At 69.6% G+C, this 224167-nt stretch carries 225 protein-coding genes, 2 pseudogenes and 1 riboswitch (2 of these 228 cut by a window edge); of the genes and pseudogenes, 92 read left to right on the top strand and 135 right to left on the bottom strand.

Annotated features, from left to right (window positions below; genetic code table 11):
* A protein-coding gene (locus AFR_RS14365) for an MMPL family transporter (RefSeq protein WP_023361196.1) crosses the window boundary here: on the bottom strand, nt 1–2043 show its 5' portion. 60 nt of this gene lie to the left of the window's left edge; only the first 2043 of its 2103 coding nucleotides appear in the window; its start codon is at nt 2041–2043; the stop codon falls past the left edge of the window.
* Between the two features lie 141 nt (nt 2044–2184).
* Here AFR_RS14365 and ctaD point away from each other — a divergent pair, with 141 nt between their 5' ends.
* Nucleotides 2185–3942 carry an aa3-type cytochrome oxidase subunit I gene (ctaD, locus tag AFR_RS14360; RefSeq protein WP_023361195.1) on the top strand — a complete coding sequence of 586 codons (1758 nt, stop codon included), beginning with the start codon at nt 2185–2187 and terminating at the stop codon, nt 3940–3942.
* A 39-nt stretch (nt 3943–3981) separates the two neighbouring features.
* Nucleotides 3982–4242: a DUF3040 domain-containing protein gene (locus tag AFR_RS14355; RefSeq protein WP_023361194.1), complete on the top strand. Its 261-nt coding sequence runs from the start codon at nt 3982–3984 to the stop codon at nt 4240–4242.
* On the opposite strand, the gene AFR_RS46745 is transcribed toward AFR_RS14355, so the two are convergent.
* Both AFR_RS46745 and AFR_RS14345 read right to left on the bottom strand, forming a co-directional pair.
* Complete coding sequence (locus AFR_RS46745) at nt 4239–4403, bottom strand: hypothetical protein (protein ID WP_158510542.1); 165 nt, start codon at nt 4401–4403, stop codon at nt 4239–4241. The two genes, AFR_RS14355 and AFR_RS46745, sit on opposite strands and share 4 nt — an antisense overlap.
* Before the next feature lie 44 nt (nt 4404–4447).
* Nucleotides 4448–4837, bottom strand: a complete 390-nt coding sequence (locus AFR_RS14345; RefSeq protein WP_023361193.1) for an SRPBCC family protein — start codon at nt 4835–4837, stop codon at nt 4448–4450.
* 128 nt (nt 4838–4965) lie between these two features.
* Here AFR_RS14345 and AFR_RS14340 point away from each other — a divergent pair, with 128 nt between their 5' ends.
* On the top strand, nt 4966–5859 hold the full coding sequence (locus AFR_RS14340; RefSeq protein ID WP_041840862.1) for a glycosyltransferase family 2 protein: 894 nt from the start codon (nt 4966–4968) through the stop codon (nt 5857–5859).
* Nucleotides 5860–5871: 12 nt separating this feature from the next.
* Here the strand turns inward: AFR_RS14340 and AFR_RS14335 are convergent, their stop codons facing one another.
* Nucleotides 5872–6153: a hypothetical protein gene (locus tag AFR_RS14335; RefSeq protein ID WP_041840861.1), complete on the bottom strand. Its 282-nt coding sequence runs from the start codon at nt 6151–6153 to the stop codon at nt 5872–5874.
* A 224-nt stretch (nt 6154–6377) separates the two neighbouring features.
* Here AFR_RS14335 and tnpB point away from each other — a divergent pair, with 224 nt between their 5' ends.
* Together tnpB and AFR_RS14325 are read left to right on the top strand one after the other, a co-directional pair.
* On the top strand, nt 6378–7748 hold the full coding sequence (gene tnpB / locus AFR_RS14330; protein ID WP_238547281.1) for an IS607 family element RNA-guided endonuclease TnpB: 1371 nt from the start codon (nt 6378–6380) through the stop codon (nt 7746–7748).
* 93 nt (nt 7749–7841) lie between these two features.
* Nucleotides 7842–8135: pseudogene (locus tag AFR_RS14325) on the top strand (nitroreductase/quinone reductase family protein); the annotation flags it as partial.
* 219 nt (nt 8136–8354) lie between these two features.
* Here AFR_RS14325 and AFR_RS45060 read toward each other — a convergent pair.
* Nucleotides 8355–9266, bottom strand: a complete 912-nt coding sequence (locus AFR_RS45060) for an AraC family transcriptional regulator (RefSeq protein ID WP_023361188.1) — start codon at nt 9264–9266, stop codon at nt 8355–8357.
* Nucleotides 9247–9522, bottom strand: a complete 276-nt coding sequence (locus AFR_RS14315; RefSeq protein WP_023361187.1) for a hypothetical protein — start codon at nt 9520–9522, stop codon at nt 9247–9249. Before AFR_RS14315 ends, AFR_RS45060 begins: the two co-directional genes overlap by 20 nt.
* A gap of 108 nt (nt 9523–9630) precedes the next feature.
* On the opposite strand from AFR_RS14315, the gene AFR_RS14310 reads away from it, so the two are divergent.
* On the top strand, nt 9631–10092 hold the full coding sequence (locus tag AFR_RS14310) for a GNAT family N-acetyltransferase (protein ID WP_023361186.1): 462 nt from the start codon (nt 9631–9633) through the stop codon (nt 10090–10092).
* Here AFR_RS14310 and AFR_RS14305 read toward each other — a convergent pair.
* The gene (locus AFR_RS14305; RefSeq protein WP_023361185.1) at nt 10076–11101 is read right to left on the bottom strand and encodes an NADPH:quinone reductase; all 1026 of its coding nucleotides are present in this window, start codon (nt 11099–11101) and stop codon (nt 10076–10078) included. The two genes, AFR_RS14310 and AFR_RS14305, sit on opposite strands and share 17 nt — an antisense overlap.
* A 152-nt stretch (nt 11102–11253) precedes the next feature.
* On the opposite strand from AFR_RS14305, the gene AFR_RS14300 reads away from it, so the two are divergent.
* Nucleotides 11254–12423, top strand: coding sequence for an outer membrane protein assembly factor BamB family protein (locus AFR_RS14300; protein ID WP_023361184.1), 1170 nt, complete (start codon nt 11254–11256; stop codon nt 12421–12423).
* Here the strand turns inward: AFR_RS14300 and AFR_RS14295 are convergent, their stop codons facing one another.
* The gene (locus tag AFR_RS14295; RefSeq protein WP_023361183.1) at nt 12424–13077 is read right to left on the bottom strand and encodes a TetR/AcrR family transcriptional regulator; all 654 of its coding nucleotides are present in this window, start codon (nt 13075–13077) and stop codon (nt 12424–12426) included.
* A gap of 77 nt (nt 13078–13154) precedes the next feature.
* Between AFR_RS14295 and AFR_RS14290 the strand changes: the two genes are divergently transcribed.
* From AFR_RS14290 to AFR_RS43605, 5 genes are all read left to right on the top strand, one after another.
* Complete coding sequence (locus AFR_RS14290) at nt 13155–14033, top strand: alpha/beta fold hydrolase (RefSeq protein ID WP_023361182.1); 879 nt, start codon at nt 13155–13157, stop codon at nt 14031–14033.
* A gap of 68 nt (nt 14034–14101) precedes the next feature.
* Nucleotides 14102–14479: a RidA family protein gene (locus AFR_RS14285; protein ID WP_023361181.1), complete on the top strand. Its 378-nt coding sequence runs from the start codon at nt 14102–14104 to the stop codon at nt 14477–14479.
* A 27-nt stretch (nt 14480–14506) separates the two neighbouring features.
* Nucleotides 14507–14619, top strand: a riboswitch (SAM riboswitch).
* Nucleotides 14620–14635: 16 nt separating this feature from the next.
* Nucleotides 14636–15217, top strand: a complete 582-nt coding sequence (locus AFR_RS14280; protein ID WP_023361180.1) for a GNAT family N-acetyltransferase — start codon at nt 14636–14638, stop codon at nt 15215–15217.
* Between the two features lie 75 nt (nt 15218–15292).
* Nucleotides 15293–15940: an MSMEG_1061 family FMN-dependent PPOX-type flavoprotein gene (locus tag AFR_RS14275; protein ID WP_023361179.1), complete on the top strand. Its 648-nt coding sequence runs from the start codon at nt 15293–15295 to the stop codon at nt 15938–15940.
* A 61-nt stretch (nt 15941–16001) separates the two neighbouring features.
* Entirely contained in the window at nt 16002–18278 is a 2277-nt protein-coding gene (locus AFR_RS43605; RefSeq protein WP_023361178.1) for a putative bifunctional diguanylate cyclase/phosphodiesterase, read from the top strand.
* Between the two features lie 15 nt (nt 18279–18293).
* Here the strand turns inward: AFR_RS43605 and AFR_RS14265 are convergent, their stop codons facing one another.
* The 3 genes from AFR_RS14265 to AFR_RS14255 form a co-directional block, all read right to left on the bottom strand.
* On the bottom strand, nt 18294–20033 hold the full coding sequence (locus AFR_RS14265) for a pyruvate dehydrogenase (RefSeq protein WP_202963997.1): 1740 nt from the start codon (nt 20031–20033) through the stop codon (nt 18294–18296).
* A 32-nt stretch (nt 20034–20065) separates the two neighbouring features.
* Entirely contained in the window at nt 20066–21265 is a 1200-nt protein-coding gene (hflX, locus tag AFR_RS14260) for a GTPase HflX (RefSeq protein ID WP_023361176.1), read from the bottom strand.
* A 163-nt stretch (nt 21266–21428) separates the two neighbouring features.
* On the bottom strand, nt 21429–22256 hold the full coding sequence (locus AFR_RS14255; RefSeq protein ID WP_023361175.1) for a MerR family transcriptional regulator: 828 nt from the start codon (nt 22254–22256) through the stop codon (nt 21429–21431).
* 110 nt (nt 22257–22366) lie between these two features.
* On the opposite strand from AFR_RS14255, the gene AFR_RS14250 reads away from it, so the two are divergent.
* Nucleotides 22367–22798, top strand: a complete 432-nt coding sequence (locus AFR_RS14250; RefSeq protein ID WP_023361174.1) for a GNAT family N-acetyltransferase — start codon at nt 22367–22369, stop codon at nt 22796–22798.
* Nucleotides 22799–22806: 8 nt separating this feature from the next.
* On the opposite strand, the gene AFR_RS14245 is transcribed toward AFR_RS14250, so the two are convergent.
* Together AFR_RS14245 and AFR_RS14240 are read right to left on the bottom strand one after the other, a co-directional pair.
* Nucleotides 22807–23484 (bottom strand): trimeric intracellular cation channel family protein, encoded by a 678-nt coding sequence (locus AFR_RS14245; RefSeq protein ID WP_023361173.1) that lies wholly within the window; start codon nt 23482–23484, stop codon nt 22807–22809.
* A 70-nt stretch (nt 23485–23554) separates the two neighbouring features.
* A complete protein-coding gene (locus AFR_RS14240) occupies nt 23555–24250 on the bottom strand; it encodes an alpha/beta fold hydrolase (RefSeq protein WP_023361172.1) in 696 nt (231 codons plus the stop codon).
* A gap of 123 nt (nt 24251–24373) precedes the next feature.
* On the opposite strand from AFR_RS14240, the gene AFR_RS14235 reads away from it, so the two are divergent.
* Nucleotides 24374–25030 (top strand): GntR family transcriptional regulator, encoded by a 657-nt coding sequence (locus AFR_RS14235; protein ID WP_023361171.1) that lies wholly within the window; start codon nt 24374–24376, stop codon nt 25028–25030.
* Between the two features lie 4 nt (nt 25031–25034).
* Here the strand turns inward: AFR_RS14235 and AFR_RS14230 are convergent, their stop codons facing one another.
* Both AFR_RS14230 and AFR_RS14225 read right to left on the bottom strand, forming a co-directional pair.
* A complete protein-coding gene (locus AFR_RS14230; RefSeq protein WP_023361170.1) occupies nt 25035–25349 on the bottom strand; it encodes a hypothetical protein in 315 nt (104 codons plus the stop codon).
* 162 nt (nt 25350–25511) lie between these two features.
* The gene (locus tag AFR_RS14225; RefSeq protein ID WP_023361169.1) at nt 25512–25745 is read right to left on the bottom strand and encodes a hypothetical protein; all 234 of its coding nucleotides are present in this window, start codon (nt 25743–25745) and stop codon (nt 25512–25514) included.
* Nucleotides 25746–25942: 197 nt separating this feature from the next.
* Between AFR_RS14225 and AFR_RS14220 the strand changes: the two genes are divergently transcribed.
* A complete protein-coding gene (locus tag AFR_RS14220; RefSeq protein WP_023361168.1) occupies nt 25943–27148 on the top strand; it encodes a PP2C family protein-serine/threonine phosphatase in 1206 nt (401 codons plus the stop codon).
* Between the two features lie 16 nt (nt 27149–27164).
* Here the strand turns inward: AFR_RS14220 and AFR_RS14215 are convergent, their stop codons facing one another.
* Nucleotides 27165–27449, bottom strand: coding sequence for a DUF3040 domain-containing protein (locus tag AFR_RS14215; protein ID WP_023361167.1), 285 nt, complete (start codon nt 27447–27449; stop codon nt 27165–27167).
* A 141-nt stretch (nt 27450–27590) separates the two neighbouring features.
* Between AFR_RS14215 and AFR_RS14210 the strand changes: the two genes are divergently transcribed.
* Nucleotides 27591–27854, top strand: coding sequence for a hypothetical protein (locus tag AFR_RS14210; RefSeq protein ID WP_041842185.1), 264 nt, complete (start codon nt 27591–27593; stop codon nt 27852–27854).
* A gap of 18 nt (nt 27855–27872) precedes the next feature.
* Here the strand turns inward: AFR_RS14210 and AFR_RS14205 are convergent, their stop codons facing one another.
* On the bottom strand, nt 27873–29204 hold the full coding sequence (locus AFR_RS14205) for a class-II fumarase/aspartase family protein (protein ID WP_023361165.1): 1332 nt from the start codon (nt 29202–29204) through the stop codon (nt 27873–27875).
* Between the two features lie 88 nt (nt 29205–29292).
* Nucleotides 29293–29895 carry a hypothetical protein gene (locus AFR_RS14200; protein WP_023361164.1) on the bottom strand — a complete coding sequence of 201 codons (603 nt, stop codon included), beginning with the start codon at nt 29893–29895 and terminating at the stop codon, nt 29293–29295.
* Between the two features lie 289 nt (nt 29896–30184).
* Here AFR_RS14200 and AFR_RS14195 point away from each other — a divergent pair, with 289 nt between their 5' ends.
* The 5 genes from AFR_RS14195 (at nt 30185) to AFR_RS14180 (ending at nt 34705) form a co-directional block, all read left to right on the top strand.
* Nucleotides 30185–30808 carry a hypothetical protein gene (locus tag AFR_RS14195; protein WP_238547280.1) on the top strand — a complete coding sequence of 208 codons (624 nt, stop codon included), beginning with the start codon at nt 30185–30187 and terminating at the stop codon, nt 30806–30808.
* A gap of 158 nt (nt 30809–30966) precedes the next feature.
* The gene (locus tag AFR_RS47805; protein ID WP_023361162.1) at nt 30967–32169 is read left to right on the top strand and encodes a sensor domain-containing phosphodiesterase; all 1203 of its coding nucleotides are present in this window, start codon (nt 30967–30969) and stop codon (nt 32167–32169) included.
* Nucleotides 32170–32221: 52 nt separating this feature from the next.
* Nucleotides 32222–34042: a putative bifunctional diguanylate cyclase/phosphodiesterase gene (locus AFR_RS48385; protein WP_274519514.1), complete on the top strand. Its 1821-nt coding sequence runs from the start codon at nt 32222–32224 to the stop codon at nt 34040–34042.
* The gene (locus AFR_RS48380) at nt 33955–34443 is read left to right on the top strand and encodes an EAL domain-containing protein (protein WP_274519513.1); all 489 of its coding nucleotides are present in this window, start codon (nt 33955–33957) and stop codon (nt 34441–34443) included. The genes AFR_RS48385 and AFR_RS48380 overlap by 88 nt, the downstream gene beginning before the upstream one ends.
* A gap of 22 nt (nt 34444–34465) precedes the next feature.
* Nucleotides 34466–34705, top strand: coding sequence for an NAD(P)-binding domain-containing protein (locus AFR_RS14180; protein ID WP_023361161.1), 240 nt, complete (start codon nt 34466–34468; stop codon nt 34703–34705).
* A 49-nt stretch (nt 34706–34754) separates the two neighbouring features.
* Here AFR_RS14180 and AFR_RS14175 read toward each other — a convergent pair whose 3' ends face one another.
* The 4 genes from AFR_RS14175 to AFR_RS14165 all read right to left on the bottom strand — a co-directional run bounded on the left by AFR_RS14175 (nt 34755) and on the right by AFR_RS14165 (nt 37452).
* Nucleotides 34755–35327: a zinc-binding dehydrogenase gene (locus AFR_RS14175; RefSeq protein ID WP_238547279.1), complete on the bottom strand. Its 573-nt coding sequence runs from the start codon at nt 35325–35327 to the stop codon at nt 34755–34757.
* Nucleotides 35327–35617 (bottom strand): alcohol dehydrogenase catalytic domain-containing protein, encoded by a 291-nt coding sequence (locus AFR_RS47795; RefSeq protein ID WP_238547278.1) that lies wholly within the window; start codon nt 35615–35617, stop codon nt 35327–35329. The genes AFR_RS14175 and AFR_RS47795 overlap by 1 nt, the downstream gene beginning before the upstream one ends.
* 64 nt (nt 35618–35681) lie before the next feature.
* Nucleotides 35682–36995, bottom strand: coding sequence for a hypothetical protein (locus tag AFR_RS14170; RefSeq protein ID WP_023361160.1), 1314 nt, complete (start codon nt 36993–36995; stop codon nt 35682–35684).
* An 85-nt stretch (nt 36996–37080) separates the two neighbouring features.
* The gene (locus AFR_RS14165; protein WP_023361159.1) at nt 37081–37452 is read right to left on the bottom strand and encodes a hypothetical protein; all 372 of its coding nucleotides are present in this window, start codon (nt 37450–37452) and stop codon (nt 37081–37083) included.
* A gap of 174 nt (nt 37453–37626) precedes the next feature.
* On the opposite strand from AFR_RS14165, the gene AFR_RS14160 reads away from it, so the two are divergent.
* The 3 genes from AFR_RS14160 to AFR_RS14150 all read left to right on the top strand — a co-directional run bounded on the left by AFR_RS14160 (nt 37627) and on the right by AFR_RS14150 (nt 41893).
* On the top strand, nt 37627–38295 hold the full coding sequence (locus tag AFR_RS14160) for a response regulator transcription factor (RefSeq protein WP_023361158.1): 669 nt from the start codon (nt 37627–37629) through the stop codon (nt 38293–38295).
* Nucleotides 38292–40115, top strand: coding sequence for a sensor histidine kinase (locus AFR_RS14155; protein ID WP_023361157.1), 1824 nt, complete (start codon nt 38292–38294; stop codon nt 40113–40115). The genes AFR_RS14160 and AFR_RS14155 overlap by 4 nt, the downstream gene beginning before the upstream one ends.
* A gap of 203 nt (nt 40116–40318) precedes the next feature.
* Nucleotides 40319–41893: a DHA2 family efflux MFS transporter permease subunit gene (locus AFR_RS14150; RefSeq protein ID WP_023361156.1), complete on the top strand. Its 1575-nt coding sequence runs from the start codon at nt 40319–40321 to the stop codon at nt 41891–41893.
* A 63-nt stretch (nt 41894–41956) separates the two neighbouring features.
* Here the strand turns inward: AFR_RS14150 and copC are convergent, their stop codons facing one another.
* The 5 genes from copC to AFR_RS14125 are packed head-to-tail and all read right to left on the bottom strand — an operon-like array spanning nt 41957 to nt 46839.
* Nucleotides 41957–42553: a copper homeostasis periplasmic binding protein CopC gene (gene copC, locus AFR_RS14145; RefSeq protein WP_023361155.1), complete on the bottom strand. Its 597-nt coding sequence runs from the start codon at nt 42551–42553 to the stop codon at nt 41957–41959.
* Entirely contained in the window at nt 42550–43710 is a 1161-nt protein-coding gene (locus AFR_RS14140) for a Dyp-type peroxidase (protein WP_023361154.1), read from the bottom strand. Before AFR_RS14140 ends, copC begins: the two co-directional genes overlap by 4 nt.
* Nucleotides 43711–43727: 17 nt before the next feature.
* The gene (locus tag AFR_RS14135) at nt 43728–44327 is read right to left on the bottom strand and encodes a copper chaperone PCu(A)C (RefSeq protein ID WP_041840859.1); all 600 of its coding nucleotides are present in this window, start codon (nt 44325–44327) and stop codon (nt 43728–43730) included.
* Nucleotides 44230–44832, bottom strand: coding sequence for a hypothetical protein (locus tag AFR_RS43595; protein ID WP_023361152.1), 603 nt, complete (start codon nt 44830–44832; stop codon nt 44230–44232). The genes AFR_RS14135 and AFR_RS43595 overlap by 98 nt, the downstream gene beginning before the upstream one ends.
* Nucleotides 44833–44856: 24 nt before the next feature.
* On the bottom strand, nt 44857–46839 hold the full coding sequence (locus tag AFR_RS14125) for a bifunctional copper resistance protein CopD/cytochrome c oxidase assembly protein (protein ID WP_084298373.1): 1983 nt from the start codon (nt 46837–46839) through the stop codon (nt 44857–44859).
* A gap of 163 nt (nt 46840–47002) precedes the next feature.
* Here AFR_RS14125 and AFR_RS14120 point away from each other — a divergent pair, with 163 nt between their 5' ends.
* The 4 genes from AFR_RS14120 to AFR_RS14105 all read left to right on the top strand — a co-directional run bounded on the left by AFR_RS14120 (nt 47003) and on the right by AFR_RS14105 (nt 50402).
* The gene (locus AFR_RS14120; RefSeq protein WP_023361150.1) at nt 47003–47593 is read left to right on the top strand and encodes a sigma-70 family RNA polymerase sigma factor; all 591 of its coding nucleotides are present in this window, start codon (nt 47003–47005) and stop codon (nt 47591–47593) included.
* A gap of 55 nt (nt 47594–47648) precedes the next feature.
* Nucleotides 47649–49127, top strand: coding sequence for a PepSY-associated TM helix domain-containing protein (locus AFR_RS14115; protein ID WP_023361149.1), 1479 nt, complete (start codon nt 47649–47651; stop codon nt 49125–49127).
* A 77-nt stretch (nt 49128–49204) separates the two neighbouring features.
* Nucleotides 49205–49783, top strand: coding sequence for a hypothetical protein (locus tag AFR_RS14110; protein WP_148307958.1), 579 nt, complete (start codon nt 49205–49207; stop codon nt 49781–49783).
* Between the two features lie 58 nt (nt 49784–49841).
* Nucleotides 49842–50402 (top strand): sigma-70 family RNA polymerase sigma factor, encoded by a 561-nt coding sequence (locus AFR_RS14105; protein ID WP_148308279.1) that lies wholly within the window; start codon nt 49842–49844, stop codon nt 50400–50402.
* A 15-nt stretch (nt 50403–50417) separates the two neighbouring features.
* On the opposite strand, the gene AFR_RS46080 is transcribed toward AFR_RS14105, so the two are convergent.
* The 6 genes from AFR_RS46080 to AFR_RS47790 are packed head-to-tail and all read right to left on the bottom strand — an operon-like array spanning nt 50418 to nt 56408.
* Nucleotides 50418–51281, bottom strand: coding sequence for a Ros/MucR family transcriptional regulator (locus tag AFR_RS46080; protein ID WP_023361146.1), 864 nt, complete (start codon nt 51279–51281; stop codon nt 50418–50420).
* Nucleotides 51282–51328: 47 nt separating this feature from the next.
* Nucleotides 51329–51991, bottom strand: coding sequence for an ABC transporter ATP-binding protein (locus tag AFR_RS14095; protein WP_023361145.1), 663 nt, complete (start codon nt 51989–51991; stop codon nt 51329–51331).
* Nucleotides 51988–52947, bottom strand: coding sequence for an ABC transporter ATP-binding protein (locus tag AFR_RS14090; protein ID WP_023361144.1), 960 nt, complete (start codon nt 52945–52947; stop codon nt 51988–51990). The genes AFR_RS14095 and AFR_RS14090 overlap by 4 nt, the downstream gene beginning before the upstream one ends.
* Nucleotides 52944–53816 carry an ABC transporter permease gene (locus AFR_RS14085; RefSeq protein ID WP_023361143.1) on the bottom strand — a complete coding sequence of 291 codons (873 nt, stop codon included), beginning with the start codon at nt 53814–53816 and terminating at the stop codon, nt 52944–52946. Before AFR_RS14085 ends, AFR_RS14090 begins: the two co-directional genes overlap by 4 nt.
* Nucleotides 53809–54819 carry an ABC transporter permease gene (locus AFR_RS14080; RefSeq protein ID WP_084298024.1) on the bottom strand — a complete coding sequence of 337 codons (1011 nt, stop codon included), beginning with the start codon at nt 54817–54819 and terminating at the stop codon, nt 53809–53811. Before AFR_RS14080 ends, AFR_RS14085 begins: the two co-directional genes overlap by 8 nt.
* Nucleotides 54816–56408 carry an ABC transporter substrate-binding protein gene (locus tag AFR_RS47790; protein WP_023361141.1) on the bottom strand — a complete coding sequence of 531 codons (1593 nt, stop codon included), beginning with the start codon at nt 56406–56408 and terminating at the stop codon, nt 54816–54818. Before AFR_RS47790 ends, AFR_RS14080 begins: the two co-directional genes overlap by 4 nt.
* A 239-nt stretch (nt 56409–56647) precedes the next feature.
* Here AFR_RS47790 and AFR_RS14070 point away from each other — a divergent pair, with 239 nt between their 5' ends.
* Complete coding sequence (locus tag AFR_RS14070; RefSeq protein ID WP_023361140.1) at nt 56648–57049, top strand: CAP domain-containing protein; 402 nt, start codon at nt 56648–56650, stop codon at nt 57047–57049.
* A 108-nt stretch (nt 57050–57157) separates the two neighbouring features.
* Entirely contained in the window at nt 57158–57949 is a 792-nt protein-coding gene (locus AFR_RS14065; RefSeq protein ID WP_023361139.1) for an SDR family NAD(P)-dependent oxidoreductase, read from the top strand.
* A gap of 3 nt (nt 57950–57952) precedes the next feature.
* Here the strand turns inward: AFR_RS14065 and AFR_RS14060 are convergent, their stop codons facing one another.
* Nucleotides 57953–58693, bottom strand: a complete 741-nt coding sequence (locus AFR_RS14060; protein ID WP_041840856.1) for a helix-turn-helix transcriptional regulator — start codon at nt 58691–58693, stop codon at nt 57953–57955.
* Nucleotides 58694–58747: 54 nt separating this feature from the next.
* Here AFR_RS14060 and AFR_RS14055 point away from each other — a divergent pair, with 54 nt between their 5' ends.
* The gene (locus tag AFR_RS14055; protein WP_023361137.1) at nt 58748–59827 is read left to right on the top strand and encodes an alcohol dehydrogenase catalytic domain-containing protein; all 1080 of its coding nucleotides are present in this window, start codon (nt 58748–58750) and stop codon (nt 59825–59827) included.
* A 3-nt stretch (nt 59828–59830) separates the two neighbouring features.
* On the opposite strand, the gene AFR_RS14050 is transcribed toward AFR_RS14055, so the two are convergent.
* On the bottom strand, nt 59831–60256 hold the full coding sequence (locus tag AFR_RS14050; RefSeq protein ID WP_023361136.1) for a nitroreductase/quinone reductase family protein: 426 nt from the start codon (nt 60254–60256) through the stop codon (nt 59831–59833).
* A 108-nt stretch (nt 60257–60364) separates the two neighbouring features.
* Between AFR_RS14050 and AFR_RS14045 the strand changes: the two genes are divergently transcribed.
* Nucleotides 60365–60979 carry a TetR/AcrR family transcriptional regulator gene (locus AFR_RS14045; protein ID WP_023361135.1) on the top strand — a complete coding sequence of 205 codons (615 nt, stop codon included), beginning with the start codon at nt 60365–60367 and terminating at the stop codon, nt 60977–60979.
* A gap of 37 nt (nt 60980–61016) precedes the next feature.
* Here AFR_RS14045 and AFR_RS14040 read toward each other — a convergent pair whose 3' ends face one another.
* Complete coding sequence (locus AFR_RS14040; protein ID WP_084298022.1) at nt 61017–62537, bottom strand: S8 family serine peptidase; 1521 nt, start codon at nt 62535–62537, stop codon at nt 61017–61019.
* Nucleotides 62538–62672: 135 nt separating this feature from the next.
* Here AFR_RS14040 and AFR_RS14035 point away from each other — a divergent pair, with 135 nt between their 5' ends.
* The gene (locus tag AFR_RS14035; protein ID WP_023361133.1) at nt 62673–64265 is read left to right on the top strand and encodes a GGDEF domain-containing protein; all 1593 of its coding nucleotides are present in this window, start codon (nt 62673–62675) and stop codon (nt 64263–64265) included.
* Nucleotides 64266–64354: 89 nt separating this feature from the next.
* Nucleotides 64355–65473, top strand: a complete 1119-nt coding sequence (locus AFR_RS14030; RefSeq protein WP_023361132.1) for an FAD-dependent monooxygenase — start codon at nt 64355–64357, stop codon at nt 65471–65473.
* A gap of 1 nt (nt 65474) precedes the next feature.
* On the opposite strand, the gene AFR_RS14025 is transcribed toward AFR_RS14030, so the two are convergent.
* Nucleotides 65475–65987 carry a hypothetical protein gene (locus AFR_RS14025; RefSeq protein ID WP_023361131.1) on the bottom strand — a complete coding sequence of 171 codons (513 nt, stop codon included), beginning with the start codon at nt 65985–65987 and terminating at the stop codon, nt 65475–65477.
* Between the two features lie 21 nt (nt 65988–66008).
* Nucleotides 66009–69410, bottom strand: coding sequence for a PQQ-dependent sugar dehydrogenase (locus AFR_RS44525; RefSeq protein ID WP_023361130.1), 3402 nt, complete (start codon nt 69408–69410; stop codon nt 66009–66011).
* Nucleotides 69411–69686: 276 nt separating this feature from the next.
* Between AFR_RS44525 and AFR_RS14015 the strand changes: the two genes are divergently transcribed.
* Both AFR_RS14015 and AFR_RS14010 read left to right on the top strand, forming a co-directional pair.
* Complete coding sequence (locus tag AFR_RS14015) at nt 69687–71813, top strand: MMPL family transporter (RefSeq protein WP_041842170.1); 2127 nt, start codon at nt 69687–69689, stop codon at nt 71811–71813.
* A 90-nt stretch (nt 71814–71903) separates the two neighbouring features.
* Nucleotides 71904–72941 carry a carboxypeptidase-like regulatory domain-containing protein gene (locus tag AFR_RS14010; protein ID WP_023361128.1) on the top strand — a complete coding sequence of 346 codons (1038 nt, stop codon included), beginning with the start codon at nt 71904–71906 and terminating at the stop codon, nt 72939–72941.
* Between the two features lie 25 nt (nt 72942–72966).
* On the opposite strand, the gene AFR_RS14005 is transcribed toward AFR_RS14010, so the two are convergent.
* Complete coding sequence (locus AFR_RS14005; RefSeq protein WP_023361127.1) at nt 72967–73851, bottom strand: fructosamine kinase family protein; 885 nt, start codon at nt 73849–73851, stop codon at nt 72967–72969.
* 77 nt (nt 73852–73928) lie between these two features.
* Between AFR_RS14005 and AFR_RS14000 the strand changes: the two genes are divergently transcribed.
* Together AFR_RS14000 and AFR_RS13995 are read left to right on the top strand one after the other, a co-directional pair.
* Nucleotides 73929–74540 (top strand): hypothetical protein, encoded by a 612-nt coding sequence (locus tag AFR_RS14000; RefSeq protein WP_023361126.1) that lies wholly within the window; start codon nt 73929–73931, stop codon nt 74538–74540.
* Nucleotides 74541–74566: 26 nt separating this feature from the next.
* The gene (locus AFR_RS13995) at nt 74567–75127 is read left to right on the top strand and encodes a TetR/AcrR family transcriptional regulator (RefSeq protein ID WP_023361125.1); all 561 of its coding nucleotides are present in this window, start codon (nt 74567–74569) and stop codon (nt 75125–75127) included.
* Here AFR_RS13995 and AFR_RS13990 read toward each other — a convergent pair whose 3' ends face one another.
* The 10 genes from AFR_RS13990 to AFR_RS13950 all read right to left on the bottom strand — a co-directional run bounded on the left by AFR_RS13990 (nt 75128) and on the right by AFR_RS13950 (nt 86555).
* Nucleotides 75128–75358: a hypothetical protein gene (locus AFR_RS13990; protein ID WP_148307957.1), complete on the bottom strand. Its 231-nt coding sequence runs from the start codon at nt 75356–75358 to the stop codon at nt 75128–75130.
* A gap of 537 nt (nt 75359–75895) precedes the next feature.
* Entirely contained in the window at nt 75896–76684 is a 789-nt protein-coding gene (locus AFR_RS43590) for a methyltransferase domain-containing protein (RefSeq protein WP_023361123.1), read from the bottom strand.
* Between the two features lie 90 nt (nt 76685–76774).
* Complete coding sequence (locus tag AFR_RS13980; RefSeq protein WP_023361122.1) at nt 76775–79921, bottom strand: SUMF1/EgtB/PvdO family nonheme iron enzyme; 3147 nt, start codon at nt 79919–79921, stop codon at nt 76775–76777.
* A gap of 41 nt (nt 79922–79962) precedes the next feature.
* Nucleotides 79963–81111, bottom strand: coding sequence for an NAD(P)/FAD-dependent oxidoreductase (locus tag AFR_RS13975; RefSeq protein ID WP_158510540.1), 1149 nt, complete (start codon nt 81109–81111; stop codon nt 79963–79965).
* Between the two features lie 48 nt (nt 81112–81159).
* Nucleotides 81160–82125, bottom strand: coding sequence for a 2-hydroxyacid dehydrogenase (locus tag AFR_RS13970; protein ID WP_084298018.1), 966 nt, complete (start codon nt 82123–82125; stop codon nt 81160–81162).
* 549 nt (nt 82126–82674) lie between these two features.
* Nucleotides 82675–83418 (bottom strand): class I SAM-dependent methyltransferase, encoded by a 744-nt coding sequence (locus AFR_RS43585; protein ID WP_023361119.1) that lies wholly within the window; start codon nt 83416–83418, stop codon nt 82675–82677.
* A 45-nt stretch (nt 83419–83463) separates the two neighbouring features.
* Complete coding sequence (locus AFR_RS13960) at nt 83464–84255, bottom strand: iron-containing redox enzyme family protein (RefSeq protein WP_023361118.1); 792 nt, start codon at nt 84253–84255, stop codon at nt 83464–83466.
* 833 nt (nt 84256–85088) lie between these two features.
* On the bottom strand, nt 85089–85262 hold the full coding sequence (locus tag AFR_RS46740) for a hypothetical protein (protein ID WP_158510539.1): 174 nt from the start codon (nt 85260–85262) through the stop codon (nt 85089–85091).
* A 53-nt stretch (nt 85263–85315) separates the two neighbouring features.
* Entirely contained in the window at nt 85316–85603 is a 288-nt protein-coding gene (locus AFR_RS13955) for a hypothetical protein (RefSeq protein ID WP_148307956.1), read from the bottom strand.
* Nucleotides 85604–85745: 142 nt separating this feature from the next.
* Nucleotides 85746–86555 (bottom strand): helix-turn-helix domain-containing protein, encoded by an 810-nt coding sequence (locus tag AFR_RS13950; protein WP_041842166.1) that lies wholly within the window; start codon nt 86553–86555, stop codon nt 85746–85748.
* Between the two features lie 104 nt (nt 86556–86659).
* Here AFR_RS13950 and AFR_RS13945 point away from each other — a divergent pair, with 104 nt between their 5' ends.
* Nucleotides 86660–87358 (top strand): SDR family NAD(P)-dependent oxidoreductase, encoded by a 699-nt coding sequence (locus tag AFR_RS13945; RefSeq protein WP_023361115.1) that lies wholly within the window; start codon nt 86660–86662, stop codon nt 87356–87358.
* 89 nt (nt 87359–87447) lie between these two features.
* Here the strand turns inward: AFR_RS13945 and AFR_RS13940 are convergent, their stop codons facing one another.
* A complete protein-coding gene (locus tag AFR_RS13940) occupies nt 87448–88011 on the bottom strand; it encodes a TetR/AcrR family transcriptional regulator (protein WP_238547277.1) in 564 nt (187 codons plus the stop codon).
* Between the two features lie 91 nt (nt 88012–88102).
* On the opposite strand from AFR_RS13940, the gene AFR_RS13935 reads away from it, so the two are divergent.
* Both AFR_RS13935 and AFR_RS13930 read left to right on the top strand, forming a co-directional pair.
* Complete coding sequence (locus AFR_RS13935) at nt 88103–89314, top strand: MFS transporter (RefSeq protein WP_023361113.1); 1212 nt, start codon at nt 88103–88105, stop codon at nt 89312–89314.
* A 2-nt stretch (nt 89315–89316) separates the two neighbouring features.
* On the top strand, nt 89317–90333 hold the full coding sequence (locus AFR_RS13930; protein WP_023361112.1) for an alpha/beta fold hydrolase: 1017 nt from the start codon (nt 89317–89319) through the stop codon (nt 90331–90333).
* Here the strand turns inward: AFR_RS13930 and AFR_RS13925 are convergent.
* From AFR_RS13925 to kdpF, 6 genes are read right to left on the bottom strand one after another with little or no spacing between them, the layout of a single operon-like run.
* Nucleotides 90314–90913 (bottom strand): DUF6518 family protein, encoded by a 600-nt coding sequence (locus AFR_RS13925; RefSeq protein WP_023361111.1) that lies wholly within the window; start codon nt 90911–90913, stop codon nt 90314–90316. The genes AFR_RS13930 and AFR_RS13925 overlap by 20 nt on opposite strands.
* Nucleotides 90914–90956: 43 nt before the next feature.
* The gene (locus tag AFR_RS13920; protein ID WP_023361110.1) at nt 90957–93431 is read right to left on the bottom strand and encodes a DUF4118 domain-containing protein; all 2475 of its coding nucleotides are present in this window, start codon (nt 93429–93431) and stop codon (nt 90957–90959) included.
* The gene (locus tag AFR_RS13915) at nt 93432–94295 is read right to left on the bottom strand and encodes a potassium-transporting ATPase subunit C (protein ID WP_023361109.1); all 864 of its coding nucleotides are present in this window, start codon (nt 94293–94295) and stop codon (nt 93432–93434) included.
* Between the two features lie 5 nt (nt 94296–94300).
* Nucleotides 94301–96460, bottom strand: coding sequence for a potassium-transporting ATPase subunit KdpB (gene kdpB / locus AFR_RS13910; protein ID WP_023361108.1), 2160 nt, complete (start codon nt 96458–96460; stop codon nt 94301–94303).
* A complete protein-coding gene (gene kdpA, locus AFR_RS13905; protein ID WP_023361107.1) occupies nt 96457–98103 on the bottom strand; it encodes a potassium-transporting ATPase subunit KdpA in 1647 nt (548 codons plus the stop codon). Before kdpA ends, kdpB begins: the two co-directional genes overlap by 4 nt.
* Nucleotides 98103–98192, bottom strand: coding sequence for a K(+)-transporting ATPase subunit F (gene kdpF, locus AFR_RS13900; protein ID WP_041840852.1), 90 nt, complete (start codon nt 98190–98192; stop codon nt 98103–98105). Before kdpF ends, kdpA begins: the two co-directional genes overlap by 1 nt.
* 481 nt (nt 98193–98673) lie before the next feature.
* Between kdpF and AFR_RS13895 the strand changes: the two genes are divergently transcribed.
* A complete protein-coding gene (locus tag AFR_RS13895) occupies nt 98674–98976 on the top strand; it encodes a hypothetical protein (protein WP_023361106.1) in 303 nt (100 codons plus the stop codon).
* A gap of 51 nt (nt 98977–99027) precedes the next feature.
* Here AFR_RS13895 and AFR_RS13890 read toward each other — a convergent pair whose 3' ends face one another.
* From AFR_RS13890 to AFR_RS13855, 8 genes are all read right to left on the bottom strand, one after another.
* Nucleotides 99028–100857, bottom strand: a complete 1830-nt coding sequence (locus AFR_RS13890; RefSeq protein ID WP_023361105.1) for a cellulase family glycosylhydrolase — start codon at nt 100855–100857, stop codon at nt 99028–99030.
* Nucleotides 100858–100963: 106 nt separating this feature from the next.
* Nucleotides 100964–102565: a BTAD domain-containing putative transcriptional regulator gene (locus AFR_RS13885; RefSeq protein WP_148307955.1), complete on the bottom strand. Its 1602-nt coding sequence runs from the start codon at nt 102563–102565 to the stop codon at nt 100964–100966.
* Between the two features lie 71 nt (nt 102566–102636).
* On the bottom strand, nt 102637–103062 hold the full coding sequence (locus AFR_RS13880; protein ID WP_023361103.1) for a hypothetical protein: 426 nt from the start codon (nt 103060–103062) through the stop codon (nt 102637–102639).
* Nucleotides 103063–103137: 75 nt separating this feature from the next.
* Nucleotides 103138–103941, bottom strand: a complete 804-nt coding sequence (locus tag AFR_RS13875; protein ID WP_041842165.1) for an Fpg/Nei family DNA glycosylase — start codon at nt 103939–103941, stop codon at nt 103138–103140.
* A 66-nt stretch (nt 103942–104007) separates the two neighbouring features.
* Nucleotides 104008–104433 carry a DUF3592 domain-containing protein gene (locus AFR_RS13870; protein ID WP_041840848.1) on the bottom strand — a complete coding sequence of 142 codons (426 nt, stop codon included), beginning with the start codon at nt 104431–104433 and terminating at the stop codon, nt 104008–104010.
* 99 nt (nt 104434–104532) lie between these two features.
* A complete protein-coding gene (locus AFR_RS13865) occupies nt 104533–106656 on the bottom strand; it encodes a glycosyl hydrolase (RefSeq protein WP_041840847.1) in 2124 nt (707 codons plus the stop codon).
* On the bottom strand, nt 106653–107423 hold the full coding sequence (locus AFR_RS13860; RefSeq protein ID WP_023361099.1) for a biotin/lipoyl attachment domain-containing protein: 771 nt from the start codon (nt 107421–107423) through the stop codon (nt 106653–106655). Before AFR_RS13860 ends, AFR_RS13865 begins: the two co-directional genes overlap by 4 nt.
* 50 nt (nt 107424–107473) lie before the next feature.
* Nucleotides 107474–109090: a glycosyltransferase family 2 protein gene (locus AFR_RS13855; RefSeq protein WP_023361098.1), complete on the bottom strand. Its 1617-nt coding sequence runs from the start codon at nt 109088–109090 to the stop codon at nt 107474–107476.
* Nucleotides 109091–109523: 433 nt separating this feature from the next.
* On the opposite strand from AFR_RS13855, the gene AFR_RS13850 reads away from it, so the two are divergent.
* Nucleotides 109524–109913, top strand: coding sequence for a MerR family transcriptional regulator (locus tag AFR_RS13850; RefSeq protein WP_023361097.1), 390 nt, complete (start codon nt 109524–109526; stop codon nt 109911–109913).
* A 105-nt stretch (nt 109914–110018) separates the two neighbouring features.
* Entirely contained in the window at nt 110019–110942 is a 924-nt protein-coding gene (locus AFR_RS13845; protein WP_023361096.1) for an NADP-dependent oxidoreductase, read from the top strand.
* 117 nt (nt 110943–111059) lie between these two features.
* Here AFR_RS13845 and AFR_RS13840 read toward each other — a convergent pair whose 3' ends face one another.
* Nucleotides 111060–112658 (bottom strand): Na+/H+ antiporter, encoded by a 1599-nt coding sequence (locus tag AFR_RS13840; RefSeq protein ID WP_023361095.1) that lies wholly within the window; start codon nt 112656–112658, stop codon nt 111060–111062.
* A gap of 147 nt (nt 112659–112805) precedes the next feature.
* Nucleotides 112806–114023 (bottom strand): fumarylacetoacetate hydrolase family protein, encoded by a 1218-nt coding sequence (locus AFR_RS13835; protein WP_158510538.1) that lies wholly within the window; start codon nt 114021–114023, stop codon nt 112806–112808.
* Nucleotides 114024–114240: 217 nt separating this feature from the next.
* Here AFR_RS13835 and AFR_RS13830 point away from each other — a divergent pair, with 217 nt between their 5' ends.
* Nucleotides 114241–115440 (top strand): sensor histidine kinase, encoded by a 1200-nt coding sequence (locus AFR_RS13830; RefSeq protein WP_238547276.1) that lies wholly within the window; start codon nt 114241–114243, stop codon nt 115438–115440.
* A gap of 13 nt (nt 115441–115453) precedes the next feature.
* Nucleotides 115454–116113: a response regulator gene (locus AFR_RS13825; protein WP_023361092.1), complete on the top strand. Its 660-nt coding sequence runs from the start codon at nt 115454–115456 to the stop codon at nt 116111–116113.
* Between the two features lie 52 nt (nt 116114–116165).
* Here AFR_RS13825 and AFR_RS43580 read toward each other — a convergent pair whose 3' ends face one another.
* From AFR_RS43580 to AFR_RS13810, 3 genes are all read right to left on the bottom strand, one after another.
* Complete coding sequence (locus tag AFR_RS43580; RefSeq protein ID WP_023361091.1) at nt 116166–116660, bottom strand: SRPBCC family protein; 495 nt, start codon at nt 116658–116660, stop codon at nt 116166–116168.
* Complete coding sequence (locus tag AFR_RS13815; RefSeq protein WP_023361090.1) at nt 116660–117451, bottom strand: SGNH/GDSL hydrolase family protein; 792 nt, start codon at nt 117449–117451, stop codon at nt 116660–116662. The genes AFR_RS43580 and AFR_RS13815 overlap by 1 nt, the downstream gene beginning before the upstream one ends.
* Nucleotides 117452–117643: 192 nt before the next feature.
* Nucleotides 117644–118285: a trypsin-like serine protease gene (locus AFR_RS13810; RefSeq protein ID WP_148307954.1), complete on the bottom strand. Its 642-nt coding sequence runs from the start codon at nt 118283–118285 to the stop codon at nt 117644–117646.
* 43 nt (nt 118286–118328) lie between these two features.
* Here AFR_RS13810 and AFR_RS48375 point away from each other — a divergent pair, with 43 nt between their 5' ends.
* Nucleotides 118329–118463: a hypothetical protein gene (locus tag AFR_RS48375; RefSeq protein WP_274519512.1), complete on the top strand. Its 135-nt coding sequence runs from the start codon at nt 118329–118331 to the stop codon at nt 118461–118463.
* A gap of 184 nt (nt 118464–118647) precedes the next feature.
* On the top strand, nt 118648–118887 hold the full coding sequence (locus AFR_RS13805; protein WP_023361088.1) for a hypothetical protein: 240 nt from the start codon (nt 118648–118650) through the stop codon (nt 118885–118887).
* Here AFR_RS13805 and AFR_RS13800 read toward each other — a convergent pair.
* The 8 genes from AFR_RS13800 to AFR_RS13765 form a co-directional block, all read right to left on the bottom strand.
* Complete coding sequence (locus tag AFR_RS13800; RefSeq protein WP_023361087.1) at nt 118865–119557, bottom strand: DUF998 domain-containing protein; 693 nt, start codon at nt 119555–119557, stop codon at nt 118865–118867. The genes AFR_RS13805 and AFR_RS13800 overlap by 23 nt on opposite strands.
* Before the next feature lie 137 nt (nt 119558–119694).
* On the bottom strand, nt 119695–120399 hold the full coding sequence (locus tag AFR_RS13795; protein ID WP_023361086.1) for a TetR/AcrR family transcriptional regulator: 705 nt from the start codon (nt 120397–120399) through the stop codon (nt 119695–119697).
* Between the two features lie 77 nt (nt 120400–120476).
* Nucleotides 120477–121769, bottom strand: a complete 1293-nt coding sequence (locus AFR_RS13790) for an MATE family efflux transporter (protein WP_202963996.1) — start codon at nt 121767–121769, stop codon at nt 120477–120479.
* Nucleotides 121770–121828: 59 nt separating this feature from the next.
* The gene (locus AFR_RS13785; protein ID WP_023361084.1) at nt 121829–122605 is read right to left on the bottom strand and encodes a phosphotransferase family protein; all 777 of its coding nucleotides are present in this window, start codon (nt 122603–122605) and stop codon (nt 121829–121831) included.
* An 80-nt stretch (nt 122606–122685) separates the two neighbouring features.
* Nucleotides 122686–123018, bottom strand: coding sequence for an STAS domain-containing protein (locus AFR_RS43575; RefSeq protein WP_084298012.1), 333 nt, complete (start codon nt 123016–123018; stop codon nt 122686–122688).
* Nucleotides 123019–123159: 141 nt separating this feature from the next.
* Nucleotides 123160–124119: a helix-turn-helix transcriptional regulator gene (locus AFR_RS13775; protein ID WP_238547275.1), complete on the bottom strand. Its 960-nt coding sequence runs from the start codon at nt 124117–124119 to the stop codon at nt 123160–123162.
* Between the two features lie 70 nt (nt 124120–124189).
* Complete coding sequence (locus AFR_RS13770; protein WP_023361081.1) at nt 124190–125365, bottom strand: zinc-dependent alcohol dehydrogenase; 1176 nt, start codon at nt 125363–125365, stop codon at nt 124190–124192.
* Entirely contained in the window at nt 125362–125904 is a 543-nt protein-coding gene (locus AFR_RS13765; RefSeq protein WP_023361080.1) for an SRPBCC family protein, read from the bottom strand. Before AFR_RS13765 ends, AFR_RS13770 begins: the two co-directional genes overlap by 4 nt.
* 143 nt (nt 125905–126047) lie before the next feature.
* On the opposite strand from AFR_RS13765, the gene AFR_RS13760 reads away from it, so the two are divergent.
* Entirely contained in the window at nt 126048–127517 is a 1470-nt protein-coding gene (locus AFR_RS13760; RefSeq protein WP_023361079.1) for an FUSC family protein, read from the top strand.
* A 23-nt stretch (nt 127518–127540) separates the two neighbouring features.
* Here AFR_RS13760 and AFR_RS13755 read toward each other — a convergent pair whose 3' ends face one another.
* Nucleotides 127541–128137, bottom strand: a complete 597-nt coding sequence (locus AFR_RS13755) for a TetR/AcrR family transcriptional regulator (RefSeq protein WP_023361078.1) — start codon at nt 128135–128137, stop codon at nt 127541–127543.
* A 103-nt stretch (nt 128138–128240) separates the two neighbouring features.
* Between AFR_RS13755 and AFR_RS13750 the strand changes: the two genes are divergently transcribed.
* The 4 genes from AFR_RS13750 (at nt 128241) to AFR_RS13735 (ending at nt 130746) form a co-directional block, all read left to right on the top strand.
* Entirely contained in the window at nt 128241–128642 is a 402-nt protein-coding gene (locus AFR_RS13750) for a DUF4260 domain-containing protein (protein WP_023361077.1), read from the top strand.
* Between the two features lie 102 nt (nt 128643–128744).
* Nucleotides 128745–129782 carry an LLM class flavin-dependent oxidoreductase gene (locus tag AFR_RS13745; RefSeq protein ID WP_041840842.1) on the top strand — a complete coding sequence of 346 codons (1038 nt, stop codon included), beginning with the start codon at nt 128745–128747 and terminating at the stop codon, nt 129780–129782.
* Entirely contained in the window at nt 129779–130459 is a 681-nt protein-coding gene (locus AFR_RS13740; RefSeq protein WP_023361075.1) for an NADPH-dependent F420 reductase, read from the top strand. The genes AFR_RS13745 and AFR_RS13740 overlap by 4 nt, the downstream gene beginning before the upstream one ends.
* 77 nt (nt 130460–130536) lie before the next feature.
* Entirely contained in the window at nt 130537–130746 is a 210-nt protein-coding gene (locus AFR_RS13735; protein WP_023361074.1) for a hypothetical protein, read from the top strand.
* A 5-nt stretch (nt 130747–130751) separates the two neighbouring features.
* Here the strand turns inward: AFR_RS13735 and AFR_RS13730 are convergent, their stop codons facing one another.
* Nucleotides 130752–132353, bottom strand: coding sequence for a Na+/H+ antiporter (locus AFR_RS13730; RefSeq protein ID WP_023361073.1), 1602 nt, complete (start codon nt 132351–132353; stop codon nt 130752–130754).
* Nucleotides 132354–132444: 91 nt separating this feature from the next.
* Between AFR_RS13730 and AFR_RS13725 the strand changes: the two genes are divergently transcribed.
* A complete protein-coding gene (locus AFR_RS13725; protein ID WP_023361072.1) occupies nt 132445–133335 on the top strand; it encodes a helix-turn-helix transcriptional regulator in 891 nt (296 codons plus the stop codon).
* A gap of 6 nt (nt 133336–133341) precedes the next feature.
* On the opposite strand, the gene AFR_RS13720 is transcribed toward AFR_RS13725, so the two are convergent.
* Nucleotides 133342–134178, bottom strand: a complete 837-nt coding sequence (locus AFR_RS13720; RefSeq protein WP_023361071.1) for an SDR family oxidoreductase — start codon at nt 134176–134178, stop codon at nt 133342–133344.
* Nucleotides 134179–134213: 35 nt separating this feature from the next.
* The gene (locus tag AFR_RS13715) at nt 134214–135101 is read right to left on the bottom strand and encodes a helix-turn-helix transcriptional regulator (protein WP_023361070.1); all 888 of its coding nucleotides are present in this window, start codon (nt 135099–135101) and stop codon (nt 134214–134216) included.
* Nucleotides 135102–135330: 229 nt separating this feature from the next.
* Here AFR_RS13715 and AFR_RS13710 point away from each other — a divergent pair, with 229 nt between their 5' ends.
* From AFR_RS13710 to AFR_RS13700, 3 genes are all read left to right on the top strand, one after another.
* Nucleotides 135331–135702, top strand: coding sequence for a DUF2255 family protein (locus AFR_RS13710; RefSeq protein WP_023361069.1), 372 nt, complete (start codon nt 135331–135333; stop codon nt 135700–135702).
* 68 nt (nt 135703–135770) lie between these two features.
* The gene (locus tag AFR_RS13705; protein WP_023361068.1) at nt 135771–136505 is read left to right on the top strand and encodes a hypothetical protein; all 735 of its coding nucleotides are present in this window, start codon (nt 135771–135773) and stop codon (nt 136503–136505) included.
* Nucleotides 136506–136946: 441 nt separating this feature from the next.
* Nucleotides 136947–139205 (top strand): discoidin domain-containing protein, encoded by a 2259-nt coding sequence (locus AFR_RS13700; RefSeq protein WP_023361067.1) that lies wholly within the window; start codon nt 136947–136949, stop codon nt 139203–139205.
* Between the two features lie 76 nt (nt 139206–139281).
* On the opposite strand, the gene AFR_RS13695 is transcribed toward AFR_RS13700, so the two are convergent.
* Nucleotides 139282–140157 carry an SDR family NAD(P)-dependent oxidoreductase gene (locus AFR_RS13695; RefSeq protein ID WP_023361066.1) on the bottom strand — a complete coding sequence of 292 codons (876 nt, stop codon included), beginning with the start codon at nt 140155–140157 and terminating at the stop codon, nt 139282–139284.
* Nucleotides 140154–140795, bottom strand: coding sequence for an NAD(P)-dependent oxidoreductase (locus AFR_RS13690; RefSeq protein WP_158510537.1), 642 nt, complete (start codon nt 140793–140795; stop codon nt 140154–140156). The genes AFR_RS13695 and AFR_RS13690 overlap by 4 nt, the downstream gene beginning before the upstream one ends.
* A 58-nt stretch (nt 140796–140853) precedes the next feature.
* On the opposite strand from AFR_RS13690, the gene AFR_RS13685 reads away from it, so the two are divergent.
* Entirely contained in the window at nt 140854–141429 is a 576-nt protein-coding gene (locus tag AFR_RS13685) for a TetR/AcrR family transcriptional regulator (protein ID WP_023361064.1), read from the top strand.
* A 3-nt stretch (nt 141430–141432) separates the two neighbouring features.
* Here the strand turns inward: AFR_RS13685 and AFR_RS13680 are convergent, their stop codons facing one another.
* Complete coding sequence (locus AFR_RS13680) at nt 141433–142509, bottom strand: saccharopine dehydrogenase family protein (protein ID WP_023361063.1); 1077 nt, start codon at nt 142507–142509, stop codon at nt 141433–141435.
* Between the two features lie 102 nt (nt 142510–142611).
* Between AFR_RS13680 and AFR_RS13675 the strand changes: the two genes are divergently transcribed.
* On the top strand, nt 142612–143178 hold the full coding sequence (locus AFR_RS13675; protein ID WP_023361062.1) for a TetR/AcrR family transcriptional regulator: 567 nt from the start codon (nt 142612–142614) through the stop codon (nt 143176–143178).
* Between the two features lie 49 nt (nt 143179–143227).
* Here AFR_RS13675 and AFR_RS13670 read toward each other — a convergent pair whose 3' ends face one another.
* On the bottom strand, nt 143228–143527 hold the full coding sequence (locus AFR_RS13670; RefSeq protein ID WP_023361061.1) for a hypothetical protein: 300 nt from the start codon (nt 143525–143527) through the stop codon (nt 143228–143230).
* Between the two features lie 40 nt (nt 143528–143567).
* Entirely contained in the window at nt 143568–144476 is a 909-nt protein-coding gene (locus tag AFR_RS13665) for an NAD(P)/FAD-dependent oxidoreductase (protein ID WP_023361060.1), read from the bottom strand.
* 427 nt (nt 144477–144903) lie between these two features.
* On the opposite strand from AFR_RS13665, the gene AFR_RS13660 reads away from it, so the two are divergent.
* Together AFR_RS13660 and AFR_RS13655 are read left to right on the top strand one after the other, a co-directional pair.
* The gene (locus AFR_RS13660) at nt 144904–145701 is read left to right on the top strand and encodes a CBS domain-containing protein (protein ID WP_023361059.1); all 798 of its coding nucleotides are present in this window, start codon (nt 144904–144906) and stop codon (nt 145699–145701) included.
* A 59-nt stretch (nt 145702–145760) separates the two neighbouring features.
* Nucleotides 145761–146054: a DUF3040 domain-containing protein gene (locus tag AFR_RS13655; protein WP_023361058.1), complete on the top strand. Its 294-nt coding sequence runs from the start codon at nt 145761–145763 to the stop codon at nt 146052–146054.
* Between the two features lie 7 nt (nt 146055–146061).
* On the opposite strand, the gene AFR_RS13650 is transcribed toward AFR_RS13655, so the two are convergent.
* Complete coding sequence (locus AFR_RS13650; protein WP_023361057.1) at nt 146062–147306, bottom strand: PucR family transcriptional regulator; 1245 nt, start codon at nt 147304–147306, stop codon at nt 146062–146064.
* Between the two features lie 277 nt (nt 147307–147583).
* On the opposite strand from AFR_RS13650, the gene AFR_RS13645 reads away from it, so the two are divergent.
* Complete coding sequence (locus AFR_RS13645) at nt 147584–148336, top strand: CBS domain-containing protein (protein ID WP_023361056.1); 753 nt, start codon at nt 147584–147586, stop codon at nt 148334–148336.
* 35 nt (nt 148337–148371) lie between these two features.
* Nucleotides 148372–149133 (top strand): rod shape-determining protein, encoded by a 762-nt coding sequence (locus tag AFR_RS13640; RefSeq protein ID WP_023361055.1) that lies wholly within the window; start codon nt 148372–148374, stop codon nt 149131–149133.
* Nucleotides 149134–149168: 35 nt separating this feature from the next.
* Here AFR_RS13640 and AFR_RS13635 read toward each other — a convergent pair whose 3' ends face one another.
* Both AFR_RS13635 and AFR_RS13630 read right to left on the bottom strand, forming a co-directional pair.
* Entirely contained in the window at nt 149169–149777 is a 609-nt protein-coding gene (locus AFR_RS13635) for a hypothetical protein (protein ID WP_023361054.1), read from the bottom strand.
* 38 nt (nt 149778–149815) lie between these two features.
* Nucleotides 149816–150532 carry an SDR family oxidoreductase gene (locus tag AFR_RS13630; protein ID WP_023361053.1) on the bottom strand — a complete coding sequence of 239 codons (717 nt, stop codon included), beginning with the start codon at nt 150530–150532 and terminating at the stop codon, nt 149816–149818.
* Nucleotides 150533–150619: 87 nt separating this feature from the next.
* Here AFR_RS13630 and AFR_RS13625 point away from each other — a divergent pair, with 87 nt between their 5' ends.
* Entirely contained in the window at nt 150620–151447 is an 828-nt protein-coding gene (locus AFR_RS13625) for a helix-turn-helix domain-containing protein (protein ID WP_023361052.1), read from the top strand.
* 95 nt (nt 151448–151542) lie between these two features.
* Here the strand turns inward: AFR_RS13625 and AFR_RS13620 are convergent, their stop codons facing one another.
* From AFR_RS13620 to AFR_RS13610, 3 genes are all read right to left on the bottom strand, one after another.
* Nucleotides 151543–152688 (bottom strand): hypothetical protein, encoded by a 1146-nt coding sequence (locus AFR_RS13620; protein ID WP_023361051.1) that lies wholly within the window; start codon nt 152686–152688, stop codon nt 151543–151545.
* Nucleotides 152685–153257, bottom strand: coding sequence for an RNA polymerase sigma factor (locus tag AFR_RS13615; RefSeq protein WP_023361050.1), 573 nt, complete (start codon nt 153255–153257; stop codon nt 152685–152687). The genes AFR_RS13620 and AFR_RS13615 overlap by 4 nt, the downstream gene beginning before the upstream one ends.
* 130 nt (nt 153258–153387) lie before the next feature.
* Nucleotides 153388–154242, bottom strand: coding sequence for a helix-turn-helix transcriptional regulator (locus AFR_RS13610; protein WP_023361049.1), 855 nt, complete (start codon nt 154240–154242; stop codon nt 153388–153390).
* A gap of 87 nt (nt 154243–154329) precedes the next feature.
* Here AFR_RS13610 and AFR_RS13605 point away from each other — a divergent pair, with 87 nt between their 5' ends.
* Nucleotides 154330–155112 (top strand): SDR family NAD(P)-dependent oxidoreductase, encoded by a 783-nt coding sequence (locus tag AFR_RS13605; protein ID WP_023361048.1) that lies wholly within the window; start codon nt 154330–154332, stop codon nt 155110–155112.
* Between the two features lie 13 nt (nt 155113–155125).
* Here the strand turns inward: AFR_RS13605 and AFR_RS13600 are convergent, their stop codons facing one another.
* The 3 genes from AFR_RS13600 to AFR_RS13590 all read right to left on the bottom strand — a co-directional run bounded on the left by AFR_RS13600 (nt 155126) and on the right by AFR_RS13590 (nt 157743).
* Nucleotides 155126–155428, bottom strand: coding sequence for a DUF427 domain-containing protein (locus AFR_RS13600; RefSeq protein ID WP_023361047.1), 303 nt, complete (start codon nt 155426–155428; stop codon nt 155126–155128).
* A 120-nt stretch (nt 155429–155548) separates the two neighbouring features.
* Complete coding sequence (locus AFR_RS13595; RefSeq protein ID WP_023361046.1) at nt 155549–156742, bottom strand: MFS transporter; 1194 nt, start codon at nt 156740–156742, stop codon at nt 155549–155551.
* A 71-nt stretch (nt 156743–156813) separates the two neighbouring features.
* The gene (locus tag AFR_RS13590) at nt 156814–157743 is read right to left on the bottom strand and encodes an NAD-dependent epimerase/dehydratase family protein (protein WP_023361045.1); all 930 of its coding nucleotides are present in this window, start codon (nt 157741–157743) and stop codon (nt 156814–156816) included.
* 108 nt (nt 157744–157851) lie between these two features.
* On the opposite strand from AFR_RS13590, the gene AFR_RS13585 reads away from it, so the two are divergent.
* Complete coding sequence (locus AFR_RS13585) at nt 157852–158754, top strand: LysR family transcriptional regulator (RefSeq protein ID WP_023361044.1); 903 nt, start codon at nt 157852–157854, stop codon at nt 158752–158754.
* An 8-nt stretch (nt 158755–158762) separates the two neighbouring features.
* Here AFR_RS13585 and AFR_RS13580 read toward each other — a convergent pair whose 3' ends face one another.
* The gene (locus AFR_RS13580) at nt 158763–159365 is read right to left on the bottom strand and encodes a TetR/AcrR family transcriptional regulator (protein WP_023361043.1); all 603 of its coding nucleotides are present in this window, start codon (nt 159363–159365) and stop codon (nt 158763–158765) included.
* A gap of 124 nt (nt 159366–159489) precedes the next feature.
* Between AFR_RS13580 and AFR_RS13575 the strand changes: the two genes are divergently transcribed.
* Nucleotides 159490–160272 carry an SDR family NAD(P)-dependent oxidoreductase gene (locus AFR_RS13575; protein ID WP_023361042.1) on the top strand — a complete coding sequence of 261 codons (783 nt, stop codon included), beginning with the start codon at nt 159490–159492 and terminating at the stop codon, nt 160270–160272.
* Nucleotides 160273–160283: 11 nt separating this feature from the next.
* On the opposite strand, the pseudogene AFR_RS45055 reads toward AFR_RS13575, so the two are convergent.
* Nucleotides 160284–160656: pseudogene (locus AFR_RS45055) on the bottom strand (aldo/keto reductase); the annotation flags it as partial.
* Nucleotides 160657–160784: 128 nt separating this feature from the next.
* On the opposite strand from AFR_RS45055, the gene AFR_RS13560 reads away from it, so the two are divergent.
* Nucleotides 160785–161285 (top strand): DUF6624 domain-containing protein, encoded by a 501-nt coding sequence (locus AFR_RS13560; RefSeq protein WP_041840840.1) that lies wholly within the window; start codon nt 160785–160787, stop codon nt 161283–161285.
* 79 nt (nt 161286–161364) lie between these two features.
* On the opposite strand, the gene lon is transcribed toward AFR_RS13560, so the two are convergent.
* A complete protein-coding gene (gene lon, locus AFR_RS13555) occupies nt 161365–163617 on the bottom strand; it encodes an endopeptidase La (protein WP_238547360.1) in 2253 nt (750 codons plus the stop codon).
* Nucleotides 163618–163802: 185 nt separating this feature from the next.
* Here lon and AFR_RS13550 point away from each other — a divergent pair, with 185 nt between their 5' ends.
* From AFR_RS13550 to AFR_RS13520, 7 genes are all read left to right on the top strand, one after another.
* A complete protein-coding gene (locus AFR_RS13550; protein ID WP_023361037.1) occupies nt 163803–164993 on the top strand; it encodes an MFS transporter in 1191 nt (396 codons plus the stop codon).
* A gap of 9 nt (nt 164994–165002) precedes the next feature.
* Nucleotides 165003–165686 carry a FadR/GntR family transcriptional regulator gene (locus AFR_RS13545; protein WP_023361036.1) on the top strand — a complete coding sequence of 228 codons (684 nt, stop codon included), beginning with the start codon at nt 165003–165005 and terminating at the stop codon, nt 165684–165686.
* A gap of 275 nt (nt 165687–165961) precedes the next feature.
* Nucleotides 165962–167392, top strand: coding sequence for a sensor histidine kinase (locus tag AFR_RS13540; protein WP_023361035.1), 1431 nt, complete (start codon nt 165962–165964; stop codon nt 167390–167392).
* A gap of 31 nt (nt 167393–167423) precedes the next feature.
* The gene (locus tag AFR_RS13535) at nt 167424–167858 is read left to right on the top strand and encodes a roadblock/LC7 domain-containing protein (RefSeq protein ID WP_023361034.1); all 435 of its coding nucleotides are present in this window, start codon (nt 167424–167426) and stop codon (nt 167856–167858) included.
* A complete protein-coding gene (locus AFR_RS13530; RefSeq protein WP_023361033.1) occupies nt 167855–168232 on the top strand; it encodes a DUF742 domain-containing protein in 378 nt (125 codons plus the stop codon). The genes AFR_RS13535 and AFR_RS13530 overlap by 4 nt, the downstream gene beginning before the upstream one ends.
* The gene (locus AFR_RS13525; RefSeq protein WP_023361032.1) at nt 168210–168785 is read left to right on the top strand and encodes a GTP-binding protein; all 576 of its coding nucleotides are present in this window, start codon (nt 168210–168212) and stop codon (nt 168783–168785) included. The genes AFR_RS13530 and AFR_RS13525 overlap by 23 nt, the downstream gene beginning before the upstream one ends.
* Nucleotides 168786–168802: 17 nt before the next feature.
* Nucleotides 168803–169348 (top strand): GAF domain-containing protein, encoded by a 546-nt coding sequence (locus AFR_RS13520; protein WP_023361031.1) that lies wholly within the window; start codon nt 168803–168805, stop codon nt 169346–169348.
* A 42-nt stretch (nt 169349–169390) separates the two neighbouring features.
* Here the strand turns inward: AFR_RS13520 and AFR_RS13515 are convergent, their stop codons facing one another.
* On the bottom strand, nt 169391–169864 hold the full coding sequence (locus AFR_RS13515; RefSeq protein ID WP_023361030.1) for a hypothetical protein: 474 nt from the start codon (nt 169862–169864) through the stop codon (nt 169391–169393).
* Nucleotides 169865–170344: 480 nt separating this feature from the next.
* Between AFR_RS13515 and AFR_RS13510 the strand changes: the two genes are divergently transcribed.
* Together AFR_RS13510 and AFR_RS13505 are read left to right on the top strand one after the other, a co-directional pair.
* Complete coding sequence (locus AFR_RS13510) at nt 170345–171973, top strand: acyl-CoA dehydrogenase family protein (protein WP_023361029.1); 1629 nt, start codon at nt 170345–170347, stop codon at nt 171971–171973.
* Entirely contained in the window at nt 171960–172454 is a 495-nt protein-coding gene (locus AFR_RS13505; protein ID WP_023361028.1) for an SMI1/KNR4 family protein, read from the top strand. Before AFR_RS13510 ends, AFR_RS13505 begins: the two co-directional genes overlap by 14 nt.
* On the opposite strand, the gene AFR_RS13500 is transcribed toward AFR_RS13505, so the two are convergent.
* Nucleotides 172444–172863 carry a Gfo/Idh/MocA family oxidoreductase gene (locus tag AFR_RS13500; protein WP_023361027.1) on the bottom strand — a complete coding sequence of 140 codons (420 nt, stop codon included), beginning with the start codon at nt 172861–172863 and terminating at the stop codon, nt 172444–172446. The genes AFR_RS13505 and AFR_RS13500 overlap by 11 nt on opposite strands.
* On the opposite strand from AFR_RS13500, the gene AFR_RS13495 reads away from it, so the two are divergent.
* Nucleotides 172833–173213 carry an SDR family oxidoreductase gene (locus AFR_RS13495; RefSeq protein WP_084298007.1) on the top strand — a complete coding sequence of 127 codons (381 nt, stop codon included), beginning with the start codon at nt 172833–172835 and terminating at the stop codon, nt 173211–173213. The two genes, AFR_RS13500 and AFR_RS13495, sit on opposite strands and share 31 nt — an antisense overlap.
* Here the strand turns inward: AFR_RS13495 and AFR_RS13490 are convergent.
* The 3 genes from AFR_RS13490 to AFR_RS46075 all read right to left on the bottom strand — a co-directional run bounded on the left by AFR_RS13490 (nt 173204) and on the right by AFR_RS46075 (nt 174788).
* Nucleotides 173204–174169: a hypothetical protein gene (locus AFR_RS13490; RefSeq protein ID WP_148307953.1), complete on the bottom strand. Its 966-nt coding sequence runs from the start codon at nt 174167–174169 to the stop codon at nt 173204–173206. The two genes, AFR_RS13495 and AFR_RS13490, sit on opposite strands and share 10 nt — an antisense overlap.
* Nucleotides 174166–174534, bottom strand: a complete 369-nt coding sequence (locus tag AFR_RS13485; protein ID WP_023361024.1) for a GntR family transcriptional regulator — start codon at nt 174532–174534, stop codon at nt 174166–174168. Before AFR_RS13485 ends, AFR_RS13490 begins: the two co-directional genes overlap by 4 nt.
* Nucleotides 174535–174629: 95 nt before the next feature.
* Nucleotides 174630–174788 carry a hypothetical protein gene (locus tag AFR_RS46075; RefSeq protein ID WP_148307952.1) on the bottom strand — a complete coding sequence of 53 codons (159 nt, stop codon included), beginning with the start codon at nt 174786–174788 and terminating at the stop codon, nt 174630–174632.
* Nucleotides 174789–174917: 129 nt separating this feature from the next.
* Between AFR_RS46075 and AFR_RS13480 the strand changes: the two genes are divergently transcribed.
* Complete coding sequence (locus tag AFR_RS13480) at nt 174918–176378, top strand: MFS transporter (RefSeq protein WP_041840839.1); 1461 nt, start codon at nt 174918–174920, stop codon at nt 176376–176378.
* A 14-nt stretch (nt 176379–176392) separates the two neighbouring features.
* Here AFR_RS13480 and AFR_RS13475 read toward each other — a convergent pair whose 3' ends face one another.
* Genes AFR_RS13475 through AFR_RS13465 form a run of 3 tightly spaced genes read right to left on the bottom strand, consistent with a single transcriptional unit; the run spans nt 176393 to nt 178752 of the window.
* Nucleotides 176393–177148: an alpha/beta fold hydrolase gene (locus AFR_RS13475; protein WP_202963995.1), complete on the bottom strand. Its 756-nt coding sequence runs from the start codon at nt 177146–177148 to the stop codon at nt 176393–176395.
* A 48-nt stretch (nt 177149–177196) separates the two neighbouring features.
* On the bottom strand, nt 177197–177802 hold the full coding sequence (locus AFR_RS13470; RefSeq protein WP_023361020.1) for a TetR/AcrR family transcriptional regulator: 606 nt from the start codon (nt 177800–177802) through the stop codon (nt 177197–177199).
* Between the two features lie 50 nt (nt 177803–177852).
* Nucleotides 177853–178752: a LysR family transcriptional regulator gene (locus AFR_RS13465; RefSeq protein WP_041840838.1), complete on the bottom strand. Its 900-nt coding sequence runs from the start codon at nt 178750–178752 to the stop codon at nt 177853–177855.
* An 87-nt stretch (nt 178753–178839) separates the two neighbouring features.
* On the opposite strand from AFR_RS13465, the gene AFR_RS13460 reads away from it, so the two are divergent.
* Both AFR_RS13460 and AFR_RS13455 read left to right on the top strand, forming a co-directional pair.
* Nucleotides 178840–179658 (top strand): SDR family oxidoreductase, encoded by an 819-nt coding sequence (locus AFR_RS13460; RefSeq protein WP_023361018.1) that lies wholly within the window; start codon nt 178840–178842, stop codon nt 179656–179658.
* A gap of 47 nt (nt 179659–179705) precedes the next feature.
* The gene (locus tag AFR_RS13455; RefSeq protein ID WP_023361017.1) at nt 179706–180323 is read left to right on the top strand and encodes a hypothetical protein; all 618 of its coding nucleotides are present in this window, start codon (nt 179706–179708) and stop codon (nt 180321–180323) included.
* A 27-nt stretch (nt 180324–180350) separates the two neighbouring features.
* Here the strand turns inward: AFR_RS13455 and AFR_RS13450 are convergent, their stop codons facing one another.
* Complete coding sequence (locus tag AFR_RS13450; protein ID WP_041842141.1) at nt 180351–182000, bottom strand: alpha-amylase family protein; 1650 nt, start codon at nt 181998–182000, stop codon at nt 180351–180353.
* A gap of 151 nt (nt 182001–182151) precedes the next feature.
* On the opposite strand from AFR_RS13450, the gene AFR_RS13445 reads away from it, so the two are divergent.
* Entirely contained in the window at nt 182152–183822 is a 1671-nt protein-coding gene (locus tag AFR_RS13445; RefSeq protein ID WP_023361015.1) for a hypothetical protein, read from the top strand.
* Between the two features lie 18 nt (nt 183823–183840).
* Here AFR_RS13445 and AFR_RS13440 read toward each other — a convergent pair whose 3' ends face one another.
* Nucleotides 183841–184656 (bottom strand): helix-turn-helix domain-containing protein, encoded by an 816-nt coding sequence (locus AFR_RS13440; RefSeq protein WP_023361014.1) that lies wholly within the window; start codon nt 184654–184656, stop codon nt 183841–183843.
* 103 nt (nt 184657–184759) lie between these two features.
* On the opposite strand from AFR_RS13440, the gene AFR_RS13435 reads away from it, so the two are divergent.
* The gene (locus tag AFR_RS13435) at nt 184760–185503 is read left to right on the top strand and encodes an SDR family oxidoreductase (RefSeq protein ID WP_023361013.1); all 744 of its coding nucleotides are present in this window, start codon (nt 184760–184762) and stop codon (nt 185501–185503) included.
* 42 nt (nt 185504–185545) lie between these two features.
* Here AFR_RS13435 and AFR_RS13430 read toward each other — a convergent pair whose 3' ends face one another.
* From AFR_RS13430 to AFR_RS13415, 4 genes are all read right to left on the bottom strand, one after another.
* On the bottom strand, nt 185546–186709 hold the full coding sequence (locus AFR_RS13430; RefSeq protein WP_023361012.1) for an ABC transporter permease: 1164 nt from the start codon (nt 186707–186709) through the stop codon (nt 185546–185548).
* A 112-nt stretch (nt 186710–186821) separates the two neighbouring features.
* Nucleotides 186822–187973, bottom strand: a complete 1152-nt coding sequence (locus AFR_RS13425) for an efflux RND transporter periplasmic adaptor subunit (protein ID WP_063749534.1) — start codon at nt 187971–187973, stop codon at nt 186822–186824.
* Between the two features lie 24 nt (nt 187974–187997).
* Nucleotides 187998–189785 (bottom strand): sensor histidine kinase, encoded by a 1788-nt coding sequence (locus AFR_RS13420; protein ID WP_023361010.1) that lies wholly within the window; start codon nt 189783–189785, stop codon nt 187998–188000.
* On the bottom strand, nt 189785–190465 hold the full coding sequence (locus AFR_RS13415) for a response regulator transcription factor (RefSeq protein ID WP_041840837.1): 681 nt from the start codon (nt 190463–190465) through the stop codon (nt 189785–189787). Before AFR_RS13415 ends, AFR_RS13420 begins: the two co-directional genes overlap by 1 nt.
* Nucleotides 190466–190583: 118 nt before the next feature.
* Between AFR_RS13415 and AFR_RS13410 the strand changes: the two genes are divergently transcribed.
* Entirely contained in the window at nt 190584–191123 is a 540-nt protein-coding gene (locus AFR_RS13410) for a hypothetical protein (protein ID WP_148307951.1), read from the top strand.
* A 7-nt stretch (nt 191124–191130) separates the two neighbouring features.
* On the opposite strand, the gene AFR_RS13405 is transcribed toward AFR_RS13410, so the two are convergent.
* From AFR_RS13405 to AFR_RS13395, 3 genes are all read right to left on the bottom strand, one after another.
* The gene (locus AFR_RS13405; protein ID WP_023361007.1) at nt 191131–192807 is read right to left on the bottom strand and encodes a hypothetical protein; all 1677 of its coding nucleotides are present in this window, start codon (nt 192805–192807) and stop codon (nt 191131–191133) included.
* A 183-nt stretch (nt 192808–192990) separates the two neighbouring features.
* On the bottom strand, nt 192991–193311 hold the full coding sequence (locus tag AFR_RS13400) for a TM2 domain-containing protein (protein WP_023361006.1): 321 nt from the start codon (nt 193309–193311) through the stop codon (nt 192991–192993).
* On the bottom strand, nt 193308–194288 hold the full coding sequence (locus AFR_RS13395) for an MsnO8 family LLM class oxidoreductase (protein WP_023361005.1): 981 nt from the start codon (nt 194286–194288) through the stop codon (nt 193308–193310). Before AFR_RS13395 ends, AFR_RS13400 begins: the two co-directional genes overlap by 4 nt.
* A gap of 143 nt (nt 194289–194431) precedes the next feature.
* On the opposite strand from AFR_RS13395, the gene AFR_RS13390 reads away from it, so the two are divergent.
* On the top strand, nt 194432–196618 hold the full coding sequence (locus AFR_RS13390; RefSeq protein WP_023361004.1) for a DUF4153 domain-containing protein: 2187 nt from the start codon (nt 194432–194434) through the stop codon (nt 196616–196618).
* A gap of 41 nt (nt 196619–196659) precedes the next feature.
* Here AFR_RS13390 and AFR_RS13385 read toward each other — a convergent pair whose 3' ends face one another.
* Complete coding sequence (locus AFR_RS13385) at nt 196660–197358, bottom strand: TetR/AcrR family transcriptional regulator (protein WP_023361003.1); 699 nt, start codon at nt 197356–197358, stop codon at nt 196660–196662.
* Between the two features lie 87 nt (nt 197359–197445).
* Here AFR_RS13385 and AFR_RS13380 point away from each other — a divergent pair, with 87 nt between their 5' ends.
* Nucleotides 197446–198357, top strand: coding sequence for an aldo/keto reductase (locus tag AFR_RS13380; RefSeq protein WP_023361002.1), 912 nt, complete (start codon nt 197446–197448; stop codon nt 198355–198357).
* A 63-nt stretch (nt 198358–198420) separates the two neighbouring features.
* Nucleotides 198421–199188: a S1 family peptidase gene (locus AFR_RS13375; RefSeq protein ID WP_158510535.1), complete on the top strand. Its 768-nt coding sequence runs from the start codon at nt 198421–198423 to the stop codon at nt 199186–199188.
* Nucleotides 199189–199208: 20 nt separating this feature from the next.
* Here AFR_RS13375 and AFR_RS13370 read toward each other — a convergent pair whose 3' ends face one another.
* The 4 genes from AFR_RS13370 to AFR_RS13355 form a co-directional block, all read right to left on the bottom strand.
* A complete protein-coding gene (locus AFR_RS13370) occupies nt 199209–199979 on the bottom strand; it encodes a hypothetical protein (protein WP_023361000.1) in 771 nt (256 codons plus the stop codon).
* Nucleotides 199976–200524, bottom strand: coding sequence for an RNA polymerase sigma factor (locus tag AFR_RS13365; RefSeq protein ID WP_023360999.1), 549 nt, complete (start codon nt 200522–200524; stop codon nt 199976–199978). The genes AFR_RS13370 and AFR_RS13365 overlap by 4 nt, the downstream gene beginning before the upstream one ends.
* Nucleotides 200521–201663 carry an acyltransferase family protein gene (locus AFR_RS13360; protein ID WP_023360998.1) on the bottom strand — a complete coding sequence of 381 codons (1143 nt, stop codon included), beginning with the start codon at nt 201661–201663 and terminating at the stop codon, nt 200521–200523. Before AFR_RS13360 ends, AFR_RS13365 begins: the two co-directional genes overlap by 4 nt.
* Nucleotides 201664–201767: 104 nt before the next feature.
* The gene (locus AFR_RS13355) at nt 201768–202379 is read right to left on the bottom strand and encodes a TetR/AcrR family transcriptional regulator (protein ID WP_023360997.1); all 612 of its coding nucleotides are present in this window, start codon (nt 202377–202379) and stop codon (nt 201768–201770) included.
* Nucleotides 202380–202455: 76 nt separating this feature from the next.
* Here AFR_RS13355 and AFR_RS13350 point away from each other — a divergent pair, with 76 nt between their 5' ends.
* From AFR_RS13350 to AFR_RS13340, 3 genes are all read left to right on the top strand, one after another.
* A complete protein-coding gene (locus tag AFR_RS13350) occupies nt 202456–203139 on the top strand; it encodes an SDR family NAD(P)-dependent oxidoreductase (protein WP_023360996.1) in 684 nt (227 codons plus the stop codon).
* 13 nt (nt 203140–203152) lie between these two features.
* Complete coding sequence (locus AFR_RS13345) at nt 203153–203638, top strand: NADPH-dependent F420 reductase (RefSeq protein WP_023360995.1); 486 nt, start codon at nt 203153–203155, stop codon at nt 203636–203638.
* Nucleotides 203639–203754: 116 nt separating this feature from the next.
* The gene (locus tag AFR_RS13340) at nt 203755–205389 is read left to right on the top strand and encodes a hypothetical protein (protein WP_023360994.1); all 1635 of its coding nucleotides are present in this window, start codon (nt 203755–203757) and stop codon (nt 205387–205389) included.
* Nucleotides 205390–205432: 43 nt separating this feature from the next.
* Here AFR_RS13340 and AFR_RS13335 read toward each other — a convergent pair whose 3' ends face one another.
* From AFR_RS13335 to AFR_RS13325, 3 genes are all read right to left on the bottom strand, one after another.
* The gene (locus tag AFR_RS13335) at nt 205433–208681 is read right to left on the bottom strand and encodes an RHS repeat-associated core domain-containing protein (protein ID WP_023360993.1); all 3249 of its coding nucleotides are present in this window, start codon (nt 208679–208681) and stop codon (nt 205433–205435) included.
* Between the two features lie 109 nt (nt 208682–208790).
* The gene (locus AFR_RS13330; protein WP_023360992.1) at nt 208791–210380 is read right to left on the bottom strand and encodes a methyl-accepting chemotaxis protein; all 1590 of its coding nucleotides are present in this window, start codon (nt 210378–210380) and stop codon (nt 208791–208793) included.
* 257 nt (nt 210381–210637) lie between these two features.
* Complete coding sequence (locus AFR_RS13325) at nt 210638–211762, bottom strand: FAD-dependent monooxygenase (protein WP_023360991.1); 1125 nt, start codon at nt 211760–211762, stop codon at nt 210638–210640.
* Nucleotides 211763–211867: 105 nt separating this feature from the next.
* Between AFR_RS13325 and AFR_RS13320 the strand changes: the two genes are divergently transcribed.
* A complete protein-coding gene (locus AFR_RS13320; protein WP_023360990.1) occupies nt 211868–212500 on the top strand; it encodes a TetR/AcrR family transcriptional regulator in 633 nt (210 codons plus the stop codon).
* Here the strand turns inward: AFR_RS13320 and AFR_RS13315 are convergent.
* Nucleotides 212497–213174, bottom strand: a complete 678-nt coding sequence (locus tag AFR_RS13315; protein WP_023360989.1) for a TetR/AcrR family transcriptional regulator — start codon at nt 213172–213174, stop codon at nt 212497–212499. The two genes, AFR_RS13320 and AFR_RS13315, sit on opposite strands and share 4 nt — an antisense overlap.
* Nucleotides 213175–213254: 80 nt before the next feature.
* Nucleotides 213255–214187: an NADP-dependent oxidoreductase gene (locus AFR_RS13310; RefSeq protein WP_023360988.1), complete on the bottom strand. Its 933-nt coding sequence runs from the start codon at nt 214185–214187 to the stop codon at nt 213255–213257.
* 109 nt (nt 214188–214296) lie between these two features.
* Here AFR_RS13310 and AFR_RS13305 point away from each other — a divergent pair, with 109 nt between their 5' ends.
* Complete coding sequence (locus tag AFR_RS13305; protein WP_023360987.1) at nt 214297–214770, top strand: MarR family winged helix-turn-helix transcriptional regulator; 474 nt, start codon at nt 214297–214299, stop codon at nt 214768–214770.
* Nucleotides 214771–214776: 6 nt separating this feature from the next.
* On the opposite strand, the gene AFR_RS13300 is transcribed toward AFR_RS13305, so the two are convergent.
* From AFR_RS13300 to AFR_RS13255, 10 genes are all read right to left on the bottom strand, one after another.
* The gene (locus tag AFR_RS13300; protein WP_148307950.1) at nt 214777–215646 is read right to left on the bottom strand and encodes an SGNH/GDSL hydrolase family protein; all 870 of its coding nucleotides are present in this window, start codon (nt 215644–215646) and stop codon (nt 214777–214779) included.
* A gap of 35 nt (nt 215647–215681) precedes the next feature.
* The gene (locus tag AFR_RS13295; protein WP_023360985.1) at nt 215682–216506 is read right to left on the bottom strand and encodes a carbohydrate ABC transporter permease; all 825 of its coding nucleotides are present in this window, start codon (nt 216504–216506) and stop codon (nt 215682–215684) included.
* Nucleotides 216503–217411 (bottom strand): carbohydrate ABC transporter permease, encoded by a 909-nt coding sequence (locus AFR_RS13290; protein WP_023360984.1) that lies wholly within the window; start codon nt 217409–217411, stop codon nt 216503–216505. Before AFR_RS13290 ends, AFR_RS13295 begins: the two co-directional genes overlap by 4 nt.
* 4 nt (nt 217412–217415) lie before the next feature.
* The gene (locus AFR_RS13285) at nt 217416–218786 is read right to left on the bottom strand and encodes an ABC transporter substrate-binding protein (protein ID WP_023360983.1); all 1371 of its coding nucleotides are present in this window, start codon (nt 218784–218786) and stop codon (nt 217416–217418) included.
* A 34-nt stretch (nt 218787–218820) separates the two neighbouring features.
* Nucleotides 218821–219765 carry an alpha/beta hydrolase gene (locus AFR_RS13280; RefSeq protein ID WP_023360982.1) on the bottom strand — a complete coding sequence of 315 codons (945 nt, stop codon included), beginning with the start codon at nt 219763–219765 and terminating at the stop codon, nt 218821–218823.
* A gap of 112 nt (nt 219766–219877) precedes the next feature.
* A complete protein-coding gene (locus AFR_RS13275; protein WP_041840834.1) occupies nt 219878–220867 on the bottom strand; it encodes a LacI family DNA-binding transcriptional regulator in 990 nt (329 codons plus the stop codon).
* A gap of 111 nt (nt 220868–220978) precedes the next feature.
* Nucleotides 220979–221371 (bottom strand): ester cyclase, encoded by a 393-nt coding sequence (locus AFR_RS13270; RefSeq protein WP_023360980.1) that lies wholly within the window; start codon nt 221369–221371, stop codon nt 220979–220981.
* A 159-nt stretch (nt 221372–221530) separates the two neighbouring features.
* Nucleotides 221531–222283 carry an SDR family oxidoreductase gene (locus AFR_RS13265; protein ID WP_023360979.1) on the bottom strand — a complete coding sequence of 251 codons (753 nt, stop codon included), beginning with the start codon at nt 222281–222283 and terminating at the stop codon, nt 221531–221533.
* A 64-nt stretch (nt 222284–222347) separates the two neighbouring features.
* Nucleotides 222348–223187 (bottom strand): helix-turn-helix transcriptional regulator, encoded by an 840-nt coding sequence (locus AFR_RS13260; RefSeq protein WP_023360978.1) that lies wholly within the window; start codon nt 223185–223187, stop codon nt 222348–222350.
* An 88-nt stretch (nt 223188–223275) separates the two neighbouring features.
* Nucleotides 223276–224167 carry the 3' portion of a DUF2079 domain-containing protein gene (locus AFR_RS13255; protein ID WP_023360977.1) on the bottom strand. It continues 506 nt past the right edge of the window, so 892 of the gene's 1398 nt are visible here — the last part of the coding sequence; the start codon falls outside the window, past its right edge; its stop codon occupies nt 223276–223278.

The following is a 224167-nucleotide window of genomic DNA, read 5'->3' as shown; positions in this document are numbered from 1 at the left end:
GCGGCCGAGCAGGGACATCGTCGCGGGCAGGAGCAGGCCGCGCACGACCGTGACGTCGAGCAGGACGGCCACGGCCATGCCGACGCCGATCTCCTTCACCGCGACCAGGTCACCGACGACAAATCCGAGGAAGACAACACCGATCGCCAGGGCAGCCGTGGTCACGACCGGGCCGGTGGCGGTGATCCCGGCCAGCACGGCACGGTCGCTGGCCGCGCGGTCGGTGGACGTCCGCCGGTCCCACTCCTCCTTGATCCGGGCCAGCAGGAAAACCTCGTAGTCCATCGACAGGCCGAAGGCGAAGACGAACAGCAGCAGCGGCGTGGTCAGGTCGAGCGCACCCCACGGCTCGAACCCCAGCAGGCCCGCGGCCCACCCCCATTGGAAGACCGCGACCAGCACACCCATGGTCGCCGCCAGCGTCAGCAGGTTCATCACGATCGCTTTGACCGGTACGACAACCGAGCGGGTGAGCGCGAACAGCAGCGCCCCGGTCGCCAGCACGATGATCGCCAGGGCGAGGGGCAACCGTCCGGCCACCGATCGTTTCGCGTCGACCAGTTCCGCCGCCGGCCCCGCCACCAGGACGGGTGCGGGCGCGTCGAGGGCCCGCAGCCTCGCCACCAGCCCCTGGGCCTGCTCGCCGTCCGCGGTCCCGCTCGGCACCACGTCGGCGACGCTCACCCCCGGCGGCAGGTCGGAGCGTACGAACACATCGGATACGCCGGGCTGGCCGCGTACCGTGTCGAAGAACTGTGTGAGGCCGGGACCGGCCGGATCGGCCTCGACCACGATGGTCAGCGGCGCCTTGGGCGGGTCGGCGAACCGGCCCTGCACCGCCTCGTAGGTCTGCCGCGCCTCGCTGGATCTCGGCAGCGCACGGACGTCGGAGTTGGCGAACTCCACGAAGAACAGCGGCGTACCCAGGGCCAGCAGGCCGAGGGTCGCGGTCAGGGCTACGGCTGCCGGCCGGCGCTGAGCGAACGCAGCCAGCCGCGCCAGGACGTCGGTGCCGCGACGCGGCCGGGACCGCCGCGCCGGGATGCGCCGGTGAGCGACCGCGATCAGCGCGGGCACGAGTGTCAGCCCGGTCGCCGTGGTCAGCGCGACGACCAGCGCCCCGCCCATCGCCATCGCGGCCAGCAACGGGTCGCCGAACGCGAACAACCCCACCAGCGCCGCGGTGACAGCGGAGCCGGACACCAGCACCGCCCGGCCGGCGGTGGCCACCGTACGGGCCAGGAGCTCGACCAGCGGCGCCCGCGCATCGGCGGCGCGCTCCTCCCGGAACCGGGCGATCATCAGGAGGCTGTAGTCGACCGCCAGCCCGATCCCGAGCAGGGTGACCACGTTGACCGCGTAGTCGCTGACCGGCAGGAAACGGGCCAGGCCGGTCAGGGCCAGCAGCGTGGCGGTGACCGCGCCCAGGGCGGCAGCCAGCGGCAGCAGACCGGCCACCAGACCCCCGAGCACCACGACGAGCAGGAGCCCGACGCAGACCAGGGCCACGGACTCGCCGACAGCGGCGTCACGCACGGCCTGGTCGCCGAACTCCCGCTCGGCCAGCAGCTCGCCGCCGATGAGAATCTCGGGGGCGTCGATGCGCCGCAGGGCCGCGCTGACCCGGTCGGCGACCCGCAGCGCCTCGTCGTCGCTCAGGCCCGGCTTCAGCTCGACGGTGACCAGTGAGCTCTTGCTGTCGCGGGAGATCTTGCGCGACGCGGTGGTGTAGGAATCCTCCACCTCGGCCACACCGGGGATGTCGCGGATCTCGAAAGCGATCCGGGTGACGCTGTTGACCAGGTCGGTGGCGCCGACATCGCGCCCGGAGACAACGGCGACGAGCCGCTCACCCTCGGGCGACACCTTGTCCAGACGGTCCTGCGCCACGGTGGCCGGAGCACCCTCGGGCAGAGTGTCGATCGTCTGCGTCCGGTCGTAGACGCTGCCACCGAACACCGCGCCGGCCAGCGCGACCACCACCCAGACGGCGATGACCAGCAGACGTCGATCGTGGACCGTACGACCGAGCGCAGCGAGCATGACGGCCTCCTGACCGGCACCGGGAGGGACCGCCGCGGCACATGCAATCACCGCGGACCGCGACACGCAAGCTCGAAACAGGTGGATTGAAGAGGGACGAGTGGGGTAGGCGCGTGCAGCTCGCACGGCTGAGGAGAGTTCATGACGACAGTCACCCCGCGCCCGGTGGTCACGCGGCCGTATCCCGTTCGGCGGCAGGTCAGAGGTTCGGCGGTCGCGCGGGTGCTGCGGACCACCGATGCGAAGCAGATCGGGATCATGTACATGATCTCGGCGTTCGGCTTCTTCATGGTCGGCGGGCTGATGGCGCTGATCATGCGGGCCGAGCTGGCCCGGCCGGGGATGCAGGTCCTGTCGCCCGAGCAGTACAACCAGCTGTTCACCATGCACGGCACGATCATGCTGCTGTTCTTCGCCACACCTATCGTGTTCGCGTTCGCCAACTATCTGGTCCCGATCCAGATCGGCGCGCCGGATGTGTCGTTCCCGCGGCTCAACGCGTTCGCGTACTGGCTCTACCTGTTCGGCGGGCTGATCGCCCTCGGCGGATTCCTGACCCCCGGGGGCGCGGCCGACTTCGGCTGGACGGCGTACACGCCGCTCAGTGACGCGCAGCATTCACCCGGGGTCGGCGGCAACATGTGGGTCGTCGGCCTGGCGCTGTCCGGTCTGGGCACCATCCTCGGTGGTGTCAACATCATCACGACGATCCTGACGCTGCGGGCGCCGGGCATGACGATGTTCCGGATGCCGATCTTCACGTGGAACATCCTGATCACCAGCCTGCTGGTGGTCATGGTGTTCCCGTTCCTGGCCGCGGCACTGTTCGCGCTGGCCGCCGACCGGGTCCTCGGCGCGCACGTGTTCGACGTGGACACCGGCGGGCCCCTGCTGTGGCAGCACCTGTTCTGGTTCTTCGGCCACCCCGAGGTGTACGTGGTGGCGCTGCCCTTCTTCGGGATCGTCACCGAGGTCATCCCGGTCTTCAGCCGCAAGCCCGTCTTCGGATACAAGGGCCTGGTCGGCGCGACCCTGCTCATCGGCGCGCTGTCGATGAGCGTGTGGGCGCACCACATGTTCGCCACCGGGCAGGTGCTGCTGCCGTTCTTCAGCTTCCTGAGCTTCATGATCGCCGTACCGACGGGCATGAAGTTCTTCGTGTGGATCGGCACGATGTGGCGTGGTCAGATCAGCCTCGAGTCGCCGATGCTGTTCGCGATCGGCTTCATGGTCACCTTCCTGCTCGGCGGGCTGTCCGGGGTGCTCCTCGCGGCCCCGCCGATCGACTTCCACGTCCACGACAGCTACTTCGTGGTCGCACACTTCCACTACGTGCTCTTCGGCACGATCGTGTTCGCGGTGTTCTCGGGGATCTACTTCTGGTTCCCGAAGATGTTCGGCCGCAAGCTCGACGACCGGCTGGGCAAGCTGCACTTCTGGCTGACGTTCCTCGGCTTCCACATGACGTTCCTGGTCCAGCACTGGCTCGGGGCCGAGGGCATGCCGCGGCGCTACGCCGACTACCTGCCCGACGACGGCTTCACCGCGCTCAACACCTTCTCCACCATCGGCTCGTTCATCCTCGGCGCCTCGACCCTGCCGTTCATCTACAACGTGTGGAAGTCGTACAAGGTCGGGCAGCTCGTGACCGTCGACGACCCGTGGGGCCACGGAAACTCACTGGAGTGGGCAACCAGCTCCCCGCCGCCGCTGCGCAACTTCGACAGGATGCCGCGGATCCGTTCGGAACGCCCGGCCTTCGACGCGAAGTTCCCGGAGCTGGCCGCCGGCGACCAGTCACCGGCCGGCCCGCCGGAGGGCGGCGCACGACCACTCTCGTCGGAGTCCGACGGCGGCGCGACGTACCGCGAGGACCCGGACCGGCGACTCGATCAGTGACCGGGGCAGACGTCCGCCGCAGCCTGGAAGGACCGTGTCATGGGCGACGACGAGCGCCTCACCCTGCGCGCCATCGAGCAGAACCTGATCCGCACCGATCCTGAGTTCGCCGCCCGGATGCGCGCACCGGCCCTGGACTCGCCCAGGTTTCCGTGGGTCACCGCGTTGTGCATCCTGACCTACATCTTCGTGCCGATCCAGGCCCTGCTGTTCGGATGGGTCAGCGCGGTGATCACCCTCGACGTCGTCGCGGTGGTCCTGGCCGGCATTCTGATCCGGCGCCGCCGGAGGGCGTCCTAAGACTCCGAGGTCGGCGGGGACGAGCCGGTGGGGTGGCCGGTGTCGTCGACGAGGCCGGGCGCCATGCTGCCGCCGTGTGCCGCGTGGGCCGGGTGCTCCTGCTCGGGGTGCTCCGGCGTCTCGTCGCGTTCACGGTCGTCCGTGGAGGTGTTCTCAGTCATGGCTACGGATTACCCGCGCAGCCGCCGATCATCCACCGCAGGCGTCAGCCCGCGTTGAAGTTGTCGCTGACGTCGCGCTGCAGGTGGTGCAGCGACTCAGCCAGCAGCTGCTCAGCGCGTTCACTCTGCGCGCTGTCCGGCGGGAGGGACACCTCGGCGTGCACCACACAGCCACCGGCCGGTGAGTCCTCCACCCACGCCGTGCCTCGAGGACCGGTGGAGTCCTGGGAACGCCACTCCAGCCGGAGCTGGTCCGGGACGGAACTCACGGCGTACTCGTGGATCCGGGAACCGGCCCGCACCCGGACCTGGTCGACGGTGGTGGTTTCGCTGCTCATGCCCAGGGGCAGCCAGCGGGTCGTGCGGTCCGGGTCGGTCAGGACCCCGAAAACGACCTCGGCGGGTGCGTCGAACTCGGCCTGCCTGCTGATCACCGGTACTCCCACCGTTGCCTCCTCGCGCGGTCCCCTGCCGCCTACCCGGCGGCAGAGCGGGTAAACAGTGATCGTCCCGGCGGGAGATCGACGGATGACCTGCGGCAGTTCGGGTACCGCACGCTGCCATGGCTGACTCGCGTACCGGGGTTGTGATCATCACCCACCAGCGCAGGGACGAGGCGCTCGCCGCGGTCGAGCGTCTGGTCGCCCTGCCCGAACAACCGCCGGTCGTGCTGGTCGACAACGGCTCCACCGACGGTACGGCCGACGCCGTCCGCGCCAGGTTTCCCCAGGTCGACGTGCTGGCGCTGGCCTGGAACGCGGGTGCCGTCGGGCGCAACCTCGGCGTCGGGCGGCTGACCACGCCGTATGTCGCGTTCTGCGACGACGACACCTGGTGGGAGAGCGGCAGCCTGACCACGGCCGCCGACGTCCTCGACGCCCATCCGCAGCTCGCCGTGCTCAACGCCCGCATCGTCGTCGAGCCCAGCGGCCGCGAGGACTCGATCGTTGCGGAACTGCGCGACTCCCCCGTGCCCGGACCGGACTGGCTCCCCGGCCCCGCCCTCGGCAGTTTCCTCGCCGGCGCCTCCGTGGTGCGGCGGGACGCCTTCCGGGCGGTCGGCGGCTTCAGCTCCCGGCTGTGGCTCGGTGGTGAGGAGGAACTGCTGGCCACCGACCTGCTCAGTGCCGGCTGGGAGATCTGCTACCTCGAGGATCTGGTGGTGCACCACGCCGCCTCGCCGATCCGCGACACCGTCCGGCGCCGCCGCGACGGGTTGCGCAACACCCTGTGGTTCACCTGGCTGCGCCGGCCACTGGCACCGGCCCTGCGCCGTACGCTTTTCCTGGCCGTCACGGCACCGCACGACCGCATCTCGGCCCTGGCCTGGTGGGACGCCGTCCGCGGCCTGCCCTGGGTGCTGACCCGCCGCCGCACCCGGCCACGCTCGGTCGAGGCACGCCTGGCCCCGCTCGACGCCGCCCAGCGTGCCTCGACGGCGCGGCGCTACGTCTGAGCTCGGAACGGCTCACGGCCGGGGAGCGGTACGCGTCCAGGACCTCTCCCCGCGCCGGGTTGTCGCCGCCACGCAGCGCGGGCAGATGTAGCGCACCTCGTCGGCTGCGGTGATCTGGTCGGTGGCCCGGAAGTCGAAGACCACGTGCGGAAAACGCCGCAGCCGTGACCGGCTCAACGCGAGACCGCACACGGTCTGATTCGTACCGGGCTCCCAGGCGTGCACCTCACCACCGGGCTGCCGCACACCGTTGTCGTCGATCCACTGACTCGACGCCGCTGTCGCTCTGGCCATGGCCGCCGTGTGCCCGCGCCACGACCGGATAATCAACGACAGCATCATCAGAAGATTTCGCGCGAACGACGATGTTGTCGGCGAGCATTGGGAGGGTTGCCAACTGCTGCCATTCGAGTGGTCTCGAGCATTCGATGGTGCGCTCAGATGGTATAGCTCCGCTCGTGGGTTCGGGAGATTGTCATACCTGCCGTCCATGATGGTCGGGCACGAGGGAGGGGGTGGTGGTGTTGAGGGTGATGCAGGCGTACCGGTTCGCGCTTGACCTCACCTCGTCGCAGCAGCGGCAGGTCCTCGCGCACGCCGGTGCGGCCCGGGTCGCGCACAACTGGGCGTTGGCCCGGGTGAAAGCGGTGATGGATCAGCGGGCCGCGGAACGTTCCTACGGGATCGCCGACGAGGTCCTGACGCCGGCACTGGGCTGGTCGCTTCCCGCGCTACGTAGGGCCTGGAACGCTGAGAAGGCCGTGGTGGCGCCGTGGTGGGGGCAGGTGTCGAAGGAAGCATTCAATACCGGCTTGGACGCCCTGGCCCGAGGGTTGAGGAACTGGGCCGGCTCCCGCCGCGGTGAGCGCGCCGGCCGCAAGGTCGGGTTCCCGCGGTTCAAATCCAGGCGCCGGTCGACGCCGTCGGTGCGGTTCACGACCGGCGCGATCCGGGTCGAGCCCGACCGGATGCACGTGGCGTTACCAAGGTTGGGCCGGTTGAAGCTGCATGAGTCGGCGCGCAAGCTGGCCCGCCGGCTCGAGGCCGGCACAGCGCGAATCCTGTCGGCGACCCTCCGGCGCGAGAGCGGGCGGTGGCATGTCGCGTTCACCGTCGAGGTCGACCGCACCGAACGGGCCCCGGTATGGCCGGACTTGGTGGTCGGTGTGGACGTTGGCATCACCCACCTTGCGGTGCTGTCCACCGGCGAAATGATCGACAACCCGCGCCATCTTGAGACGGCGCAGGTTCGGCTCCGCGCGCTCGGGCGGGCGATGTCACGCAAGCAGGGCCCGGATCGGCGCACGAGGGCGCAGCCGTCGAAACGCTGGGCGCGTGCCGCGGCCCGGTTGGGCCGGGCTCATGCCCGGGTGGCGAACCTGCGCCGTGACGGCCTGCACCAGCTCACCACCGGTCTGGCCACCCGTTACGGCATTGTCGTGGTGGAAGACCTCAACGTGAGCGGCATGCTGGCCAACCGTCGGCTGGCCCGGCGCATCGCTGACGCCGGCTTCGCCGAGATCCGCCGACAACTCGCCTACAAGACCGTGTGGAACGGCGGCCGGTTGCTGGTCGCCGACCGCTGGTACCCGTCCTCGAAAACCTGCTCGGCCTGTGGTGCGGTGAAAACCAAGCTGACCCTCGCCGAACGCACTTACTACTGCACCACCTGCGGGCTGGTCCTTAACCGGGACTTCAACGCCGCCCGTAACCTGGCCGCCCTCGCGGCCGAGTTCGACCCTGCCGGGAGTGGCCCGGTGGCAGGACGTGGAGCCATCCGTAAGACCCGCCTTGGCGGGCAAGAGGCTGCGAAGCGTCAACCCGGCACCACGGTCAATACCGTGGACAAGACCGGGACCGTCGCTGCGCAAGGAGCGACTGCCGCATGAGCGCTCAAAAGCACTCACGAGCACTCAACGGCAACGGCAAGACCCTCGTGCTGCTGCAACCAGGTCGGGCGCCGGTCCGGCCAGGAGTTCGTCACGCCGCTGGTCGCGGCGCCCGACGCGGACACGTACGTGGTCTGCGGCAGCGGCGCCGGCGCCCCGGAGGATCCACAGTGGGTCGCCAACCTCGAGACCGCGACCGGCCCGGCGACGATCGAGCTCGGAGCGGCGACCTTCGAGGTGGACTACGAGGTGGTCCGGCCGGGCGCTCCGGACTGGGAAGAGCTCTACGAGGTCTGGCGTGACTACTGGCCGGACGCCTACGACTACGAGAAGAAGACCGACCGGCAGTTCCCGGTCGTGCGCCTCCACGTGCCGCCCTCCGCCTGAGCTGTTGCCGTCGTCACAACCGCAGCGGGATTGTCCTGAGGTGCCGGCCGGTTGACAGAAGTGTCGGTGTGCCCAGTGTCCCAGGGCCTCACCCCATTGCCTTCGCGGAATACCGTCCGGCTGGAGCCGCGTTGCGCCACTCGCCTTCCGGCGACCTGCACACCGACCCAGCTTCAGCGGCCCGGCGCCTCGTGCGCCGGGCCGCTTTTCACACTCTGATCAGCTGTTCGCTGCCTGCACGGGCTGGACGATCTCGGTCTCCCAGGTAGCCGGGTCCGGGCGTTCCCCGGGATCGGTCAGGTAGGTCTCCCAGGGCGCTCCCGCCGCCGACAGGTGCTGGTCACGCATCCACTTCTCGATCTCCTGGTACGACTCCGGCAGGGTGTCGTAGGGACCCCGGTGCACGGCCACCACCGCCCGCCCGGCCGGGACGGTGAGCGCCTCGATCCCGTCGTCGAGGGCTGTCGGCGAAGGCCCGGCGATGGTGATGCCGCCCTCGATGACCAACGAGCCCATCCCCACCTCGGGATAGCGGGCGAACGGTGGTCCGGTGATGGCTAGGCCGTGCTGCTGGGCGTACCCGAACACCCGCGGGAGAGATTCGGCGAGCGCGGTCGCGATCTCGTCGCGGGTGACCCGGCGACGCATCACGAGGGCGTGGAAGGCAGGCACGTCACGAACCGAGATGTTCAGCGGCACAGGTGGTTTCCTCTCGGTGAGGCGAAGGTGGTACAGGCTGATGCAGGGCGCCGCCGAGCCCACCGCCGAAGCGTGCACTGCGGCGGTACGCCGGCCCGGGACGTGCAAACCGTGGGCGCGGTAGCGCAGCGGGCTGCGGTCGAAGTGACGGGTGAAGGCGCGGGTGAAGACCTCGTGGCCGGCGAACCCGTGGTCGGTGGCGATCACCGCCACCCGGCGGTCGCCGGACACCAGACCGGCCGCGGCACGGGCCAGCCTGACCCGCGTGGTGTAGGCCTTCGGTGTTTCGCCGACCAGCCGCCGGAACCGGCGGTGCAGGTCGAACCGGGACCGGTGAGCCCACGCCGCCAGCACCGGCAGCGAGACATCCCCGCTCAACCGGGCGTTGATCGCGGCGAGCAGCTGCAGCAGTTCACGGGTTCCCGACGGCACGAGAAGACGCTACCGCCCGGGTGGCGCCGCACCTTGACGATTCTTGCGCTGTTGTCAGGCGGCCGCTGGTCTGGGTGAACAGGAAGCCGTTGAGCAGCAGCCGGGGGTCGGCCAGCGCCGCGGCGGTCGCCGTCAGGTCGTCGTCGGTGAAGCCGTGGGTCAGCAGACTGGTGCGCAGCTGAGGGAGTCCGGCCAGCAGCAGGCGGCAGCCCGCGCCGCCGCCACGCCAGCCAGCGCCGGACGATCGGAAGCGCACGTCGGTCAGGCCGGCCGACTCGAAGGCGGCCGGTGCCCGGTGAGCCCAGTCGTTGTCGTAGCCGTGGGCGGTGACATAGCGGGACAGGCGGATGGGAGGATCACGGGCATGGGGAGCACGAACGTCACGATCCGGTCCTATGCGGAGGGTGACTGGGCGGCGATCGCGGCCATCCACGACGCCGCCCGTCTCGACGAGCTGCGGGACTCCGTCGGTGTGGAGGCGTTCCTGACGCTCGCGCAGACCGCCGAGGGTGAGGGCCTGTTCGACGGTCAGCTGTGGGTCGCCGACGTCGGCGGGAGCGTGGCCGGTTTTGTCGCCGTCGAGGACGACGAGGTCACCTGGTTGTACGTCGATCCGCAGCGGTACCGCCAGGGTGTCGGCCGCGCACTCCTGCGCCACGCGCTCGCGGCCGCCGGGCCCCGGGTGGAGGTCACGGTGCTCGACGGCAACACGGCTGCGCTGGGGCTCTACCTGAGTGAGGGCTTCACCATCACGGAGACCCGTACGGGGTCACTGGTCGGCAACGAGGCTTTCACCGCCACCGGCCACATCATGCACCGGCAGTGACGTCGACGAGGACCTTGCCGACGGCGCCGTCCTCGACGGCCTGGTGGGCGTCGGCGGTGCGCTCGAGCGGGAAGCGGACCAGGGGCAGGCCGTGCTCGGCACCGACCGGCAGTGCGCCGTCGGCGACCGCGGCGGACACGTCCTCGGCGCCTGCGGCGAGCGCCTCGGAGCCGACCGTGTAGAGCAGCACGAACTGGAAGCGGGTGTTCAGCATCAGGTTCGGCCGGACCTCCAGCTCGACCGGCTTGCCGCCGTCGTTCGCGTACGTTGCGATCGTGCCGCGCGTACGGAGAACGGCCAGGTCGAGGGCGAGATTGGCACCGAGCGCAACCTCGGCGACAACGTCGACCCCGTCGGGGGCGATCTTGCGGATGTCCGCGACGGGGTCACCCTCGCGGTAGTTGATCACGTGGTGGGCGCCGGCGGCCTCGGCCAGGCGAGCCTTCTCCGGACCGCTGATGGTGCTGATCACCGTGGCACCGGCCCACCGGGCCAGCTGGATCGCCGCATGCCCGACAGCTCCGGCGCCACCCGCGACCAGCACGATCTTGCCGTCCAGGGCGCCGGGCGCGAGCCGCCGGGGACCGTCCTCGTCCACGGTCAGCGCCCGGTGTGCGGTCAGCGCGGGCACACCGAGCGAGGCGCCGAGGTCGAAGCTCGCCTCGTCGGACAGCGGCGCGGCCAGCTCGGCCGGCACCACGCTGAACTCGGCGGCTGTCCCGGTCGGCCGTCCGGCCGTCGCCATGAACACCCAGACCCGCTGACCGACGCGGCCCGGGTCGACGCCCTCACCGACCGCGTCGATCGTCCCCGCGCCGTCGAGGTGCGGGACGATCTCGGGGAACTGCAGCGGGTTGGTCACACCGGAGCGGGTCTTCCAGTCCGTCGGATTGACGCCGGAGACGGCGATGCGGACACGCACCTCACCCGGGCCGGGATCCGGCACCTGCCGGTCGACCAGCTCGAGGACGTCGGTTCCGCCGTTGCCGCGGTAGGTGATGGCCTTCATCCTCCGGATGTTAACCCTCACGGACGTCGATAACCCGCGTACGGCCGGAGGTGACGCAAGTCGCTCGACCGGGTGAGCACTCCGCCCGGTGCGTGTCCATACGCGACATTTGTCCATACGGTGATCTTCATGTCCCGTTCTGAGGAGTCACCGTGAACCGTCGTTGCCTGGCGGCAGTTGTCATCGCCGCGATCGGCGCCACCGCCGGCCAGATCCCCGCCGTGGGTCCGGCCGCAGCGGCGGCTCCCGACGCCTGGGGGCAGCCCGAGGCCAACGCGACCGGCGACCATTACAACCCGGGCGAGACGCGCCTGACCCCCGCGGTCGCCCCCAAACTCAAGCCGCGCTGGAAGGTGCCGCTCGCCGATGCCACCTGCGCCACGGCCGGCGAGCCCCTGGTCGGCGGCAACCGGCTGGTCACCGCTGCGTCGTACCGGATCAGCGGTTATGACGCGAGCACCGGCAAGCGGGTCTGGCAGACACCCGCGACCGGCAAGAAGACGGACATCAGCCTCACCGCGATCGCGGGGACCAGGCTCGTCGCCCAGTCCCGGGACTGCCGGTCCGGCAAGACCTTCCTGAGCGCCCAGGCCGTGAAGACCGGCAAGGTCCTCTATTCCAAGCGCATTCCGGAGACCATGTACGGCACGCTCGTCGACAAGGGCATCGTGGTCGGGGGTGTGTGGGACGCGACCATCAGCAAGTACGCCATCAGGGCGTACCGGATCACCGACGGCACGCCGGTCTGGGCGCGCGTGGGGTCGATCGGCGGTGAAACCGTGGCCGCAGGCGGCAGGATCCTGGTGGTCGGCGAGGACAAGACAACCGCGGTCGACGTCACCACGGGCAAGACGCTGTGGACGGCCGGCGCCGGGTGCTTCACCCCGATCGGCGCGTCCCCGAACGGCTCGACGTTCTACATGCGGTGCGGGCCGGACGAGCAGATCCGCAGCGTCGACGCGGCCACCGGAGCGACTCTCGAGACGTTCCCGACCCATGGCGGGACGTTCGGATTCGCCACCGACGGCGAACGTGTCTACCTGCACACCTACGACAACGAACTGATCGCCGTGGACGCGGTCGACGGCCACAAGGTGTGGACGGCCACCTTCGCCGAGAACGCTCCCATCATCACCTCGATCGGCGGCGGCGTGGTCTACGGCTGGCGGGGCAAGGACCACCCTCTGACGGCGTTCGAGACGGCCACCGGCAAGGCGATCCAGCTCGCCGCGACCACCTCGGCGCTGCGGGATGCTCCGCTCGTGGCGAACGGTCGGCTCTACGGCGCGACCGGGGCGGCGGTCACGGCGTACGCGCCCTGATCACTCCCCCAGCAGGCCTGCGAGAACCCGCGACAGCGTGTCCTCGAAGCGGGGGGCCGACACCAGCGAACCGCCTGTCAGTGCCGCTGTCAGGTGAGGGTGCCGGCCCGCCGCGATCGCATGAGCGAGGTACGCGCCCTGCCTCTGCCGGGCGCCCTCGTTGCGTTTGTTCAAGGCCATCGCGGCGGCGAGCGTGGTCAGCACGGCGAACGCCTCGAGCTTGCGCCCCACGTCCGCCGGGTGCCCGTCGAGAACCGCCAGAACGTGCTCGAGCAGGTCGGTGCCGTGCGGGCCGAGCGCCGACCGGGTGAGCACGAGCTCCGGCAGCCAGCTGTGCTTCAGCATGAGCTCGTGCCCCTGCCGGCCCACTTCGAGCAGGGCCGGCAGCCACGGACCACCCGGCTCCGGGAACTGATAGGCGGCCGCCACCTCGTCGGTCATCAGGTCGAGCAGGTCGTCGCGGCTGTCGACATAGCGATAGAGCGACGCCGCACCGGTGCCCAGCTCGGCGGCGACGCGGCGCATCGAGACCGCGGCCAGACCCTCCCGATCGGCCAGCGCGATCGCCGCGGCGGTCACCTCCGCCCGGGACCGCTCCGCGGGCCGTCCCACTCCCGTACGCCGTTCCCGCAGCCAGACCGGCACCGCCTCCATGGCACCCCTTCCCGTTGCGCCCACCTTACCGTTGCGGCTACGGTGTTCGCGAACACCGTTCCCGATCTGGTGAGGCGATGATGATCGCAAGTAACGGCGACGTGCACCTCGCTGCCGACGACCTCGGCGGCGCCGGTGGTGACCCGTTGCTGCTGCTCATGGGCCTCGGAGTCTCCCGCTTCTACTGGCCCGACGGCCTGGTCGCCGCACTGATCGGCGCCGGCTTCCACGTGGCCTGCTTCGACGGACGCGACTCCGGCGGCTCCACCCACTTCGACGACGCCCCGGCGTCCGACCCGCTGACCGGCCTGCTGCGTCGCCGGCCGCTCGCGTACACCGCCGAGGACATGGCCGACGACGCCGTCGCCGTGCTCGACGCGCTCGGCTGGCAGCGCGCCCACCTCTTCGGCATCTCCCAGGGCGGCCTGGTCGCCCAGCGCACCGCACTACGCCACCCCGAGCGGGTGCAAACCCTGACCACGTACGCGGCTGTGCCCAGTGACGCTCGCGGCTTGGCTGTTCTCCGCTACATCCGGCTGCCGTTCCTGGTCCGCCTGGCCCGCATGCGCCAGCCGGCCGGCCGCGACGGCGACATAGCGGCCGGCCTGGAACTGCTGCGGGCGGTCGCCTCACCCGACTACCCGTTCGACGAGGACGACGCCCGCCTGCGCGTGGAACGCGAACTCGACGCCGGCCTGCCCAGCGGGGTCCGCGACAGCCGCGCCCAGGCCCGGCAGACCAGCGCCTCCTGGCACGGCCCCCGCCTGCGCGAACTCAGCGTGCCCACACTGGTGCTGCACGGCGAGAAGGACCCGCTGTGTCGTCCCTCGGCCGGGCGCCGCATCGCCGCGCTGGTGCCGGACGCCCGCTACGTCGAACTGCCCGGCACCGGTCACGACCTCCCCCGCGAGATCTGGTCCACTGTGGTCCGCGAGCTCCGCGCCCTGGCCGGCTGAGCCGGTCACGGGAAGGTCGAACCGTCCGGCCGACCGCCGACCTCGTACGCGAGGGCTAGCTTGACGCCATGCGACAGATCGTGAGCACTCCCGACGCGCCCAGCTCACCGTTGTACAGCCAGGCGGTGAAAGCCGGCGGTCTGGTGTACGTCTCGGGGCTGGTCGGCCTCGACGTGACCACCGGAAGCATGGCCGGACCGACGATCGGCGACCAGACACGACAGGCGCTCGCCAACTGTCGCACCGTTCTGCAGGCGGCCGACGCCGCCTGGGAGGACATCGTCGAGGTGGGTGTGCTCCTGACCGATCCAGCCGATTTTGCCGGCATGAACGAGGAGTACGCGACCTGGTTCTCCGCTTCGCCGCCGACGCGCTACGTCGCGAAACTCGGCGTCGAACTGCCTGGCGTTCTCGTGTCGATCCGTATGACCGCCTTCGTCGGCTGACGGGGCCGGTGCTAGGTTTTTCGCGAAGGTCATGAGTGCCAGCGCACAGCCCCGGCTTGCTGGCCGGCAACCCTCCGCTCGCGGGCGGGGTGCTCCGGGTGACGACCTGGCCGCGCATACCTGCCCGGCAAGCCGCCGGCCGAGGAGCTTGTCACCGTGTCCGTTTCCCCTGTGCCCGAGTTCGTCGCTTTCAGCCCCGCCGGACCCGGCGATGCCGGCCGCATCGCCGCGCTGCACGCCGACAGCTGGCGGCGGCACTACCGGGGTGCCTATGCCGACGCGTACCTGGACGGCGATCTGCTGACCGAACGCACCGCGGTGTGGTCGGCGCGGCTCGCCTCCCCCGCCGGAACGGCCACGATCCTCGCGGAGAGCGGCGGCCGGCTGGCCGGCTTCGTCCACGTTGTTCTCGACGCCGACCCGCGCTGGGGCAGCCTCGTCGACAACCTCCACGTCGAGCACTCGGTGCACCGCTCCGGCATCGGCACCGAACTGATGGCCTACGCCGCCCGGGCAGTCCTGGCCAGAGCCGCGTCTCCCGCGCTGTACCTGTGGGTGCTCGAGCAGAACACCCGGGCACAGGGGTTCTATCAGGCCTGCGGTGGCGTCCGGGTGGAGAAGGGCATCGCCGCCGCTCCCCTCGGTGATCCCGCGCTGCTCAACGGATCTCCGGGCAAGTTCCGGATGAGCTGGCCGGACGCTACCCGCCTGGCGAGCGCCACCGCGCCGCCCGATTGAGCCCGCCGTCGCCTTCTCCCGTGCCCACGTCCGAGAACGACGAGCGGTCGGCGGTGGTCCGCTAGGGTCGGCCGCATGACCGACGATGCGTTCGACTCGTTGCGATGTGATGCCTTGGCCGATCAGGAGGCGTTGCGGCGGGTCTACGAGCTGCCCAACGACTCGGCTGTGCGCAAGCAGATGACCGAGCTCACCGAGCAGACCCGGCGGCTGATCAGCTGCTCGTCGCTGGTCCTGGTGGCCAGCGTGGACGCCGGGGGAAATTGTGACGTCTCCCCGCGTGGCGGCCCGGCCGGGTTCGTCGCCGTGCTGGATGCGCGGACGGTGGCGGTTCCGGACGCGACCGGCAACAAGCGTCTGGACAGCTGGCAGAACGTCATTGCCACCGGGCGGGCCGGGCTGATGTTCGTCATTCCGGGGCGGACGACGACGCTGAGGGTGAACGGCCGGGCCTGCATCTCCACCCGCCCCGAACTGCTGGCGCAGCTGACCGCCGTGGGCAAGCCGCCGGCCAGTGCGCTGGTGGTCGGCATCGACGAGGTCTACCCCCACTGCCCCAAGGCGTTCCTGCGCAGTGGCGCGTGGAAGCCGGAGCAGTGGTTGCCGGCCGACGCCCAGCCGACCTCGGCCGAGGTGACGCTGGCCCAGCTGCGGAGGCCGGAGCTGACGATCGCCGACATCCAGCAGGTGGAGGCGGACGCTCTCAAGTACCGCTACGAGTGAACGAGCGCCACGGTGGCGGAAACAGCTCACGATCGGTTGTTTGCGGCCGAACAGGTCGGTGATGGGGACCTGGATCAGGACCGGCCGGGCAGCCGCCGCGAGCGTGCTCGCCTGCGCGGTGCTGCTTGTCGTGCAACAGGCCTGGTTCTTCGGCGGGTGGGGTGGTGCCGAGGTCAGCACGTTTGTCACTGACGCCTCGTACGTCCCGCTGGCGCTCGTCTTCACCGTGCTCGGCGCCCGTGTGGCGCTGTCGAAGCGGCAGGAACCGCGGACCCGGCGCGCCTGGCAGGTGATCACCGTCGCTTTCGGCTGCCAGCTGGCGGCGCACTGCGCCTGGTTCGTTCAGAACCATGTCCTGCACGTCACCGGTTATCCCTTGACCGCCGATTACTGCTTCCTGCTCTTCTCGCCGTTGATGTTCGCCGGGTTGCTGATGCTTCCGGGCCAGTACCGGCGCCGCCGGGACCGGCAGAGGCTGGCGCTGGACGCGCTGATCGTCGGCGCCGGTGGATTCATCGCCATCTGGTATCTGCTGCTCGGACCGATTCTGCACGCGACGGGCCTGACGCGGTGGGAGCGGTTGTTCACGGCCGCGCTGCCGATCGGTGACCTGCTGCTCGTGCTGGCCATGTCGACTGCCCTGCTGCGGCGTCATCAGCCGGAGGCCCCCGCCCCGGTACGGCTGCTGGCCGGGGCGATCGCGCTGACCGTGACCGCCGATGTCTCGTACAGCTGGATCCAGTTGAACGGTGGGTTCACCGGCGGCTCCTGGGTGGATCTGCTGTGGCTGGCCGGCTGCTTCCTGCTGGTGCTGGCGGCCGACCAGCAGTACCGCCGGCCGCGCAACGCCGCGCCCCGGCGCGCCGACCGCAACGTGGTCTTCATCCTGCCGTACGCGGCCGGCATCGCCGCCTACCTGCTGATCGCCGAGCAGTCGTCGCACCTGCCGCTCAACCCGTACGGGGGCATGATCCTGGGCTCTGCCGTGCTGACCCTGCTGGTGATGGCCCGCCAGATGCACGCGTTGCGCGACAACCGGGAGATGGCGGTCACCGACGGTCTGACCGGGCTGGCCAATCGCACCCTGCTCACCGAGCGCCTGGAACAGCTCGCCCGCCGGCCGATCCGGCCGGGCCGGCACACCGCGATCATGCTCATCGACCTCGACCGGTTCAAGCCCATCAACGACACGTTCGGCCACGAAGCGGGTGATGCCGTGCTGGTCGCCGCGGCCGCTGCTCTGCGGTCCGTGGTCCGGAGCGGTGACCTGGCCGGCCGGCTCGGCGGTGACGAGTTCGCCGTCCTCGTCCAGGACCTGCCGGACCGGGAGACCGCGGGAGTGGTCGCTGCCCGCCTGCTGGAGGCACTCCGCACGCCGGTGATCTTCGGCGAGCACGTGCTGATGGTCGAGGCGAGCATCGGTGTGGTGGTCCGCGACGATCCGCACGCCTCGGGCGAGACCCTGCTGATGCAGGCCGACACCGCCCTGTACGCGGTGAAGCGCGCCGGCCGCGGCCGCTACGAGTACTACTCGACCGTGATGGACACCAGGGCCCGCGAAGCCGAGTTGCGCCAAGCCGTCGCCAACGACGAGCTGGTGGTGTACTTCCAGCCTGCCGTCGCCCTGGCCACCGGTGAGATCCGCGGGGTCGAGGCCCTGGTCCGGTGGAACCATCCGGCGCGTGGTCTGCTGGGCCCCGGCGAGTTCATCGATCTTGCCGAGGAGACCGGCGCGGTCGTGCCGCTGGGCGCCTGGGTGCTGCGCGCAGCCTGCCGGGAGGCGGCCGGCTGGCGCGCCGAGTCCCCCGGCGCCGAGGCTCTGCGGCTGTCGGTGAACCTGTCCCCGAAGCAGGTTGCCCAGGCCGACCTGGTGCAGACCGTCGAGGCGATCCTGACCGAGACCGGTTTCCCGGCGGACCGCCTCACCCTCGAGATCACCGAGAGTGTCATCCTGCAGCCCGATCCGCTCACCATCGGTCGCCTGGAGGCCCTGCGTGATCTCGGCATCGAGCTGGCGGTCGACGACTTCGGCACCGGCTATTCGGCGTTGAGCTACCTGCGCCGCCTGCCCGTCACCATCCTCAAGATCGACCGCTCGTTCGTGACCGGCATCGCCGACGACGCCGAGGCCCGCTCGGTCTGCGAAGCGGTGGTCCACCTCGGTGAGGCCTTCAGGATGACCGTCGTGGCCGAGGGCATCGAGACCCCCGACCAGGCGGCTGCCCTGATCGACATGGGCTGCGGGGTCGGGCAGGGCTTTTACTTCTACCGTCCCCTCCCGCCACCCGAGGCGACCGCCGTGATCCGCCGGCAGTTCAGCGCCGTGGTGGGCAGCTGACGGACCTCGGCGTCGTCACCGGGGGATGTTGCGGAGGTTGGCCCGCGCCACGTGCGCCATCTGCCCGACACCGCCGGAGAGGACGGTCAGGCCCACCGACAGCGCAAATCCCGTCATCTCCTCCTTGGTGATGTGCGGGGGGATCTCCAGGGCCGCGGGGTCGGTGACCACGTCGAGCAGCGCCGGGCCGTCGTGATCCAGCACGGAGCGCAGGGCACCGCGCAGGTCGGCGGGCTTCTCCACGCGTACCGTGAAAAAGCCCATGGCCCGGGCGATGGCCGCGAAGTCGACCTGGTCGTGGTCGGTCTCGAAGGCGGGGTCGCCGGAGACCATCATCTCGAGCCGCACCATGGCCAGGCTGGAGTTGTTGAAGACCACGACCTTGACGGGCAATTGATGGGTACGCACGGTGAGCAGCTCGCCGAGCAGCATGGCCAGTCCCCCGTCACCAGACATTGCGACGACCTGGCGGCGACGATCGACGAGCTGGGCACCGATCGCGTGCGGCAGCGCGTTGGCCATCGAGCCGTGCACCCACGAGCCGAGCAGGCGCCGGCGGCCGTTCATCGTGACGTAGCGGGCCGCCCAGCTGCTGCACATGCCGGTGTCCGCGGTGAAGACGGCGTCGTCGGCCGCCTCGTCGTCGAGGACCGCGGCGACGTACTCGGGGTGCATCGGCGTCATGTCCTCGACCCCGTGGGTGTACGCGTTCACCACGTGGTCGAGCTTCTCCCCATGCTTGTGCAGCATCCGGTCGAGGAACTCGCGCCCCTTCGGCTGCAGCTTGGGCAGCAGGGCGCGGATGGTGGCCCCGACATCACCGACGACACCCAGCTCCAGCGGAGTACGCCGGCCGATGCGTGACGGGTCGATGTCGACCTGGATCGTGTTCTTCTGCGGAAGGAACTGCCGGTACGGGAAGTCGGTGCCGAACATCAGCAGCAGGTCCGCCTCGTGGCAGGCGTCGTAACAGGCGCCGTAGCCGAGCAGCCCCGACATGCCGACGTCGTACGGGTTGTCGTACTGCAACGTCTCCTTGCCGCGCAGGCTGTGCCCGACCGGCGCGTTCACCGCCGCCGCGAGCTGCAGCACCTCGTCGCGTGATCCGGCGCAGCCGATGCCACCGAAGATCGCGACCTTCTCGGCGCGGTTGATGCGCTCGGCCAGCTCGTCGATGACCGCCGGTGGCGGCGCGCCGAGGACCCGGCCGGTCGCGTAGTGGCCCGTACCGAGGTCGTTGTCGGTCTTGGCCGCAAGTACGTCACCCGGAACGACCAGGACCGCGGCACCGCGCAGGCCGACCGCGTGCTGAATGCCGATCCGCGCCATCCGGGGCATCTGCTGCGGCACGCTGAGCATCTCGACCCAGTGGCTGGCCTGCTCGAAGAGGCGTTTCGGGTCGGTCTCCTGGAAAAAGCCGGTGCCGATCTCCGTCGACGCGATGTGCGAGGCGATGGCCAGCACCGGCGCGCCCATCCGGTGCGCGTCGAACACGCCCTGGATGAGGTGCGTGTTGCCGGGCCCGCAGCTGCCGGCACAGACGGCCAGCTCCCCGGTCAGCTGGGCCTCGGCCGAGGCCGCGAACGCCGCGGCCTCCTCGTTGTGCACGTGCACCCAGTCGATGTCGTCGTTGCGGCGGATCGCATCACTGAACGCGTTGAGACTGTCGCCGACGATGCCGTAGACCCGGCGTACGCCGGCCTGCACCAGGAGCGCGACCAGCTGCTCCGCCACGGTCTGCTTGTTACCGAACACCGACGCCTCCATTTGTTCGCGTGCTACGGCGCTTACCCCGGCGACGGCGTGCCACTCGTACCGGCGGATCTTTGCGCCTCACGCTCCTGGAGACGGCCCGCGAGGGCGTCACGGAGTTCGTTGATGCCGGCACCGGTGAGCGCGGACACCTGCAGGGCGTCCAGGTACACCCGCCGCAGTGCGGAAACCGTCTCCGGCGACGCCACGTCGATCTTGTTGAGCACGAGCATCTCCGGCACCTGCCCGGCGCCGATCTCCCGCAACACCTCGTGGACCGTGGAGATCTGACTGAGCGCGTCGGCTGCGGACGCGTCGACGACGTGCAGGGCCAGGTCGGCGCGGGCGACCTCCTCGAGCGTCGACCGGAAGGCCTCGATGAGCTGGTGCGGCAGGTTGCGGACAAAACCCACGGTGTCGGTGAGGGTGAACCGCAGCTCCTGGGCCGTCACCCGGCGCACCGTCGGATCGAGGGTGGCGAACAGGACGTCCTGGGTCAGCGCATCAGCCCCGGAGAGCCTGTTCAGCAGGGCCGACTTGCCGGCGTTGGTGTAACCCGTGATCGCCACCGAGGGGACCCGGTTCCGGGTACGACGCCACTGCATGCGTTCCCGCCGCCGGCCCAGCCGCGCCACCTGCTCCCGCAGACCGGCCGCCCGCCGGCGCAGCCGGCGACGCTGGATCTCCAGCCGCATCTCACCGGGACCACGCACACCCATGCCGGCTCCGCCGACCACGCGGCCACCTCCGACCCGCGACATGCTGCGGCCGGCACCCTGCAACCTCGGCAGCTGGTACGCGATCTGAGCCAGCTCGACCTGCAGCCGCCCCTCACTCGTACGCGCATGCCCGGCGAAGATGTCGAGGATCAGGGCGGTACGGTCGACGACCGGCACGCCGACCTTGTCCTGCAGGTTGCGGGCCTGCCCCGGGCTCAACTCCCCATCGGCGATCACCACGTCGGCGGCACACCGCTCGACCGCCGCGGCGAGCTCCCCGGCCTTGCCCGAGCCGAGATAGGTCGCCGGGTCGGGCCGGTCCCGGCTCTGCACCAGGGTCTCGGCCACGGTCAGACCATCCGTGTCGGCCAGCCGCTCCAGCTCCCGCAACGAGGCCGGCGTACCCGGTGCGCCCTCGTCCGTACGGTCGTCCTGGACAACGGCCATCAGCACCGCACGCGGCCGTTCGTCCGCCGTGGCCCGCGTCTCGGCTCCCAGCAACCACGCGCCCGCCATGACGTCCTCCGTTCGTCGTCGTAGGCGCCCGGCTACCCACCCACGGCGACCCTATGCAGCGACCCGGGCCTGGTCGCTCACGGTTAGATGACGAGCCGGGTGATCGAGGCGCCATTCAGGTGCAGCACCACGGTCGTCCGTCACCGCAGCCTCCAGGTCTGGGTCAACCGGGAGTGAGACGGAAGACAGGCCACCCGATCTCGGTACGCCAGGAGCCGGCGTCCGCGGTGTCACGGGGACCCGCCAGGTACGTCTCGTACACGGGCCCGTCGATCCCCAGGGCGTGCGAGACGACCCAGTCCCCCAGCCGCCCGTAGGTGACGTCGATGGTGTCGTGCGGCCCCGCATGAACAGCCACGGCGAGATCGGCCGCCGGCAGGTCGACCACCTCGATCCGGCCGACACCGCGCGGGCTGCGAACCGGCCGGAAGACCGTCATGGCGCCGGCACCCGCGGCGAACAGCTCGTTGGCGTACCGGCCACCGGGCGGCCCGGTGTGTTCGTCCGGCGGAAACGCAGCGTCGATCTCGCCCATGGCCGTGCTGAACCACGCGAGCGAGTCCTCGAGCCGTACCTCCGCACTGATGGCGACCACCGTCCGGACCGGCACGGACCGCAACTCGACGTCCAGCGCCGCGGCGCCGGGCTCCAACAACTGGCGCAACGACACAACCGCCACCCGCGTACGGTCGAGCGCGGCCTCGAGCCGGCGCAGGTGACCCGCAACAAGCTCGGCCCGCCGGTGCGGATCGTCGGTCGCGATGATCGACCTGACCTCGGCCAGCGGCACATCGAGCTCCCGCAGCCGATGAATGACCTGCGCCGTGGCGATCTGGTCAGGCACGTAATACCGGTAGTTCGTGAACGGGTCGACCTTCGCCGGCTCGAGCAACCCGGACTCGTGGTAGCGCCGGAGTGTCCGCACGCTGAGGTGCGTCACCGTGGCGAACTCACCGATGGTCAAGCCGTTGCGCATCGTCACAGTCTCCATCCCCAACCCTCCCCCGAGGCGGGGCTGGCCCTCTCCCCGCACCGGCTGGTCCTCCGCAGCGGCGGCTTCGACGCGGTCATCTGTACGGGTCAGGGCTAAAGTCGTTGGCCATGAGCGTCGACATCGAGGTCGTCCAGGACATCACCGAGGACTTGGTCGAGGCGTTCGGACGGTTGCTGCCTCAGCTGTCACGATCAGCCCCGCCCCTGGACGCTGCGGCTCTGCGCGCTCTGGTCGAATGGCAAGGGAACCGGCTGCTCATCGCCCGGATCGAGGGAGAGATCGTCGGCACGCTGACGCTGGTCACGTTCCCGATCCCGACCGGTCTGAGGGCGTGGATCGAGGATGTCGTGGTGGACGAGGCGGCTCGGGGTCATGGCGTCGGCGCGGCGTTGACGCAGGCGGCCGTTCGGCTTGCCCGGGCCGACGGGGCTCGAACAGTCGATCTGACGTCACGGCCGGCACGCGAGGCTGCCAATCGCCTGTACGAGAAGCTCGGCTTCCAGGTGAGAGATTCGAAGGTCTACCGACTCGAGAGCTGACGGCCGTCTCAGACAGAGGTTTCGGTGGCTGACGGCTTCTTCGATCGCCGGGGGCGGACCGGGCGTTGTTCGGGGAAGGTCCAGTTGAAGCGGATGGCGGCCAGGCGGACGGTGGTGGTCACGGCCACGCAGACGAGGCCGGCGATCGGGATCGGTGTGCCGAGTTCGGCGAGCAGGATCAGCGTGCCGGCGCCTGCCCCGGCGGCCACGGCATAGAGGGTGCCGACCTGGAGGAAAGAGATCGGCAGGCTCAGGATGACGTCGCGGAGCATTCCGCCTCCGATGGCGCCGACGATGCCGACGACCAGTGCGCCGGCCTCGCCGACACCGAGTGACAGCGCTTTCGAGGCTCCGATCGCGCCGAAGAGTCCCATGACAACGGCGTCCAGCACGGTGATCAGCCAGTCCGCCCGGGCGAAGATCGGCTGCAGGACCATGCCGAGGACGGCTGAGGCGCCGGCCACCAGCAGGTACCAGTTCTTCCAGATCACGACGGGCGGCTGGTTGAGCATGATGTCGCGGAGCAGGCTTCCGCCGAGCGAGACGGCGAGCCCGATCACGATGACACCGAGCACGTCGATGCGGCGATGCCTCTCGCCGGCCGCGAACAGGGCGCCCTGCAGGCCGCCGAGCCCGGCCGCGAGGAGCTCGATCCACAACGCCACCTGGAACGACGTGATGGTCATGCATTCACACTCCGGGCGCTCGGGACCGGCTCACGTCACGCGTGCGAGCCGGCCCGGGGGGGGGTGATGGTCAGCGAGCGCTGCCGGCGTTCTGGGCGGCCTTGACGATCACGTCGGCGACAACACCGGCCTGCGTGATGAACAATGCGTGGCTGGCCGGGACGTTGGTGATCTCCGCGCCGGCGCGCTTGGCCATGTGCTGCAGCATCGCCTGGTCGAACGACTTGTCGTCCGCCGCGATGACGGCCCAGGTCGGCTTGTCCCGCCAGGCGGCGTTCTTCACCGGCGTCGCGAAGACCGCCATGTTGATCGGCACCTGCGAGTCGCGCAGGAAAGCGGCGTCGGCGTCGCTGGTGTCCGCCGCGAACCCGGCCTTGAACTTGTCGTGGTTGAGGAAGCCGAACCCGTCCTCGACAACGTCGATCACGAAGTCGGGAGTCGCCGCGAAACCTTCGTACTGCTGCGCGGTGGTCTCGCCGGCGTCGGGGGCCAGCGCCGACACGTAGACCAGGCCGGCGACCTTCGGGTGCACACCCGCCTCGGTGATGACCGTGCCGCCCCAGGAGTGGCCGACCAGGATCGTCGGGCCGTCCTGCCGGTCGAGCGCTCTGGTGGTCGCCGCGACATCGTCCTCCAGCGAGGTGAGCGGGTTCTGCACGATCGTGACCCGGTACCCCAGGCCCGTCAGTTTGTCGTACACGCCGCGCCAGCCCGAGCCGTCAGCGAACGCGCCGTGCACCAGTACGACGTTCTTGATCTCGTTCATGAGCTTTCCCTCCACCCGTGGGCCGACGATCGCCAGCTCTGATGTGCAATATATTGCGTGTAGAACGCCGCGACAAGCCATGCGTGATTTGTCGGAGCGCGCAAAGTGTGTGCAATATGTTGCATGCCCATTCCCACGGGGAGCCCCGCGGTCGACCGCTCGCTGCTGCGTGACGACGTCTACCGGCGCCTTCGCGACGCCATCATCGATGGCACGTTCACCCCGGGCGAGCAGCTCAAGGACGGCGAGCTCGCGGAATGGCTCGGCGTCAGCCGCACCCCCGTACGCGAAGCTCTGCTGCGCCTCGGCAGCAGCGGACTGGTGGTCGCCCTGCCGGGCCGATCGACACGAGTCAGCACCATCGACGCCCCGGCCGTCCGGGACGCCCGCGACGTCATCGCCGCCATGCACGAACTGGCCGTACGCCAGACCACAGGCCGGCTCAGCGACGACGACATCGAGCGCATGCGCGCCGCCAACCGCCGCTTCGCCGAGGCGGTGGCCTCAGGCGACGTCGGCGCGGCCCTGGACGCCGACGAGGAGATCCACCGGATCCCGGTTGCCGCCCTCGGCAACCGCGCCATCGAAACCGTGCTGGATCAGTTCGACCCCCTGGTACGCCGCGCGGAACGCCTCCGCTTCCGCGCCGACGGCCACGCCTCCGTCGACCTGCACTCCCACCTGATCGACCTCATCGCCGCCGGCGACGCCTCGGCCGCCGCCACCCTGGCCTTCGACATCTGGCACACCCTCCCCACCGAACCCCGAACCGACGACTGACTCGTCAGGGTCGCACCCTGTCGACAACCACGACGGCCACGATCAGAAGGCCGGAACCAACCCCGGCCCAGAGAGCGCACCGCGGCCACAACACCTTCATGCGCGCCGGGTCCGACGTCCGATGCAACCTGACGGCGTCCCGTACCGAAACACCGAACGCAGCCGCCGGCAGCAACAGGATCACCAGGCCCAGAACGGCCATCGAGGTGCCCTTGAAGAGCGCTGTCACCCCGGCGACGAGAGCAAGCACGTAGACGAAGGCCAGGAGCAGGGCGAACTTGCCGACCACTCGCCGCAGCTCCACGGCCGGATCACGCACACCACTCACCTACCGCCCCGTCGATGACCGCGACGCTACCCGCCGTTCGCCGGCGCCCGGGGCGGCCGGCTCGAGATTTGTCGGGAGCACGGGGCCGGCAGGGATGCGCAGCGAGCGGTGTCCGCGGGAGCGACGGTCAGGGCAAGGCACGGAGCGGGGACATCATGATCTGAAGGTTTGTTCGCGATCGGCGGGGCTGCTCCTCGCCGGCTCGTCCTCGTCGGGCCGGTCGGGGTGCTGGTCCTCCGGGCGGCCGGCGGCGTAGGGCCCGCCACCGGCCGAACCGATCTGCTGCCTGCGCCGGGCGGCCGGCTGGTGCGGGTCGGCGGCGTCCGTGGGGAGATTGTCGCTCGTGTCACGGTCGGGCCGGTCGTCACGGATGATCTCGTCGGACATGCCGCCTCCTACGAAGGGTGAGGCCGCCACCGGCGGCATCGGCAGGCGCCTACCCGCGGAACGGGCCGCCACACGCTCGCCTGTCCGGTCGGATCGCCACGAGGCTTCGTGACGGGCGGGGCGCCTCGGCATAAGGTGGGTCGGCCGGTTGATCTGGTGGAATCGGCGGCCGAGGCCGTCCGGGAGAGAAGGTCACGGTGGGTACGCTCGACGCGGTCCGGCAGCTGATCCGCCAGGGCTACCGCGCCCGGCCCGAGGACCTTGCCGACATGGCCATGCAGGCGGCGCCGCTGCTCGGTGTAACCGCGATGGTCATCTACGTCGTGGACCACCAGCAACGACAGTTGTTGCCGCTGCTCGGCGACCAGTCACCGCCCTGCGAACCGACCGCGGTCGACGGGACCCTCGCCGGGCGCGCCTACAGCTCCTTGACGCCTGTTGCCGCGTCGCCCGACGACGGCAGGCAGGTGGTGTGGGTGCCGCTGCTCGACGGCAGTGAACGCATGGGCGTGCTGCAGGTCATCGCCGACCGGCCGTTGACCGAGGAGGCCGTCGCCGACTGCGCCACCATCGCCGCGCTGGTCGGCGAGATCGTCGTCACCTGTGATCTGTACAGCGACACCATCGAACGGCGGCGGCGCCGCGAGCCCATGCAGCTGGCTGCTGAGATGCTCCGCGCGCAGCTGCCCCCGCTGACGTTCGCCACCAGTCGCCTCGTCGTCGCCGGCATTCTCGAACCCTGTTACGACGTCGGTGGTGACGCCTTCGACTACGCCGTCAACGGCGACACCGCCCACCTCGCCCTGTTCGACGCCGTCGGCCACGGCTCCGCCGGTGGCATGCGGGCCGTCGTGCTGGCCTCGATCGCCATCGCCGCCTACCGCAACGCCCGCCGTACCGGCATGGACCTGGCCTCGACCTACCATCATCTCGACAACGCCGTCCGGGATCACGACCGCACCGGCATGATCACTGCCGTGCTCGCCGAACTCGACCAGAACAACGGCGTCCTGCACGTCATCTCGGCCGGTCACCCCGGCGGCATCGTCCTGCGCAACGGTCGCCTGGTCACCGTTCTGCCCTCGCCCACCGCCCTGCCGGTCACTCTTGGTGATCGACGGCCGCCGGTCATCATTCAGGAAGCTCTCGAACCCGGTGACCACGTCCTGCTCTACACCGACGGCATCACCGAGGCCCGCGACAAGGACGGCACCCCGTTCGGCCTCGACCGGCTCGTCGAGTTCACCCAGCAGGCCCTCGCCGACCAGCTGACCGCAGCCGAAACCGCACGCCGGCTCGTCCACGCCATCCTCGGCCACCAGGACGACTGCCTCCAGGACGACGCGACCGTCCTGCTGCTGCACTGGCTCGGCCCGGTGGCAGCACCCCCGGCTGCCGCATGACGGTGTGCCGCCGGGTTCAGCTGTCGGCAGGCGGCTGACGACTCCCGAGCCGGGCCTGGAGCCAGCAGCCGGACACCACAGCCGCGACGAGCAGACCGGCGGCGATGGCCGCCGGCGGCCCGGCGACGAGTGCACCCACCGGCACCGCCACAACCAGGGCAAGAACGGCAATGAGGACAGTGAGCCATCTGGGGTGGCGCCGGGCCGCACGCGGTGACAATGTCCGGGCCAATCCGGGATCGGCGGCACTCAGGTACGCGTCGATCTCCGACAACCGGCGCTGTTCGACATCGTCAAGCACGGCATGCCTCCATCACGGTCACCGGGGCTACCCCTGGGGAGTACCCCTGCCGGTTGCTCGTACGCCTGTGTTCGGCGACTACCACCATTGTGACCCCGAGCGGTGGAGGTTTGGACACCGTCGGACGGGTACGCGGCGGTGATGCCGCTCGATCCTCAGCCGCGCGGGCGTCGCGGCACCGTTGGTCACGCCTACAGCCCGTTGAACCTGCGTCTGGTGCTGGCCGCGTTCGTGTCCGTCGTGTCCGTCGTGTTCGCCGTGCTGCTGTTGCAGACCGGGGTCACGGTGTTCGGATGGTTGTTCGTCGCGCTGGCCGTGGTCGCCGCTGTTGACCTCGTTGTCGTGCAGTTGCGACGCCGGGCCCGCCGGCGCGCTGAGGGCGACGGTCATTCGCTGTTCGAATGATCGCGCCGCGGCGGCCTGTCAGTGCGAGGTGGCTGCCGCTCTGGCGCGGGCACTCGTCTCCCGGGCCAGTTCTTCGCTGAGGCCCACGTAGGTCGAGGGGTCGAGGAGCTGGGCTACCTCGGCGGGCCGGCAGACCTCGGTGACCCGCGGATCGGCGGTGAGCGCCGCGAGGAATGTCGTCTCGCCGGAACCGGCTCGGGCGGCCGCGTCGCGGACCACGCCGTGCGCCTGCTGGCGGCCGAGGCGTGGTGCCAGGTGCATCATGACGTTCTCGGCGTTGATGAGGCCGTTCGTCAGGGTCAGGTTGTGCGCCATCCGGTCCGGGAAGATCTCCAGGCCGGCCAGCAGGTCGTGCACGCCGGTCAGCATGGCGTAGGAGAGCCGGCAGGCGCCCTCCACGGCACGGTCCATCATCGCGGAGCGGGCGCCGTCGACCTCGTGGGACTGCATCATCGCGTCGAGGGCGAGCGGCACGAGTGCTCTGACCTGCGCCGCGTCGCTGACGATGCCCTGCGAGATCTTCGGGTTGCGTTTCTGCGGCATGGTGGAGCTGCCCACGTCGCCGGCCGGGATGCCCTCGCTGACCTCGCCGAACTCCTCGGCCATGAGCCGGGACACCTCGTCGGCCAGGCCGGAGCAGGTGGCGGCGAGCATGCCGAGGACCGAGACCAGCTCGGCGAAGTGGTCGGTGATGTTGCGCGCGGGCACCGGCATCTCGGTCAGGCCGAGGTCGGCGGCGACCAGCGCCTGCACCTGCCGGCCCGGAGCGCCCAGCGAACCGAACGTTCCCGCCGCACCGCCCACCATGCACGTCAGCAGCCGGGGACGGCACTCGCCGAGGCGTTCCAGGTGCCGGATCAGCACATCGGACCAGGCCGCGACCTTGAGCCCGAAGGTCATGGGGACCGCGTGCTGCCAGTGGGTCCGGGCCGGCATCACCAGACCGGCGGTCCGCTCGCCCAGCTCGCTGAGCTCGAGCAGGATCTGCCGCAGCAGCTCGACGATCATCCCGTGCGCGTCGCGGAGCATGAGGACGTCACCGGTCTGCTGGATGTTCTGGGTGGTCGCACCCCAGTGCACATAACCGCCGTACGGGTCGCCGGCGACTCTGTCCAACTCCTCGATCAGCGGGACCAGGGTGTGCCCGGTCCGCGCCTGCCCGGCGTCGATGCGCTCGTCGTCCATCAGTGAGAGCTGCGCCGAGGCGCTGATGCGGTCGGCCGCGTCCGCCGGGATGATTCCGAGGGCACCCTGCGCCCTGGCCAGCGCCGCCTCGACGTCCAGATAGCGCTGGCGGCGGGCGGTGATGCCGAACAGGTCCGCGATGGCGCCGTCCCGGCCCTCTGGCATCCGGCCGCTCCTGACCTGTCATCGTCCCGGCTGTACGTCCAGCTCAGGACTATGCCACCAGTGCAGGCCGGTGATGCGGTGCAGCGACTCACTTCACGCAGGTGTCGCAGTAACAGGAGCCGTAGTTCGTCCGGGCCGGACGGAGCAGAAGGGCCATCGGCAGCGCGGTGAAACCGGGACGGATACCGCTGGAGGCCAGCAGCTCGCGTTCGTCGTCACGCAGATAGTTGAAGGTCGCGGTGCTGTAGTAGACGGCCATGTCGTTCTTGAGCTGGGTCCGCAGCAGCGACATCTGCCGCTTGGAGGCGCACCCTCGCACCTTCTCGACGACGTGGGGATTGCGATCATTCAGTCTCGGTGCCAGGGACGCCGGCGCAAATTTGCCGACTTCGCAGGTCAGATTGGAAACGATCACGAAAAACAGTCGGCGACTGGTGTCCGGGAGATACATTCCGGAGCCGTCCCGGAAATACCACTCGTGCATCGCCTTGGCGAGCTCCGCCCGCTGCTCAAGGCTCAGTGGATCATCATCGGCCGGGGTCGACGGCGCGGTGACCTCCCACAACCGGGCGTACGCCCCCGCGGCCTGCGGGGTCAGCGAATTGCGCATCTGGCGCCGATAGTTGTTGCCGACCCACAGACCCACAACACCGAGGAAAATGGTCGCCAGCGCCTGCGAGATCTCACCCATCGCACCCACACTCCCGACTGTCCATGAGCGATCCGGTGCACCGTTGCAGGCCAACCATAATGGAGTTTTCCGGTGCCGAAAGGGTCGTCGGACCGTCCGAGAGCGGACAAAAAACTGCCCGGTCGGATGATCGACCGGGCCCGATGCGACGGTCAGCGACCGGTGTACGCGTACGCGGCAACCCAGTCGATGTAGACGTGCCCGCTGATGCTCGGCTTGGGGCGGCCGCCACCCGGTGCGCGTTACGCCTTACGGGTGAATGAGAGATCGTTCTGCTGCGGATCGCGTCATGACCGCTGCGCTCGCGACTCTCCAGAGCATGGCAAAGTTCCCTAGTTTCCTCCGTAAGGCGGCGATGGTCGGTCTGGCCGTCTCCGCGCTCTCCCTGCCCGTCGTCGGTGGGACCGCTTCCGCGGCTCCGGCCGGCCCCGCCGCCCCGGCGGCAACCGTCAAGGCACCGGCACTGAGCCCGTCCGCCAAGCTGCTGATGCGTCGTGACCGCAACACGGTCTGCGTCAACGGCCACGTGCAGAACATCGGGTGGCAGGGCTGGCGCTGTTCCAGCAACCGTCGTGCGGCGATGGTCGGCACCGTCGGCCGGTCGCTGCGGCTCGAGGCAGTGTCGATCTCGACGAACCGGACCGGCGGCGTGTGCGCCCAGGGCCACGTGCAGAACATCGGCTGGCAGCGTACGCGGTGCACCAGCAACAACCGGGTCATCACCGTCGGCACCGTGGGTGAGTCGCTGCGGCTCGAGTCGGTCCGGCTGAGCACCCGCACCGGCATCTGCGCGCAGGGCCACGTGCAGAACATCGGCTGGCAGAACTGGCGGTGCTCGCGCCGCAACGGCTGGGCGCAGGTCGGCACCACCGACCGTTCGCTGAGCCTCGAAGCGCTCCGCGTTCGCGTCTGACCTTTCCCCATGAGCGATCGCCCGCGGTAGTCACCCCCGACTACCGCGGGCGATTGCCGTTCGCCCGGTCCGTCCTCGCATCCTCAAGAATCCGGCGTCCCGGCCGATGGGTCACAGCGTCGGAAGCTTCAGACCCCGGGCGAGGCAGGAGAACGACCGTGCACGCAGCGGCCCACGAACTCGAGGCGGCGTCATGGCAGCCGGGCCCTGCGGACCTCGGCGAGATCGAACGGCTGCTCAACCTCGCCCGCATCCACCTCAGCGTGGAAGTGGCCTGGGTGTCCGCTTTCACCGCCGATCAGCAGACGATCTGCGTGGCCACCGGCGAGGTCGAGGCGATGGACATCCCGGTCGGCCAGGGCACCGAACTGCCGGACTCCTACTGCACCCGGGTGCTCGCCGGAGCGCTGCCCGCAGTCATCTCCGACGCCCGCCGTCACCCGATCACCCGGGACCTGGCCGTCACCCGTGACCTGCACCTCGGCTCGTACATCGGGGTGCCGTGGCGCGGACCCGACGGCATCCCCGCGGGCATGGTGTGTTGTGTCAGCAGGCACCCCGATCCGACCCTCGGCGAGCACACTGTGCGTTATCTCGCCCTGATCGCCGACCTGATCAGCGACCACATGGACAGCCCCTTCGCCCAGCAACGCCACGCGATGGAGAAGAACCGCCGCAGTGTGCAGGCCGTTCTCGACAGCCGGGCGGTCCGGATGGTCTTCCAGCCGATCGTCCGGCTGCACGACCACCACACCGTCGGGTTCGAGGCACTGGCCCGCTTCGAACCGAGCATGTTCACCGGACCCGACACAGCGTTCGCGGCGGCGAGCCACGGCGGTCTCGGCGTCTCCCTCGAACTGCTGGCCCTGCGCCAGGCGCTGCACCGGCTCCGTGACCTGCCCCTCGGAACCTGGCTGGCGGTGAATCTGTCCGCCGAGGCCCTGCTCGACCCCGAGGTGCGCGACCTCCTCCTGGCCCACGCCGGAGCCGACCTGAACGTCGAGGTCACCGAGCACACCCAGGTCACCGACTACGACCTGCTGATCGACGCGCTCGGCTCGCTGCGCCGGGCCGGCATCCAGCTCAGCGTGGACGACGCCGGGGCGGGCTACTCCAGCCTGCAACACATCCTGCGCCTGCGCCCGGACCTCATCAAGCTCGACATCAACCTGGTCCGCGACATCGACACGGACCCCGTCAAGGCCGCACTGGCCCACTCCTTGAACGACTTCGCCCACCAGATCGGCGCACGGCTGATCGCCGAGGGCATCGAAACCGCCGCCGAACACGCACACCTTCGCGGAATCGGCGTCGCCTACGGTCAGGGCTACCACCTCGCCCGCCCGGCCGTCCTGCCCTGACCCAGGCGTCACAGGCGCTCAAGAGTGCCTGGTTGCCGCCGATCGGATAGGTGTGCGACGTAATGGCGGTTGGCTGGCCTGGCCCGCGGTCGGGCTCCTGGCGTGTGTGGCGTACGTGGTGGCTCCGAGCGAGGCCGCACGGCAGATCGTCATGTTGCTGACGAGCCTGACCTCTGTGGTCCTGGCGGTTGTCAACATTCGCCGGCGGCCGTTGGCGGACGCCCGGCTGTGGTACGTCCTGACCGGCGGACTGGCCTTCTGGGCAGCCGGTGATCTCGTCTCTGTCGGCAATGCCGTGACCCTGGGCCTTCTGCCGTTTCCGTCCTGGGCCGACGTCTTCTACCTCAGCGCCTACCCTCTGCTCATCGGCGGGCTGTTCGGCCTCAGCCGTCCGCCCCGGCAACGCAGCCTCGCCGGTCTTCTCGATTCCGCGGTGATCGTCACCGGCCTGGGCCTCGTGTACTGGGTTTTTGTCATCGAACCCATCGCACACCAGCCCGACCTGCCTGGACTGGTGCGCCTGGCCTCGGTGGCGTATCCGACGGCCGGCCTGCTGCAGATCGCGGTGACGATGCCGCTGATCTTCCGGGTCGGCGGACGCTCACCCACGCTGTGGTTGCTGACCCTGTGCAGTGTCACCGCGATGCTCAGCAACGCCGGCTATTCCTTCCTGACACCCTCCAGCCCCGTGTACCACGTAGCGCTGGGGATGTACCTGCTCGTGTACGTCTGCATCGCCGGTGCTGCCCGTTACGCGCCGACCGGCCGGGCCGGCGCGGACGACGCCACCAAGGAACGGTTCGGCCGGATGCGGCTGACGTTGCTGGGCGTCTCGACTCTGCCCGTACCCGTGGTGCTGGTGATCGAGGGGTGGCACCGGCCGGGCCGGATCAGCTGGCTGCCGGTGGCCGCCGGCGCGGTCGTGTTGTTCGGTCTGGTGCTTGTACGTTTGTCGGGTTTCGTGACCAAGGTCCAGATCCAGGCCGGACAGCTGGAAGATCTCGCGATGCTCGACGGGCTGACCGGGCTCCCCAACCGGCGGCGGTTCGAGCAGCGACTGCAGGAATCGCTGCCGTCCCACGTCGTCCAGCTGGCCGTGCTCGACCTCAACGGCTTCAAGGAGGTCAACGACCGGCTCGGGCACGGCACAGGTGATCATCTGCTGGCTGTGGTCGGGCAGCGGCTGACCCAAGCCGTCCGGAGCGACGACATGGTCGCCCGGCTGGGCGGGGACGAGTTCGCTGTCATCATGACGGACACCTCGTCGGCGGAGATGGACGGGATCGTGGAGCGGTTGCAGGCCGGGCTGCGCCGTCCGGTCCGGGTCGACGACCAGGACCTGCTGATCAGCGCGAGTGTGGGCTCGGCCGACAGCACCGGCACCGACGACCCGTACGAGGTGCTGCGCCGAGCGGACGTCGCCATGTACGCGGCGAAGACCGATGACGGCGGCCACCGCCGGTACTCCAACCGCATGGACCAGGACGCCGGCGAGCAGGCCCAGGTGCGCGCGGAGCTGAAGGTGGCCCTGGACACCGGCCAGTTCCGGCTCGTCTACCAGCCGATCGTGTCGCTGCCCGGCGGCCGGATCGTTTCGGTGGAGGCCCTGGTGCGGTGGCAGCACCCGGAACGTGGTTCTGTCAGCCCGGCGGCCTTCATCCCGGTCGCCGAGCAGAACGGCCTCATCGTCGAGCTGGGTGAGTGGATCCTGCGGGAGGCCTGCACCCAGGCGGTCGCTGGCGCAACGAGTTCGGCGAGGCCGCGCCCAAGCGCATCAGCGTCAACGTGTCCGCCCGCCAGCTGGCCGAACCCAACTTCCCCGACATCGTCACGTCGGTCCTGGCCCGGACCGGGCTGGGCGCGGCAAACCTGACGATCGAGGTGACCGAGACGGCGGTTTTCGGTGGCGGACGGGCGGTGCAAGCGGTCAAGGCCCTGCACGGCCTGGGCGTCAAGATCGCACTCGACGACTTCGGCACCGGGCACTCGTCACTGGGCCTGCTGCAGACCGTCCCGGTGGATACGCTCAAGGTGGACAAGTCCTTCGTGGACAACATCACCATGGCCGGCCGGCACGCGGTCATCGCCACGGCGCTGATCCAGGTCAGCGACGGCCTCGGCCTGACCGCGGTGGCCGAGGGTGTGGAAACTGCCGAACAGGCCGCCGAACTGCACCGGCTCGGCTACCAGATGGCGCAGGGCTACTTCTTCGGCAGGCCGGTCCCCCAACCCGACTTCCTCACCGCGTACGCCCAGCAGGCCGGCGTCTCCTGAGTCATCGCCCCGCCTCGCATCGTTGCGCTACGACCACCTCGGCGAATACAGCCGCGAGGGTGGCGCCAATCGGCGGTACGGCATCCCGGTCGCCGGCGACGACCCGGCCGCGAAGAAGCAGGTGTTCGACCTGATCGAGCAGATCGGCTTCGAACCCGTCGATGCGGGCGGGCTGTCCGACAGCCGCTCGTTCCAGCCCGGCACCGACGTCTACACCGCCGACCTGCCCGCCGACGAACTCCGCGAGCGGATCGGCATCTGAAGGGACACAGCCAGGGCCCGCCCGGCCGGAGCCGGGCGGGCTTTTAGGCTCAGGCGGCGGGCTGCAGCAGGACCTTCGTCCAGCCGTCGTCCCGGTTGTCGAAGTGCTGGTAACCGTCGGGCGCATCGGTCAGCGGCAGCTCGTGGGAGACCAGGAAGGACGGCTGCGCGCGACCGGTGATGATCAGGTCGCGCAGGTGGCGGTTGTAGCGCATGACCGGGCACTGTCCGGTCCCCATCCGCTGGCCCTTGCTGAACAGCGTGCCGTAGTCGAACGCGATGCGGCCCTGCTTCGCCTCCTCGGTGGACGCTCCCGGGTCCTGCGGGAGGTACACCCCGACCACACCGATACCGCCGGTGGAGCGCACCACCTTGACCAGGTTGTCCAGGACCAGCTCCGGGTGCTCCCGGCCGGACGGGTCGTGTGCCTGGTAGCCGACCGCCTCGACACCGCAGTCCGTGCCCCGCCCGCCGGTGGCGTCCAGGATCTGCTCGACCGGATCACCGGCCGAGAAGTCGACCGGCGTCGCGCCGATCTTGCCGGCCAGGTCGAGCCGGTCCTTCTCCTTGTCGACCACGAAGACCTGCGAGGCGCCGCGGATCATCGCGCTGTGGGCGGCCATCAGACCCACCGGACCGGCCCCGAAGACGGCCACGCGGTCGCCGGGCTGCAGACCGGCCAGCTCTTGATCCGGTCGACGGCGTCACCGACGGCCTCGACGATGCCCATGTTCTCGTGGCCGAGGATCTTGCCCTGCTCGACCGACGTGCGCCCCTCGTACATGTGCAGGTCCGACCCGCAGATGTTGGTGGTGGTGATCCGCACGATCGCGTCGTTCGGTGACTGGATCGACGGATCCGGCACCTCCTTCACGGTGACCTCGCGGGGACCCTGGTAGACGACAGCCTTCATGACATCCTCCGATCGCTGATCGTCGCCGCCTACCCTCCCCGCGGCCGAGGTAACGAAGCGCCGGCTACCTGAGTGCGGCCGGCCGGGCCAGGAGGTCGTCGCCGGACGAGCAGCTGAGAACGGCCCGGCGGACGGCGCTGACCCGCGCCGCGGCCTCCCGCTCGTCGAGTTTCCGCAGCTGCAGCCACACCTTGCGGGCCGGGGCGACGTCCTCCGTGGCGAGGTCGAGCTGTGCCGGATCGACGCCGAGCAGCCAGGCTGTCGCGGCGTTGACCACCACCGGGTCGGTTCCGGGCGACTCGTCGGGGCAGACGAACGGCAGGACGCCGACGTTCGACACCATGATGTGCTCGAGGTTGCCGGCTTCGTACACGTGACCGTCGTCGCCGATGGACATGGGGATGGGCATGCTGTCCGGATAATTGGCGATGTCCAGCTGGGGGATGATGTTCTCCTCCGCGCTGGTCGGGGCGTCCGGCAGCCGGGCCAGCTTCGCGAGCGCCGCGCGGGCCGGAGGTGTCACCTCGTCCAGCACACCGCTGTGCACCCGGGCCACGCAGACCTTCGGGGTGTCGGCGGTGCAGACCAGCTCACGTGCGGCCGCGTCGATCGGCTCCTTGACGAAGGCCGAGCCACCCTGGAGGACCAGCACCGCGGCGATGATTCCCAGCAATGCCGGCAGCAGGGCGCGCTTACGGGCGACGGCGAACAGCAGAGCGACGCTCGCGGCCAGGCCGGTCAGGTAGAGCACCTGGGCGACGCTGAACCGTCCCGGAACGGTGGCAAAATCATCCGGACCGCCCAGCGTGGACGAGGGGAACAGCAGCGCGCTCAACCACTCCCGGTTCCCGGTGATCCCCTTCGCCACCAGCGGGGTGGCGAAGGTCGCGACCGCCAGCAGCGGGGCGGTCGCCAGGTACGGCAGCAACCGCCCGGCCGCCAGCCCGAACCAGGCCGCGGTGACCATCGCGAGCGCGCCGGCCACCAGAACTCCCGCCACGGCACCGGCCCGCAGGTACTCCGCGGTGTCGACGATGCTGACCGCGGCCAGACCCCAGGCACCGGCATAGGTCACGAACGCGGTGATGCCGTACACCGTCAGGATCGGTGCGACCTGCTGGGCCCGCGGACGGGGAACGCCGGCGAACAGCTCCAGCACCCCGGATCGGTGCTCCCGCCGCCCCTGCCAGGCTCCCGCCGCCACGGCGAGCCCGGTCAGGAACGAGAGGTACCACCGCTGGTCCATCGCCAGGATCATGTAGCCGCTGGTCCACCGGTAGGGCGCGGCGTAGAGCAGCCACGTGCCGGCGACCAGCAACAACACGCCCATCCAGGCCACGCCGGACCGGCGTAGCTCGATGCGGAGGATGCGGGTCATCGGCGCTCGTCCAGGTCCGGGTCTCGTTCCACATCGAGGTAGACGACGGCCGATCGGGAAAGGATCACCGTTTCGCCACCTGCGGTCAGTCGCTGACGGGGACCGGCCGGCGGGACGGTGCGAGCATCATCGCCACGCAGGCGATGGTGATGACGACGAAGAAGCCGACCGCGGCCTGGAGGGCGGCGGGGACGTCGACGAAGAAGGCCGGCAATGCGGTGACCGCGGAGATGATCCGGGCGCCGGCGGCGATGCGGACCGCGCCGCGCCGGGCAGTGCGCCAGGCGATCACCACGGCGATCACCGTGATCAGGCCGAGGACTGCGTCGATGACCAGGATGGCGTAGGGCGGGCCGTCCTCGCCGTCCGGCGTCGGTGTGAACGGTGCGATCAGGTCGAGGACTCCCAGCACGAGTGCGATGATCATTCCGGCTTTGTTGAGTTTGGTGAACGGCATGGCTGACACCCCGGATTCGGATGAGCACCGTTGATCGGTGCCGGCACGTCGAGCTTGCGGGCGGGCCACTTCCCGCCGGATCGGTCCGCCTACCTGAGCGACCGGGGAATCCTCCCGGGTCCTCCCGGGAAGATAATCCTGGGTCCGGGCAGGTAGAGCCATCATCATGGACGCATGACGCCGCCGGACCGCCCTATCTCCGTGGTCCTCGTGGACGACCACCCCGTGGTCCGCGGCGGTCTGCGGGCGCTCATCGAGTCGTTCGAGGGCTTTTCGGTGGTGGGCGAGGCCGCTGACGGTGAGCAGGCCGTCCGCGAGGTGCTGCTGCATCAGCCGGATGCGGTGATCATGGATGTGATGATGCCGCGGCTGGACGGCGTGGAGGCGACACGCCGGATCGTCCGCGCCAGCCCGTCCACCGCCGTGCTGGTGCTCTCCATGGCCGAGGACGACGACGTGGTGTTCAGTGCGATGCAGGCCGGCGCTCGCGGGTACCTGCTCAAGGGCGCCGCGCAGGAGGAGATCGACCGGGCGCTCAAGGCCGTGGTGGCCGGTGAGGCGATCTTCGGTCCCGGCGTGGCCGCGCGGGTGCTCGGGCTGTTCTCCCGCGGGACGGCCGACCGCACCGACCCGTTCCCGGAGCTGACTCCCCGGGAACGTGAGGTGCTCGAGCTGGTGGCGCAGGGCCGGCGCAACGCCGCCGTCGGGCGGACCCTCGGGATGGCGTCCAAGACGGTGGCCAACCATCTGTCGTCGATCTTCGCCAAGCTCCAGGTCACCGATCGGTCGGCCGCCATCGTCCGGGCCCGCGACAACGGACTGGGGCGGGGCCGCTCGTCATGACACAGCTGGAATGGTCCGGGTGGCTGCCGCTCGGCGCCGGTTCGGTCGTGCTCGGCGGCGCGGTCCTGTTCCTTTTCCTGCGGCGGCGCCGCGCCCCCGAGTCCGCCGTTCCGGTCCGACTGCTGGGGCTGCTGCTGGCCGCCGCGGTGAGCGCTCTGCTGGCCGTGGTGGTGCGACTGACCACAGGTCCGGGCGGCGTACCGGATCGGTTGTGGGCCTTGAGCCTGGTCGTTCTGCTGCCCCTGGCGGTCGTGCTCTACCCCGACGACCGCCCGCCTCCCGGGCTCGGCTGGACAGCCACGGCCGTGGTCGGTCTCTCCGGCGGCATGGCCCTTCTGTACCCCGGGACCTTCGCCGGGAGCGGGCTCAGCGAGATCGTCGCCTACCTGCTGGTGCTGGCCGCGCAGTGGTGGCGTTACGAGCACACCAGCAGCACCGGACGGCGCGCACTGCAATGGCTGGCGCTGGGCTCGGTGCCGGGACCACTGCTGGCGGCCATCGCGAGCTTCGTGATCCCGTACGAGCCTTTGGGCGTTCTCGGTCTGGTGGTGTGGATCGTGTTCGTCGCCTGTTTCTGCGTCGGCCTGGTCGCGCCGGAGCTTCGCGACGTCCGCGCGATCATGCTGAGCGTCATCGTCCACTCGATCACCGTGCTGCTGGTGATGAGCGTCTTCGCGACCGTCATCGCGCTGGCCGACACCATCGCCGGAGATCCGGTGAGTCTGGCCCCGGGCGCGCTCGGGCTCATCGCGGCCGCCTGCGCCATCGGGTACGCCCCCTTCGCTCGACTCTTCCGTCAGGTCATCGAGCTGCTGCTGTTCGGCGCCCGCAGCGATCCGATCGCCGCCGCGTCACGCATCGGGGAACGGCTCGGCCACGACCCCGTGCCGGCGTTGCGGTCCCTGCGCGAGTCGCTGACCCTGCCGTACGCCGCCCTGCTGGACGAGTCCGGTGAGCCGGTCGCGGTCAGCGGGCAAGAGCCGGAGTCCGTCGTCCGCTGCAGTCTGATCGCCGGGACCGACACTCTCGGGCATCTGGTCGTCGGTCTGCGACCGGGTCAGGTGTCCCTGCTGCGCGGTGACGAGCAGGTCGTGGCCGTCCTGGCGCCGGCCCTGACCCAGCTCATGCAGGCGCGCAAACTCCGAGGCGAGCTGCAGGCGTCGCGCGCCGCCGTCGTCTCCGCGATCGAGGAGGAACGCCGGCGGCTGCGGCGCGACCTGCACGACGGCACCGGACCACGCCTGACCGGGATCGCGTACGCCGCGGACGCCGCCCGCAACATCCTGGGCCGGGACCCGGACCGCGCCGCGCAACTGCTGGCCGGTGTGCGCGCGGAGGCCGGGGAGGCGATCGTCGAGGTGCGCCGGCTCGTCGAGGGTCTGCGTCCACCCAGCCTGGACCAGGTCGGCCTGGAACAGTCCGTCCGGCAGCACGCACAGCACCTGCTGCACTCCGACGGCCGGCCGATGGCCGTCGAGGTCCGGGTGCCCGCCGAGCTCCCGGCGCTGACGGCGGCGGTGGAGGTCACGGCGTACCGCATCGTCGTCGAGGCGCTGACCAACGCCTCCCGGCACTCCCACGGCCACCAGGCGACCGTCACGCTGTCCGCGGACGAACCGGCCCTCGTGGTCGAGATCCACGACGACGGTCCCGGCGACGACGCCTGGGATCCCGGCGACGGGATGACGTCGATGCGGGAACGTGCCGAGATGCTCGGCGGCACCCTGACCGCCGGCCCGGACACGACCGGCGGACGAGTGATCGCCCGGCTGCCGCTCATCCCCTCACCCCAAATGGGTGACGCGCCCCACACCGCCTGACCAGTCATCGGCGCCGATCAGGCCGTATAAGCGCCGGTATGGGACTTCGAGGATTCAGTGCGGGCGGCCCGGTCGCTGAGAGCATGCTGATAACCGGATGCCGCCCGTAACCCAGCGGTGGGAGCATGGGCGCTTCTGTGCGCGCAGGGACTTCCGTTGCGCGTGGTGCCTCTGAGAGGCCCAAGAAGCTGAGGGAGTTTCTCGTGACCGAACAAGCCGCCGCGCCTCCGGGCAAGCTGGACGCCGCGGTGCTCAAGATCGCCGGGGTGGTGGTGCTCGGGGCGATCATGTCGATCCTCGACATCACCGTCGTCAGCGTCGCCCTGCCGACCTTCCAGAACGAGTTCGACGCGACGTACGCGCAGGTCGCCTGGACCATGACCGGGTACACCCTGGCGCTGGCCACGGTGATCCCGCTCAGCGGCTGGGCCGCCGACCGGTTCGGCACCAAGCGGCTCTACATGATGGCGATGCTGCTCTTCACGCTCGGCTCGGTGCTCTGCGCCACCGCCGACTCGATCGAGCAGCTCGTCGCGTACAGGGTCCTGCAGGGCCTGGGTGGCGGCATGCTCATGCCGATCGGCATGACGATCATGACGCGGGCCGCCGGCCCCGAGCGGATCGGCCGGCTCATGGCCGTGCTGGGCGTTCCGATGCTGCTCGGCCCGATCGGTGGCCCGATCCTGGGTGGCTGGCTGATCGAGGCAGCGAGCTGGCACTGGGTCTTCCTGATCAACCTGCCCATCGGCATCATCGCCCTCGTCTACGCGCAGCTCGCCCTGCCCAAGGACGAGCCCCACCCGTCGGAGTCGTTCGACTTCGTCGGCATGCTGATGCTCTCGCCCGGCCTGGCCCTCTTCCTGTACGGCGTGTCGTCGCTGCCCGAGGAAGGCACGATCACCGCCACCAAGGTGTGGGTCACCATGCTGGTCGGTGCGCTGCTGGTCATCAGTTTTGTCATCTACTCGTTCAGGCCGCAGCACCCGCTGCTCGACCTGCGCCTGCTGAAGAACCGCAACCTGAGCGTCGCGTCGCTGTCGCTGTTCGTCTTCGTGATCGCGTTCATGGGTGCCGGCCTGCTCTTCCCGAGCTACTTCCTGCAGGTCCGGGGCGAGTCGACGCTCGACGCCGGTCTGCTGATGGCTCCGCAGGGCATCGGTGCGGTGCTGACCATGCCGATCGCCGGCATGCTGGCCGACAAGATCCCGGTCGGCCGGACGGTGCCGTTCGCGATGGCGCTGATCGCCGTCGGGTTCTTCGGCTTCACCCAGGTCGGGACCGACACGTCGTACCTGTTCCTGTGCGGGTCATTGTTCGTGATGGGCCTGGGCATGGGCGGCACGATGATGCCGATCATGACTTCGGCGCTGCGGACGCTGCAGTCCGCCGAGGTCGCCCGCGGATCCACGCTGGTGAACATCCTCCAGCAGATCGGCGGCTCGATCGGCACGGCGATCATGTCCGTGATCCTGACCAGCCGGCTCAACGGCTCGACGCCGATCCCGGGCCTGAACAACCCGCAGACCGGCGAGCCGATCACCGAGGCGGGCGCGGCCATCGCCACGCAGCAGGGCGCGCAGCTCCCGCTGCCGCCCAACGTCCTCGAGCGCGGCCTGCAGTACGCCGCCGACTCGTTCTCGACCACGTTCTGGGTCGGGTTCGCCCTGGTACTGGCGACCTTCATCCCGATCGCGTTCCTGCCCCGCAAGCGCCGCACGCCCGGCGCCACGGGTGCGGCGGCCGAGCCCGCCGTCGAAGCGCCGATCCTGATGCACTGACACACGCCGGACAAGAACAGGCCGCCCCACCGCTCGGTGGGGCGGCCTTTCTGCTCCACTCGCCTATTCGCGGGCGAGGCGGCCGGTCTGAGCGGGCTGGACGACGTCGCCGTCACGGGCTGGGACGACCTGCTCGCGGCGAGCGGCGCGACGCCGGCCGGACACGTACAGGTAGGCGACGACCAGCACGCACAGGACACCGAACGCACCCAGACCGATCAGCACGGGTGTTGAGATTCCCGTGGATCTGTCGGCGCGCGCCACCGCGGGCTGGGAAGCGGCGGCGGCCGCGGGCCGGGTGGGGTCCGCCACGGTGAACGGGTACGAGCCCTGGACCGTGTGACCGTCCACCGACACCACGCGGTACGCCACCGTGTAGGCGCCGTTGCTCAGCGGCTGAGTAAGGCTGACGGTGCCCTTCCCGGCGTCGACGGTCGGAGCCGCGGCGGGTATCCGTTGTCTGGCCGCGTCGCTGACGACGATGGTGGTGAACTCGGGGTTGAGCCGTTCGCTGAAGGTCAGCGTGACCGAGGCCGGCGCCCGGGCCAGGCTGGCGTCCTCGGCCGGATCCGCGCTCACCAGCTGGGCGTGCGCCCAGGCCGGCGCGGCAGGCAGCAGCACGATCACCACGGCGGCCAGTGCGGCCAGAGCCTTCCTCACGCCAGCACCTGTTCGCCGATCCAGCCGCCCTCGGCGCAGCCCGGCGGGATCGCGAACACGGCCGAGCCGATCGGAGTGATCCATTCGTTGAGCAGGTCCTTGTCCGCGAGGCGCTGCTGGATGGGCACGAACTGCCGGGCGATGTCACGCTGGTACGCCGCGAAGATCAGCCCGGCGTCGGGGTGCCCGAGCGCGTTCGGCACGCCGTCGTAGTTGTACGGCCGGCGCAGGATCTTCAGGCCGGGATCGGTGACCCGGGCCCGGGTGACGTGGGAGAAGTCCGGCATCTTCGGCAGACCGGTGTCGTCCAGGGCGCCGAAGTCGGGCTCGTCGCGCTCGTTGGTGCCGCTCAGCGGGGCACCCGACTCCAGGCGGCGGCCGGTGGCGTTCTCCTTGTCGGCGACGGCCAGCAGGTCCCACTTCTCGATCTCGGCCCGCATCCGGCGGATCACCAGCTGGGTCGAGCCGTCGGTGTTCCACACGGCCGGGTCGATCTCGGTGCCGCGGGGATTGGCCGTGCCGTCGAGCTGACCCAGCACGTTGCGCTGGGTGTGCTCGGGTGCCTGCACGCCGGGGCTGCGCCGGAAGCCCTGCTGCACCCACCGGACCGCGGCGAACGGCCGCGCATCCTTGATCAGCATCCGCTGGGTGTGCGCGACCGTGAGCGGGTCGTCGGCGCAGATCTGCAGCAGCAGGTCACCGCCGGACCAGCGCCGTTCCAGCCGGTCGATGGAGAACTTCGGCAGATCCGCGACCGGTGACGGCACCCCGGCCACGCGGTACAGGCCGGGGCCGAAGCCGAAGGTGACGGTCAGCCGGGCCGGCAGCACCGCGAGGGTGGCGTCGGTGTCACCCAGCGCGGGAACGCCCCGGGTCAGGCGGGCGGCGTCGTCGGACAGCAGCCGCATCATCCGGCTCAGGGTCCGTTTGTCGCTGCCGGCGGCGAGGGTGAAGGCCACGAAGGCGGCGTGTGCCGGCGGGTCCTGGGCCACTCCAGCCTGGCGGGTGCCGTGGAAGGCCACGGTGGCCGTACCGGTGTCCAGCGGGCCCGTGGCCGCGACCGGGACGGGAGTGTCCTCACCGGACAGTGCAACAGCTGCGGCGACCGCACCGAGGCCGGCGACCGCACCCCCGGCGAGCAGGCCTCGCCTGCTCACCGGGGAGGGTCGTGAGGTCACGGCGTCATGCTCGCCATCGGCGAGGCACCGTCCATCGGCATGCCCGAGCCCGGCATGGACATGCCCGGGTCGTAGCTCTCGCCGGCACCGGCAAAGGGCTTGGCGACCGCGGCGAACGGCACGGTCTTGCCGTCGGCCAGCTTGAGGGTGAACGTGACCTCGTCACCGGCCGCCACCTCGGCGGCCGGCTTCATCAGCATCAGGTGATCGCCACCCGGCGACAGCTCGTGCGTGCCCCCGGCCTCGATGACAAAGCCGCCCTGCTTGGGCTGCATCAGCATCTTGCCGTCCTTCATGGTCATCTCGTGCAGCTCCATCGGGGAGGCCGGCGACTCCGCGCCGACCACGGTGATGGCAGCGCCGGTGTTGTTGACCAGGGTGCCGAACGCGGCAGTCATGACGCCGGCCTTGGAGGCCTTCACCCACGGGTCCTTCACCGTCAGGGTCGTGGCGGCCGACGGGCCGGTGGTCGGTGCTGCGGCGGCGGTGTCGTCGCCGTTACCGCAGCCGGCGAGACCGAGCGTGGTCAGTGCGCCGGCCAGTGCCACTGCGGCGAGGGTACGCCGCCGGGAGCCGCGGTTCAGGATGTTTGGCATGGTGTCCGTTTCTCCAGGGGGTATTCGCTGCATTGGTCGTGACCCACCGGTGGCGAGTTCCCGGCCTGTCCGCGCTTTGCGGTGCCGGGCGGGGACGGCGGGTCAGGCGCAGGACAAGACAGAAGCCGAGGACCAGCAGGGCGTGGGTGCCGAGCCGCGCGGACCCGACCCGTCCGCTGAGCAGGTCGCTGACGGTGAGCACGGTGAGCACGCCGATGAACGCGGCCAGCATGATGAGCACGCCGGCGTGACCCGTTCCGGCCCGGGCGACACCGAGGAACGCCGCACCCAGGGCGATGTTCCAGGCGGCGGACTCGTTGCCGACGTGCCCGCCGTTGACCAGGTCCACGGCGTGGAGGCCGAGGATCTGGACGGTGCCGAGCAGGATCTGCAGCACGGCGACAGCGGCCAGCGCCCAGCGGGCGGGATCACGCCTCGCGCGGGGCACCGCCATCCGCTCGTCGGCGCCGACCAGCCGCAGGCCCGGCCGGTGATCCATGTCCATGCCGGGTAGTCGCGCCGCGAGCCCTCATGGTTCCCGCTGTGGTGTTTCCCGTGCCGCCGCGGCGAGAAATGCGTTGTAGCGGGCCAGGTCGTCCGCTTCGCCGGAGGCCTCGGCGCGGTCCGCAGCCCGGTCCAGGCGGGCCTGTTCCCGTTCGTCGGTACGGATCCACTGGCGTACCAGCAGCAGCATGACAACCGCGGCGGGCACCTCACCGAAGGCCCACGCCAGACCGGCGCCGAGGTGCTGATCGGCCAGCAACGACGACGCCCAGGCCGGGTGCACGGCGGTGTACCAGTCGTCGGCGATGACCGTCGTGGACTGCAGCAGCACAAAGCCGAAGAAGGCATGCGCCGCCATCGCCAGCAGGTGCACGACGGTGAGCAGCGCCGGCGGGACACGGCGGCGGCCCGGGTCGATGCCGATGAGGACCCAGAACAGCAGGTACCCGGCGAGCACGAAGTGCACGAGCATCGCGAGGTGTCCCAGGTGGTACCGCATGAGGGTGCCCAGCAGACTACTCAGGTAGAGGCCGTACAGGCTGGTCACGTAGATGCCGAGCGCGACCAGCGGGTGACTGAGGAACCGCATGGGCCGGCTGTGCAGCGCGACCGTCAGCCATTCGCGGGCGCCGCGCACCTGCGGGTCCGCCGGCCGCTTCAGCGCACGGAGGGCCAGGGTCACCGGGGCACCGCCGACCAGCAGGATCGGCACCACCATGGAGAGCACCATGTGCTGGATCATGTGCACGCTGAACAGCACGTAGGCGTACTTGCCGACGCCCAGGCAGGTGATCGCACCCAGGATCAGCATCCCCGCCAGCCAGGACGCGGTCCGGCTCACCGGCCAGGGGTGCCCGGCCCGGTGCAGCCTGCGGACCCCGGCCAGATAGTAGAAGATGCCCACCGCAACGACCGTCAGGAAGAACATGTCCGGCAGGGGGTTGCCGAACAGTCCGGCCGCGGTGATCGGGCCCGGCTGGTCGAAACCGAGCAGTTCGACCAGCGGATCGGGCTCCGCGACGCTCTCGGGCACCGGGGTGGGACTGCGCGCCAGGGCCACGGCCAGCCCCACCGCGGCGCCCAGCACGACCAGCTCCCCTGCGGCCAGCCGCAGGAAGGCCCACGGCGCGCCGGCTCGCAGCGCCGGCAGGGTACGGCTGCGGTGCGCGGCGCCGATGACCCCCACGGCGAGCAGCGCCACGACCTTGAGCAGGACCAGTACGCCGTACCGGGAATCGGTGAGGGCCTGGACGCTCCCGAGCCGGACCGCCGCGTTGACGGCGCCGGTGACGGCGGTCGCCACAAAACAGGCCAGGGCCAGCCGGCTGTAGCGCTCGGTGGTCTCGGCGAAGCGGCGGTGGCGGTTTACCAGGAGGAGGCCGGCCAGGCCACCCACCCAGAGTGACGCCGCCAGGATGTGCAGCGCGAGGCTGGTGACGGCGACCTGGTGGTCGCCGGCGCCGGCCGAGTGCCCGGTGAACGCGGGCGGGAGCAGCGTGACCATCGCCAGCACGGCGGTGACGGCGGCGAGCCCGCGTGACACGCCGCAGCGGGTCAGGACGGCCAGCAGCAGGGCGAGTCCGGCCTGGGTCAGCAGGGCCTGACCCTGCGCGATGGAGCCCGCAAAACTGACCAGCGTCTGGCGGCTCAGCTCTCCCGCCGGCACACCGAGCAGGTCCGACACGGTCAGAGCGATCAGGGCGAGGGACGTGGCCGCCCACAGCAGCGCCAGCCACGTCGTGCGGCGCAGCAGTTGCCAGCCGTGGGCCGACACGCTGCGACCGTCGCCGGGCAGCAGGAACGCCGCCGTAGTCGTGGCACCGACCGTGAGCACACCAAGGGTGTTCGCGAGCAGCGTCAGCGCGGGCAGCGCCCACAGGGTCAGCCGGCCGGGGCTGGGGATGCCGGGCAGCACACTGCCGTCGACCGCCCCACCGAAGATCAACGCTGTCACCAGGACCACCACGGCCGTGCTGGTCACCACGGCGACCAGCGACGGCGTCCTCACCGCACTCTGCACTCCGGGAAGTCGTCCGAGCGGGGAGAAAAGTTCCCGGAGGGTGACCGGGACAAAAGTCGGCCGGCGCGGGAACCAGGAGCGACTGCGGTCCGACTCCTGATGCGACGGGTGCGGCGCCGCATCCACCGAGCGATCCGGAGGACGAACACTCATGGTGGGTTCCGGCGTCCCGGTGGACCCGTTGCCGGGCCCCGAGCCCGACCACAACCTGGTCTCACTGGCAGCGGAGGCCGCGGCCGGTGACCGGGCCGCCTTCACCGACCTCGTCCAGGCGACACAACGCGACGTCATGCGGTTCCTGGGCAGCATCGCCCCGTGGCGTGAGGTCGAGGATCTGACCCAGGAGACCTTCCTGCGCGCCTTCCGGGCCCTGCCCGCCTTCGCCGGCCGTTCCACGGTACGCACCTGGTTGTTCGCCATCGCCAAACGTGTCGCCGTGGACGCGGTGCGCCACGCCGCGAGCCGCCCGCGTCTGATCGCCGTGCCCGACTGGCGCAGTGTGGCCGAGGGCGGCTCGGTGCGCTTCGAGGAAGAACACGCCCTGCACGATCTGGTCGCTGGGCTCTCCGCCGAGCGCCGGGAGGCCTTTGTCATCACGCAGGTCGTGGGTCTGTCCTATGCGGAGGCAGCCGAGATCTGCGGTTGTCCGATCGGGACGATCCGCTCCCGCGTCGCCCGTGCCCGCGAGGACCTGGTGACCGCGATGCAGGAGGCACGGCTGGGCCACCGGGACGTCATCTGATCCGGCACTTTCGCCGGGAACCAATCGCCGCGGCCCGGCGACCAACGAGCGAATCGTGGCCGCCGAACGCTGTGAGGTGCTGATGTCCACCACCACCCCCGTCACGTCCGCCCCACCGGTGACGAGACCGAGGGCTGCGCCCGCGCGCAGCATCGGTCCCCTGCTGTTACGTCTGCACTTCTACGCCGGTGTCTTCGTCGCGCCGTTCCTTCTCCTGGCCGCCATCAGCGGGCTCGCCTACGCGTTCTCCCCTCAGATCGACCGCATCGTGTACGCCGACGAACTCGTGATCGCCGAGCCCGGTGGCTCAGCGCGGCCGATGTCCGAGCTGCTCAACGCCGCCCGGGCCAGTCATCCCGTCGGCACTGTGACCGCGATCCGGGCCGGCGACGGCGACCGCACCACGCAGATCGACTTCACCGCGCCCGGCCTGGACGCCATGCACGCCGAGACCGTCTACGTGAACCAGTACACCGGCGCGGTGACCGGGCAGCTGACCACCTGGTTCGCCAGCACACCGACGCAGACCTGGCTCGACGACCTGCACACCAGCATGCATCTCGGCAAGTACGGCTTTCTCTACTCGGAGTTCGCCGCCAGCTGGCTCGCGTTCATCGCCCTGGGCGGGCTGATCCTGTGGTGGCGCCGCCAGCGCGGCAAGAAGATGCTGGCACCCGAGCTCGCCGCGAAGAAGGGTGTGCGCCGTACCCGCAGCTTTCACGCCTCGCTCGGTGTGTGGCTGACCCTGGGCCTGCTGTTCCTGGCTGCGACCGGGCTGACCTGGTCCGACTATGCGGGCGTCAACTTCGGCAAGGCGGTCGACGCGCTGCAGGGCAGCCGCCCGGCGGTGGCGACGACACTGGCCGGTGCCGCCCCGGTCGCGGCCGGCGGCCACCACGGTGGCGGCACCACCCCCGCTGCCACCGCCGGCATCGACCCGGCGACGCAGGTCGACTCGGTGCTGAAAACCGCGACCGACAACGGCATCACCCGGTCGGTCGCCGTGACCGTGCCGGCTGACGCCACCACCGCCTGGACGGTCTCCGAGAACAAGGTGACGTGGCCGCTCGGGCGCGACAGCATCGCCGTCGACGGCGCCACCGGTGCCGTGACCGACCGCAGCAACTTCGCCGACTGGCCGGTGATGGCCAAGCTCACCCAGTGGGGCGTCTACGCCCACATGGGCCAGCTGTTCGGCCTGGCCAACCAGATCGTGCTCGCCGCACTGGCGATCGGCCTGATCACGGTGATCGTCTGGGGCTACCGCATGTGGTGGCAGCGGCGCCCCACCCGCGCCGACCGCCGGGCCCTGGCCGGAACCCCGCCCCCGCGCGGCGCCTGGCAGCAGCTGCCCACCTGGGTGATCGTCGTGGGCGTACCTGTGGTGTTCGCGGTGGGCTGGTTCGTGCCGCTGTTCGGCATACCGCTGGTCGCGTTCCTGCTCATCGACGTCGTCGTCGGCGCAATCCGCAGGCGACGCGGCAACCGTCCGCGGCCCGAGGTGCCCGTCTCCCCCGCCCCGGCCGGACGCTGACCCGCCGCAGGTGGCACCACCGCACGCGGTGCCACCTGGGCGGGAACCGGACGCCGGGCCACGACGACTATCCGGTCATGAGATCCGAGGGCCACGGGCCCGTGCCGGCGGACACGGCGGGGAGCCGGTACTGCCGTGCAGTGCGCCGCCGTGGTGCGATTCCCCGCTCCGCGATGACTGTCCGGCACACCGGCAACGGTCTGCAGCTCACCCGGTCCCACCGGAGCACGAACCCCGTGCCGGTCAAACGATCATGGCGGGGCGCATTCACCGCCGTGGTGGCCGCCGTCGTGCTGTGCGCCAGCGTGACACTGCTGCTGACCGGCGTCTCGGTCGTACCGGCCGCGGCGGAAGGGCCGTGCCCGCCCCGGGCCTCGATGCCCGCCTATTCGGGCGGGCGCGAGCTCCTGGTGCGGACCGAGCCGGTACGGGGAAGCACGGCTCTCCTGCATCTGTGCGCCGACCCGGCGATCGGACCGGTACGGGCGTGGGAGATCAGCACCGCGCGCCCGGGGACGATTGCCGTGCAACGCGTCGCGGAAAGCGTCGCCCTGGCCGCCGTCCCGCTGCGCACCGACCGGCGCATGGATCTTGTCGTCACCGTGCGGCCCGGCTCGGGGCAGCCGCTGACGTTCAAATTTTCCGTGCGCGGGTGAACCATCACGCGGCCAGGTCCGTATTCTGACGGAGAATTCCGTGACGAGAGGACCCGCGGTGATGCCGGAGCCCGACCTCACCGCCCTCGCAGCTGCCGCGGCAGCCGGTGACCGCGACGCCCTGACGGACCTGATCCGCGCGACCCAGCACGACGTGCTGCGCTTCCTCACTCCGCTCTCCTCCCACGGCGACGCCGAGGACCTGGCTCAGGAGACCTACCTGCGGGCCGTGCGGGCCCTGCCCGACTTCGCCGGACGATCCTCGGTGCGGACCTGGCTCTTCGCCATCGCCCGCCACGTGGCCGCCGACGCCGTTCGCCTCGCCGGCCGGCGGCCCCGGGCGGCGTCCCTGCCCGACTGGCAGGCCACCGCCGACGCTGTCGCACCCCAGCAGTCCCGCTTCGAGGAGCAGCACGCCCTGCAGGACCTGCTCGCCGGTCTCGACCCCGACCGGCGGGAGGCATTCGTCGCCACCCAGATCGCCGGGTTGTCCTACGCCGAGGCGGCCGAGGTCTGCGACTGCCCGGTCGGCACCATCCGCTCCCGCGTCGCCCGCGCCCGCGAGGACCTGGTCGCCGCGGTCAGCGACACCCGTCCGGAGCAACGCCGGATCGGCTGAACACGCCCGTCGCGCTCACCCGGCCCGGACGTCGGTCTTGTCGAGCCGCCACCGGACCCAGTGGGTGCTGTGGCCGACAGCAGCGGCCAGGCGGACGAGAGACCAGCCCTCGGTACGCCGCCGCCCCAGCCACGCGTGCAGGTCGTCGGTGCCGACACGCACGGCGGCGGCACGGTCCGCGGAAAGCGCCCTCGACCGCCGTCCCTCCGCGGTGTTGACCCCGGTGGGGCGAACCGCGACTCCGGCGACGTCGAGCGCAGCACGCAGACGGGCGCGGCCCAGCCCGGTTGCTGCGGCCAACGCCTGCAGACCGGCTCCGGCGGCGTACGCGGAACGCAGGTAACCGGCGAGGTCGGGATGACCGAGGCGGGTCAGGCGGTCGTCGAGCTCTCGGCGGCGCCGGGCGGCGGTGGTCTCCCGCCCGGCCTGCAGCGCGGCCCGGCGCCGGGTGACCCGCTGCTCGGGCTCCTCCAGGCGCGCGGAGGCATCGCGGGTATGCCGCAGCTGCGCGGCGCCGGCGGCGAAGGCGTCACGGAGCTCGGTGTTGCTGCGGTACCGCCGGGCCTGCCGGTCGCGGATCGCCGCCGACAGCCCGCGAGCGGTCAGGGGCTCCCCCGCGCACAGACCCAAGGTGCTGCGGTAGCTGTCAGCGGTGTGGCCGTGGGCGCGCACATGGGAACCCAGCGAGGTGTACCAGCGACCGCACAGATGACAGCACAGGCGGCCGGTGGCATCGTCGACGGTCAGCTCGGCCGGCCGGGCATGCAGTCCCGTGCCGTCCGGCAGCTGCCAGAGGTGTCCATGACCGCTATCGGACGCGGCCCGGCGGCGGCGGGCCTCGGGAACGCCGGCCTCGGGTCGCGACAGAGCGCAGATCATGAGTCCGATTCTGACGCTATTGCCACCTTTGTGCAACAGCGGCACGCTCACTGTCCGCCGGCGGCCGACAGCTGAGCCAGATCCAGGCTGCGATCGGCCCAGCGTGTCATCAGCGCCGGATCGTGAGTGACGATGAGGACACCGGCGTCGTGGCGTTTCTGGTAGTCGGTGATGACGGCCGCCAGCAGGGCCTGGGTGGCGGCGTCGAGCATGGTGGTGGCCTCGTCGCACAGCAGATAGTGCGGCGTGTGCGCGAAGGCCCGCGCGAGGCAGGCCCGTTGCAGCTGCCCGTCGCTCACCGCGTGCGGGCGGCGGGTCAACAGGTCGGCGGTCAGCCCCACCGTGTCGGCGAGTTCCGCCACCCGGCGTTCGATCTCCGGCCGGCCGGCGACGCGCAGCGGCTCGGCGATGATGTCGGCCAGCGACAACCGCGGATCCGCTGCGGCACGGGGGCTCTGAAAGAGCACACCGATACGGGTACGGACGGCGGCCGGCACCGCGTACCGGGTGCCGGTGATCGCCGTGCCGTCGATGATGACCCGCCCGGCCGCCGGACGGTGCAGCAGGGCCAGGACACGCAGCAGGGTGGACTTGCCCGCGCCGGACGGTCCGCGCAGCCCGACCGTCTCACCCCGCGCGACGCTCAGCGATACCCCGTCGAGGACCCGGCGGTGGCCGTAGGCGACGGTGATGCCTTCGGCGGTGATCACCGGTGGGCTCCGATCGGGTGATGACAGGCCAGTCGTCCTTGCTCGTCGGAGTCGAGGCCAGGCCGGCTACCACACTCTTCAGCCGCACGGGGGCAGCGAGGCGCGAAGGCGCAGCCAGCCGGCAGGTCGGTCAGCATCGGTGGATGGCCGGGGATCGGTGTGAAGGCGCGGTCGGGCAGGGCGTCGAGCAGGGCGTGGGCGTACGGGTGCCGGGGCCCGCCGAAGAACTCCCGGGCAGGCCGATGTTCGACGATCCGGCTCGCGTACATGACCGCGACGGTGTCGGCTACCCGTTCCGCGGCGGCCAGATCGTGGGTGATCAGAATGACCGCCGATCCTTGGTCGCAGCGGGCCCGCAGCAGGTCCAAGGTCGCGTCGACCAGCGGCCGGTCGAGCCCGGAGGTCGGTTCGTCGGCCAGCAGCAGCGGCGGGTCCGGGGCCAGCGCCAGCGCGGTGACGAGGCGCTGGGCCATGCCGCCGGACAACTCGTGCGGGTAGAGGTCGAGGTCGGCCGGGGCGAGGCCGACTCCGGCGGCCACCGTCTCGGCGTCGGTGCGGGCCCGGCCGTGGGCGCGCAGGGTCTCCTGCAGGAGGTGCCGGCCGGTGCGGACCGGGGTCAGCGCGGTGGCCGGGCTCTGCGGAACCAGGCCCACGCGGCGTCCCCGTACCGTGCGGGCCAAGGTCTTCTCGTCGGCGGCGAGCAGGTCGACCAGTGCGTCATTACCGTGCAGCAGCGCGGTCCCGCTGACAGTGGCGTTAGCGGGCAGCAGACCGAGCAGCGCGTGAGCGAGGACGGATTTACCGCAGCCGGACTCCCCCACCACAGCCAGCAGTTCACCAGGTGCCACAGCGAGGTCGATACCGGTGACGGCCTCCACGATGGCATCGGGCAGCCGGAACCGTACGGTCAAGTCTTTGATCGTCAGCATCGTCGAGGTACGCACGGTGGTGCTCACAGGTGCAGCTCCGCTCGGACGCGGGGGTCGAGCCGGTCACGCCAGCGGGCGACCACCGCGGCGAGGGCCAGGGTGACGATCACGATGACCAGCCCCGGCATCAGGCTGGCCCACCAGGCGCCGGTCAGCAGGGAGCCCTGCCCGCCGTTGATCATGTTGCCGAGCGAGGCGAGATGCGGTGGCAGTCCGAGTCCGAGGAAGGACAGGGCGGTCTCGTGCCAGACGGCGTGCGGCACCATCAGCGTGGTGGCCAGGGCCAGTTTCGGCAGGACGTGCGGCAGTAGATGCCGGGTCAGCACGCGCAGCCGCCCGGCGCCGCCGCTGATCGCGGCGTCGATGAACGGCCGGGTGCGCAGGCTGAGCAGCTCGGAACGCACGATCCGGGCGGTGGACAGCCAGTGGGTGAGCCCGACCGACAGGATGACCGCGCCGAGACCGGGCCGCAGCATCGCGACGATGAAGATCCCGAGCAGCAGGTGCGGCAGGGCGGCGACGGTGTCCACGATGCGCATCAGGATCCGGTCGACCGGGCCGCCGAGCGTGCCGGCGATGCCGCCGACGACCCCGCCGATCAGCGTGGCAACAAGGGCGGCGACCGCACCGACCAGCAGGGAGACGCGCAGGCCGTAGAGCGTGCGGTGAGCGACGTCGCGCCCGAGGTCGTCGGTGCCGGCCGGGTGGGCCCAGGACGGGGCGAGGCGGGTCTGCGAGAGATCGACCGCGCTCTGGTCCAAGGGCCAGAGCAGGGGCGCGAGCAGGCAGGCGGCCACGGCCGAGGCCAGCACGGTGGTGGCGATGGTGACGCCGAGACGTCCCGGCCGCAGGCGCACGCGCGGCAGCCGGGCCCGGCGCAGGGTCAGGTCAGCCATCAAGACGCACCCGCGGGTCGGCGGCGGCGTAGGCCAGGTCGGTGAGCAGATTTGCGCTCAGCACGACTGCGGTGGTGACCAGAGTGATCGCGGCGAGCAGCGGAAAATCACTGCCGAGCGCGGCCTGCACGCTGACGGCGCCGAGGCCGGGCAGCGAGAACACCGTCTCCACCAGCACCGCCCCGCCGACCAGCTCCGGCAGGTGCGTGCCGATCAGGGTGAGGAACGGCAGCAGCGCCGTCCGCAGCGCGTGTCCGAACAGGACGGTCCGGCCCGGCAGCCCGCGGGCCCGGGCGGCCAGGACGTGGTCGTCGCGCAGGCTCTCGGCGACCGAGTCCCGCACGAACAGCAGGAACCACGGCGCCTGCGAGACCGCAAGCACCCCGACCGGCAGGATCAGGTGCCGGGCGACGTCCGCCACCGATGTCGTGGTGGAGGTGATCCCGGTCAGGCCACCGGCGGGCAGCCACCCCAGGGTCAGCGCGAACAGCGCGATCGCGGCGAGACCCAGCCAGAACACCGGCATGGCCTCGACCGCATAGGCCGCGGCCCGCAGGCCACGATCGAAGAGACCACCCCTCCGGTACGCGGCCAGCGTACCGAGCACGAGGCTGGTCACCAGGACAACAGCAAGGGCGGCCCCGACGAGCAACAGGGTCCAGCCTGCCCGGGAGCCGAGGACCGCGGTCACCGGTTCGTGGCGGCTGGTGGACCAGCCCAGGTCACCGCGCAGCAGGTTGCCCACCCAGCGTGCGTACTGCACCGGGAGCGGGTCGTCGACTCCCCAGTTCGCCCGGATCTGGGCCAGGTTCTCACTCGTGGCGGTGAAGGCGGCCGCGCCCGCGTACTGCTTGGCCGGGTCGATCGGTGAGGCCGCGCCGAGCAGGAACATGCCGATGCTGGTCGCGATCAGAACCGGCACCGCGACCAGCAGCCGGCGGCGGATCACCGCGCCCGCCCCGGCGATCCCCCGCCGGCGACGCGCGGGTGGTGCCTGTGTCACTGCCGGGTCCAGGTGTTGATGTTCCACCACAGACTGTTGGCGACGTCGTGCTCGTGCGCCTCGACGCGCGGGCTCACCCCGGTGATGCCGTCCTTCACCACATAGGTGTGCTGCAGGTAGGTGAGGAACACCCAGGGCGCGTCGGCGGCAAGTTGCTGCTGGAACGTCGCGTAGGCGGCTCTGCGCTTCGCCGGGTCGGCCTGGTCACGGCCGTCCTGCAGCGCCTTGTCGGCGACCGGGGACCGGTAGCTCCCGGGGTTGAAGTAACCCTGCCCGGCGAACTGCGACCCGAACAGCTTGTAGGAGACGAAGTCCGGGTCGTAGGGGGTTCCGAACCCCATGAGCAGCGCATCCTTGGTGATCCGGGTGTCGATGGCGTCCCAGGTGAGGCCCTCCGGGCTGACCTTGATGCCGATCTTCCGAGCGTCCGCGGTCACGGCCAGGGCCAGTTCCTTGCGCAGGCTGTCGCCGGCCGGGTACATCAGCGTGAACGCCGCCTGCTGTCCGGCCCTGGCCCGGATCCCGTCCGCACCGGGCGCCCAGCCGGCCGCGTCGAGCAGTGCGGTCGCGGTCGCCGTGTCGGCCGACGGTTTGCCCGCCGGCGACGGGTCGGCGTACTCGGAGGTCGGTGGGATCGGCCCGTACGCCGGTTCGCCGGCTCCGGCGAGGACGCCGGTCACCATGGCCGAGCGATCCACGCCCACGGCGAGCGCCTTGCGGACGGCCAGGTCACCGGTGACGGGGTGACCGAGGGGCAGCATCACACCGCGGTAGTCGGCGGTCGGCACCCGCTGCACGGTGTAGCCGGCGGCGGTGTCGAAGGCCGCGGCGAGTTTGGGAGGAAGTTCGGCGGCGTCGAATTCGCCCGCCCGCATCCGTTGTGCCCGTACGTTGTCGTCGGCGACGAACGCGACGATCAGCTTGCGGTTGGCGGGCTTACCACCCCAGTAGGTGTCGTTGGCGGCGAGCACCAGACGGTCGCCGGTGGTCCAGGACTCCACCCTGTACGGACCGGTGCCGATCGGCTTGCGGTTGAACGCCGCCTTGTTGATGTCCTGGCCGCTCAACAGTTGTGCGGGCACGACACCCAGCGTCAGGCGTTGCAGGAAGGGCGCGTACGCGTACCTGAGGGTGAACACGACCGTGGCCGGATCCGGGGCGGTGACCGAGGTGAGCATCTCCAGGTCGGACCGCAGCGTCGAGTCGACCTTCGGGTCCAGCACCGCCCGGTAGGTGAAGACGACGTCCGCGGCGGTCAGCGGGCTGCCGTCGTGGAACGTCACCCCGTCGCGCAGTTTTGCCGTGACGGTCCGGCCGTCCGCGGACACGACCGGGAGCTCGACCGCCAGGGCCGGGACCAGCGTGTTCTTCACATCCCGGGTGACCAGGCCGTCGAAGATCAGCGAGGCTCCGTCGACGCCGAAGTTGAGCACCGGGTTCAGGGTGTCCGGCTCACCCGCGGTCGCGACCACGAAGGTGGAGCCCGCCTCGGACGACCCGGCTGGGGCCGGTGCAGACGAACAGGCGGCGAGCAACAGAACGCCGGTGGCCGCCAGCAGGCGACTCGCAAAAGCAGACGATCGGACCATCACAGGGGTGACTCCCAGGGTCTGGGCAGGCCGGGGTCACCGGCCGGCGGAGGCTTCTGGTGCGATCGGAAACTCTGCCTGCCATGCTTACGCAATTGCAAACTGATTGCAATAGACGGGTGCGCGTTCAGGCAGAGTCGGCGGGCGGACGACCCCTGGCGGCGTGTCGCACGCCGGCAGCGGGGCACCACGGCCTTCCGCTCGCGCACGCTGGGGAGCCGGGCTGGAAGGAGGCCGTCATGATGCGCACGCCCGTGCGGGAGGACCTGGAACGGCGTGTGGTGGCAGCCGTCAACGAGGAACGCCGCCGTGCCCGGCTCGGCCGGCTCGTCGCGGAGCCGCTGCTGGCCGTCGCGGCCCGGGCGCACTCCGATGACATGGCGCAGCGGGGCTACTTCAGCCATCACTCCCCCGAGGGCACGACCGCGGGAGACCGGGTGGCGGTGACCGGATACCAGTTTGCGGTGGTCGGTGAGAACATCGCGTGGGGGCAGCGCACCGCCCGCGAGGTGATGACGGCGTGGATGAACAGCCGCGGGCACAAGGCCAACATTCTCGATGCCGGTTTCACCAGGATCGGTGTGGGCGTGGCGGCCGACCGGCACGGCTCCCCGGTGTGGACCCAGGTGTTCGCCGCCTGACCCCGGCCCGGCCGGCGTTGATCGGATGCTGATCCGTTGCTGATCTCAATGCTGCAAGGTGGTGGAGGTCCCGGCGCTGCCGAGGACCCTTCCTGAGGAGAACATCACGTGGATCTGCAGCTCACCGGTAAGACGGCATTCATCAGTGGCTCCAGCCGGGGCATCGGGTACGCGACCGCCAAGGCCCTGGCCGGCGAGGGTGTGGACGTGGTCCTCAACGGCCGCGACCCGGCGAAGCTCGCCACCGCCGTCGAGACGCTGAGCCGTGAGGTGCCCGGTGTGTCCGTCAGCGGCCTCCCCGCCGACTTCACCATCAGCGAGGAGGTCGACCGGCTCAGCGCGCAGCTGCCCGAGGTCGACATCCTGGTCAACAACGTGGGGCTCTTCGAGCTCAAGCCCTTCGACCTCATCTCCGACGCCGACTGGCGGCAGTACTTCGAGGTGAACGTGCTCAGCGGGGTCCGCCTCGCCCGGCAGCTGCTGCCCGGGATGCTGAACCGCGGATGGGGTCGCATCGTGTTCGTCAGCAGCGAGTCCGGCGTCAACGTCCCCGCCGACATGATCCATTACGGCACTTCCAAGACGGCGATGCTCGCCGTGGGCAACGGCCTGGCCAAGCTCACCCGCGGCACCGCGGTGACCGTCAATTCGGTGCTGGGCGGGCCGACCTACTCCGACGGCGTCGCCGACACGGTCAAGTCGATCGCCGCCGCGCAGTCGCTGCCGGAGGAACAGATGAAAGCGGCGATCATCGGCGCCAACAAGACGTCCCTGCTCGAGCGCTTCATCGAGCCGGCCGAGATCGCCAGCGCCGTGACGTTCCTCGCCAGCCCCGCGGCGTCCGCGATCAACGGCTCGGCTGTACGCGTCGACGGCGGCGTGCTGACCAACCTGCTGTAGCCGTCACCGGTCGTCGGGGGTGTAGACGGCGAGTCTCAGGGACGGATCGTCGTTGGCCTGGAACGTCGCGTACGTGTAGCGCCGGCCCCGCAGGGTCTTGGCGCCGGCCCGGCTGTGCCGGATGTCGTGCTGCTCCCACCAGCGCCGGAACTCGGGACTGAGGGCCAGCGTCTCGCGCACCTGCTCGAAGGATGGATCCCCGGCCCACACGGCGTAGGCCGCCCGGAACTGGGCCGTCACCCGGCGCGCCTCGGTCGCCCAGCTCATGCCGAACACCTCCCGCGCCTCAGGGGACAGCAGGAGATATTCCAGGACGTTGCCCGCCACCATGCCGGGGAACAGCTCGATCGCCGCGGCGTTGGCGAGCAGCATGTCCCAGCGTCGGCCGGTGACGTACGCGGGCTGCGGCAGGCTGGTGACGATCCGCCGGATCGCCGCGGGCACCTTCTCCCGGACGAACGGTGGGCGGTGGTTGCCGCCGGCCAGCTCCTGCAGGTGGGCCCGCTCGGTGGGGTCCAGTCGCAGCGCCCGGGCCAGCGCGTCGAGGGTCGCCGCCGACGCACTGACCGCGCGGCCCTGCTCGAGCCGGATGTACCAGTCGACCCCGATGCCGGCCAGGTCGGCGACCTCCTCGCGGCGCAGGCCGGGGGTGCGTCGCCGGGCGCGGTCGGGCAACCCGACGTCGGCGGGGGTGAGCCGTTCCCGCCGGGAGCGCAGGAACTCGCCCATCCTGGTATTGCTCATACCAGGATGATACTAGTCCTGGATGCCCCGGCCGGCAGGTCGCAAGCTGGCCTCATGAGAGCTGTCATCCTGCACGAGTTCGGCCGTCCGGTGGAGATCACGACGGTGGCGGATCCGGTGGCCGGCGCCGGGGACGTGGTCGTCGACGTGGTCGCAACGGGCGTGCTGCCGTACACCGGCGAGGTCCTGAGCGGGGCCCGGCGTTACGCGCTGACGCTGCCGGTGATCCCCGGGCCCGGCGCGGTCGGCCGGGTCCGCTCGGCCGGGCCGGACGCCACCCGGCTGGCCCCCGGCGACTGGGTGCTCGTCGACCCGACCGTCCGCTCCCGCGACGGCGGCCTCACCCCCGACATCACGCTGCAGGGGTGGAGCGCCCGCGGGGACGGTGGCCTAGTGCTGCAACGGTATTTCGGCAACGGTGCCTTCGCCGAACAGGTTCTGGCACCGGCCGAGAACGTCTTCCCGATCGGAGACATCGATCCCGCGGATGCGCCACGGTGGGTTGCCGCCGGCGTGTGCCTGGTGCCGTACGGCGGACTGCGGGCCGGCGAGCTGCGGCCCGGTGAGACGGTGCTGGTCAGTGGCGCGACGGGCAACTACGGCAGCATCGCGATCGCGGTGGCACTGGCGATGGGTGCGGGCATCGTCGTGGCGCCCGGCCGCAATGCCGATCTGCTCGACGCTCTGGTCCGGCGCTTCGGAACCCGGGTGCGGCCGGTGCGGCTGACCGGGGACGAGGGCGCCGACCGTGCGGCGATGCTCGCCGCCGCAGGCCCGGTCGACCTGGTGCTCGACCTGCTGCCGCCGCAGGCGCCTGCCGCTGCCGCGCGGGCGGCGGCGATGACGGCCCGCGAGCACGGCCGGGTTGTCCTGATGGGCGGTGTCGGAATGCTCGGCGGCGACGACCTTGCTCTGCCGTACCCGTGGCTGATGCGCAACAGCATCACGGTCCGCGGCCAGTGGATGTATCCGCCCGCGGCCAACACCGAGCTGATCCGGATGGTCGCCACCGGCCTGCTCGACCTGTCCCTCTTCGACGTGACCACGTTCTCCCTGGACGAGACGGAGAAAGCGGTCGCCGACGCGGCAGCCCACGCCAGGAACTTCCACCTGACCACGATCTGCCCCCGCTGACTTTCAGTCGAAGACGACGCGCATCAGCCTGCTGGAGGCCCAGTCCTGCAACCGGGTCGGCCTGATCGTGCCGGGGTCGTGGGGCTGGTTGAGGTCGTCGACGATGGCGGCGAGCACGTCGGCGCGTTCGGTGGGATCCGTGACCGTGAACGCGTGCGCCGGCAGATCGGCCCTGACGCCGTTCTTGAGGTGGAAGGTGAAAGCAGGGTTCGCCAGCAGGTTCGCGTGCCAGCTGGTCGCGCCGCCGCCCGCTCCGCTGCACAGATAGGTGGCGCCGTGGGCGCGGTAGAAGAAGATCTCGATGCGGCGAGGCCGGCCGGTACGCCGTCCGATCGTGGTGATGTCCACGATCCGCTCATGCGTTCCGGCCGCGGGCGTGATCTCGATGGCCCGCCTGATCCTGTCGGGCAGATGGTCCAGGGCTGTCATGCGGCGTCCTTCTCCGACAAAGCTGATGGTGAGTCGAACGACTCACCACTCGAAGCTACGTCGGGCGGCAGTGGTGAGTCAAGCCACTCACCTCGCTATCATGCGTTCATGACCCGACCGTCGGCCTATCACCAGCGGGTGGCGGAGGAGAAGCGCGCGCTCATCGTGCGGGCCGCCACCGAGCTCTTCCTCGAGTCGGGCTACGACCGGGCCTCCCTGGCGCGGGTCGCCGAGCGCGCCGGGGTGTCGAAAGCCACGCTGTTCAAGCAGTTCCCGACCAAGGCGGCGTTGTTCGACGCCATCGTCATCACCTCGTGGGCCGAGACCGGCGTCGCCGACATGCCGCCGGCCGGTGATCTGGCAGCCGGTCTGACGGTGCTCGGCCGGCGTTACGCGACCCTGGTGACCCAGCCGGAGATGACCGACCTGTTCCGCATCGTCATCGCCGAGCTCCCGCGCTTTCCCGAACTGGCCAAGGCGCACTTCTCCCAGGGGAAACTGCCGTACTTCGAGTCCGTCCGGTCGTACCTGGTGACCGAGCGCGACGCGGGGACCGCCGCCATCGCCGATCCGGAGCTGGCCGCCACGCAGTTCCTGGGGATGATCTCCAACTATCTGTTGTGGCCGGCCCTGGTGCTTCCCGGCTGGACAGTCACCCCCGCCCGGACGACCGCGGTGGTGGACGAAGCCGTCCGCACCATGGTGGCGCGGTACGGCGCCTGACAAAGGGCACGGCGCGCGGCCGTGCCCTTCGCCGTGGTCAGCCCCAGAGTGACGTGGTCCAGTCCTCGCTGGAGGAGAAGCGGGCGCCGGTCCAGGCGCCGGTGGACCAGGCGCGGCCCGACCATGCCCGGCCCGACCAGGTCGGGTCGGTCCAGGACTGGACACCGCCCCAGGGAGCTCCGAGCCAGGTCGCCGCGCCCCACGTCTTGGAGGCGAAGGACGTGCCGGTCCAGCCATTGCCGGCGATCGGGTTGCCCATCCAGGTACCCCCGACCCAGGAGTTGCCGGTGGCGGAGTACGCGGCCCAGTTCGCGCTGTGGAACGGCCCGAAGACGGTGAACTCGCCGGAGAGCTTGACGTTGTTGCTCACCACCCGGCTGAGGCCGCGGGCGTCGTCGAGGTTGCCGCTGCCATTCGAGGGCACGTAGAGCTGTGTGCTGGTCAGGAGCGGCGTCAGGCCCAGCGCGTTGTTGACGTTGACCTCCTTGAGCCGCATCGAGCCGGCCTTGCCGGTGGCCAGCGTGGTGCCGCCCTTGAGCGCGCTCTTCACCTGGTCCGGGGTCAGCCACGGCTTGGCCTGCAGCAGCAGGGCGGCAGCCGCGGAGGTGACGGCGGCGGCCTGCGAGGTGCCGCTCCCGCGGAACAGCGTGGTGCCGCTGCGGGCACCCGGGTACGCGACGTCGATGCTCGATCCGGGGTCACGCAACGACAGGATCGACTCGCCCGGTGCCAGCACGTCCGGCACCTTGTCGGCCGTACCGCTGTTGGTGAACGGGGCCAGGTCGTCGTCGGCGGTGGACAGGGTGCCCTTGGTGGCGGCCGCGCCGACCGCGATGACAAACGGGTCGGTCGCCGGGTTGGTGAGCATCGTGGCGGCGTTGCCGTCGTTGCCGGCCGCGGCAACCACGACGATGCCGGCCTTCCACGCCTGCTCGACGGCGAACTGCAGCGGGTCGGTCCAGGCCGAGGGGTTCCCGCCGCTGCCGTACGAGAGGTTGAGCACGCGGATCGGGTTCGCCGGGTCGTGGTTGCGGTTCTCCACCACCCAGTCGATCGCGGCGATCACCTGGGAGACGTCGACAGCGCCGTTGGCGGTGCCCAGCTTGACCGACGTCAGCTTGGCGCCGGGTGCGATGCCCCGGCTGCCGCTGGCCGGGTCGTTGCCGACAATGATGCCCGCCATGTGCGTGCCGTGGCCGTACGTGTCGAGGTAGCGCAGGTTCGCCGCCTGGGACTCGAACGACAGGTCGGGGCCGTTGACGAGCTGCCCGGCGGGCAACCCGTCCACGGGCGCGACGCCGGTGTCGAGCAGCGCTACGCCGACGCCGGCACCGGTCAGGTTCGCCGCGGCGCCGGTGTCGGCACCGATGATGGCGCGCACGTCCCGCAGTGAGGTGCCGGCCGCCGTACCGGTCGCGGTGCTCAGCCACCGCCCCGCCCAGCCACCGCCGAACGCCATGGCCGCACCGGCAGGAGCAACCGCGGAACCACCGGCCAGGGCAAGCGGCAGCACTGCCGCCGCGGCAGTACGCAGAATTCCTCTTGTCCGCTTGACCATGCGTCCTCCGTAGCGTGCGGGTTGCGATGTGGTTGGGCCATCGGCCCGGTCCGCCGGTCCCTGAAGGGAAACGCCGAGTGATCTGGTTCATGCCGGACCTGTTCAGTCGGGCTACCGCCTGCCGATAGGGCACAGGTGATTCACCTGTCGCCCGTTCCCGCGCCGGTCGAGGCCGCGCGTGTCGCCGCCCTGGCGGCCGAGCTGGACGAGCTGGAGAACCACGAGAGTCACGACGTACAGGAGATCCTGGCCCGGGCCACCGCGGCGGCCGAGGCGGCCGATCGGTCCGGGGACGAGGTTCTCGGGCACCGGGCCCGGCTGGTGCAGGCCGACATGCGCCGCCGCGAGGGTGATCTCGGCTCCGCTGCCCGGACGTTCCTGGCGACCCACCGCTGGGCGGAGCAGAACGACTGCCGGCCGCTGCGCGCGCGCAGCCACTTCCATCTGGCGCTGACCTACCACTACCTCGGTGATCACGCCGCCAGCCTGGAACACGCCCTGAGCGCGGTCGAGCTGCTCGACGACGACGAGCCGCACGGTCTGCGCATCATCCATCTCATCCGTCTCGCGAACTCGCTGGCCGAGGCCGGCTCCACCGAGGCGGCCCGGGACCGGTACAGGCAGGCCGAGCGCATCGCCGTCGGCATCGGCGACCTGACCCGGCAGCTGCTCGTGCTGAACAACCTCGCGTACACCGAGCACGAGGCCGGCAACGTCGACATTGCGTGGTCGGCCGTCGAGCGCATGCGTGCCGTGGCCCGGGCGATCGGGCGCGAGTTCCTCATCGTCGAGCGCGACACGATCGCGAACATCCAGGTCAGCCTGGGCCGGTACGCCGAGGCCGAGGAGACCCTGCGGGACGTGTACGACTCCCCGCCGTGGTTCGAGGCGCACGACGTCGCCGAGGCGTCCCTGACCCTGGCTGCAGCGCAGCGGCGCCTGGGTGCCCTCGACCGCGCCCAGGCCAGCCTCGACCACTGCCGGTCGCTGTGCGACGAGCACCAGCTGGCCGGCGTCCGCGTCCGCGGCCTCGCCGAACAGGCCGAGCTGTACGCCGCAGCCGGCGACCATCTGGCCGCGTTCGAGGAGTACAAGCGTTTCCACGCGGCGACCGAGGAGCTGCGCTCGACACAGCTGGAGGCCCGCGCCCGCAGCCGCCAGGCGATGTTCGAGACCGCCGAGGCCCGCCGCGACGCCGAGCACTACCGGGAACAGGCGCGCCGCGACCCGCTCACCGGGCTCTACAACCGCCGGTTCATCGACGAGCGGCTGCCCCAGGCCATGGCGGAGGCACTCGCGGCCGGTACGCCGCTCACGGTCGCCCTGATCGACCTCGACTTCTTCAAGCGGATCAACGACACGCTGTCCCACGACGTCGGCGACCGGGTCCTGGTGGCGGTGGCCGTCCTGTTGTCGGCCCGGCAGGACAGCCTGGCTCCCGACGGCTTCGCGGCCCGCATGGGCGGCGAGGAGTTCCTGGTCGTCCTGCCCGGCGTGAGCGCCGCCGACGCACCCGAGCGGCTGGAGACGATCCGGCACGACGTCGCCTCCTACCGCTGGGCACCGACAACTGGTGAACTGCCGGTGACCGTCAGCATCGGCGCCGTGAGCGTCCGGGCGGAGGGCGATCAGAGCCAGGCCGCCCTGCTCGCCGAGGCTGACCGCCGGCTGTACGCGGCGAAGGACACCGGCCGCAACCGCGTCGTCGCCCGGCCCGTCCAGCCGTAAGAGGCGGATCGCGGCCCGACCGATCGTCCGGCTAAGGTGCTGGCCAACCGTTTTGTCATCGTTGGTCCACCACCGCACCGGGGAGATCCGTGCCCGACAACTCAGTCCTCATCGCGGGCGGCGGCATCGCCGGCCTGGCCCTCGAGCGCGCGCTGCGCCGGCAGGGCGTGCCGTCGGCCCTGGTGGAACGCGATCCCGACGGCGGTCTCGGCGGTCTGGCCATCCATCTCACCGGGAACGCGATCGCCGCCCTGCACACGCTCGGCCTCGGGGAGGGCATCGAGCAACTCGGCCGTCCGGTCCGGCGGCGGGAGTACCGCAGCAACAAGAACCGTCTCCTGTGCACCATGGACGAGGAGGCGCTCTGGGCTCCCGGCAGCCGGCCCCGGCTCGTTCGCCGGACGGATCTGATGGCCCTGCTCGCGGAGGCCCCGGACGGCGGGGAGTCGCGGCGGGTCGCCACCGTGACCTCGGTACGACCGACCACGGCCGGTGCGGCGGTCACCTTCGCCGACGGTCACGTCGAGGAGCACGGGCTGGTGGCCGGGGCCGACGGGGTGCACTCGGTCGTTCGCACCGAGCTTCTCGGGGCGTCGGGCACCCGCGCCGCGCTGCTCAGCACGGCGAGCTGGCGGGGCATGGCACCGAACCCGGGCGTGGACTGCCTGACCGTGTGGATGGGCCGCGGCAGTGCCGCCATCCTCATCCCGTTGTCGGACGACGAGGCGTACTTCTACGCCTCGTCGGTCCAGGGTGGACCCGTCGAGAACGATCCGTCGTGGCTCGGGCGTACGTTCGGCGACTTCGCGGGGCCGATCCCCGAGGTGGTCGACGCGCTCATGGCCGACCCGTCCCGGCTGTACCACTCGCCGGTCACCGAGGTCCGCATCCCGGAGTGGAGCAAGGGCCGCTGCGTGCTGATCGGCGACGCAGCCCATGCGACCGCGCCGGTCTGGGGTGCCGGGGCCGGGCTGGCTATGGAGGACGCTCTTGTCCTGGCCGACGTGCTCGCCGAGGGTGACTGGGACACCGCCGGCGCCCGCTTCGAGGCGCGACGCCGGGCCCGGGTCGGTCACATCGCGAAGATGACCGACCTGACCAGCCGCGGCGCCGGGACACCGGTGTGGATCCGCGGCCTGCTGCTGCCCCGGACCTACCGCGCGACCTACCTGCCGATGCGCCGGCCGCTGGACCTGCGCCCGCGGTGAGTCAGCCCTCGGGGGCGCAGGCAGGCGAACCGCTCAGCGCACCGACGAGTGTGGTCGCCGCCCGCGTGTGTTTCGCGTAGGCGTTCGGAAAGGCCGACACCTGGACGGCCTGGGCCGCCTCGGTCAGCTTCAGCTGCTGCCAGTCGTCGACGGCGAGCAGCTTGTCGTAGAACTTCCGGGTCTGGTACGCCGGGTCGGACAGCTGCCGGGGTGTCCCCCAGCCCTGGCTGGGACGCTGCTGGAACAGCCCGATCGAGTCCCGGTCGCCGCCGCGCAGGTTGCGCAGACCGGACTCCTGCAGGGCGGTGGCGACGGCGATCACCGCGCCCTCGCTCGGAACCTGCCGGTCGCTGCCGATCGTGATGATGAGACGCGCGTTGGCGACCTGCTCGTCGGTCCAGTCGTCCAGGGACGACGTGGCCGGGACCGGCGCGCAGGCCGCGTCCGCGCGCAGCAGAGGACTGAGGACAAAGCCGGCCAGCACGGCGATGCCGATGACAAAGAGCGCACGCACGAAGCGGGATACCTTTCCGGGTCAGGAGGCGTAGATCGAGAACTTCGCGGTCCAGCGCGACGACGAGCCGAAGGACGCGGGCCACGTGCCGAACGGGCGCGACTGGCTCCAGGCACCCTGGTTGGCACTGCCGGTGTCGTAGCTCAGGTTGTTGTCACCGTTGGTGTTGTACACCAGCCAGTACGCCGTGTTCGGGGCCAGCGTCGCGGCGACCGGCCGGCTGTTCCACGCGTTGGCCGTCAGCGAGCCGGACGTGCTCGACGCGACCAGCGTGCCCGGTGAGCCATCCGCATCGGTGTAGACCGCCACCTGGTACTGGTTGCCCGGCGAGGCCTGCACCGACTTGGCGTAGACGGAGATCTGGCTGATGGTCAGCGCGGTGGACCCGTTGACGAAGCGCGAGCCGTTCATGAAGTTCATGTCGCCGGAGTCGAGCGAGCCGCCCACCCGGTCGTACCCGAACCGCGGGGCGCTCGGGTCGGCCGTGGTGAACGAGAACTGGTGGTTGGCCGCGAGCGCGTTGCCCGCCGCGTCGGTCACGCCCGTCCGGACCGTCACGGTGTACGGCGTTGAGGCGGCCAGCGCCGCGGACGGCGTGATCGTAGCCGTCTGCTGGGTCGTGTCGTAGGTGACCAGCCGGTTGACCAGCGTGCCGCCCGGGCCCCGCAGTTCGAGGTTGGCCTGCGTGATCGTGCCCGCCGCCATGGCCTCGCTGAACCGTACGGTGATCGGCGCGTTGGGTGCCACGGCGGTCGCACCGGCGGCCGGGTTGGTCGAAGTCACCGTCGGCGCGGCGGTGTCCGCACCGGTGGTCGCGTAGATGGAGAACTTCGCGTTCCACCGGCTGGCCGTGCCGAACGTCGCCGGCCAGGTGCCGAACGCCGTGGAGCCGCTCCACGCCCCCTGGTTGGCCGTTCCGGCGTCGTAACTCATGTTGTTGTCGCCGTTGGTGTTGTACATCAGCCAGTACGGGGTGTTCGCGGTCAGCGCCGCGCTGATCGGCCGGGTGTTCCACGAGTTGGCGGTCAGCGTGCCGGTCGTGCTGGTGGCCAGCCGCGCACCCGGTGAGCCGTTCGAGTCGGCGTAGATCGCGAGCTGGTACTGGTTGTTCGGTGCCGCCTGCACGCCCTTGGAGTACACCGACATGGACGTGACCGTCGCCGCCTCGGCCCCGGTGACGAACCGAGAGCCGTTCATGTGGTTCACGTCGCCGGAGTCCAGCGACGCCCCGACCTGGGTGTAGCCGATCCGCTGCGAGACGGGTGCGGCCGCATAGGTCGCGGTGTACGTGGTGGCCGCCGTCGGCGCGGTGATGACGTGGCTCTGTGCCCCGTTGTCGGACCACGACGTGAACGTCGACGAATTCTGCGGCGACGGCGCGGACACCGAGTTCGTCGAGCCCTGGATCACCGTACGGGTGAACGGTGTGATGCCCGACGACGAGCCGACGGCGAGCTGCAGCCCGGCCGGTGCGGAGTTGAAAGTCAGGTCGACCGTCCTGGGCTCCAGCCGCCGTGTCACCGCGTGCGTGAGCCCCTGCTGGTCCGTGGCCACGAGCTTGAGCTCGAGGTACGACGGATACTCGTGGTCGGGCGCCTCGAACGACCCGGACGCCACGCCGTTCCAGCTGCGGATGCCGTGCGCATGGCAGGTGTCCGGTGTGGAGCAGTGGTGCATGACCAGGTCCCAGTCGAGGCGCGACGCGGCCAGGGTGCCCTGCTGCGGATCGGTGGCGTGACCGGAGAAGCCGATCGTGTCGCCGACCTTCCAGGTGGTGGTCGCGACCGGTGTGTCGATGATCGCCGTGGGTGCCTCGTTGCCGGGCGCGACGGCGATCGTGGCGGTGCCCGTCGCGTTCAACGTGTCGGTCACTGTCAGCCGCGCGGTGTAGGAGCCCGCCGTGGTGTAGGTGAAGCTGGCCGTCGGCGAGGTCGAGTCGGTGATGCCGTCGTCGGTGAAGTCCCAGGCGTAGCGCAGGCGGCCCTCGTCGGCCGGATCGGGGTCCGTGGAGCCGGCACCGTTGAAGGTCACGGTCAGCGGCGTCGGGCCCTGTGTCGGCGTCGCGTCGATGACCGCACTCGGCGGCTGGTTGCCCGGGAAGTAGCGCACCCGGCGGATGGTGCCGCCCAGGTCGGCGTAGTACAGCTCCCCGCCGGGACCGACCTCGAGGTCGACCGGGCTGGCCGCGTCGGAGACGAAGGTGCGCACCTCGGCGGCGTTGGGCAGGCCGCCCGGCGTGGACGGCAGCGAGGCCCAGATGCACCGGCGGGAGTAGTCGGCGAAGAAGACCGCACCGTTGTACGCCGCCGGGTAGGAGCCGCCGTCCGCCGGGTAGAACGCCACGCCGGTCGACGACGAGCTGCCGGTCGGGCAGGCCTCACCCGCGACCAGCTTGCTGGAGTGGTTCCAGGCGACGAACGGCGCGGTGTGCGTACCCGAGGGCTGGGTGTAGAGGGCTTCGCAGATGGGCAGGTTGGCGCTGTCGTAGCCGGACTGGCGGGCGTTGCCCTCCCAGCAGGGCCAGCCGAAATTGGTCACGCCCGCGGTGGCGTCGACCACGCGGTTGACCTCCTCCCAGGCGTTCCACCCGGTGTCGGAGATCCAGGCCTCACTGGTCCCCGGCCGCATGGTGATCCGGTACGGGTTACGCAGGCCGTTGGCGACGATCCGGCGGGTGTCCGCGTCGGCCGCACCGAGGTTGGGGTTCCCGGCCGCCGCCGCTCCGGTCGCCGGATCGAGGCGCAGCAACGCGCCGTCCAGCTGGGTCTCGTCACCCGAGGTTCGGATGTCCTGCGCCCGCAGGGCACCGCCCTCATTGGCCGGGTCGGCACACGGGTTGGTCGGCGCCCCCGAGGGGAACTGGCCGTAGTCGACCGCGCTGAAGCTCGCGCCGTCACCGGCGGCGACGTAGAGCATCCCGTCGGCACCGAAGGTGATGTCACCGATGGAGTGGCTCGGGAACTGCTGGCACCAGTCGTGCAGCAGCACCTGCTCGCTGCCGGTCATCGTGTTGCCGGCGGCCCGCAGGCGCGACAACCGCCCGGTGACCACACACCGCCCGTCGTTGGCGTTGGCGCACACGTCGTTCCAGACCGGGGCGGTCTGCCCGGGCGGCGCGTCGTAGGTGTACAGCACGTAGACGTACGGGTCGGCCGGGAAGTTCGGCGCCAGCGTCATGCCGAGCAGGCCGCGGTCCCACTGGTTGTGCACGTTGGCCGACAGGTCGGCGAAGACCGCCGGGGTGGTGTCGGCGAGGTCGTCGAAGACCTTGATCTTGCCGCCCTTCTCGGCGACGAACACGCGCCCGTCCGGGGCGAACTCCAGATCGACCGGCGAGCTCAGCCCGCTGAAGACGATCTGCTCCTGGAAACCGCTCGGCAGTGCGACCGCTGTCGCGGGTTGTGAGCCGACAAACGATGACATCGCGACAACTGCCGTCAAAGCGGCGAACCCACTGAGCACACGCCGAAGCACGGGCATTCCCCTCCCCCGTTCGCTGGCGCGATGGATGTCCATCACTCCCAGAGATCGACGAAGCCTAACGAGACCGGGAACGCCCGCATGTCGGCTGACCGACTCGACCGTCCGCCGACCGGCCAGAACCGCCCGTCCGTCCGGCCGATGACCGTCGATCGGCCGGTGGGGCTGCCCGTACGCGGTATGGCCATCCACAGGCGACGGTGCTTGCATGTCCCGGTGATGGTGGCTGCGCTCGGCCGTTCGTGTGCCCGTCTGCGGTGGCCGATCCTCGGCGCCTGGCTGGTCCTGGTCGTCGCCGGTCTGGTCCTGGGCGGCCAGGTCTTCGACCGGCTCTCCACCGCCGGCAGCCTGCCGCCGGACGCCCCGTCACAACTCGCGGAGCGGCGGGTCGACCGGTTGCAGCCCGAAGGCCCGGTGGTCGTGGCCGTTGTCGGCGGTCGTGACGTGTACGACCCGGCGGTGGTCCAGGCGGTCACGGCGGTCACCGGCGAGATCCGCACGATGGACGGCGTGGCCGAGGTCGAGGACCTGTACAACGCGGCAGGCGGACGGATCGGCGCCGACAACCGGCGTTCGCTGATCCGGGTCGAGCTGCGGCAGGGCCTGCCGGACGACCGGCGCGAGCAGGTGGAGGACGCGGTCGCCGCGGCGCTGCACCGCATCGACGCCCCCGAGGTGCTGGTCGGCGGTGAGAAGCTCGCCGAGCGTGCGTTCGAGGACCAGGCGATCGCCGACGCGGCCCTCGGCGAGTCGGTCGCGTTGCTCATCCTGCTGGTCGTGCTGGTGGTGATCCTCGGCGGTTTTGTCGCCGGGCTGATCCCGCTGGTCGCCGCGGTGGCCGCCGTGTCCGTGACGCTGCTAGCCCTGTTCGGGCTGACGGCGTTCACCGAGGTCAGCCCGTTCACGGTCAACGTGGTCACCCTGCTCGGCACCGGGCTCGCCGTCGACTACGCGCTGCTGGTGCTCGCCCGGTTCCGCCAGGAGCGCGACGCCGACCCCGGCGCTGCGATTGCCGAGCTGCTCGGCCGTACGTCGGCGACCGCCGGCCGTACCGTGTTGATCTCCGGGCTCGCTGTCGCCGCGGCGATGGGTGGTTTGTCAGTCTTCTCCGAACCGCTGCTCGGGGCGATGGCGCTGGGCGGCGCGGTGGCGGTGCTGCTGGCGACCCTGGCCGGCCTGACCGCCGTCCCCGCGCTCATTGCGGTGGCGCATCGCCGCATCCCTGCACGGGTGCCGGCTGTCGGCCGCTCCGGCCGTGGCCCAGGCCTGCTCGCGCGGCTCGCCGGATTTGCCCAGGCCCGGCCCGGGCCGGTCGCGCTGGCGGTCACGGCCGGCCTGCTCGCGCTGTCGCTGCCGTTCGTGTTCGCCGTCAACCTGGAGAATTCCGACGCCCGCGCCCTGCCCGCCTCGGCCGAGGCCCGCAAGGTGCAGGAGGTGGTGCAGCGCGACTTCAGCGGCGGCCAGGCCGACCCGATCGTCGTGGTCGTCGACACCGACCCGGCCGGGACACCGGTCCGCGACTTCCTCAACGCCGTCAACACGCTGGACGGCGTGCTCCGGGTGGAACCACGCCCCGACATCGCCGGCCCGGCGGCCATCCTCGACGTCACTCCCGAGGGCGCCACCGCGGACCGGACGTCCCGGGACGTCGTCCGCGCGATCCGGGCTCTGGACACACCGTTCCCGGTACTCGTCGGTGGCGCCGCCGCGGAGCTGGTCGACTACCGCGACTCGGTGGCCGGCCGCTTCCCCCTCGCCCTGCTGGTCGTCGTGCTGTCCACGCTGGTACTGCTGTTCGTGCTGACCGGCTCGGTCGTGCTGCCGGTCAAGGCGCTGATGATGAACGCCCTCACCCTGCTCGCCACCCTGGGCGTCCTGGTCGTCGTGTTCCAGTGGGGTGTCGGCAGCGCGCTGCTCGGCTTCGACTCGTGGGGCGCGATCGACGTCACCACCCCGGTCCTGCTGTTCGTCTTCGTCTTCGGACTCTCGATGGACTACGAGGTCTTCCTGCTCGCCCGGATCAAAGAGGAACGGGACCCACGCGACCCCACCGGCGACCGGGCCGTCCGCGCCGGCCTGGAGAAGTCCGGGCCCGTGGTCACCGCGGCCGCGCTCTGCATCGGCGTGGTGTTCCTCGGCTTCCTGCTCGGCGATTTGGTCGCCGTCAAGGAGATCGGCTTCGCGATGACGGTGGCCCTGCTGCTCGACGTCACGGTGGTCCGCGGCCTGCTGCTGCCGGCCCTGATGAAGCTGCTCGGCGAGTGGAACTGGTGGGCACCGGCCCCGCTACGCCGGCTGCACGAGCGACTCTTCGTCCAGCCTGACGATTCAGAACGTATGCGCTGAAGGCCGGGCCTGCCGGCAATTCGCGCAACGCAGCCGGTACAGGGCATAGTGGCCGCGATGTCGTCGACGCGGTGAAGAAGGTGGTTCGGCTTGACGAGCACAGGTGCCCGGTGGTCTCGCCCCGCCGCCTCGATCGTGCTGGCCGGTGCGGTGCTCGCCGTGTCCGCGGCACCCGTGGCGGCGGCCCCTCCGGCCATCCGCATTCAGAGCGTCTCGTCGGACCAGGTGAAGTCCGGTGAAACGGTGCGGGTGCGGTTCAAGGCCACGAACAATAATAAACGTACCGAAAAGGTCTTCGTGGCCGTGTCCGGCGGCCTGCGCTGCACCGCCGGGTGTTCCGCGGCCCCGGACATCCGGGCCGGCCAGAGCCGGACTTTCGAGGCCACGGTGGTCGCGCCGAAGGTGAGCGCCGGCGAGGAGAGCGGCCGCAACCTCGCGGTCAGCGTGCGGATCGGCAGACAGACCGCGTTCGACCACAAGATGATCCTCGTACGCGGCGCGAACACGTCACCCTCGGCGGTGAGCCGGATCTCCGGTCGCGTCCGTGACGCCGGCGGCGACGCGATCGGCGGCGCGACCGTGGCCGTCCGGGACAGCGCCGGGCATGACTACCGGACGACCACGAACGCCGGCGGCAAGTTCACGATCACCTCGAACGACAGCAGGCCGATCGCCGCCGGTCCCATCACGGTCGCCGCGGCCAAGGACGGCTATCGCAGCGCCCGCGCGACCGTGCAGGGCGCCGGGGGCCGCGCCGCGACGGTGCGGCTGACCCTGGCCGCCGTCGCCTCCCCCTCCAAGGCACCATCGTCACCGGCCGCCGTGGCGAGCGTTCCCCCCGTGGCCGAGGAGGAGCCCGCGACAGAGGAGAGTGTCACCGCCGCGCCGGCCACCACCGAGAAGGTCGACGGCGAAGGCAGTGGTCTGCTGCTTTTCACCATCCTGGGCGGGCTCCTCATAGCCGCGGGTGTGGGCACGCTCGCGCTGATGATGATCCGCCGGAGAGCCCCCGCGTCGGACCCGACGATGGCGGCGCCGACCGGTGCGGGCGGCAGTGGCATGGCCGACGCCCCGACCGCGGTGCTGCGTACCGTGCCGCACGACTACGGCAGGCCGACGCCTCGGTGACAGATCCGGTGCAATCCTGACACGATCAGCTCCGCGTGCGGAACGGGGCCAGAGTTGCCCGGATCAGGTCGGCCGCACCCCAGTCGTTGTCGAACTGGGCCAGCACGGCGAGGTGCTGGCGCAACTGAAGGATCGGCATCCGGGCCTGCCAGTCGGCATCCAGCGAGGTCAGCTCGGCGTACAGGGCGAAGAACCGGTGCGCTTCCGGTGGAGGCGAGGTCGTCCACAGGTGGGCGAGGTCCACCTCGGCCCACAGGTAGGACACGGCCGGATCGATCAGCGCCGGGCGGCCGTCCGCGGTGGCCAGGAGGTTCTGGGTCCACAGGTCGCCGTGGGTCAGGCAGGCCGGCCGGTCGGGCAGCAGGTCGGGCAGTCGCCGGCACAGCCGTTCCAGCGCCGCCCGGTCGCCGGCGTCGAGTGCCGCCTCGACGCGAGGCTCCCCGAGCCATCGCAGCAACCGATGCTCGGCGAAGAACGCAAAACCGTCGTCGGCCCAGGTGTTGATCTGCCGGCGGCGGCCCAGCCAGTTGTCGCGGTGCCACCCGAAACGCGGATTGACCGTCGTCAGATGCAGGCGGGCCAGCACATGCGCGAGCTGCTCCCAGAAGTCCTCACCGCCCGGCCGCGGCTGCAGCACCGACAACACGAGCAGTTCCCGGTCCGCCTGGATCACGTCGGGCGTCTCCACACCGCCGAGCTTGCGCAGAGCCGTCAGCCCGTCGGCCTCCGCGGCGAACACGTCGTCGTCCGGCGCGTCGGCGAAGGCCTTGACGAACACCGGGGGCGCGTCCCGGCGGGTTGCCATGCCCGCAAGCGCCGCCAGCCCACCCGCGACCGGCTCGAGGGCGACAACGTCACCGATCCCGGCCCTGTCCAGACAGCCGCGAAGAAACGTCGCCGAGTCCGTCACCAGAGCTCCTCCCGGCCGCGGTCGCCCGATCCTAGGTGAAAGCCGCCCGGGTGCGGGGCCTTGGCATGATGCTCCGCATGAGATCCCCGTGGCCGGTCGCGGTGGCTGCGCTCGTTCCCGCCGGCCTGACCCTGTACGGCGTCAGCGTGCCCGGGGGCTACTACAGCACCCTGGTCGCGGCGTTGTGGGTCTGGGCCATCGTCGGAGCGGCCTGGCTGGTGACCGGGGCGGCGCGGCTCCGAGACTCTGGTCCGGCACCCCGGTGGCGGCTGTGGCCACTCGTCCTGGTGCCGGCCGTGTTCACCGCCAGCTGCTGGACCGCCTCCGGTGATCTTGTCGGCACAGCCACCTTCGCGCACTACCGCACGAGTCTGGAACGGCTCGCCGATCGGGTGCCCGTGCACACGACCACCGACGTCGGCCCCTACTCGTTCAACTCCGTGAACAGCGTCAAGGGCTGCACGCTGTACAACCTGCGCGGCCCGGGCATGGCCCGTGCGTCCGGGTTCGCCTGGTGCCCCGGCACGACACCCACGGCGATGCACTGGGAGGAGGGCGAGGTCTTCGAACCCCTCAGCGGCGACTGGTTCGCCTTCGTCGTGCGTCACGGCTCGTACGAGAACCGCACCACCGGCGCCGACCCCTGGGGCCTGCAGATCAGCGAACTCAGCTCGACCCCCGACGTGTGACGGCGGAGCTGGGGCGGCTTGGACGGGTGGACAGATCCCAAGCCAGCCGCCGGCGCCTGCTGGACGCCGGCGCGATCGAGTTCGCCGCGTACGGCGTCGCCGGTGCGCGTGTCGACCGCATCTCCGTCGACGCCAAGGTCAGCAAGGCGCAGATCTACTCGTACTACGCGGGCAAGGAGAACCTGTTCGACGCCGTCCTCGAGGACCAGGTCAACGACATCCTGGACCGGGCGCCCCTGACCGCCGACCTGCCCGACTACGCGGTACGCCTCTACGACGCCTACCTGGAGCACCCGCAACTGGTTCGGCTGGCCACGTGGGCGCGGCTGGAACGCGTACCGTCCGGGCCGTTGTTTCCGCAGGCCGACGAAACGGCCAAGACCGAGGTCATCGCCGCCGGTCAGCAGGCCGGGCGGATCCGGTCCGACATGTCCGCGGCCGACATCCACTCGATGGTGATCGCCATGGCCATGACCTGGTCCCCCAGCAGCCTGACGTACACCGCAACTCCGGCTGACGCGGCCGGCGACCACGAGCGCCGCCGGGCTGGTCTCGCCGCAGCCGTGCAGGGCGCATTCATGTGCTGATCAGGTGCGTGCGGCTGACTGCGCCCACCACATCCGCCAGCCGCACTTCTCGGTCTCGTCCTCGCGGACCAGGAGCATCCGGCCGGTCACCGGCGTCGCGGCAGGCGTCTCGTCCGTGATGACCGAGACGATGTCGCCGGCGTTGCCGTCGAAGCCGAGCTCGGCGAAGCGCTCACGGAACATGCCGTCGCGCATCTGCGCCGCGAAGTAATACAACGCTCGGTTCGTCACGGTCACAATTGTGGCATTCGCGACTCGGTGCGCAGGCCGTGAACAGTCGATTGGCTGATCGATGATGACGTGCTTGTGCCGGGCCGCTGTCACCCCGAGACGCCCGCATGGCCGTCGATCCGGTACCATACGACCTGGCAAGACTGGATCATCCCGCATGCATGCGCGGGCGAGGCCTGTCGCCCGCCCTACACCGCGCCGTGCTGCCTCATGGTGGGGCCTCTGCCCGGATACTGCCCAGACAAAGAGAGGCTTCTTCGGCATTCGTCGATGCATTTGAGCCCTCCTGCTGATCCTGCCTTTCTCTCCGATCGGCGCGATCGCGTGGTTCGTCGCCGCCTGCCCGAAGAGCGAGCGTCCGGCCCGCCGCGGCCGATCGCCCGGGCGACGACCCGGGCTTCCTCCGCGGCGCGGCCGCCTCCCGAAAGGAGGACGAGCAGTTGCTGAAGAAACCGGAAGGCCGACCTGCGCCGCCGTGAGTCGTGCGACCGCGACGCCTGACCGAAGCGATCGCATGCTCGGAGAACTAGTCTCGATCTACTCCATCAGCCTAAACACTGCATCGGCGATCGGCGACCCGTGATTGTATTGGAAAGCGACCTGGTACACCTGACCACGCTTGACCACCAGATCGTTCACCGCCGGAACAATCGTGGTGGGCATCAGGGTGTCGGTCGAGTAAAAGTTGATGTCGCGCCACAGATGTATCAAGCTGGACAGCCTGAGGCAGTTGACCCGCTCGTTCGAGAGAGCCCGGAAATCGATTACGCCTTTACTTTTCGGCTCGTAGACCGTCTGCAGATCCAGCGATTGCGCGACAACCGATGTGGTGTTTAGCCGGAACGCGGACCTCGAGACGAACTCCACGACCGGGGTTCGGAGTTCGACGTCACCGACCTCGAAGTCATAGTTACCGCATTCGGCAATGTTGGTGACGCTGTCCGGGATCAGTATGGCGCCCGCTCTTAGAAGGTATTTCCTGGCGTAGCTGGCAGCGAGTACCTGTGGCTCCTCGATGGTCCATATGGACATCATCTCAGCAAGCGCGACATCGAACCGGCCGCCCAGATCCGACGCCGACAGAGTGAAGACGTCCGCATCAAGGAAACGGATGCGCTCAGCCACTCCGGCCCGGACGGCAGCACGTTTCGCCACCTCCAGGATCGCCGGATCCTTGTCGACCGCCACGACCCGACCGAAGTGTCGCGCCGCCTCGATCGAAAATATGCCGGTCCCGCAGCCGATCTCGAGGAACGACTTCTCCGGGTCACCAACCGCGCGCACCGCCTGAACGATACGATTCACGCGTTCGACGTCCGAGATCATTTCCAGGTGGTAACTCTTGGTAAAGGTTCCCGGGTTCGGGTTTCCTTCCTGGGCCGGATATGAATTACCGACTCTGGACATCAATCGCCCTCAGGACCTTCGCGTCGCGGCGATACGGAATCCTAGGTCATCGTAGGCATTGCAGGGCGGATCGAACGATCGGAACGAGATCGTCGACGACAGCGACTCCGAGGACAACCACGATCCGCCTCGCACAATGCGATCGGCTAGGCCGTAGCCGTCATCTGCTTGATGGATGTAGGCAACCGCATACGGTCGATTGGTCGAGGTCGTCCACTCCCAGACGTTTCCGATGAGGTCGTGCGGACCTTCCATGGCCGGCGAACCCCACGGGTACAGACCGACCGGAGCCGAGCCGGGCGGTAGTCTGTGCAGCGCGTTCCAATGCGCGTTCTCGGTCGCGCTGCCTGCGGCCCAGATGGTGTCCGTATCGTTCCGCGGGCCGAGCCGCGCCGCCCGCTCCCATTCGTACTCGGTGGGCAGGTCGACCACCACCGGACTGCTCGCATCGTGACCGGCGCGACGCAGTGAATACCATCTGGCATACGCTTTGGCCTCCCACCAATTCACCCCCACGACCGGCTGGTTAGGGCCGTTCAATCGATGGTTGAACCAATACAGGGGGAGCTTTCTGAGGAGCATCGCGTCGATCGCGTCCGAAATCTCCGCCTCGGATACCCTGCCATTATTAAGATCGGTGTAGAAATGCGTCATCGACGTCGTTCTCATCAACTCACGCAGGCGGTCCAGGGTTGCACCGTCAGCATGAAGCCATTGCACACCGCCATTGTCCGACCAGTAGACATCGGTTGTATAGCCGCCATCGCTGACGAAATCAGCATACTCCGCGTTGGTCACGAGAAAGCGTGATATCGAGAACTCCTCGAAAGCGAGGTTCTCGACGAGGCGGGGAAACACCGAAACATACTTCGGATTCGTGATCGCGGGTTCCATTGCCGCCCCGAGAGTCACCTTCGCGGCGGGAAGCCGGACGAACTTGCCGTCCGCCTGCCCGTTGTTCGCCCTAAGAGTCCCGGCCAGTCGCGGATCGCCAACCCGGCCGAGGAGCATCCCCAGGAGAAGCCTCCTCTCAGCCGGAGCCGTTCGATCCGTCGCGGCTTCGAGCAGGCTCACACGGATCTGCGCGAGGAACGGACCGAAGAGGGCCCCGGAGAGCACGTCGCTCGAGATGTTCAGTTCGCCGACAATCTCAGCGGCCGAGGCCAGCATCACCGTATCCCGGGACCTGGTGTAGTCCTGGAACAAGGCGTTTGCCAGATCGACGGCCGCGAGCGACGGGCCCCTGTCGGCCAGCGCCAGTCCGGCCACATGCCGGAACGCTTTGCTCCATGGCAGGGATGACGCTCGGTCGCGATACTCGGTCTGGCCTCGCTGGGTGAGAGCGCGACCGACCAGCGTGTCCCGGAAAAGCGCGTGCGCGAACATGAAACACTGCGCGTTCATGCTGATCAGGACGCCGTGCCCGCGCACCAGATCAAGCATAATCGGGTGGATCAACGCGCCACGTGCCAGAAAGCCCTTGGCGGTCGTAGCCCCCAGGCACGCGCTGACCCGTGCTTGGACCTCATCGAGCGGCACCGTCCCGTCGCCGCCCCCGGCAATCGAGTCCGTCGCCGCCACCGCGATGTCCGATAACACGCTCAACAGTAGCTCGAGATACTGCTCATGGGAGATGTCGGTCGGCATGTCCCGAGCCGGAGCCTTCGGCTCCACCCGCAGGCGCAGCAGGGTCCGGACCGCCATCTCGCAGATCCGCGAGATGGAAAGATAAGGCAGTTCTGAATCGTCGTAGACCATCTGCAACAGATTGAGGCAGAGAGGATTCGCGACAAAAGAAGCGAGGTCGGTGTTGCCCTGCACCAGACTGAACACCCGGGAAGCCCGGTCTAGCCAATCAGCGTTGTCGGGGTCGCCCGAGGCGAGCCGTCCCGCCATGCGGTGCCAATTCAGGATAGACTCCTTGATCTGATCGATGGACATCTCATCGACCAGCAGGCAGACTGCTCCGGAGTACTGGAACTCAGGGTTGTGAAGGTAGTCCTGGATACGACTGGTGATTACTACCTGATGTCCCTCGCTCGAGTCGATAAACTCGTCTAATATGCCGTACAGTCGGCTGATGGATTCCGCCCTGGCCTCGCCGGCCGCCGAGATTGCGGGCAGTTCGTCGAGGCCGTCGATGATCAGGGAGAGCCGATTGCGGTTCTCGCGTAGGAATCGACGCACTTCGGCCTCGGCCGGAAGCGTCGGCTGAAGTTTCGTGGCGGTTTCGATGAGATCGTCGAGACTGCCGATGGAGGAAAGAGCCACTTCCCTGAGCGGGAGGTAGATCGGCACCGAGAACGATCGTCCCTCCAGGAAGTCCTGCGCGTACCGGATCACGAGCCACCTCGCCAGGGTGGTCTTACCGGAACCGGGGTGACCGAGAATAACCTGGCGCCGGCCGGCGTCACCGATGCCCGCGAAGGCCTCTCGCTGTGTCTCGGAGACCTCGATCCCATCGGGAGAATCAGCGAGCTTCAGGATGCGACGAACGCGTGGCCTCGTACAGACGGCCTCGATAATGTTCAGATGCCGCAACGGGGTCGCGACAGAGTTGACGCGTTGAACCGGGGAGCCGATGTCGATCTGGTCCAGACGACTACGCAGCGAACGCAGATACTCGTGCACGCTGGAAACGTCCGGAGACGTCTGCGGGAGCGTGGGCAGATGGAACCCATCCCGCAGGGCCAGGCGACAAAGAGCATCGAGCGACGAGAACCGACCCCGGTCATATCCGGAGCTCAGCACCATGTCGGCGAACGCCTTCTGCCGACGTTCGTGCTCCTCGCTCTGGATCAAGCGGCTCTGCGGGTGAAACTTCGCATCAGCGACGTACAAGTATATCTCTTTGGCGGGGGCTCTCCGACCGTCGAGCTTCTCCCCCATTGCGAAGAAGTACTCCCACTGGGTGTATGAACGCGGCGCCGGACCACCCCCGGAAATGGGTGCCTCATACCCATAGGTATCCCCCAGAAGATAGATGACCCGGTCGCAAAACTCGATGTAGGACTGCAATTTTTCGAGCAGCGACCTGCCGCCCTGCTGCAAATCCTCCTGCAGCATGACCTCGGCACCCATGGCCCGCAGGTCGCTCGCCAGCGAGGTTCGACATTCCCGGAACTCGCTCGAGACACCCGACAAAAATATTTTCATGACTCAATCACGAGTTCGCTTCCGCTTTCTTGGTGGGCTAGTCAATGAAAGCGCTCCGGGGACAGCGGGTCGTATCCCCCACCTGCCATCAGCCCTCGGTCGGACAGACCGAGGATTTCAGCGACTAGTTCTGCAGTCAGGGGGGCGAGCGTCACACCCAGCCCGAAATGCCCCATGGCGTAAATGACGGCCTCCGCCCCCGGCAGAACGCCGACTATCGGACCGCCGTCCACGGTTGCCGGCCGCCTCCCCGCCCAGGCTGCCGTCATCGCCCAGTGCCGAGCGGAGGGCACCAGGCGGCGGATTCCACCTGTGATTTCATGGAGTCCCTCCACCGTGACGAAATCATGGGGGAACTGTTCTTCGTAGGTGACTCCGGCAACAACGGACCCGTCGGTCCGCGGCACCAGATACGCGCTCGTATTGAGATCCGAACCTGACGCCGGCAGGTGGGCATAGACGTGGTGGGCGAACAGCGGATGAGAGCTTCCCGGATCCGCGAGCCTCAGCGCCTGACCTTTCACCGGCACCATGCTCGTCCTCAGCGGGGACGGTAACAGGGCGGCGTCGTTGCCGGTGGCGATGACAATCCGGTCGAACTCCTCGACCGTCACCTCGCCATCGCGGCCCACGGCAGTCATCATGTTGTCAACCAGCTCGGACACACGCGTTCCGAGCCGCACCGACACCTTGCCAGACTCGCTGAGCAGGTGCAGCACTGAACGCAGCAGGGATGAGGGGTCGAGAGCCGGCTCCTCAGGGATTAGGAGTGCGCCCATCAACGCGGGAGTGAGGGTCGGCTCGAGGGCCAGGGCCTCGCCCTTGGGCAGCCACCGAACGGCGAACCTGTCTCCCAGGCTCTCCCTGTAGGGCCCGGTCAGTCGCGCCTCGTCGTCGGGCGTGAGAGCCACATACATCAGACCCTCTTCGACGATCGGAAAGGCTTGCCCCGCCTCGGCACACCGTTGCACGAGCCGCCAGAAGGCATCGAAGATGTCCCCGCACATCGGCGCTAGCTGGGCGCGAATGAAGTCGTCACTCAGCGGCGAGATGCCCCCGATGGCGGCGGCGGTCGCACCCGTGCCGAACTGCGCCTCCGCCTCGAAGATCGTCACAGTCGCGCCCAGACGGGAAAGTTCCGCCGAGATCGCCGCGCCGACTATTCCTCCGCCTATGACAGCTACCTTCACAAAGCCGCCAATCCCTCCTGGCCTGCTCGCTCGAAACGCTAGACGAGCCTAGACCACAATGCATTCATCGGCACCGGTGTCCAAAAAGTTGAGGATGGATCCGACTGCGCGCCGGGTCATGGCGTCCCGTGCGTCGTGCGTCAGGGACGCGACGTGGCCGGTGATCAACAGCGGATGTGGCTGCAGCTGCTTCAGGCTCTCCGTCTCCTCCGTCTTCTCGCTGTAGTAGCCGTCGATCGCCGCAGCGGAGATTCGGCCGGACCGTAGGTTCGCGTCGAGGCTGCCCGGCTCCACGATCTCCGGTCGGGCAGTATTCACCAGGACACTCCCGTGCCGAAGGCGCCCAAGTTGCTCCTCGCCGACCAGGTGACGCGTCTCGCTGTTGCCGGGGATCATGACGAGAAGCGACTCGGACACCTCGAACAGCTCGTTCAAGGAGGTGTATCGGATTCCCAATTGTTCCTCCAGAGCCGGCTTGCGGGTCCGGGAGAAGTAGGCGACGTTCGCGTCAAATCCTTTGGTGAGGATCTCGGCGAGCCGTGTCCCGATACCACCCATCCCTATGATGCCGACCGTATGAGCACCGAGGTCACTCTGCTTCGCCTCGTCGCCGGAGCTGCCGTTCAGGTACTTCAGGGCGTACTCCGTTAGGTGTCTGCGGCAGTTCAGTAGCTGACCGATGGTGAACTCGGCCACCGAGTTGTTGAGCGTCCCGGGCGTGTTGGTCACCCGGACGCCGTGTCGACGGACGGCCTCGACATCCATGAAGCTCTCGTAGCCGACGCCGTAGAAAGCGATGAGGCGGAGCGCGACCGAGGACTCGATCACCGGGGCTGTCGCCTCCTCGTCGCCTCCATAGAGGTAAACCTCGGTGTCCGCCAACTCACGAATCAGCTCAGCCTCTGTCAAGGTCCCGTCCGGCACTCTGACGATGTGCCCTGCCGTCCTCAGTGGTTCGAGCAGATCCGAACGGATGCTACTTCCAGTTACCAGGATCTTGGACTTGCTCGTCAACCTAGCTTCCCCTCAAGGCTCCATGGCTCGACGGCGGGCGACCGCCTGCTTCGTCAACGGTGTGCGGCAAGCCGCGAGTCGGTCGACTGATCGATTACCACCCTCGTCACGACCATGATCCATACTGATGGGACCGCGACAAGGCTCGTCAACTTCACCTGCATACCGCCGCGCCAGCTCGAAGTCAATGACATAATACCTTCCCATCCTTGATCAACACTAGGACTCTTTTGGGTGAATTTTCGGCATTGATTCATTTTTGCAGCGCACTCAAACCGAATCCTGTCGACCATCGGTTAATTGCTTCGATTTGGTGTCGGCAGATGCCACATTGGCCCACTGCTACCTATAGCTATGGCCGTTCCGACAGTTCCCGTACTCGCCCGATCACCGAGCAGAATGCGCACCTACACGCCGCAGAATAGTATTTCGAGGGCTGCGGTCCCGACTAGCAAGGAGCGACGATCCGCGCTTGAGCGCAATCGATCAAGAGCAGGATGAGGACCGGCGAGAAGACCGCGAATGCAGAGCTCCACGGGCAGCTTTCGCCTACACAGCGCGGCAGACCACTATATAGGCTTCCGCGTCATGGCTGTACGTGGAGCCTTGATAGTCACCGGCCTCTAATTCAATTGCGAAGCGGCTGTCCTCGAGAAGCAACAGATACTCGGCCCGGAACGCGAAGCGATTACGCCAATGGATAAGATATTCCTTGCGGACGCCATCAGCCACGGTGACTCGGTATAGCCGCTCTTGCGTCGCGATCTGGTGCGCGGCGTCGAATTGGTACGAGTAGGTGATATCGATCGGTTCGCCCGGCGCTTTCCCGACCCGGTCGACGACGTGCTGCAGCCCGTCATTGTTCAACCATCGGTCATAGGTGTGCCAGGAGAGCGCCTCGAAGGCGAACAGCCCGCCTTTCCGGAGAACACGTCGCGCCTCCGAAAAGGCCCGCCGAAGCGCCGCCAGATCGGTGACGTAATTGATGGTGCTGAACGGGCAGATGACACTCGCGAATGACCCTTCCGAGAAAGGCAGACGCGTAAGGTCCGAGTACACCAAGTTAATGCGACTTCCCGCTTGGGTCATCTTGTTCCGCGCAGACCTAATCATCTGTAACGAGTGATCGAGCCCGGTGACTCCGGCTCCCGCAACCGCCAGAGGCAGGGCCACTCGTCCGGTCCCGACGCCCAACTCTAGGACCTCGGTGCGGCCGATCAGGTCGATCCAGAACGGTATGTCCTCCTGATAGTCCGCGTAGGTAAGGTCGTACAGCGACGGAAATTCTTCCACCAAACCTTCATGTCGCAAGCGGCCTCCTGGATGTCGGCAAGCCTCTCACTCGGACTTGCTCACGATGTCGAGCAGGTCGTCGTAGTACTTCATCCGAGCTTCCACTCCGGCTCGCGCGCCGTCCAGATATTGGCGGGCTCGGTCCTCGCGCCCGAGCGAGAGGTTCGCGGCGACCTGGGAGATTATCGCGGCGTGCTCCGTGTCCTCATCGATGTTCGCTCGGAGAAACTTCCGGAACCGTGCCTCCGGCCGCGCTTTCTCGAAGGCCTGTTCAACAGCGGCATACTCCGGGACCAGCATTTTCTCATTCCCGACGCCGAGGCAGCCCAGAGCTGACATCGGCGTTCGCATAGCCTGGGCGGTCATCCGCAGGAACTCCTCGGTGGGCGGGAGGATGCGGAGCGTCCGCTTATCGATGCCCACGCTCACGGCCAGTTCGTGCAAGAGCCAGGGATGGGCGAAGCGAGCAACGCCGTCGCGGACCGGTCCGTGCTCGCCGGCCGGAACCTGGTCGAACAACGCCCGGTCGTGCACGTTGGTGATGCTTGTCGCGGTCAGCAGCAGCAACTGGGCGAAGAGTCCCGTGACGAACAGCTCCTGCCCGACCCAGGTGACCAGCGCATGCGGATGGGCTCCAGCGTAGTCAAAAAATGGGTGGTTTCTGACGTTCGTGGACTCCGGGAGTGCGTCCGCGAGGGCTATCTCCGTCGGGAGAAGGGCTGGCGGTACGTGTTTGAAGTGGGCATCGTAGTCCCAGTCTTCGCTGTTGTGCTCGACCAGACGCACAGCAATCTCAGGGTTCCAGTATCCGAGCAGTCGTTCGTCCTTGTCTTCCACTCGTGCCTCCCGTACGTCGGGTTGCTGCGGTGACCCAGGGCCGCAAGATGAGGTGTACTCGGCTGCCTACCTACAACAGCCGATCCCCCGCATCTGAGCCGACATCTCCCACGCTCGATGTTGAGCTGTTCACGTGACTAGAACATAGATTACTGAGCATCGATTCCGTAACCCCATGCTCCGAACACCCATAGCGACAGCCCACCAGGCACTTCTCGATCACGGCGTACGCAGCCGTGATTCGCCGGGACAATCAACGCGCGCAACGTCGTTCGCCACGTCAATCCGATGTAGCCGGACTGACCGCCCCACCGTCCAACCCACGACCGGTTCAACATCATCCGATGAGTCCGAGGATGGATGGTGAACAGCCTGGTCATATCGCGGTTGGCCCAGCGGGTGGCGCTTCGATGATGCCCGTGCGACCAGCCAGCCGTGGAGCGTTCATCGCGAGGTTGCGTAGCGAGGCCAGCACGCGGGGCCCGGAGCGGCGCGGACCCGAGAATGGCCCTCGCGGTGGCAGGTGGTCCTGGTGAAATGCAGGGCTTCGATGGTCATTGTCCGCAGTTGGTCCCGGCCAGCTCGATAGCTCCAGCATGTTCTGCGAGGTGGCTGGTGACGCCGAGTTGAGTGGCGGCGGACTGTTTGCCTTTGTGGTAAGTGGACGAACATCGTGGTGACCGCTTCGCCGAAGGCGGGCGGTAGCAGCCGCCAGTTGCCCGGCCAGGTCGCCGCCCTCGCAGAAGGTCAGGATGCGCTCGGTACCGCGGTCGCGGAGACTGATATTTCGGGGAGCGCTACGGCCGAGTCGGCGGTGTGCAGGTTCTGCGTGGTCAGGTGCGGCCGCTGTCCTCGTCCGTGAGATCAGGTCTGGCCGTTCGTCGGCGCACGAAGCGTCCGAGGTGATCGAAATCGGCGTTGAGGGTGCGGACGAAAAAATGGCTGAGCCGGATCTCGTAGCTGATCCGGATCTTGCCGCGCTCGATCCAGGCGTCCGGGTGGCCCACTTCCTTCAGGTAGTCATCCGGGTCACGGTGCAGGGGGAGATTGACCTCCCCGCTCAGTGCGGGATCAGGTTCGATGGATCCGCGCCTTTTCTAGATCTCCCCTGAGGATCCTGGATCCGGAGCGGGATGACGGCGGTGCCGGTGGCGGTGAGCCAGCCGAAGAACGCCGAGCCCCACTTGATGCCGCCGTAGCGGTCCTTTTCCCGCGCCACGACGGAACGCCGATCCGACAGGTGGGCAGCGGTGGCGCCACCGGTCGCCGCCGGCCGGTGCGCACTCTTGTCATTGTCGATCTCGGACTCGCGCGCGCCGGTGTTCGCTGAATGGGGGGAAGTACTCATGACGACTTCGATGAGCAACGGGGGTGTACGGAATGTCAAGAGCGGACGCTTGCGCCCTGGTCAAGCTCTCGACGCCCCCCGGATGCCCCTGGCTTTAGGACATAAACAATGATCCGACTTCCCGATGTCGGAAAGATTTTCGTCAGCTCGTCAATTGTGCGAGGCGAGCGGCATCCGGCGTCCCGGGTGCGGGTGAGTAGACGACCATCCGCAGGTCGCAGCCGGGCACCTGGAGGACGTCGCCGTCCAGCACGATCGGGCCGGCGTCGGGATGGTCGATGTGCTTGCGCAGGCCCAGGTATCGGGCGGGGCGGGCGGCGTTCCAGCGTTCGGCGAACTCCGGGCTGGTCCCGTGCAGAGCGGTGACAAGGTCGGCCAGCTCGGCATCGTCGGGGTGCTCGAGATACGCCACGCGCAGATCACCCACGATGGCATCGCGGTAGGCCTCGTCCTCCTGCGGGTCGACCCACACCCGCGGGCTGGGCTGCGTCATCTCGAACCAGACGACGTTGCGGGCTCGCCCGTGCAGCGTCGCGGAGTCGCCCAGCAACGCCGTCCAGGCAGGGTTCCAGCGCAGCAGCCACCAGTCGGCGGAGTAGACCGCCACCGGCCACGGCAGACGGGTGACCATCCGCTCGACGCCGGCGGGCACGACCCGGGTCACCGATCCGGTCGCGGGAGCCAGCCCTGCGGCGCGGTGCAGCAGCGCGGACGCCTCCTCGTCGAGACGCAACGCACGCGACAGCGCGGCGACCACCGGTGCGGAAGGCCGTGCGGCGCGGCCCTGTTCGAGCTGGACGAGGTAGTCCACGGAAACACCCGCGAGCATCGCCAGCTCCTCGCGGCGCAGACCGGGGGCACGCCGGGCCGTGGCGACCGTTCCGGGCAGCGCAAAATCGCAGCGGTCACGGAACCCGCGCAGCAGCGTCCCCAGCGTCGGTGCCCCCACCATCCCGGCCACGCGGCCAACATACCCGGCTGCCGAGGGTGGTACCGGCAGTCCCACCGACACACGTCGCCTTCCTCCGGGCGGCCTCCCGCCGCAGGCTGACAGGCATGCAAACGATCACTCTCGTCACCGGCGGCAACAAGGGCATCGGCTACGAAACCGCCCGGCGGCTCAAGGCGGCCGGGCACACGGTCCTCATCGGCGCCCGCGACCCCGAGCGCGGCAAGACCGCCGCCGCCGAGCTCGGCGTCGGCCTCCTGCACCTCGACATCACCGACCAGACCAGCGTCGATCAGGCGGCCGCCCAGGTACGCGCCGAGCACGGCCGCCTGGACGTCCTCGTCAACAACGCGGCCGTCAACACCGGAGTCGCCCCGCTGGAGCAGACCACCGCCGAGGACGCCGCGGCGGTCCTGGACGCCAACCTGCTGGGGGCACTCCGGGTCACCAACGCCTTCGTCCCCCTGCTGCGGGCCTCACAGCACGCCCGCATCGTCAACGTGTCCTCGACGGTGGGCTCTTTCGCCGCCACCCTCGAACTCGACATGTTCGACTGGCAGATCGTGCCGCCCCTCTACGCCATCTCCAAGACCGCGTTGACGATGCTCACCCTCAAGTACTCCCGCGCCCTGCCCGGAATCCTGGTCAACGCGGCCGACCCTGGCTACACCGCAACGGACCTCAACAACGGCCAGGGCACCCAGACGGTCACCGAAGGCACCGACGCGATCGTGCACCTGGCCACCCTCGACGACGACGGCCCCACCGGCACCTTCATCAACCGCGACGGGACGGTGGCCTGGTGAACTCGAGCAGCACCGCGCGAAGGGGGTTCCGGTCATGCGTGTCAGCGGGATGAGCAGGACGCAACGTGCGCGAGATGACGGAATCCGGCTCAGCGGACCATGGCCAGCACATCGTGGACCAGCCGTCGTGCGTACTTGTGGTCAACGGGAAGTGCGAACACGACGTGGTGGTACAGCGGCGCGATGATGTGGTCGAGGATCTGCGGGACGGTCGGTGCCGTCTCTCCGCGCTCAGCGGCCCGGCGCACCATTTCCGCGGCCTGCTCGCACCGCGTCTCCGTGATCGGGCAGTGCGCGACAACATCGACGCGGGCCGCCACCATCGAGCGCAGATATCTGACCCGCTCGGGACGGGTGATGTCGCGGGCGATGATGTCCGCCCACAGCATCAGATCCTGCTCGAGGGATCCGGTGTCGGGTATCGACTCACCGTTCCGGGTCAGGGCGGCGACCGCGACGTCCTCCAGGAGCGCGTTGACGTCGGCCCACCGCCGGTACAGCGTGGTCGGGTTGACCCCGGCCCGTTCGGCGATGACGGGAAAGCTGATCTTGTCGGCACCCTCACCCATCAGCTCACCGACCGCCGTGTAGATCGCGGTCAGCACCCGGCTGCTTCGGCCCCCGGGCCGGCTCGTGGCTGTTCGGTCAGACACGTCACAACCGTACGCAAAGATCTTTGCTTTAACAAGAATGCGGCCTACGGTGACTAAAGCAAACATCATTGCTTTAGTTGGAGGCCGTTCCGTGTTCAGCAGACCCGTCTCGTTCATGGTCGCCGGGGCCGCGGGAGCCGCGACGTTGACGGCAGCCTCGGCCCCGTCGCCCCTCTACCCCGTCTATCAGCGCTTGTGGGGCTTCTCCGCGTTCACGCTGACAGTGATCTTCGCTGTCTACGTCTTCGCGTTGCTCGCTGCACTGCTGACCGTCGGCTCGCTGTCCGACCGGACAGGGCGCCGGCCAGTCGCCTCGGCAGCCCTGGTGCTGCTGGCGCTGGGCATGCTGCTCTTCGCGATCGCCGGCGGTACGGGCGGCCTGATAGCCGCCCGCGTCGTGCAGGGCTTCGCCGTTGGTGCCGCCACCGGCACCGTCACGGCCATGATCATGGATTCCGCACCGCGCCCGCAGCTCGGCTCCCTCGTCAGCAGCGCTGTCCCGGCACTGGGCATCGCGATCGGTGCGGTCCTGGCCGGCGCGCTGGTGGAGTTCGCTCCCCTCCCCCGCCAACTCGTCTTCTGGATCCTCGCCGCCGTCTACCTGGTCCTGGCCGCGCTCGTCTGGCTGATACCCGAAGGCTCCCGCCCCGAGCGGGCAGCGCACTCCTCGATCTGGCGATCGCTGCTGCCCAGCGCCGGGCTTCCGCCGGCCGCGCGGCCGACCTTCTTCGCGCTGCTGCCGTCGATCGGCGCGACGTGGGCCCTCGCCGGGCTGTACCTGTCGCTCGGGTCGTCGGTGATCGGCACGGTCCTCGAGGTGCACAGCCACTTCGTCGTCGGCATCGTGCTCGGTGTGTTCTTCGCCGCGGGGATTGCCGGCACCGCCGTCTCGACCGTCCTGCCGCCGGAGCTTCGTGAGTGGTTCGGCTACGGAACCCTGATCCTCGGCGTCCTGATCACGATCGCGGCGATGCTGACGAGCGCCTTGCCGCTCTACGTCGTCGGCTCGGTCGTCGCGGGGCTCGGCTTCGGCGCGGCGTTCCGGTTCGCTGTCAACGCACTCGGGGAAGCCGCACCGGCCGAGCAGCGCGGGCAGGTGTTCGCCACGATGTACATCGCCAGCTACATCGCGTTCAGTGTGCCCGCGCTCGCAGCCGGACTCGCCGTCCAACGGGTCGGGCTCGAACCCACAGCCGTCACCTACGGGGCCGCGGAAGTCGCGCTGGTCCTGCTCGCGATGACTGCCGGCCTCATCCAGGCGCGCCGCCGGACCGCCGAAGACAACACCCCGAGGAGTGCCTGACCATGACCACCCCCACGCTCGTCTCGCGCACCTTCGGCACGGCTCGTCAGACGACGCACTACCTCGAGTCCGGCCCGGCCGACGGACCGCTGATGTTCTTCCTGCACGGCTGGCCGAGCATCGGCCTGATCTGGCGCGCACAGATGGAGGCGTTCGCCGCCGACGGCTGGCACTGCGTCGCACCTGATCTTCGTGGCTTCGGCAATTCCTCTGCCCCCGCGTCCCACGATGCGTACACCATGGAGCAGGTCGTGGTCGACTTGGCGGAGCTGCACGACCACCTCGGTGGTGAGCCGGCGATCTGGGTCGGCCACGACTGGGGCAGCATCGTGGCCGGTGCTCTGGCCGCTCACGAACCGCAGCGAAGCCGTGGTGTCGTGCTGACCTCGTGGGCGTACTTCCCCGCCTCGAACAGCCTGGCCACGCTCGTGCCGCTGGTGGACCGGACCATCTATCCGGCGGACCGGTATCCGGACGGTCAATGGGACTACTACCGGTACTACACAACGCACTTCGAGACGGCGGTCGCCGACCTCGACGCCGCTCCGGCAGCGGCGCTGGCCTCGATCTACCGATCCGGCGACCCCTCCGCGGTCGGGCAGGTCTCGCCGATGGCGGAGGTCGCTCGCAACGGCGGGCGCTTCGGCGCCGCGCACCACCCCCCGGCGACCCAGCCTGATCCGGCGCTCTGGCCACCGGCGGACTTCGACACGCTGGTGGAGGCGTTCACGGCTCGAGGCTTCGGTCCCTCGTCCGCCTGGTACACCAACGACGACGCCAACATCGCCTATGCCCGTACGGCGCCCGACGGCGGCCGCCTCACGCAGCCGGTGCTGTTCATCAACGGCGAGTGGGACGTGATCTGCACGACCACGGGCAATCGCCAGGGCGACCCGATGCGCGCGGCCTGCGCCGACCTCGTCGAGACGAGCGTGCCGGCCGGACACTGGCTGCCGCTCGAACGCCCGGCGGACCACATCCAGGCCATCCGCACCTGGCTCAGCAACCGGAGCCTGTGAGCCGCGCAACGCGGTACCGCCGCCAGATGACGAGAAGGATCACCACACCGAGAACGGCCTCGGCGAGGTACGGCCCCGGGTCGAGGGTCCAGTGGACGACCTGCCGCCAGCCCGGCACCAGTCGCGCCGCCACGATCACGAGCGGCTCTGCGGCCAGGAGTGCACCGACGATGGCGGCGGTGGCCGTCGCCACATGCCGGGCGTGCTGACGGACCCAGGCTCCGAAACCGCCGAGGACCGGTCCGCTCAGCAGCCCCGAGTAGAGCCAGCGCCGGTTCACCCGGAGCACGTGCTCCAGGTGCTCGCCCAGGGTGGGCAGCTGGTCGTCGGTCGTGACGGCGACCGCCAGGTAGAAGCCGAGCAGCGCGGTCACCGTGGCGGCGAGTCCGAGCACCGCCCCGCGCGGCACCGATCGTGTGTGCAGTCCGGCGGCCAGAGCTACCAGGAGCCACGGGGTGCTGAGATTGCCGATCGTGTCGCGTACGCCGGTGCCGTGGCCTTTGATCAGGGCGGCGACCACCCCGAAAGCGAGAGCCGTCCCGACCAGCGCAACCATCCGCCGCAGGTTCGGCTCGCGCATGCGATTCCTTCGGTCGTCGAGGACGTCGGCGGTCTCAGCGATCTTAGGATGCCGGCAGGGCGAGGATCATGGTCAGGCCTCCGGCGGGTGTCTCCTCCGGGGTGAGGGTGCCGCCCATGGCTTCGGTCAGGCCCCGGGACAGTGCCAGTCCTAGGCCGACGCCGGTGTGGTTGTCGCGGTCGCCGAGTCGCTGGAAGGGCAGGAACACGTCGTTCCAGCGGTCCTCGGGGATGCCGGGGCCGTGGTCGATGACGCGGACTTCGACGATGTCGCCCAGCGCACTCGCGGTGACCACCGGGGGCTGCCCGGCCGGGCTGTAGCGCAGGGCGTTGGCGACCAGATTGACGACGATCCGCTCGAGCAGACCCGGGTCGGCGTGCACGAGCGGCACGTCGTCGGGGATGTGGACGGCGACGGTGCGGCCGTCGGGCCCGAGGTCGTCGAGCGCGCGCGGGACGATGTCCTCGACGCCGACGTCGATGGGGATGACGCCCAGAGCGCCGGCCTGCAGCCTGCTCATGTCGAGCAGGTTGGCGACCAGCCGGTCGAGGCGGTCCAGCGACTCGTCCGCCGTGGCCAGCAACTCGCCGCGGTCGTTGTCGTCGAAGTCCACATCGGCGCTGCGCAGGCCGGCGACGGCCGCCTTGGCCGAGGCCAGCGGCGTGCGCAGATCGTGGCTGACCGCGGCGAGCAGCGCGGTGCGCATCCGGTCGGCTTCGGCGAGCGGCCGGGCCGAGGCGGCTTCGGCGCTGAGGCGTTCCTGGCGCAGGGCGACCGCGGCCTGCGCGGCGAATGCCTCGACGATGCGCCGGGCGGAGGCCTCCAGCGGCCGGCCCCGGAGCAGCATCTTCAGGTGGTCGTTGACCTTGACCTCGGCGTCGGCTTCACCGGCAACCGTGCATGCGGTGTCGCCGACGTTGGCCACCACGGCGCCGTCTTCGAGCAGGGTCACCGACTGCAGCGCGAAGGTCTCCCGGAGGCGGTCGAGCAAGGCGATCAGGGGGCGGTCGCCGCGCAGGACGCTGCCGGCCACCGTGGCCAGGGTCTGGGCGTCGGCGCCGGCCTCGGCGGCCTGCCGGGTCTTGCGGGCGGCGGTGTCGACGACCCAGCTGACCGCGAGCGCAACGACGACAAAGATGGCCAGCGCGAGCAGGTTGTCGACCTCGGCGATGGTGAAGCGGCCGATCGGCGAGGTGAAGAAGTAGTTGAGCAGCAGCGACCCGGCGATCGCGGCGAGCAGGGCCGGCCACAACCCGCCGATCAGGGAGACGCCGACCACGGCGACCAGGAACACCAGGATGTCGTTGGTCAGCGACAGCGACGGGCCCACGTGCAGCAGCGCGGTCAGGGCAGGCAGTCCTGCGATGGTGGCGGCAAAACCGGCGACCCGGCGCCGCCGCGACAGGGCCGCCGGCAGTCGCTGGGCCCGGCGCCCCTGAGCTGCGCGTTCGTGGGTGACGAGGTGGACGTCGATGGAGCCGGACATGGCGGTGGTGGTGACACCGACGCCGGCGGCGAACAGCTGCGCGAGCTTGCCGCGGCTGCTCACGCCCAGAACGATCTGGGTCGCGTTGACCGCGCGGGCGAAGTCGAGCAGCGCCCGCGGCACATCGGCGCCCACAACCTGGTGGTAGGTGCCGCCGAGGCTTTCCACCAGGACACGCTGGCGTGACAGGGCCGCCGGGTCCGCGCCGGTGAGGCCGTCGTTGCGGGTCACGTGCACGGCCATCAGGTCGGCACCCTTGTCGCGGGCGGCGATCCGCGCCGCCCGGCGGATCAGGGTGTCACCTTCGGCCCCACCGGTCAGCGCGACGACGACCCGTTCCCGGGTCTCCCAGGTGGTGTCGATGTTGTTGTCGGCGCGGTACTTGCCGAGCTGGTCCTCGACCTTGTCGGCCAGCCAGAGCAGGGCCAGTTCCCGCAGGGCGGTCAGGTTGCCGGTCCGGAAGTAGTTGCCCAGCGCCGCGTCGATCTTCTCGGGCCGGTAGATGTTGCCGTGGGCCATCCGGCGCCGCAACGCCTCCGGGGTCATGTCGACCAGTTCGACCTGCTCGGCGGCGCGGACCACGGCGTCGGGCACGGTCTCGCGCTGCTCGACGCCGGTGATCCGGGCGACCACGTCGTTGAGTGACTCCAGGTGCTGGACGTTGACCGTGGTCAGCACGTCGATCCCGGCGTCGAGCAGCTCCTGCACGTCCTGCCAGCGCTTGGCGTTGCGGGAGCCCGGCACGTTGGTGTGGGCGAGCTCGTCGACCACGGCGATCTCGGGCCTGCGGGCCAGGACCGCGTCGAGGTTCATCTCGGTGAACTCGGCGCCGCGGTACTCGACCGTGCAGCGCGGCACGGTCTCGAGGTCGGCCAGCATGGCCTGGGTGTGTTTCCGCCCGTGGGTCTCCACGAACGCGACCACGACGTCGGTGCCGCGTTCGACCCGCCGGTGCGCCTCCTCGAGCATCGTGTAGGTCTTGCCGACGCCCGGCGCGGCGCCGAGGAAGATCCGCAGCTCTCCCCGTGCCATCTACTTGCCGTCGAGCGCGAGGTTGAGCTCCAGGACGTTGACGGCCGGTTCGCCGAGGAAGCCGAGGGCCCGATCGTCGGTGTTCCCGGCGACCAGCGCCCGGACGGCGTCCTCGGTCAGGCCACGCTCTCGGGCGATCCGCGGCACCTGCAGGGCGGCGTAGGCCGGGCTGATGTGCGGGTCGAGTCCACTGGCACTGGCCGTGACTGCGTCGGCCGGGACGGCGGGTTTTGCGGGCGCGTCACCGCGTACCGGGGTCATGATGGCTCCGAGGGCCTGGTAGTCCTCGCCGTTCTTGGCCGGCTCGACGGTGACCCCGTCGTAGGTGGCGGTGAACGGGGTGCCGGTCTGGTTGACCGAGACGACCCGGGTGATGGGCCCGGTGAGACCGTCGCGGTGGAAGACGCCCAGGACGGCACCGACGCCGTCAGCGGTGCAGTACGGCCGGCGACCGTCGACACCCTCGAGCTCACCGATCGCGAGGCTGCGCGCGCAGACCTGGGTGAGCAGGCTCTGCGACGCCACCTCGGGGTCGTCGGACAGGGTGTCGACCATGCTGTTCGGCCCGAGGTTACTGGCCGAGGTGGCGGTGGGGTCGTAGCCGTCGCCGGCCGCCGACGGACGGCTCTGGAAGTATCGCGGCACGGGGTTGCCGTCCGCGTCGGTGAACAGCTGACCGATCAGCTTGCTGCCCATGGTGGTGTCGCCGACGGTGATCAGCGAGCCGTCGGCCCGGTCGTTCAGGCCGGGAAGCCGGCCGACCCCGACCAACAGGAGCGGGTACGCCAGTCCGAGCAGGACGGTGAACACGAGCAGCGCACGCAACGCCGCCAGGTGCTGGGAGAGCCAGGAAGGAAGTCGCATTTTTCTCAGATCCCGGGGATGAACTGGATGAGCAGGTCGATGAGTTTGATGCCGACGAACGGGGCGATGACGCCGCCCAGGCCGTACACGAGCAGGTTGCGGCGCAGCAGTGCGCTGGCGCCGGCCGCGCGGTAGCGCACACCGCGCAGGGCGAGCGGGATCAGCGCGATGATGACCAGCGCGTTGAAGATGACCGCGGACAGGATCGCCGAACCGGGCGAGCTCAGCCGCATGATGTTCAGGGCGTCCAGGCCGGGATACACGCCGACGAAGATCGCGGGGATGATCGCGAAGTACTTGGCGATGTCGTTGGTGATCGAGAAGGTGGTCAGCGCCCCGCGGGTGATGAGCAGCTGCTTGCCGATCTCGACGATCTCGATGAGCTTGGTCGGGTCGGAGTCGAGGTCGACCATGTTGCCGGCCTCCTTGGCCGCCGACGTGCCGGTGTTCATGGCCACCCCGACGTCCGCCTGGGCCAGCGCCGGCGCGTCGTTGGTGCCGTCACCGGTCATCGCGACCAGCCGGCCGCCCTCCTGCTCCTTGCGGATGTAGGCGAGCTTGTCCTCGGGCGTCGCCTCGGCCAGGAAGTCGTCCACCCCGGCCTCGTCCGCGATCGCCTTCGCGGTCCGCGGGTTGTCTCCGGTGATCATCACCGTGCGGATGCCCATCCGGCGCATCTCGGCGAACCGCTCGCTCATCCCGGACTTGACGACGTCCTTGAGGTGGATGACACCCAGCGCCCGCGCGGGTTGCCCGGCGACACGCTCGGCGACCACCAGCGGGGTGCCGCCGGTGCCGCTGACCGTGTCGACGATCTCGCCGACCTGCTCGGTCGGGTGACCACCGTTGTCACGGACCCACTTCATCACCGCCGAGGCGGCACCCTTGCGGACCTCGCGGGCCGGCTGGTCACCGTCGGTGGCCAGGTCCACGCCGCTCATCCGGGTCTGCGCGGTGAACGGCACGAACGACGCGTGTGTCATCAGGCCCGGTTCGCGTTCACGCAGCCCGAAATCGGTCTTGGCCAGGACCACCACCGACCGCCCTTCGGGCGTTTCATCGGCCAGGCTCGACAACTGCGCGGCGTCGGCGAGGGTCGCGGCCGTGACCCCGTCCACCGGTACGAACTCAGCCGCTTGACGATTGCCCAGAGTGATGGTTCCGGTCTTGTCGAGCAGCAGAGTGTTGACATCGCCGGCCGCCTCGACCGCGCGGCCACTCATGGCCAGCACGTTGCGCTGCACCAGGCGGTCCATGCCGGCGATGCCGATGGCCGACAGCAGCGCACCGATCGTCGTCGGGATCAGGCAGACGATCAGCGATACGAGCACGATGCCGGTGACACCGTTGCCGTCGATCGCGGCCGTGTCCGGGGCGGCCGCCTGGAACGCCTTGGAGAAGATCGCCAAGGGCTGCAGCGTGACCACGGACAGCAGGAAGATCAGCGTGAGCGCCGCGAGCAGGATGTTCAGGGCGATCTCGTTCGGGGTCTTCTGCCGGTTGGCCCCCTCGACCAGGGCGATCATCCGGTCGACGAAGCTCTCCCCCGGCTTCTGGGTGATCCGCACGACGATCCGGTCGGAGAGAACCTTGGTGCCGCCGGTGACCGCGGAACGGTCGCCGCCGGACTCCCGGATCACCGGCGCCGACTCGCCGGTGATGGCGGACTCGTCGACGCTGGCGATGCCTTCGATGACGTCGCCGTCACCCGGGATCGTCTCGCCGGCCTCGACGACCACCGTGTCGCCCAGCTTGAGCTCGGGCGCGGGCACACGCTCCTCGGCGCCGCCCTTGCCGAGCCGCCGGGCGACCATGTCCTGCTTCGACCGGCGCAGCGCGGCGGCCTGGGCCTTGCCCCGGCCCTCGGCGACAGCCTCGGCGAGGTTGGCGAACACCACGGTCAGCCACAGCCAGACGGTGACGAGCCAGGCGAGCACGCTCGGGTCGGTGACCGCCAGGACGGTGGTGAACACGGCGCCGGCCTCGACGATGAGCATGACCGGGTTGTGCCACAGGGTGCGGGGGTCGAGCTTGGCCACCGCGGCCGGCAGGGAGCGCCAGAGCTGGGCCGGGTCGAGCAGGCCACCGCCGACGCGGCGGTCACCGGACGGGGCCGGCTGCTGATCGGTGGAGGGTTTCTCCAGGGTGGGGGTGGGGGTGGTCATGAGAGGCCCTCCGCGATGGGTCCGAGAGCAAGAGCGGGAAGGAAGGTGAGCGCGACCAGGACGACGGTGACGCCGACGACCATCCCGACGAACAGGGGTTGGTGGGTGGGCAGGGTGCCCTCGGACTCGGGTGTTGCCTTCTGCCGGGCCAGTGAGCCGGCCAGCGCCAGGACCAGCACGATGGGCAGGAACCGGCCGAGCAGCATCGCCAGGCCCAGGGCGGTGTCCCACCACGGTGTGTTGACCGTGATGCCGCCGAACGCCGAACCGTTGTTGTTGCCGGCCGAGGTGAAGGCGTACAGGACTTCCGACAGGCCGTGCGGGCCCACGTTGAGGGCGGTGGAGTTGTTGCCGGTGGCGAAGGCCGCGGCGGTGCCGGCCAGCACGATCGTCGGGGTGACCAGGAAGTACAGCGACGCGAACTTCATCTCGCGGGCGCCGATCTTCTTGCCCAGGTACTCCGGGGTGCGCCCGACCATCAGACCGGCGACGAACACCGTGATGATGGCCAGGACGAGCAGACCGTAGAGCCCGGATCCCGTACCGCCGGGGGCGACCTCACCGAGCATCATGTTGACGATCGGCATCATCCCGCCGAACGGTGTGTACGAATCGTGGAACGAGTTGACCGCGCCGGTCGAGGTAAGCGTGGTCGCGGCGGCGAAGGTGGCGGAGTTCGCCACCCCGAACCGGACGTCCTTGCCCTCCATCGCCGCGCCGACAGCCTGGGGAACGGTGCCGCCGCCGTGGGTCTCGAAGCCCACGGTCAGCGCGATCGAGCCGACGGCCAGGATCGCCATCACCGCGACGATCGCGTAGCCCTGGCGGTTCTGCCCGACCATCCGGCCGAACACCCGCGGCAGGCTGAACGGGATGACCAGCAGCAGGAAGATCTCGAGCCAGTTGGTCCAGGTGGTCGGGTTCTCGAACGGATGCGCCGAGTTGACGTTGTAGAAGCCACCGCCGTTGGTGCCGAGTTCCTTGATGGCCTCCTGGGAGGCGACCGGCCCACCGGTGAGATGTTGCGTGGCACCGGTCAGCGTGGTGACGTCGGTGCCGCCGGACAGGTTTTGCACCATCCCGGCGATCATGAACACGATCGTGATCAGCAGACAGGCAGGCAGGAGGATACGCAGCGCGATCCGGGTCAGGTCGACCCAGAAGTTGCCCAGTGTGCCGTTCTTGCGGGCGGCGAACCCGCGGATCAGCGCCACCGCCACCGCGATGCCCACGGCCGCGGAGACGAAGTTCTGCACCGCCAGGCCGGCCATCTGGACCAGGTGGCCCAGCGTCGACTCACCGGAGTACGCCTGCCAGTTCGTGTTGGTCACAAAACTGACGGCGGTGTTCCAGGCGACGTGGTCGGTGACCGCGGGCATGCCCAGCGACAGCCAGAGTTTGTCCTGCACCCGCAGGAACAGGTAGAGGAAGAGGATCGAGACGGCCGAGAAGGCGAGCACGCTGCGCGCGTAGACGCCCCACGTCTGCTCGGCGGAGGGGTTCACACCGACCAGCCGGTAGACACCCCGCTCGACGACGTTGTTCTTCGTGCCGGTGACGACCCGGTACATGTAATCGCCGAACGGGCGGTGGACCGCTACCAGCGCGACGAACAGGGTGATGACGAACAGCCAGCCGGCCATCAGAACTTCTCCGGGAACAGCAGGGCGGCGACCATGAAGGCGCCGAGCAGGACGGCCACGATCAGACCGATGAGGTTGACGGCGCTCACCAGCGTTCGACCGCCCTGATGAGCACGGTCAGTGCTGCGAACAGCACCGCCGTGAGCAGGACGAACAAGACGTCGGCCACGAGGACTCCTAGGCGAGGAAAGGTGTGCTTCGCTCGAAGTGAAGCCCCGTTTTGAGCCCTCGCCGCAGATGTTGACGCGATGCTTACGCCGGCCCTGGCTTTATTGACGCGTTCTTAACGCCGGCCGCCGCTGCGGCAGGTTCCGGCCACGGCCGGTCACCTGCTCCGCACAGCGCCCACTGTTGCTCATGCGCTTGTCACTGGTCATGGTTTGTTGTCTCGCTCTGGCCGCATGTTCCGCCGAACCGAGGCCCGCGCCTTCAGGCTCCGCCGTCACCCCGCCCAGCTCACCCACCGTCGGTTCGGCGCCGGCGCCGGCCCCGGTCCCGTCCCCGACCGGCCCTACTGCCCGCGACGGCACAAACTTCAAGGCGTGCCTGGGCGGCGATTGCCAGGTCGCCGTGTCCAAGCCCGTCAAGTTCGAACTGTCCGACTCGCCCGCCGACGCCGGTCCCTTCTCGGTACGGAAGGTGAAGGCCGGCAGCGTCGACGTCCGCATGAACATGCCCGCCGGGCTCAGTCTGGACATCAGCATCGACAAGGGCTGCCGGGCCACCTTCTACGGCAACGCCACCAGCGGATATGCCATCGGCACCTGCTCACGGAAAAAGCCCGAGGACATTGCCGATCTGTACATAAAACAGGTGGTGACCGTCAACAGCATCACCGACGGCACCGCAATCCTGACTTTGAGGTCCGAGTGAACGGCAGATGCCCGCACCGGGCCGGTGCGGGCATCTGTCGGCGTCGGTTTTCTAGGACGTGACGTCGATGCGGTCCGCGGCGATCACCGTGCCACTCGACGACCCGTTCTTACGGCCGGTGGCACGAACCTTGACCACGTGCGTACCGGCCGCCAGCGTCGGCGAGGAATACACCAGATGCTGCTCCTCACGCCCCGCCGCGTAGAAGTCGACATCCACTTCGGCACCACCGTCGATGCTGACAGCGGCGATGCCGTGGTGACTCGCTACGGCCGCGTACAGCTGCACCTTCGTACCGGTGAATGAGAACGTGTAGAAGCTGCCCGTGCTCTGCGTGTACTGGTCGTCGCCGTTGAACTTCGCGGCATCGGCACTGGGCGCCCACGTACCGGAGAACGTGTACGACTCCTCGTCGTACTTCGTCACCACCGGCGCCGGCGCGTTCGTGACGTCGATACGGTCCGCGGCGATCACCGTGCCACTCGACGACCCGTTCTTACGACCGGTGGCACGAACCTTGACCACGTGCGTACCGGAGGCCAGTGTCGGCGAGGAATACACCAGATGCTGCTCCTCGCGCCCCGCCGCGTAGAAGTCCACGTCCACTTCGGCACCACCGTCGATGCTGACAGCGGCGATGCCGTGATGACTCGCCACCGCCGCGTACAGCTGCACCTTCGTACCGGTGAACGCAAACGTGTAGAAGCTGCCCGTGCTCTGCGTGTACTGGTCGTCGCCGTTGAACTTCGCGTCATCGGCACTCGGCGCCCACGTTCCGGAGAACGTGTACGACTCCTCGTCGAACCTGGTGATCACCGGCGGGTCGTCGGTCGGATCGGTCACGCCGGGCAGGTCGTAGGTCTTGGCCATCGCCATGTACGCGTCCGCCGGGTAGATCGAGGCTTCCGAGTCGAGGCAGGTCTCGGTCTTCGCCGTGCGGTAGGACCAGGCCAGCACACCCGTGGCGCCGCGGTTCAGGTAGGCGTCGAACTTCTGCCGGAAGATGTCGGCCCGCGCCGCGCGGCTGCGGCAACCGGCAACGGTGTCAGCGCCGGCCACACCGACCTCACCGATGTAGAGCGGCTTGTCGATCGAGTTCATGCCTTCGATCGCCGGGGTGAACCAGTTGGAGACGATCAGGTGGCTGTTGTTGTAGTCGTAGTCGTACTCGTGCAGCGAACCCGCGTCGATGTTCGGGCCACTGTGCACGTACGCGTAGTCGCTGGTGCCTCCGACGTACGCAGCCTGCGAGCCCGACGACACCAGGTGGTTCGGGTCGAGTGACTTGATGATCGCGGCCGTGTCGTCGAAGAAGTTTTTCATGACCGTGTCGGACGAGGCGTCCTTGGGCTCGTTCATGAGCTCCCACATCGCGACCGCCTTGGAGTCGCGGTACCGCGCGACCACCGAGCGCACCCAGGTGAGGTAAGCGCCCTTGTACCCGCCGGCGTAGAACGCGGCGTCGTGCCCGCCGTCGGCGCAGTAGTTCGCACCGTCCGCCAGCGCGAAGATCACCAGCTGGTTGTGCCGCTCGGCCGCGGCGACCACCCGGTCCACAATCTCCAGCCCGAACGGCTTGAAGGCCCAGGTCCGGGTGACACTCTTGGGCCGCAGCGAGGCGAAGTAGGCGTCCAGCCCGGCGTCGGAGGTGTCGGTCCCCGCCCCGTCACAGCCGGTCAGCCCGAACGCGTTCACACCGACGAACTTGTACGGCTGACCGTCGAGCATCAGCTGGCGCCCGCTGCGGGTCAGGAACCCATGATTCGGTACGGCGGCAGCCGACGCACTCGATGACGTGGTTCCCGCCGTCGCCGGCGCTGCAGTCGTCAGCCCGGCGACCGCTATCACGGCACTGAGCAGGACGATGTTCAGTTTTCTCACAGATGTTTCCCCGTAGTTCGTGTCTCGACGCCGTGATCCCGGCCCGTTGATCAAGAGGGTCGCAGGGCACTCCGACGGCTCGGCTGTGGAATGGTTGAGGCGCTGGTCAGCTCGTGTAGCGCGCCCAGTCCACATGCGCCGCGACCCGGCTCGGCGTCTCCTGGTTCGGGGCCGGCACCGGACCCTCGGGCCCCGGGATGATCTGCACGTAGAGAAACATCGGGACGGTCGGGATGCTCACCGGTCCGGGAAGCTTCCGGGTGTCGAGAACGACCACACCGTTCAGGGAGATGGCGACAAAATCGGCCCGCCACTCGATCGAAAACGTGTTCCAGTCGGTGAAGTCCCCCGCCACCGGAGAGCCGTCGACGGGCTCGGCGCCCGCACCGCGCACCACGGGATACATGACCCGCCGCTCGCCGTCGTCGAAACGGCCCATAGTCATGAAACCCCAGCCCGGGGTGTCCTCGTCGACCCCGGAGTACAGCCCGAGGGCGGGGGCGTACCCGGTGCCGACGTCGAACCTGGCCCGGACCTCCCACACCCCGTAGGTGCGCACGATCCCCCCGTCCAGGCACCAGCAGACGGCACCCCCGACGTTGCCGGCGCCGGTCGGGTTGCGGCCCGTTCCGCTGATCTGCACTTCACCGCCACCGACCCGGACCGCACCGGGTGACCAGGACGAGCCGTTCTCCCGCTCGGCCTGATTGGCGGCCCACTGCATCGGCGTCAACGCGGTTCCGGAGAAGTCCTCGGTGACGGTGAAACGGGTCTCGGTGATCCGGTCCGGTGGCCGGGACACCACCACGGCGCCGAGCGCACCGGCCAGCGTCGCGCACACCCCGACAGCAGCCATGACGTATCGGCGACGACGCCTCGACGGAACGGCCGGGGCCGGCAGCGGACGTTCCGGCTCCAGCACCGCGACGGCCGCCGGCACCTGGGACCGCTCGGCCACCGCGGCCGGACGCTGGTCGCCGCGCAGGACCGACTCGTAGAGCGCCTTCAACTGTGGGCTCGGGTCCGTGCCGTAGCCGTCAGCCAGCCGCTGCTGGTGCAGGCGGCACCGTTCCAGGGCCTCGGTGGGACGGCCGGCAGCGACCAGCGCTCGCACCAGCGTCACAACCAGCGGCTCCACCAGGGGATTCGCGTCGACCAGTGCGGTCAGGGGCGCCAGCACCACCGTCGTGTTGCCGACCGCCAGCTCGGCCTCGGCCCACTCCGCCCGGGCCGTCAGCAGTTCGCCGGCCAGCTGCTCGCGGGTCCGGGTCGCCCACGCTCCACTCACTCCGGTCAGGGGGTCCCCGCGGTGCAGCGACACACTCTGACGCAGCAGCTCGACCCGGCGCTCCGGGGTGATGGACGGTGCCCGCGCACCGACGACCAGGTCACGGAAGCGGAACAGGTCGACCTGGTCGTGCCCGGCGGTCAGCCGGTAACCGCCCGCCTGGCTGACCACGGTCACCGACGAGTCGCCGGACTGTTCCAGCATGCGCCGGATCCGCGTGACGTAGGTGCCGAGCGTCCGGGCGGCCTGCCCGGGCGGATCGTCGCCCCAGACCCGGTCGATCAAGGTCGTCGCCTGCACCACCCGGCCCGCGTCGACCGCCAGGGCCGCCAGCACAGCCAGGCGCCGGGGCTCACCCGCGAGAACGGACCCGTCGGGGGCGCGAACCTCGACCGGCCCCAACAGCCGTATCTCCCCCACCGCGTACCCTCCCCGTCGACCGCCGACGGCCCGCGATCGGGGCACACCGTACCAACGGGCGCGCAACGCCGTCAGGAAGCCTTGCAGTCCTCCGCGGTGGTGCCGGTGGCCAGCTCCTTGCCGTCGGCGGACACGACGCTCACCGCGGCGACGCCGTGGGTCGAGGCCTCGTTGGCGGCGTTCTGGCAGAGGCTGGCCGCCTGGTCACCCTCGTCGGCACCCAGCGTCGTGGCCACGACCGCCTTGTCGCAGGTCGGCACGTCGACCGAGGTCACCGCGCCCATGCCGGTCAGCGACGCCTTGATCTCGGCCTGTGCGGCCCCGCAGTCGCCGGCAGGCTCGTCCGCTGGTGCAGCAGTGGCGTCGGCCGTGGCGGTGGTGCCGGCGGCTTTGTCGTCCGATCCGCCGCACGCGCCGGTGAAGCCGAGCAGAACGGTGAGACCGACCGCGGCGATGACCCGCCCGTACCGGCGGTGCTGGAAAGAATGAACTCGCATGATGGGCACAATGGCAGGCTCACGCCATTATGACAATGGCCATCCGACCGTTAAGCGTTTCTTTAGAACGCCCCTCTAATATGCCTGTTCTCTACTGCACCACCAGCTCGTACGCCCACCCACCGTGCTTTTCTCCATGGGTGCGCCGTCGCGAGGACAATGGCCGCCCGCAAACCGGAACGGAATCAGCTCGAGGGTGTGCACACCACCGCCGGCAATTGCTGAGCGCACCGCCCGGCGCGTGGCCCGCAGGAGACGATTGACGTCGTCGGGGGTGAGCTCGCCGACCGGACGGCCCGGGTTGATGCGCGCCGACCACAGGATCTGGTCGGCCAGCAGGTTCCCGATCCCGGCGACGGCCTCCTGGTCGAGCAGACGCGCCTTCACCGGGGCCGTGCCACGGGCCAGCGCCGCACGGAACTGGGCCGGTGTCATCGTGGCCGCGTCCGGGCCGAGCGACTCCACCGGTGGGTCGAGGCGCACCCGCCCCAGCCGCCGAGGATCGACCAGCAGCAGACGGCCACCGTCGGCGAAGGTCAACGCGAACCGGGACCACCGGTAGTCACCGGACCCACGCCGGCCCTCCCAGTAGTCGCCGCCGTCGATCTCCGTACCGTCCGGGTCGGCAATCACGATCTTGCCCGACATGCCGAGGTGAACGCCCAGCTCGGGACCGTCGTCGCTGGTGTCGCACCACATGCTCTTGCCCCGGCGATGCGCCGCCACCAGCGTCCGCCCGAGCAGCGCCTCCCGGATCTGACCCGGAAGGTGTGGACGGCAGACGTAGGAGTCGGAGTCGTCCACCTCGACGATCTTGCGCCGCAGGCCACCCCGTTCGATGACCGCACGCGCCGATTCGACCTCCGGCAGCTCCGGCATGATCACCCCCGGATCACCGTAGCCCGGCCCTGAGCCGCCCGCACGAAGCCCTAGCTGATCGTCCTGTCAGCCGTGTGCGGCTCGCCGGGCTGCGCGGCGCCGAAGGGCGGGACCCAAAACACCGATCAACCCGGTCAGTACCAGACCCAGCGACAAGGCGGCGAACAAGGGCGTCATCCAGGCCTGATAAGCCGAGGGCGGAGGAACGACTTTCGCTTCCCCGGGTTCACCCGCCCGGTACGAGATGTCGACCTTCTCGCCGACCACCGGCTGCCGGTAGCCGCGTCCCTCGACATCCCGGATCGTCACCGAGCGATTGCCGGGCACGGTGAATGAAATGGCCCGCTCGTAGCGGATGCGATTGCTGGAATCGGTGCTGGAGGTGAATGCGGTGACTGTGCCGTTTGTAGTTACGCCGTTGTCGTAGGGCCGGTCCTGATGGTGCAGCCCCACGGCAACGCCGAGGAAAATTACACCCACCACCAGGACCATCCACGATTGAACGACGTCCGGTCCGCGCATCGCACCCCCCGAGCCGACGCCGAGTATGCAACGACGTCCGGCCATTGTCCAAGAGGCCGCCAGGCGGTCCTAACCGTCCGTGCGGACCACCCGTGGATTCTTCGCCGGTCCGAAGGCCAGGGCGCCCACCGGCTGCGGTGAAGCCGGCTGCGGCGGCCCGAGCACCACCAGCGCCTCGATGAAGTAGCGGACCATCGCCCGGCTCGTGCTGTCCTCCCGGGTGACTCCCGCGTCGAGCCGTTTGCGGGCCGCCGCCGGGTCGGACAGGGCGAGGTCGGCGGCGAACAGGTCGCCCCAGACCACCGGTTTGTCGCCCAGCTCCCGTTCGCGGACGGCCGACGGTCCACGGTAGAACGCGCCGAAGGTCAGTGGCAGCAGCTGGATGCCGAGGATGGACTCCGGCTTCGGGTCGAACCAGGTGGCGTAGTCGACCTTGGCGTCCCAGACGATGCCCGCGGTGGTGTGCTCGTACCCGGGCTCACGGGTCAGGCCCTCGCCGAGCCAGTACATGCGGGCGGTTGCGGCCTCGAGGGCGTAGTGGGTGATGCCGTACGCAGTCATCTCGGTGTTCTTCCGGACCAGGCCCCAGCGCACCACGGCCTCCCAGGCGGCCACCGCCTCGCTGGACGACTCCTGGTTGTTGCCGTCCGCGAAGGGGGCGAACCCCGACGCGGCCGAGTGGCCGAGGTAAGCGTTGAACGCTCGGAACGGCGGGAATCCCGTCGTGGCCGAGCCTGCGTAGTCGTCGACCACCAGATCGACCACGTCGCCGTAGTCGCGGGCGAAGCCGGGGTCGGCCGTCGCGAGCACGGCTGCCGCGCGTACCAGGTAGCCGTACTGGAAGTGGTGGTCGTTGTAGTCCTGGGCACCGAATTCGGCGGGCACCGCGATCAGCCCGCCCCAGACCTTGTCGTAGCCGAAGTACCGTCCGTCCGCCGGTCCGCTGTAGGTCAGCCAGTCGATCAACTGGGGCCGCAGCCGGTCGAGCGCGGTCTTGCGCTGGGTGTCGGCGCCGACCGCGCCGGCCACCTCGGCGATGGAGGCCAGCCGGCCGAGCTCCTTGAGACCGAAGTAGCTGCCGCCCGCTCCGGGCGGGTCGGCCAGATCAAGGTCCAGGTCCGCGCGTACGGCCTTGGTCACGCCCGAAGTCAACGGCACCTTGGGTACGCCCGTGAGCAGCCCCGGCATCGGCACCCGGATCTGCACCGTGGAGGCGGTGACCAGCGACATCGTCCCGCGGGAGTCGGGGTAGGAACCAGCCGTAGCACCCGGCCCGGCGACGAGGCCGGCCTGCTGGTGCGGCAACAGAGCCCAGGCCCCGGTGCCACCTCCGGCCCGCCGTGCGGTGAGGGTCTGCGTGACGGTCCCCGCCTTGGCGTCGTACGCGGTGGCGGCCGTGGTCTCGACGACCGGATCGCCCGTGCTGGCCTTCTCCCAGGCCGCACGGTCGGACCCGGCCGGCACCCGGGCGACAGCGAGCTGTTCGCCGGAGCCGGTGATGCCGGTCCCGGTGACGCTGAGATCGGTGCCGAGCACGTCCCAGCGCCCGCCGGCGATGTCGAGCCGGACCCGGGTCGCCGAGCTGCCGGCGTCGACGAAAGCACCGTCCAAAGTGGGCTTCGCGCCGTTGAAGCGCAGCCACAGCACCGGACTGCCCTGCACCACGGTGGCGTCGACGTGGCCACCACTCGCCAGTCCGACCCGCAGGACGACGTGGAAGGCGCCGTAGCCGACGACGCTGACCGCACCGGTGGCGGCGCCGACGGTCAGGGCCGGGACAAAGCCGGTGGTGATCGCCTTCGGGGCGGCCGTGACGGGCCCGCCGCTGATCTGCAGGCCACCGGCTGCGGCCTGGACAGCGAGCGGGTGCGCCCAGAGCGGCTGGGTGCGCGGCCCGGTCAGGGCGGAACTCCACCACTGGTTGGTCGGTACGGCCTGACCCGCGAGTTCGCCGGCCTGCACGGGTGTCTTGGTGGGCGCCGAGCCGGCCGGCAGCGTGCCGGCGATGCTCCCGCGACCGGTCACCGTCGGAGCCTCCAGCTTTGTCACCGCGGCCGCCTCGGCGACCGCACCGGACGCCGACGTCTGCGGGTTCGGGCCGGGCCGGGCCGGCGGTGAGGCCGGCTCGGCACTGCACGCGGTCAGCGCGGCGAGTGCCGCCATCGCGGTCACGACTGTCCGGCGGCGACTCATGCGCTGTTCACCGCCGGCGTCTGGCCGACCGCCGTGGTGGTGTCGACGACCACGGCGAACTGCAGCCCGGGCACCAGCGTCCGGACGGTGCTGAGAACCGCGGTGTCGGGCACCAGCACAACGGTGAGCCCGTCGCCCGTAGCCGCCGCCTCGCCCGTGGTCACCCTCGGCTGAACCTCCTGCAGCGTCGTCGCGATCCGGCCGGACAGGCCCGGCCCGGTGACGTACGCGGTCATCCCGAGCCTCAGTTTGCGCAGCGTCTCCAGCGGCACGTCGACCTTGAAGACCAGCTTGGCCGGGTCGTACAGCGTGACGATCGGTTCACCGGCCCGCGCGATCTGCCCGGGGGCGACGTTGACCTCGGTGACGATGCCGGCCGCGGGCGCGCGCAGCTCCTGCACCTTGTTGCCGCGGCCGTCGGCGGTCACGGTGATCGTGGCCAGGGCCGCGCCGGCGGTCACGCTCCGGCGCTCGGCGGTCAGCATCCGGGTGACGACGGCGGCGTCGGCGGAGCCCACGGTGATCGGCTCGGCGGTCAGCACCGCCGTGCCGGCGTTCACGTACGCCCGGTCGGCGAGCCGGTGGGTCACGACGTAGTAACCACCGCCCACGGCCGCGGCGAGCAGGATCAGAACCACTGTCACCGTACGCAGCACCGACAGTGTGCGCCGGAGCCGGTGGCGAGGGGCCGGTGGGGCGGGTTCGGGCGCTGGTTCGGTGGCCGTGTGCTCTTCGGGCTTGATCGCCGTCCCGTACGTGGTGCTCATGATCGTGCCTTTCCGCTACCGATGGCTGAGGGGTGTTCGGGGCGTCCTGATCAGGCGACTGCCGCGACGGCGATCACCTTGGTGGTGGCGCTGTCCTCGACGGTGGCGGACCGGGCGTCCACCGGCGCTGCGCTCGGCGGGGTGACCCGGCGCCGGATCCGGCCGCCGGTGACCGATTCGATGATCATCCGGCCCAGGATCAGCACGATCATCGAAGCCCAGCCGACCGACAACCAGGTCGGGGCGGGATCCGCCATCACGAGGACGCCGACCACGATCGCGGTGCTGTTGAGAAGCAGGATCGCGACCAGCGGCATGACCGCCCACAGGGACCGCGCGCCGTCGCCACCGGCGTTGGTGACCTTCCACTTCGCCGGCCGCCCCAGCAGCACACCGCCGAGCGCCCGCAGATGCACGGGTGTGGCGCCGATGCTGGCGACGATCGCGGACAGTTTGAAGCCACCCGACTGCAGCCAGGTGACCAGCAGAACAGCCGCCTGGAAGGGCAGGTAGTGAGTGGCCCAGGCCAGCCCGTCGGCCCGGATCGGGCTCAGCGCGAAGAGCAGGTACAGGGCCGGGAACAGCATGAAGGTCAGCATCGCCACGGACAGCAGATAGTGGGTGCCGCAGAACAGGTACTGCAGGCGCTGGTCGATGGTCAGGCCGATGCCCCGCTTGAACAACCGGCCCCGCAACAGCACCTCGAAGCCGCCGCTGGCCCAGCGCAACTGCTGCTTGAGATAGGAAGGCACGTCCTGAGGCGCGAGACCACGCGCCAGCACCTGCGGTACGTAGATCGATTTCCAGCCCCGCTTGTGCAATTCGATCGAGGTCCAGATGTCCTCGGAGTTGCTGCCGATCCAGATGCCACCAATGCTGTCGAGCGCGGCCCGCCGGAACATCACGTTGGTGCCGACGCAGAATGCGGCGTTGAAATGGTTCTTCCCCGGGCAGACCAGCTCGTAGAAGATCCGCTGCGCCTCACCGGATCCGGTAGCGACCAGGTTGACGTTGTTCGTGTACGACTGCGGTGACTGGACGAAGGCGACTTCCGGATCCTGGAAGTGCGGCAGGATGCTGAGCAGGAAGCCCGGCTCGGGCACGTGATCGGCGTCGAGGATCACCACGAACTCGCCGTCGGTGCGGGCCAGCCCGGCGTTGACGTTGCCCGCCTTGGCGTGTGCACCCCCGGGGCGCCGCAGGTATCCCACACCCGCGTCGGCCGCGATCCGGGCCAGCTCGTCACTGTCACCGTCGTCGAGCAGGAAGGTGCGGTGCGGCAGGTCCATGTCGCGGGCCGCCAGCACCGTACGGCGTACCAGGGCCGGATCCTCGCCGTAGGCGGTGATGAACACGTCGATGGACGGAACGTCCCCACCGGCCCGCAGCCGGTTGCGCCAGACCGTGACGTCCACCGGCTCGGCCCGGTCGTCGTGGGCGAGGATCGTCCACCAGGTACCGACCAGGTGCAGGGCGGTCAGCCCTTCCGCCGCCAGCATGGTGACCCACAGCCAGCCCGGCCCGCGATAGGCCGGATTGAGCAGGAACAGCTGGTAGAAGATGGTGGCCGCGAGCGCTCCGATGATCGCGACGCGCGTCGAGCGCTGCAACGGTCGCCAGGCGAGGCGAGCGCCCGGCCGGGCCGGACGTGCAGTCGGTGCCGTCATGGATGCTCCCGAACCCCTCCGACATTCAGCGCCGTGGATTCGGCGCCCGCTGCTCAGAGAACAGGAGTTTCCGGTGGTGCGCGAGCGGCTGGAAGCACATTTCTCGCCCGTTACCGATGCACGTCACCAACACATTTCGCGGCAGTTCCATCGTGAATTCCCCGGGCTGTTCCCATCGGCACCAAACCCCCGCCACGTAAATTATTCATGAACGGGGCGGTGGCCCGGAGGATTGATCACGAATATGCCGTGAGCGACGTTACACACGGCGCGCGAGCCTCATGTCGCTGCTATCAATATCAAGGAAACGACCAGGCAACCTGATCGGCCGCAGCAGCGCAGTTCGTCAGCGACCGGCCGGCCTCGGAGGGCCCGACCGTGGCCGAGGTGGAGACTTCGGTCGCGCGGAGGACGCGGGCGTAGGCTTCGGGGAATGCGAATCGGCGAGCTGTCCCAGCGCACGGGCGTGAGTCCGCGCTCACTGCGGTACTACGAGGAGCAGGGCCTGCTGAGCAGTTCACGCTCCGACGCCGGGCAGCGGCACTATTCCGACGCCGAGGTCGAGCGGGTCTCGCTGATCCGGCAGCTCTTCGACGCGGGCATGTCCAGCCGGGTGATCGCGATGGTGCTGCCGTGTGTCGATGCCCCGCTCGACCCGGGCGCCACCGAGTCGGCGTTCGTGACGATGACCGGCGAACGCGACCGGATCGACGCTGACATCGCGCAACTGATGGAAGCCCGGGAGGCGCTCACCGTGCTGATCGGGATCAACCGCCGGCACTGGGCGACGCTGTCCGCGGAACCGGTGACCTCGTCGGCCTGATGCTGTGACCCCCACCTCAGACGGTTGCCCTTTACATCGGTGTGAGCGCTGAGACTGGCCGCAGAGCTCGGAACCACCGGGCGGTCACACAGGAGGCGACCGGGCATGGGACAGGCATGGGGTTTCGGCAGGTACGGCGGGCCCGAGGTGCAGGAGTTCTTCGATCGCCCCGACCCGGCCCCCGGTCCCGGCGAGGTACTGATCCGGGTCGACGTCGCCGGCGTGAATCCCCTCGACCACGTTCAGCGGTCGGGTCTGATCCCCGGGCTCGACGGCGGCCGCCCGTTCCCCCTCGTTCTGGGTATGGAGGCCGCGGGAACCGTCCTCGCCCTCGGCGAGGGCGTCGACGGACTGGACGTCGGTGACGCGGTCTTCGGATTCGCCCTCACCGGCGGCGGCACCTACGCCGAGACGACGGTGCTGTCCGCGCCGAACACCGCTCGCATCCCGGCGGGCCTGTCCGCGACCGTGGCGGCAACACTGCCGGTGGCCGGGACGACCGCGGTGGACGCACTCGACCAGCTCGACCTCCCGGCCGGTGCCACGGTTTTGATCAACGGCGTCGGCGGTGGGGTCGGCCTCCTCGTCGCCCGGCTGGCGGTCGAGCGCAAGCTCCGTGTGGTCGGCACCGGGAGCACCGCCAAGCGTGAGGCGGCCGAAGCCATCGGGGTGCGATTCATCGACTACACCGCCGGGGACGTCGTCACCGCGGCACGCGAGCAGGCTCCGGACGGCTACGACGGCATCGTCGACCTGGTCGGCGGCACGTCACTGCGGGCGGTTGCCCCGCTGGCCAAGGAACCCCGCACCGTCATCGCCGTGAGCGACATGTCGGTGCCCGAGATCGGCGGGCGTTTTGTCGAGCGTCGCATCGACCGCGCAAACCTGGAACGAGCCGCGCAGCTCGCCCACGATGGAGTCCTCACACCCGTGATCTCCGCGGTCCATCCCCTCTCCGACGCACCGGCCGCCCTCGCCTCCGTCGAGAACGGTCACGCGTCGGGCAAGGTGGTCATCAAGGTGGGATGAGACGGTCACACCCGGACCTCCAGCGCCGGGTACGGGCGCGAGGTACAGCACGCACCACCTGCTTCGGGGCGCTGGCGGGATGGGCGGCCGACCTCCTTCTTCCTACCGTTACAGGCTCTACTGCTTCGCGTTGTTGTCGCGGCGCTGGGCCATGTGAACCTGTTCGAGGTCGAGGCCGTCCTGGACCCGGCGGAGCACCTCGTCGTCGATCTCACCGTCGTCGCGCATCCGGACGACCGTGTCGTGGCGGTGGTCGATGACGGCCAGGTGCAGGTCGGCGTACTGCTGCTCGTAGTCGGCGGCGGCCTCGTCGGGACCGGAACTCGCGTCACCGTCACGCAGGACACGCAACCGGCGGTCGTACTCGGTGCGCAGCTGGTCTGTCACGTCCTTGCCCGTGCCGAGCTCGGCGGCGAGGTCGGGCAGGGACGCCAAGGCGTGGTCCATCGAGATGATCTCGGCCTGCCGGCGTTCGCGTTCGGGTTCGTCGTCGGCGCCGAGCCCGGCCCAGCGCATCACCCGCGGCATCAGCGGCGCCTGCACCACCAGGGTCACCGCGATCACGATCGCGGTGACGAAGATGATCAGCTCCCGGTCCGGGAACTCCGCACCGGACGGAAGGGTGTGCGGCACGGCCAGCGCCGCCGCCATCGACACGGCGCCGCGGAAGCCGGCTGCCGACATCAGCGCCCGGGGACGGCCGCTGAGCCGCCGCTCGCGCTGCTGGGGGCGCCGGTCGAGGGCCCGGATCAGGTACGGGCTGGTGAACAGCCAGCCGAAGCGCACCGCGACGATCACCGCACACACCGCGCCCGCCACCAGCAGGCTGTGGATCAGGCCACCGCTGTGCAGGCCGCGTACCGCTGACTGGGCCTCCAGGCCCACCAGGACGAACAACGCCGCGTTGGCCAGCTGCGTCAGGAAGTTCATGTTCGACTGGACGAAGCGGCGGGCACTGCCCGAGAACAACCGCGGCGAGACCCGGCCCACCCAGAGCCCGCTGACCACGGCCGCGAGCACACCGGAGACCTCGGCCGTCTCGGCGAGCAGGTAGGCGGCCAAGGGTGTGACCAGGGCCAGCAGGTTGTGCAGGAACGGATCGGTCAGCCGCCGGCGGATCTGCAGGATCAGGAACGTGACGGCCAGGCCGGCGGCGATCCCGCCGAGGTACGACAGGGCGAACAGCCCGGCGACCCGGCCCACGCTGAGATGCTCCTCGCCGAGCGTGACCCCCAGCGCCAGCGTGTAGATGACCAGCGCCGTGCCGTCGTTGACCAGGCTCTCCGCGCGCAGCATGGTCGCGATCCGCCGGGGCAGCATCCGGCCCAGCACCCCGACCGCCGTGGCGTCGGTCGGCGCGACCGCGGCGCCGAGGACCCAGGCCGGCCCCCAGCCCATGCCCAGCGCGTGGGCGGCGGCCGCCACACCGGCCGCGGTCGCGACGACCAGGACGGTGCTGAGCAGCGTGATGACCCGCAGGTTGCTCCGGATCTCGCGCAGCGAGGACATGAAAGCTTCCCAGTACAGCAGCACCGGGAGGAACAGCAGCAGAACTGCCTCGGGCGGCAGGTGCACCTCGCGCAGAGCGGGCACAAATCCGAGGAGCACCCCGGCGATCAGCAGCAGCACCGGCGGGGCGGACCGGAGACGGCTGGCGGCCCCGGTGCCGATCAGCACGGCGAGGCCCACCGCGACCACCAATTCGAGACTGGACATCGAACTCCCCGACTTCCGTGGTGGCCGCGAACGACAAATCTGTATGCACCATGCCGTCGCAGGGCTCCCAGCGCAACGACCGGCCGGAACAGCGCGCCCGGGTCCGGAGTGGTGACTCCGGGCCCGGGCGCGGCCGACGCCTGCTTGTTACTGCTTGGTGGCCCGGGACCCCGGGACGATGCTGGTCTCGATCAGGCCCAGGCGGTCGGCGCGGGTGATGACCTTCATGCCCGGCTGCAGGTACGCCTGGTCCTCGTGCGCCCTGGCGATGTAGACCCCGACCGCGGAGTCCACGACGGTGTCGGCGTTCTGCCCGAAGGAGGTGACATAGGCGATGCCGCCGGCGATCTTGTCGCTCGTGGAGGGCCTGCGCATGACGACGCCCTCGGGGGTGCCCGTCTGGATGACGGTGCGCGCCGGGATGGTGTCCGGGCGATCGGTCACGGTCACCGGGGTGCCGAAGTGGTCCCACCGGCGGCCACCGGCGGCGAAGATCTGCCGGAAAATCTCCGGGGCGTCCCAGATCTGCTCGGCCGGAGTGCCGCGCTGACGCAGCTCGTCGTCGACGTAGAGCTCCAGCTGCAGTTCCCGGTGGAACTTCTGCCAGTCGGCCGGGATCACGAACAGGCTGCCGACAGTCAGGAAGCCCGGTTCGCTCTTGGCACTCGTGAAGCCGTCACCGGAGGCGACATCGTCGACATTCACGTGCTTCAGCAGGGTCTCGCGGTTGGACCAGTCGTCGGTGAGCACCAGACCGAGGTATTCCGGTGACTCGCCCGGGTGCAGGTCGGTCAGCGGGACCATGCCCAGCTCGACCTCGTAGTCCAGGAGTCCGTCACCGACCGGCAGATCATCGGTGTGCACCGAGGGCGCGACCATTTTCGGAAAGAGGAACGCCGAGTCGATGCTGGTTTCCGCGCCGTGCTCCGGGTAGTTAGTACCCATGGCGATGTTGTGCCCGTGCCCCTCGAAGGGAATGGTGAGCTCGGTCGCGGGGAAATTGACCGGCTCCTTCTTGCCGGCCTGGGCCCGCAAGGCGTCGTAACCGAGTGCGGTGAAGGCCTTGACCGGATCCGCCTGGCCGGGCACGGGAACCCCGGACACCGTGCCGTTCTCGTAGGAGCGCACCAGGATCAGCTGCGTGGCACCGGCGTTGCGGACCCGGGCGAAGGTGAGCGCCTCGGCCGGTTCGGCGATGTCCACCCGGTCGCGCTTGTCGTCGGAAATGCGCTCGTCGAAATAGACGGGATAGTCGCCGGCGGAACTGCGGGTGACTCCCCAGGTCGCCGCGGTTCCGACACCCACGAATGCCGCTGCAAAAGCCGCGACGACAGCTGCCCGCCGGCCACGATTATTGGTGAACATCAGATTCTCCCTCATTACTGCTGCCGTTTGTCCGGCGCCATTCGAGACTATGGCGATCGACCGATTCGGCTCATCCCGCAGCGGGGGTGATCGATGCCGTACGCCGGTATGCGCACACCGGCGCCGGCCCGTACAGGCGTACGGGCCTGGCCGTCCCCGTTGACAGGGGCACCCGTCGCGCCAATACTCACGCCGTACAGATTGATGTCGGAGGGGGTTGACTTTGCTCGGCGTCCCCGCGCTGCCCCTCTGGACGTCGAGGCTCTGGTTGCTGTTCTGCGCGGTGCTGATCACCGTCGCCGTGCCCGTGACCGTCGCCGACTACGACATCGGCCTGCCGCTCGCGTTCGCCGTGTGCAGCGTGCAGGCCGGTTCGCTCGCCCTGGCGGTGAACTGGCCGAGGCTCGGCGCCGGCCTTCACCTCGTGGCCACGGCCGTCGTCGTTCTTGTCAACCGGGACTCGCCGGATCAGCCGTGGCCCCTGCCGATCACCGGGCTCGTCTCGCTCGGGGCCCTCTTGCTGCTTCTCGGTGTCCGCGAGCGCTGGACGGTGTCGGTGTCCGTCTGGTGGCTGAGCATCCTGATGCTGGTCGCGCTGGTGGCGACGTCTCCCGATCGGTACGCCGATCCGGATCAGTGGGGCGTCAACCTCACGATCTACTCGAGTTACACGGTGACGTTGCTGGCCGCGGCGATCGCGGTCGGGCAACGGGGACACATCCGCCGCGACCTCGCGCAGGCCCGCCGAGACGTGGAGCTCGAACAGGCGCAGCGCCGCTATGTGGAAGAGCGCGCGCGGATCGCCCGGGAGCTGCATGACGTGGTGGCGCACAGCATGTCGCTGGTCCACATGAAGGCGCTGTCCGCGCCGTTCCGGCTGACCGGCCCGCGCCCGGCGGACACCGACGCCGAGTTCAACGACATCGCCCGTCTGGCCCGTGCCGCCCTGACCGAGATGAGGCAGCTGCTGCGCGCGCTCCGCTCGGACGAGGACGCCTCGGACCCTGTCCCCCAGCCCCAGGTGGCGGACCTTCACGAGTTGGCCGCCGCACTGGTCAAGGCCGGGACCGTCATCGACCTCAGCGTGGACGAGCGTGCCGGCAACACGAGTCCGATCGTGCAACTGACGATCTACCGGGTCGTGCAGGAGGCGTTGAGCAACGTGGTCCGCCATGCGCCGGCGGCCCGCACCCGCGTCGCGGTCCAGGTCAGTGACAGCCAGTTGGTCGTGTCCGTGCACAACGAGCCGTCACCGCGGGGCGGCTTCGCCCCGGTGGCGACCACCCGTCCCGATCGCGGAGGCCATGGACTGCGGGGCATGCGCGAACGCGTCAGCCTCCTCGGCGGCGAGCTCAGCACGGGACCGACACCGGACGGTGGTTTTGCCGTCGAAGCCACCATTCCAGCCGCCGCGTAGTTCGGGAGAACACATGACGATCCGCGTCCTCATCGTCGACGACCAGTCCGTGTACCGGACCGGCGTCAGCGCCATCCTCGCGGCCCAGCCGGACATCTCCGTGGCCGGGGAAGCGGCCGACGGCGAGCAGGCCGTCTCGCAGAGCCGGGCCCTGCGACCCGACGTCATCCTGATGGACATCCGCATGCCGAAGATGAACGGCATCGACGCAACCCGGAAACTCACCGGCCCGGACAGTACGACCCGCGTTGTCATCCTCACCACCTTCGACTTCGACGATTACGTGTACGAGGCGCTGGAGGCCGGAGCCAGCGGTTTTCTGCTCAAGGACGCCGACGCCGACGAACTCGCCACCGCGGTCCGCGTCGTGGCGCAAGGAGACTCGCTGCTGGCGCCGCGGGTGACCCGCCGGCTCATCGAGGAATTTGTCAGCAACAAGCCCACCGGGCTGCGCTCGACGACCGTGTTCAACGCCCTCACCGACCGGGAACGCGAGGTCTTCCAGCTGATCGCGTCCGGCCGGTCGAACGCGGAGATCGGGCAGGAGCTGTTCATCGCCGAGCAGACGGCCAAGAGCCATGTCAGCCGCATCATGACCAAGTTGTCGCTCCGCGACCGCGTGCACGCCGTGATGCTCGCCTACGAGACAGGCCTCGTGAAACCCGGCCGCTGAGCACGGGCAGCACAATGCGGGCCGGGAGTGGGATCCCGGCCCGCATCACCGTTCAGCTCGCGCGTACGGTGCCTTCCTCGATCTGGGTAACGGTCCTCAGCAGGACCTCCTCTATATAGCGCTTCCACGGCTTGGCCAGCAACGCCCGGACGATTCCCGTGCGACCCGGCAGCGGGTGGAACGTGTAGTCCCACTCGATGACGGTCCCGCCCTTGAGGTCCGGCCGGAAGCTCCATTCACTGCGGGCGCCGGACACCAGGAACCGCAGCACGTTGGTGAAGTTTGTTGCCTCGTACGCGTACCGCGCTGCGGGCTCGTACCCGGTCAGGCGCTCGAGGACTTCCCCGCGATCCGAGAACGTCACCGCTCGCACGGCCCCGGTCCCGGTCCATTCCCGGTGACCCTTGGTCACCTCGACAACCGCTGGCAGTACGCCGTGACCGGTGAACACCGTGGTCAGGTCGATCGCGACGATTCTCGTGAAGGTCACCGACGGGTCGGTGGTGGCGTAACCGTGTGCGGACAGGCGAATCGGCTGCTTCTCCATCAGTTCTTCTCCAGCCACTCGGCGGCCAGACGATGGGCCACACCAGCGCCGCGCTCGTTGAGGTGCACGTTGTCCACGGTGACCTTCAGCCCGTGACTTTCCGACATCTCGGTGAACGTCTTGTCGAGGATGAACTTGTCGAAAGCCGTCTGGAGGATCGGGAAGGAGAAGTCGGGCGCGTCGGTGCCGAGCAGGGGGACAAGATTCTCGTACAGCGGCAGATAGTCGACCCCGCGCTTGGCGGCTTCTTGCTGGAGCATGGCGTTGTATGCGCGTACCCGGACGTTGTTGTCGCTGTTGATCTGCTCACCCAGGGGCTGCAACGACATCACCGCGACCTTCGCGTCGGTCTGCGTGGTGAGTTTGTCGAGCATCTTCGCCATGTTCGCCTGCGACGCCGCCGGGGCGAGGTCGCCGCGGATGTCGTTCGTCCCGATCAACATGATGACCCGGTCCGGATGCAACTCGATCACGTCACGATCCAGACGGGCCAGCATGTCCTTGGTGGTATGGCCGTTGATCCCGGCGTTCACCGTCTCGGTTCCCGGCTTGTACAGGCCGCTGACCCAGTCGGCGCTGATGGTGCCCTGCACCGTGCTGGCTCCGGCAACCACCGTCAACGACGAGGAGGCGGGCCGGTCACGGAAGGCGTCGGGTCCGTTGCCCGGCTTCTCGAGGAACGCCTTGGTCAGCATGTAACCGAAAGCCAGCAGTCCCACCGCCAGCACGGTGACAGAACCGAGAACAACGCGGCGCAGAACGGGACGGCGGTGACGAACATCGGTAGTCATCGGCGAGGTCTTCCTGGGCTCCCCCGGCGTACAGCCGAGGTGACGGAACACGGCCCGTCCGGTGAACTCGGCCGCGGCACCTGACCGGTGCGAACAAAGCTTCGGCCGAGCACATCCCGGGAGTCAGCACCCGTGGGTACTGGGCGGTGCACCCCGTTCGTACGCCCTCGTCACCCCGTGAAAAGGAACGCGCTACTTGCCGCAGACGAATACCGGGCAGGTCGGCACGGTGACGATTGTTCCGGGTGGCGGGTTGGCCGCCTTCGTCTGCAGGATCCAGCTCCGGGCCGGGGCCACCTTGTACGAGATGACATTGGTGGGTGCGGTGTTGTACTGCGTCTCACCGCTGCCGACGAGCACCCCGGCCAGGACGCCGTCCTGCATCTGCGCCCCGCCGAAGTCGCCGAGGGTGAACGTGCCGACGGGTGAGGCGGACAGAAGGGTGGAGCCGTAGTAAAGGTTCCAGTAGTCGTTCTGGATCACGGTCAGCGGCGCCGAACGGTACCGGCCGACCTGGCGGCACATCACGCAGCCGGTGCCCGCGCCGTACATGTAGGTGCGAGCGCCCGCGACCGGGTCCGTCTGGGCCAGCGGCGGGTAGTACGCGGACTGGATGGGCCGGTCCAGGCGCGCCAGCGTCAGGTATCCCCGGTGACTCGCCCAGGTGACCTTGCGGGTCTGACCCGCGGCCCGCACCACGTCGTCCGGCCCGGCGACGGACCCCGGCGCGGCGCCGGGCACGTCGCCGGAGAAACACTCACCGGCGGTGAGAACCCAGGACGGCGCGATGAGGGTGGCCGAACACGGTTTGGCCGGTGTGACGATGGTGGCCATCCAGCCACTTTCGGCAGCGGAATCGTCCTCCAGGGTCCCGCCGGTGATGCGCACCGGCCCCGAGGAAAAAGCGGCTGTGGCAGGCGACGAGGCGACGAAGAAGGTCGACGCGACGGCCGCGGTCAAAGCCAGCAATACAGTGGCACGCACTCTGATTCCATCCCTTTTTGGTGGTTGAGTGCGGAAGCGTAACAGCGGCCGGGAACGACAAAAAGGCGAAAACAGAACAGCGTTTCCGCCACCTTTTCCGCCGATCGCCGACGCAACATTTACGGGGCGGCATCCGTCAACGGTGTATGAAGAAAATCGCCTGCACCTGGGGCCGGCGTCAACGCTCCCTGCTTCGCAGGCCTCAGACCCCGATGCCCATCGGTCAGCTCACCGGGCTTCCCGGCCACGAGGCCGACCTGGAGGCCGAACTGCACCGGCATTTCACCGCCATCCTGCCGATGACCGTCGAGCTGCCGCCGCAGAACCTGGAGGCGATCCTGGCCGGTGGCCGTGAGATGGTGCGACGACAACGCCTCCGCGCCGTCATCGTCGTGGCCGTCCTCGTCGTACCGGTGGCCGTCGCCGGGCTCATGACCGGCGCGGCGCTGTGACCGGCATTCGGGCCTTGCCGGTCGAGGACCGGAGGAGGACGAGACCGGTGATCAGGGCCCAGAGCAGGAAGCTGTAGAGGGAGATGCGTTCGGCGATCCCGGTCGGTGTCCACCCGTAGGTCAGGGGAATGTTGAGCAGCCCGATGGCGCCGAGAGCGATGCTCGTGCGCGTCAGCCATCGCGGCAGCCCCAGCGCCGCGCCCGAGAGGCCCGTGACGATGGCAAGGACGTTCCCGGCGATGATCGACAGGAACGCACCGATCAGATAGAGCACCAGGGTCCCGTCGTCGAAGCGGGCCGGGCCGAGCGGGAACGCCGCGAACAGGATCAGAGCGAATCCCTGCGCGAGGCCCAGGCCGGCGATCGTCCGTTTCCTCCAGCCGGTGAGCCGCCGGCTGAGGGCGACGCTCGCGGCGGCGACGAGCGTTCCGGAAACGATCCAGGCGATGCTCATCAGCCACCACAGCGGTGACGAGATGAGAAAGCCCTCGAAGTCGCCGACGAACGGATTGCCGAGGAAATTGACGTAGTCCTCGACGTAGCTGTAGGGACGCCGGTCCCACGCCGCGGCGACGACCGCTTCGGCGATCAGGTTGACGAGGACCGCGGCGATCAGGGCAGGCCCGACGATACGAGAGGGGGTGGACTTGGCGGTGTCCATCTCCATCATGACGACTCCCTCAGAATTTTACGATCCATCACTTTGTTATGGGTCGTAACTATCCATCGGCCCGACACCAGCGTCAAGAGGCGTTCGGGTACGCCGAAGAGCGTCCCGGGCCGCGGGACGTCGAGGGGGAACGCCGGTCAGGAGTCGGCGGAGGCGAGCAGCTGAACGGCGTTGTCGATCTCGAGGTCGATCAGCCGCTGGACCTCGATCGACTGGTTGTCGAAGATCCCGGTGAGTTCGAGACTCACGATGCCGTGCATACGCGTCCAGATGACGATGGCGGCACGGGCGGTGCGCGGGGACGTCCCGGGTCGTTGCTGTGTGCGGGCCCAGACCTTCAGCTGCCCGTCGAGCGTGCGGTCGCCGCTGGTCGCGGTCGCGCCCGGGGTCGCGCCCGGCAGGGCTGTCAGCAGATCGACAAGCTGAGCCATCGCCTGGTCCAGCGGTGTCCGGGCGCTGACGTCCCCGGATCCCAGCCCGGCCTGCTGACCGAACAGCATCCCGTAGCGGCGCCGGTTTTGCAGAGCCCAGTCCCTGTACGCGGCGACGAGCAGCCGCACCCGCGTGCGTGGTGTGCGCCTGCCGCCTTCCACCGCCTGGTTCATCGCGGTCACGAGCTGCTCGTAGGCCCGTGTCACGAGGTGCGCCACCAGAGCCTCGCGTGACGGGAAATAGCGGTACACCGCCGGTGCGGACATCGCCATGCTCCGGGCCAGGGCCGCGATCGACAGCGCGTGCACACCCTCCTCGTCGATGATCGCGAACGACTCGTCCTCGATCTCCTGGAAGGTCTGCGCCCGCAACCGCTCACGCCGGCTCATCGTCGGCGGCTCGTTCGTCATCGACGCATCGTAACGGACCGTACGGTTGTGGTTGACCGGTCTGAACTGCGATGGTCGATAACAGTCTGCGGCTTTCCTCAGTCAGAACCGCGGGGCCGGAGGCGTCGGAGGATAACGATCGCGATCAGGGCGGAAATGATGTCGCCGGCCGCGAGCGCGATCCACACAGCAGTTGTTCCGGCCGGGCTCAGCAGCAGCACGAGTGGTGCCTTGACGACAACCAAGGTGCCGATCGAGATCACGTACGACGGGGTGGCCCGGCCCAGCGACTGAAAACAGGCCGAGACGAGAGGCGCGACACCGGCCACGGCGAGACCGATCGCGAGGATGCGCAGGGCCTCTCGGGCGGCCGCCGCCGTGGGGCCTTCCTCGAGGAAGATGCCGACAAGAGGTCCGGCGAACAGGACAACAGCGGTTGTGGTGAGGACGCCGTAGGTGAGGGTCGCGCGCAGCGACAGCGTCTCGGCACGCCGGACACGATCGAACAGGCGCCGGCCCGCGTTGTAGCCGACGATCGGCTGCAGGCCCTGGCTGATGCCCAGCTGCGGCATCGAGACGAACGTCCGGATGCGGGAGCAGACCGCGTACGCGGCGAGAGCGACCGCCCCACCCGCGTGGACCAGAGTGTTGTTCACGAGCAGAGCCAGCAACGTCGCACCCGATCCGGCCAGGAACGACGGTGCTCCGACGCTGAGCAGGGCGCGGACAGTGTGCCCGTACGGGATCAGGTCGGTCCTGGTGATGCGGTAGGGCCGGCGGCGCTGCAGGAAGAAGAACCAGATGCTCATGGCGGCGGACACGGACTGGCCGCCGACGGTGCCGAGAGCCGCGCCGCGGACACCCAGGTCGAAGCCAAAGATCAGCAGAGGGTCGAGCGTGATCTGAACGACGACGGGGACGACCCACAGCAGTGTCGAGAACCGCATGCGGCCCTCGGCGCGGACGAGGCTGGAGAAGCCGGTCGAGACGAGCGCACCTGCAAGGATGATGACCGCGTAGTCGCGGGCGTCGGCTCGGATGTCGCCACGGGCTCCGAGCAGAGTCAGCAACGGCTCGATGGCGAGCAGCCCGGCGACGCAGACCGTGACAGCGGCGGCCCAGAAGATGGCGAAGGCGTTGCCCGCGGCGCGGGCAGCCCCCGCGGTATCCCCGGCGCCGAGGTGGCGTGACACCAGCGAGGCGCCACCGATGCCGACAGTGGTGGTGACCGCGCCGAGGACCAGCAGGACAGGGGCCACCAGGTTCACGGCCGCCATCGCGTCCGGACCGACACCGCGGGCGACGAACCAGGCGTTGGTCAGCGCATAGATGCCGTAGACACCCACCGACAGGGTCGTCTGGGTGCAGGCGTGCCACAGCAACCGCCCCACCGGGCGTGTGCCGAGCGCGGCGGCGTGGTCGATCGGGTCACCGGCAGGCGGCGACGCGATCAGCGGAACCGTCCGAACAAGGCCATCGCCTCGGTCAGCCGTTCACGCGCCCAGTCGTACTGCTGGGTGTCGGTGTGTCCCCGGTACTCGGTCTCGATGATCATGATGAGGATCAGGTGCAGGCAGTACAGACGACGGCGCATCTGCTCACCCGAGGTGAGCTCGGTCTTGCCGTAACCGCGCAGGAACGCGGTCGAATCGCCGAACGCGGGAAGCTGGGTGGCGGCAAAGCCTGCCTCGATGAGCGGGTCGCCGTAGTAGGCCCGCTCGTGATCGATGATGCCGACGATCGTCCCGTCCCGCACCATGACGTTGCTGTCCCAGAGGTCCCACTCCACGAAGCGGGGCTCGGTCACCTCGTCCAGGCAGTCGGCCTGCTCGGCTCGGGTCAGGGTCGGCCGGACGATCCCGAAGTTGTCCGCATCGATGAAGGCCATGACGAACCAGTCGGCATCGCACAACTCATGGCTGCGATCGGCAAAGTCAACAGCAGGCACCGGTACGGCGGTGGCCTCGCGGATCAGGGCGAGCGCCGCCAGCTCCGTAGCCATGGCGCCGCGCTCGTAGGTCATCACCTCGACGCGTGGCGGGGGCGCGATCTTCAGCACGACGTGGGAGGCATCACGCAGGCGAAGTTTGTAGGCCACGTTGAACCAGCCGTGCCCCAGCTCCTCGGCGAAGTCGTCGCCGGCCGGGACCTGCTCCGGTCCGTACGCCTTCGCGATCATCGCGCGCAGCGTGTCCGGCGACTGCCGGTTCTTGGTGATGCTCTCCATCGATGCCTCGGTCCGCGGTCGTTGATCCGGTTACACGTGTAACCGGCGACCCTAGCAGCGATGGATCAACCCCGGCGGACCTAGAACCGCAGCTCCGCGGTGACGCCCTCGGAACTTGCGGAAGGAAGGGGCGGCGGGTCCAGGACGCGCAGGAGCCGGCGTACCGCTGCGGCTGTCCGCACCACCACGAAGTCGCCCCGGCAGCGCTCGGCGGTCTGCACCAGCACGACCAGACCGGCGCAGGAGAAATGGGTGACTCCGGCGAGGTCGATCTCCAGGCGGTCCTGCCCCTGGTCCAGCGCCTGCTGCAACGCCCGGTCGAGCATCGGGGCGGTGCCTGCATCGACATCGCCGCTCACCGTCACCCGCACCACCCGTGGTCTGTCGCGCGTGGCCACCGTGGTGATATCCACTTCCGTACCCCGTCCAGTTGTTCCGCCGCGTCAATCTAGGTCGCCTCCGACCGATCGACTGGCCGGAAACCGCAACGGGAATCCCTTTACGGCAGCTGGTCGCCGGCGTTACCCCGATCGGGGGACCAAAACCTGGACGAGTCAGCTGCGCAGCGTCTGCGACGGGGATACGCCGTACCGGCGGCGGTAGACGGCCGCGAACCGGCCCAGGTGAACAAAGCCGCACCGGTAGGCGATCTCGGCGACCGAGCTCTGCCCGGGTTCGGCCTCGCGCAGTTCCTGGTGTGCGCGGGACAACCGGAGACCACGGAGATAGGCCATGGGTGACGTGCCCAGATAGCGCTGGAAACCGTCCTGCAGAGAACGGGGGCTGACACCGGCGATCTGCGCCAGATCCGCCACCGTGAACGGCTGGGCGGCGTCCGCGCGCATGGCCTCCGCGGCACGGCGTACGGCCCGCGGGGCAGCCAGTCCGGAGCGGTGGTTGTCCAGCGCGGCCCGGTAGTTGTGCGGGGCGGCCAGCAGCAGCCCACCGACCAGGTTCTCGTACATCCGGCGGCCCAGGACCGGGTGCCGGAGGAGGCCGTGCTCATCGGTGGCGTCGGCGGCAAGCAGACGGGCGAGCCGCAGCCAGGCCGCCCCTGGCCCGCGGGACATCTCCAGCTCGGGTCCCAGCTGCACCGGTGCGCCGATGCGCTCGTCCAGCATCCGGGCCAGCTCGTCCTCGAGGACTTCGCGGTCGATCTTCACCGCCAGCAGGCGGCAGTCACCGTGCCAGCGTTCCAGCGTGGTGTCGCCCACGGGCTGGAACACCGCCGCTCGGCCCGTGGTGGCCACCATCGCGTCACCACGGCCTTGGCGCCACGCCAATTCACCGGAGAGCGGTATGTCGACGTGGTAGGCCCCGAGCTCGCCGAACTTGATCCGTACATCGGCCCCGAAGTGCAGATCTCCGAGGGTGACCACGCCGGCGGGGGCGATCTCGAAGGCGGCTGTCCACGGCTCCGGCGACAGGACCTCGAGGAAGTTGGAGTAGAAGTGCTCACCCAGCGTCGTGCGAGCCTCATCCACGTCCGAGGTGGTCATCGTGATGGCTGGCACCGTCACCATGGTACCGGCCGGCGCACGACCGGCCACCGCGTTGCCGCGGTGGCCGGACACAGGCTGGTGGTCAGGGCTTGAGGACGACCTTCTCGCAGTTGTCCTGCTTGTTCTTGAAGAGGTTGAAGCCCTGTTCGGCCTCGTCGAGCGCCAACGTGTGGGTGATGATCCGGGTCGGGTCGATCTCGCCGCGCTCGATGCGCTCGAGTAGCGGCTTCATGTAGCGCTGGACGTGGCACTGCCCGGTGCGCAGGGTCAGCGACCGGTTCATCCAGGCGCCGGCCGGGAACTTGTCCAGGAGACCGCCGTAAACGCCGATCACCGAGACCACACCGCCGCTGCGGCAGGACATGATCGCCTGGCGCAGTGCGTGCGGGCGTTCGGTCTCCGACCGGACGGCCTGCTTGACCCGGTCGTACGCGGCGATGTGCGCGCTGCCGTGATCAGCCTCCAGCCCCACCGCGTCGATGCACTTGTCCGGGCCTCGTCCGCCGGTCAGTTCCAGCAGCGTCGACCGGACGTCGACCTCGTCGAAGTTCACCGGGATGTGACCGGCGCGCTCGGCCATCTGCAGCCGGTACGGCTCCTTGTCGATGGCGATGACCTTGGCGGCACCGAGGACCCGGGCGCTGTCCATGGCGAACTGTCCGACCGGGCCGGCACCCCACACCGCCACCACGTCGCTGGACTGGATGTCGCACATCTCCGCACCCATGTAACCGGTGGGCAGGATGTCGGAGAGGAACAGCACCTGCTCGTCGGTCAGGTCGGACTCGATCTTCAGGGGTCCGACGTCGGCGAACGGCACCCGGGCGTACTGGGCCTGACCGCCCGCAAAACCGCCGGTCAGATGCGAATAACCGAAGATCCCGGCGACGGGGTGGCCGAACATCTTCTCCGCGATCCCGGCGTTGGGGTTGGTGTTCTCGCAGCAGGAGTACAGCTCCGCAGCACAGGCGGCACACGCGCCGCAGGCGATCGGGAACGGCACGACGACCCGGTCGCCGACCCGGAGCTTCTCCCCGGGCACCCCGGATCCGACCTCGATCACCTCGCCCATGAACTCGTGGCCCAGGATGTCACCGTCCTGCATGGTGGGTACGTACCCGTCGACCAGGTGCAGGTCAGAGCCGCAGATCGCGGTGGAGGTGATGCGGACGATCGCATCGCGGTTGTTGAGGATCTTCGGGTCGGGCACGTCGCGGACCTCGACCTTGTTGCGACCGGACCAGGTGTTCGCCCTCATGCGTCCGCTCCCTTCTCGAGCTCGGCGTCCGACAGCGGCTGCGCCGGACGCTGCGGGAATTCCTTGCGGGCCCGCTTGCCCCACGGGGCGCCGTCGGAGCGGACCACCTCGCCGGTCTCCAGCACCTGCTTGAGCCGGCGCAGGTCGTCGTCGAGCTGCTGGTGGGGTTCCTCACCGAAGTACTTGGCGACGGCTTTGCCGACCGCGCCGCCCGGGATGTCGTAAACGATCACGACGTGCACCTCGGTGCTCACGCCGTCCGGCGCGGGCACGAAGCGGACGGTGCCCGCGTTGGGCACGTCGGCGTCGCCGGTCGACCGCCAGGCGATCTTCTCGCCGGGCGTCTCCTCGATGATCTCCGCGTCCCACTCGACGTCGGTGCCGAACGGGGCGGCCGCGGCCCAGTGACTCGTCCGGTCACCGGTGGTGCGGACCTGCTCGAGGTGCGCCATGAAGGTCGGGAGGTTCTCCAGATCGCGCCAGAACGCGTACACCTCCGACGCGGGTCTGCGGATGGTTGTCGTGGCCGTCAAGTCCATCGGTCCTCCTTCTCCGACATGTCCGATGCATCACGCCCCGGAACAAATCTGATTCGGATCCGGCTACCCGCTTCGAATTACGCTAAACGGGCACGAGAAGCGCGACCTGCACCGGCCGCACCGGGCTCAGCCGAGGAGGAACCATGAGGCCGGCCACCTACCTGCGCCACCCCGTGACGGCTGTGCTCGCCCGATGGGGCCGCATTCCCGGAATTCGCACCGCCAAGGTCACGCTGGCCGCAGTGCTGTCCTACATCGCCGCCGATCTGCTCAACACCACTGCGGTACCGATCCTTGCGCCGCTGACCGCCATCCTGGTGGTGCAGCTGACCGTCTACCAGACCGTCGCCGAAGGACTGCAGCGCGTCCTGAGTGTGCTGGCCGGCGTCCTCGTGGCGGTGGGTCTCGCCACCGTCGTCGGGCTGAGTTGGTGGAGCCTCGGAGCCGTCGTGGCCGTGTCCCTCGTACTCGGGCAGATCCTCCGTCTGGGACCGCACACCCTGGAGGTACCGATCAGCGCGATGCTCGTCCTCGCGGTCGGCGGGACCGCAGCGCCGCAGGCAGCCGCGGGCCGGGTGTACGAGACGCTCATCGGCGCGGCGATCGGCATCGGGGTGAACTTCGCCGTCGCGCCTCCGGTCCATGTGGCAACCGCCGGCTCGGCGGTTGCCGGTCTGGCCACCCGCCTGGCGGATTTCCTGCGATCGCTGGTCACGGAGCTACGCGCCGGGTGGTCACGACAGGCCGCGGAGAACTGGCTCACGGCGGCCAGGGGCCTGAGCACCTCGGTGCTGGAGGCCGACCGCTCCCTGATGCGAGCTGAGCAGAGCGCCGTGCTCAACCCCCGCGGAGGCGAGGTCCGCGTGGCCCAGCCGCGTCTGCGCACGGCCCTCACGGCGATCGAATACTGCACCATTGTCATCCGTACCCTGTGCCGTGAGGTTTTCGACCGGACCTTCTATCTGCCTCCGGAGCTGGAGACGGAGGCCTACCCTCCGGAGGCCCGCCTGGTTCTCGCCGACGTGCTCGAGGCCGCCGCCGCAGCCTTGGACGGCGTTGCCGCCGTCGCCGCGGGAAATGAGCCGCTCGAGGTCACCCGCGCCCGCGTCGCCGAGCAGCTGGACGAGCTCTACCGGCGGCGCGAGTTGCTGGGCCGGCTGCTGCTGGTCGACCCGCACGCCGACGCCGCAGCGTGGCAGCAACACGGCGCGCTGCTCACCGCCGTGGACCGGCTGCGGATCGAGATCGAGGCGGCGGTACGTCCGGCCGATCAGCCGTGGCGCCCACCGTCGGTGACCGAGGGTCCGCGGCGGGCGGCACGGCGCGTGGTGGGTGCCGCCGAACAGACCCTGCCGCTGGTCACCGACCGTTCCCGGCAGGCGGTCCGGCGGGTGATGGACGTCGCCGCGGAGGCCGCGACGGAGGCTGCGGCGCATTTGGCCAATCCCGATCCGCGGGCCGTACGTCCCGAGCGGCGTAAGGCAGGCGCCGGCCCGCCGGTCGAGCAGGCGGCGGCGGACGCCGCCGCAGCAGCCCTGCGTGCCGCTGCGGACTCGATGGCCGAGGAGGACGCGACAAAGCCCCCACCGCGGCCTCGAGCCGACGGCGAGTGACCTGGTAGCGACTCATTCGGGTGTCAGGGGCGGGGCAGGACTCCGTTGAGGATGAGGTCGACCGTTCCGACGAGCTCCTCGGTGAGGTCGAACGGGGCCGGTTCCTCGCTCGACCAGGCGGTGAGGATGGCGTAGTACGACGACGACAGGAACAGGCCGACGCGGTCGGCGTTGACGGCCGGATCGATCTCGCCCGTGAGCTGGGCCCGGGCGATGATGCCGGCGAACTCGGCCGCGAGCGGTGACCGCCGCCAGGTGTCGGGCAGGCCCGTCGAGCCGAGGATCACCGCGACGCTCTCGCGCCGGGACGCGGCGGCGAGCGACCCCATCTCGGTGAAATAGCGCACGAGGACGTCCCGTGCCGACGACTCCGGGCCGCCCGCGTAAGCAGCCTCGAGCGCCTTCCCGCGACGCCGCGAGGCCCATTCGGCGAGGAAGGCGGCCTTGCGCGGGAAGTGGTTGAACACCGTGGCCCGTGCGACGTCGGCGCGGTCGGCGATGTCCTCCATCGTCGTTCCCTCGTACGTCTTCTCCACGAACAGCTCGAGGGCGACGTCGTAGAGCTCGGCACGACGTCGCTCCCGCTGGCGAGCACGGCGGTCCGGGGTGGGCGCTGTCACCGAATGATCTCTTCCGTCGAAACGTCTCGTGTGCTGTACTCGGATCCAATTATGGACTTGAGTCCACGACTGGACCTGAGTTCACTCTACAGCGGGAGAAACCTTGAACCAGCCCTCCCCTCACGGCATCGTCACCGGCCGGCCCGCGATCTGGCTGCGCGTCGAGGCCCTCGCCGTCGCGGTGACCGCCATCGCCGTTTTTGCCACCACCGGAGAACCGTGGTGGCTGGTCCCGGCCCTGTTCCTCGTCCCCGACCTGTCCTGGTTCGCCTACCTGGCCGGGCCCCGGACCGGCGCCTGGTTCTACAACCTGCTGCACTCCGCGCCGCTGCCCCTGGCCCTGCTGATCGCCGGATCCGTCTGGGACCGCAACGCCCTGATCGTCGCCGGCGCCATCGGCCTGCTGCACATCGGCGTGGACCGCGTCATGAAATACGGCCTCAAGTACGACCACAGCTTCGCCATCACCCACCTCGGGGTGCACGGCCCCGACCAGCACCGCTGACCGGCGCCCTCACCGGCCGGGCATAACCGGCAGGAGGCGTTTGTTTGACGGGTCAAGCAAATGGCATCATGGTTGACGAGTCAAATAATGGAAGGCAGGGTCATGACCTCGCTCGAACTGGGCCTCGACACCTTCGGCGACGTGCCGGTCGACGACGACGGCACGCCGTTGTCGCACGCCGCGGCGATCCGCCAGGTGATCACCGAGGCGGTGCTCGCCGACGACCTCGGGGTCGACGTGATCGCCCTCGGCGAGCATCACCGGCCCGAATACTCGATCTCCACGCCGGAGACCGTCCTCGCTGCGATCGCCGCGCAGACCAGCCGCATCAAGCTGGCCTCCGGCGTCACCGTGCTCAGCTCCGACGACCCGGTGCGGGTCTTCCAGCGCTTCGCGACGGTCGACGCCATCTCCTCCGGCCGCGCCCAGGTGATCCTCGGCCGCGGGTCGTTCACCGAGTCGTTCCCGCTGTTCGGCTACGACCTCGGTGACTACGACGAGCTGTTCGAGGAGAAGGTTGAACTGTTCGTCAAGCTCCTCGACGAGCAGCCGGTCACCTGGACGGGCACCAAGCGCCCCGCCCTCGAGAACGCCGACGTGTTCCCCAAGACCGAGTCCGGGCGCCTCGACACCTGGATCGGCGTGGGCGGCTCCCCGCAGTCGGTCGTGCGCACCGCCCGGTACGGACTGCCGCTCATGCTCGCCATCATCGGCGGCGACCCGGCCCGTTTTGCGCCTTACGTCGACCTGTACCGGCGGGCCGCCGATCAGCTCGGCACGGTTGCGCATCCGGTCGGCATGCACTCGCCCGGTTTTGTCGCCGACACCGACGACGAGGCCAAGAACCTGCACTTCCCGGCGTACAAGGAGCAGATGGACCGGATCGGAGCCCTGCGGGGCTGGCCGCCGCTGCGCCGCCGGGACTACGACGCCGAGGTGGCACAGGGCTCGCTGTACGTCGGCTCGCCCGAGACGGTGGCCCGCAAGATCGCCAAGGCCGCGAAGGCGCTCGACGTGGGTCGCTTCGACCTGATCTACACCGCCGGGCCGCAGCTGGTCAGCGCCCGGACCAGGGCCGTCGAGCTGTTCGGCGGCAAGGTCGTCCCCATGGTCCGCGATCTCGTGGCGGCCGACCGGTGACCACGCTCGGCATCCTCGGCGCCGGCAAGGTCGGGACCGTTCTGGCCCGCCTTGCCGTCGCCGCCGGCTACGACGTGCTCGTGGCCGGCTCCGGTGATCCCGCCAAGATCGACCTCATCGTGTCCGTCCTCGCGCCGGGAGCCACGGCCGTGACCGCGGGCGAGGCCGCCGCACGAGCCGACATCGTCATCCTGGCGCTGCCGCTGGGCAAGTACCGGACCATCCCGGCGGACGCACTGCGGGGGAAGCTTGTCCTCGACGCCATGAACTACTGGTGGGAGGTCGACGGCGACCGCGACGACCTGCGCGATCCGCGGACGACCTCCAGCGAGATCGTGCAGGAGTTCCTGGCGGAGTCGCGGGTGGTCAAGGCGTTCAACCACATGGGCTACCACGACCTCGAGGCCGGGGCGAGCCCCTCGGGTGCGCCCGGGCGCAAGGCGATCGCGATCGCCGGGGACCACGCCGAGGACCTGGCCACGGCGGCCGCCCTCGTCGACGCGCTGGGCTTCGACCCGGTCCCGGCCGGAGACCTCGCCGAGGGCGTACGCATGGAACCCGGCACCGAACTGTTCGGCGCCAACGCCGACGCGGCCGAGGTCAGAGCGATGCTCGACCGCTTCCCGTCCTCGGAACGCGGCGAGATGGTCGCCGCCGCCCGTGCCCGGCGCGGCTAAAGCGGGCGGGCCCCGGTCTCGCACCCGCCCGCTACTCTCGCGCTGACCGCACCCGACCGATCGGAGCGTGCGCTGTTATGAGCGCCAACGGGGACACCGACCCGACCAGTGAGCCTGTCGGCCCAGGCCGGCCGAGCGACGAACTGGAACATTGGCTCACGGATCTGCGGACCGAGGTGTCCGCCGACCCGTCCGGATGGATCGACAAGGACTCCGGCGGCGAGCCTGCTGGTGTGGAGGAAGCCGCCGAGCCGAGCACCGGTGGGCGGCACCGCGCTGCGGATTAGGCGGCTCATTCCACGGTGACGCGGCGGGTCAGCCTCAGTTCTTCGAGGTCGAGGCGGGCCTGGAGGCGGCGCAGGACGGTGTCGTCGATGCGGGCCTGGTCGCGCAACTGCAGGACAGCGTCGCGCTTGATCGTGAGCGCGGCGGTACGCAAGGCCGTGTACTGCTGGTCGTAGCGCACCGCCGGTTCGTCGTCGTTGTCACTGTCGCCGGCTCGCAGCAGGCGGAGGCGTTTCTCGTACTCGTGGCGTACACGAGCTTGGATCTCGTCGTCGATCCCCTCCTCGGCGGCGAGTTTCGGCAGCTCGGACAGCACCGCCTCGACGGCGGTGGTCTCCGCCAGGTGCTGCTCCTGCGCGACCGCGTCGTCGGCCGGCAGCCGGGCCCAGCGCACCACAGCGGGCATGATCAGCGCCGGGATCACCAGCGTGGCGATGATGACGCCGGTCGTGACGAAGATGATCAGATCCCGGGCGGGGAACGGCTGCCCGGAGGCCACGGCGTGCGGGACGGCGAGCGCCGCGGCCAGCGACACCGCGCCGCGGAAGCCGGCGACGCCGTTGACCACCCGGACGCGGGCGCCGACCCGGCGGGCCCGCTGCTGCGGGCGGCGGTCCAGGACCCGGATCAGGTACGGGGTGGTGAACAGCCACACGAACCGGGCGGCGATGACGGTGGCCGACACAGCGGCGACGGTGACCAGGCCACGGGTGAGGTTGACGCTGGACAGGCCGCGTACCGCCGCTTGCACCTGGAGACCGACGAGGACGAACAGCGCACCGTTGAGCAGGTAGGTCGCGAGGGTGAAGAACGGGGTCGTCTGAGCGCGGGTGGCGGCGCGTCCGACCCGCGGCCCTGCCTGGCTCATGATCAGGCCGCAGCAGACGACGGCGAGGACACCGGAGGCGTGCACCGCTTCGGCGAGCAGGTAGGCGGTGAACGGCAGCAGCAGGACGGCGACGCTCTCCTGCAGCGGATCCTCGACACGCTTGCGGACCTGCACACCGAGCCAGGCGACGATGATGCCGGCGAGCACGCCTCCGCCGTACGCAAGGAGCAGCAACCAGCCGACGTGGCCGACACCGAGGTGTTCCTCACCGACCGTGATGCCCACGGCCAGGCCGTAGAGCACCAGGGCCGTACCGTCGTTGACCAGGCTCTCGGCGCGCAACACGGTGACGGTGCGGCGTGGCAGCGACCGGGCAAGAACGCCGACGGCCGTGGCGTCGGTGGGGGCGACCGCGGCGCCGAGCACCCACGCCGGACCCCAGCCGAGGCCGAGCGCATGCGCGCAGGTGGCCACGGCGGCCGCGGTGAGAAGGACCAGGACGGTGCTGTTGAGGGTGATCGTGCGCAGGTTGCTGCGGATCTCCCGCGGTGAGGTGGTCAGGCTCTCCCAGTAGAGCAGCACGGGCAGGAACAGCAGCAGCACCATCTCCGGCGGCAGCTGGACGGCCCGCAGCGCCGGCACGAAGCCGAGCGCGACCCCGCAGAACAGCAACAGCACCGGCGGCGCGACGTGCAGCCGGCGGCTCAGCGCGGCGCCGGCCAGCAACACCGCCCCGAGCACCACCACCACGATCAGGCCGAGCACCTGCACCTCCGTCACCGTCGATGCCCCGGCGTACCCGCCGACGATGACGGTATGCGGGCTCGAGCACAGGTCACCGATACGGCGCCGGCCCAACTACCGTCGAGGTATGGACCACCGCGCCGAGACCCGCGACTTCCTCACCACCCGCCGGGCCCGCATCACTCCCGCGCAGGCCGGGCTGCCCTCCTACGGCACCAGCCGTCGTGTGCCCGGGCTGCGCCGCGAGGAAGCCGCCATGCTCGCCGGGGTCAGCGTCGACTACTACACCCGGCTGGAACGCGGCAACCTCTCCGGCGTGTCCGACAACGTCCTCGAGGCCCTGGTCCGGGCGCTGCACCTCGACGAGGCCGAACGCGACCACCTCTACGACCTCGCCCGCCAGGCCAACGCGGGCCCGCGCGCCCGCGCCACCCGGCGCCGCACGACCGCCTCCCTGAGGCCGGCCGTGCAACAGCTGCTCGACGCGATGACCAGCGCACCCTCCTACGTCCGCAACGGCCGCCTCGACATCCTCGGCGCCAACAACCTCGCCCGTGCGGTGTTCGCGCCCGTCTTCCGCACCACCGCCGGCCGGCCCAACCTGGCCCGCTTCATCTTCCTCGACCCCGCCTCCCAGGACTTCTACCGCGACTGGGAACAACTGGCCGAGGACGTGGTGGCGCTGCTGCGGGGCGAGGCCGGGCGCAACCCGTACGACAAGGACCTGACCGACCTGATCGGTGAGCTGTCCACCCGCAACGACCGATTCCCCACCTGGTGGGCTGCCCACGACGTCCGGCTGCACCGCTCCGGCGTCAAACGCCTGCACCACCCGCTGGTCGGCGACCTGACCCTCAGCTACGAGTCGATGGACCTCACCGCCGACCAGGGACTGCGGCTCAACGCCTACAGCGCGCAGCCCGCCTCGCCCGACCAGGACGCCCTCAACCTGATCGCCAGCTGGGCCGCCTCACCCACCTCACCCATCTCACCCACCCAAAGCCAGGAGCACCGATGAGCGCCCTCAGCCCATCTGGACCTGGAAGCGGCCGGCGGCGATGGAGGCGATGACACCGCCGTCGATGAGCAGGTCCGAGCCGGTGATGAAGGAGCCGTCGCGGCCCATCAGGAACGCGGCAACGGTGCCGATCTCGTCGGGGGTGCCCACCCGGCCGGACGCCGACGCTTTGATCATTTCTTGGTACAGGGCGCCGGCCGGGGAGTTCAGCTCGTCGAGGGCCAGCGGGGTCATGATGATGCCGGGGCTCAGGGAGTTGACCCGGGCACCACGATCGCCCCAGGTCACGGCGGCGGCCTGGGTGCGCAGCGTGTTGGCTCGCTTGGCCACGGCGTACGCGATCCCGGAGTTGGTGATGGTGTCAGGCTGCAGGAACGGCAGCGCGGCGAGCTCGCCGGCCGGCGTACGGGCGAGGGCCTCGTTCTGATCCGCGGGCAGTGCCGGGATCATGTGGCCGGCCTGGCTGGAGATCACGATGCCGGAGCCGCCGGGGGCGATGACCCGGGCGAACTCGTCCAGGACGTGCGCGGTGCCGACCAGATCGACGGCGATGATCGCTTCCGGGGAAGCCTGCGCCGGGGACAGACCGGCGGTCTGCACGACGTGCATGACGGCGCCGAGTCCGGCGGCGGTGTCGGCCAGCTCCCGGACGGAGTCCTGCGAGGACACGTCGACGCGGGCGGTGCTGGTCCGGTAGCCGGCACCGGTCAGGGCGGTCGCGGCGGCCTTGGCGTTGTCCTCGTTGATGTCGGCCAGCAGGATCATCTGACCGACACCGATGCGCCGGGCGATGGCCTGGCCCATGGAACCGGCGCCGATGACAACAGTGACTTCGGTGGTCATGTCTTGCTTCCTTCTGGTCAGCGTGGGGCGGTGGGTCAAGCTTCGGTGGCCGGTTGCCCCTCGTGGGGACGGGCGGCCCAGCTGGCCAGGATCTGCAGCGAGGCGTACGACGCCGAGCCGGGCTCGGCGCTGTACACCACCAGGTTCTGGCCGGGGTCGGACGGCAGCGGCATGGACTCGAACGGCAGCTCGAGGTCGCCGACCTCCGGGTGGTGGATGCGCTTGGCGCCCGTCAGGTGGGCGCGGACGTCGTGGGACGCCCAGCGGACCCGGAAGTCGTCGCTGCGGGTCGACAGCTGACCGATCAGGTTCGACAGGTGCTCGTCGTACGGGTCCCGGCCGGCCGAACCGCGCAGCAGGGCGACCGCATCGTCGGCGGCCTGGTTCCAGTCGCGCCAGAAGTCCCCGGCCCCACGGTCGAGGAACAGGAACCGGGCGTGGTTGGGCGGCTCGACCGTGTCGGCGAGGATCGGCGCGTACAGAGCCCGGCCCAGCTCGTTGGCGGCCAGGATGTCCAGGCGCGAGTCGACCACGAACGCGGGTGTCAGCACCATCGAGTCCATGATCCGTTGCACGGCCGGGCGGACCCGCACCTGCGCCGGGCGACGGCGGGCGGCGGGACGGCTGCTGCTCGCGAGCCGCACCAGGTCGTACAGGTGGGTACGTTCGTCGTCGGACAGCTGCAGCGCCTGGGTGATGCCGTCCAGCACGCTGTCGGAGGCCCCGGCGACGTTGCCGCGTTCGAGACGCGTGTAGTACTCCGCGCTGATTCCGGCCAGGGTGGCGACCTCCTCGCGGCGCAGCCCGGCGACACGGCGACTGTTGCCGTACACCCGGAGCCCCGCCTGCTCGGGGGTGATCCGTGCCCGCCGGGTGGTCAGGAACTCCCGGATATCGGCCCGGATCTGCTGTTTGTCGGCCATGTCATCGACCGTACGCGGCCGGTTCCCCCGCCTGACAGACCTTGTCAGGACCCCCCTCGCAGTACCCCCGACAGGCCCTGGGAGACCCTGCTGGTACCTGTCCCATCAGGCTCTCCCACGTCACGAGGTGGACGTGTTGACTCGACGAGCGAGGGCACATCCTGGGTACAGATCGAATCCTGGGGACCGTTCGCCGAAGGCCGCAACAACCTGTAAGGAGCACACGACCATGACCGACTGGATCGGCCAGCAAGCAGCGCAGATCGCCGCGCCTCAAGAAGTGCAGGTTGCCACCCGCCGCTCGGACGGCTCGCTGCGACGCGCCACGACCATCTGGATCGTTCGCGACGGCGACCGCGTGTTCATCCGATCCACCAACGGGCGCACCGCCGACTGGTTCCGTGGTGCGACCGCGACCGGCACAGGGCAGATCATCTCCGGCGGCCGGGCCACCGATGTGGTCTTCACCGAAGCCGCCGAAGCCAACCTGCCCGCCGTCGACTCGGCCTACCGACGCAAGTACAGCCAGTACGCGAGCATCGTCGACCACCTCGTCCAGGAGGGTCCCCGGTCGGCCACCCTGCAACTCCAGCCGGCCTGACACCACGGGCATGAGCCCGTCGCACAGCAGGTCTGCGGTAATTGCCAGATCATCTCGACAATGGCGCCATGAGCACGAAGTCGCTGCTGGTCACCGTCCTCGTTGTCGTAGCGGGACTGGCGGTGATCGTCGGGGTGGTGTGGCTGGGTCTGGACGGCGCCGACGCGGTGGCCAGTGTCGTCGGGGCGTCAGCAGGTGTCGCTTCGCTCGGGTCGACCATCTGGCAAGCGCGTTCTGCCGGCAACTCCGACGAAGCGCAGCGCCGGACACGGGTGGCGGCATCCCCCGCCGTGGTCTGCCTCGCTGTCATCACCCTGGCGTTGGCCGTTGTCACCGCCTGGGCCCTGGTACGCCTGACGCAGGATGACGATCAGAAGAAAGCGGCGATCCCCGCCCCCAGCAACGGCGGACCGCCGCCGCCCGTTGTCAGCAGCCCGGTACCCACGCAAGGCACCATCACCGCGATGGGCGACCAGGAAGGTGTCGACCTCGACACCGGTGCCGTCATGCCCCAGAACGACCCCGGCGCCGACATCAGCGGTTCCGGTGACACCAGCGATCTGACCGCGGTCTCCTCCGCGGCGGAATTCGCCGATGCCGGCGCCGGAACGGTGCAACCCTCCGCGTGCGACGCTCCCACGCTGCAGTGGTCGCGCACCTTGAAGACCCTGTACACGATGCCGGTCGGCAATCGGATCTGCGTCCGCACCTCCGAAGGCAAGCTGGCCATGATTGTCCTGCGAGTCACCCCGTCCGCGGCGGAACAGTCGCTGACCTTCGACTGGGCGACCTGGAACCGGTGAGTGAGCCGATTGAACAATCGATTCTGTCCATTGTTCGAATGGGCCGGAGCCACCACCTGAAATGGGGCTGGATGCTGACGGGCCGCAACCGTTGATGCCATCATGTATTACCTGGCTGATGCAGCGAGCCCTCTCCGGTTGCACGCCGGATTTCTGCTCATATCGGGTCAACCGGTCAAAGCGGTCAGGATAACGGTTTTCCTGGAAGCTTTAGCTCACATTCTTATTGCATTCTGATCGATCAGCGCCTCTGCGAAACCGGTCGAAGCGGCGGATTCCGCACCCACGGCCAATCCCTTGTTGCCGGGATATTGACGCGCCCGCAACAGCGAAGTAACAATTGCCGGAGAGCGCTCTCTGGTTCTGTGCCGCACGGTTTTCCCCGCCCCGCCGTACGTCCGTCCCCACGGACGCACGGCAACCCGTCCGACAGGCAGGTTCATGACTCCCCCGACACTGACGTCCCCACCGCCGCAACACCGCCGACGCCGCGGGAAGGTCCTGCTCAGCAGCGTCCTCGCCGCAGCCCTCGGCATCACCGTCGTCTCGGTCGCCACGAACGCCAGCGCCGCGGACGCCCCGATCTCGCAGGGCAAGCCCGCCACCGCGTCGTCCGTCGAGAGTGCCGCGTTCTCCGCGTCCGCCGCGGTCGACGGTGACGCCGGTACCCGCTGGTCCAGCACGTTCGCCGACCCGCAGTGGTTGCAGGTCGACCTGGGCAGCACGCAGACGATCAGCCAGGTCGTGCTGAACTGGGAGGCGGCGTTCGCTTCGGCGTTCACGATCCAGACCTCGCCGAACGGCACCACCTGGACCAACATCACCCCGACCACCACGGGTAAGGCCGGCGTCCAGACCCTGCCGGTCACCGGCAGCGGCCGGTACGTGCGGATGAACGGCACCACCCGGGCCACCCCGTACGGTTACTCGCTCTGGGAGTTCCAGGTCTTCGCCAACGGCGCCGGCCCGACCCCCACGGCCTCGGTGACCCCGACGGGCCCGGCTCTCCCGACCTCCGACACCCCGGACCTGGGCCCCAACGTACGGATCTTCGACCCGTCCTCGTCGGCGGCGACCATCCAGTCGGCGGTGGACGCGGCGTTCAACGCGCAGCTGCGCAGCCCCACCGCGCAGTTCGGCACGCAGCGCCACGTGTTCCTCTTCAAGCCCGGCACGTACGGGCGGGTCTGGGCGAACGTCGGCTTCTACACCACGCTCGCCGGTCTCGGTCTCAACCCCGACGACGTGACGATCAACGGTGCGGTCAACGTCGACTCCGGCTGGAACTACGGCGACGAGTCCAACGCGACGCAGAACTTCTGGCGCAGCATGGAGAACCTGTCGATCGCCCCCGAGGGCGGCACGAACCGGTGGGCCGTCTCCCAGGCCGCCCCGATGCGCCGCGTGCACATCAAGGGCAACCTGACCCTGGCTCCCTCGAACCAGGACAACGGGCAGGGCTACTCCAGCGGTGGCTACCTGGCCGACTCCGTGGTCGACGGCACCGTCTCCTCGGGCTCGCAGCAGCAGTGGTACACCCGCGACAGCAAGATCGCCCGCTGGGAGGGCGGCGTCTGGAACATGGTCTACTCCGGTGTGCAGGGCGCCCCGGCCAACGCGTTCCCGAACCCGCCGCACACCACTCTGGCCACCACCCCGGTGAGCCGCGAGAAGCCCTTCCTGTACGTCGACAGCGCCGGCAAGTACAGCGTCTTCGTGCCTGCCCTGCGCCGTAACTCCGCCGGTGCCAACTGGCCGAACACGCAGGGCACGTCGATCCCGATGCGGCAGTTCTACGTGGCCAAGCCCAGCGACAGCGCGGCCCGGATCAACTCCGCGCTCGCCCAGGGCCTGAACCTGTTCTTCACCCCCGGCACGTACTCCCTCAACGAGACCATCCGGGTCACCCGCCCCAACACGGTGGTGACCGGCATCGGCTTCCCGACCCTGATCCCGACCGGTGGTGTCGAGGCCCTGAACGTCGCCGACGTCGACGGTGTGAAGGTCAGCGGCTTGACCTTCGACGCCGGCACGACCAACAGCCCGACCCTGATGAGCGTCGGCCGCGCCGGTGTCCACACCGACCACGCCGCGAACCCGATCAGCCTGCAGGACGTCTTCTTCCGCATCGGCAGCAGCGTCCAGGGCAAGGCCACCACCACCCTCGCCGTGCACAGCGACGACACGATCATCGACCACATCTGGGCCTGGCGGGCCGACCACGGCGGCGCACCCACCGGCTGGACGGTGAACACCGGTGACACCGGTCTCCTCGTCAACGGTGACGACGTCCTGGCGACCGGCCTGTTCGTCGAGCACTACCAGAAGTACGAAGTGATCTGGAACGGCAACCGCGGCAAGACGATCTTCTTCCAGAACGAGAAGCCGTACGACGTGCCGAACCAGGCCGCGTGGATCGGTCCTCGCGGAAACGGCTACGCCGCTTACAAGGTCAACGACAACGTAACCGACCACGAGCTCTGGGGTGGTGGCTCCTACGCCTTCTTCAACGCCAACCCCGCCGTCCGCGTGGACCGGGCCTTCGAGGTCCCCAACCGCGCCGGCGTCCGCCTCCGCAGCGTCCTGACCGTCTCCCTCGGCGACGTCGGCACCATCGCCAACGTCGTCAACGACACCGGCGGCTCCGTCCCCAACCCCGCCGGCAACACCACCCCCCGCAACGTGGTGGCCTACCCCTGATCCGTCTCGACGCATGACCGAGTAACAACGTGAATTCGGCGGCCACCGGTGCACCCGCACCGGTGGCCGCCGCCGTTCAGCGGGCGAAGTGGAGTTCGCTCAGCTCCAGGAGCCTCTGCTGGGTGGCGAGGTCGTGGGACACCGGTGGTGTGGTGGTTTCGAGGTCGCGGTTGAAGTAACGGCCCGTCACGCCGGTGAGGGCAGGATCGGTGGCGATGCGCAGAGCGGTCCCGGCCCCCTGGGCGGGGGTCAGGAGGTTGCGGCGGATCAAGGCACCGAACGGGCGCAGCGGTGCGGGAATCAGGTCGTCGATGATGCCGGTGGCGACGATTCCGGGATGCAGCGCGTTCACGGTCACCCCGTCGGCCGCGAGACCCTGGGCCAGGGCGTAGCCGGCGGTGACGGTCATGAGCTTCGCCCGCGCGTACGCCTCGAACGGCACGAAGCCGGCCGCGGGATTGAGCTGGGCGAGAGCCTGGACGCCGGTCAGGTCGAGGGTCGCCGGGCGGGGCCGGCCGGCGAGTTTGACCTGGCGGGTGTCGTTGAGGGTGTCGCTGGCGACGTTCACCACCCGCGCCCGGCCGCGGCGCAGCGGGCCGTCGAGCAGGGTGATGAGGCCGTAGGCAGCCAGGTAGTCGAGGGCGATGTGCATCTCGACGCCGTCGGCCGAGATCAGGCGTTCGGGAAAGTGGGCGCCGGCGTTGTTGATCAGGAGATGGATCTGATCGTGCCGGTCTCCGATCGTCTGCGCGGCGGTCAGGACGTCCTCACGCCGGGACAGGTCTGCGGTGATGACCTCTCCCCGCTGTCCGCTGCGGGCCGGATTGCGGGCGATGGTGATCACATGCGCGCCGGCGTCGGCCAGGCCCGCGGCGATGACCTGGCCCATGCCGCCGGTCGCACCGGTGACGACCGCCACCTTGTTCGTCAGGTCGGGGCCGGCGACGTTCATCGGATGACTCGCGGGCAGGCGTGCGCGTACCGAGGGGTCTCGGCCTCGTCGATCAGGAAAGCTGCGAGGTCGGCGCGGCCGATGGAGCTCCAGAGCCGGATCGGCAGGTCGGTTCCGGCTGTGTATTTCCCGATGGCGTCGTGGTCCGACAGCTTCGGTGGCCGCACGATCGTCCAGTTCAGGCCGGAGGCGGTGATCAGCGGTTCCATCGTCTCCTTGTCGCGCATCCGCTCGGCCACGTTCGCCCACACGGCCCGGGAGTAGAGCGACTTGTCGTGGGTCTCCAGCACACCGTGAGCACTGAGGGCGATCAGCCGGTTCACGCCGGTGGCGCCCATCGCTCTGACCGCTGATCGGATGCCGTCCGTGCATACCGTGGTCGGTCCGTTGCCTGCTCCGCCCAGGGTGCTGATCACGATGTCGGCGCCCGGCAGGGCGGCGGTGAGGGTCGCGGTGTCCTTGACGTCCGGCCAGGTCACTTCGAGCAGCTTCTCCTGCGGCGTGAACGTCCCGGGCCGGCGGACGAGCGCCACCGCCTGGTGCCCGCGGCTCAGGGCGGTGGACACCACATGCCGTCCGGTGGCGCCCGAGGCGCCCAGCACCACCACCGTCAGCTCTTGCGATACAGAATGTCTCATAGCGAGGAGCATGCGCCATGACTCGACTATGAGTCAACCCGTCTCATAAGATGGGGTCGTGCCCACCGACCAAGATCCTCGATTCCTGCGCAGCCGGGAAGCGATCCTGCACGCCGCGCGTGAGCTGCTCCTGGAGAAGGGCCCGACAGCGGTGACCCACGTCCAGGTCGCCGAGCGGGCCGGAGTGGGACGCGCGACCGTGTACCGGCACTGGCCGCAGGCGGAGCTCCTCCTCGTGGAGGTCATGGCGACGGTCCCGATGCCGTTCTTCGACGAGCCGACCGTTCCGACCAGGGACTGGCTGCGCCGGGAGCTGACGGCGATGGCCCGGCAGCTCGACCTCGACGACGTGCGCGCCGTGGCCACGACCCTGGCCACGAACGCCCTGTGGGACAAGACCATGGACGCCCGGCGCGCACAGTTCGCCGGCATTCTCGGTACGCGTCTGGCGGCCGCTCTCGACGATGCGCAGGCACGCGGCGAGTTCACCCCGGCCCTACCGAGCCGGGATGCCGCCGCCATGGCCATCGGGCCGATGTACTACCGCAGCACCATCGAACGCACTTCCACCGACGAAGACCTCATCGAAGCCATCATCGCGGCGCTGGGGACCTGGAGCCCGTCGCCGCGGTGATGGTCAGGCGTCCACGATCTGGTACTCCCCACCGCAGGACTCGGCCAGGCCGGGACCGAAGAGGGCGGCCGGGGTGTACGCGCCCGGCTTGCCCTGTCCGTCGAGCAGCCGGCGGACCACCTCGGCCGGCACCGCACCCGTCCAGGCCTGCGCCTCGCCGACGCGGAGCCACCCCTCGCGCGTGGTGCCGTCCGCGAAGTCGATGACAGCGTGACCCCACGAGTGTTCACGCGGCTTGGGTGCCGCCTTGAACTGCACCGCGGCCAGCCTGCGGCGGGCGAAGGCGCGGATCGGGCCGAGGTTCAGCAGTGCGGTCGCTGCCGGCAGGATCGCGCGGACGACCGGTGATGATGGAGCTTCGCTGGAGGCGGAGACCACGTCCGCGGCTCCGCTGGCCCGCTGAGCGGCCATCAGTTCACCGAGCGGCATACTCGCCGTGGTGACGGTCGAGCCGTCGGGCAGGACGAGCCGGATCGGGTCGCCGGCGAGCTTGCCGGGAACGAGCCGGCCGTCCCGGTAGCGCCGGCCCTGGAACCTGCTGCCGCCTTCGACCCCCGGGAGGCCCTCCACGATGGTGCCCGCCAGCGCGTCGCCGACGGCACCGGCCTCGACGGCCAGGGACGGCACCATGTCGACGCGGACCCGCCGCGGCACCGGGCGCCCCTCGCACAGCTTCACCACGACGCTCTCCGTGGCCGTCACGCCGAACCCGGCCCCGGTGACGGCGGTGCGTCCGGAGGCGGCGAACGAGTCGCCGCGACCGAGGGTCGCCGACACCGCGGCCAGGTCGTTGGCCAGGTCGAGATAGTCGCTGGACGGCAGGCACGCGTCCAGCAGGGGCGCGGCGGTGTCGGTGAACGGCCCGATCGTGTTGACGACCACGGCCGGCCGGTCACGGCGGATCGCGGCCGCCGTCTCGCCGATCGATCCGGCCACCACCGTCGGCAGGCCGTCCGCTACGGCGGCGAGCCGCCCGGCGTCCCGCCCGACGAGCACCGGCCGGACACCCCGGTGCCGCAGCTCAGCCGCGATCGCCCGCGCGCTGCGGCCGGTGCCGCCGAGAATCCACACGTCTGTCATGGCACAGCTCCGCCCTGGTGCGGCGAGCATCCCGTTGATGACACGCCGTGTCATGACCATACTGCCAATGACACGCCGTGTCATCACCGATATAGTTCCGGGATGGCACGATGGCAACCCGACGCCCGCCAGCGGCTGCAGCAGGCGGCCCTCGAGCTCTTCACCGAGCAGGGCTTCGCCGCGACCACGGTGCCCGCGATCACCGAACGGGCCGGGCTGACAACACGGACGTTCTTCCGGCACTTCGCCGACAAACGCGAGGTGCTCTTCGCCGACGAGGCCGAACTGCCCGCGTACGCCCGGAAGCTCGTCGCCGAGGCGCCCGCCGGCACCAGTCCGCTGACCATCACCCTGGAAGGTCTGCGGGCCGTGGCCGAGGCCCGGTTCGAGGGCCGGAAGGACACCATCCGGCAGTGGCGCGCCATCGTCGCGACCGACGCCGGCCTGCGCGAGCGCGAGCTGCAGAAGCGGGCCGCGCTGGCCACCGCTGTCCGGGACGGATTCTGCGACCGCGGCCTCGATCCGACCCGGGCCGCCCTGCTCGCCGAGACCTCGGCAACCCTGATGTACGTGTCGGTCACCGCATGGCTCGAGGCCGACGACGACCGCCGGCTCTACGACATCATCAAGACGGCCCTCACCACGCTGCGAGCAACGCTCGAGCCGTAGACGGTCGAGACCACACCGGTTCCGGGCAGCGCAGCTGTTCGTAGTTCCATCAAGGAGCCCTCCAGCAGCTCGAGCGTTCTCGCGGTTCGGCGCCGCGCCTGTCGGCGGCCCAATGGGTGACACAGCCGACGAGCGCACCGACAAACGCGCCGATCAGCAAACCTCCCGACGACACCGCCGGCCAGACGTGGCCGGCGACCGACAGGGCCAGGACGACCCCGGTGAGGATTCCCAGCCAACTGCCGAGACCGGCACCGATCAGCGCTGCACGGATCGTGGTCGGGCGTCGAGCGTCCGATTCGCCGGTGCGGGGCAGGATCGTCTGTCGGGGGTGGTGAATCGAAAGCACTTCTCCTCCATCAGCGTCAGGGCCGGGCAGGCCGATGCGGTCAGCGCAGCGGGTCGAACGGCGCGAGCTCGGCCGGCACCTCACCCTTGACCACACTCTGCGCCAGCAACTGCCCGGTGATCGGTCCCAGCACGACGCCCCACATGCCGTGCCCGCCCGCCACGAACACCCGTGGGGCGGCGGTGCGGCCCACCAGTGGAAGTCCGTCCGCAGTGCAGGGGCGCGATCCCACCCACTCGTCGCGGCGCTCGTCGAGACGCACACCCGTCAGAAACGGGCGTACGGCATCCACGACAGCGGTGATCCGCCGGGGGTCGAGGGCGTCGCCGGGGCGGCGGAACTCCATCATCCCGGCCACGCGGAGCCGGTCGCCCAAGGGCGTGCAGGCCACCCGCTGCCGAGGGAAGTACAACGGCCCGGCGGGCATCCGTTCGACCGGCACGCTGAAGCTGTAACCGCGACCGGCCTGCACCGGATGCCGGACCCCGAAGCCGGCGGTCAGCGCCGGAAGGGCGGCGCCGGTGGCGACCACGACGGTGTCGTACCGGTCCTGCTCGCCGGACCGGCGCACCACGGACACGTCGGACGATCCGTGCTGAAGAGCGGTCACGTCGGCGTCTTCGATGATCCGGCCACCACGTGCCCGGACCGCCTGGGCCAGCGAATGCAGGAACTGCGGTGGGTGCAGATAGCGTTGTCCGCGGATCATGACGGCGGCCTTCACCTCGCCGGTCAGCGCCGGTTCCAGAACCCGCGCCCGCCGTCCGGATATCGGCTGGTAGTCGACGACCTGACCGGCGTCGGCGATCTGCTCCAGCTCGGACAGCAGACCGTGAGCGTCACGTTCCTGAGCGAAGCAGGCGAGGAAGGCGCCCGCTGCCTTCGTCGCAGCCGTGACGCCACCCCCGGCGAGCGCATCGAATGCTTCCAGCGCTCGCTCAGGAACCATGCGGTGGAAAGGCCCACCATCCCCGCGCCGATGACGGCGACCTCGCCCGGAGTGCCGAGCCCTTGACCTTCGGAAGACATGCCGCTCCTCGTTTCTGCGGTTTCGCCGAACTCCACTGTCGCGCAGCCTGATCCGCTCGGTCAGGGCCTCCACCGGCCGATCCAGGGCGCCGCACCTTGCCGGTGACCGGCAGTGAAGAGCGCGTCGGCCACGACAGTTCGTCGCAAGGGCTCCTTTCGACGCTCCTCCCCGAGATTGCCGACGGTCGGCAATGTCTGAGTGCCGAGGTCTGTGAGCGGTGACCCTGCCGCGAACGGGCCGTCCACCGTGAAGATGGAGACAGACGTCAGAGCCGGCAACGGCCGGCCCGCGGGAACGTGCGCACCGCGACGCCACTCGATCTCAGCGCCGGCAAAGGAGGATCACCGTGCAGACCTGGCGGGTACGCGACCTGATGACCACCGACGTGATCACCGCACCCGACACCGCATCGATGGCGGACCTCGTCGCCCTGCTCACCGAGAGGCAGATCTCGGCGGTTCCCATCACCGACCGGTTCGACGTTGTGCTGGGCCTGGTGTCCTGGACGGACCTGCACCGGAAGATCAGCGTCAGCAGCCAGGGGAACGGTCGCCGTGCTGGATGGCTGAGCCGGTTCGCACCATCCCTGCACTGGCCCAAGGGAACTGCCGTAGAAGTGATGAGCGGGCCGGCGGTCACCATCGGACCCGACGCCACGCCGGCTGCCGCCGCCCGGGAGATGCACCGTACGAAGGTCGGACGGCTGGTCGTGGTCGACGAGCAGCACCGGCTGCGCGGCATCATCACACGATCGGACCTGCTGGGAGTTCACTCCCGCCTCGACGCCGTCATCCGCGATGAGGTGTTGCAGGTGCTCGGCGGCACGCTTCCGATCCAGCCAGGCGCCGTCGAGGTGAGTGTGGACGGTGGGGTCGTCGTCATCGCCGGACGCACCGCTCGCCGGACCACTGCCGTTGCCGCCGTACGGCTGACCGAGACGGTTCCCGGCGTCACGGAGGTCGTCGATCGGCTCACGGCCGACGTCGACGACACTGCTGCAGTCGTACCCGAGCGTCGGACCTCGAGCCGTGACCCGCTGCTCGGCTGGTGGACCGAACGCCTTCCCGTCTGGTGGCGTGAGGACGACACCGGCACGAGGAACGCCCACCGGAAGAGCGAGAAGGAACTGGCAGCGCTCGGATGACCGGACAGATCGGCTCCAGTGCCTCGACGCGGCCTGCCGCCCACGGAAAGGAGACAGGCATGCTCAGCAAGGCCGAGCAGCGCACCTTGACGGAAATCGAACACGAACTGCGATCAGAGGATCTCGCCTTCACCCAGCGTTTCGAGCGCCTCGGGTTGCGCTGCCCTCAGGAGTGGCTGGGCATGACCGCGCGCGGGTGGCTGTTCTCGGCCGCTCTGCTCATGGGCTTCGCGGTGCTGACGGGCAGCGGAGGACTGGCCCTCATCGCGCTCAGCGTGGCGGGGGTGAGCGGCGGCCTGTGGCTCACCGACAATGCCCGCTCCTCGGGTGATCAGCAACCACCGCGGCCGTAGCGGCCGGTCAGGCAGGAATGGGCAGTGGCTCCTGCGGCCAGTTGAGCACCTTGGCGCCGAGCACCGCTGCCTGCAGTGTGAAGCGATGCGCGGGATCGGCCGGGTCGTAGCCCGTCAACGTCTTGATCCGCGCCAGCCGGTAGGTGACGGTGCGCACCGAGACGTGCAGCCGCTTCGCCGACTCGGTGGCCACCGCACCGGTGGCGAAGTACGCCTCCAGGGTGTCGAGCAGCGGCCCGGCGCCGCCGCGGGCCTGGACGAGGGGGGTGAGCGCCGCCTGGACCAGGTCCACGATGGCAGGCTGGTCGCGGAGCAGAACACGGTAGATCAGCAGGTCATGAGCGTTGATCACCGGAGTGTTCGTGTTCAGGCGCCCGGCCATGGTGAGCGCCTCCCGGGCTTCCTCGTAGGAACGGGCGATGCCGTACAGGCCGGGATGAGCGCGGCCGACGGCGACCCGCCAGGGACGGCCGCGGTGCAGCCGGCTCAACTCCCGGTGCATGAGCCGGCCGAGTTCATTGCTCGCGTCCATCCCGGACGACATCCGGCCCGTGGCACCGGCATCGGCGGGTGCCAGCACGACGAGCAGGCCGTCCTTGGTGGCGACGAGGACGTCACGGTCCCCGAGCCGGTCGAACACCACCGCCTCGAGGGCGCTGATCGCGGCATCGGCGTCCGGCAACCGTCGGCTGGGCGCCGCCAGCGCCACCTGATGCACCCGGGCGAGGTCGAGCCCGAACGGCTCCGCGCGCCCCACCAGGGTGCCCAGGTCGGAGTCACCGCGCAGCAGATCGTCGATCAGTTCCCGGCGCAGCGACTCTTCCCGGCGCACCAAATCGCGGCGGGCGACCGCGTATCCCTCGGCCAGGGTCGCGACCGCGTCGTCGACAACCTGCAGGACCGCCGCCGCGGCCGCGCGCACCTCCTCAGGGTCACGCGAACGCACCACCGTGGGGAGGTCCTGCCACAGTCGCCGGGCGGCGGACAAGTAGAGCTGGACCACCTTTCCGGCCGAGATTCCCTGCTCGGCGGCGCGTCGGCCGAGCAGCTCGACCGCGTCCAGCTCACGGCGCTTGGCCCGGCGCCCGTGCGTGGCCGCGTCGGCGAGCAGCGGCAGATAGTCGCCGAGCAGTTCCACGGGAACAGCGCCGGCGTCCCTGCCGGCTCCCTCGGCGACGTCGATCAGCCACGCGTCCCCAGCCTGCGGTTTTGCCGGCCGGCGCCCGCCGCGCCGCTGAGCTCTCTCGGTCATTTCCGCCTCGCCCTCGAGCCACTGATGCCGTGGCACCCGTCGGCTCGATAGCCGTCCGCCGTTGCGGATCGGGCGGCGGCAGCACGGCTTCATCAGCCGCCATTGCCGACCATCGGCAGTCTAGACCGCCCGGGCGACGACAGCGGAGGTTGCCGGAGGTCGGCAAGCAAGAACGAGGAACGTCGCCGTCGCCGACCGTAGTCGGTGTGCACTCGTCGCGGAGAGGATGGACGGGACAAGAAGAACGTGTCCGGGACAGTACAAGGGAGGTGTCGAAATGCAATGGCAGGTCGATGACGTGATGACACGAGAGGTGGTCACCGTGGGGGTGGAAACCCCTGTCGGTCAGCTGGCTGGTCTGCTGGAACGCGAGGGCATCAGCGCCGTACCGGTGACTGACGCAACGGGTGACGTGCTCGGTTTTGTCTCTCAGACCGATCTGCTCGCCGGTGTCGCCGGCGGCGCGAGGGACAACCAGCGACGCGGCCGCCGGAAGGCCAAGGTCACAGCGGTGCGAGCGGGAGACCTGATGACCTCCCCGGCACTGTCCATCGGTGCCGACGCGTCGCTGACCCGAGCCGCCAGAACCATGCAGGTCCGCAACATCCGCCGATTGCTGGTGACCGATCCGCAGGGACGACTGCTCGGAGTGGTGTCCCGCGGCGATCTGCTTCGCCCCTACGCCCGCAACGATGCGGCGATCCGGCGGGAGGTCGAGGCGGTGCTGCGCCGCCGGCTGTGGATCCGCCCAGAGCAGGTCAGGGTGCAGGTCCGCGAGGGCACAGCGACGCTGACCGGCACGGTGGGCCGGCTCTCCACCGCCGACATCGTCACCCGGGTGGCCGGGAGGGTGCCGGGTGTCACCACGGTGGTCAATCGAGTCCGGTACGAGTTCGACGATGCCGAACTGGTCCGCTCCGCCGTCGACCGCACCCACCCGTTCAGCGCCGAACCGTTCCCGCCGGGGAAGCAGCGTCGCCGCGGTCGAATCCGGCTCACCCGCAGGCACAGACAACACCAGGACGCCTGAAGACAGCACAAGGCCCACCCTCGAAAGGAGCCGAGATGGTCGTGCCCCTGAGACCGGCACCCCTGCCTGGCCCGCCGGTCGCGAAACTCCGGCCGACTGCACTCGCCGTGGACCTCGGCAGCCGCACCGTAGGGGTGTGGGCCGCCCACCACGGCACTGTCAACGACTCCTGGAGTGATACCGCGATGCCCGTACACCGGGGTCGCGTCGTCGACCTCGACGGCTGTACGAATCAGCTGACCCGGCTCGTCGGCCGATTTCCGCAGCCCCTGCCTCGAGGCGGTGTGGTCGTTGCTTGCCGGCCGGTGCTGGCTTCCGAGGCCGACCAGGAAGCCACCCGCCGAGTGCTCCACGCCGTCCTCGCGCCCGAAAGGGTGATCTTCATCGACACCGTTCGTGCCGCCGCCATCGGTTCAGGGGCGGCCGCGGGAAGCTTGCTGGTCGTCGACATCGGCGCCGAACTGACCGAGGTCGCGCTGCTCACCGACGGTCGTGTCCACACCGCCCGCCGCACCGAGATCGGTACGCGAGATCTCGACCGCGGCGCCACCGTGGACCTGATCAGTGACACCGTCCGTCGCCACATCGATGACCTGTGCGCAGGCCCCGACCCTGCGGAGTCGGCCACAGCGCTGGCGCGGGGAGTCCTGCTGGTCGGTGACGGCGCTGTGCGCCCGGACCTGGCCACGGCCATCGCCGGCCTGCTGCAGGTGCGTGTCCACCGGGCGTCCTCACCGCGCACCGCCGCACTCAACGGCGCCGGCCTGGCGGCGATGTCACTGCTGCGCCATCACTGAGCACCCGGGCCGACCATCTCATCACCGTCAGCCGGTCATGGGCCTTGGATTCGATTGGATCGGATCATCATGTCCCGGCGCTCGATCTCGGGACGGTCGCTGACCAGAGTCACCGTGAAGTCGCCGGCGACGACAGGCATCTTTACGCTCACCCGGTAACCGGCGGGGACGACAAGACCGGGTGAGCGAAGCTTCCGGGGACCGCTGGCCTCGGCATCGCAGACGCCCTCGACGCCGAGGCACACCACAAGATCCGTGCCGGTGCTGTTGTAGAACACCACCGACTGCCGCACGGTCGCTTCGACGGTGGGTGCGCCGAACCCGTCGTTGCGCAGCTCGATGCGGGTGGGGCTGAGGTAGAGCATGGTCGCGAAGCCGGCGACGACAACGACGGCTATTGCAGCGGTCACCAGGGGCGTTGCCGTGACACCCCAGATCGCCCGCACGACACAGAGCAGGCAGATCCCCGCCGCGACGAGTACAAGAATCCCGAAGGTCTCTTCGCGCTCGGGGGTCACGAACGGGCCGGCACCTTCGTCGGGCGGACGAACCCAGTCGGCGCCGAAGACGCAGGCTCCCAGCATGATGATCGCGGCCAGCATCACGAGCCCGCCCACGGCCCCGTCGAAATCATCACCGTCCATATCTGATGATAGGACGCCACCGCCTGCGACCGAGGTTGTCAGCGTTGCATCGCGGGACGGACGATGATCTCGTTCACGTCGACACCGTCCGGCTCACCGATCGCGTACGCGGCAGCGCGCGCGACAGCGTCCGCCGGGATCGAGTTCGCCCGGTAGGCCTTCATCTCCGCGCGGGCCACCGGGTCGCTGATGGACTCGGCGAGTTCGGACTCGACCACGCCGGGCGAGATCGTGGTCACCCGGACCGATGGGTCGACCTCGCGGCGCAGGCCCTCGGTGATGGCCCAGGCCGCGTACTTGGTGCCGCAGTACACAGCGGCGGTCGGTGACACCTCGTGCGCGCCGATCGACGCGACGGTGATGAAATGGCCGGACCCCTGCCGCTGGAAGTGCGGCAGCGCGGCCGCGATGCCGTGCAGCAGCCCGCGGATGTTGACGTCGATCATGCGGTCCCACTCCTCCACGAGCAGGGCGTCGAGCATCGACAGCGGCATCACCCCGGCGTTGTTGATCAGCACGTCGATGCGGCCGTGGGTGCTGACCGCGGCGTCGACGAACCGCGTGACGTCCGCGCGGTCGGTGACGTCGAGCCGGTCGATGTGCACGTCGCCACCGGCGTCGCGGATGGCTTCGAGCCGGTCCACCCGCCGCGCGCCCAGCACGACGGTGTGCCCCTGGTCCGCGAGACGGCGCGCGGTGGCCGCCCCGATGCCGCTGCTCGCGCCGGTGATCAGAATCGTCTTGGAATCGGTCATGACTTCAGCCTCACCGCCGCGCCGGGTGCCATCCAGGGGGAACCGCACCCAGGCTGAGCCGGCGCCCGCCGCCGTATCCTCGGACCCATGGCGACCACTGCCCTCGGCGACTTCCTGCGGCTGCACCGGCCCAAGGTGACACCGGCCGACGCGAACCTGGTCACCTCCGGTGTCCGGCGGGTGCCGGGACTGCGGCGCGAGGAGGTGGCCCTGCTCGCGGGCATGAGCGCCGACTACTACGTACGCCTCGAGCAGGGCCGCGAGCGCCACCCGTCCGCGCAGGTCCTCGAGGCCCTCGCCCGCACCCTGCGGCTCGACCCGGACGCCCGGGAGCATCTGCACCGCCTCGCCGGGCTCAGCCCTCGCGCCCACCCGTTGGCCGCGACCGAACGCGCCGACCCCCAGCTGCGCCGGCTCCTGGACATGTGGCCGGAAAACCCCGCGCTCGTTCTCGGCCGCGCCTACGACGTGCTGGCCGCCAACCAGCTCGGCACAGCCCTGTTCGGTGCGACCGGGAACCTCGCGTTCAAGGTCTTCCTGGAACCGGCGGCCCGCACGTTCTACCCCGACTGGCCGGACGTGGCGGCCCACACCGCGGCCGGTCTGCGCCTCGCCTGGGGTGTGGCCCCGAACGACCCGGTTCTGGTCCGCGTCGTCGACACCCTGCTGGCCCGGAGCCCGGACTTCGGCGCGTTGTGGGCCCGCCAGGATGCCCGCGGCAAAACCTCACAGACCAAGAACCTGCTGCACCCGGAGGTCGGCCCGCTCACGCTGGCCATGCAGACCTTCGATGTACGCGCGGCGCCGGGCCAGCAACTCGTCGTCTACCACGCCGAACCCGGCTCACCGGACGCCGAGGCGCTCACGCTGTTGGGCACGCTGGAGGCCACCCGCATCGCCGTACCGCCGGCCTGATCCAGCTGCGCAGAACGAGGTGCGGGCCGCCTGGGTAGGCGGCCCGCACCGTTGTCACCTGCTGGGCCAGTTACGCCCGTCCGGGAGCTACCGGCCTAGAGCTCGGCCGCCGTCACCCGGGAGGACTCGTACGTCGTGGTGGACTTGGGCAGGCCCGGCACGGTGGACACGTCCTTGACCAGCATGCCGGTCTTGGCGTCGACGGTCAGGACCTCGTCACCCGCGCCGCCGAACACCTCGGGGCCGGCGATGATCGTCAGCGTGGCTGTGCCGTTGGTGGTGGAGTCCTTGACGCTGACTGCGTCGATGGTGGACAGCAGACGCAGCACACCGGCCCGGACCTCGGTGTTGCCGTCGCCGGCGGACAAGGCCTGGGTGCTGTACGCCCACAGGGCGTTGTCGAGGTGCGCCTTGACGGCCTGAGGGCTGTACGGCTTCGGCTTGAAGTTGCCACCCTTCTGCTTGACGATCACCTGGGCGGCCGCCTGCTGCTTGTCCCACTCCGTCTTCTGCGCCGCGGAATCAAGCCCGACCAGCCTGTCCCCGGCTGCTTTGAGCATGAGCGTCCGGCCGTCAGCCGGGCTGCGGTCCGCCGCGGCGACGGCCGCCTTGAGGAGCGGAGCGTAGCCACCGTCCTTCAGCTGGTCCTGGTTCTTGCTGATCGCGCGCTTGACGCCCTTGACGCTGTCGCCCGTGTAAATCGCGTGATCATCGGTGTACAGCGTGTAGATGACCTGCATGGTCTTCTTGCCGTGGACCTGAGTCGCTTTGACCAGCCACCCGTCGCCCGCCGGCGGGGTGGCCGTCTTGATGGACCCGGCCAGAGTCATCAGAGGCGCACGCTCGGCGGACCCGTCGACGGCAGCCGGCGCCGAGGCGGCGACCGGCGGATTGTCGCCGGGCACCCCAGCTCCGGGCGCCGACGAGTTGAGCGCCACAGCAACGACCGCCGCCGCGGCGGCAACCCCCACCCCGGCGCCGATGCCGAGCCGGCTCTTCATGCTCATCCGGCGCCGGCGCTGAGTCTCCGGGCTGAATTTGTGGTCCCGCGTGGTGGTCGTCGTTTCCATCGTCGAAGCCTTTTCCACAGTCGTGTTCTCCATTGACATCGCGTCCAGCAACCGCACGGTTCCGGGGTCGGCCATGGCCGCCCGTAGCGCCGTTCGCGCCCGCTGATACGCCTCCGGGCGCAGAGCTTCTGCCTTGCCCAACTCACCGATCAGATCGAGCTCGTCGGTCATCGGTGTCTCTCCTTCGCGCTGTTGCGTTCCTTCAGAAGCGCGGACACCCCCGGCGCGTCGCGCAATGCCGCCCTGGCCTGGCTCAGCAGCCGCCTCGCGGTGCCGGCCGGCATGCCGAGTGTCCGTGCGGCGTCCGCCGCGGTCAGGTCCTCCCAGGCGACGAGCCTCAGGACCTCCCGCTCCTCGGGTTTGAGCCGCAGCAGAGCCGATCGGAGTACCGCACGGGCGTCCATGCCGAGGTCCACCGCCGACCACGGATCCCATCCGGTAGCCAGGTCTGTCACGTCAGCGACCAGGTCCTCGGCCGGCCGGGACCGGAAGTAGCGGCGAATGCGATTCAACGCCACCCCGTACAGCCAGGGCCGTGCATCGCCGTACGACTGGTCGTAGGACTGCCGCGACGCGAACGCCGCAACCCAGACCTCACCCAGCAGATCCTCAGCCGCATCGCGCCCCGCCCTGCGAGCCAGGTAGGAGCCGACGGCGGCCTCGTGCCGCTCGACGACTTCCACGAAGGCGTCGACATCGCCATTCAGCGACCGGCCTATCAAATCCGCATCCGAAGCCATGGCCCTCCTCGGCAGGTTTTCGCTTCCAACCTGACATTGCCGATCGCCCGGAAAAGTGTTCAGACTCCACGGCGCCGAGGCCTGGGACGAGCAGAGTTGTCGCCTCGCCAGCTGCGCCGGCTTGCCGCCGTCAGCGCAGGTGAGGGCTGATCGTTTCGGTTCCGAGCACGTTCAGCAGGGCCAGGGCCTCCGCGTCACGCGAGCCCTTCGGGGCGCTGTAGAGGACGAGGTGCTGGTCGGTGTCCTCCAGGGTCATCGCATCGCAGTCGAGCGTGATGTCGCCGACGACCGGGTGCCGGAAGGTCTTCCTCAGCACCGGCACCGCCTCCACGTCATGGCGTTCCCAGAGGCGGGCGAAGTCGGGGCTGCCCTCGCACAGTTCCTCGATCAGGCCGGTCACCGTCGGATCGGCCGGATACCGGGCGAGCGTGCCGCGAAGCCTCCTGACCACGTTCAGCCGGAACTCGGCACCGTCGTGAATTCCGTACGGTGTCGGGCCCTGATGCGCCGACGCCGGGAACGCCTTGCGGGCCAGGTTCCGGTTCTCCGGGGTGAGGGCGGCGAAGTCCTCCATGAGGGCCGCCGCCAGGTCGTTCCAGGCGAGCACCTCGTACGCCGCGGACACGACAAAGCCGGCCGTCTGAGGCAGCCGTTCCAGCAGCGCCACGACGCTCGGGCGGACCTCCCGGCAGTGCAGGCCCGACCGGATCGGCGCCGTGCCGGCCAGCAGGTGCAGATGGTCGGACTCGGCGCCGGTGAGCCGCAGCGCGCCCGCGATCCCGGCGAGCACCTCACCGGACGGCCGCGGGGCCCGGCCCTGCTCGAGCCGGACGTAGTACTCGGTGGAGATGTGCGCGAGCACCGCGATCTCCTCCCGGCGCAGCCCCGGGGCACGCCGCCGGGGGCCCGAGGACAGGCCTACATCCTCCGGCTGGAGCCGCTCACGCCGGCTGCGGAGGAACGCACCGAGTTCCTGCTTGTCCATACCCCCGAGTGTGCCCGCTGGGCAGCGGCGGATCGTAGTACCGTCCGTACCTGAATCAGGCGCCCGGACCGGCCCAGCATTGCGGTCATGACGAACTCAACCGCCACCACCGCGACCGGCCTGCTCGCCGGCAAGGTCATTTTCATCACCGGCGCCAGCCGGGGCATCGGCGCGGCCGCCGCCCGGCTCTTCACCCAGGAGGGCGCAGCGGTAGTCCTGGCTGCCCGCAGCACCGACGCCCTGGACCGCCTCGTCACCGAGATCCGCGCCGAGGGCGGCGTCGCCGACGCGATCACCGTGGACCTCGCCGACAGCAGCAGCATCCGTGCCGCGATCGCCCGGGTCGAAGAGCTGCACGGGCGGCTCGACGGCGCTTTCAACAACGGCGCCACGATCCAGCAGCCCGGCCCGCTCGACACGACCAGCGACGCCGACATCGACGAGCAGTTCGCGGTGAACTTCCGGGCGCACTGGACCGCGATGAACGCCGAGGCCACTCTCATGCGCCAGGGCGGCGGCGGGGCGATCGTGAACACCTCGAGCATCGGCTCCCGCCGGGCCAACCCGTTCCTGCCGGCCTACGGCGCGATGAAGCGGGCGCTCAACAGCATCACCGAGTCGGCCGCTGTCACCTGGGCGCCGGCGGGCATCCGCGTCAACGGCATCACACCCGGCGGTACGACCACCGAGATGATGCAGGCCTGGGACGAGGCGACCCCCGGCGTCATCGCGGCCAACATCGCCGCCACCCCGATGGGCCGCATGGCCGAGCCCCGCGAGGTCGCCGAGGTCGCCGCCTGGCTGCTCAGCGACCGGGCCTCGATGGTGACCGGCGCCATCGTGCCGGTCGACGGCGGCGCCGGCGCCTGAGCGGCGGCACCGGTCAGCCGACCGACACCTGGGACTTGTCGAACGCGACATAACCGCTGTAATCCTGCCCGACCCGGTCGAACGACGCCGGGTACGGGTCCGGGTAGCTCCACGCGGCGTCGTGGTGAACGGCGTCACCGACCGACACGTCGTGGTACTGGGCCACGCCCTTCCACGGGCAGGTGTAGGGCGTGTCGCTGTTGCTGAAGAGCTCGGACTTGAGCGAGGACGGCGGGAAGTAGAAGTTGCCCTCGATGGTGACCAGCTCCGACTCCGGCGCGTCGGCGACGACGGTGCCGTCGATGGTTGCCTGCATGGCGCACTCCTTCTCGATCAAAATCGTTCGGTATGCCCAAGCTACCTCCGCCGGAGCCAGGCGACACGGGCTGCGCACCGAGCCGGGCCCCGCACGTCGAGCGGGGCCCAGGAGCGCCGGCTAGGTCCGCGGCCAGCGCGGGAAGGCGTGCCGGCGGCCCGCAACGGCCGCGACGATCGTGGGGATCATGATCGCGACGGCGACCCACGAGATGGAGACGGCGCCGAGGGCGGTCAGAAGCAGACCGCCGGCCACGCCACCGGCCGCGATGCTCAGGTTGAAGGTCGTGACGATCATCGACTGCACGCCGTCCGAGCCGGCCGCCCGGATCCCGGCCGTCACGAACAGGGTGGCGGAACCACCGAAGCCGAAACCCCACGCCGCTACGCCCAGATAGAGAAGCACCGGGCTGAGCGAGGCGAATCCCAGGACGAGGAACGCAGCGCCCAGCACGACCGTGCTCACGACGATCAGCAGGCGGTGGTGCGGGTCGAGCAACAAACCGGTGGCCCAGATGCTGAGCAGGGCGGCTGCGCCGAACACCACCAGGATCCACTCGAGCTGACCGCCCACCCCCGAGGCGATCGCCAGCGGGCCGATGTAGGTGTAGACGATGCTGTGCGCGACCATGAATCCGGCGATGACCCAGAGGATGGTCCGTACGCCGGGAGCCCGCAGGATCGTCCCGACCGGGATGTGCCCGGCCTCCGCCTCACCCGCGAGGTTGGGCAGCGCGGCGAACACCCAGAGGATCAGGGCGACGCTGACGGCGGCCACCACCCCGAACGTCGCCTGCCACCCGGCGGCATCGCCGAGGAGCGTGCCCGCGGGCAGCCCGAGTGACAGGGCGACAGGGGTGCCGGCCAGGGCGATGGCAATGGCCTTGCCCTGCAGGGTGGCGGGGACGAGGCGGGCCGCGTAGCCGCCGATGTTCGACCAGATCAGGCCCGCTCCGACACCGGCCACCACACGTGCGACGAGGATCACCGTGAAACTGCCGGTGAAGGCAGCCACGGCGTTCGCCGCCGCGAAGGCGACAAGGGCGGAGACGAGCACCGTCCGGCGTCCCCAGTTCTTCAGGGCGGCGTTGAGCGGTATCGCGGTGAAGGCTGTCGCCAGCGCGTACACGGTGACGGTCTGACCGACGGTGGATTCCGAGAGGCCGAGCTCGCGGCTCATCTCCGGCAGCAGGCCGGCCGGAATGGTCTCGTTGATGATGCCCAGGAACCCGGCCGTGAACAGCGCCAGCAGGGCGGACACCGGCAGCCTGGCCGTGTCCGGGACACGAGTTCTCTCGTCAGTGGCTGACGACATGGCGTTTCCTTCTGATCGAAGCTGACCGGACCGGGGTTCAGATCGTGACGATCTTCATGAGGTGCTCCTGCTCAGTTCGTGGGGGCCAGCGAGGCCCGTACGGCGTCCAGACCCGCGGCCTGGGAGACGATCGGCCGGTAGCCGAGTTCGGTGACGGCTTTGTCGGTGCGCAGGGTGCAGGTCTGCCCCAGGAACCACCGGGCGGGTACGGGCACCACCTGGGCCGCGGTGGCGGCGTCCATATCGGGGATCGAGGCCTGGACGCCGTGGATCTCGAACTGGGTCTCCAGGAAGTCCCGCAGGACCACACGCTGCTGGTCGGTGACGAAGTACGCCTGACCGTGCCGGCCCTCGAGCCAGCCGAGAATGAGGCCCTCGACGGCGTTGTCGACGTAGGTCACGTCGGTGATGTGCCGGCCGCCCTCGATCCAGGCGAACGCGCCCGTGCGGGCGGCGGTCACGAGGTTGTCGATCAGGCTGCTCCCCGGGCCCCACACGAACCGCGGACGGATCGACACGGTCGCAAAACCGGGCGCGTCGGCGGCCACCACCAGAGCCTCGGACTCGGCCTTCACCGCGGCGTACGCCGCCTCGGAATCGGGACGCAGGGGTGCGGTCTCGTCCACGTCGACCAGCGGCTCACCGGCGAGCAACGCGGCCTCGCTGCCACAGTGGATGAACCGGGCGACGCCAGCGCGGCGGGCCACGGCCAGCGCCGTACGGGTGCCGTCCACGGTCACGAGTTGCTGCCGGGCGCGCTCGGCCGCGATGTCGGTCTCGGCCGCCAGGTGGAAGAAGACCGCACTGCCCGCGACGCTGTCCTGCCACGTGGACGGCTCGGTCAGTTCGCCGCGCACCGGCTCCGCTCCCAGCCCGGCCACGACATCAGCCGATGCCGCACTGCGGACCAGGGCCCGTACCGAGTGCCCGTCGGCGATCAACCGGCTCACCAGCCGCCGGCCGATGAAACCCGATCCGCCTGTCACAAATGCCTGCACCATCGTCGCTCTCCCTAGGTCAACTGCTCTCTGTCACGTCCAGCGATCGGAGGAGCCCTTTGCTTCCCTCAGGGAACCTGGGGTTTCGGATGTCTGACATAAGATCGGTGAATGGCTTCGTTGAGGGCTCTGGAATGCCTGGTCGCGGTGACCGACACAGGATCGATCACCGAAGCCGCGCGGCTGCTGCACTCCTCGCAGCCGGCCGTCTCGCAGCAGATTGCCGCGCTGGAACGCGAGACCCGGACGGCGCTCGTCGTTCGCGAAGCCCGGGGCGTCAAGCTCACCCCGGCGGGGCGAGCCGCGGTGGCCGACGCACGCCGGGCGATCGAAGCGGCCACCTCGGCGGTGGCCTCCGCCCGGGCCGTCGGACAGGCCGAGGGAGGCACCCTGCGGGTGGCCTGTGCGCAGAGTCTGACCGTGCCTTTGCTGGCCCCGGTCGTGCTGGACTGGCACCGGCGCCACCCTCAGGTGGTGATCAGCCTGAAGGAGTCGGTCGTGGCCGACGAGCTGTACGGCTCCATGGAGTCCGGCGGCGTCGACATCATGGTGATGCCCGGCCCGGTGCCCGACCGGTTCACCTCGGCCCTGGTCGCCGAGGAGGAGATTGTGCTGACCGCCTCGGCCGACCACCGGCTGACCCAGCGCCCGTCGGTGACCCTGGCCGAGCTCGACGGTGAGCGGCTGGTCCACTTCGCGCCGGGCAACGGCCTCAGCGAGTGGCTCGACCACTCACTGAGCCGGGCCGGCGTCCGGTTGAAACCCGTCATGCGGACCTCGGTCACCTCCGCGGCGCCTCAGCTCGCGGCGGCCGGTCTCGGCATCGCCATCAGCCCGGTGAGCGCGGTCAGCGCGGGCTTCCCCGGTACGGTCCGGTCCTTCTCCCCGCGCTGGGTGCGGCAGCTGGTCGCGGTCACGCCGGGCACCTCGGACCCGCTGGCCGCCCGTTTCGTGGCCAACCTGCGCACCCGGGGCGTACGCGTGCCCCGCGACGTGCAGAGCCAGCTCATCTGACCCTGACGTCAGGCCAGGATCTGCTGGGCGACGGTGACAGCCGCCTCGTCGGCGGCCACGTGCCAGGTCTGGTCCGGCTTGTGCATCCGGAGCGAGACGATGCCGTGCAGTCCGAACCAGAGCCGCTCGGCGAGGACGGCGACTTCGGCCGGTGCGGTTCCGGTCAGTTCGGCGAGCAGGGTGGAGGCCAGTTTCATGACCTCGTCGGTGATGTCACCGAGTCCGCTCTCGGCGTCGAGCTGGTCGGCGCTCTCGAAGAGCAGCTGGTACATCCCGGGATTGGCCAGTCCCCACCGCACGTAGCCGACCGCCAGCCGGTGGAGCCGGACCTCGGGATCCCCGGCCGGGTCGTCAGCTCTCAGGACCGCAGCCACGAACGCCTGATGGTGCACGGTGATCACCGCGTGCGTGAGCGCGGCCTGGGACGGGAAGTGGCGATAGACCGCCGTCGCCGAAACGCCGCAGGCGCGGGCCACCGCCCGCAGCGAGGGCACGGCGACCGGGCGCGGGGTGGCCGCGAGGACGGCTGCGGCCTCCAGCAGTTCTCCCCGCAGCTGGTCGCCCTCACGGCGTTGCCGGGCGGTGACGTCGAGGGCGGGACGGGTGGTCATGGAACCATCCTCGCTCATCACCCTGCCGGCCCCGGCCGCTGAGACCCGGGTCTCGTCTGGTTGACAGCTGTTAACCGATGGTGGTTAACATCTGTTCACCAGCTCAGCAGATCCGGAGAATCCCATGCGTTACGCACAGACAACCGCCCTGATCACCGGGGCCAGTTCGGGCATCGGGCAAGAGTTCGCCCGCCGGTTGGCCGAGCGCGGGGCCGACCTCGTGCTGGTCGCCCGGCGCGGCACCAAACTGGAGGCCCTGGCCCAGGAGTTGCGCCGCCGGCATGCGATCACCGTCACCGTGGTGCCGGCGGACCTGTCGCAACCGGGGGCGGCGACGACCGTTCGTGCGGCCCTGGACGCTGCGGGCATCACGCTGTCGACGCTGATCAACAGTGCCGGCCTCGGCGCAACGGGCCCGTTCGCGACGAGCGACGTGGACACGGTGCACGATCAGCTCGCCGTGAACGTCGCCGCCTTGACCGAGCTCACCCGCGAACTGCTGCCGGATCTGCTGAGCCGTGGCGACGGCGCCCTGATCAACCTGGCCAGCTTCGTCGGTTACCAGCCCGGACCGGGCCAGACCGTGTACGCCGCCAGCAAGGCCTACGTCCTGAGCTTCACCGAGGCCCTGGCGCACGAACACCGCGACAGCGCGGTACGCATCATGGCGCTCTCCCCCGGCTCGACCCGCACCGAGTTCTATGCGAGTTCCGGAACGAGCGAAAAAGGCGCCCGGTTCGAGACGCCGGACCAGGTCGTCGCCACGGCACTGCGCGCCCTCGACGCCGGGCGGACGCCGGCCCGCGTGGTATCCGGTGGCGCGAACCGCCTGATTCTGCGGGTCTTCCGGTGGCTTCCCCGGCGGGTCGTCCTCAACGTTCTCGCCAATTCCGTCCACCCCGCCTGAGCGGACGCCGGTCACCCCTGCATGGAGGCCAGAGCGGTCAGGTCGGTGTCGGTGAGTTCGATCGAGGACGCGGCGACGTTCTCCTCGAGGTGCTCCACGCGCGAGGTTCCCGGGATCGGGAGCATCACCGGCGACCGGTGCAGCAGCCAGGCCAGCGCCAGCTGCGAAGGCGCGACGCCCTTCGCGGCCGCCACCCGGCTCAGCTCGCTGCCGTCACCGGCCAGGCTGCCGGATCGGCTCCGGCCGCAGCAACCCGGCCTTCGTGCCGATCACGAGCCCATCCGGGTACGGGTGGAGTGCCTCACGAATCAGTTCCTCGGCAACGGCGGGCCCGTACGAGTCAGCGGTGTCGATGAACGTGACGCCGAGCTCGACCGCCCGGCGTTGTGGTGCTGCCCCGGCGCCCACAAGGTCCCGCCTCGTCCGCCTCTACAAGTATTTAATATCGACGTCAATAAATATAATGTTCGGGGTGGAGAGGCAGGGATTTCCACTCGTCTAGCGTGCCGGACATGGTCAACGACGCGCTCGCCCAAGAACTGATCGACATGACCAACGAGGACCGGCGGCTGCAGCCCGGCGCACTCAGCGACGACTTCACCGCCCAACTGGCCCATCGAAGAGTCACCGTCCGCAACGGCGATCGCCTTGCTGAAATCATCGACGATCACGGTTGGCCCACCGCAGAACTTGTCGGCCGGGAAGCAGCCCGCAGAGCGTGGCTGGTGGCACAGCACGCCGACCGGCAACTACACCTGCAACGGCGAGCGCTGGCCTTGATGACCGAGACGGTGCACGCGGGCAAAGGCGACAACACCCAGCTGGCCATGCTGCACGACCGCATCCTGGTCAACGAGGGCCGCCCACAGATCTACGGCACGCAGATCGCCGGCATCGTCGACGGCGTCCCCGTCCCGTGGCCGTGCGAAAACCCGGAACAGATGGATCAGCGGCGTGCGGAAGTCGGCTTGGAGCCGTTCGCGGCCCACGTCGCCAAACACGCGCCGGCCTGACCCGCGCCCCGGCTGTGGCTACAGCGCCGGCCGCCCGGGCTGATCGCCCGGGCGGCTTCTTTGTTGACGGCGTCGTTCGTCAGGCTGCCGCGACCAGGCCGGTGGACACCGGCTCCAGCGCCGAAGCGAGGATCTCCCGGACGTCGGACACGATGTGCACGGTCAGCGCCTTGAGCACGTCGGCCGGCACCTCGTCGAGGTCGGGTTCGTTGCGCTGCGGCAGGTAGACCTCGGTGAGGCCGGCCCGCTGGGCGGCGAGCAGCTTCTGCTTGACCCCGCCGATGGGCAGGACACGGCCGGTCAGGGAGACCTCGCCGGTCATGCCGACCTCGGCGCGCACGTTGCGGCCGAGCAGCAGCGAGATCAGCGCGGTGGTCATCGTGACACCGGCCGACGGCCCGTCCTTGGGCACGGCGCCCGCGGGGACGTGCAGGTGGATCGGGTGGTCGAGCTGCTCCGGGGAGATGCCGAACTCCTCGGCGTGCGCCCGCACGTAGGAGAGGGCGATCTGCGCCGACTCCTTCATCACGTCGCCGAGCTGGCCGGTGACCGACAGTCCGCCCTTGTCGCCGGGCAGCAGCGAGGCTTCGATGTAGAGCACGTCGCCGCCCATTCCGGTCACGGCCAGGCCGGTGGCCACACCGGGGACCGCGGTCCGCTCGGACGACTCCGGCATGAACCGTGGCCGGCCGATCAGGTCCTTGAGGTCGGCGGGGCCGATGGTGACAGGCAGTTCCTTGAGGGCAGCCTTGCGGAAGGTCTTGGCCAGCAGACGCTCGAAGGACCGTACGCCGGCCTCCCGGGTGTAGTTGGCCGCGATCTCGCGCAGGGCGTCCTCGGTGACCGTCACCTCGCCGTCCGAGAGGGCGGCACGCTCCAGCTGCCGGGGCACCAGGAAGTCGCGGGCGATGGCCACCTTGTCGCTCTCGGTGTAGCCGTCGATCGAGATGAGCTCCATCCGGTCGAACAGCGCCTGGGGGATCGTCTCGAGCACGTTCGCGGTCGCGATGAACAGCACGTCGGACAGGTCGAGGTCCAGGTCGAGGTAGTGGTCGCGGAACGTGTGGTTCTGCGCGGGGTCCAGCACCTCCAGCAGCGCCGCCGCGGGGTCGCCGCGGTAGTCGCTGCCGACCTTGTCGACCTCGTCGAGCAGCACGACGGGGTTCATCGAGCCGGATTCGCGGATGGCCCGCACGATGCGCCCGGGCAGTGCCCCGACGTAGGTGCGGCGGTGGCCACGGATCTCGGCCTCGTCGCGTACGCCGCCGAGGGCGACACGGACGAACTTGCGGCCGAGCGTACGGGCGACGGACTCCCCCAGCGAGGTCTTGCCGACTCCGGGCGGGCCGGCCAGCAGGATCACCGCGCCGGACCCGCGGCCGCCGACGACCGACAGGCCACGGGACTCGCGGCGGGCGCGGACGCCGAGGTACTCGACGATGCGTTCCTTGACCTCGTCCAGCCCGTGGTGATCGGCGTCGAGGACGGCCCGGGCCGCTTCGAGGTCGACGGTGTCCTCGGTACGGACGGTCCAGGGCAGTTCCAGGACCGTGTCGAGCCAGGTCCGGATCCACCCGGCCTCGGGGTTCTGCTCGCCGCCGCGCTCGAGCTTGCCGACCTCGCGCAGGGCTGCCTCGCGGACGTTGTCGGGCAGGTCGGCCGACTCGACGCGGGCGCGGTAGTCGTCGTTGCCGTCGGCCTCGCCCTCGCCGAGCTCCTTGCGGATGGCCTTGAGCTGCTCGCGTAGCAGGTATTCACGGTTGCGCTTCTCGACCGACTCGCGGACGTCGCTGTCGATCTTGTCGCTGACCTCGGACTCGGCCAGGAAGTCGCGGGTCCACTCGATCAGCAGACGCAGCCGGGCCTCCACGTCGGAGGTCTCCAGCAGCTCGCGCTTGCGGTCGTTGGACAGGTACGGCGCCCAGCCCGCGGTGTCGGCCAGGCTGCCGGGGTCGTCGATGGCGCTCACCGACTCGATGACCTGCCAGGCCTCACGGCGTTGCAGCACCGAGACGACCAGTTGCTTGTACTCGGCGGCGAGTTCGCGGGCGTGCTCGGTCGCCGCGCCGGCCGTGACCGGTTCGACCTCGACCCACAGGGCCGCGCCGGGGCCGGTCACACCGCCGCCGATGCTGGCGCGCTCACCCGTACGCAGAACGGCCGCGGGCGACCCGTCGCGTGACTTGCCGACCCGCTGGACGGTCGCGATGACGCCGTGGGTCGCGTAGCGGTCCTCGAGCCGCGGGGCGAGGAGAAGTTCGGAGCCGGCCGAGGTGCGCGCTGCGTCGACGGCGGCCTGTGCTGCTTCGTCCAGCTCGATCGGAACGACCATGCCGGGGAGCAGGACGATGTCTTCGAGGAACAGGACGGGGAGTCGCTTGCTGGTCACTCGGTACCTCCGAGAAGTTGAGTATGTCGCGCTCAACCTCGGCGGTGGCCGTCCTCTTCCGCTGTTCACTCCCAGCGAAAATGCGCCCGCTCTAGATTCATCCCATAATCCCATGTTTCACTGGTCCGGTGTCGACCCCCACCACCATCGCCCCGGCCCGGCTGGCTCGCGGCATCCTGATCGCCGTCGCCCTGACCGCCCTCAACCTGCGGACGGCGGTGACCGGTTTCAGCGTGCTGACCGGCGACGCCGCCGAGGACCTGCACTTCGGGCCGCTGGTCGCGGGTGCCATCGGCACCATCGTGACCGGCTGTTTTGCGGTGGCCGCGTTCGCCGCCCCGCCGCTGGCCCGCCGCCTCGGCCTGGAACGCACCGCCGCGCTGGCGGTGACCGCTACGACCGTGGGCATCCTGTTGCGGGCCGTCGCGTGGTCGCCGGCCGTCATGATCGTCGCCACGGTGATCGCGTTCGCCGGGGTCGGCGCGTCCAACGTCATCCTGATCCCGATCGTGAAACAGCACTTCCCGGAACGGCTGCACGCGGTCAGCACCATGTACATGGTCCTGCTCCAGGTCGGTCAGCTCGCCGCGCCACTGCTCGCTCTGCCGCTGGCCCACGCCTACGGCTGGCGTACGGCGGCAGGCGCCTGGGCCGCGGTGACCGCCGTGGCGGCCGTGCTGTGGTTCATCGCCGTACCCCGGTCGGCTGCCCGTACGGCTCCGGCACCGGCATCGGCCGCACCGCGCCCCTCCTGGCGTACCCCGATGGTTTTGGGCTTGATCGGTTTGATGGCCATGACCACCCTGCACGTCTACACGCTGGTGACCTGGTTCCCGGCCATGCTGGAGGACGCCGGGCTGAGCTCGACGGCCAGCGCGCTGCTGCTGTCGTGGTTCGCCGGGCTCGGGCTGATCGCTGCGTTCGTGGTGCCGCCGCTGACCAAACGCCTGCGCAACAGCTATCCGATCGTCGTGGTGTGCGTCGCGCTGATGGGGCTGGGCTACGCGGGCATGCTGACGGCGCCGGCGGGCGGGGCCTTCGTCTGGGCGACCGCCTTCGGGCTCGGGGTGAGCACGTTCCCGCTGTGCCTGACCCTGATCGGCGCCCGCGCCGCGGATCCGCAGAGCGCTTCCCGGCTGTCCGGCCTGGTCCAGGGGGTCGGCTACGGCATCGGCTGTGTCGGCCCGCTGACGCTCGGCGCGATCAACCAGCTCACCGACGACTGGAACGCGACGTACGTGCTGCTGGCCGCCACCCTGCTGATCACCCTCGCCGCCGGCTGGACCGCGTGCCGGCCCGTCGCCGCACCCGCCGGTTAGGCTGCACCCGTGCCAGGCCCGAACTTCGACCGCTCCGCCCTCAGCACCCGCGTGACCGAGCTGTTCCGGTCGCAGGTCACCGACGGCGACTGGCCCCTCGGCAGCAAGATCCCGACCGAGTCCGAACTGGTCGAATGGAGCGGCGCCGGGCGCAACACGGTCCGCGAGGCGATCGCCTCCCTGGTCCAGGGCGGAATCCTGCGGCGCGAGCAGGGCCGCGGAACCTTCGTGGTGTCGACGTCCGACCTGCGCTCGTCGGTGTCACGCCGGGCTGCGGCCACCTCCCGCCGGGACAGCCTGGAGTTGCGACTGGCGCTCGACGCCGCGTCCGCCCGGATCGCCGCCGTCCGCCGGACCGAGGCCGACGCCGAGCGCCTGGTCACGCTCCTGAACGAACGCCGGCAGGCCTGGACCGGGGGCGACGCCCGCGAGCGGGTACGGGCGGACTCGGCGCTGCACCGTGCGGTGGTCGGCGCCACCCACAACGCCATGCTGCAGGACGTCTACGAAGGACTGCTGGGCGTCTTCGAGGAGGTGCAACTCCACGACGTGGCCGGCGAGACGGATGCCTTGGCGCAGCTGCACGCCGATCTGGTCGAGGCAATCGTCGACCGAGATCCCGAACGCGCCGCAGCGACCATGTCCGAACTGCTCCAACCGATGATCGAAAGCGCCGAACCCTCCGATCGGTGAACGGGCTCGGACGACCATTCTTCTTGAGCTTTCCGTGGGCCTGATCGGTGAATCCAGCATTACGGCGACAGTGCGGCCAGCGCGAACATAGCCCTGCCCGGGGCCTTCTGTCACCGTCGGTTCACCCATTCAGATGACACTTGGCAGCATCGAGTCCGACCGATTCATTCGATCGATGCCGGACGCGATTTCCGCCTTGGTCGGTGCGCTTACCGCCTACTAAAGTCAACGCCCTCACACCGGACATTGCCGCATCACCACCACCAAGGATGCTCATGCCCGACTCTCCTTATCTGATCGCCGTCATCGCGGTGCCGGTCGCTGTTCTCCTCGCCCTCTGGGCAGCCCGGCACTTCGGCACCCGGTCGAGCGGCTCGCCGAGCAGCGACGCCGAGGCGCAGACGGCCCTGGCCGAGACCCGGTCGGAGCTGACCGCGGCCCGTGCCCAGGTCGACCAGCTCACCGAGCAGCTCCGGCGGGCGCAGACGGTGGAGGCCGTCCGGGCGCCGGCGGCACCCGCCGATGGCCGGCACGTCGAGGTCTTCGTCAACCTGTCCCGGCGGCTGCAGTCGCTGGTGCACCGCGAGATCAAGATGCTCGACGCGCTGGAGAACGAGGTCGAGGACCCCGACCTGCTCAAGGGTCTGTTCCAGGTCGACCATCTGGCCACCCGGATCCGGCGGCACGCGGAGAACCTGGCCGTGCTGGGCGGGTCGGTGTCACGCCGGCAGTGGAGCCGGCCGGTCGCGCTGACCGAGGTGCTGCGCTCGGCGATCGCCGAGGTCGAGCACTACTCGCGGGTCAAGCTGGTGCCGCCGATCGAGGGGACGGTGCCCGGGCACGCCGTGGCCAGCGTGATCCACCTGATCGCCGAGCTGATCGAGAACGCGACGATGTTCGCCCCGCCGCAGACCCAGGTGCTGCTGCGCGCCCAGCAGGTCGCCGCCGGGGTGGCCATCGAGGTCGAGGACCGCGGGCTCGGCATGCAGCGCGCCGATCTGGACCGGGTCAACCAGCTGCTGGCCAACCCCGAGGACACCGACCTCGACGACCTGCTGCGCGACGGGCGCATCGGGCTCTACGTGGTCTCGATGATCGCCCGGCAGCACGGGATCGTCGTGCAGCTGCAGACCAACATCTACGGCGGTACCCAGGCCGTGATCGTCCTGCCGCAACTGCTGCTCGGCCTTCAGCCCGAAGCCGTACCGGAGGCGCCGCGGCCGCACCGGCTGACCCGTACGCAGGAGCACCCGATCGTGCCGGCGCGGGCTCCGCTGCAGAAGCGGATCCCGCTGCGGGACCGGCCGCCGAGCCACAGCCAGGACAGCGCCTCGGAGATCACCCAGCAGTCGCTGCGCCCGATCGTGTCGTCCCACTTCACCACCGCCCCCGTCTCCCCCGGGCCCGCCGGGCGCGGCAATGTCCGGTCCGGTGCGGAGGGGTCCGGTCAGGCCGGTCCGGCTGCCGCAGTGCCCCGCCAGATCGCCGGCGTGCCCGTGGCCGGGCAGCAGCCCCGGCCCACGCCGTCGCGGCCGCCGCTCCCGCGCCGTCGCAGCCAGACCCACATGGCTCCGCAACTGCAGCTCGGCGCGCCACGCCCGGCCACGGAGCCGGCCGGTGAGCACCAGCCGGGCTTGATGGCGTCGTTCATGAACGGTGTCACGCAGGGCGAGGCCGACCCGCCCGACGCCGGAAATCCCAGCTGATCCGCACTCCGCTCCCCGAGGAAGGCCCGGCATGTCGCGCAGCGACCCCGCACGTACGTCCCAGGATCTGGTCTGGTTGTTGTCCGGCCTGATCGACCGCGTCCCGGACACCAGGAGCGCGCTGCTCCTGTCGTCCGACGGGCTGCGCAAGGCCGCTCACGGGCTCGACGACGACGGCGCGGATCACCTGGCCGCGGTCGCCTCGGGGCTGTTCTCGCTGGCCCGCAGCGCCGGCACGCGGTTCGGCGGCAGCGACGGGGTCCGGCAGGTGGTGGCCGAACTGGACGATTCCCTGCTGTTCGTCTCGGCGGCCGGCTCCGGGGCCGTGCTCGCGGTCATCGCGGGAAAGGCCGCCGACCCCGGTGTCCTGGGCTACGAGATGGCCCAGATGGTCAAGAGCGTCCGGCCGTACCTGTCGACGCCGAGCCGGCACGAGCCTGATCCCCTGGGCGCGCACGGGCGGTGAACAAGCTGGGGACCGACGACGAGCACTGGTTCGACGACGCCGCGGGACGCCTCATCCGCCCGTACGCGGTGAGCAACGGCCGGACCGAACCGACCACCCGGATGGAGCTGCTGTCGATGGTGATGGCCACCGGCCGTCACCCGCAGGGCCAGCTCGGCCCCGACCACGCCCAGGCCCTCGGGCTGTGCGGCAGCGTCACCACGGTCGCCGAGGTCGCGGCGCGGCTGAGACTCCCCGCGGTGGTCACCAAGATCCTGCTCTCCGATCTCGTGGACTGGGGCGCGGTGGACGCCCGCTCCCCCGACCCGATGGCCAACGCCTCAAACCCCGCGGTACTGGAGACCATCCTCAATGCCCTTCAACGACGACTCTGACGGGTTCCCGTCCGCGCTCAAGCTGCTGATCGCGGGCGGCTTCGGCGTCGGGAAGACGACGTTCGTGGGTGCGGTCAGCGAGATCGAGCCGCTGCACACCGAGGAGCTCCTGACCACCGCGAGCGTGGGCACCGACCATCTGACCGGCATCGAGCGCAAGTCCACGACCACGGTCGCGATGGACTTCGGCCGCATCACGATCAGCCAGGATCACGTGCTCTACCTCTTCGGCACCCCCGGACAGGAACGCTTCTGGTTCATGTGGGACGAGTTGTCCAGCGGGGCGATGGGTGCGGTCGTGCTGGCCGACACCCGCCGCCTGGACGACTGCTTCCCCGCTGTCGACTTCTTCGAGTCGCGCGGCATCGGCTTCCTGGTCGCGGTCAACGAGTTCGACCGCGCCTGCCGGTACGAGACGGAAGACCTGCGCAGCGCTCTCGACCTGAAGCCCGACGTCCCGATCATGCTCTGCGACGCGCGTGACCGGCGATCCGCCACCGGCGTGCTCATCAGCCTGATGCAACACCTGCTCACCGCGCACGCCTGCCGATGACCGAACGGAGCCACAGCATGATCTACGACCTTTCCGGACACCACCCCCTCACCCCGGCCGACCCCGAAATACCCGTACGCATGCGCCGGCTGCGCGAACTCGGCCTGGGCGACGGCCCCGACCCCCAGCTCGACGACTTCGCGCGCAGGATCGGCGACATCACCCGGGCGCCGCTCGCGATGGTCAACTTCATCCAGGAGGACCGCCAGTACCTGGGCGGCCTGTACACCGGCAGCACCGTTCCGCCCGCTCTCCAGGCCGGCCTGTCCGGCCGGGTGTTCACGCGCGAGCACGGCTACTGCCCGCACGTCGTCGTCCGGCGCAAGGCCCTGGTGCTCGACGACGTCTGCGACTACCCCCGCTTCGCCGGCAACCCCGTGGTGGACGAGATCGGCATCCGCTCCTACCTGGGCGCCCCCTTGATCGACCGGACCGGCATCGCCCTCGGCACGGTCTGCGTGGTCGACATCGAACCCCGCCCGTGGGGCCGGCCGGGCCTCGAAACGATCAAGTCCCTCGCCGCCGAACTGATCACCCAGATCCACGCCCGCGAGGTGAAGTAACCAACGACCGCACTTGCCGTGGAGGCCCGGGGAGGTCGTGTCTCAGGTCCAGAGGTCTTGGCCGTCCTGGCCGGACGGGTCGAGCGTGAGCAGGTCTTCGTGCAGCGTGCCGAGGCGGCGTCCGGTCGGGTGTCCGGCAGCGCCGACCTCGTTCAGAGCCCAACCCGGCAGGGCCCCGGCTGACTCCCCGTCCTCGAGATGGCACAGCATGGCGAAGACCGTCTCGTAGGCCACTGCACGGGCCAGCTGGGTGACGTCGTCTGCGCCGGCGCCGGAGTCGACAACGCGTCGTGCTGCCGGGATGTTGTCGATGCCGTCACGCCAGCTGTCGATCATCTGAGGCCACACCGTGTGCAGAAATCGATATCGGGCCAGCTGCGGAATGTTCTCGCTGATCTCGGATTCGGCCCACGACTGCGGCTCGTCGCATCCCAACTCGTGCAGAGCGGCCACGATCTTCTCCGCGCGCCGACGGTCGTCGATCGAGAGCTGCAACCAGGTCTGGTGATCACGCATGCGGCTCATTGAAGCACCGGCTCGGATCCGCCGGGTTGGCTTCGATGGTGCGCACGGACCGGTCGGCGTCCGCCAGATGATTGCCCCTCGGGCTCTGCGACCATCCCGGCGGGATGTGCCTGGTCAAGGACGCCAACGCCCGGCCGTGGTACGCGCGCACCCAAGATTCTTACGCTGCGTAGCGACGCGACCCCGTTGAGGAACCAAAGGTTCCGCTGTAGAGTGCTGTCGGATGTAGACGAACGTAAATCCACGGCACAAAAGGGCGTATTACGACTCGCGCATTCCTCCCCCACCACCTGGCCGGTCGAGCCGCCCGGGCGGGCTTCGCAGCGGCATGCCGGCGCCGCGCTGAGGTGGTGTCAGCCCCTGCACATCCGACGGGCATCGCCGGCATCAACGAGGAGCCGCGGCCTCCGGTGAGATTCAGCGAGCTTCACGCGCCTCGAATCTCTGATGAGATCCCCCAAGGAGCGGACGATGGACACGCAAGCCCTCAGTCAGGACGCTGCACTGGATTGGCCGGGGACGTCATCGACCACCGAGATACTGCAGTTCCTGCGGGAGTACGCCCGGAACTTCCTCAACTCCCGGCTGCTGGACGAGCGTCGTTCCGTACCCCCGGGAATGGTTTCGGATTTTGCCGGAGCCGGTCTGCTGGGTCTGCAGGTTTCCCGGCGCCACGGCGGCCAGGACCTGTCGCACGTCGACATGAACAGGGTGTTCACCCAGCTCGGGGCCATCGACGCCAACCTGGCCGTGTTCTGCGCCGTGCACAACACCCTGGGGATCTCGCCGATCCTGTTGTCCGCGACCGAGGAGGTCCAGGATTTTGTGCTGCCGCGCCTGGCCAAGGGGCAGGCCTTGACCACCAGCGCGATCAGTGAACCGGGCATGGGCTCGCACGTCCGCGGTATGACCACCGAGGCGAGCAGGAACGCCGACGGTTCGTACACCCTCGACGGCGCCAAGAAATGGATCTCCCTGGGCGGGGATGCGCGCTACGTCAACGTTTTCGCTCAGCTCCGCGACGAACGCCGCCGGCCGGTGGGCATCACCGGCTTCCTGGTGGACACCCGTACGCCCGGGTTTGAGATCGGCCCCGAGATGCTGACCCTGGGTCTGCGCGCGGTGCCGCAGTACGACCTGCACTTCGACAACGTGCGGGTGCCCCCGTCGGCGCTGCTGGGCGCCGAGGGAGACGGCCTCGCCACGGCCAAAGCGGCGTTCATGGGCGGTCGTGTGGTGCTCGCCGCGATGTCGGTGGGCGCGGCCATGCGGTCCCTGGAGCTGGCTCAGCGATTCACGAAGGGCCGCGAGGTCGCCACCGGTTCGCTCGCCGAGAACGGGCGGATCCGGGAGACGCTGGCCGAGGCCGGAGCCGGAGTCCAGGCCGTCGAAACGCTGGTCTCCCGCATCGCGACGTGGCTGGACGCGGGGCGTGACGTGCCCGACGCCTGGTACTTCTGCGCGAAGATCCTGGGGTGCGAGCTCGGCTGGAGCGCCATCGACACGGCCCTGCAAGTGCTGGCCGCTCGCGGTTTCCTCGACACCAACACCGTGGGACAGCACTTCCGGGACTACCGGTTGTTCAGGATCTTCGAGGGTTCCACCGAGGCGATCGCGGTGTACCTCGGCACCATGCTGGTCCGGAATCCCGCCGAGTTCACCAAGCTGGTCAACCAAACTCAGCCGACCGCGCAGGTGCTCGATCTGATCGACCAGGTCGCGGAGATCGGCGCCGACCGTCCGGGGGACGCCGCCGGCCGGCACATCCACGCGGCTCTTGTCGGCGAGTTGTCGTGCTGGGCTCTGCTGACCATGGTGACGAGCGAGGTCGCGCACCGCTCGGCGATGCACGCGTACACCGCTTCGTGGACCGAACACCAGCTGCAGCAACGGCTCTACCGGGCGCGGCTGGGTTCGCACCGGCATCTGCCCACCGCGGCGGAGTTCGCGGACCACGTCGCCGGTTACGCCGACACCATCGGCGATGTCGACCAGCGCCGCTGGCCCGGCGAGGAATGGCGCGCCGATCCACTGCTCAGGTCTCGCGGGGTGGCAGAACGACGGTCCGCCGGGAATGATCTCCGCTGTGACCGAGGATGAGATCTTTGACGCCGTCGCCGCCCGGGTCGAATCGGGTCACCAGGCCGATGTGCCGGACGCGTACCCGCAGGAGCCGGCCACGGAGGAGGCGGTCGCCGACGCCGAGCGCATCATCGGGTATCCCCTGCCGCCGCTGCTCCGCCGGCTCTACCTCGAGGTCGCCAACGGCGGATTCGGGCCCTTCAACGGGATCGAGGGCGTTGCGGACGGCTACGCGGCCGAGGAAGGCATGCTCGAGAATTACCTCTCGTGGCGCGTCGAGGACCTACCCGACGATTTCCCGGCCTGGACGCCCGGTGTGGTCGCGTTCTGCGACTTCGGCTGCGCGATGTGGGCGCTGCTCGACTGCCGGACGCCCGAGGGCCGGGTGCAGTTCCTCGACCAGAGCACCCTGCACCGGCTCGACCTGCCGCTGGCGCGCTGGTTCGAGCTGTGGCTGGCCGACGACAATCTCGACATGCACAAGCTGATCACCGCCTGACCGCTGTCCGCCGGCCCGTGGCAGCGGATCGAACGATCGCGTCGAGGAGCCGGTGGCGCTGGACCGCGTGGGTGAAGTCCGGAGCGACGGCGGTGTCGTGCACAAGATCGTCGCGGATCGCGGCGTAGGCGTGCGCCAGCGTGTGGATCACCGTTCCGGACAGCCCGGGGAAGGTGTCGTAGCCGGCGGGCAGTGTCATCTTCTCCGGCCTGCCACCGCCGCGTGTGCCGTGCACCGTTACCGGCCCGAGGTGCGGGAACTCACCGGAGGTGACCTCGAGCCGGCCGTCCGTGCCGTCGATGGTCAGCGAGAACCCGGCGCCCGAAGGCATGCCTCCCCGGTGGTGGACGGACAGGATCGCTCCGCCGTCCAGGGTGCCTGACACCGCGATCTGGTCCTCGGCGGTCATCGGCACGACCTGCCCGGTGTGTCCGAGGGGAACCTGCGGGCGCCGGCGCCTACGGTGCCAGCAAGGCCGCCCTGCGCCTGTTCACGCGGACATGGGCCAACGAGCTCAAAGGCCGCGGCATCCGGGTCAACGCCGTCTCCCCCGGTGCGATCGAGACCCCGGCCGTGGCCAAGATGGTCGGCGAGGAGAACGCCGAGGCGGTCAAAGCCACGTTCAGGGCGACGGTGCCGCTGGGCCGGCACGGAACGGTCGAAGAGGTGGCCGCCGCCGTGGCCTTCCTGGCCTCGGACCAGAGCAGCTTCGTCCTGGGTACGAGCCTCTACGTCGACGGCGGGGAAAGTCAGCTCTGAGCCGTGGTCCGGCGCAGCCGCAATGTGTTGACCGTCTCCACCGCGGTGCGCACGTCCCGGCAGGTGACCAGACGGCGGGTGCCGTCGGTCAGGCGCAGAGCGAGCGCCGGGCCCGGCAGCAGTGGCAGGTCGGCGGCGGCGCCGTGGAGGGCTGACCGGGTCAGCCACGTCCCGACCGGCAGATATCCCTCCTCGGCGGCGAGGATCCGCGACATCGGCACCCGCCGGCGGTACGGCCCGACCGCACACCGGACCGCATCCTGGTCGATGACGAGCCGGTAGCGGGCGAACGGCAGGAGCACCAGCGCGGTAGCGGCCGGGGCGGCCCCGGCCCAGCCGGCGACCCCGATCAAGGGCACGAGGGCGGCGACCAGGACAACACCGCTCAGGGCCAGTGCCCCGCTCAGCCAGAGCACCGGACGCAGCGCCCGCGACTCCCACCAGAGCAGGCGCTCGTCCGGTGTGGCGCCGGCAGGACGATCCGTCGGCGGTTTGCCGGCCAGTGCGTACGCCACCAGGCCCAGCACAGCGGCGACGAGCATCGGCACCACCAGGCAGGCGACGAAGTAACCCCAGGAAAGTCGTACGTCGGTGGCGCTGGGGGCGTCGAGTGCGGGGGCCAGCAGCATCAGCAGGGCACTCGCCGCGGCCGCGACGAAGCCGCAGACTCCGACCTGGACACCGGTTCGCACCCAGTGCCGCCCGACGCCGGAGAGCCCGCGGGACAGCGCGAACGCCACCAGTCCGAGCAGCCACACCGCGATCGCGGCCTCGCCCAGCACCGCCACCACCGTGTCGACGCCGATCGTCGTGAGCACCGGCCGGTCGCCGACGCCGCCGGAGTTCGGCAGCCGTTCCGGGAGCCGATTTTGCCAGCCCAGTGTGACCACAGCCGCTCCGCCGATCATGGCGGCGGGCACCAGTCCCACGCCGAGAACCCCTCGGACAGCCCTCATGTGCTCACCTCTCTCGCAAACTGCTGCCGCAGCAGGTCGATGGCCTCGTCCAGGCCGATGCCGGCTCTGCGGGACACCGCGACCAGCTCCCGCACCGACTCGATCGCCTGGGCCCGCTCGTGCGGCACCGCACCGGTGACAACCGCGCCTCTGCCGCGGCGCAGCTCGATCAGCCCGTCCTCGCGCAGTGCCGCGTACGCGCGCAGCACCGTGTGCATGTTGACGTCGAGTGTCTGCGCGAGCTCCCGTGCGGAGGGCAGCCGGTCTCCCCGGCTCAGCATGCCGTCCCCCAGCGCACGGCGGACGTTGCCGGCGATCTGCTCCGCCAGCGGCACGCCACTGCCCAGTGACACCCTGAACAACATGTTCGCATTCTAATAGAACAAGTCGTAGTTCAGTCAAGGCACGACGAAGACCCCGCTTCTCGGAAGCGGGGTCCTGTCAGCGGCAGGTCAGGAGGTCAGCGCAGAGCGCGGCGGCCCTTCACCACGCCCATCACGATGGAGGCGACCAGGGCGATGAGCCCGATGATGATGAGCCATTTGACGGCCTTGAGGATCAGGCCGAGCACGATCAGCACGATGGCTACCGCGGCAACGGTGTAGATGAGAGCTCGCATGACGTGCCTCCAGCGGTGGGTGGTGGCCGGTGTGTGCCCCGACCGCGGTGTCTTCAATCGGCGAGTGATCTGGCACTCCTCTCGCCCTCAGGCCGCGCAGTGACCGCCCGCTTGGGGTAGGTCTTCACCGTGACGGAGAACAATGTGGGGCTGCGCTCCCAGCGCGGCCCGGTCCTGCTCGCGGTGATGCTCTCCACCGGCCTCATCGCCATCGACTCGACGATCATCGCCACCGCGGTGCCGTCGATCGTCGACGACATCGGCGGCTTCACCGAGTTCCCCTGGCTGTTCTCCGTCTATCTGCTGGCCCAGGCCGTGTCGGTGCCGATCTACGGCAAGCTCAACGACCTGTTCGGGCGCAAGCCGGTGATCCTCTGGGGCATCGGGTTGTTCCTGGTCAGCTCGATCCTGTGCGGCCTGGCCTGGAGCATCCTGCCGTTGATCGTCTTCCGGGTGCTCCAGGGCCTCGGCGCCGGGGCGATCATGCCGACCACCATCACGATCATCGGTGACCTCTACTCGGTCCGCGAGAGGGCCAAGGTCCAGGGGTACGTCGCCAGCGTGTGGGGCGTCGCCTCGGTGGTCGGGCCCACTCTGGGCGGGGTGTTCTCCGAGTGGGTGTCGTGGCGCTGGATCTTCTTCGTCAACATCCCCATCTGCCTGCTGGCCGGCACGATGATCCTGCGCCGCTTCCACGAGCAGGTCGAGCGCCGGCGCCCGGCCATCGACTATCGCGGCGCCGCCCTGCTCGCGGCGGGTCTCACCCTGGTCATCCTGGGCGTTCTCGAGGGCGGCCAGGCGTGGGCGTGGAACTCCCCGAACAGCATCGCCATCCTCGGCGTCGGCCTGGCGCTGCTGGTCACGTTCGGCTTCGTCGAGCGCTCCGCGCCCGACCCGGTGCTCCCGCTGTGGATCTTCCGTCGCCGGCTCCTGCTCAGCAGCGGTTTCCTGTCGGTGGGCGTCGGGGCGATCCTGCTCGGCCTCAGTTCCTACATCCCCGTGTACGCCCAGGAAGCTCTCGGCGCCGGTCCGCTGGTCGCCGGTCTGGCGCTGGGCGCGCTCACCGTCGGCTGGCCGATCTCCGCCAGCCAGGCCGGCAAGGTCTACCTCCGCGTCGGCTTCCGCGGCTGCGCCCTGATCGGCTCGTCGCTGGTGGTCGTCGGCGTCGCGCTGTTGCTGCTGCTCGACCAGCAGTCCTCGATCTACGAGGTGGGCGGCTACTGCCTGTTCATCGGCTTCGGCATGGGCCTGGTCGCCGCGCCCACCCTGATCGCTGCCCAGTCCAGCGTCGGCTGGACCGAACGCGGCGTGGTCACCGCCAACAACATCTTCCTCCGCTCCCTGGGCAGCGCCCTGGGCGTGGCGGTCTTCGGCGCGATGGCCAACGCGGTGGTCGGCGACGGTGCCGTCGACCCGGCCCGGCTCACCGACGCCGTCCACCGCATCTTCATCGCCATGCTGCTGGTCTCGGTCGTCATGGTGGTCCTGGCCGGCCTCATCCCGCGTTCGGCGGACCGGGTGACCGCAGAACCGGCCACCACACCGGACGCCACCAAGCCCGGCGACCCGTCACCCGCCCACGCCGAGTAGCCGGTCGCCCCGACTCAGCGACTCCCGAGGCTCTGCCAGAACGCCGTCAGCGCGTCGGCGGCCGGCTTCGGGCTTTCCGAGGGCCACCAGTGCGCAGCCCCGTCCAGCACCGCGACCTGCGCACCGGCTCGTTCGGCCGCCCATCGGTGCTGCTCGTCCGTACCGTTGCTCTGCTCGGCGTCGTCGGCCGCGATCAGGGCCAGCCCGGGTGTGGCACGGGCCTGATCCAGGTCGGCACCGAGCCGGGCCATGGCCGGCTGGGCCGCCGACCGCAGCAGGGACAGGACCGCCTCCCCCATGCCCATGTCCAGCTCGGCCGCGACGGCGTCACCGGCTGCCCCGGTGATGCCCACCTGCTCGACCACCTGACGGCGCTGGGCGAGGTCGCCGCCGAACAGCTGCTGCACGGACGCCTCCCCCTCCTCCGGGGTCTGCCAGACCTGGGCCATGGCATGCCAGACAAAACCGGGCGCCAGCACCCCCAGAGCGTCGGAAGCCCAGCTGCGGATCAGTTCCGGGTGGTGCATGGCGATCTGCAGGACGTGTACGCCGCCCCAGTCGTGGCCGACCAGATCGACCGGCTCACCGAACGCGGCGAGACGTTCGGCCAGCCATTCCCGGTACGCCGGGACGGTGTGGCGGAACGAGGAGGAGGCCGGGACGCCGAAGCCCGGTGGCGACAGGGTGATCACGTCGTCCCGGTCCAGCAGACGGCGCAGCGGGTTCCAGACGGCGGACACTTCGGGATTGCCGTGCACGAGGACGATCATCATCCGACTGTAGATACTTGCGTGTCGGCTCGCAAGTATCTGCCGCGCTCACGCTCCGAAGGCGTCGGCGACCAGCCTCTCCGCCTCGTCGATGACCGCGGTCACGTCCTCGGCGAGCAGGCCCGACATCAGTTGCAATGCCGTGCCGCGCAGGCTGCCCGTCACAAAAACCGCAGCGGCGTCGACCCGCAGGTCGGCCCGCATCGAGCCGTCGGCCACTCCCCGGACCAGGATCTCGGCCAGAACATCGCGCAGACGCGCGTCCTGGTCGGCGAACACCTCGGCCAGGACGGGGTCGGCCGCGAGTGCCTCGCCCCACATGCGCACGAACGCCCGAGCCGTCGGCGTCCGGTCGGCGATGGTCCGCAGGTAGGCGCGGACCACACCGCGCAGCTGCAGCAGCCCGTCACCCGCGTACTCCGGGACCTCGACCTGCCCGGCGGCGTGGGCGACCACCTCACGCAGCAGGCGGTCGCGCGTACCGAAATGGTGGGTGACGATCCCCCGGCTGTATCCGGCCTCCTCGCCGACCCGGGCGAGCGTCGCGGCCCGCGTCCCGTGCTCGGCGATGAGCAGGACAGCGGTCTCGATGACGCGGCGTTCGGCGGACTCACGTCGTTCGGCCTGGGTCCGGCGTTCCTCTGATCTCGGCACGTCCTCACCCTGTCAGATCACGCCGCCCCGGCGGGCACCGCTGGTAGCGGCTACAAAGCCGAGGACGTGGCGACCTGACGCAGCGCGTCGACGAAGACCTTGGCGAGCGGGTTGGCGGACCGCTGCGTGACGGCGAAGACGTGCCGGGTGTGCGGGCCGTCGTCGTCCACGGGCACCACCGTCATGCCCCGGGAGATCAGCGAGGCCACCGAGTCGGGTACGAGGGCGATGCCGAGCCCTGCGGCCACCAGGCCCAGGCGCGCGTGCCAGTCGGCTGCGGCGTACGCGATCCGGGGTTGCTCGATGCCCGGCCACGCGCCCAGATGGACGTCACCGGCCGGGCCCGTGCCCACGATCCAGGGCTCCTCCCGCAGATCGTCGGGGGTCACCGAAGCCAGCCCGGCCAGCCGGTGCCCGTCGGGCACGGCGACCCGCAGCCGCCCGGACAGCAGCAGCTCGGATCGCAGCCCGGTGAAGTCGTGTTCGATCCCGGGCATCTGGGCGACCACCACGAGCTCGACCTGGCGCGCCCGCAACATCCGCAGCAGGCTCTGCGAGCCGCCACTGTGCACGGCGACCTCGACGGCGGGGTGCTCGTCGCGCATCAGCGCCAGGGCGCGCGGCAGCAGAACGACGTGACCGGTCGGATAGCCGCCGACGACCAACCGCCCGACCAGCTGCTCCCGCGCGGCGGCCAGCTCCCGCTGGGCCGCGTCGGCGGCGGCCAGCAGGACGGCGGCGTGCCGCAACAACACCTGACCGACCGGTGTGGGCTGCACACCGCGGGCGTGACGTTCGAACAGAACCGCACCGACCGCCGCCTCCATCGCGGCGACCTGCCGGGACACGGCGGACTGGGTGTAGCCGAGGGTGTCCGCGGCGGCCGTGAAGGAGCCCAGCGCGGCGACCCGATCGACGACCCGCAGACCCATCAGCGAAAGTTCAGCCATTCCCTCATGGTCACCCATGCGGGAAGCGCATGCGGTCATTCGTGACTGTCGCTACTCGTGGACGCGCCCGCAAGCAATCGTTGATCCATGACCACCTGGTTCATCACCGGAACCGCGACCGGCTTCGGGCGGGCCGTGACCCGGCGCCTCCCCGAACGCGGTGACACCGTCGCGGCCACGCTGCGCAGGCCCGACCGGCTCGACGACCTGAAGGCAATGCACGGCGACCGGCTCTGGACGCGTGACCTCGACGTCACCGACATCGCGCGACTGCGCCAGGTCGTGGATGACGCATTCACCGATCTCGGCCGCATCGACGTGGTGCTGTCCAACGCGGGCTTCGGCGTTTTCGGCGCCGCGGAGGAACTGACCGACGAACAGATCGACTCCTGCCTGGCGGCGAACCTCTCCGCGGGGATCCACCTGGCCCGTGCGGTCGTGCCGCACCTGCGCCGGCAGGGCGGCGGCCGGTTCGTCCAGATCACCAGCCAGGGCGGCCAGATCGCGTACCCGGGCTTCTCGATCTACCACGCGGCCAAATGGGGGCTGGAGGGCTTCTTCGAGGCCATGGCACCCGAGGTCGAGCCGTTCGGCATCCGGGTCACGATGGTCGAGCCCGGCATGGCCGACACCGGCGGCATCCCCGAAGCACCGGCGGCGCCGCACCACCCCGCCTACCGCGACAACACGGCGATCCTGCGGCAGTCGGACGTCTCCCCCGCCGACCTGATCGGTGACCCGGACAAGGTGGCCGCGGCGATCATCGCGCTGGGTGAGCAGGCTGACCCGCCACTGCGGCAGGCGCTGGGCTCGGACGCGTACGCCAACATCCGGGCCGCCCTCACCGACCGCCTCGCCGCACTCGAGCAGGGCCGGGCCGTTGCCTCGAGCACCGACCGCACCTGATCGACGCTGCCCTCGAATCCCCCTTCCAACCGGCACGGAAGACCCTCATGTCACTTGTTCTGCAGCCCCTCGCGATCCTCCGCGAGCACCGACGCGCCTTTGTCGTGCTCGCTGTCCTCTGTCCCGTGATGTTCCTCGTGGGAGTGCTGGTCACCGCGGTGATTCCGGAGCTCCGACCCAGCGGCCTCGGCGGGCTCCAGGCCGATTCCGGCGCACCCGGCCTGGGCACTCTGATCGCCGACGCCTACCGCAGCGAGAACGTCGCGTGGGCAGCGGCGGTGACGCTCGGGGTGAACCTGGTCAGCGCATCCTTCCTGCAGACGACACTGCCGAGTCTGGTCATCCCGTTCATCGGCGTTGTCATCACAGTGGTCCGGGCGTTCTCCTGGGGGATCCTCTTCTCGCCCCTCGGCCGGCCGGACTCGTCCTACCTGGTCCACTACGTGACCCTCCTGATCGAGGGCGGCGCCTACCTCATCGTGGGTTTCGCGGCCTGGGTGCAGGCGCGCCGGTTCCTTCAACCGCAACGCTTCGGCCGCCCGAACCGGCGGGCGGGTTATCTCGACGGTCTGGCCGCGACCGCGAAGCTCTACGTCTGGGTCGTCGTCCTGCTCGTGATCGGCGCGGTCTACGAAGCGTTCTCGGTCATCCATCTCATCGCTTGAGCGCGCCGGGTGGCGATCTCCGGGGGGTCAGTGGCGCAGGTGCGAGCGGCGTAGTCGTATCCAGCGGTAGCCGAAGCCGTCGAGCTCCAGATCGCGCAGGTCGAGGTCCGGATACTCGCGGTCGCTGAAGACCTCGACCGGCTCGGTGGTCTCGTCGGGTTGCAGCGGCAGGTTGATCCGGGCCGGACGGTCGCCGAGGTTGTGCAGGAACACGATCGAACCGCGGGGTGCGTCGGCGCGGTGAACGAACACGTGGGACGGCTCGACCCGGATCAGCTGGTGGTCGCCGATGCCGATCTCGCCGCACTCGTGTCTGGTGTGCAGCATCCGCTCGAACCACACCAGCAGCGAGTCCGGGTCCCGGCGCTGGTCGGTCACGTTGATCCGTTCGTAGGAGAACGAGCCGTCGCTGATCACCGGGCGGACCAGGTCGTGCGCCGCGGCGGTGCTGAAGCCGGCGTTGGTGGTGGCCGACCACTGCATGGGCGTCCGGATCGCGTCACGCTCCGGCAGCCGCAGGTCCTCACCCATGCCGATCTCGTCGCCGTAGCGCAGCACCGGGGTGCCGGGCATCGTGAACTGCAAGCTGTTCGCCATCCGCAGCCGGCGCTGACTGCCGCCGAGCATCGTGGCCAGCCGGCGGCGGATACCGCGGCCGTACAGCTGGTGGCGGCGTTCGGGGCCGAAGGCGGTCAGGACCTCTTCCCGCTCGCATTCCAGCAGTTGTGACAGGTCCACCTCGTCGTGGTTGCGCAGGAACGTGGCCCACTGGCCGTGCCGGGGCAGGCGGGGCAGCTTGACCAGCGCCTCGGCCACCGCTCCGGAGTCCTGCCGGGCCAGGGACAACATCAGGGCCTCGTTGAGCCGGAACGCGAACAACATCTGCAGCCGGTTCGCAGCACCGTCCGCGTTGCCGAAGAAGCGGATCAGGTCGTCGTTGGGCACATTCGCCTCGGCCAGGAAGACCGCGTCGCCGCGTCGCCAGGACATCCGCTCCCGCAGCTCGGTGAGCACCGAGTAGTCGCGGTTCTCCGGGTCTCCCCCGGGCTCGGTGCGTTCGATCACGAACGGGGCGGCGTCGATGCGGAACCCGCTCACGCCGAGCCGTTCCCAGAACGACACGATCTTGGCGAGCTCCTCGCGTACATCAGGATTGGCGATGTTGAGATCAGGCTGGAAGTCGTAGAAGCGGTGGTGGTACCAGGCGCCGGCCCGGTCGCTGTAGGTCCACGTCGTCTTCTGCACGCCGGGGAACACCATGCCCTCGCTGCGGTCCGGCGGCTCCTGCTCGGACCAGACGTACCAGTCGCGGTACTGCGAGCGTGGATCGGAGCAGGCCGACCGGAACCACGGGTGCTCGTCGCTGGTGTGGTTCAGCACCAGGTCGAGCATGATCCGCAGACCACGCTCGTCGGCGACGTTCATCAGCTCGGCGAAGTCCCCGAGACTGCCGAGGGCCGGATCGATGTTGTAGTGATCGGTGACGTCGTATCCGCCGTCGCGCCACGGGCTCGGGTGCACGGGGCTCAACCACAGCGTCGTCACCCCGAGCCGGCCGAGGTAGTCGATCCGGCTGATCAGTCCCCGCAGGTCACCGACGCCGTCACCGTTGGAGTCCTGGAACGCCCGTACATCGAAGTTGTAGATGACACCGTTGCGGTACCAGCGCTCAGCCACCGTCACCCCTGGAAGGCCCGATCCGCGAAGCATCGGGATCTCTGTCGGACACTCGACCAGGATCACCCGATCCTGCGGCCGGCGTCGATCGGCAGCTTTGCCAATTGGCGCCGCCGGTGCGGGCTTCGAGGGCATCACTATCATCCGCTCCATGAGCTCAGCCGTCGTCGATGCCGCCCTGAAGACCCTCGCCCGGTTCGCCGTTGATGACGCTCCGGCCGCCTCGCCGGAAGAGCGCATCGCGTGGGCCGAGGCGCTGATCGACAGCGGGGACCCGGTCCCCGGCGCCGACCAGCTGATCGCCGTGCTGCGGGCCGGACCGGCGCCCGCCACGCTGCCGGAGGTGGCGCGTCACCTGCCCGATGAGCAGGCGCGGTCCGTGCTGGCCGCCGCGATCGACAACGCCCGGCTCACCACGGCGATCTACGACAAGTCGCAGCTGCTCGGCGGGTACGCCCGTCTCGCCGCGGGGTCGGACGAGGCCGAGGAGGCGCTGCTGCGGGCGGTGCTCGTGGTGGAGCAGTACGAGGATGAGCTGTTGACCCGCGTTCATCGGGAGCGGAGGCACCGCGTCGCCGCGGTCGTGGCCGCGCTGGCCGAGGCGCATCCCGGTGAACCGGAGCGGCTGGATCTCTGGGCGTCGATCCTCGGCGAGGCCGACCGTCCCCGGCTGGCCGCCGCGGCCGGTCTGCTGGCCCCGCTCGGTCTGGCCGAGATCGACCGGCGCTGCAGCAAGCTCTACGCCGGGACAGACAGCGTCGAGGCACCACCCCTGGCGCGGGCCCTCGCCGAGGCCGGCCGGACGAAGGAAGCCCTGGAGCTGGCCACCCGGCTGCAGCCGTTCGACCGGCAGCAGGCACTGTTCGCCGTGGCCGAGGTCGTGACCGACGAGCGCGAGGCATCGACCGTGGTCGCCGCGTTCCGTGCCGCTCCGAAAGTCAGCCGCGAACGCCAGCAGCAGCTGGCCCACCAGCACCGTCTGGCCCTGATCCTGCTCGGGTTCGGCCGGGCCGACGACGCGCTGACCGAGCTGTCCAAGATGTCCGGCCGCCGGTCCACCTCGTCCGCACCCATCGATCTGGCGAGAGCGATCGTGGAAGGGCTCGGTCGGCGACCCGACCTGCTGACCGACGAGCGACTGCGAGCCGTTGTCGACGCGGTCAAGACCGCCGGTCTGCACCCGTACTGGCTTTCCAACCACATCGCTGCCTTGCTGCACGACGTGTTCATGCTCGCCGGCCCGGCCCTGCGCGCCGAGGTCCTCGGCACGCGCGCGGCGACGTTCCGGGCAGCGTTGCCCGCCCACGACCCGGGGCAGGTCGACTTCGGCCTGGCCGCGGCGCTGATCGAGACCGGCCGGGCGGACGAGGGTGCGGCCCTGCTGCGCGCCGTGGCGGCGGCGACGCCCGACCGGCGGCACGGCTTCGCCGCGGAACTGCTGATCACGGCCGCCGGGAAGGCGGGTCTGCCCGAGCACGACCCTGATCTGTTCGCCGAGATCTTCGGCTTGATCGCGGCGCTGGCGGCCTACCCGCCGCCGCTGAGTTCGGCTCCCGCCGTCCTGCTCGGCCCCACCGGCCGCGCGACGGCCGCACGGGTGATCGACCGGTTCCTGCCCAACCGCCACCCCGGCCGGCTGACCAACTGGCTCGCCGAGGCGGCGGCCCGGAGCAGCGACTTCGACACCCTCGGCATCCTCCTCGAGAAGGTGACCGTCGCGCCCGAGGCCTCGCTGATCACCTGTCACCTCGCGGCAGCCCTGGCCCGCCACGGTGACCGAGCCGCCGCCGACACGCTGGCCGATGCCTGTGGCCTGCTGTGAAGCCCGCCGGCGCGATCGTCAGGCTGTGGTGAGGGAGGACAGCAGGCGCAGCTTGTCGGCGCTGTCGCCGTGCTCGTCCGGGTAATAGAGCACCAGGAGCAGACCGTCGACCGGCAGCTTGTCACGGTGCAGCGTGAGCTCACCGACCACCGGATGCCGGACGGTGGTCGTACCGCCCTGGAGTTCACGCACGTCGTGGCGGGCCCACAACGAGCGGAACCGCGCGCTGGACAGCGACAGCTCACCAACCAGCTCGACGATGCGTGCGTCGTCGGAGGCGTCACCGACGGTCCGGCGGAACGCGCCGACAAAGCTCGCCACGGAACGCTCCCAGTCGACGTGGAACTCGCGCTCCTCCGGGTCGAGCAGCATCGAGCGCAGGCGGTTCTGGCCCGGGCGCAGCCGGGGTGACAAGGCCGCGGCCAGCGTGTTGGCCGCCAGCACGTCGAAGGACCGGCCCTCGACGAAGGCCGGCACCCCGACGGCGGCCAGCAGGTGATGCAGCCGGGCGGGCACCTGCTCCGGCCGCCGGCGCGGGCGGTTCCGGGGCCGGGGCGCGGCGAGCTCGAGCAGGTACAGGCGTTCGACGTCGTCCAGGTGCAGGACCCGGGCGAGCGCCTCGAGCACCTGCGGCGACGGGTTGTGGTCGCGGCCACGCTCCAGCCGCAGGTAGTAGTCGGCGCTGATCCCGGCGAGCAGCGCCACCTCCTCACGGCGCAGGCCCTTGACCTTGCGGCGGGCGCCGGGCTGGATGCCGGCCTGCTCGGGCGTGACCAGCTCGCGCCGCGCACGCAGGTAGTCGCCCAGCCGGTTGGTGCCCTCGTCGCCGCTCATGAGGCCGACGCTACCGCCGGCGCGGGCGCGGACAGGGGGCCCTGCCACTACCCGGATTCGCGGGGCACTTCCTGGGCCGGGTCGCCCCTGCGACCTTGAAGTCATGGACATCAAGAACCGCACGGTCTTCATCGCCGGGGGCACCTCCGGCATCGGCCTGGGCCTGGCCCGCCGCTTCGCCGCCGCCGGCGGCACCGTCATCGTCGGCGGGCGCCGGCCCGGATCCGTCGACGGGCTGAGCACCGTCGAGCTCGACGTCACCGAGGCCGATTCGGTACGCCGTGCCCGCGACACCGTGCTGGAAAGTCACCCTGATCTGGACCTCGTGATCACCATGTCGGGCGTACAGCTGACGGAGGACCTGCGCGATCCCGGGCACTTCGCCACCGCCGAGACGACCGTTCAGACCAACCTGCTGGGCACGATCCGGGTGCTCGACGCCTTCACGCCGCACCTGCTCGCCCGCGGCGCCGGCACCTTCGTCACGGTCAGCTCGGGCATCGGCTTTCTGCCGTTCCCGCTGATGGCCACGTACGCCGCCTCGAAGGCCGGCGTGCACGCCTACACCGAGGCGCTGCGCGCACAACTCGCCGGCACGGGCGTCGAGGTCACCGAACTGGTGCCGCCGGCGGTGGCGACCACGCCGGAGCACAAGCGCCTCAACCCCCGCGCGCTGGACCTCGACGCCTACCTCGACGAGGTCCTGGAGCTGCTCGGGCAGGACCCGACGCCGGACGAGATCCTCGTGCAGGGCGTGCTGCAACACCGCTGGGCCGAACGCGACGGCACCTACGCCGACCTGGTGGCACAACGCTCCCAGGCACTCGAGACACTGCCGGGACGCTGACAGCGCCGCGGCCGCCAGGCCGACGCAGCCGGCGGGTGGAGGTCAGGAGGCCAAAGCTTCGGTGGGGGTCAGCCGGGACGCGTGCACCGAGGGGTAGACGCCCGCCAGGATGCCCACGGTCACCGAGCCGCCCAGCCCGGCGAGCAACGCCGGCAGCGGCACGACCAGCGGCCAGTCCTGGTGGGCGGCGTAGGCGGCGGTGAGGATCAGCCCGGACACGGTACCGGTGGCGCCACCGAGGGCGGACAGGACGATCGCCTCGGTGAGGAACTGCGCCCGGATCTGACCGCGGCTGCTGCCGAGGGCCCGGCGCAGACCGATCTCGGACCGACGTTCGAGCACCGAGATCACCATGGTGTTGGCCACGCCGACGCCGCCCACCACCAGGGCCACGGCGGCCAGGCCGAGCATGAGGACGGAGAAGGCCGACTCGGTCGCGCGCTTCGCGGCCAGGGCGTCCGAGGGCCGGGTGACCGTGACCTGGTGCGGCTGCTCCGGATGCACGGTCGGCGGCACCACCTCCCGGACGGCTTCCACCGAGTCCTCGCGCACCCGCACGTAGATGATGGTGGGCCGGCCGTCGAATCCGAGCACCGACCGCGCCGACTCCCACCCGACGAGCACGGAGCGGTCGATCTCGGGTGACAGCGGGATCGTGTCCAGGATGCCGACCACCGTGAACCACGTCCTGTCGATGATCACCTGTTGGCCGGGGGCGTCGAAACCCAGCCGGGTCGCCGCCACGGAACCCAGCACCACGGCCGGGAACTGCTGTTCGGCCGGGGTGAGCCAGTGCCCGCTCCGGACCCGCCCGTGGAGCACGCCGAGCAGGTCCGCCCGGGTGGCGCGGACGGTCAGGCCGGAGCCGTCGGCGGCGTCGACACGGTCCGAGCGGCGCACCACAGCGCTGGTGCCGGCCACCGCGCTGACCGCGGTCACCGGGCCGATCCGCCGGATCATGGCCACCGACTCGGCGGGGAACACCGCGGGCGGGTCCTGCTGGGCGGGTACGACCTTTAGCAGGTCGACGCCCAGGGCGGCCAGCCGGCGCTGCAGGGCGGCGCCGCTCGATGCGGGGATGCCGGTCACCACGACCATGGTGGCGATGCCGATCGCGATGCCCAGAACCGAGAGGGCGGCCCGCATGCGCCGGGTGCGGACCCCGATCAGTCCCAGCTCCAGCAGGTCCAGGGGCTTGAGCCTCATCGGTCGGCCACCAGGCGTCCGTCGCGGATGTCGTGATCGTGAGTGATGACGTCACCGGGGTGGACCATGCTGACGTCCCGCACGGCCGGCACCGGCGCCGTGCCGGCAGTTGTCATGAGGTGGTCACCACGAGGGTTCCCTCACTGAGGCCGGCCCCGCTGACCTCGACCAGCCCGCCCGCGAACATGCCGGTCTCCACCGCGACCAGACCTCCACCCGCAACCTGTACGGCGTAGCCGCCCTCGGCGAGCGCGACGAGAGCCCCGACGGGTGTGACCAGGACGTCGTTACGGCTCCTGCCGGGGAGAACCACCTCGACCGGCGCGGCGTCCAGTCGTACCGTCTTGCGGGCATCGTCGAGGGTGACGGTGACGGTGAGCTTCGGAGGCGTGTCGGGGTCGGTGGTCACGGCCGTCGCGACGCGGCTCACCCGTCCGGGCACGGTCCGGTCGTCGGGCAGGTGCACCTGAACCTTCTCGCCGCGTTTCATGCCGTTGGCCTCGGCGGGTTCAGCCTCGATGGTGACCACTTGGACCGTGGGCGTGACCGCCAGGAGGGCGGCTTCGGCGCTGTCCCCCACCTGCACTGCTGTGCTTTCCACGCGCACCGCGCCACCGAGCACCGCGACGTCACCAATGCCGAGGGAGCCGGACGCCGGAAGCCCGATGTCGTTCTGCCACCGTCCGACTGCCCGGACGAGCGCGGTGGTGAGCACGTCCTCGCCCTTGCCCACCTTCACCCACGACGTCCGCGACGCCGGCGGAGCGGAGGGGGCACCACCCTCAGGTACGAGTGGCACGGGTGACGTCTGGCGGACGTGATCGCCCGGCCGGTAGCGGCGGCCCACCGCGTATCCGAGTGCCTCGAGGTTGTCGGCGACCACGCGGACGTCACGCCCGACGGTGTTGAGCTTCTCCAGCCTGCGATAGAGCGGGATGCGGCCGTAGAAGACCGGCACCGGCTCGTCGTCGACCCGATAGAGCGCCGATCCCCGCCGGATCGTCGCACCGGGGGACGGCAACCACGTGACGATGCCGGGCCGGCTTCCTTTCACCGAGCGGGCCACGCCGTATCCCAACTTGCCGGTGACCGAGACACTCGTCGACAGATCCTGCCGGACGATCTCGGCTGTCGCCGTTGACGGAGCTGCTGCCGCCGGAGCGGCGGTGGTGTCCCGGCGCCAGGCCCAGACACCGGCGACGGACGCGCCGGCCGCAGTCAGGACCACGGCGGCATAGACCGGCAGTCGTCGGATTCTCCGCATGGCGACGATGGTGACGATCCGTGATCAGGAAATTGTTAGGACGGCGGTCGCTGTGCGGATGGTGGCGGTGAACGTGGTGCCCTCACCGAGAGTGCTGATGACGGTGATCCCGCCGCCGTGGGCCTCGGCGATCTGACGCGCGATCGGAAGCCCGAGCCCGCTGCCACCAGTCGCGCGGGTGCGGGAGCTGTCGGCGCGCCAGAACCGTTCGAAGACCTTGTCCAGGTCGTCCGGGGCGATGCCGTCACCGGTGTCGGCGACCGCGACGGTGAGCCGGTCGCCGGTGACGCCGGTCCGGACGGTGACCGAGCCACCGGGCCGGGTGTGCCGGATCGCGTTGGACAGCAGGTTGCTGACCATCTGGCGCAGGCGCACCGGGTCGGCGGTGACCTCCGGGTCGCCGGTGAACTCGGTGCGCAGCTGCACCCCGGCAATCGCCGCGTTCGGCCGGTGGGCATCGAGCACCTGCGTGACGGAGTCGTTGACGTAGACCGGTTCGGGATGCATCCGCAGGGTGCCCGCATCGGCCGCGGCGAGATCGCGCAGGTCGTCCACAATGTGCTGCAGGTGCACGGTCTCGTCGTGCAGCAGGGTCACCAGCCGGCCGTCGACGGTGGCCAGGCCGTCCTGCACCGCCTCCAGCCAGCTGCGGATGTTGGTCAGCGGATTACGGAGCTCATGGGCCACGTCGCTGACCATCGCCTGACGCTGGAGCTCGGCCTGCTCCCGGCGCTCGGCCAGCTCGTTGAGTGCCGCCGCCAGATAGCCGATCTCGTCGCGTCCGGTGACCGGGACACGCTGATTGCCGGAGGATCGCCGGGCGGCCTCGGCCAGCGATCGCAGCGGCCGGACCAGACGCAACCCGACCATGATCGTGACCAGGAACGCGAGGATCAGGACCACGACGGTGGCGGTCCCGGTACGGACGAGATTCGCCCGGGTGAACGGCAGCACGCGCTGCGCGGTCGGGTCGGCCGGGTCGGTGACGAACAGCAGAGCCGCCGGTGGGACGTACGCCTCGAGCTGGGTCCGGCGGGCTTTTTCCAGACATCCCACCGCCCGTTCGGTGCGTTTCGGGTCGGGCAGTCCCGTGTCCGAGTCCGATTCGCGGACCTCGACCGTGAGGTCCGCTGCCAGCTGCACGTCCTCGACGTCCTTCTCGTTCGCGCACGAGGCGATCAGCTTGCGCAGCGCCGCCAGCGGCCGGGTCTCGGACCGGGTGGGAAGCGGGACGAGGCCGCAGGAGAAGGATGACTTGCCGATCGTGGTGACCTGAAGCCGGCCGCGAGCGTGCGGGCCGGCGACGATCGTTCCGTCGTAGTCGTACTGGCGCAGGCAGTCCAGTGAGGCGTTCAGCTCGTCACGCAGCTGCTTCTGCTCAGCCGCCGGCAACCTGTACGGGCCGATGACACGCTGGTCGATGCGGTTGACACCACCGGTGATCGACAGATCGACCGCGAGGGGGTCGACGGTGGCGGACGGGCGGGTGGCCGACAGCGCCGGCCCGGCCTGCGAGTCGGCGATGACCTGCCGGGCTTCCGTCATCAGGGTGACCCGGCGGTTCAGCCTGCTCGCCAGCGAGCCGACCAGCGGTGTGACACCGGACCAGTCGCGGTGCGTCGCCGCGTAGCCGAGCAACTCGTCGTACACGCTCTTGTCGTCGCTCAACGACTGGCCCAGCTGCTGCTGAATGGTGCGTGAGGTCGACTGCGAGGCGATCCAGGACGTGGCCACGACCGCGACCACCGCGATGGTCAGCGAGGCGATCAGCAGGCGGAAGATCAGGCTCCGGTGCAGCGGTACGCCGTCCATCAGCCGGGCCCGGCCGTGAGCTTGTATCCGAGGCCGTACACGGTGAGCAGGCGGGACGGACGGCGTGGGTTCGGCTCGATCTTGCGGCGCAGGTTGAGCACGTGCACGTCGATGGTGCGTTCGATCGAGTCCCGCTCGACCCCGTTGGTGTGCTGCAGCAGCTGAGCGCGGGTGAACACCCGGTCCGGCTGAGCGGCCATCGCCGCAAGAAGCGCGAACTCGCCCGGCGTGCACTCCACCGGCCTGCCGTCGGCGCTCACCTCGTGCCGGGTCGTGTCGACGACGATCCGGCCGATGGTCAGCACGGGCGTGCTGCCCCGGCTGCGCCGCAACAGGGCCCGGGTACGCGCCAGAAGTTCCCGCGGGCTGTACGGCTTGGTGAGGTAGTCGTCGGCGCCCAGATCCAGGCCGGTCAGCAGGTCGTTCTCGCTGGACCGGGCGGTGAGCATGAGGATCGGGACGTCGGACTCCCGCCGGAGGATCCGGCACAGGCTGAGGCCGTCGAGGCCGGGCATCATCACGTCGAGCACGAGCAGATGCGGTGCGCGCTGCCTGACCCGCTCCAGGGCGGTGCGGCCGTCGTGCACCACGGCCGTCTCGTGGCCCTCGGCGACCAGGTAACGGCGCAGCACCTCGGCCTGGCCTCGGTCATCCTCCGCGACCAGCAGATATGCGCACACGGCGACGACTATAGGAGCCGTACGACGTCGCGGCCCGAAACCTAACAGCTTCCGAACATTGAGGCCCCGGCCGTCGAGGCTAACGACCTCCTGACATTCACCTGTGACGGTGCGCCCCATGAAACGGATGACAGGGAAATTCGTGGCGTTGAGTCTGCTCGTTCTGCTGGGCGGCTGTTCCGGTGCCGAGCAGGCGGATGCTCCGGCGGTGGCGACCCTGCAGAGCGCGGCGGCCCCGAGCAGCGCGGCTGCCAAGGCCGGGACCGAGCGTCCGATCGTGCCGATCGACGCCACCGAGGAGGACATCAAGGTGATCGCCCAGCCGTGGGTCGCCTGCCTGGCGAAGCGCGGCGGTCCCGATTACCAGGACGAGGATGCGTGGCAGTGGTTCCGCAAGGGCTTCGATGGGACCGATCCGGTCATGAAGGCCTGCCTGGCGAAGATGCCGGAGACGCAGCAGGACGTCCTCAAACGCACCGACATGGCGGCGTTCAAGGACAACCAGCGGGAGTTCTACCAGTGCGCGAAGCGGGAGGGGTACAAGCTGACCGCGCCGGACCCGGTGACCGGGGAGTTCGGGCTCACCTCGATCGGTCCGAACGGGGACGCGAACTCGGCCGAATGGCAGAAGTGCGAGCGCGAAGCTTTCGCCTCGTGACGGCGAATCAGCTGATGGTGAAGAGGACGTCCGAGCCGACGTAGACGCGGGTCACGCCGGCTGGCGGCGGGGTTTGGAGAACGGCCTGGTACGGCGAGCCGGAAAGGCGGTCGCCGAGCACCACCACGCTCCGGACGCCCAGCCGGCGCAGGCGATCCACGCTGGGCTGGCTGGGGAACGTGTGCATGATGTCACGGATCGCCTGGTGGTTCGGGGGTGTGTAGCTGGCGGCCCCGTTGACCAGCGCGGGGAAGCCGGCGGTCGACCACAGCAGCACGTTGTTGTCGATGCCCTCGTCCGAGGGCAGCACCATGATCGGCGCCTGCGCCATCGCCATCGCTGCGGGCGGGGGCGGGACGTCCGGGTGATCGATGTTGGGCGTGCCCTCGGCCAGCACCAGCAGCAGCGGCGGAATGGTCACCACCCGGACGGCGATCGCCGACCATTGCGGCAGCGTGGCTTCGCGTGCCAGCCGGGCCAGTTCGGTGACCAGACCCGCCGCCAGAACGGCCAGGAAAATGGTCGGCCAGAGGATCAGACGGCCCGGCGTACGGCTGCCGTCGAAGCCCGGGACGTACGAATGCAGAAGTTGGTAAAGCGGCCCGTTCGTACCCAGCGTGAACAGCACTCCGACGACCGTGCCGGCGAGCAGGAACAGGCGTTGCCGCAGCGACCAGACCGAGACAAAAAGTCCGGTGAAAGCGAGGAGATAGAGCGCGTACCCGCACAGCAGCGCCTTTTCGTTGGCGGCCTCGCCGAGCAGCGCCCGGGCGTCGGTGTGCACCGAGCCCCAGGGCAGCGAGAACTGCGGGGCGACGAGCAGGCTGCGCGGCGTCGGCGAGAACACGGCGACGTAGTCCCAGGAACGGTTGACCAACGGGTAGATCTCGCGGACCTGCTGGTAGGCGTACGCAAAATAGCCGGTCACGGCGACGAGGAAGAGCCCGCCGAGGAGGTCACCGAGCACCAACCGGCGGCTGAGGCGCGGGCGTCCGGTGACCAGCCAGCCGACCACCGCGCAGAGGAACGCGAAGGCGAGCAGATAAACGAAGGCCAGCCCGACACCGAACCCGAGGCTGACCTGCCACGCCGCGACGACCCAACCGGCGATTGCCCAGCCGGGCCGGACCCGTTCACTGCGGTAACCGCGCGACAGCGACCAGCCGTGGCCGCGGGCCAGCATCGCCAGAGCCAGCGTGATGCCGCCGGTCGACATGATGTTCAGGTGCCCGACATGGCCGTAGCGCCAGGGTGCGTAGGCCAGGGCGGCACCGGCCAGCGCCGCCGCGGCCGGGTGAGCGCCGAGCTGGCGCAGAAGCATGTACCCACCGAGGAACGCCAGCGCGAACGTCAGCACGAACAGCACGTTGTAGCGCAGAACAGCGGCGGTGACACCGTCGCCGATCAGGCCCGCCGGGGCGTACCCGAAAAGGCTGTCGGTGAGGGCGAGCCCGTATCTGTCGGGATAGAAGGCGTTGGTGTCCCACAGCCCGCGCAGGCCGTGCCGCAGGGCGTGCCCGTTCCAGCCGACGATCCAGGCCTGCGCGGTCGGGTCGCCGCTGTCGCCGCTGATGGTGCCCGTCGGGTCGGCGATGGTCGCGGGTTTGACAACGCCGCTGATGAGCCGGTTCGCGTACGGGGGGAGCAGCCACACCATGATGATCGCGAGCAGAACCGAGCCCACCGTGGCGATGGTCCATTCATGGCGAAAGAACCGGCGCTTTTTGTCGACAGGTCGAGATTCGTCGACGGCTGAATCGGCTTCTTGATCAATGGTGACTTCGGACAACGCGTACCCCCGCACGCAGAGACCCCGGCAAGCGCGCATGAAACTAACACGGCCCCGCACCCCATAATAGATTTTCGTCTATGTTTCGCTGGACAGGTCCTCGATGATGCCGTGCCGGGCCATGATCGCCGACCGGCGTGATCTGTTGACCGCGCGCACCCGGCGTCCCACGAAGAACACGTCGGCCAGCGTCCACAGACCGAGCCCACCCAGGGTGAACAGCATCGTGATGGACCGGGCGGTGTCACCCAGGTAGAAGCGGTGCCCTCCGAAGATGCCGACCACGCACCACAACGCGTAGGCCACCTTCGTGTCCTTCTTGACCGACTCGTACTCCGCCTCGGCCATCAGGACGCTGTACCGCTTCCATCCGGGGAGGGTGACCGGGCTCGGGTTCATCGGCGCAACAATAATGCGGCGAGCGCGGCGTCCGAGGCGTGCAGGGCGTCGCGATCGAAGGTGCTGCCGGAGGTGACCAGTTCGGCGGCTCCGGTGCGGTCGAGCAGGTCGGCCAGACGGCTTTGCACCCGACCGGGTGTACCGGTGATCGCCGCGGCCATCACCTGGTCGACGTACTGCTGCTGGCGCGGAGTGCGGGCGGCGGCTCGAACAGCAGCCACCGGCTCGAGCGGCGGGAACGCCCCGGTCGTGCGGCTGCGGGCCATCGCCCACGCCTCGGGCAGCAGCAGGTCGGCGGCTTCCGCGTCGGTGTCGGCGATCAGCACGTCCGTACTGACCGCGACCCACGGCTCGGGTTGCTGCGCGGAGGGTTCGAACGTCCGCCGGTAGTCGGCCAGCGCCTCGGCACCGTCCGGGCGCAGCAGCGGGCCACCCACGATCACCGGCAGGCCCAGTCGTGCCGCGATCTGCAGGCCGGTTCCGGTGGCCAGCACGTACAGCGGGATCGGGTCCTCCGGCTGCGGGTGCAGGGTGATCTCCGCCGTACCGGTGAGGAAGTCCCTCAGCTCGGCGAGGTCGGCGGCGAAGTCGCTGTCGGACTGCCGCAGCGCCCGGCGCACCGGCGGGGTGAAGCCCGGGGAGCGGCCCAGGCCCAGGTCGACCCGGCCCGGCGCGAAGGCGGACACCGTGGCGAACTGCTCGGCAACGACCAGCGGCTGGTGGTGCGGCAGCATGACACCGGCCGAGCCGAGCCGGATCTCTCGTGTCGCGCCGGCGACGGCGGCCAGCAGCACAGCCGGAGCAGCGCCCGCGATCCCGGGGACACCGTGGTGCTCGGCGACCCAGAACCGGTGATAGCCGAGCGGCTCGGCACGCGTAGCGCGGGCGACGGTGCCCCGCAGCGCCGCGCCGTCGGTCTCGCCGCTGCGGGTGCGCGACCGGTCCAGCAACGAGAGTCGAACCTCGGCGTTGATCACAGAGATGTCAGCGCCGGTATAGGCGGCTCTTGTTCCCGCACGCTACTCTCCGGTCGTCGCGGCGATACGGACCCGTTCCAACGTGCCGGCTGCCGCGCAAATCGGCTCACCGTGGGCCGAACCGACCGACCCAGGAGGGTGCAATGGCTGATCTGCCCCCGAAACAGCCTGATCCCCCGGAGACGGCAAAGGCCGTCCCCGCGGACCCGCCGCCGGCCCCCCAGCTGCTGGTGATGCCACCCACCGACGCGATCCCGTCGCTGGTGTGGCCGGGACCCGAAGGCCAGCCGGCCTGGGCCATCCCGGTCCAGATTTCACCCGGTACGCGGGGATACGCCCTGTTCGTGCCGATGGTTCCCGTGGAAGCGCCGGCTGCCCCGGCCGTCGCCGAGCCGGCCGACCGACCCGTCAAACCCTCGCCGAAGCCGGCCGCCACCACCCCGACGGTCACCGCGCCCGCCGCCCCGACGCCGGCCGAAGTCACCACCCCGGCGGTCACCGCGCCTGCCGCCCCGACGCCGGCCGCGGTCACCACCCCGGCCGCCACCACCCCGGCTACCACCAGCCCGACCGCCACCAGCCCGGCTACCACCAGCCCGACCGCCACCAGCCCGGTCGCGGCCACGCCGGCCGCGGCCACGCCGGCAGCGGCCACGCCGGCAGCGGCCACGCCGGCAGCGGCCACGCCGGCAGCGGCCAAGCGCGTGGTCCCACCTCCCCCGGACCTCCCGCCAGCCAAGGCCCAGCCCCCGGCTCCTCAGCGCCCGCCGATGCAGTCGCCCCCGTTCCCGCCACGCCCGATGGGCCCGTACGACCGGCCGCCGAGCGCATGGCGGACCTTCCGCGAGAAGCACTGGCCCGGGCCCAAGGACGCCCAGGGCTGGGCCGTCCCGGCCGGTGTGCTCGCCGGCGCCCTCGGTTTCCTGATCTTCCTGCCGCTCAACCGGGTGGGCATCGGCTGGTTCCTCGGCTGGCTGGCGCTGACGCTGGGAGTCGGGTTCGCCGTCCGGAAGTCCGCCGATCTGCCGCGCCGCGAACGGCTGCTGCGCTCCGGCTGGGCCGTGGCCGCGCTGGCTCTGCTGCTGATCCCGGCGTTCCGCAACGCGTGGTGGCTGGTGACCTTCAGCGTGCTGGGCGCGATCGGCTGCACCGCGCTGGCGATCGTCGGCGGCCGCCAGATCAGGTCGATCCTGTTCAGCCTGGTCGCGGCCCCGTACGCCGCGTTCAAGGGCATCCCGTGGGTCCGCAGGCACCTGAAGGCGGGCCGCAATCCGGGTATCGCCGGGCGGATCTTCTTCTCGGTCGCCCTCACCGCTGTGGTGCTGCTCGTCTTCGGTGCGCTGCTGTCGTCCGCCGACGTCGCGTTCTCCCAGCTGCTCGACGACGCCATCCCCGACCTCAGCATCAGCTCGATCTTCAAGTGGATCTTCCTGGCCGTGGCCGGTGCCCTGCTTGCCGTCTCCGGCGTCTACACGCTGACCGCCCCGCCGGCGACGTCCAGCCTGGACACCGAGGGCAAGGGCAGATTCGGCCTGATCGAGTGGGCGCCCGCCGGCGCCGCGCTCGTGCTGCTCTTCTGCGGCTTCGTAGCGGTGCAGTTCACCGTTCTGTTCGGCGGAAGCCGGCACGTGCTGGAGACGGCCGGCCTCAGCTACTCGCAGTACGCCCGCAGCGGCTTCTGGCAGCTGGTCGCGGTCACGCTGCTGTCCCTCGCGTTGATCGCGAGCCTGGCCCGCTGGGCAAAACGGGACACCAAGGCGGAACGGCTGCTGCTGCGCGTACTGCTGGGTCTGCTCTGTGCTCTGAGCGTCATCATCGTGGCGTCCGCGCTGTCACGGATGTGGGAGTACCAGCGCGTCTACAGCTTCACCGGTGAGCGGATCTTCGTGATGGCCTCCGAGATGCTGCTCGGCGTCATCTTCGTGCTCATCGCGGTCGCCGGCATCAAGTGGCAGGGGCGCTGGATCCCCGGCGCCACCGTCGGTCTCGCCGTGCTGATGCTGCTCGGTCTCGCCGCCCTCGACCCCGAGGGCTACGTGGCCAGCCGCAACGCGGCCCGCTACGAAGGCTCCGGCAAGATCGACGCCTGGTACCTGCGTGCGCTGTCCGCTGACGCGACCCCGGCCCTGACCGAGCTGCCCGATCCGGTACGCCGGTGCACGCTCAGCTGGATCGCCGAGGACCTCAAGGAACCCGACCCCTGGTACGCCTGGAACCTCGGCCGCCAACGGGCCCGCGAAGCACTCGCCGACCTCGGCCCCGCCGCGATCGGCAGCCAGAAGGACTGCCGCGCCGCCGACCAGTTCGACCTGCCCAAAAAACGCCGATGAGCGAGGGAGCTCCGGTCCTGCACCGGAGCTCCCTCCCCTGCTCAGTCGGCCAGGTCGTTCAGCCAGTCCCTCAGCAGAGCGACCTCGCTGGCGCGTAGCGGAAGAGCCTTGTCATCGGCACCGCTCAGGGCGGCGTCGAGGGCCAGAGCACGGGTGGCCAGGCCCGGATCCGAGGGCGGCGGTGAGTCCGTCGTCAGCGAAGCGACCATCAGCTCCCGCATCTTCGTGGCCACTTGCGGATCGCGCTGCCCGGCGGGAGAGGCGATCAACGACAACGTGATGCCGGTGGCGGCCGCCTGAACCAGCTGAGCCGCCACGGCCGGTGGAGTCGTCAGACGGCCGGCGTCGGCCACCCGGACCAGGAACGACAGCAGCCGGTCATGTGCCTCAGCCGCGGCCGGGGGCTGCCGGCCGGGGCGGTCGGTGCCGAACATCAGCACGTACAGCGCGGGATGACGCAGACCGAACTCGACGTGCATGTCCCAGCCCCGGCGCAGGTCGTCGAGCGGGTCGGCGCTGCGTTCCAGGCTGTCCTTGCCGGCCAGATACCGCTCGAAGGCCTGGATGGCCAACGCGTCGAGCAGCCCGTCCTTGTCCCCGAACAGCTGGTAGAGCGAGGCGGCCCGGATGCCGGCCGCCGCGGCAACCGTGCGGGTGGACACCGCCTGGATGCCGTCGCGCTCCAGGATTTCGGCCGCCACCTCGAGGATCTGCTGCCGCCTGCTGCTCTCATCGTCCACTGTTGCGATGCTACGGCATTCGGTGTATCACTGGAACGGACAGCGATACGCTCAGAGCCGTATCACTGATACGAGGAGCCAGGACACATGAATCGAATCGGCTACGGAGCCATGCAACTGGCAGGGCCGGGCGTGTGGGGACACCCGGACGACCCCGAGGCCGCACGGCGGGTGCTGCGCCTCGCCGTCGAGCTGGGCGTGACGTTCTTCGACACCGCAAACGCGTACGGGCCTCGCACCGTCAACCAGCTGATCGGGCAAGCACTGCACCCCTTCCCCGAAGGCGTGATCGTCGGCAACAAGGTGGGCGCCGGACGCGGCGACGACCGCTCGTGGCTCATCACCGACCACCCCGACACCGTCCGGCAGCAGGTGCACGAGGCCCTCGAGGACCTGGGTACGGACGTGAGCGAGCTGACCTACCTGCGACTCGCCGGCGACACCCCGGGCACCGGCGGTGACGTGCCGATGGAGGACGCGCTCGGTGTGCTCGTCGAATTGCGGGATCAGGGGCTCATCCGGCGCATCGGGCTGTCCGGCGCATCTCCGGAAATGCTGGCCCGCGCGCAGAAGATGACACCGATCGCCGCCGTGCAGAACCGCTTCAACCTCCTCGACCGCAGCGGCGTCCAGGTCCTCACCGACTGCGAGACGCAGGGCATCATGTTCGTCCCCTACTTCCCCCTCGCCTCGGGACGGCTCACCAGCCTCGAAGCCCTGACCGCCCCCGCACAGCGTCTCGAGGCGACGCCGGCACAGGTGGCACTGGCGTGGTTGTTGCGCCGGTCCCCCGCCATGGTCGTCATCCCCGGCACCTCCAACCCCGACCACCTCCGCGCCAACATCGCAGCGAACGAGGTCGCCGCCCAGCTGACCGACGCCGAGGTCGAGCGCCTTACCGCCCTCGTCGACGAGTCGACCGCCACCCTCGGCCAGGCACACCAGACCACAGTCGACGCCGTGGCGAAAGCCAGCGTTGACGAAAAATCGACCCGGTAGGCCACAAAGCGCGCACCAGTGCCGTCAAGGCTAGGTACACCCGAGCCTCTACAAAGGATGCTGATGCGCTTCAAACGACTTCTAACCGCCGGGGTGGCGATCGCTGCTGTGCTGGGTATGGCCGCTCCGGCAGCCGCCATCAGCGGTGGTGAGACGGCCGCTCCCGGTGAGTTCCCGTGGGCCGTCCGGGTCGAACCGGCCGGCTGTGGCGGCAGCCTCATTCACCCGCAACTGGTGCTCACCGCCCAGCATTGCGTGGATGAGCAGCCGGGCGACAGCTTCACCGTCGTCTCCGGAAGCGTCGACCTCGAGGACCCGCGACGGACCGTCACCCGGTCCACCGCGATCATCGGCGGGACGGCGTGGTGGGACGGACCGGACTGGGCGGTGATCAAGCTGGAGAAGCCCCTCAAGCTGCCGACCCTACGGCTCGCCGCCAAGCCGCGGCAGTTGGAGAAGTTCACCGTTGTCGGCTGGGGCAGGCAGAAGTGGGAAGCACCCCAGGAGCGGTTCCTGCGCAAGGTCGAGCTGCCGTACCTGCCGGACGAGCAGTGTTTCGACGACCCCTGGTGGGCCGATCACCCCGAGTACCCGCGGGCAATGATCTGCGGGAAGTCGGTGGACCAGAAGAGCCACTGCGGCGGCGACTCCGGAGGGCCGGCCATGCACCGTCTTCCCAACGGCACCTGGGAGCAGATCGGCATCGTCAGCTCCGGCTCGGACTGCGACTGGGACATCGGCGAGGAGCCGAGGCCCAACTACACCGACGTCGCCTACTTCAGCCGGGACATCCAGCTAGCCGCCCGCCGGCTGCTCGCCGGCCACCACTGACCGGTTGAGAGGACCCGAACCTAGTCGAGCTTGGGATGTTCGTACAGTTCACTGGCGGACAGGTCTTTGACGGTGCCTCCGTCGGCGAGGTGAAGGGTCAGCGTGGTGGTGTTGCTGCTCGACTCGTCCTTGCCTTCGGGGTACCAGGCGGCGAAGTAGCCGTTTTCGACGGTGGCGCGCGCCGTGCGGGAGGAACTGCCGTCGTCCGCCCGCACGGTGATGTCGACGCCGGTGATCCGGGAGCCGAGGTGTCCGGCCATGAGGCGGATGTACCCCTCGTCGGTGCGCAGCTGAGGCCACGCGTAGAGCTCGACTCCGGAAGTCCCCAGCTGTTCGGTGCCGGTCAGCACGGTGAGGATGCTGGTCTCGCTCACTTTCCCGTTGTGGTCGCGGAAGCAGGTCCGGCTTCCCTCCGGCGACACAGCGTTCAGGTAGGCGTAGTCACCGCGGGTCTCGCCGATGACCACTCGTGCGGCACCCGCCTCCGTCGCCGGCAGACATTTGGACACGATGTCGCGGGCCTCGGCGGCTGGGATCGGGCCCGGATCGGGAGTCCAGGACGCGTACGCCGGTCCGCCGGCGACCAGGCCGGCGACCACGGCACCCGCGGCGGTGAGCGCCGCGGCCGCGCCCGCGAACACCAGGCGGCGCCGGGCGCGTGGTGCGGCGTCCGGCTCCCGATCGGTACGCACGATGCGCTCGAGCAGTTCCTGGGCGTGAGCCTGCCCGGCACGGTGGGGAACCGGGCCCGCGGCCGAACGGATGGCGTGGTCGAGGTCGTCGTTGGTCATGCGGGGCCTCCGTGTGATGCGGTACGGCTGATTGCGGGTGAAGGGGCCGGCTGGTGGCGCAGGTGCCGGCGCAGGTTGCGGCGGGCCCGCAGCAGACGCAGGCTGAACGCCGTCCGGGTGATGCCGAGCACGTGCGCGGCCTGCGGCCCGGTGAGGTCCTCGATCGCGGTGAGGGCGAGCGCCTCCTGATCGGCCGGGGACAGGCGCTGCCACGCCCGGGTCAGGTCGACGTGGGCGGCCACAGCGTCGGCGTCGCCGGCTGCCGGGCCCTCAGGCTGCCGCAGGATGCGCAGGGCGACGTTCTGCTGGCGTTGCTCGCTGCGCTGCCGGTTGCGCAGCAAGTTGTGGGCGACGGTGAACAGCCAGGCGCGGGCCCCGTCGAGGGAGTCCGGCACGTCGTGCAGGCGGCGCCAGGCGACCAGGAACGTCTCGGACACGACGTCTTCGGCCACCGCCGGACCGGACCGGCGCTCGACAAAACACAGCAGGTCGTCGTACACCGCCTGGAAGAGATCGCGGAAGGTGTCCTCCGCTTCCCGGTTCATGATTGCCTCGAACTCACGCCGGCCGGTCGACCTCGGCGGCCCTGGACAAAAGCGCGGACGAGTGGCGCGAGTGGGCGCTCGACCCAGCGGTGGACGAGCCAGGCTGCGACCAGCAGGACGAGTACAGCTCCCCCGATCAGCACGGGCGCGGGCAGATCGGTCCTGGTGTGCATGGTGCGGATGAGGCTGTACCCGACCCGTTGATGTATCAGGTAGAACGGGTACGTGAGCGCACCCGCGGTGCCCAGCCAGCGCCAGTTGACCCTGTCGGTGACGCCCAGCGCGATGGCGAGCAGGACCGCGTACACGAGGGTGAGCAGGACCGGCGCCGGCCAGGCGGGGACCGCGAAGCCGGGCTTGAGATCCAGGGCCCGCACATGGACATGATGCAGGCTGACCAGCCAGCATGCGGCCAGTAGCGCCCACAACCAGCGGTCGGAACGGTTGCGGCGCAGCAGGTACATCACCATGCCCGCGATGAAGTACGGGGCGAACTCCGCCATGACGACCTCGTCGAGCAGCGCTCCCGGGAAGGCGGGCATGAGCACCGCGGCGGCCAGCCACACCGCGCCGAAGACCTTCATACGGCGGTCGGTGACGCCGGCCGCCAGCAGGCACGCGACGATCAGGTAGAACCGGAACTCGGTCCAGAGCGTCCAGTACACCGGGTCGACCATCGGCCGGTTCAGCGGTTCCGCCAGCATCGTCAGGTTGAGCAGCACGTCCGGGCCGGTGGGCAGGGACGTGAACGGTAAGCCGCCACTGATCGGCAGCACCGCGCTGACCACGGCGGTGATCAGCACGCCGGCCCAGAAGGCGGGGTAGAGCCGGGCGGCGCGGGAGGCGGCGAAGTCACGGACGGTGCGCCCCCAGCCGCTCATCAGGATGACAAATCCGCTGATCAGGAAGAAGACCTCGACACCCATGAAGCCGTAGATCAGCAGCGGCGCCGCATCCGGCAGGAAGTACGCGGGCGGATGCACCCCGTCCAGCCGCCACGAGTCCCCGAAGTGATAGCCGGCCACCGCGAGCGCGCACACCAGCCGCAACCCGTCCAGCACGTACAACCGAGGTTTGCGGGTCGGCGCCAGGCCGGGCTCACCTCGCAGCGGCGCCTGGTCGAGGGTGGCTGTTGTCATCGGCTGCTCCTGTGGATCGTGGTCACGTCGTCGCGTCCGGCTGCACATGTGCAGAACAGGACCGACCGCTACACGTGATTCAGATCACTCAGGTCAGACGATCTTCAAGAAACAGCTGTCCCCAGGGCGCGCATCGCGATGTCGACGGAAGCGTGGAGGTCGGCGCGCGCGGCACCGGCGGCGGCGTGCACGGCGTGACCCTCACTGATCACCATGACAAAACGAGCCAGTGCACCGGGGTCGACACCCTCCGGGAGGTCACCCTCGGCGGCCGCGCGGGACAGCCGCTCCCGCAGCGCAGCCTCGGTGGCAGCGCGACCGGCGGCCAGCGACTCGGAGATGCGGGCGTTCTCCGGCGCGCAGGCCAGGCCGCCCTGGATGGAGAAACAGCCGGGCGGGTGGTCCTCGGCGGTGAGACCGTCAGCGCTGGACCGCAGGAACGCCTCGATGGACGCGTAGGCACTCGGCTGGTCGAGCGCGGCGCGGGCGGTGGCGACCTGCCGCTCGTGATAGCGGCTGAAGGCGCGCTTGAACAGCTCCTCCTTGCTGCCGAAGGTCGCGTACAGGCTCGGGCGGTTGATGCCCATGGCACTGGTCAGCGCGGTCAGCGACGCGCCCTCGTAACCACGCCGCCAGAAGACCTCGGCGGCCCGCTCGAGAACAGCGTCCTCGTCGAAGGCTCGCGGTCGTCCGGTGGTCGGCGTTGCAGCACTCATACGCCGATCCTAACCGATCAGTACAAAACCGTGTTACGGTCGGCGCAACCAATCGGTACAAAACTCGAGGAGCGTCGTGACCGTCACGCTGATCACCGGAGCCAACAAGGGCATCGGATACGAGACCGCCAAGCAGCTGCTGGCACGGGGACACACCGTGTACATCGGCGCGCGTGACGCCGAACGCGGGCAGAAGGCCGCCGCCGAGCTCGGAGCGAACTTCGTCCAGCTCGACGTGACCGATGACGCCTCGGTCGGCAGCGCCCTGTCGACGATCGGCGCGGCCGAGGGCCGTCTCGACGTCCTCGTGCACAACGCCGGCGTCCTGGCCACCACGCTCGACGGCCCTGCTGCGTTGCGCTCCTTCGACACGAACGCGGTCGGCCTGGTCCGCGTCACCGAAGCGGCCCTGCCCCTGCTGCGCAAGTCCTCGAACGCCAACGTGGTCACCATCTCCAGCAGCGCCGGGTCGTTCTGGGCGGTCAACAACCCCGAACGGCCGGAGTACGGCCTGCCGCTCGCGCTGTACTCAGCCTCGAAAGCGGCGGCCACCATGCTGACGGTGCAGTACGCCAAGTCGCAGCCGGGCATCAAGTTCAACGCCCTCGAGCCGGGCACCACCGCCACCGACATGACCGCCGCATTCGGGATCGGCCGGCCGGTCGAGCAGAGCGCCGCAGTCGTCGTTCGGCTGGCCACCCTCGGCACCGACGGCCCGACCGGCACCTTCCAGGACGAGTCCGGCCCCCTGCCGTGGTGAGCCCGGGTGCAGCATGACCACCATCGGCATTCTCGGTGCCGGCCAGGCCGGAAGCACACTGGCCCGTGCGGCGATCGCGGCAGGCTACGACGTCGTGATCGCCAACTCGCGGGGACCCGGGACACTCGCGGCCCTGATCGACGAGCTGGGTCCCCATGCGCGCGCCGCCCATGCCACGGACGCAGCGGCGGCAGCCGACTTCGTGGTCACCGCGTTCCCGTACGCGCCCGGCGACAAGCTGCCCGTCGAGGCGCTCGCGGGCAAGGTTGTCCTGGACACCAACAACTACATGGCCTGGCGTGACGGGAACTACCCCGAGGTCGACTCCGGGCTCAAGACGATTCACGAGCTGCGTCAGGAGCAACTGCCGACCGCCAAGGTGGCGAAGGCGTTCACGCACATCCAGTTCCACGCGCGCTCCCCGGTCCGGGTCGACGGGCAGAGCCGCGACGAGCTCATCCGCAACCTGCAAAGCGCTCGGCGTACCCCTTTTTCTTAATCTTATTTAAAGTCTTTGGTGCAGGCCGCTCACGCTGACTAACCTCTGGCCGTCCGGATCATCCCCAGCTCCCCCGATCCGGGCGAAACGACTCCCCGAGGAAAGCTGCCACCGCCATGAAACTCTCCCGTCGTACCCTGCTCGGCACGGCCGTGGCCGGCACCGCAGCCGTGGCCGCCGGCGTGTCCCTGGACGCCTTCGCCGCGGACACCACCACGGCCGCGGCGCTGCCGGCCGGTGACATCGTCGGCAAGATCACCGTCGGTTATCAGGGCTGGTTCACCGGCGCCGGCGACGGCGCGCCGCTCAGCGGCTGGTGGCACTACGGCCAGGACTGGCAGGAGACACCCTCACCGGCCAACGAGGCGCTCAAATCCTGGCCCGACGTGCGCGATTTCGACCGGGTCTACCGGACCGGATACCAGAACCTGGCCAACGGCCAGCCTGCGTCGCTCTTCTCGTCCTACGACCAGCAGACCGTCGACACGCACTTCCGGTGGATGCGCGAGAACGACCTGGACACCGTCGCGCTGCAACGCTTCAACCCGGTGGGTGGCGAGGGCCCGATCCGCGACGCCGTCACGGTCAAGGTCCGCAACGCGGCCGAGGCCTTCGGTCGCCAGTTCTACATCATGTACGACGTCAGCGGCTGGACTGACATGCAGCAGCAGATCAAGGACGACTGGACGACCAAGATTAAGGCGTACGCGGCCTCCCCGGCGTACGCGAAGCAGAACGGCCGGCCGGTCGTCGGCATCTGGGGCTTCGGGTTCGCCGACGACAACCACCCGTGGAGCGCAGCCGTCTGCCTCGACGTCGTCACCTGGTTCAAGGCGCAAGGCGTCTACGTCATGGGCGGGACGCCGACGCACTGGAGGACCGGCACCGAGGACTCGCGGGCCGGGTTCGCCGACGTCTACCGCGCCTTCGACATGATCTCACCGTGGATGGTCGGCCGGATCGGCGACGCGGCCGGCTCGGACTGGTTCTACACCAACGTCACCGTGCCCGACGTCCGCGAGTGCGAGGCCCGCGGCATCGCCTACCAGCCCTGCGTGCTGCCCGGCGACCTGCAGGAACGCCAGCGTGCCCACGGCGACTTCATGTGGCGGCAGTTCTACAACGTGATCCGGGCGGGCGCACCGGCGATCTACATCTCGATGTTCGACGAGTTCAACGAGGGCAACCAGATCGCCAAAACGGCCGAGAGCCCCGCGTTCGTACCGGTCGGCTCGAAGTTCTTGGCCCTCGACGAGGACGGCACGAAGTGCTCGGCCGACTACTACCTGCGCCTCACCGGCGACGGCGGCCGGATGCTCAAGGGCCAGCTGTCGTTGACCGCGACCCGGCCGACTGCACCGGTCGTGAGCACCACGCCGGTCCCCACCACGGTTGGCCTGAAATCCCGCGCCAACGGCAAGTTCGTCGGCGGCTCACCCCTGCTCGCCTCCCTGTCCACCGCCTCGGAGCGCTACACGATCGTCGACGCCGGCAACGGCCAGGTGGCGCTCCGCTCGTCGGTCACCGGCAAGTACGTCTGCGCGGACCAGGCGGGCGCGGCGGCGCTGACGGCGGACCGTGACACCATCGGCGGCTGGGAGAAGTTCACCCAGGTCCGCAACCCCGACGGCAGCACCAGCTTCCGCAGCGCCGCCAACGACCGCTACGTGTGCGCCGACAACGCCGGCACAAGCGCACTGATCGCGAACCGCACCGCGATCGGCCCGTGGGAGTCCTTCGACCTGGTGTAACCGAACCGGGCCCGGCCCATGCAGGCCGGGCCCAGCTCAGGTCTCACCACTGGTATTGAGTCCCGAAACTACAGCCGATGCCCCCCTGTTCGGCGGTCCCCCAGGTTTCGTTGCCCTGTGCGTCCTCGGACACCGATGTGCCGAACGGTCCGGCACTGCAACTGGCGTTGGTGGTCTGCCCTGTCTGCAGTGGTCCCTCCTGATCCGTTGCCTGAACCGGAATGCCGATGCCGAGGCCGAAGCCGTTGCTGGTGTACAGACCGTGGTTGCCGTAGTCGTCCCAGGACCACCCGGCCCCCAGGCACACTGCGATGCAGATCTCGATGCCGGCCGACGTGGCCAGACCGGTCGGGTCGGTGTTGGTGACGGGGTTGGCCGCGCCGTAGGTGTAACGGTTGAGTTCCTGGCCGGACGGGTCGGGCTGGGTCCAGCGGGCCAGTTTCGGGTCGTGCTGGCGATGGCCGACCAGGTAGGTGCCGTGGGCGTCGTCGAGCTGCCAGTGGCCGTTCCAGCGGAACGGGTTCCCGGCAGCGGCACGGCCGGTCTTCTCGGTCGTGCCGTACGGCTTGTAGGTGTACTTCGCCGCCTCGGCGTGGTTGGCGTCGACCAGCAGCAGCGTCGAGCCCTGGTAGTCGGTGACCGCGTACAGCGGCTCGCCGGCCTCGGTGAACTGGCCGATCAGGCCGCCGCCGGAGTCGCGGACGAAGAGGGAGCGGGCGCCGTTGGTGGTCACGCCGGTCACGCCGATCGCGGTGTTGGTGAGCACCTGCTCGCGGGTCCCGGTACGGATCACCGCGCGCTGGGTCTGGTCGGTGGTGTCGTACGTGATCCCGATCGTCTCGGCGTTCTTGGTCGCCAGCGAGGTGAGCTGGTTGGTCGGGCTGTAGGCAGCGGTCAACTCCCCGGCCGTGCCCGTGGTGAGGTTGCCGTTGCCGTCGTGGGTGTAGGTGACCCCGGCCGACGTCGCGACCTGGCCAGCCGAGTTGATCGTGAAGGTGCGGCCCTCGGCGGCTTCGAGGTTGGACGCCTTGTCCATGTCGTAGGTGTGCGAGCCGGCCTTGGTCAGGCGGTTGCGGTCGTCGTACTCGTAGTTGATCGTGGTGCCGCCCTCGCGCTTCTCCGACTGCATCAGTGAGGTGTCACCGTCGGCGTCGTCCCACTTGTACGACCGGTCGATCGGCTTGCTGCCGTCCGGCCGGGTAGCGACCAGCGACGTCTGCCGGCCGGAGTCGTCGTAGTCGGCTTTGATCTTGAATTCGCTGGCGAAACGGGTGTCCGTGCGGCGGTCCGCGTCGTCGTACTCGAACTCGGCCCACATGCCCGACTTCGGACCGGACTGGTACTCGAGGCGATTGGCCTTGTCGTACTCGTACTTGACGCGGCCGCCGTCGTCCTCGATGTCGGTCAGGTTGTTGTTCAAGTCGTAGCGGTAGTAGACGTTGTACCGCACCCCGGACCGGGTGTTGCGGGCCTCGGTCACCTGGTTGCGCGGGTTGTAGACGAACTCCACGAAGGTGTCCGCGTGGGAGCGGCTCTTGAGATTGCCGTTGGCGTCGTAGGTGTTGTGCTGGATCGGCACGTACGTGGTGCCGTCCACCCGCTGGATCTCGATCAGCCGGTCCAGCGCGTCGTACCGGTAATGGATCTTCTGGTCGTTGCCGTCGCGGGTCTCGACGATCCGGTCCCGGTCGTCGTAGGTGAATCCGCGCTCCTGCAGCGCGCCGGGCGGGAACTCGGTGGTCAGCCGGCCCGCGCCGTCGTACTGGTAGGTGGTGATGAACCCTTCCGGGTCCTCCATCCTGGTCACCTGGCCGCGCGAGTTGTGGTCGAAGTCGTACTTCTCCCGCTCGCCCTCCTGCGACTCGACCGACAGCAGGTCACCGTTCGCGCCGTAGGTGTGCTTGACCTCCTTGCCCTGCGGGTCGGTCATCGACGTCGGGAACGCGGGATGGGTGGCGTCGGTGTAACCGGCCACCGACTTCGCCCCGGTGGGCAGCTTGGCGCTGGTCGGGTTGTTGGCGCCGTCGAAGCCGTACGTGACGCTTGCGCCGAGGCCGTTGGTGGTGGAAGCGACGTCGCTGTTGGCGGTCCACTCCTTGTCCTGCTCGTGACCCAGCGGGTCGGTCGCCTTGGTCTGCCGGCCGTCGCTGTCGAACTTGTACGTCGAGGTGTTGCCGCGCGGATCCTTCTCGGTCGTCTTCCGGGACTCCGGGTAGCCGAACTCGGTCACCGCGGGGGTGCTGCCGGTCGGCTCACTGATCTTCTTGACGCGCCGCGACGAGTCGTACTCCAGGGTGTAGGTGCTGCCGCGCGGGTCGACGATCGACGTCAGGTTGCCGCTGCTGTCGTACCCGAAGCGGATCTGGTTGCCGAGCCGGTCCGGGAAGTTCGTCAGGTTGCCGGAGGAGTCGTACGCGAACGGGCCGTGCACACCGCCGGTCCAGTCGGTCATCCGCACGATGCGGTTCGCCGAGTCGTACTCGCTCATCGTGGTGACCCGCCCGTTGGGGTCGTAGATCGCGGCGAGCCGGTCGTCGTACGCGGAGTCGTAGTTGAGCTTGATCTCGAGATCGTTGTTGTTCTTCATCTCGCGCAGCGAGCCGTTGGAGTGGAACGTCCAGACGTCCTCGGAGTCGTCCCACTTCAGCTCGTACTGCCCGTCGGACTTCTTGGTCAGCGCGGCGTTGATGCCACTGCCGGCCTTGTACGTACCGCTCGAGCTCTTGGTGAAGGTGCTGGTGAACGCGGTCGGGCCGTGCAGGACGATCTTGTCGCTGGAGATCTCGAGACCGACGTCCTTGCCGGTCGACATCGTCCAGCCGCGGCCGAACGAGCCGGATCCCTCGGACAGGTTGTTGTAGACGTGCGACAGGTCGGTGCCGAACCCGATCCCACTGATCTTCAGATCGTTGTAGCGCACCATGACGTTGCCGTTGGCGGTGTTCACCAGCAGTTGCAGCCGGTCGGCGAGCTGGCGCAACTCGACCGGGTACCACTCCTGCATGCCGATGCCCGGCTTGGCGACACCGGCGGCGGGACGTACCCCCGAGCTCGCGGTCGTACTGGCAGCGGTGACCGCCGGCGTCCAGCGGGCGCTGCCGGGTGCGCCGCCGATGTTCGGAGTGGTGTTGACCGGCCCCGGCTCGTCCGCCCGCGGGGCGTGGCCCGGAGCCTGGGTCGTGGGCAGCGGCGCGGGAGCGGCTCGGGCTGGAAGCTGACCGGTGTTGACGGCGAGCAGAGCGGCGAGGAAGGCGGCGGTCAACGACCGCCGGTACGCCGGGCGAACATGCATCGATTGTCCCTCCGTGGCATGTGCCGGATCGGTGGACGATCCGGACCTGCAGCACATTGGACGTGCCACGGAGCAGTGAGGGGCATCGATGGCCGCAACCGGCCAGATCCTAGAAGTGGAAGCGTGACACCAGCGTCTTGAGCTGGCCGGCGGTGACGGCCAGCTCACCGGCGGCGTGCCGGGTCGCGGAAACGGTGTCCGTGGTCCGCCTGGTCGCATCCGACATACCGGTGATCGTGACCGCGATGTCGCTCGCACCGGCCGCCGCGTCCGACAGGGTGCGGTTCATCTCCTGCGTGGTGGCCGTCTGCTCCTCGACCGCCGAGGCGATGGTGAGCTGGATGCCGTTGATCCGTTCGATGATCGCGGAGATCTCACCGATCGCGACGACCGCGCCGTCGGTGTCGGTCTGGATCGTCCGTACCCGCCGGGAGATGTCCTCGGTGGCCTTGGCGGTCTCCTGGGCCAGGTCCTTGACCTCGCCGGCCACGACCGCGAAGCCCTTGCCCAGTTCGCCGGCCCGGGCCGCCTCGATGGTGGCGTTCAGGGCCAGCAGGTTGGTCTGCTCGGCGATCGAGGTGATCACCTTGATGACGGTGGCGATCTCGGCCGAGGACTCCCCCAGCCGGGCGACGATCGCGTTCGTCGCGGTGGCGACCTCGACCGCCTGCGCGGCCACCGCGGACGCCTCCGTGGTGGAGACGCTGATGTCGCGGATCGAGGACCCCATCTCCTCCGAGCCGGTGGACACCACCTGCAGGTTGTTCGACACGACGTCCGCGGCCGACGCGACCGAACCGGCCTGTGCAGCGGCGTCAGCGGCGGCCGCGTCGACCGTGCCGGAGACGGTGGTGAGCTGCTCGGCCGCGTCGCTGAGCGTGCTGGAGTTCCCGGCCAGCTGGACGACGTCCGCCCGCAACCGGCTGATCGCACCGTCCAGCGACGCCGCCATCCGGCCGACCTCGTCGCGGCCGCCGACCCCCGACACGCGCGTCAGGTCCCCCTCGGCGAGCCCATCCGCCAGGCGGGACACACCCGTCAGCGCACCGCGGAGCCGGTTCGCCACCCGGAATCCCAGCAAGATGCTCAGCAGCACCCCGGCGGCGAGAACGATCGCGATGGTCACCGTCGCTTCTCGTGCCCGCTCAGCCGATTCGGTGATGTTGGCCTCCGACATGGCCTTCGCGCTGGCCTGCAGAGTGTTCTCGTCGGTACCCAGAGCGTTGTACAGGGCGTCGTACTGCTTGACGGCCTCGGCGAGCTGAGCGGCGGTCAACGGCGTGGTCGAGGTGGACGAGCCGCCGTTGAAGGCGAGGTAAGCGTTCCAGTCCTGCTGCGCCTTGGCGACCGCCTGAGCTCCGCCGCTCTCCTGCGCCAGATTGGTGCTCAGCACGCTCAACGCGTCGGTGATGGCCTGCTTGTTGCCGGCCAGCGACTGGTTGATCCGGTCCTTGAGGCTCGGATAGAGCTGCAGCGAAGAGATGTTCCCGCTGAAGGCCTCGATGTTCTTACCGAACGCCCCGGCTGCCGCCTGCACCGCAAGCGTCTGGCGCTGCGCGGCAGCGCCCTTGTCGTTCAGATCCTGGACCGTGGTGATCGCGACCGCTCCGACGACCAGTCCGCTGATCGTCGCCGTCAGCACCACCGCACCGATTTTTGTCCGCAACGACTGGTTGTCGAACGCCCCGCCGAGCTTCATGGCCGCGCCTCTCCAGGAACCTGTGTCATACGCCTGTCGATGGCGCCGCCCTCAACCTACGAGCAGACAATTCCCGCCGCGGACGTTTCCTGGATCTGGCCGGAACCGCTGCGCCACTTCCGTTCACCGATGACTGACACGACACCACCGGTAAAGCGTCCTAGGATCCTGTGTCAATGGCCGTACGGGAAGTCCTTGGCCACCGCAAATCGTCGATGCGGCCGCTACCCGCCGCTACCGGTCCTCCCCCGGTGCCGTTACCGGCCCGGGCGGCTGTGGCCGGCCATTGCACGCAGGCGCGCGTTGCGGGCGTCGAGTTCTTCCTGGGTGGCGGGCACCACGAGATCACCGCCGGGTCCGGCGGTGGCCTGCGCACGCTCGACGTACGGCCGCTGGTTGTTCTCGTAGTCACGGGAAGCCGCCGCGAGGTCCGCCGGGTGGGTGCGCAGAGCCTCGGCGAGGAACCAGGCGCCGGTGACAGCGAGCGAGGTACCGCGCCCGGACAGGCCGGAGGCGCAGTGGGCGGCATCGCCGAGCAGCACGACCCGGCCCCGGTGCCAGACCGGCATGTGGATCTGGCTGACCGAGTCGAAGTACAGCTCAGGGTCGTCGCGGACCGCGTCGAGAATGCCCGGCACCTGCCATTCGTCGTGGCCGGCGAACGCGTCCAGCAGGATCCGCTTCTGCGCCTCGAGATCGTGGTAGTCGTAGTCGATCCAGCCGGACCGGAAGTTCAGAACGCCGAGAGCGACGTCGCGGTAGCGGGTGATACCGATCATGTGACCGGGCCAGTTCAGAATCGGGTTGCCGGGGTCGCCGTCGTGTTCGGCGGGCAGGTTCGTCAGGGCGATGTAGAACCCGAGGTGCCGGAGGTAGTCGCGTTCCGGGCCGAAGACCAGCCGGCGGGTCAGCGAATGCATGCCGTCGGCCCCGACGACCAGGTCGAAGCGGTCTTCACGGCCGGAGCGGAAGGTGACGGCGACGTCGTCACCAGCGTCGTGAAGCTCCTCGATGGACTCGCCGAAGATCAACGAGGTCGCCGGGTCCAGTGCGGCGTGCAGGACGTGGGCGAGGTCCTCACGGGGGATCTCGATGTCGTCCCCGGAGTCGCCGACCTCGTCGGCCGGAAGCTCAGCGACGACGTTCCCGTCCGCGTCGACGAACCGGGTCCGGGCGGTCATGGTGACCTGGTGCCGGCGAATCCCGTCGAGAATTCCCATCCGGCCGGCGATCCCGAGCGCGTCGCCGCGGATGTCGATGGGCGATCCGTTGACTCGCAGATGGCCGGCGCGTTCGACGATGGTGACGTGGTTTCCGAGCGCACCGAGGGTGATGCCGGCACTGAGACCGGCCATACCGGCGCCGGAGATGAGGACACGCATGACGGCCTGCTTTCTCTAGTCAGGGACTACGCCCTCTAAGAAACTTTTTGTATCTTATTCCTGTGACACCATCATGCGACAGGCACAGCAAGAAGGCAGGACTCAGTGACGCAGAGCACACCGTTCCGGCGTAGGCGGGGTGCCGCCCTGGAGCAGGCGCTGCTCGATGCAGCCTGGGCGGAAATCTCGGAGCGCGGCTACGAAGCTCTCAATTTCGACGACGTCGCGGCCCGGGCCGGCACCAGCAAACCCGTCGTCTACCGCCGCTGGCCGAGCAAGGCCGAACTCGCGCGAGCGGCGTTCCGGCACGCCATCGGGCGAGACCCGCTCGCCGTACCGGACACCGGAAACTTGCGGGACGACGTGATCACGCTGCTCCGGCAGGTCAACGAACACCGGGTCGGCATCGCGACGGCGCTGATCGCCCAGCTGGGCGATCTCTACCGGGCCACCGGCACCAGCATGGAAGACCTTCGGGCCTCTCTAGCCATCGGCCAGGAGACAGCGATGGAGCAGATCGTCGGCCGAGCCGTCCAGCGCGGCGAGGTCGACCCGGCCCAGCTGACCGATCGGATCGTCCAGCTGCCTGTCGACCTCTTCCGGCACCAGCTGCTCATGACCGCCCGAGCCGTCCCGGACGCGGACATCATCGAGATCGTCGACACCATCTTCACGCCCGCCGTCACCCGCTCGACGGGCGCAGGCTTCAACAAGAGAAATGGCCCGGGAACGCGCTAGCTGCGGACGAAAGCGGGTGCGGTGACGCCGGTCAGGTTGACACCCAAGGTGTCGTCGATGGCCGCTTCCTGCTGTTCGGCGGTCAGGTGCGGCAGCAGGTCGAGGAACAGGATGGACAGGCCGTGCACGGCGGCCCAGCTCGACATCGTCGCCCGGGCGGTGTCGCCCGGACGCAGACAACCCGCGGCCACCAGACGGTCGAGTGCGCGTACCAGGAGGGCGTCGGGTTTGGAACGACCTTGATCGTCGGCCTCCTGGCCGTCGGGCGCCCCCGGGATGTAACTGCCGGTCGGATCGCCGCCCATCGCGGTGCGGAACAGTCCCGGCTCGGCCAGAGCGAAGTGGATGTAGGCGCGGCCGACCTCGATGAGGTAGGTCTTCGCGGCCTCCTGGGGATCGTCCGGCGCTTCCGCGTCCACGACATCGAGGTGCGCACTCATGGCCTCGGCCATGTCGCCGAGCGCCCGCTGCGCCACCGCCTCCTTGAGCGCGGTCAAGGTGGCGAAGTGGCCGTACGCCGAGTTGGGCGCGACACCCACGATCCTGGCGACCTCCCGCAGGACGATGGCCTGCGGGCCGCCGTCACGGGCCAGGGTGATGCCGGCCGCCACGAGGGCAGCACGCAAGTCGCCATGGTGATAGGTGGCACGCGTACGCGGGCGCTTCTCGGCCATGCGGAGATTCTGGCACCCGAGCACCTCCGGCCGGAGTCAGGCGGACCGCGGCTGGAGGTGCTCGATCGACGTCATCGCTGTCAGGCGACCACGATGACCGTCTTGCCGAGCAGCTTGCCGTTGCCCGCGTCCTGGTGGACGGCCTGCAGCTCGGCCAGGGGCCGGCGGTCGGCGATGTGCAGCTCGAGGACGCCGCTGTCGATGCGGGAGACCAGTTCGGCCAGGTGGGACCCATCGGGGCGGACCCACACGCCTGCCGTGCGGACCGCGCGTGTCTCGTCGCCCGGCACCGGGCCGGCCGAGCTGACGACGATGCCCCCGTCAGCCACGTACGGGGTGAGCTTGGCGAGATCCTCGGCGCCCAGTCGTACATGGTTGACCACCACGTCGAAGGGGCCACCGACGGCGGCCGGGCCGGCGTCGAGGTGCAGCGGGCCGAGGACCTTCGCGCCGTAACCGGTCAGCCGGTCGGCGTGCTGGGGACCGTCGACGGCGGTCACCGTCGCGCCGGCTTCGACGGCGAGCTGGACCACGAGGCTCCCCACCGCGCCACCGGCCCCGTTGACCAGGACGGTCTGTCCCGCCTTGATCCCGGCGAGCTCGACCGCCGCTTGACGAGCGGCCAGCCCGGTCAGGGGCAGCGAAGCGGCGTCGGTCAGGGTGATGCTGCGCGGAGCGGCGGTGACCAGGCCGGCCGCCACCACCGCGTACTCGGCGGCCCCGCCGTGCTGGTCGAGCGGGAACATGGCGATGACCGGGTCGCCGACCTGCAGTCCGTTGACGCCGTCGCCGAGCTCGGCGACGGTGCCGGAGATGTCGAGGCCGGGCGTGATCGGCAGCGCAGTGGGGATCATCTCGGCGAGGACACCCAGCCGGATGTGGTCGTCGACGGGGTTGAACGAGGTGGCCGCCACCTTCACCAGCACCTCGCCGGCACCCGGAACCGGCTGGTCCACCTCCTCCTGACGCAGGACCTCGGTGCTGCCGAACTCGTGGTATCGAATGGCCTTCATCGCGCTCTCCTCATGTCATCGCCGCTTCCGCACTTGCCTAGGCAACTCAGAGGAAGTGTTTATGACTTGCCTGGGCAAGTCAAGCGGGATGGTCGAGTAGGGTGCTGATGTGACCAGTTCCCCTCGGTGGCTCGACGACGAGCAGCAGAAGCTCTGGCAGGACCTGCGCACCGTGGTGGTGGGGCTGCCCATGCTGCTGGACCGTCAGCTGCAGCGCGACGAGGGCATCTCGAATTTCGAGTACAGCGTGATGGCCCGGCTGTCCATGGTCGAGAAACGCACGATGCGGCTCAGCGATCTGGCCACACAGTGCGACAGCACCCTGCCGCGGCTGTCCAAGCTGATGGTCCGTTTCGAGCGGCAGGGATGGGTCACGCGGTGCCCCGACCCGGACAACGGGCGGTACACCCTCGCGATCCTGACCGACGCCGGTCTGCGCAAGGTCGAGGACAGTGCGCCGGCACACGTGGAGCAGGTCAGGCAGTTGGTGTTCGATCCGCTCGGTGCGGCACAGCAACGCCAGCTCAGCACTTCGCTGGAGCGCATCGCCGAGCTGATCCGTGAGCGCCTCGACGGCCGCTGAAAGCCGCTACGACACCGCGGCTCCGGCTTCGGAGGCCGGGCGAACGGTGGTCAGGTGACGCAGGACGGCAGACAGGATGAACTGCTGGCCGGCCGGTGTCGGGTGGACCCCGTCGCTCTCCAGCAGACCCTCGAGCCCGTGGGACTCCATCTCGGCGTACAGATCGACACATCCGGGGTCGATCGAGCGCACCGCGGCGGCGATGTCCGCGACCGCTTCGGCGTCCCAGGTCAGGGGCAGGCCGGCGAAGTAGGCGGCGCTGACCGGACCGTCGACCGGCGGTGGGGTGATCAGGGTCAGTTCGGCCTCGAGGTCGCCGGTGACGAGCCCGGTCAGGACACGCAAGTTGCGTTCGGTCTCCTCGCCGGTGACCATCCGGTGACCGGTTCTCCGGCCGTGCCGGCGTGCGTCGTTGGTCCCGAGCATCATCAGCACCCGGGTGGGCCGGGCCGCTTCGAGCAGGTCGAAGCGCTCCAGCACGTCGGCGGTCGTGTTCCCGCTCAGACCCAGGTTGATCAGGCTGATCTGATCGAGGCCGGCCGGACCGGCCGCTGCTGTCAGCGTCTCGAACCATCCCAGCCGGTCCGCGGTGATCGAGTCGCCGACCGCCACGACCCGGTCCCCGGCGCTGAACGGCAAGCCCTGGATCGCTGCGCGGGCGCGGGTGTCCCCGAGCAGGTCGGTCACCGCCCGGCTCGCCTCGGTCTGCAGGGCCTCGAGGCCTCGGGCCACCTGCTCCCGGGAGATGGCCAGCATTCCCGCGAGCAGGTCGCGGTGGACGGTCCCGGCGATCGGGTGGCGCTCCAGCATCGGCCAGCGTTCGGTACGGGTGTAGCGCAGGAACTGCCGGCGGTCAGGGTCGGTGAGCGCGTTCACGCCGGTCTCCACGTGTCTCGGGGGCGGGCTGGTTGTCATCCCTTGAGGGAGCCCTGCAACAGAGCGGCGACGAACCGGCGTTGGAAGATCAGGAAGATGATCAGGGTCGGCGCCAGGATGAGCAGCGAGCCGGCGCACAGCAGCGGGATGTCGGTGCCCCACTGGCCCTGGAACGCGCCGAGCGCACCGGCCATGGTCCGTTTTGCCGGGTCGTCGACCAGCACGATGGCCAGCAGGAACTGGTTCCAGGTCCACAGGAACAGCAGGATGGCCAGCGACGACAGCGCCGGTTTGGCCAGCGGGAGGTGGACCCGCCAGAACAGCTGCCAGGTGGAGGCCCCGTCGATGCGGGCGGCTTCCGACAGCTCGTCGGGCATGTTCACGAAGTGCGCCCGCATCCACAGCACCGAGAACGGCATGAACAGGCCGATCAGCGGCAGGATGATGGCCCATCGGGTGTTCAGCAGACCCAGGTCACGCACCTGGTAGTACAACGGTGTGATCAGGCCTTCGAAGGGCAGGGTCAGCCCCAGGACGAAGACCAGGAAGCCGATCCGGTGGCCGGGCATCCGCAGATGGCCGAAGGCAAAACCGGCCATCGTCCCGAACAGCACCGACAGGGGCACGACGCCGAGCACGATCAGGGCGCTGGACACCAGCAGCCGGTCCATGTTCGCGGCGCTGAAAGCGTCGGCGAAGTTGCCCCATTGCGGGTTGCTGGGCCACGAGAGCCCGTCCGGATAGGTCCCCGAGGGGTGCAGGGCGGTGACGAACAGACTGATGAACGGCAGCACGGTCAGCACCATCAGCAGGACGAGCAGCGCCCGCCCGATCAGGGTCTCACGGCGGGTGACGATCATCGGGTGCCGTCCCTGGTGATCCGTTGGAGGGGCAGGACGCAGAGCAGGACCAGGACGGTCAGGGCGACGGCCAGGGCCGATGCCATGCCGATCTCCCGCTCCGCGAAGGCCAGGTAGTAGATCTCGAGGCCGGGCACCATGGTGGCGTTGCCGGGCCCGCCCTGGGTCGAGACGTAGATGATGTCGAAGCTGGCCAGGGCGGAGATGATCGTGACGGTCAGGCAGACGCCGATCTCCTGGCGCAGGCTCGGCAGCGTGATGGACCGGAATTCCCGTACCGGGCCGGCGCCGTCGAGCCGGGCCGCCTCGTACAGGGAGTTGTCGATCTTGCTCATGCCGGCCAGCAGCAGCAGGGTGCACAGGCCGATCTGGACCCAGGCGCCGATCACCCCGACCGCGGGCAGCGCCGTGTCGAAATCACCGAGCCAGGCACGGGTCAGCGAGCCCAGGCCGACGGCGGTGAGCAGCTGATTGATCAGACCGGTGGTCGACAGCAGCCAGGTCCACATGATGCCGGCCGCCACCAGCGGGATGACCTGAGGCAGGAACAGCACCGTACGCGCGACCAGCGCGAGCCGGCTCTGGGCGATGCGGCGGATGGTCGCCGCGACCGCCAGTCCGAGCAGGACCGGCACGAAGCTGAAGAACAGGATCAGCTCGAACGCGTGCACGATCGTGGCGAACAGCTCGGAGTCGGTGACCAGCCGGACGTAGTTGTCCAGTCCGACCCAGGTGGCCGGTCCGATGCCGTTCCAGTCGTAGAAGGAGTACTGGACGGTGAGCAGCAGCGGCCGGATGACAAAGACGAGGTAGACGGTCACCGCGGGCAGGGCGAAGAGCCAGCCGAGCCAGGCCGAGCGGGGGCGGCGGCGGGTGCGCCGCCCCCTGACGAGTGAACGGGCCATCGAATCAGCCCTTGACCTGACTCTCGTAATCCTTCTGGACCGCGGTCAGCAGGCCCTGCGGCGTCTGCTGACCGGCGACCAGCTTCTGCAACTGCGGTGTCCAGCTCTTGGCGTAGATCGCACCGGTGGCGTTGGCGATGAAGTCCATGGCGCCGTTGTCCTTGCCGATGGTCGCCCCGGCGGCCAGAGTGCTCGCGGTGACGGTGCCCTGGGCCACCTCGGGCATGTAGGCGTTGTCGGGACCCATCGGGTGCGAGCCGCCGACCTTGACGCCGATGTCACGGGCCTTCTGGTCGGTGGCCACCCAGTTGAGGAAGAAGGCGGCACAGTCGGCGTTCTTCGACTTCGCGCTGATGCCGTAGGTCAGCGGTGCGGACATCGCGGCCTGCTTGCCGCCGGCCTGCGCCGGTGGCATGAGGAAGAACCCGGCGTTACCGGCCATCTGCTTGTCGAGGTTGCCCGACTCCCAGTCGCCGCTGAAGATGAACAGGCTCTTGCCACCGATGAAGCGGCTCATCATCGTCGCGTAGTCCTGCGAGTTGATGTCCTTCGCCAGATACCCCGACTTGATCCACTTCTCGAGGTGCTGAGTGGCCTGCAGGTTGCTCGGGGTGTCGATCGTGGCGCCCTGCTTGTTGAAGATCCAGTCGTTGATCGGGCCCGGTTCGCCGTACGCCGCCATCAGGTTCTGCAGCGGGAACGCGAGGCCACCGGTGGCACCGCCGTTGAACTGGTTGATCGGGGTCAGACCGGCGTCCTTGGCCTTCTGCAGCACGGTGTCGAACTCGGCCAGGGTCTTGGGCGCCTCGGTCATCCCGATCTGGGCGGCCAGCTTCTTGTTGTAGAAGATGCCGGTCATGCTGAAGTTCAGGCCCATCGCGACCAGCGAGCCGTCACCGCGTTCGCCGTTGCTGCCGAACCGCATCTGCTCGAGCTGCGAGGGCGGCCACTTGTCCCAGCCGTACGCCTTGGCGTAGGTGTCCATGTTCAGCAGCAGGTTGTCCTTGGCCAGCTCCGACACCTGCGGAAGGCGCATCAGGTCCGGCGGGTCGTCGGACAGCACACGCGGGGCGTTCTGGGTGATGACCGCGAACTGGTCCTCGCGGATGTCGAACTTGACGTTCGGGAACTGGGCGGTGAACTCGTCGGCCAGGGTCTTCGGCAGCGGGAAGCCCGTCTCGAAGTAGCCCTTCAGCGTCACCGGGTCCGTGCCGCACGTGGTCGTGACGGAGGCCGGCGCACTGTTGGCGGTCGTGGTGGAGCTCCCGCCGGGGGCACTGCACGCCGCCGCGACGAGGGTTCCGGACAGAGCAAGGATCGCGTACAGGGGCCGGGTACGGCCGGCTGCACGCCGGCCGGTCGAAACGCGTGTCATGGGCAGGCACTCCTCGGTTCGGTGGCGGATGAGGTCAAGCTGAGGTTCGAAGTCGGGACAGGGCGTCGACGATGTCCTGGTGCCAGGTCGCGGCGGGGGGCCAGGCGCCGGTCAGGGCCAGTGAGCCGTGGACCGCCCCGGGATAGACGGCGAACGACACGGGTACGCCGGCCTCGCGCAGCCGTTGGGCGTACCGCTCGCCGTCCAGGCGTAGCGGGTCGTGCTCGGCGCTCTGGATCCGTGCCGGCGGCAGACCGGTGAGGTCGGCCGCATGCAGGGGTGACACCAGCGGATCGCGGCGGTCCGGCCCGGCACCGAGATAGAGATCGGCGCACAGCCGCATGTCGTCGACCGTGATGCCGTAGTCGTCACCGATCCCGGAGCTGACCATGGTGTCCAGCGTCAGGTCCAGCGGCGGGACTTCCAGCAGCTGGAGGTCGATCCGCGGCCCACCGCGGGTCCGGGCCAGCAGGGTGACCGCGGCAGCCAGAGTTGCCCCCGCGGAGATGCCACCGATGGCGACCCGCTCGGGATCCGCACCGAGCTCGGCGGCGTGCTCGACCGCCCAGCTCAACCCGGCGAAGCAGTCCTCCAGCGGTACGGGGAACGGGTGCTCGGGCGCCAGCCGGTAATCGACCGCGACGACCACACACTGCGCGCGGCCACTGCGGTCGTGGCACAGGGCTTCGTTGACCTTCTCTTCGACGGACCCGAGCCAGAAACCACCGCCGTGCAGGAAGACGTACAGGGGAAGCGCTCGGGTCGTCGCCGGCCGGTAGACCCGGACCCGAATGCCGCCGCCGGGCCGGTCGAGGACGTGGTCGGTGACACCGACCGGCGCCACGGCCGCCCCGAACATGTCGAACAGCTGATCCGAACCGTGGTGGATGGCGGTGCGGCGTACCGCGACAGGCGCGCCGGGGTCGCCGGAATCAGGTTTTGTCGCCAGGAAGGCAGCTACAGCCTCGGCCAGTTCCACCTGCCACCTCCCTCGATCGGTCACACGACTGAAACATCGCGCACACCTCAAGTCAACAGTTTTTATAGAAGCACTTTTATTACGCGCCGCAGGTGGACGCGGAGATGATCACTCAAGTGGTGGAACGTTCGACCAGCTGGACGTCGAGCAACGTCGCCGATCGCAGCGCGGACCCGCCGATGTGGCCCAGCAGCACTCCGAACGCGGTACTGCCCGATTCCTCGAACGGCTGGCGGATCGTGGTCAGGTCGGCCGCGGCGGCGGCCTCCCCGTCGTCGAAGCCCATCACGGCCACGTCCTCGGGCACGCGCAGACCTCGGTCGCGGGCGGCCAGCAGTACGCCGACGGCGAGCACGTCGTGGTGGGCCATCACAGCGGTCGGCCGGTCCGCGTGGTCCAGCAGATGCGCGGCCTCCCGCCGGGCCTCGTCGACGGAGTTCCCGCTGGTCGCGACGACCACCTCGGCCCCCTGCCGGGCCGCCGCCTCCCGGAAGCCCGCCAGCCGCTTGACCGCCTGCGACTCGTAGTCGGAGACCTGCCGTTCCAGCAGATATCCCAGACGGCGGTGCCCCTGCTCCAGCAGATGCCGGGCGGCGAGCCGGCCGCCGTTGTCATCGTCGATCACGACCCGGCTGAAAAGGTCACTGTCGGCATCGACCATGACGGTCGGCAGGCCCCTCCCCCGGAGCCGCTCGGCGATGCCCGGCTCGATCTGCAGACCCATGACGATCAGTCCGTCCAGCCGCCCGTGGATCGGCATGCTGGCCAGCGTCGGTGACGAGGTCAGCGCGGCCGACTCGTGGTCGAAGACCAGGACGTCGGTCTCCAGTTCCGTCGCGGCGGTCAGCACCCCCGACAGCCGCCGCAGATAGGAACTGTAGGAGGTGAAAGGCGCCATCACCCCGATCCGGCCGGTGCCCTGCCGGGCGAGGCTGACCGCCTGGACCTTGGGGATGAAGCCGAGCTCGTCGACCACTGACAGCACCCGCTCGCGGGTGGCCGCCCGGACCTTGTCCGGCTTGTTCAGGACGTTCGACACCGTCGAGATACTCACCTGGGCCCGCTCGGCCACCTCGTAGATCGTGACTCGATGTGCTGCCACCGACGCCTGCTCTCGTATCGTCCGGCGTGTCACGGCGGTACCCGCCGCCCGGCGCCGAAGCGCTTCGGCAGAAGCACTCTACCGGCCCGTCAGGACAGCCCGGGCAGAGTCTCAGCCAGCCAGTTGCCGGCGGATGCCGTCGGTGTCGATGACCGACCAGACCTCCTCGATACGGCCCGCACGGAACCGGTAGAAGACATGTTCGGTGAACGAGACCCGGCGACCGGCCACGTCGATCCCGAGGAACTCCCCCTGCGGCGTGCAGTCGAACCACAGCCGGCACGAGACATGGGTGGAATCGGCGATGAGCAGCTGGATCTCGTAGTGGAGGTCGGGAATCTTCCGGGTGTCCTCCGCCAGAAGCGATCGGTATTTGTCACGACTCCATTGCTCACCGTTGTAGACGACCTGATCGTGAACAAAGTCGTCGAGATCGTCCAGCCGCCGGTCGTTCAGGACAGCAATGTACGACCGATAAGTCTTCTCGAGGTCACCGTTGTCCATTGACCCTCCTTCGGCCGGCCGGCGCGAGTACTGGTACCCACCGTAAGCGTGTATCTACTCGTTCCTCGATGCGCAGGATGCGGTCGTCGCCGGGTTTCGGGCCGACGCCGCCCCACGTGGTGCGGTCGGTGTTGGAGGTCATCAGCCAGAGGGCGCGCATCACGAGCGGTAGCGGCCGCTCAGTACGCCCAGCACATCGGAGTAGCGGCCTTCGGCTTCGGCGTTGCGCTGCCACTTGACGCGCTCCACCAGGATCTGCTCGGCCTTGGGGTCAGCCTCGAGCAGGCTCATCACCTCGTCGAGGTACTCCTCCAGAGGCATCGCCACGTCGGAGTTCTGCTGGTTCATCAACGTGGTGCGGGTGGCCGGCGGAACCAGCTCGATCACCTGGACCTCGCTCTTGAACAGTTGCACGCGCAGGCTCTCGGTGAAGGAGTGGATCGCGGCCTTCGTGGCGTTGTAGGTCGGCGTGGCCGGCAGTGGCACGTACGCCAGGCCCGAGCTGACCGTCATGACGGTCGCGGACGGCCGGGCGAGCAGGCCGGGCAGGAAAGCGTTGATCAACCGGATCGGGCCGAGCAGGTTGACCGCGACGGTGCGCTCGGCGACGTCCAGCGACGCCGGGTCGCGCAGGTCCTCGGGCTCCATGATGCCGGCCATCGTGATCAGGGTGTCCAGCCCCGGGTGGCGGGTGGCGAGCTCGTCGCGGGCCGCGGTGATCGACGCCGGGTCGGTGGTGTCGATCGTGATGGTGTCGAGGCCGGGGTGCTGGGTGCGGATCTGCTCGAGCAGCTCGGTGCGCCGGCCGCCGACGATGACGGTGTTGCCCCTGTCGTGCAGGCGCAGGGCCAGGCCGAGGCCGATGCCGGAGGTCGCGCCGGGGATGAAAACAGTGTTTCCGGTGATGTTCACGGGATTCCTTCTGTGGACAATTTTGGGCATGCGTTACCGCAATGACAAAGGAGAAGAACTGGGGTCAGGCGAACTTCTGATTCCCGAGCACGTCCAGGAATCGCATGTGTTCGTGGGCGTTCGATCCGGGACGGGGCCGGAAGAGAATGAGCCGGTGACCGGTGGCCGGACTCAGCACAACATCGCATTGCAGATCGAGGTCACCGACGAGTGGATGCCGGAGGAGCTTGGGAGTCGACGTGAGCGCGGCGACGTGCTGCTGTGACCACAGCTCACCGAACTCGGTGCTGCGTTCGAGCAGATCGGCGACCAGTCCGTGGGCGAAACGGTCGCCCGCCGAGCGCTGGGCGAGCCCGGCACGCAGATCGGCTGCGTAAGCGCGGCCGATGCGTTCGTGCTCCGCCGGGTCGTTGCTGTCGCGTGACGCCGGATCCGCGAACCACCGCCATGTGACGTTGGATTGGTACCCGGGCAACCCGCTCCAGACGCCCAGCAGGTTCCTCGCGGCGCGGTTCTGGGCGACGACGGTGAGCAGGTCGTCGGCCACCTGCGCCGGCGTGTGCTCGAGCTCGTCCAGCAGGTAGATCATCGCTGGGTCGACGTGGGCCAGCGGTGATCGGGGCTCCGGCGGTTGCTGCCCGGCGAGGCGGAACAGGTAGTCCTGTTCGTCGGCCGTGAGCCGGATGGCCCGGGCCAGGCTGGCCAGCGCCGCAGCGGAGGGGGTGCGCTCCCGACCTTGCTCGAGCCGGGAGTAGTAGTCCGGCGACAGTGCTGCCAGGCCGGCGACTTCCTCACGGCGCAGACCGGGTGTGCGGCGCCGGCCGCCACCGGGAAGGCCTACATCCTCGGGCTGCAGCCCTTCCCGCCTGTGGCGAAGAAAGTCGCCGAGCGCTTTGTCATTCATGTCAACTCCCCTCCGGTCTGAATCCAGCATCGCCGTGAATCACCCGGATATGAAGGCCGCGTTTAGCCTAGGTTCCGCACACCCCGGCTCATTCGGAAACGGTCGCCGCGCCGGAACGGTGGAAGATGATGACGTCGCTGGTCCGGAGCACCACCTGGTATCCGTATGCCGGTAAGCGGTCGATGGCGGCTGCCATCGTCGCGGGGGCTGCCATGGTGGTGTCGGGCGGATCGCTGACGGCGACCCACTCGGGCCGGACACCGGCCTGGGGGTAGACGGGAAAGAAGTAGACGGTGCACCGCGAGGTGAGCTGCGGCGCGAACCTGTTGTCGGCGGCGACACGGGCGTCGTCCGGTATGCGGGCCAGAGCGAGGCGGACCTGCCCGGCCCCGGTGTCCGTGGCCCAGGTGCCCGGCATCAGCAGACCGCGCAGCGGCAACGGGTTCAGCAGTGTCGCGGCCAGAGCGATCAGGCAGGTGGCGTGGGCCGCCGCACGCGCTGCACGCCCGTTCCCGATGGTGTCGAGCGCGTCGAGGAACGCCACGAAGACGATGGGCATCAGGACGGCGCTGTACTGAAAACCGGTGCCCCAGTAGGACGGGTTCGTCGACCAGAACCGCCAGGCCAGGGTCGGCACGACGGCGAGCAGCAGCGGTGAGCGCAGCGCGAGGAACAGCGTCGGCGCGAGGAGCCACAGCAGAGTGTGCAGCTTGATGGCGGGGAAGAACAGGCGGTACAGCGGGCCCTGACCGTTGAAAGCTGTGCTGCCGGCGTACGGGTAAAGGTGGTCGGGGTTGAGGGCCGGCAGGACCACGCCGATGATCACCAGGCCCGAGCCGACCGCGATCAGGATCATCGCCGCGCCCAGGCGCCGGCGGCCGCGCAGCGCCAGCAGCAGACCGATGACCGCGACCGTTGCGGGAAGGTCTTCCTTCACCGCGATCAGCGGCAGAGTCCACGCGGCGGCAGCGGTCCAGCGG

Origin of the sequence: Amorphoplanes friuliensis DSM 7358 (assembly GCF_000494755.1) — a bacterium.
GTDB lineage: Bacteria > Actinomycetota > Actinomycetes > Mycobacteriales > Micromonosporaceae > Actinoplanes > Actinoplanes friuliensis.
Note: the sequence above shows the minus strand (reverse complement) of the source record. Positions and strands in the feature narration are given on the sequence as shown.

Excerpts from the sequence above, each read along its gene's own strand:
- AFR_RS13760 (WP_023361079.1), top strand. The coding sequence starts at position 126,048 with ATGAGGCCGGCCACCTACCTGCGCCACCCCGTGACGGCTGTGCTCGCC.
- AFR_RS14225 (WP_023361169.1), bottom strand. The coding sequence starts at position 25,745 with ATGTCCGACGAGATCATCCGTGACGACCGGCCCGACCGTGACACGAGC.
- AFR_RS14165 (WP_023361159.1), bottom strand. The coding sequence starts at position 37,452 with ATGCCGTTCACCAAACTCAACAAAGCCGGAATGATCATCGCACTCGTG.
- AFR_RS14200 (WP_023361164.1), bottom strand. The coding sequence starts at position 29,895 with ATGGGTGAGATCTCGCAGGCGCTGGCGACCATTTTCCTCGGTGTTGTG.
- AFR_RS14015 (WP_041842170.1), top strand. The coding sequence starts at position 69,687 with ATGGTGGCTGCGCTCGGCCGTTCGTGTGCCCGTCTGCGGTGGCCGATC.
- AFR_RS13295 (WP_023360985.1), bottom strand. The coding sequence starts at position 216,506 with ATGATCGTCACCCGCCGTGAGACCCTGATCGGGCGGGCGCTGCTCGTC.
- AFR_RS14040 (WP_084298022.1), bottom strand. The coding sequence starts at position 62,537 with ATGGTCAAGCGGACAAGAGGAATTCTGCGTACTGCCGCGGCGGCAGTG.
- AFR_RS13425 (WP_063749534.1), bottom strand. The coding sequence starts at position 187,973 with ATGCGGAGAATCCGACGACTGCCGGTCTATGCCGCCGTGGTCCTGACT.
- AFR_RS13610 (WP_023361049.1), bottom strand. The coding sequence starts at position 154,242 with ATGGACAAGCAGGAACTCGGTGCGTTCCTCCGCAGCCGGCGTGAGCGG.
- AFR_RS13455 (WP_023361017.1), top strand. The coding sequence starts at position 179,706 with ATGTCACTTGTTCTGCAGCCCCTCGCGATCCTCCGCGAGCACCGACGC.
- AFR_RS14085 (WP_023361143.1), bottom strand. The coding sequence starts at position 53,816 with ATGGCTGACCTGACCCTGCGCCGGGCCCGGCTGCCGCGCGTGCGCCTG.
- AFR_RS13980 (WP_023361122.1), bottom strand. The coding sequence starts at position 79,921 with ATGAAAATATTTTTGTCGGGTGTCTCGAGCGAGTTCCGGGAATGTCGA.
- AFR_RS14305 (WP_023361185.1), bottom strand. The coding sequence starts at position 11,101 with ATGAAGGCCATCACCTACCGCGGCAACGGCGGAACCGACGTCCTCGAG.
- AFR_RS14000 (WP_023361126.1), top strand. The coding sequence starts at position 73,929 with ATGAGATCCCCGTGGCCGGTCGCGGTGGCTGCGCTCGTTCCCGCCGGC.
- AFR_RS13915 (WP_023361109.1), bottom strand. The coding sequence starts at position 94,295 with ATGCGACTTCCTTCCTGGCTCTCCCAGCACCTGGCGGCGTTGCGTGCG.
- AFR_RS13285 (WP_023360983.1), bottom strand. The coding sequence starts at position 218,786 with ATGACACGCGTTTCGACCGGCCGGCGTGCAGCCGGCCGTACCCGGCCC.
- AFR_RS13590 (WP_023361045.1), bottom strand. The coding sequence starts at position 157,743 with ATGGTGCAGGCATTTGTGACAGGCGGATCGGGTTTCATCGGCCGGCGG.
- AFR_RS13370 (WP_023361000.1), bottom strand. The coding sequence starts at position 199,979 with ATGACCAACGACGACCTCGACCACGCCATCCGTTCGGCCGCGGGCCCG.
- AFR_RS13650 (WP_023361057.1), bottom strand. The coding sequence starts at position 147,306 with ATGACCGAGAGAGCTCAGCGGCGCGGCGGGCGCCGGCCGGCAAAACCG.
- AFR_RS14310 (WP_023361186.1), top strand. The coding sequence starts at position 9,631 with ATGGGGAGCACGAACGTCACGATCCGGTCCTATGCGGAGGGTGACTGG.
- AFR_RS13625 (WP_023361052.1), top strand. The coding sequence starts at position 150,620 with ATGGCGACCACTGCCCTCGGCGACTTCCTGCGGCTGCACCGGCCCAAG.
- AFR_RS14355 (WP_023361194.1), top strand. The coding sequence starts at position 3,982 with ATGGGCGACGACGAGCGCCTCACCCTGCGCGCCATCGAGCAGAACCTG.
- AFR_RS13375 (WP_158510535.1), top strand. The coding sequence starts at position 198,421 with ATGCGCTTCAAACGACTTCTAACCGCCGGGGTGGCGATCGCTGCTGTG.
- AFR_RS13815 (WP_023361090.1), bottom strand. The coding sequence starts at position 117,451 with ATGACTACCGATGTTCGTCACCGCCGTCCCGTTCTGCGCCGCGTTGTT.
- AFR_RS46080 (WP_023361146.1), bottom strand. The coding sequence starts at position 51,281 with ATGATCTGCGCTCTGTCGCGACCCGAGGCCGGCGTTCCCGAGGCCCGC.
- AFR_RS47795 (WP_238547278.1), bottom strand. The coding sequence starts at position 35,617 with ATGAAGGCTGTCGTCTACCAGGGTCCCCGCGAGGTCACCGTGAAGGAG.
- AFR_RS14060 (WP_041840856.1), bottom strand. The coding sequence starts at position 58,693 with ATGAGCAATACCAGGATGGGCGAGTTCCTGCGCTCCCGGCGGGAACGG.
- AFR_RS14340 (WP_041840862.1), top strand. The coding sequence starts at position 4,966 with ATGGCTGACTCGCGTACCGGGGTTGTGATCATCACCCACCAGCGCAGG.
- AFR_RS13400 (WP_023361006.1), bottom strand. The coding sequence starts at position 193,311 with ATGAACCCGAGCCCGGTCACCCTCCCCGGATGGAAGCGGTACAGCGTC.
- AFR_RS13595 (WP_023361046.1), bottom strand. The coding sequence starts at position 156,742 with ATGTCGTCAGCCACTGACGAGAGAACTCGTGTCCCGGACACGGCCAGG.
- AFR_RS13725 (WP_023361072.1), top strand. The coding sequence starts at position 132,445 with ATGGACCACCGCGCCGAGACCCGCGACTTCCTCACCACCCGCCGGGCC.
- AFR_RS13930 (WP_023361112.1), top strand. The coding sequence starts at position 89,317 with ATGACCACCCCCACGCTCGTCTCGCGCACCTTCGGCACGGCTCGTCAG.
- AFR_RS13920 (WP_023361110.1), bottom strand. The coding sequence starts at position 93,431 with ATGGCACGGGGAGAGCTGCGGATCTTCCTCGGCGCCGCGCCGGGCGTC.
- AFR_RS13560 (WP_041840840.1), top strand. The coding sequence starts at position 160,785 with ATGGTCAACGACGCGCTCGCCCAAGAACTGATCGACATGACCAACGAG.
- AFR_RS13665 (WP_023361060.1), bottom strand. The coding sequence starts at position 144,476 with ATGGTTCCTGAGCGAGCGCTGGAAGCATTCGATGCGCTCGCCGGGGGT.
- AFR_RS13315 (WP_023360989.1), bottom strand. The coding sequence starts at position 213,174 with ATGGCCGAGAAGCGCCCGCGTACGCGTGCCACCTATCACCATGGCGAC.
- AFR_RS14295 (WP_023361183.1), bottom strand. The coding sequence starts at position 13,077 with ATGGAGGCGGTGCCGGTCTGGCTGCGGGAACGGCGTACGGGAGTGGGA.
- AFR_RS13335 (WP_023360993.1), bottom strand. The coding sequence starts at position 208,681 with ATGCATGTTCGCCCGGCGTACCGGCGGTCGTTGACCGCCGCCTTCCTC.
- AFR_RS13845 (WP_023361096.1), top strand. The coding sequence starts at position 110,019 with ATGGGACAGGCATGGGGTTTCGGCAGGTACGGCGGGCCCGAGGTGCAG.
- AFR_RS13325 (WP_023360991.1), bottom strand. The coding sequence starts at position 211,762 with ATGCGTGTCCTCATCTCCGGCGCCGGTATGGCCGGTCTCAGTGCCGGC.
- AFR_RS13735 (WP_023361074.1), top strand. The coding sequence starts at position 130,537 with ATGAGCGCCAACGGGGACACCGACCCGACCAGTGAGCCTGTCGGCCCA.
- AFR_RS13880 (WP_023361103.1), bottom strand. The coding sequence starts at position 103,062 with ATGCGAGTTCATTCTTTCCAGCACCGCCGGTACGGGCGGGTCATCGCC.
- AFR_RS44525 (WP_023361130.1), bottom strand. The coding sequence starts at position 69,410 with ATGTCATCGTTTGTCGGCTCACAACCCGCGACAGCGGTCGCACTGCCG.
- AFR_RS13390 (WP_023361004.1), top strand. The coding sequence starts at position 194,432 with ATGGCTGATCTGCCCCCGAAACAGCCTGATCCCCCGGAGACGGCAAAG.
- AFR_RS13520 (WP_023361031.1), top strand. The coding sequence starts at position 168,803 with ATGATCTACGACCTTTCCGGACACCACCCCCTCACCCCGGCCGACCCC.
- AFR_RS13945 (WP_023361115.1), top strand. The coding sequence starts at position 86,660 with ATGCAAACGATCACTCTCGTCACCGGCGGCAACAAGGGCATCGGCTAC.
- AFR_RS13515 (WP_023361030.1), bottom strand. The coding sequence starts at position 169,864 with ATGCGTGATCACCAGACCTGGTTGCAGCTCTCGATCGACGACCGTCGG.
- AFR_RS43595 (WP_023361152.1), bottom strand. The coding sequence starts at position 44,832 with ATGGACATGGATCACCGGCCGGGCCTGCGGCTGGTCGGCGCCGACGAG.
- AFR_RS13645 (WP_023361056.1), top strand. The coding sequence starts at position 147,584 with ATGCAATGGCAGGTCGATGACGTGATGACACGAGAGGTGGTCACCGTG.
- AFR_RS13430 (WP_023361012.1), bottom strand. The coding sequence starts at position 186,709 with ATGAGGCTCAAGCCCCTGGACCTGCTGGAGCTGGGACTGATCGGGGTC.
- AFR_RS13440 (WP_023361014.1), bottom strand. The coding sequence starts at position 184,656 with ATGAGCGGCGACGAGGGCACCAACCGGCTGGGCGACTACCTGCGTGCG.
- AFR_RS14160 (WP_023361158.1), top strand. The coding sequence starts at position 37,627 with ATGACGCCGCCGGACCGCCCTATCTCCGTGGTCCTCGTGGACGACCAC.
- AFR_RS43605 (WP_023361178.1), top strand. The coding sequence starts at position 16,002 with ATGGGGACCTGGATCAGGACCGGCCGGGCAGCCGCCGCGAGCGTGCTC.
- AFR_RS14055 (WP_023361137.1), top strand. The coding sequence starts at position 58,748 with ATGAGAGCTGTCATCCTGCACGAGTTCGGCCGTCCGGTGGAGATCACG.
- lon (WP_238547360.1), bottom strand. The coding sequence starts at position 163,617 with ATGGTCGTTCCGATCGAGCTGGACGAAGCAGCACAGGCCGCCGTCGAC.
- AFR_RS14245 (WP_023361173.1), bottom strand. The coding sequence starts at position 23,484 with ATGACCATCACGTCGTTCCAGGTGGCGTTGTGGATCGAGCTCCTCGCG.
- AFR_RS14250 (WP_023361174.1), top strand. The coding sequence starts at position 22,367 with ATGAGCGTCGACATCGAGGTCGTCCAGGACATCACCGAGGACTTGGTC.
- AFR_RS43590 (WP_023361123.1), bottom strand. The coding sequence starts at position 76,684 with ATGATCTCGGACGTCGAACGCGTGAATCGTATCGTTCAGGCGGTGCGC.
- AFR_RS13655 (WP_023361058.1), top strand. The coding sequence starts at position 145,761 with ATGCTCAGCAAGGCCGAGCAGCGCACCTTGACGGAAATCGAACACGAA.
- AFR_RS14275 (WP_023361179.1), top strand. The coding sequence starts at position 15,293 with ATGACCGACGATGCGTTCGACTCGTTGCGATGTGATGCCTTGGCCGAT.
- AFR_RS13345 (WP_023360995.1), top strand. The coding sequence starts at position 203,153 with ATGACCACCATCGGCATTCTCGGTGCCGGCCAGGCCGGAAGCACACTG.
- AFR_RS13955 (WP_148307956.1), bottom strand. The coding sequence starts at position 85,603 with ATGAGTACTTCCCCCCATTCAGCGAACACCGGCGCGCGCGAGTCCGAG.
- AFR_RS14205 (WP_023361165.1), bottom strand. The coding sequence starts at position 29,204 with ATGCCAGAGGGCCGGGACGGCGCCATCGCGGACCTGTTCGGCATCACC.
- AFR_RS13720 (WP_023361071.1), bottom strand. The coding sequence starts at position 134,178 with ATGACCACCGAAGTCACTGTTGTCATCGGCGCCGGTTCCATGGGCCAG.
- AFR_RS46745 (WP_158510542.1), bottom strand. The coding sequence starts at position 4,403 with ATGACTGAGAACACCTCCACGGACGACCGTGAACGCGACGAGACGCCG.
- AFR_RS14195 (WP_238547280.1), top strand. The coding sequence starts at position 30,185 with ATGACCGCTGCGCTCGCGACTCTCCAGAGCATGGCAAAGTTCCCTAGT.
- AFR_RS13795 (WP_023361086.1), bottom strand. The coding sequence starts at position 120,399 with ATGACGAACGAGCCGCCGACGATGAGCCGGCGTGAGCGGTTGCGGGCG.
- AFR_RS13575 (WP_023361042.1), top strand. The coding sequence starts at position 159,490 with ATGCGTTACGCACAGACAACCGCCCTGATCACCGGGGCCAGTTCGGGC.
- AFR_RS14175 (WP_238547279.1), bottom strand. The coding sequence starts at position 35,327 with ATGGCCGCCCACAGCGCGATGATCCGCGGCGCCTCGCAGGTCTTCGTG.
- AFR_RS14240 (WP_023361172.1), bottom strand. The coding sequence starts at position 24,250 with ATGAACGAGATCAAGAACGTCGTACTGGTGCACGGCGCGTTCGCTGAC.
- AFR_RS13635 (WP_023361054.1), bottom strand. The coding sequence starts at position 149,777 with ATGGACGGTGATGATTTCGACGGGGCCGTGGGCGGGCTCGTGATGCTG.
- AFR_RS13675 (WP_023361062.1), top strand. The coding sequence starts at position 142,612 with ATGGCACGATGGCAACCCGACGCCCGCCAGCGGCTGCAGCAGGCGGCC.
- AFR_RS13695 (WP_023361066.1), bottom strand. The coding sequence starts at position 140,157 with ATGAACGTCGCCGGCCCCGACCTGACGAACAAGGTGGCGGTCGTCACC.
- AFR_RS13355 (WP_023360997.1), bottom strand. The coding sequence starts at position 202,379 with ATGAGTGCTGCAACGCCGACCACCGGACGACCGCGAGCCTTCGACGAG.
- AFR_RS14285 (WP_023361181.1), top strand. The coding sequence starts at position 14,102 with ATGCGACAGATCGTGAGCACTCCCGACGCGCCCAGCTCACCGTTGTAC.
- AFR_RS13680 (WP_023361063.1), bottom strand. The coding sequence starts at position 142,509 with ATGACAGACGTGTGGATTCTCGGCGGCACCGGCCGCAGCGCGCGGGCG.
- AFR_RS13770 (WP_023361081.1), bottom strand. The coding sequence starts at position 125,365 with ATGAGGGCGAACACCTGGTCCGGTCGCAACAAGGTCGAGGTCCGCGAC.
- AFR_RS13950 (WP_041842166.1), bottom strand. The coding sequence starts at position 86,555 with ATGGTGGGGGCACCGACGCTGGGGACGCTGCTGCGCGGGTTCCGTGAC.
- AFR_RS13870 (WP_041840848.1), bottom strand. The coding sequence starts at position 104,433 with ATGGTCCTGGTGGTGGGTGTAATTTTCCTCGGCGTTGCCGTGGGGCTG.
- AFR_RS13600 (WP_023361047.1), bottom strand. The coding sequence starts at position 155,428 with ATGCAGGCAACCATCGACGGCACCGTCGTCGCCGACGCGCCGGAGTCG.
- AFR_RS13630 (WP_023361053.1), bottom strand. The coding sequence starts at position 150,532 with ATGACCGATTCCAAGACGATTCTGATCACCGGCGCGAGCAGCGGCATC.
- AFR_RS13875 (WP_041842165.1), bottom strand. The coding sequence starts at position 103,941 with ATGCCGGAGCTGCCGGAGGTCGAATCGGCGCGTGCGGTCATCGAACGG.
- AFR_RS13410 (WP_148307951.1), top strand. The coding sequence starts at position 190,584 with ATGAAACGGATGACAGGGAAATTCGTGGCGTTGAGTCTGCTCGTTCTG.
- AFR_RS14235 (WP_023361171.1), top strand. The coding sequence starts at position 24,374 with ATGCCCATTCCCACGGGGAGCCCCGCGGTCGACCGCTCGCTGCTGCGT.
- AFR_RS13640 (WP_023361055.1), top strand. The coding sequence starts at position 148,372 with ATGGTCGTGCCCCTGAGACCGGCACCCCTGCCTGGCCCGCCGGTCGCG.
- AFR_RS13330 (WP_023360992.1), bottom strand. The coding sequence starts at position 210,380 with ATGAAGCTCGGCGGGGCGTTCGACAACCAGTCGTTGCGGACAAAAATC.
- AFR_RS13585 (WP_023361044.1), top strand. The coding sequence starts at position 157,852 with ATGGCTTCGTTGAGGGCTCTGGAATGCCTGGTCGCGGTGACCGACACA.
- AFR_RS13435 (WP_023361013.1), top strand. The coding sequence starts at position 184,760 with ATGGACATCAAGAACCGCACGGTCTTCATCGCCGGGGGCACCTCCGGC.
- AFR_RS43580 (WP_023361091.1), bottom strand. The coding sequence starts at position 116,660 with ATGGAGAAGCAGCCGATTCGCCTGTCCGCACACGGTTACGCCACCACC.
- AFR_RS13745 (WP_041840842.1), top strand. The coding sequence starts at position 128,745 with ATGACCTCGCTCGAACTGGGCCTCGACACCTTCGGCGACGTGCCGGTC.
- AFR_RS14050 (WP_023361136.1), bottom strand. The coding sequence starts at position 60,256 with ATGACAGCCCTGGACCATCTGCCCGACAGGATCAGGCGGGCCATCGAG.
- AFR_RS13835 (WP_158510538.1), bottom strand. The coding sequence starts at position 114,023 with ATGTTCACCAATAATCGTGGCCGGCGGGCAGCTGTCGTCGCGGCTTTT.
- AFR_RS13420 (WP_023361010.1), bottom strand. The coding sequence starts at position 189,785 with ATGGACGGCGTACCGCTGCACCGGAGCCTGATCTTCCGCCTGCTGATC.
- AFR_RS14210 (WP_041842185.1), top strand. The coding sequence starts at position 27,591 with ATGCCGCTCGATCCTCAGCCGCGCGGGCGTCGCGGCACCGTTGGTCAC.
- AFR_RS14070 (WP_023361140.1), top strand. The coding sequence starts at position 56,648 with ATGATGCGCACGCCCGTGCGGGAGGACCTGGAACGGCGTGTGGTGGCA.
- AFR_RS13380 (WP_023361002.1), top strand. The coding sequence starts at position 197,446 with ATGAATCGAATCGGCTACGGAGCCATGCAACTGGCAGGGCCGGGCGTG.
- AFR_RS13810 (WP_148307954.1), bottom strand. The coding sequence starts at position 118,285 with ATGGCCACCATCGTCACACCGGCCAAACCGTGTTCGGCCACCCTCATC.
- AFR_RS13465 (WP_041840838.1), bottom strand. The coding sequence starts at position 178,752 with ATGGCTGAACTTTCGCTGATGGGTCTGCGGGTCGTCGATCGGGTCGCC.
- AFR_RS13310 (WP_023360988.1), bottom strand. The coding sequence starts at position 214,187 with ATGAAGGCCATTCGATACCACGAGTTCGGCAGCACCGAGGTCCTGCGT.
- AFR_RS13445 (WP_023361015.1), top strand. The coding sequence starts at position 182,152 with ATGAGCTCAGCCGTCGTCGATGCCGCCCTGAAGACCCTCGCCCGGTTC.
- hflX (WP_023361176.1), bottom strand. The coding sequence starts at position 21,265 with ATGGCGGGCGCGTGGTTGCTGGGAGCCGAGACGCGGGCCACGGCGGAC.
- AFR_RS14170 (WP_023361160.1), bottom strand. The coding sequence starts at position 36,995 with ATGACCCGCATCCTCCGCATCGAGCTACGCCGGTCCGGCGTGGCCTGG.
- AFR_RS13260 (WP_023360978.1), bottom strand. The coding sequence starts at position 223,187 with ATGAATGACAAAGCGCTCGGCGACTTTCTTCGCCACAGGCGGGAAGGG.
- AFR_RS13705 (WP_023361068.1), top strand. The coding sequence starts at position 135,771 with ATGAGCACGAAGTCGCTGCTGGTCACCGTCCTCGTTGTCGTAGCGGGA.
- AFR_RS14155 (WP_023361157.1), top strand. The coding sequence starts at position 38,292 with ATGACACAGCTGGAATGGTCCGGGTGGCTGCCGCTCGGCGCCGGTTCG.
- AFR_RS14290 (WP_023361182.1), top strand. The coding sequence starts at position 13,155 with ATGATGATCGCAAGTAACGGCGACGTGCACCTCGCTGCCGACGACCTC.
- AFR_RS46075 (WP_148307952.1), bottom strand. The coding sequence starts at position 174,788 with ATGCGAGCTCTCATCTACACCGTTGCCGCGGTAGCCATCGTGCTGATC.
- AFR_RS13535 (WP_023361034.1), top strand. The coding sequence starts at position 167,424 with ATGTCGCGCAGCGACCCCGCACGTACGTCCCAGGATCTGGTCTGGTTG.
- AFR_RS13540 (WP_023361035.1), top strand. The coding sequence starts at position 165,962 with ATGCCCGACTCTCCTTATCTGATCGCCGTCATCGCGGTGCCGGTCGCT.
- AFR_RS13865 (WP_041840847.1), bottom strand. The coding sequence starts at position 106,656 with ATGAGTCGCCGCCGGACAGTCGTGACCGCGATGGCGGCACTCGCCGCG.
- AFR_RS13700 (WP_023361067.1), top strand. The coding sequence starts at position 136,947 with ATGACTCCCCCGACACTGACGTCCCCACCGCCGCAACACCGCCGACGC.
- AFR_RS13615 (WP_023361050.1), bottom strand. The coding sequence starts at position 153,257 with ATGGCTTCGGATGCGGATTTGATAGGCCGGTCGCTGAATGGCGATGTC.
- ctaD (WP_023361195.1), top strand. The coding sequence starts at position 2,185 with ATGACGACAGTCACCCCGCGCCCGGTGGTCACGCGGCCGTATCCCGTT.
- AFR_RS13460 (WP_023361018.1), top strand. The coding sequence starts at position 178,840 with ATGACCACCTGGTTCATCACCGGAACCGCGACCGGCTTCGGGCGGGCC.
- AFR_RS13365 (WP_023360999.1), bottom strand. The coding sequence starts at position 200,524 with ATGAACCGGGAAGCGGAGGACACCTTCCGCGATCTCTTCCAGGCGGTG.
- AFR_RS13620 (WP_023361051.1), bottom strand. The coding sequence starts at position 152,688 with ATGACCGACGAGCTCGATCTGATCGGTGAGTTGGGCAAGGCAGAAGCT.
- AFR_RS13490 (WP_148307953.1), bottom strand. The coding sequence starts at position 174,169 with ATGAGGGCTGTCCGAGGGGTTCTCGGCGTGGGACTGGTGCCCGCCGCC.
- AFR_RS13510 (WP_023361029.1), top strand. The coding sequence starts at position 170,345 with ATGGACACGCAAGCCCTCAGTCAGGACGCTGCACTGGATTGGCCGGGG.
- AFR_RS13580 (WP_023361043.1), bottom strand. The coding sequence starts at position 159,365 with ATGACCACCCGTCCCGCCCTCGACGTCACCGCCCGGCAACGCCGTGAG.
- AFR_RS13805 (WP_023361088.1), top strand. The coding sequence starts at position 118,648 with ATGCCCATCGGTCAGCTCACCGGGCTTCCCGGCCACGAGGCCGACCTG.
- AFR_RS13340 (WP_023360994.1), top strand. The coding sequence starts at position 203,755 with ATGAAACTCTCCCGTCGTACCCTGCTCGGCACGGCCGTGGCCGGCACC.
- AFR_RS14255 (WP_023361175.1), bottom strand. The coding sequence starts at position 22,256 with ATGGAGACTGTGACGATGCGCAACGGCTTGACCATCGGTGAGTTCGCC.
- AFR_RS13715 (WP_023361070.1), bottom strand. The coding sequence starts at position 135,101 with ATGGCCGACAAACAGCAGATCCGGGCCGATATCCGGGAGTTCCTGACC.
- AFR_RS14120 (WP_023361150.1), top strand. The coding sequence starts at position 47,003 with ATGGTGGGTTCCGGCGTCCCGGTGGACCCGTTGCCGGGCCCCGAGCCC.
- AFR_RS13710 (WP_023361069.1), top strand. The coding sequence starts at position 135,331 with ATGACCGACTGGATCGGCCAGCAAGCAGCGCAGATCGCCGCGCCTCAA.
- AFR_RS14335 (WP_041840861.1), bottom strand. The coding sequence starts at position 6,153 with ATGGCCAGAGCGACAGCGGCGTCGAGTCAGTGGATCGACGACAACGGT.
- AFR_RS13525 (WP_023361032.1), top strand. The coding sequence starts at position 168,210 with ATGCCCTTCAACGACGACTCTGACGGGTTCCCGTCCGCGCTCAAGCTG.
- AFR_RS13855 (WP_023361098.1), bottom strand. The coding sequence starts at position 109,090 with ATGACGGCACCGACTGCACGTCCGGCCCGGCCGGGCGCTCGCCTCGCC.
- AFR_RS13475 (WP_202963995.1), bottom strand. The coding sequence starts at position 177,148 with ATGATCGTCCTCGTGCACGGCAATCCCGAAGTGTCCGCCGTCTGGAAC.
- kdpA (WP_023361107.1), bottom strand. The coding sequence starts at position 98,103 with ATGGCCGGCTGGCTGTTCGTCATCACCCTGTTCGTCGCGCTGGTAGCG.
- AFR_RS13825 (WP_023361092.1), top strand. The coding sequence starts at position 115,454 with ATGACGATCCGCGTCCTCATCGTCGACGACCAGTCCGTGTACCGGACC.
- AFR_RS13860 (WP_023361099.1), bottom strand. The coding sequence starts at position 107,423 with ATGAGCACCACGTACGGGACGGCGATCAAGCCCGAAGAGCACACGGCC.
- AFR_RS13605 (WP_023361048.1), top strand. The coding sequence starts at position 154,330 with ATGACGAACTCAACCGCCACCACCGCGACCGGCCTGCTCGCCGGCAAG.
- AFR_RS14045 (WP_023361135.1), top strand. The coding sequence starts at position 60,365 with ATGACCCGACCGTCGGCCTATCACCAGCGGGTGGCGGAGGAGAAGCGC.
- AFR_RS14135 (WP_041840859.1), bottom strand. The coding sequence starts at position 44,327 with ATGCCAAACATCCTGAACCGCGGCTCCCGGCGGCGTACCCTCGCCGCA.
- AFR_RS13840 (WP_023361095.1), bottom strand. The coding sequence starts at position 112,658 with ATGTCCAGTCTCGAATTGGTGGTCGCGGTGGGCCTCGCCGTGCTGATC.
- AFR_RS13785 (WP_023361084.1), bottom strand. The coding sequence starts at position 122,605 with ATGGAGAGCATCACCAAGAACCGGCAGTCGCCGGACACGCTGCGCGCG.
- AFR_RS13925 (WP_023361111.1), bottom strand. The coding sequence starts at position 90,913 with ATGCGCGAGCCGAACCTGCGGCGGATGGTTGCGCTGGTCGGGACGGCT.
- AFR_RS13690 (WP_158510537.1), bottom strand. The coding sequence starts at position 140,795 with ATGAGACATTCTGTATCGCAAGAGCTGACGGTGGTGGTGCTGGGCGCC.
- AFR_RS13270 (WP_023360980.1), bottom strand. The coding sequence starts at position 221,371 with ATGGACAACGGTGACCTCGAGAAGACTTATCGGTCGTACATTGCTGTC.
- AFR_RS14110 (WP_148307958.1), top strand. The coding sequence starts at position 49,205 with ATGAGATCCGAGGGCCACGGGCCCGTGCCGGCGGACACGGCGGGGAGC.
- AFR_RS13485 (WP_023361024.1), bottom strand. The coding sequence starts at position 174,534 with ATGTTGTTCAGGGTGTCACTGGGCAGTGGCGTGCCGCTGGCGGAGCAG.
- AFR_RS13765 (WP_023361080.1), bottom strand. The coding sequence starts at position 125,904 with ATGGACTTGACGGCCACGACAACCATCCGCAGACCCGCGTCGGAGGTG.
- AFR_RS13800 (WP_023361087.1), bottom strand. The coding sequence starts at position 119,557 with ATGATGGAGATGGACACCGCCAAGTCCACCCCCTCTCGTATCGTCGGG.
- AFR_RS13360 (WP_023360998.1), bottom strand. The coding sequence starts at position 201,663 with ATGACAACAGCCACCCTCGACCAGGCGCCGCTGCGAGGTGAGCCCGGC.
- AFR_RS13290 (WP_023360984.1), bottom strand. The coding sequence starts at position 217,411 with ATGGCCCGTTCACTCGTCAGGGGGCGGCGCACCCGCCGCCGCCCCCGC.
- AFR_RS13500 (WP_023361027.1), bottom strand. The coding sequence starts at position 172,863 with ATGACCGCCGAGGACCAGATCGCGGTGTCAGGCACCCTGGACGGCGGA.
- AFR_RS13850 (WP_023361097.1), top strand. The coding sequence starts at position 109,524 with ATGCGAATCGGCGAGCTGTCCCAGCGCACGGGCGTGAGTCCGCGCTCA.
- AFR_RS47790 (WP_023361141.1), bottom strand. The coding sequence starts at position 56,408 with ATGGTCCGATCGTCTGCTTTTGCGAGTCGCCTGCTGGCGGCCACCGGC.
- kdpB (WP_023361108.1), bottom strand. The coding sequence starts at position 96,460 with ATGACCACCCCCACCCCCACCCTGGAGAAACCCTCCACCGATCAGCAG.